Origin of the sequence: Streptococcus sp. AM28-20 (assembly GCF_003603595.1) — a bacterium.
Taxonomy (GTDB): Bacteria; Bacillota; Bacilli; order Lactobacillales; family Streptococcaceae; genus Streptococcus; species Streptococcus ilei.
In genome coordinates this window covers 1-223,344 of sequence record NZ_QTNK01000003.1, presented here as the reverse complement: position 1 = coordinate 223,344, position 223,344 = coordinate 1, and the positions used below count along the sequence as shown (strand labels likewise).

Below are 223,344 nucleotides of genomic sequence, written 5' to 3'. Positions count from 1 at the left end.
TCAGTTTTCAAAGGTCTTTGTCGCTCTCGCGCGACAACTATATTAGTATATCACGTCCACTTCACCTTGTCAATATCTTTTTTCTATTTTTTTAAAAAAAGTTTTTCTTTTTTTAAAAAAATAGAAAACGAGAAGTGGATTCTTCTCGTTTTCTTATGATTATACAAGTTCTTTATATTTTTTCTGTTCTGCTTTATTTGCCCAAACGTAATGTCCTGGCTTGATTTCAACCATTTCTGGTTTGTCGGTTGAATAATCATGCTGATCAGGATCATAAACTTTCAGAACTTTTTTGCGTTCTAGAATTGGATCTGGAATCGGAACTGCCGATAGTAGAGATTGTGTATAAGGATGAATTGGGTTGTTAAACAATTCTTCCGTTTCAGCTACTTCTACAATAACACCTTTGTAAATAACCGCAATACGATCAGAGATAAAACGAACTACTGAAAGATCGTGTGCTATAAAGAGATAAGTCAAGCCCAACTCTTTTTGGAATTTCTTAAGGAGATTTAAAACTTGCGCACGTACGGATACGTCTAGGGCAGAAATTGGTTCATCTGCAATAACAAATTCTGGCTCCATTACCAAGGCACGAGCGATACCAATCCGCTGGCGTTGTCCACCAGAGAATTCATGGGGATAACGAGTCAAATGTTCTGCTAGAAGACCCACTTCATGCATAATCTCTTTTACTTTACGTACTCGGTCTTCTTCATTTTCGAATAGATGATAATTGTACAAACCTTCTGAAATAATGTAGTCGACTGTTGCACGCTCATTCAAGCTAGCTGCTGGGTCTTGGAAGATCATTTGAATCTTTCGGATTAATTCATTTTCATCCTTGCGATTTTGCTTCCCATTGATCTTTTTACCATCATATAAGATGTCACCTGCACTAGTGTCATTCAAACCAATGATTGCTCGACCAATTGTTGTCTTCCCACTACCTGACTCACCAACGAGGGAAAATGTTTCCCCTTTATTGATGAAGAAATTTGCATTCTTTACGGCTACAAATTTTTTACTTCCTTCACCGAAGGAAATTTCTAGATCTTTAACTTCTATTAATTTTTCTGTCATTTCCTTCTCCTAGTCCTTGATTGTAGTGAATCCCATTTTTGCACTTATTTTTTCATGAAGATTATCAATAATTTCTGGTTTATTGACTTTTGGTGCATCTTCATGCAAGAGCCACGTTTTAGCCCAATGTGTATCTGAAACTTTGAAAACTGGTGGATGTTCCTCAAAATCAATTTGCATGGCATAGTCTGAGCGCAAAGCAAAGGCATCCCCTTTTACCGGTGAGTACAATGATGGAGGAGTCCCTGGGATAGAAAATAAATCACCCTTAGAAGTAGACAACTGTGGCAAACTTGAAAGAAGACTCCATGTATAAGGATGTCTTGGGTCATAGAAAATTTCTTCTACTTTACCAAATTCTACAATTTCACCAGCATACATTACGGCAACCTTATCTGCAATACTTGCCACCACACCCAAATCATGGGTGATAAATATTGTTGTAAAGTTATATTCTTTTTGCAATGATTTCAACAAGTCAATGATTTGGGCTTGAATAGTTACGTCGAGGGCCGTTGTAGGCTCGTCACAGATCAAGATATCAGGACGGCAAGCAAGCGCAATAGCAATAACGATCCGTTGGCGCATCCCACCTGAATATTGGAAAGGATATTCATCAAAGCGACGTTCTGCTTCCGGGATTCCCACCTTTTCCATATAGTCAATAGCCATTTCTCTGGCTTCTTTTGCACTCTTGCCTTGGTGTTTAATAATAACCTCTGTAATTTGTGATCCGATTGTATTAATCGGGTCCAAACTGGTCATTGGGTCTTGGAAGATCGTTGCAATTTTTGCACCACGAATTTCTTCCCAATCTTTGTTTGACTTGAGTTCTGTTAATTCTTGCCCGCGATAATTAATGGTCCCATTGGCAATTCGTCCGTTTTCTTCTAACATTCCTGTAAAAGTTTTTGTCAAAACAGATTTACCAGAACCTGATTCACCAACAAGCGCCATGACCTCTCCTTCAACAAGATCCAAAGAGACATTGCGAATAGCTGTTAAGACACGATCCCGAACATCAAATTCTACTACGATATCGCGAGCAGATAAGATTACATTTTTATCATTTGTCATATCTACTCCTCCTATCTATGTGTACGTGGATCGCTGGCGTCTGCAAGATTTTGTCCAACGATATAGAATGACAAGGATACCAAGACTAAGACTGTCAATGGAATCCAGAAAAGATACGCATTGGTTGTTACGTTTTGTGAGTAGTCTGAAATAAGACGACCTAAACTTGGAACTGTAATCGGCAATCCCAATCCAAAGAAGGAAAGGAAGGCCTCAGTCGAAATAAAGGCTGGCAACAATTGTGTAGTTGTCGTCACAATAACAGAAACCAACTGTGGCAAAATATTTTTCGTCACAATTTTAAGGGTTGGTGTACCCAAGGTGCGACTGGCCAAGTTGTACTCTAAATCGCGGTAACGCATAATTTGGACACGGATAGAGTAAGCAATCCCAATCCATCCTGTCACTGTCATCGCCAAAATCAAGTTCCAGAAACCAGCACCAATTGAGTAAGTCAAGACAATAACAATCAACATGAATGGAACATTTGAAATAACGTTATAAACTTCCATCATGAAGCGGTCGATTGATTTTGACACACCCCAAATCCCGCCGATCACTACTCCAATCACAACGTTGATCAAGGTAGCAATAAAGGAGATGATAATCGAATTGCGGGCACCAAACCAAACTCCATCAAACAAGGATTTACCATTGTTATCCGTACCAAAGAAGGCCTTGGTGCTTGGCGGATTCAAACGGGCAGTAAAGTCATTTACTTTACTTACATCATTGTAATCAAAGTTTGAAAACATTGGGTATACAAAACTCATTAAGAGAATAGCAACCAAAACGGCTAACATCAAAATGGTTGATTTCTTTTTGAAGAATTGACGGAATACGGATTTCCAATAGGAGTAAGACGGCGCATCAATTGTCTCAGAGGCAAAATCATCACGTTCCACAAATTGGAATTTCTTCTTATCGATTGTAGACATTATTTGCCTCCTTTCTTAGTTGTTAGTTTGATACGAGGGTCTACCATAACCATAAGGATATCTCCAGCCATTGCTCCAAATACAGCAAGAACAGTAAAGATGAAGACAAGACCAACTACCATGGTATTATTGGATGCCTTGATAGAATCAATCAACATTTTACCCATACCAGGGAAGGCAAAGACAGTTTCTGTCAAAGTTGCCCCTGAAATGACTAGAACCAATTGAACAGGAATCCCTGTAACGATCGGAACCATGGCGTTTTTGAAGATATGTTTGCGGGAAATTTCTTTCTCAGAAAGCCCTTTGGCACGTGCAAAACGGACAAAGTCTTGAGAATGCAAGTCGATCATGTAACGGCGAATCCAAACTGCCAATCCTGGTGCACTCAAGAGACCCAAAATCACAGAAGGTAGTACATAAGAGCGCCAATCCTGAGCCCCTAACACTGGGAAGGAATCTGGTAAGCCGATAGAAGAGCCAGCCAAGCGAACGATGTAAACCAAGGCAATCGTCGGCAATGACATCATAAATGTTAAAGTTGCCGTAGATGCACTATCAAACCAAGTATTCTTCAACAAGGCCATATAAGATCCTAAAGGAATAGCAATCAAGTAGGCAATCGCAATCCCGATTAAACCGATAATGGCTGAGCTCACAATCATGGATGGATTTTCATAGTTGCTCAATGTTGCTGTATAAGCATCTCCTTTACCAAAGCGGGCGATATCTTGAGCATCTGCCTTGCTTGGTGATTTGTATGTACGAGAGTAGATATTGATAGAAGATTCTTTTATTCCTGTTGGGAAGTTTACTTCACTCTTCTTAGTTGTACCTTGTCCTTGTGTAATAACCTGAAGAACAGGTGTATTTGAATAAGTTGGGTAAGATTCACCCAAGTTTAAGGATACAAAGTTTTGATGAATGAACGGGAATTGACCATTGAAATACAAAAGATATTTATGTTTAGTCCCCGAACCAACTACTGACCAACCAATAGCTGGGTCATTTTCAATTCGAATATAGCGTTCAAGTTTTGGATTAGAAGCATCTTTGATGACATTTGGATGGTCAATCTGAATCAGATTACCATAGAATCCAATAACACGTTCAAAGACAGGGACTTCACGAGTAGCGTAAAAACCTTTGTTTTCAGGGAAACGTTTCAATACCCAGCCATTTCCAAGGTTAGAAATGTACTTTTTGTAGATCTTCTCGTTTTCTTTAGTAGGCTCTACTGTTACTGATGAGTCTTCCTTGCTTGCTTTTTCTTTCAAAGCTTTTGAATCAAGATATTCTATATACCCCATGCGATCATAGACTGTATTTTCATAATTGATTTTAGAGTCTTTTGTTTTCGCAATCTTGTTATAGTTAGGGTCGTTTTTGAAAATTAAATTTCTTGGGGTTAGCGTATAAATAATTGTATAGGTCAATGTCGTAACCAAAAAGATCGACACTAACGAACGCAAAATACGCATAAATATATATTTTTTCATATTCCGTTCCTTTAATGTTCAAAAGAACTTTCTCCCCTATTAGAGAAAGTTCTGATGAAGGCGATTATTTGACGTGTTTTTCTAGTTCTTCCTGAGCTTTTTTGTTTGAATCAGCTTTTTCTTTCAACCATTTTTCACGTGCTTGATCATATTGTTTTTTAGTAACCGGTTCGTCCTGAACTTCAACATATTTGAAATAAGTTGAACCTTTATTACCTGTTTGTGATGAAGGTCCAGAGAATGGTACCACTTTTGAAACTACTGTAGCTGCTCCTGAGCTTGTCATAGTTGGAATTACCAATGCGCTATCTGTTAACCAAGCTTGCGCTGCTGCGTATTTTTCATAACGTGCAACCACATCTTGGGTTTCTTTTCCTGCATCATCAAGCAACTTCGCATATTCATCTAAGCCAACAGCCTTAGCAGAGGCATTATCTACACCACCAGAAAATCCAAGGTAAGTTTTGGTCTGGTCAGGAGAAGATGGTTGCAAAGTATCAAGATAAGTTGATGGGTCATCATAGTCTGGATTCCAGCCTACAAGCCCTTGAAGATCCCAGTCAGCATCCGCTGCAGATGGTACGTTAATAGTGATATTCAAGATAGCATCTTGGTCCATCATTTGAAGGTCCACCACAACATTTTCTGTTCCAAGTGTATCTTCAACTGATTGTTTGAAGGATTGCATCCGTGCTACAAAGTTTGTTGAACTTTGAACAACTGGAACATCCAAGTGGATTGGGAATTGAACGCCTTCTTTTTGGAGTTCTGCTTTTGCTTTTTCGAACTGAGCTTTTGCTTTATCTTTGTTGTAAAGACCATCTTGGCTATCTGCAAGATTTACACCACTCCATTGATCTCCATATGTCTGCAACTTATCAGCTACAACATCACCGAAGTCTTTACCGTTTACTTGAACAAAGGCAGGTGCAGTGTACATATTTCGAATAGCAGCCTTAGCATATTCTTTACCATTGACTTGCGCTGAATAATTTTCGCGGTTCAAGGCAAAGGTGATAGCTTGACGGAAATTCTTGTTCAAGATAGCTTTCTTCGTAGAAGATTTCTGCTCATCTGATGTTTTAGAAGTATGGTTGTAAGCTTGACGGTCAATATTGAAACCGAAGACTGCTACACCAGCTCCAGGTTGTGTGTTGTAGATGTTGTCTTTGTATTTCTTTTCTACAGAAGCAAAGTTTGAGCTTGCTGGGAAGAGTCGAGCAACTGTGTACGATCCATCGCTAAAACCACGCGCCAAGGAATCTTGATCTGATCCGTCATAATAAGACAATTTAATCTTGTCGATATGAACGTTGTCTTTGTCCCAATAGTCTTCGTTCTTCTCAAAAGTAATTTCTGATTTAGAAGTGATTGATTTCAAAAGGAATGGGCCATTGAATAAGATTGATTTGACATCACCTGGCTGACCAAAATTGTCACCCTTGCTTTCCAAGAATTCACCATTGATTGGCATGAGCACCCCATTGGTTGTTTTAGAATTCCAGAAAGTTTCTGGTTGATTCAAGGTATATTCAAGTGTGTAGTCATCTACCGCTTTTACCCCAACTTGAGAAAAATCAGTGATTTTTCCATCTACATAGTCTTTCAATCCTTTAACTGAACCTTGAACTAACGGAAGAGTTTCTGATTTCTTGTCTGCCGCATGCTTCAAGCCAGTGACGAAGTCATGAGCTGTTACTTCACCATGCTCTTCACCATCAGCATCATACCATTTAACACCCTTACGGATTTTGTAAGTATAGGTCAAGCCGTCTTTTGAAACAGACCAATCCTCAGCAATAGATGGTACAAGGTTGCCGTATTTGTCGTTTGCCAACAAACCATCTACACCGTTAGTTGTAATGTCGTGAACGGAAGCTTTTGAAGATACAGTGTAATCCAAAGTTGTTGGATCATCGTTATAAACATAGCCATATGTTGTATCTTTTTTTGATGCAGACTTGCTATCTTTTGAGCCAGAACATGCTGCAAGGAATGTTGCTGCGAGCAATGTTACTCCGGCAAATGCAAAAACTTTACTTTTTTTCATTTTGAGTCTCCATTTTATTGAATTTAGATAGAATTATAGCATAAGTGAGGAAAAAAGTAAACTAAATTTTCTGAATATTTGGCAAGTGAAAGGAGCCACTGAGTGGGGGACTGTCTAAAAAATCAATCCTTTTAGTGGCTCCTTCCCTACATAAACTTATGCACTCTTACTATCCTAGTTATTTTTTTCTATTTCGATTCGATGTGGTTCTTTAATTCTTCTTGAGCTTTTTTATTGGATTCAGCCTTTTCTTTTAACCATTTTTCTTTGCTTGCATCGTAATCCTTTGTCTTGATGACTTCTTCTGAAAGTTCAAGATATTTATAGTTGGTTCCAGTTCCTTTTGTTCCAACCCATGAAGCCGCACGACTATATGGAACAGTCCGTTGCAACATTGGAGTTCCACCATTTGAAACAGTCGGCAAGATCAATGAACTATCTGTTAGCCATGCTTGAGCAGCTGCGTATTTCTCATAGCGTAAAGCTTGATCATTCACTTCAGAATTGGCATCTTTTAAGAGTTCTGCATACTTCCCAAAGTCAACTGCTGGAATAGCAGGACTGTTTGAGCCTGCATCCACACCTAGATAGTAGAAAACAGAACCGTTAACAGGACTTAAACTCTCTAAATAAGTAGATGGATCTTGGTAGTCTGGAACCCATCCTCCGCCTGCAAGGTCATAATCTTTCTCAGCAGCAGTATCTGTGAAATAGGTAATATTGTTAAAGTCATCATCAGATAATTTCTGAATATCTACGACAACATTGTCTGCACCGAGAACAGCTTCTACGGATTGTTTAAAGGAGCTAGCTTGTTGTACCTGACTGTTATCCGTTTGACTGACAACGTAATCCAAATGAATTGGGAATTCTACCCCTTCTTTTTGCAGTTGTTCTTTAGCTTTTGCAAACTCAGCCTTGGCTTTTTCTTGATTGTAGAGAGTGGTTTGGGCATCATCTAGATTTACATCTTTCCACTCATCTCCATAGGTCACCAATTGTTTCTCAACAACCTTACCGAACTCTTCGCCATTCACTTGAACAAAAGTCGGTGGAACCAAGGTATTCCGAAGGATTTTGGTCGCTGCATCTGCTCCTGATGTTTGAGCTGCATAGGCTTCACGGTCAAAGGCAAAATTCACAGCTTGACGGAAGTCTTTGTTTAAAATCGCTTGTTTTGTGGACGATTTCTGAGCATCTGTTGTTTTGGCTGTATGGTTATACTTCTGACGATCAATGTTGAATCCGAGGTAGTATGATGTTCCGTATTGAACACCATAAACAATATTATCACCAAATTTCTTTTTCACACTCTTATAAGTGGAGCTATTTGGCATTACTGTCGCAAATGAATATTGTCCATTCTCAAATTTCTTGATGACAGATTCTGGATCTGATCCGTCATTATAGGTCAACTTCACATGATCAATATGAACATTCTTTTCATCATAATATTCCTTGTTTTTCACAAGTTCAATCTGTGATTTTGAAGTTAAATTCTTCAAATAATAAGGACCATTATAGAGAATACTACTTGGCTTCAAAGAACCGAAGTCTTTCCCTTGAGATTCTAAGAAAGCTTTGTTAACCGGGAAGAGGACGCCTGATGTCGTCTTAGAATTCCAAAAACTTTCTGGACGTTCCAAGGTATATTGAACGGTATAATCATCTAGGGCTTTCACGCCAACTGTATTGAAATCTTTTGTTTCACCTTTGACAAATGCATCTAAGCCTTTAATCGAATTTTGGATTAAGAAAAGACCCTCAGATTTTGCTTCCACAGCGTGTTTGATACCTGTCACAAAGTCCTGGGCTGTTACAGAACCATACTCTTCTCCCTCACTGGTATACCATTTTGCATCTTTTCGAAGTTTATAGGTATACACCAAGCCATCTTCCGAAACAGTCCAGTCTTCTGCCAAACTTGGGATTAAATTTCCATATTTATCATTTTCTAACAAACCATCAACAAGGTTACTTGTAATATCAGACGTCGTTGTACGAGTCGATGCAATGTAGTCCAAAGTATTTGGATCTGTTGAATAAATATAAGAATAAGTAGATTGATTGCTGCTTCCACCGCCACAGGCTGTCAATAGAAGAGCACTGGCTAGAGAAACAGCGGCCAATACGAACCGTTTATTTACTTTCATCACTATCTCCTTATGTTAGGTTTTCTACCATTATACACTATTTCTCTCATTTTACCAACTATCTTTAAAATTTGCCTATGACCTTTGAGTCCTAAGAGGTCAAAATAGGATTAGAGCAGTTGCCTTCTTTTATGATACAATAGTATAGACAATAAACAATCGAGGATTCAAACGTGAAAAAAATAATCACTTTACTTCTTTGTCTACTTTTTACACTTCTCAGTACTTCTCCTGTAAGAGCGGAGGACCTAGAGCTTGGTGCTCAGCATGCTATTGCGATTGATGGGACAACAGGTAAAATACTCTACGAAAAAAATAGCGAAGAGAAAAAAGAGGTTGGTGGAATCAGCAACCTTTTGACCACTTATCTCGTCTATGAAGCCATTCAACAAGGAAAATTATCTTTAAATGACGACGTGGAGATTTCGGACAAAGCCTACCAACTAACAGCTATCGAAGGAATCAGTAACGTCCCCATGGAAGCTCGCAAGTACAAGGTTAAAGACCTGCTCACTGCTCTCCTTGTATCAAACGCCAATAGCGCTGCCATCGCCTTAGCTGAAAAAGTAGCTGGAAGCGAGGAAAAATTTATCATCCTCATGCAAGCAAAACTAAAGAAATGGGGGATTAAAGACGCCACCATTGTAAATGCCAGCGGACTGGATCAAGCCCTTATTGACGATAATAAGGAATCTAAAAAGAAGAATACTGAAAACAAGCTGAGTGCTTATGATGTTGCAGTCATCGCAAAACATCTCTTAGAAGACTACCCTGAAGTTACCAAAATCACCTCCCTTTCCCATGCAGAATTTGCTGGAATTCAATTGGAAAGCAGCAATTATATGCTAGAGAACATGCCCAGCTATCGAGCAGGAGTGGATGGTCTAAAAACTGGAAATTCCGAAAAAGGAGGCATTTCATTTGTAGCTTCTACTAACCAAAACGGTATTCGAATGATTACCGTTGTCATTGGTGTTGAGGCAATCGATGGAGATCCCTACGCACGATTTGTTGCAACAGCCAACCTGATGAATTATGTGAGCCAGAACTTCATTGCAAGCTTGATTGTCAGCAAAGGCGAAGCCTACAACAACAGCAAATCAACGGTTCTTGATGGCAAGAAAACCAGCGCTATTGCTGTTGCCAAGGATGACTTCATCGTGATCGAACGGCAAGGAAGTCAAGCAGAACCTAAAATCACCTTCGAAAGCAGCCAACCTTCTTTTAGCGCTCCCTTAAAGAAAGGTACTTCCTTAGGGACCCTTACCTACACCGACCCAGAACCCATCGGGCGAGGGTATATCGAAGGTAAAGCTCCTAGTATGGAAATGGTGAGCGGAGAAAATATCCAAAAAAGTTTCTTCTTAAAGGTATGGTGGAATCAATTTGTTCGTTACGTTAACGAAAAGCTATAAATACTAATAAACAAAAGAGAGTGGGACAGAAATCGGTAATTCGTTCGAATTCGATTTCGTCGTCCCACCTCCGCACAGTTGAGTAGGGCTGTAAAAGCTGATGAAATCAGCCTAGTAGAGCCCACTCAACCACTGCGTCTTGCTCGACAATCCAAAGACAATTGAGAGGCTAGGACTTTTGTCCCAGCCTCTTTGTTTAGTTGAATCAATCAATAGAACTTCTATCGAACTTCGAAATAAGGAAAAGCAGTGTCACTGTCTATTGGATGAGTCGGGATTCCTTCTTCAATCACCCCACGCCAACCTGCTACCAATTCTTCAAAAGATAAGCTAGCTTCAGGAGTAGCTGTTGTTAATTTACGACCAAACCAAGCCATGGTCGCTGTTTCTAATTGAAGCATGGCGTAGCTAATCACAGGAACATTCGCAGCTTCGTAATTTTCATTTACTGCATGGGCTACAGCTGAAGCTTGCGGCAAGAGTTGAAGACGGATTTTTTCCACAAGCGGTGGATCTAATTCTTGCCAAGAAATTAATTTCCCATCAACTTGATAATACAAGTCAAATGTTTCTTGACCTGGCTTAAAATTCACTAGCATAAAGGCACGATCAGCTTTATCAGGGCCACCAACAGCCTTCACAGCATTAATCAAGAGATTTTGTTCCATTTGTCTCCAATAATCATCCGCTTCTTCGGCTAGATCGTTTGTAAATGGGGGAACAATTTCCTCTGCAAGAATTTCGCCCTTATTCGCTTTTTCAACATTACCAAATAATTTTTTTAAGAATCCCATTTACTTCTCCTTTTATCCTCTTAGCCGACAGATCCTTCCATTTCATAGCTAATCAAGCGGTTAAGCTCAACTGCATATTCCATCGGAAGTTCTTTGGTGAAGGGCTCTACAAATCCCATGACAATCATTTCAGTCGCCTCAGATTCTGACAAACCTCGACTCATGAGGTAATACAATTGTTCTTCTGAAATTTTTGAGACCTTAGCTTCGTGTTCCAATGCAACTTGTGAATTATGGATTTCATTAAATGGAATGGTGTCAGATGCAGACAAGTCATCCATAATAATGGTATCACACTCGATGTGACTAACCGATTTCGCTGAATCTTTATTGAAGGTCACTTGTCCACGGTAGTCAACCTTTCCTCCACCTTTAGCAATAGATTTCGAAACAATTGAAGAGCTCGTGTGAGGAGCATTGTGGATCATTTTAGCACCTGTATCTTGGTGTTGCCCAGCATTGGCAAAAGCGATCGACAACATGGTCCCACGCGCACCTTCTCCATCTAGGTAAACTGATGGGTATTTCATGGTCGTTTTGGCACCGAGGTTCCCATCGATCCATTCGACCGTCGCATCTTTCATCGCTTTGGCCCGTTTCGTTACCAAGTTATAAACGTTATCAGACCAGTTTTGGATAGTTGTATAACGCATATAAGCGCCATCCAAGGCAAAGATTTCGACAATAGCAGCATGCAAGCTGTTACTTGAATAAGTTGGCGCTGTACATCCTTCTACATAGTGGACACTTGCTCCTTCATCGACAATAATTAAGGTCCGCTCAAACTGACCTGTATTTTCATTGTTAATTCGGAAGTAAGTCTGCAAAGGAACATCTACCTTTACACCCTTCGGTACATAGATAAAGGTTCCGCCTGACCATACTGCGGAGTTGAGGGCTGCTAACTTGTTATCTGTCGGAGGTACCAACTTAGCAAAGTATTGCTTGAACAAGTCTGGATATTCCTTCAAGGCAGAATCTGTATCGGTAAAGATGATTCCTAACTTCTCAAATTCTTCCTTCATATTGTGGTAAACCACTTCAGATTCATACTGAGCTGCTGCTCCAGCCAAGTAAGCACGCTCTGCTTCTGGAATCCCAATCCGTTCAAAGGTCTCCTTGATTTTTTCGGGCACTTCATCCCAGCTACGTGCAGGTTTATCAGATGGTTTTTGATAGTAAATCAAATCATCAAAATCAATATCTGACAAGTCTGCCCCCCATGTTTGCATAGGCATTTTTTTAAATGCTTCATAGGACTTCAAACGGAACTCCAGCATCCATTCCGGCTCATTTTTCGCAGCAGATAACTCACGAATAACTGATTCATTCAACCCTTTTCCTGTCGACAAGATCGGGTCTACATCATCGTGAAAGCCAAATTTATATTCACCAAGATCAATTGGTTTTGGTTCTACTCTTTCTTCTGTCATATCTTTCCTTTCAGTTTCTTTTTTGCGCTCTTTCCATATGATTCATCTTCTAGTCTTGATCATAAGCATCCGAGTTTTGAGTCAATTAAGTAAGAAGAAAATCGGTTAAAGGGCACACTAGAATTTGCACACTCTTATGCATCATTACGATTGAGAATCAATTGCTTTTTTGAGAGCATTCCATGCTAGGGTCGAACACTTGATCCGTTGCGGGAATTTAGCAACCCCAGCTAAAAAAGCAGCATCTCCCAACTGGTCTTGACAGGCATCTTCTTTGCCTTGGACCATTTCTGAAAAAATAGTCGCTAACTCTAGCACTTCTTCCTTGGTTTTTCCTAGGACAACATCCGTCATCATACTAGCAGAAGCCGTCGAAATCGTACAACCTGAGTTGACAAAGGCAATATCCTTGACTACTCCATTATCATCAAACTGAACAGACAAACTAATCACATCCCCACAGGTAGGATTGTTCAGGTTGATTTGTTCAACTCCTTCAATCTTTCCATGATGATGGGGATTTTTTGAATGGTCAGCCACTACCGCCATATAGAGGCTATCTAATTTAGAAAGTGCCATTGAAAAACTCCTTTGTTTTTATCAGCGCTTCTACAAGCTTATCGCAGTCTTCTTTTGTATTGTAAAGATAAAAGCTAGCTCGAGCAGTCGCCGGAACCTCCAAATAATGGATCAAAGGTTGAGCACAATGGTGGCCTGCCCGAACGGCAACCCCTTCATAATCCAAGGCAGTCGCAAGATCATGAGGATGCAAATCCCCTAAATTGAAGGAAATCACCCCTGAACGTTTCGCTAAATCTTGGGAGCCATAAATTTTCAAGCCTTCAATCGCCTGAAGTTTGGGAAAGACATAGGCAATCAAGTCTTGCTCGTGACGCTCAATCTCATCCATGCCAATAGCCTCCAAATAATCAATCGCCGCAGCCAAACCAATGGCGCCAGCCATATTGGGAGTCCCTGCTTCGAATTTCCAAGGAAGTTCCTTCCAGGTTGCTGATTGTTCATAGACAAAGTCAATCATTTCTCCACCAAATTCAACAGGTGACATTTGGTTGAGATATTGCTCTTTTCCATACAAGACTCCAATCCCTGTAGGTCCAGCCATTTTATGGCCCGAAAAGACAAAGAAGTCTGCATCTAGTTTTTGAACATCTATTTTCATATGAGGGACTGATTGAGCCCCATCCACTACCACAATGGCTCCTTTTTCATGGGCCAATTGAGCGATTTCTTGGACAGGATTTATCACCCCGAGTACATTAGAGGCATGAGCAATGGAAACAAACTTGGTTCGATCTGTCAATTTTTTTCGGAAATCCTCTAGATCCAGACCACCGTCTTTCAAATAGACATACACCAGTTTTGCTCCTGCCTTCCGACAAGCTTCCTGCCAAGGAAGAATATTGGAATGGTGTTCCATAATGGAAATGAGAACCTCATCCCCCTCTTCTAGGATTTCTTCTGCAAACCGACCAATCCAATTCAAACCTGTCGTGGTCCCTCTTGTAAACAAGACCTCTTTGGTTGAGGAAGCGTTTATAAAGCGACGGACAGTTTCTCTTGCTGCTTCGTAGGAAGCAGTCGCCCGTTCGGCCAAGGTATGGACCCCGCGGTGAACATTAGCATTATCCTCTTGGTAATATCGATTCACAGCTTCTAAGACAGCTTTTGGTTTTTGTGTCGTCGCTGCATTATCCAAATAGACAAGTGGCTCATCATTCACAATTTGATCTAAAATCGGGAAATCTTTCCGAATCTTTTCGACATCTATCATCTTTATCTCTTCAATAATTTATCTTCAATGGTTTGGATCATTTCTTCACGAACTTCTTTGACTGGAATTTCCACAATCACTGATCCAAGGAAGCCACGAACCACTAGGCGTTCTGCAGTTGCTTGATCCAAGCCACGACTCATCAAATAATACATATCTTCAGGGTCCACTTGACCAATAGAAGCCGCGTGACCTGCTGTCACATCGTTCTCATCAATCAAAAGAATTGGATTGGCATCGGAACGAGCTTGATCAGAAAGCATTAACACACGGCTTTCTTGTTGGGCATCCGCTCCCTTAGCTCCCTTGATAATGTGGCCAATCCCGTTAAAGGTCAAGGTTGCCTTTTCAAGAATGACACCATGTTGGAGAATATTCCCGACTGAATTGCAACCATAGTTGGTTACACGGGTATCAATCCCTTGAATTTGACGCCCACTAGATAAGGCTACAACCTTAAGGTCTGCATGGCTTCCATTTCCTATCAAGTCACTATCAAAGTCAGCAACGACATTTCCTTCGTTCATGACACCGATAGCCCAGTCAATGCTAGCATCCTTGCCTAGTTTGCCACGGCGACTAATGTAGGCAGTAACATTCTCACCGAGGCGATCAATCGCTGCAAACTTCACTTGCGCTCCAGAACGAGCAATCACTTCAACCGTGATATTAGCAGCTGCTTTAGCGCTTCCCTCTCCGCGAGATTCTAAGCGTTCTAGATAGCTAATCTTACTGTTTTTACCAGCGATAATCAGGATGTGCTTGTTAAATGGCACATCGCTATCACTATCTTGGTAGAATACACCCTCGATTGGTTCCGCAATTTCTACATTATCTGGAATATAGAGAACAGCACCACTGTTAAAGTAGGCTGTGTGGTAAGCCGCTAACTTGTCATCATCGTATTTAACAGATGACATGAAAAATTCTTTTATGACCTCCGGAATTTCTTCCAAGGCTGTGTGGAAATCTGTAAAGATGACCCCCTGGTTCGCCAAGTCAACTGGAATCTGTTCAAATACTGTATGGGTCCCATACTGAACCAATTTTAATTGATTGTCAATCGCAGTGAAGTCTGGCACAGCAGTGAGTGGTTCACTTTCTGTGATCGTTCCATCCCCAAGATTCCAACGATGAAATTTCACACGTTCAATCACAGGTAGTTCTAAGTCATCCATTTTATCAAAAGCCTTCTGGCGCAACTCTTGCAACCATTGAGGCTCTGCATGCATTTCTGAAAAAAGTTTGATATTTTCTTTGGTCATTTACTCCTCCTCAAAGATCCTGTTCAGTTGTTGACACAAGATTAGAGTTCTTCTTTGTAGTCATAACCTAACTCTTCTGCTAATTTCGCGTATCCTTCACGTTCCAAACGCACAGCAAGTTCAGGACCACCTGAAAGGACCACACGACCTTCCATCATCACGTGAACCACATCAGGAGTAATATAGTTTAGGAGACGTTGGTAGTGGGTAATGATCATAGCACCGAAACCTTCGCCACGCATTTCATTGACCCCTTTTGAAACCACTTTAAGGGCATCAATATCCAAACCAGAGTCAATCTCATCAAGAAGAGCAAACTTCGGTTCCAACATCAACAATTGCAGAATTTCATTGCGTTTTTTCTCACCACCTGAGAAGCCTTCATTCAAATAACGCTCTGCCATTTCTTCCTTCATGTTGAGAAGTTCCATTTTTTCATCCAATTTTGTGATAAAATCACGAACAGAAATTTTTTCGTCCTCTTCTTTTCCAGCATTCATAGCTGCACGAAGGAATTCAGCATTGGTAATTCCTGGAATTTCTGATGGATATTGCATAGCAAGGAAAAGTCCCATACGAGCACGCTCATCCACTTCCAACTCAAGGATATTTACGCCATCAAATAGAATTTCACCTTTGGTAACTTCATAGTTTGGATTCCCCATAATGGCTGCAGATAGGGTTGATTTCCCTGTTCCGTTAGGACCCATAATGGCTGCGATTTCTCCTGTTCTAAGGGTCAAGTTCACACCTTTTAAAATTTCCTTGCCTTCAATTTCTACATGAAGATCTTTAATCTCTAATACTGACATTTGTATTCCTTTCTGCTATAGAGTTTTGTCTTATCTAGTATAACAAAAAAAAGCCTAAAAGGCTTTTCTTGTGTTTAGAATCGTTCTTATTTAGTCTTATTTTTTCTATTTTGTCGAACTTCCTCTCGATAGGCAGAATTCCCTATATAGCGTAAACAATTGAGGAGCGGACTATGGTGAGGACCTAGGACTCCAATTAATTCCGCTAAGAGCTCAACCCCTAATACCAAACCAATGACAAGAAGAACTCCGCCGATACGAGTAGAGATATTCAACAGCAGAGAGATCATAGCAAAAATCATCGAAATCCCATAGATAACCAAAACGGTTCCGCGATGCGTTAAGCCCAAAGAAAGTAAACGATGGTGCAAGTGATTCCGATCTGGTGCATAAAACTTCTGACCAGAGAGAGTCCGACGGACAATTGCTAAAAAGGTATCCGTAATTGGAACTCCCAAGATAATCATCGGCGTAACAACCGCAACAGCTGTCGCATTCTTAAGACCTTGCAAGGACAAAACAGAGATCATAAAACCAATGAAGAGGGCTCCTGTATCCCCTAAATAAAGAATCGCTGGATGATAATTAAAGGGGAAGAAACCAGCAATGGCCATGACTAAGACAAAAATCGTCATGGTCAAAAAGAGATTGGGCACTGGGAGAAAGAAATGAGAAACAATCCCCATCGTCACCAAGGAAATAATCGAAACTCCACTGACCAGGCCATCCAAACCATCAATTAGGTTGACTGCATTGGTAATAGAAATGATCCAAATGACTGTTAAAATATACGATAACCAAGGATCAAAATGAAGAAATGGTCCCCCGAAAGGTATCTTGAAATCATTTAAGCGAAAATCTGTAAAAAACCAGATCACACTAGCTCCTAGGAAAATCCCCAGCATCTTTAACCGCGGTGATAATTCTTTTATGTCATCGACTAAACCAGTCAGTCCAATAATCCATCCTCCAACGACAACTGGTACGGTATAGGTCAGATAAGATGTCTTAGTTACATGCCCCTTTGTAATCATCGGCAACAAAATGACGGTTGCAATGGTAAAAGCAAGAATAATAGCTAAACCACCAGCGCTGGGCATGGGTTTCTTATTGATCCGACGCGCATTTGGATAGTCTACGGCATCTATTTTAAACGCCAATAACCTCACAAAGGGAGTTAGAATCAAACTGATCAAAAAAGTTGCAATCAGGACCAGGATAAATTGTAACGGAAAAGTAATCATACCAAATTAACCTTTTGAAGTTCGTGAATAGCATCTGAGACGAGCAAGAGATGGCCATGTTCCTGAAGGACAGCTCTAGTAGTATCTGTATCTTCCGCATATTCACGCATGGTTGCCAAAAGCCAACCTGGATAATCCTGCGGACACCCTTCCAAATCGATCAGGATGGTTAAATAGTACATCCCGTCCATTTTATAAAGTTCAGAAGTCTCAACAGCATAATGAACTGTTTTTGTAAACCGAATCACTTCTTCTAACTGAGAAAACTGGAGGATATAATAAATATACCGTGTATCTACTGGATGATTCGATGTATCTTCTTCTGAAAGCTGATTTTCGTCAGCCAATTCCTCAGCTTCTAAATGACGGATCGCATCGCCGTCTCCCTTACTCTTTTCAGAGATGGTTTTTTCCAAGGTTTTGATAAATTCGTCCGGAGACATTTGCGACAATTCTTCCATATCAGGCAAATCGGAAAAATCTTCAAAATTTAAATGCTGATCAATTTTTGATTTGGTCACAAAAACATCGAGTTTATCTGGCTTAGGTGTCACTCGAAAACTCAACATGCCACTGTCTAAGAAACTTTCTGGCATTTCTAATTCATCTAAGATGGTATAGAAAAATTCTTCTGTTTTTTCTTGAGGCACCAAAAAATCGGCCATTTCCATGCCCCGTTCTTCTAAATCCTCTAATTGAATCGTGATTTTAATGGTTGAATCACTGATTTGCTTCATCTTCATGACTGCACCTCATACTATTAGTCTTTCTATTATACTAAAAAGGGACATATTTTTCAAAACATGACCCCCTCCTTAGATAGGAAACAAGACTTAAACAAAAGAGCACTTCCTCCCCCGCAAACATAGCAGTTTGAAGAAAAGGCAGAAGCACTCCAATTTCATTATTAGATAAAGATTTTAATCACTGCGTAGACGAGCAAAATCGCTCCCAGAACAATCCGATATTTCCCAAAGACTGTGAAGTCATGAGTTTTGACATAGTCTGTCAAGAAGCGAATCGCTACCATACTAACACCGAAGGCTACCGCCATAGCAACTAAAAGGATTGTTCCTTGGCTGAAGCTTAACGCATTTCCTCCCAAGACAAACTTAGCGACCTTTAATAGACTAGCCCCAAACATGGCAGGAATCCCCAGATAAAAGGTAAATTCTGTCACAACTGAGCGACTAACTCCATTGACCAAACCACCTACAATTGTTGCACCTGACCGACTGGTTCCTGGAAAAAGCGACAAGACTTGGAACAAACCAATATAGAGAGCTGTCTTATAAGGCAACTTGTGTAATTCCGTCACTTCCGGCTCTACTTGTTCGCGCTTTTCAAGGTAAATAAAGGCCCAACCATAGGTGATCAGCATGATGGCTACAGAAAAAGAGTTATGAAAATGAGCTTCAAACCAATCATCCAATTTAAAGACAAAGAGCAATGGTAGGGTCGCCACAGCAACCTTGGCCCACAACTGCCAAGTCCGTCTCACCTCTTTTTTCGATTTTCCAGGCTTAAATGGATACAGCTTGTCAAAGTAAATCACAACGACAGCCATAATGGCACCAAGCTGAATAACGACATTAAACATCTCCATAAAGGCAGGGGTTTGATCCTTAAACTGGATAAAGTCTTGAATCAAAATCAAATGACCTGTACTTGAGATTGGAAGCCACTCTGTGACTCCTTCAACGATTCCAAAAAGAATCGCTTTTATCAGTTCAATGATAAACATCTTTTTCTCCTAAACTTACATTTGCTATATTATAACACATTTCTAGCTATAGAACCAGATGCATCGCAAGGATGCATAGACTAAAAGAGAGTGGGACAGAAATCGGTCATTCGTTAGAATTCGATTTCGTCGTCCCACCTCCGCACAGTTGAGTAGGGCTGTAAAAGCTGATGAAATCAGCCTAGTAGAGCCCACTCAACCACTGCGTCTTGCTCGACAATCCAAAGACAATTGAGAGGCTAGGACTTTTGTCCCAGCCTCCTATGAAATTGTACACACAAGATTGGCTAGCCGACACATTTGTGACTCTAAAAAGCACCGAAGCCTCCGCCTCCGCCTCCGCCAGAGAAACCACCCCCTGAACTTCCGCCTGACGATACTGTGAAATGACTAGCGGTCGTAGCAGTCGTTCCATAATTAGACAAGAGACGGCTGGAATGGATTAGATTACTACGAAACGGAGTGTAGACATAGGCATCCATACTTGGGTTCTCTAAGTGGATTTGACGAAGTTTCATCACTTTGCTTACTTGATCTGCAAAACCAAACAAAGTAGCATAGACTAATAAGCGATTCCATAAAACCAGCGATTGAATTTCTGCTTCTTCCAAATGAGCGATATCCCGCAACATATTACGGAAACTATCCCAATAATAGCGTTGCTCAGCCCCGAGCTCCGTTGGGACCCCATCCCGTTGATAGAGGCTGAACTTCCCTTGGAAGGATGTCTGAAGGATCCACATCACTAACACATATATCACGCAAAAGATAGAGAGCCAGTTTAAGACAACATAAGCTACTATACCAGCTACCAAGGCAATGCTCCACGCAGCCCATCCAAAGAAGAGACTTTTACGTCCTGCACTTTCCTCCCCAGCCTCTAAGGGACGATAATAAGAAGGAAGGGTAAATGTTCGGATCTTCTGCTGAACAGCTTGAGCGACACGAGAAATCGCTGCATCAATCCGATTTTGTGCTTGTTTTCCTCGCTCGCGAATCTCATCTTGGTCTTTCTTAGAAGCGTATTTATAGAGGGAATCTGAAATTTCATAATCTGAAAACAAGTCATCTGTTCTACAATATTTTTGAGAACCGAATGCAAGTCTAAGAAACTCTCGCTCAAATTCATCCAATGTATCTTCATTTTGAATCGTTAAAACTGTATGTGTGTCGTATTGCTCACAGATGATATTTTTTCGATCAATCAAATCAAGTAAGGTAGCTTGCACCAACTGATCAAATTTAAAGGCTCCCCGAGCGTGTTTTTTGGTTGGAGAGATTTCATCTAGCTCTGTAGAATAAACTATTGAAGCCATTAGTAGAGGCGCAACGTTATTTGGAATCTCATACAAGCGACTATTTTTCGGAAAAACCTTGGTAGAAGTAACAGATTGCATGAAGCGATGACGATAATAAATAGCAAGAAGAAGGAAAAGCAGAACAAGGATTGGAAGTAGGACCTTCATAAATAGGCGAATCCAGGTCCGTTTTTGAACAATTCCAGCTTCCGTCCGATAATAGTTGTCCTCCTCCATCAAGCCTGTATCTCTATCTGATTCCCCAAAGGAAGCTACATCCGATTTCAACCAGTAAGCATAAATTTCAACACCTTCTTTGCGCTTTAAATTTTTTAAGCTCGCAATATAGTTGGCACCTTCCTTCTGTATCGATGCATCTGGACCCATATAAGATGTATGAATATTTAATTCTGATTTTGAAACCTCTGAAGCAAATTTCGGGATAATCTGTAACTCTACTTTTTTGACCCCCTGATCCCCATCACTGATCGGCTTCCAGTTCAATAACAAGATATCCCGATGAACATAGAGCAGGTTTTTTAACTGCCAGGTAACCTTCACCTTAACAGTATCCCCTGCGCTTCCGCCATTGTAAATCTTAACCTGATAACCATCACCTAAATTTTGAACTTCTGGTTCTTGTGACAAGGTTCTGCCTTCTACTTCCACCAGGGGAGGAGTTACTATTTCAAAACCTTGAGGCATTTTACCCGCTGATCCCAAGGTGACATATTGACCATTATAGGAAGTTGTAAAATGATAGACCAATTCTTCCTCATAAGTAGCATCGTCCCAAGTTTCCAAGATTAAAGTCCCCCGATAAGACTGAATCTCATAGGAAGGACCATCCGCCTTGACAAGACCCGTTACAAATAGACAGGTCATCACTGCAAATAGAACATACAGAATTTTTTTCATTTTCCTATACTCCTTTGGTATATTATAGCATTTTTTCATGAAAAGGCTATCAGGTTTGAAAAGTAGGCCAATTTCCTGTACAATAAGATGATACTATTTATATAGGAAGAGGAGACTACATGAAAAAAACAATTTATGCTCTCTTTACCGGACTACTTTTATGCCTGGGAATGAGCCATATTGTAAAAGCAGACGAATATCTCCGGATCGGGATGGAAGCCGCCTACGCTCCTTTCAACTGGACCCAAGAGGATGATGCAAATGGAGCCGTGAAGATTGATGGCACCAACCAATATGCCAACGGATACGATGTCCAAATCGCAAAAAAGGTTGCTGAGGGACTAGGTAAAAAACCTCTGATCGTTAAAACATCTTGGAACGGACTAATCCCCGCCCTCACTTCTGGTAAAATTGATATGATCATCGCTGGAATGAGTCCGACTGCCGAGCGCAAGAAAGAGGTCGCTTTCTCTAATAGCTACTATACCAGTGAGCCGGTCATGCTGGTGCGTAAAGACGGAAACTATGCGAATGCCACTAGTCTAGATGACTTCAAGGATGCAAAGGTCACCTCTCAACAAGGGGTCTACCTCTATTCTCTCATCTCCCAACTCAAGGGCGCCAAACAAGAAACCGCTATGGGGGATTTCGCCCAGATGCGTCAAGCTTTAGAATCTGGCGTTATCGATGCCTATGTTTCTGAGCGGCCTGAAGCCTTGACAGCTGAATCTGCTAATTCAAAATTTAAGATGATCCAATTCAAAAAAGGTTTTGAAGTCGGGGAGGAAGATGCGACCATTGCTATCGGGATGAAAAAAGGCGACAGTCGAATCGACCAAGTCAATGCTACACTAGCTAAAATTTCGGCTGAAGACCAAGTCAAACTCATGGATGATATGATTGAGAAGCAACCCGCTTCCAACGATGCTAGTGATGATGAGCAGACTTTCTTCAGCCAAATGATGAAAATTTTGAAAGATAATGGACCACAGTTCTTACGAGGAACTGGAATGACCCTCTTAATCTCTATGACAGGGACCATTGCTGGTTTGATTATCGGTTTGTTAATCGGTGTTTTCCGAACTGCTCCTACGTCTAAAAACAAGGCTCTAGCTACCTTGCAAAAATTCTTCGGTTGGTTCCTCAATGTCTACATTGAAATCTTCCGTGGTACTCCGATGATCGTTCAATCCATGGTTATTTTCTACGGTTCAGCCCAAGCCTTTAACATTTCCTTGGATCGTACCTGGGCTGCTATCTTTATTGTTTCGATCAACACAGGAGCTTATATGAGTGAGATTGTTCGTGGAGGAATCTTAGCAGTGGATACTGGCCAGTTTGAAGCGGCTACCGCTCTGGGGATGACCCATGGACAAACCATGCGCAAGGTCGTTCTCCCACAGGTCGTTCGGAATATCTTGCCAGCGACAGGGAATGAATTTGTCATCAACATCAAGGATACATCTGTCTTGAATGTTATCTCTGTGGTTGAACTCTACTTTACAGGAAATACGGTCGCAACTCAAAACTACCAATACTTCCCAACCTTTACCATTATTGCGGTAATTTACTTTATCCTGACTTTCACCATCACCCGTATCCTTCGATACATCGAACGTCGCTTAGACTCTGATACCTACACAACTGGTGCCAATCAAATGCAAGTCAAAGAGGTGAAATAATGGCAGAAAAAATACTTGAAATCAAACACTTAAAAAAATCCTACGGTCAAAACGAAGTTTTGAAGGACATCTCTCTTTCTGTTGAGAAGGGCGAAGTTATCTCCATCATTGGGAGCTCTGGTAGCGGGAAATCTACCTTCCTTCGCTCCATTAATCTCTTAGAAACTCCGACTGATGGAGAAATCCTCTACCGGGGACAGAACGTTCTTGATCCTGATTACGATCTCACCCACTATCGGGAAAAATTGGGCATGGTTTTCCAAAGCTTCAATCTATTTGAAAACTTAAATGTCTTGGAAAATACCATTGTGGCACAAACAACCGTTCTCAAGCGTGATCGTGAAACAGCAGAGAAAATTGCTAAAGCGAACTTAGAGAAAGTTGGCATGGGAGAACCTTATTGGGCTGCTCGTCCAAAACAACTCTCAGGCGGCCAAAAGCAGCGGGTGGCTATCGCTCGAGCCCTTTCTATGGATCCTGATGCCATTTTGTTTGATGAACCAACCTCAGCTCTGGACCCTGAAATGGTCGGAGAAGTTCTTAAAATTATGCAAGACTTAGCCAAAGAAGGCCTAACCATGATCGTGGTCACCCACGAAATGGAATTTGCCCGAGACGTCTCAAGTCGTGTTATCTTTATGGACAAAGGGGTCATCGCTGAACAAGGTGATCCAAAAGAAATCTTTACCAATCCAAAAGAAGAACGGACCAAAGAATTCTTACAACGTTTCTTAAATTAAAACAAACTCCCTCACTGGAATGATTCCGATGAGGGAGTTTTCGAATACCATTAAATGAAAGTGAAATTACACACATAAACTTGTTAAAATCCTTTAATAGCCAGGGATCCAGCTAGTGATACTTTCCTACGATATCCTGATTTATACTATATAAAAAAGAAGGGAAGCTTGTTCCCTTCTTTTTTATATAGTATTTTAATTTTCAAATTTTTGATGATTCTTATCATAAAAATCGATTAAGCCAAGCGCAGTTTCAAACGAGATGTTTTTCACTTTTGCACGACCTTGCGCAAGTGCAATGATAGACATTTCACGGGCGTTCGTTTCTTTACTGATACGATACCCAGTGATCTTTTTATCACGTACCCAACCAACAACTGATTCCACTTTTTCGAAGTTCGATTTAGCCATGATCATTCTCCTATATTATTATTTCCAATACTAATATAAAATTTTTTGCATATTTTGTCAACCATAATAGCTGAAAGTACGAACAATTTTAAAAAAGTCAGATATTTTATTATTTTGCTTTTAAAGCTGAAAGTATTTGAGTACGAATATTCTCTACGCCATCCGGATTTGCTGGTAAGAAGAGGGTATTGGTTCCTTGCTTTTCTGCAAAGTTATTCAAAGTATCCAAATATTGGTTGGTCAAAAGAATGGACATAATCTGTTCTTCTGTCAAATTCACATTGGTATCTTTCAATTCCTTGATAGAATCAGCCAAACCATCTACGATAGCCTTCCGTTGTTCTGCAATTCCGACCCCGTGAAGACGATCCTTTTCAGCTTCTGCCTCGGCTGCTGTAACAATCTTGATCTTATCAGCTTCTGCCAGTTCTTGGGCTGCCACACGTTTCCGTTGAGCCGCATTAATCTCGTTCATGGATTGTTTCACTTCGGCATCTGGTTCAACTTTAGTAATCAAGGTTTTTACGATAATGTACCCATAGGTCGACATTTCTTCAGCTACTTGCTTTTGAACTTCAAGGGCGATTTCATCTTTTTTCTCGAACAATTCATCCAAGGTCAACTTGGGAACAGATGAGCGCAAGGCATCTTCAATGTAAGACTTGATCTGAGCTTCTGGGCGCATCAATTTGTAGTAAGCATCCGTTACATTGTTTTCATTTACGCGGTATTGTGTCGCTACATTCATGGTAACAAATACGTTATCTTGTGTCTTTGTTTCGACCACAATCTCGCTTTGCAAGAGACGCAATTGCACACGCGCCGCAATTTTATCGATTCCAAATGGTGCACGGACATGAATCCCACTGTTGCTGATCTTTTGATAGCGTCCAAAACGCTCAATAATCGCAACAGATTGTTGTTTCACCACATAGAGCGAGCTAATGAATACAGTAGCTCCAACTACTAGAATAGCCAATAGAAAAATCCAAATCATTTCCTGATTCTCCTTTATATTTTATTTACTTTTTAGAAGTGATTCTTTGTTAAAGAATCCATCATACCAACATGTTGTAGAGGGTTTCATTTCCATTTAAGTTAATGAAAGAAGGGTCGAATTGTTCAATCCGATTGATCAGTCCTGCATAGTCATGCTTATCTGCCAAAGCGACACCAATCAAGACTGGGCCCGTCCCCTTGCTTGCCCGTTTGATGTACTCAAACCGCGTGATATCGTCATTTGGACCTAAGATATCATTTACAAACTCTCTCAAGGCTCCTGGACGTTGCGGGAAATTAACAATGAAATAGTGTTTGATACCATCATAGATCAAAGCCCGCTCTTCCATCTCTGGCATCCGGTTAATGTCATTGTTCCCACCAGAAATCACACAACAAATGGTCTTCCCTTTGATATACTCTCTCAATACTTCTAAAGCCGCAACACTGGCAGCTCCAGCTGGTTCTGCAACCAAGCCTTGTTTAGAATAAAGATCAATCAAGGTTTCGGAAATCAAGCCCTCGTTTACTCCAATTAGGGTCTCAACATTTTTTTTCGTTGCTTCATAAGTCAGCTGACCAACCTTTTGAACAGCAATCCCATCCGCAAACTTATCAATCTGTTTGAGTTTTACTGGACCTCCGGCTTCAAAGGCTGCCTTCATCGACCGAGCGCCATCTGCTTCGATCCCAATCACCTCGATTTCCGGCGCTTGTTCCTTGATATAGGTGGATACTCCGGCGATGAGACCTCCCCCACCAACTGGTACTAACACAGCATCAAAGTCAATCGACTCTTTTTTAGCTTCCTCTAGGATTTCGTAGGCTACAGTCCCTTGACCCGCTTGGACGTTGGCATCATCAAATGGATCAATGAAGGTACAGTTCTTAACCTCGGTGTATTCCTGCGCTGCCTTAGAAGAAGCATCAAAGGTATCTCCTACTAATTTAATGGTCACATACTCTCCACCGAAGAAACGAACCTGGCTAATCTTCTGCTGAGGTGTCGTAATGGGCATAAAGATGGTTGCTGGGATTTTCATCTCCCGGCAGGTGTAAGCAACTCCTTGAGCGTGGTTGCCCGCGGAGGCACAGACAACTCCTCGCTCTCTTTCTTTAGCAGTCAGCTGAGAAATTGCATAGTAGGCACCACGAATTTTAAAGGAACGTACCCGCTGGGCATTTTCCTTTTTTAAATAGATTTTCGCTCCATACTTTTCAGATAAGTAATGATCATAATCTAAGGGAGTCTCAACAACCACACCTTTTAAAACCTTGTGGGCTTTAATAATATCTTTCGATGTTATCATGTCTTCCTCTTCTTCTCCTTATTTCATCTAATTATATCAAAAGACTGCAAAAATTTCATCGTGTTTTCCAAATTTTCAGAAAAATCACCCAAAATGCTCGCAATGGCACGTCTCTTCATACAGATTCTGCTAAGTGGTTGAAAATACCTTCCAAACCATATCTACCATTGATGAAAAAGAAGTTGGGATTTCTCCCAACTTCAATCTCGATGGCTTAGTTGTAAATCTTAAATGCATCGTCATCGTTTTTTCCGACGAATGGCATTGCTTTACGCAATTCTGCACCAACTTTTTCGATTTCAAGGTTAGCAGCTTGTTCACGGTAAGCTGTCATTTTCGGACGACCTGCTTTGTAGTCGTTTACAAAGTCATTGGCAAATTTACCGCTTTGGATATCAGCAAGGACAGCCTTCATATTTTCTTTTACTTGCTCAGTGATGACACGTGGGCCTGATACATAGTCACCGTATTCAGCAGTATTTGAAATTGATTGACGCATTTTCTTGAATCCACCTTCGTAGATCAAGTCAACGATCAATTTCATTTCGTGAAGAACTTCGAAGTAAGCCAATTCTGGAGCGTATCCAGCTTCCGTCAAGACTTCGAAACCTGCTTCGATAAGAGCAGTCAAACCACCACAAAGAACGGCTTGTTCACCAAACAAATCTTCTTCAGTTTCTTCTTTATAAGTTGTTTCCAAAAGACCAACGCGTGCTGAACCAACACCTTTACACCAGTCCATGGCGATATCTTTAGCATTTCCTGTAGCATCTTGGTAGACAGCGTAAAGCGCTGGCACACCAAATCCTTCTTCATAGGTACGACGTACCAAGTGTCCTGGCCCTTTAGGCGCACACATGAAGACGTCAACATCTGCAGGAACTTTGATGAATTCGAAGTGAATGTTGAAACCATGAGCAAAACCAACAGCGTTACCAGCTTCCAAGTTTGGCGCAATTTCTGTTTCGTACAATTCTTGTTGGATTTCGTCTGGTGCCAAGATCATGATGACATCCGCCAATTTAGTTGCTTCTGCTACTGTGTAAGTATCAAAACCATCTTCTTTTGCTTTCTCAAAAGATTTACCAGGACGAACCCCGATGATCACATCGTGACCTGAATCACGTAAGTTTTGAGCATGGGCATGCCCTTGTGATCCATAACCGATCACAGCAATTTTCTTACCGTCAAGTGCTGCTACTTTAACATCTTTTTCATATTCCATTTTTACTGCCATTGTTTTTTCTCTCTTTTCTATATTTATTGCCTGTTAGGCTATTTTAACAAATTTAGGTTATTTTTTACTCAATGAAAATCAAAAAGCAAATTAGAAAGCTAGCTGTAGGTTGCTCGAATCACTGCTTCGAGGTTGTAAATAAGACTGACGAAGTCAGTAACATATACCTACGGCAAGGCGAAGCTGACGTGATTTGAAGAGATTTTCGAAGAGTATTAGTCGCGGGTAAATCCAGTTGCACCAGTCCGTGCGACATTCTTAATCCCATAAGGACGAATGACACGCAGAAGAGCTTCGTTCTTCTCTGCATTCCCTGTCATCTGCACGGTGATGGAGCTCGGAGCTACGTCTACCACAGTCGCGCGGAAAGGCTGGATAATAGCCAGCAATTCTGCCCGTTTCTCTGCAGGCGCTGAGACCTTGATCAGAATCACTTCACGTTCTAGGTGAGGTTTATCTGTGATATCTCGAACGCGAATCACATCGACCTGGCGATTGAGTTGCTTGATGATTTGTTCCACTTCATCATGAGATGCGACATCAATGATAATAGTAATCCGTGATACATTAGGATTTTCTGTTGCCCCTACTGAGATACTCTCAATATTGACTTGGCGTCTCGACAAGACACCGGTAAAACGATTGAGGACCCCAGACCGGTTTTGAAGTTTGGCTGTTAACATTCTACGCATTAAACTTCACCCCCAACATCTCATGATTGCTCTTACCAGCTGGTACCATCGGTAATACATGCTCTTTACGAGAAATGTCAATCTCGATAAACATCGGTACATCTTCGGTAATGACTTCTAAATCTTTCTCAAGGGTTTCAGGATTATCAAATTTGTAGTTTTTAATCCCGTAGGCTTGGGCCATTAATTGGAAGTCAGGCAAGGTTTCAAAGACAGACTCTGATGTCCGTCCATCATAGAAGGCTTCTTGCCACTGACGAACCATCCCCAGTGAATGGTTGTTGAGCATGATGACCTTGATTGGAATCTTGTAAACATTCAAGATAGCCAATTCCTGGTTGGTCATCTGGAAACCACCATCTCCGACAAAGAGTACGACTTCTTTATCCGGATTGGCAATCTTAGCACCAATAGCGGCTGGCACACCGAATCCCATGGTTCCTAGTCCACCAGAAGTCACCAACTGCCGTTCATTTTGATATGGGTAGTACTGAGCTGCCCACATTTGGTGTTGTCCAACGTCTGTCACGACGATGGCATCCCCCTTAGTCAACTCACCAACACGTTCAATAACCGCTTGGGGTTGGACGACACGTTCTTTCTTATCATAAGAACGAACCCGATTTTTATCTTTGGTAACCTTCTCAACCCATTTCTCCGTATTGTTATGAACCACTGGCTCTGCTAATAACTGTTGGAGGGCTTTTTTGGCATCGCCAACGACTGGAATATCAACTGCAATGATTTTACCAATCTCTGCCGGGTCAATGTCAATGTGAGCGACTTTGGCATTCTTCGCAAAGGTTTTTGGATTTCCTGTCAGACGATCATCAAAACGACAACCGATGCTAATCATAAAATCCGCTTCGGTCATGGCAATGTTGGCCGCAAAGGAACCGTGCATACCTCCCATCCCAAGGAAGAGAGGATGACTGGTCGCAATCGTTCCCTGTCCTAGAAGACTAGTTACCACAGGAATCTGATAGCGCTCAGCCAAGGCTACCAATTCGTCCGCCGCTTCTGCATAGCTGACGCCACCCCCAACTAAAAGAACTGGCTGTTTAGCCTTGCCAAGTTGCTTCAAGATTTTCTTAATCTGTAATTCATTTGGTTCAATAGTCGGCTGGTAACTTGGAATATTGATGGCCGGATTGTAAATATAATCTATTTCTAAGGCAGAGACATCTTTTGGAAGGTCAATGACGACAGGTCCTGGACGCCCAGTTGTCGCAATATGAACGGCTTCCGTGATAACCCGTGGAATATCCGCTGTCTCACGTACTTGGTAATTGTACTTGGTAATCGGCATGGTAATCCCAACAATATCTGCCTCTTGAAAGGCATCTTTCCCGATCCCAGAACGATTGACCTGTCCAGTAAACACAAGAAGTGGAACACTATCACTCATGGCATCTGCAATCCCTGTAATGGCATTGGTTGCCCCAGGTCCACTTGTGACGACGGCCACACCTAGCTTCCCAGTTGATTTGGCATAGCCTTCAGCTTCGTGCAAGCATCCTTGTTCATGTCGACCAAGAATATGTTTGATCCCTTTAAAACTATAAATAGCATCATAGAGGGGCAAAACAGCTCCACCCGGGTAACCAAAAATGGTATCGATCCCAAGGTCTCGAAGCGTTTCTAGCACAAGCTCTGAACCTGTCTTTGCAGTTTCTAAGGTAATTTTCTCCATGTCTCTCCTTTCTGTTTCTTTGATTATCAAATGAGCATGCTACTATCATACCTTTTTTCAAATAACTTTTCAAGTAAAAATCACAAATTTTCTGAATTTTCTATCCAAATCCGAATAATGAGAGCTCTCCTAAAAAATTGACAAATCTAATCAAAAAAGAGGCTGGGACAAAAAGTTCTCAGTCACAAAAAAGCTAGAGATTCCCAATTGCGGAACCGTTGCTTTTTTTGGAGATAAGAGACTTTTGTCCCAGCCTCTTTTCCAGTATCGTTACTAGCATTTTCATCACATACTACCGATAGCTGAAACGATGATGGAAAAGCTGTTGCTTAACATGTGAACAAGTAGGGGATAGTAGATATTTTCTTTTTCTTTCACATAGATGATAGAAAAGGCTAAGCCTCCACCCAAGTAATAAATTGCATTGATCCACTCGGATAAATCCAAGCTGTGCATATGAGTTAAGGCAAAAGCAAATCCGACTATAAAGATACTCAGCCAAGTTGGCAGACTTTTTCTCAAATATTTCAATAGAGTGTGACGGAAAAACAATTCTTCTACCAAAGGTCCAATGACACAAGCAAAAACAGCTATCAGTAGCGGTTGCTCTTGAAAGGTGCTTTGAATATTCGACTGATTTAGACCTTGTCCGACTAGCCCAAAAAACTGCCTCAACATCTCTGATACAAATTCAAAGATAACAGTCATCAGAATGAAAAAGAGCCCGCCTTTTAAAACGCCAAAGAAGAATTTTCTTTTCGTCTTTCTAATCTCCTTCCATTGTTGAATCAATCCATCCTTGAACAAGAAAGAGCCATATAGAGCTAATACTACATAGAGTAGATATTGTAGATAATTCTCAATGGCAGATGGCATCAAAGAAGCCAGCAATTTATCGCCATCAAACTCAAATAAAACTGTATAGAGAATACCAAAACCAAGGATTCCCTTATTTTTATTAGACATCTTTTAATTTCCTTTCCATTCATAATCATTCTCATGGTCACCAACCAAACCTGCAGCCTGTAGAAAGGATAAAACTGCGACTGGTCCGGTGAACTTGAAACCCCGCTTTTTAAGATCCTTGGATAATTTCTCAGATAAAGGCGTCCTAGCTGGTGCTTGACAGTAATCTGGAACATCATTGACAATGGTTTTCCCATCTACAAAAGACCAGATATAGGCATCAAATGATACAAATTCTGCCTGGACTTGTAAAAAGGCCTGGGCGTTGCCCCGTTTCGCAAAGATCTTCGCTCGATTTCGAATGATGCCTGGATTGTCTAATAAAGCTTCCAGTTCCACATCCGTCATGTCTGCAACACCTTGAAGGTGGTAGCCATGAAAAGACTCTCGGAAATCCTGGCGTTTATTGAGCACCGTCTCCCAAGAAAGGCCAGCTTGATAGGTCTCTAAGCAAAGCAACTCAAAGAGCGCTTGGTCATCGTGGAGGGGTTGTACCCACTCCTCATCATGGTAGGATACATATAGCGGGTTGTTCATTTTGACCCAGCTACTCTCAATTGTCTTTGGATTGTCGAGCAAGACGCAGTGGTTGAGTGGGCTCTACTACGCTGATTTCATCAGCTTTTACAGCCCTACTCAACTGTACGGAGGTGGGACGACGAAATCGAATTCTAACGAAATTACCGATTACTGTCCCACTCTCTTTTCTTTCTTATAACCAACCCTTTTCTTGGGCGATCTTTGCTGCCTCAGTCCGATTCTCTGCATCCAACTTGGTCAGAATGGCTGACATATAATTGCGGATAGTCCCGTTAGAGAGAAATAAACGATCAGCAATTTCTTGGTTAGAAGCTCCTTTGGCAACTTCTTTTAGGACCGCTTGCTCCTGAGAGCTCAGAGGATTAGGATGGGTGAGGATTCCCTCCATTAATTCAGGAGAATATTCTTTTTGCCCTGCCAAGACTGTATGAAGGGTGGCCATCAAATCCGTTATGCGGCGTTCCTTTAGAACATAGGCATCAACTCCAGCCTTGAGGGCCCGCTCAAAGTAACCCGGTCGCTTAAAGGTGGTAACGATGACAACCTTGAGCTGGGGGTGTTGACTTTTAGCCCATTCCAAGACTTCTAACCCTGTTTTGATCGGCATCTCGATATCTAAGATAGCAATATCAACTGGATGGCTTTCGAGTAAGCGAATAGCTTCTTGTCCATCTCCAGCCTGCAAGACTTCTTCCACGTCCTCTTGCAAAAGCAAGAGCTGGCAGAGAGCATCGCGCAACATACTTTGGTCTTCAGCAACTAATAAGCGCATCTTATTTCCTTTCTTGATAGGGGATCCGTATTTCTATGCGGGTTGGCTTGTGACGATGACTGATCTCTAGCTCTCCTCCCAATAAGGCAATCCGTTCGCGAATCGAGTGCAGGTCCTTGGCGGAGACTTTTGCGAAGCCGATGCCATTATCTTCTGTGACCATTTCTACCCCTGTTTCGGTGGAGCGATAAGAGAGAAGGGCCTGCGTCGCTTTAGCATGTTTGATCATATTAGTGGCTAATTCCAAAGACACCATAGCCAGAGCTGACTCTAGGATCGGCGAGATACTAGCTGTATCGAGCTCGTTTTGGATCTCCACTTTTACTTGCGCCACTTCTAGCATTTGCTTGACAGTTTCTAACTCTCTTGCCAGCGTTCGTTGCTTCAAGTTCTCCACAATCTCCCGAACTTGGTGCATGGACTCTTGGCTAATGGCTTGAATCTCTTGTACCTGCTCCCGAGCCTTCTCAACCTGTCCGAATGCTAAGAATTGATCGGCTAGATCTGCCTTGACACTAAGCATGGCAAAGGTGTGTCCTAGACTGTCATGTAGATCGCGGCCAATCCGCTGACGTTCATTTTCCGCCAGCAAGAGATTTATCTGGGCGTTTTGCTTGGCATGATCAACTTTCAGCTCATCCATCATTCGAATCCGGACCATGCCGTAGGTCATCACCGCGATGAACAAACAAATAATCAGTATAAAAAGCCAATCGTCTTTTCTCAAATAGGGATTAAATAACAAGGCTCCAAAGAGGATTAATTGTGATAAAACAGCCGTCCAAAGAAAAGGGGAACGAAAATGATAGATTCGAAAATGATAGACTAAAATATTGCTAATATAGTAGTAAAACCATATATAGTTACTTCCAATATAAAAGGTACTCCCTGCAATATAAAACAAAAGATAGAGCCAAAAAAACCAGGTCAGTTTCTTATCTTCCGTAATGAGGATCCCTAGATAGCTCACCATAAAGAAGAGGGCAAAAAAGAAATGCCACCAGGGAATTTGCCCAAAGAAAATAGTAGCAAAAGGGAAGGTCATAAAGACCAAGCTTACGTAAAACATATAATGAATACGTTTCAGTTTTTCAATCATGAACGAACCTCAGAATGACGACGATAAACGATGACAAGAGCAAACAAGACCAGGGTAAACAAGCTTAAATAGAGACTAGCAACAACATTGACCTGCCCCTTGTTTAAAAAGGTTTTGATCAGCTCCATCAATTGATAGGTTGGCAGGCATTTACCAATAGCTTGCATCCATTCTGGAAAGACACTAATCGGCATCCATAGACCACCCATGACAGCCAGTCCCATATAGAGGAGATTGCCCGCAACCGACATCAATTGACTGGAAGGAAGCAAGGTCAAGACCAGACCGATAGCTACAAAAGCTAGACTTCCTAGGATGAGAAGGAAGGCTGCTAAGACCCAATCCTGTAAGGGCATGTTCACATGGCGCACCACATGACCCACTGTAAAGACGACCCCAATAGAGAGAAGAAAGTCTACAAAGAGACCCGCAACCTTTATTAGATAATATTCTACCATAGATACGGGGGTATGGCGCAAGACTTTTTGCCAATTATTAAGCCGATCGGTTTCAAGAACTGTTGGAAAAGAAAATAGGGCCGTAGACATCATGGAAAAAGCCGTCATGGAGAGGAGATAATCCCTCATAAAATGAGCAGGTGCCCCTGGTGTGTCCTGGTACATCCCTGAAAAAAAGATATAAAAGGCCGTGGGCATCCCAATTGATAACAAGTAATAAATGGCTTGGCGTCTGGTCAAATGCCACTCAACCACGCCGAGAGCTTTCATGCGTTTCATCTTCTCAACCTACTTCCTTTGTATTTTCAAAAATAGAATCTAATAAACTTCGATTGGTGACTTCGATCTCTTGGATCGAACATCCTTCTTCTTGCAATCGCGTCCACAAGCGATTGGCATCGCCTGTCACAACTTGGAGGGCATCGGATTTGACCGTCACTTGACCAATTCCGTCCATTCCTGCCACTAGAGCTTGGTAGCGCAAAGGCAGGGTGAAATGTTTTTCTACTTCTTCGCTTCTCATAGCAAGAGGAGTCGTATCCCGAAGCAAACGCCCCTGATGCAAGACCAGAATCCGGTCGGCCGTATGCTCAACTTCCTCGATGTAATGGGAAGAATAGACAATGGTCACACCTTGATCTTTTAAATGCTCAACAATCTCCCAAAAGCGTTGACGAGTGGACGTATCCATAGCGGCCGTTGGCTCATCCAAAAACAGAAGACTGGGACGACCAATCAAGGTCAGTACAAAGGATAGGAGACGTTTTTGCCCACCAGACAGCTTACTGGCCAATTGCTTCTTTTGTTCTGGAGTAAAACACAATAGATCATCGATTTCATTGACCGTTAAGGGTTGAGGATAAATAGAGCGAAAGAAGCTGATCAGTTCCTGTACGGTTAGCTTTTGCACGATGGCATTCTCTTGAGGGAGGTAAGAGACACTAGCCTTTAATTGAGGATGACCAGGAGCTTTTCCCTCCACTTCAATGATTCCAGCTGTTGCCTTTATATCTCCTAGGAGGCAATTCATCAAGGTTGTTTTCCCAGCTCCGTTTGGCCCAATCAAGGCCAAACAGTCTCCTCGTTCAACCTTGAAAGAAAGATCTTCTAGAATCATTTTCCCTTTAATACTTTTCTTCAAGCTCTCAACTCTAATGACACTCATGATGCTCTCCTTTCAACCAGATTTGGCCAGCTGGAATGATGACAGAGACGACCAAGGTCACTCCCCAAACCGTTTGGAAAAACCAGCTAGGGAAATGGGCAGAGAACCAACCCGTCATCTGCTCAGTTACCCAGAGGACCATACACAAAGCAAACATCCAGCCAATTTCTAGTTTCTTGTTCATTACTCCATCTCCTTTTCAACAACCTTGACCATTTTCAACACTTCTTGAACAGCCCAGCTCATGATACCAATTCCCGCAAACAATTCCCATGGGAAATGGTAATAAAGACTATCATCTCCTGAAAATATTAAATAAACAACCATTCCAATAATTGTCATCGTAAAAACTTTCATTAACCACTGTTTCATTTTTATACCTCTCACTTTCTGACTTTATTATAGCCAAAGAAAAGAAAGGCTACTAGATGATTTTGTCACTGGCTCACATGACAAATGTCATAGAAAATAAAAAAGGCCGGACATGAGTCCGAACCTATGGTGCTGGCGTTTCTTCTTTGAAACCGTGGAGTTTTAATCCTGTGAAAACAGTAGAGGCCTTGATGTCTTTTAGGTCACCAATACCGAGATCTTTAAAGTAAGATAAGTCTTTGACCTTGTCCCAATCAATGGTTTCCATATCAACAGAAACTGTTGAGGCTAATTTTTTCTCTGGAGTGACCTTATATTCGATATTGAAACCAGCCATGTCTTTCAGTGCTGTGTATTCTGAATCTGACTGCAAGCCTTCATTAATAATTTTTGTCATCTCTTCAGGACTTAGATTAGCTGAATTACTAGCAATTTTTTCAGGTAGGGCAGATAAAACATCTAACTTCAATTTCTGAACCTTATCACCTTTTGTCGTGATGGTGTAGCGATGATGATTGCCATTGATTTCTGCAGTGAGAACCTTGGTTTCTTCCTTTGCCTCACTTGTAACAGTTTCACTTTTTTCTATCGAAGTAGTGGTTGAGCTTTTTGATGTTTCTGTGGACTGAGACTTAGTGGCACAACCTGTCATCACAAAAAGCAAAGCTCCTAAAAAGCAGATTACCTTTTTCATTTGCTTTTTCTCCTATTTCTATTTTTCTAAAGTATAACATATCAAATAAAAATTGTCTAAAAACAGCTATCTAATCGCTTTCATAAAGCTTTTTTCATCAAAAAAAGGGCCAAAAAATCATTTTTTTGGCTCTTTTTCCTTCTATTTTTGAAATTTTTTGATTATTCGACGCTAAACAAATATGGGTAAACCGGTTGATCTCCTTGATGAATTTCGACTTCAACATCTTCATATTTAGCCATCAAGTTTTGAGCCAACTCATTGGCTAGATCTTCTTGACCATCTTCACCGATATAGATCGTAACAATTTCACTATCTTCGTCCAACATCTTATCAAAGGTAGCAGTCAAGGTTTCCATCATATCTGGATTGGAAACAACGATTTTACCATCGACCATTCCAAGATTGTCGTTTTCATGGATTTCAAGACCATCAATAGTGGTATCACGAACAGCTGTCGTCACACTACCTGAAACAACATCTTCCAATGAAGCGCTCATGCGCTCGTAGTTTTCTTCGATAGACTTGCTTTCATCGAAGGCAAGAAGACTGGTCAATCCTTGAGGGATGGTCTTGGTCTCTACAACGGCTGCAGATTGTTCAATGACTTCTGCTGCTGATTGAGCAGCCATCAAGATGTTCTTATTGTTTGGCAAGATAATGATGTTGCGCGCATTCAACTCTTCAACAGCTTTGACAAAATCTTCTGTTGAAGGGTTCATTGTTTGGCCACCAGAGATGATGTAATCCACTCCTTGCGCTTTGAAGATATCCGCTAATCCATCACCCGCAACGACTGCGATGATGGCATATTCTTTTGCTTCAGCTGGTTTAGCTTGACGCTCTTCTTTTTCAACTTGTGCTTCATGCTGGTTGCGCATGTTGTCCACTTTTACTTTGACCAAGCTACCATATTTCAATCCTTCTTGCATGACAAGACCTGGATCTTCAGTATGGACATGGACTTTGACAATTTCATCATCGTTGACGACTAATAGAGAATCCCCAAGGTTGTTCAAATAGTTACGGAATTCGTCGTAGTCAAAGTCTTTCACATAGGTTGGACCTTGTTTCAACGCTACCATGATCTCTGTACAGTAACCAAATTGGATATCTTCGGTTGCCACATGACCTGCTACTGATTTGTGGTGCTCTGCGTTGATCATTTCTGACATGGTTGCTGGAGTCGCCACAAATTCTTCAGAAGCGATGAATTCTCCTGTCAAAGCTGATAGGAACCCTTCATAGATGAAGACTAAACCTTGACCACCAGAGTCCACCACACCGACTTCCTTCAAGACAGGAAGCATATCTGGTGTTTTGGCAAGAGCTGTCTTAGCTCCTTCAAGAGCCGCACGCATGACTTCAACCGCATCATTAGTAGATTCTGCTTTTTTCTTAGCACCGATGGCAGCACCACGAGAAACGGTCAAGATAGTTCCTTCTACAGGCTTCATAACTGCTTTATAAGCAACTTCAACCCCTGCTTGGAAGGCTGCTGCAAGAGCTGCTCCATCCAATTCATCCTTGTCTTTGACACTTTGAGAAAATCCGCGGAACAACTGAGAAGTGATGACTCCGGAGTTTCCACGCGCTCCCATCAAAAGCCCCTTAGCAAAGATATTTGCTGCTTCTCCAACAGTTGAAGCAGAGCGATCAGCTACTTCTTTTGCACCATTTTCAATGGTCATTCCCATATTGGTTCCAGTATCACCGTCCGGTACAGGAAAAACGTTCAATGAATTGACATACTCGGCTTGTTTATTTAAGCGAGTAGCCCCTGCTTGGACCATTTCTTGAAATAAACTAGTTGTAATTTTAGACACGATTATTCTCCCACAATTTTAATGTTTTGGATATAGACGTTGACTGTATCCGTTGTGATTCCAAGTTGATTTTCTAAACTGAATTTGACACGCTCTTGAATATTTTTTGAGACTTCGCTAATCTTTGTACCATAGCTCAAAACAGTGTAAACATCAACCGCAATACTTCCTGCTTCCGCTGTTTTCACAACGACACCCTTAGAGTAGTTTTCCTTACCTAAGAGAGCTTGGAAATTATCTTTAATCGCGTTTTTGCTAGCCATTCCAACCACTCCAAAAATTTCAGTGGCTGCACCGCCTACAACAGTTGCGATGACATCATCGGTCAATTCAATTTGACCATCTTTTGTATTGATTTTTACTGTCATAATTTCTACCTCAAAAGTATTTTATATTCTATTTTACCATAAAAGAGGGCGCGTGTAAAAGGGATACATCTTTCTCCTATCGGTTGATACAAATGTCCAAAAAGAGAAAAATGAAGAAAAAAGAAAAGGACCTCCAAGAGATCCTTATTTCTGATTAAACGCGTTCTACTTTACCAGATTTCAATGCACGAGCTGAAGCCCAAACTTTTTTAGGTTTACCATCGATAAGGACAGTTACTTTTTGAAGGTTTGGTTTTACGGCACGTTTGGTTTGGTTCATCGCGTGTGAACGGTTGTTTCCTGATACAGTCTTACGACCAGTGAAATAACATACTTTAGCCATTCTGTTTTGCCTCCTATTAGATCTAATATTACGGATGTGCTAGCACCACATACCGTACTATATTACCAAAAAAAATTTCTCTTGGCAAGACCTTTGAATAAGTTTTTCTTAGATCGGCTTATGAAAAGGAATTCTCACCTACATAGATGATTTCTAGGTTCCCCAGTGAGACCTCTCCGACGATGTAAAAGTCCTTGCTGGTTAAATTGCTAGGATTTTCCTGGTGTTGGATAGCTGACAGAGAACTTTCTACATTGACATGAACCCGCCAGTCGCTTGGAACATAGAGACTCAAACTTCCAAGGGAAACATCCACCGCAAACTGAGCTGACGGCCCTTCGATCCGGCAATTGTCAAAATAGATAGAAGCTTCTCCTAAGCTTACATCCGCACTTCCGCCAGTAAAATTCTGGTCATTCAAATACTTGGTCACTGTAGAGAAGGAGACATCGATGTCATTGCCAGCAGTTTGGGAAGATGATCCTGCTGAATAGGAGTTCCAAGTCGCTTTTGCTTTTTTAGAGGGCTTAAAGAGAATATTCAGACCAATCACCGCTAAAATAGAAGAAAAGATGACCACCGAGTTGGTTACCGGAAGAAAATGATATTGGCCATTAAGAGAGAACAGGGCCAAGATCCCATATAGGAAGCCCCAGCCAAAGTGCCGCTTCAAAAAACTTGAGAGGGAAAGGACCGCTAGCAAAACAACCCATGCCAGCGTCCAAATACTGATTTCCCATTTTACAAAATAGCCTTGTAAGAGAACTAGAGCTGCTAGGAGGATTAAGAAAATCCCAATTAATTTATTTTTCATCTTGTTACCTCATTTCCTTTAACCGTTCTTTTAAGAGTTGATAATAGTGTCGGGACACGTGTACTTGTTTATGGGTTTGATAAAAATTCACTGTACTGGTTCCCGAAAAAGATTTTTCGATGGAATAAATCTGCTTAGTATTGACAATGGTCGACTTGGAGATACGACAGAAAGCAATCGGCAAGATCTCTTCCAACTCATAGAGTTTTTGACGAACCTCATAGGCCTCTTCTCTGGTATGACCATAGATCTTTTCACCATCTGTCTCAAAGAAGAGAATTTTTGACACATCTACAAAGTATTCGCTGCGATCCTTGTAAAAGGTCAGTGGTGTCATTTTTTGCTCCAAGATCAACTGTTGCAAGCGGGCGACATCCTCCGTCAATCGAGGAGCCCGAATGATCATTTCTGGCTCATCCATCTGAGGATCTAATTCGATGCGAACTTTCATATGACTCCTTTCTTAACCTTTGTTAGTAACATTATAACAGCTGTTCAAAATCTTACAAGTCCTTTTCAGTAAGTGGTTATTTTCAGCCCCTAAGTGGTTCTTTCAGACAGCTAAAAAGGACTTGGTCTGAAGAAATCTCTTCATGCCAAGCCCCTTAGAGCGAATAAAAGCGGAAGCATTATTTTTCTTTTGGTGCATCTGGAAAAAGAAAACCTAAACCAAGACAAGCCAAAACCCCAGCAGTAATCACGACCCCATTTGAAATCGGAAGAAGATCATAGATGGCATTGGCAAGATAAAGCCAATCACTGCACAAATCAAACTGGACTTGTAGTCTTTCTTGAGTGCATTTTCAAGCGTAAAGAAAGCAAACAAGACAACTGGAAGCAAGGGCCAAAGATTGGCATCTATTTTCGGGTAACCAATGATACTAAAGGTGATGACGGCGAGAGCTGCAAGGATAAATCCAAAACCAATTAATTTTTTCATGATACTACCTCTTTTTGTAATGTTATCAGAAGACTGGCTTCTTTTGATAATCCTACTATAGCAAACAGAGGCAAGAGTGACAAGGAAATTTGGATAAGTGGTCAAATTATCGGACTATCTGGTCACATGAACATTGATGAGCCAGATGAAGTATCCATATTTAGGTTATGGTTCCTCTCTTTCATTAAACAATTAAAGTACCTGTCGATCGAGAAGATTAACGATGAATTTGAAAGCATCCGAAAACTTTTATAATAATTTGGTACAAATTTTGGTACAAAAAGTGATTCAACATCAAAAAAAAAAGCCCGTCACAATAGGCTTTTTCTTGCGTATTTTGATGCTGGTTGCAAATAAATCCTCATTTTTATATAGAAGAAAATAGTAATAGATACTTGAAATAGAGGGATTCTTATTAAAAATATTCTTTGAATAAAAGTGATTTGAAATACAATTTGGTACAAATAATCGTCAATTTTAAATCATATCATCTTCTGAAAGGAGGGATTTAAATGTGTCAGAAAAATGTACTATTAACAATTTTATTAAAATTAAATTTGTTCCCAGTAATACATAATAATATGTATCGTTATCAATCTACTGCTTTAATACTCCGGAAAATTTAACTTCATCTGGAGCCATTATATAACGGTTAACAGCAACTTCTTCACCACTTAAAGTATAATAGAATCTAGGACTATTGATTCCGTAGGATTTAGCAATGTTATATAGAGATTTATTTAAAGCATTGATGATTGCTCTAAGCTCATTGTTAGAATATGAAGCGTTATCTTCAGAGAGAGTGATTCTAATGCCAGGAGTCTCATAAGTTTTTTCCATTTCGAGTGAATTATAACCGACTTCTGTATTTACTTGATTTATTGCATTTTGAATAGCATTATAATAGGCTTCTAAATCCACTTTTTTAGTTTCTTCTTGATAATTTTTCTCTTTTTCTTGAGATTTTTCAAGAGCTTCTCGTTCTTCCCTATCCTTAATGTTTTGTTTAGTGTCTTCTATCTGATTATTAAGTTTTAATTCTACTGCATCTACTCGATCTGATAAATCGCTAATTGTGTCATCATATGCGTATTCATAATCATATTCATATTTATCTTTCAGTTTTTCTATTTCTTTCTTAACAGTTGATAGTTCGCTATCGTCAGAAACAAGTTTCAAAATATCTTCTAGTGTTAAGTTTAGTTTATCATCAGTTGTGTTATTTTCCAGTGATTCAACTAGCTTAGTGACACGTTGTATATCTTCAGTATATCTATCATTTTGTTTATTTGTATCTTTATTATAATCTACATTAGGAAACATAGAACCTAACAAGTAGAATATACAAATAAAACCAAAAAAATACCAAAAAATTTTTTTATTGACAGATTCCATAATAGTTATTATTTATTCCTTCCCTTAAACAATGTAATCTCTTTTATATCTAATGTTTTTAGTTTCTTAATTATATCACTAATTTTAACTAATGAATATTTCTTTTTATTAAAATTTTTTTGTCCAAATTTATAAAGTGCACTGTATTTTCTAAAATTTTCAATATAGTATTTGGGAATTGAGATTTTTATGGATACCATAAAAATTCTATGAATGTATAAAAGACATTATTATTTTTGTTTAGTTTAGCGTGATCTATTTAATTTAGTAAATTCATAAATAGTTTTGGGAAAGGGAACAGATTATCGAAATCAGTATGATATAATTAGAGGAAAGAGTGTTGGGAAAAAAGTATCAGGGAGTTAAAAATGCAATTAGGGAAAATAATTAAAATAAGTGAAGAAAATGTCTATATAGGTTTTAAAACTGGAAGTTCTGAAGAAGGACAAGTTATTATTGTGCCTATTCATGAATTGACTTTTAAACCTAAATTAAATGACTCTGTAGAGGTTTATAATCATAATGAAAGTGTAATAGTTAGACGTTCAGGAGTGGCGGTTCCGAACTGGATTTTATTTATGTTAGTGAGCATTATACCTGCCTTGGTTGTATTTGCTACTCTTTTCCTACTCAATCATCAAAAGCAAGATATAAAGGCAGCAAATACTGATATTTCAGAGCAAGTTTCTTCGACTAGTAGTACTTCAAAAACTAGCAGTATTTCAAAGGCTAGCTCTTCTTCAACAACTAGTTCATCATCAAAGTCTTCTGAGATTAATATTATTGATACTACAGCTGAAGAACTTAGAGATATGGAGAATAATGGAACATTAAAAACTGGGCAACTCTATCGATTTACAGCGGAACTGTTTCGTCAGGAAGATTGGGGAGATTATTATGGTCATTTCAGTTCTTTAAATAGTTACTACAATATAAAAGTTAAAGCTAGCAATGCTGCAATTGCTGGTATAGAAATTCAAATTAATAAAAATCTAACTTATGGATGGAAAGAAGGACAAATTGTTACCTTTATTGTAAAAATTATAGAAGACTCGGAGAAGTTTCAATATTGGGTTGTTACAGATGCTGTTCTGTCTACACAAAATGTGACGGAAAAGAAAGAAGTATATTCTGAATCGCAAGTAATTGATACTCAAGCTATCATAAATAGAGACTATTCCAGTATAGCCGGTACATGGAAAAATGGCCAAGGAATGGAGTTTGTATTCGATAAAAATGGTCTAGTACATAGTGGTACGATTTCAAAAGTGGAAGTAAAAAATGGTGGAATTATTGGCTTTAATATCAGTGCAGGTAATACAGGATATAGTATGAGTATCTATCCGTCTGGTGTTGCTATGACATGGGTTGATTCTGATTTAAGCAAGGACAGACTCATTGCAGGCCATGTGCCACCAACAAATCCAGATGAAGTTTTTTACAAAATAGACTAAGAAATCAATAACTTTCTAAATCTTGGTTGCTTTTCTTGAACTTACTTATTTTTTCAAATTCTACCTTTTTCTCTAACTAATATGTCACTGATGAATAAGTAGTAATTGTAAACATTTGAAAATTTAGATTATAGTATTCTGAGATTCTATTTTTACAGAAGTTAAATAATTAGATATAGTAAAAGCCTATGAAATCAGCATGATATGTACCCAGAATCCTGGACACATGTTATGAACTAAGTGGAACACATGGATGCTATCCTGTACATTACAGGTGGCATCCATTTTGTTTTTCCTTGTATTCTTTCATTGTTGTAATAACTTATGTATTCATCTAGTGCTTTTGAAAAGCTCTCAAATGATTCATATTCTTTCTCGTAGCTGTAGTACATTTCATTCTTTAGACGTCCAAAGAATGTTTCCATAATGCAATTATCTATACAATTGCCACGTCTAGACATTGATTGGATAATTCCCCTGTTTTTTAGTTCCTGACGATAGTAGTTGTGTTGATATTGCCATCCTTGATCTGAATGAAATATTAATCCTGTAAGTGATTTGAACTTTTTAAACGCCATCTCTAGCATTCTCTTGATTTGATTTAGGTTTGGACTCATCGACAAGTCATATGAAATAACTTCATTTGTGTACATATCAATTATCGGAGAAAGGTAACACTTTCCCCATGAAAAGTTAAACTGAGATACATCAGTTGTCCACTTCTGAAGTGGTGCTGTTGCTGTAAAGTCTCTATCTATTATGTTTGGTGCTACTTTACCTACTTCACCCTTGAATGAGTGATACTTTTCTTTAGGTCTTTTGCCTTGCAATCCAAGTGAATGCATGATACGTTGTACTCTTTTATGATTGACAGAATTTCCACGTCTTAAGAGCTCTCTATACACTCTTCTCACACCATATCTACCTTTATGCTGGCTAAATATTTTCTTGATTTCTTCAGTGAGCTTAATATTTCTAAAGTCTACAGTATCAACTTTACTGATTTCGTAGTAGTAAGTTGATTTAGGCATATTTAAACCTTTTAGTAGGTGCTTTAATTGGTATCCTTCTTCTCTGAGCGCTTTGATGATTGCTGCTTTTTCGCCTTGAGTTGCGCAGCCCATCTTTCTTGCCTCAAGGCGATCCTTTTTTTTACTACTTCAATCTCCGCTTTCATTGCCGCAATTTCTTCTCTTAGTCTGATTAACTCTTCACGTTCTGATTCAGTTAAAGGTTTGGGCTTAATCGTTTTCTTTTTCATAACAGGGTTCTTACTCTTGCGACCTTTCTTTTTATTCACAAGACCATTGTAACCTAATTCTTTGTATTTGCGAACCCAGGTATATAGCATTCCATTATTTATACCTGCAGAAACAGCAACTGACTTGTTGGATTGTCCTGCTAATACTTTAGCAACTAATTCATATTTCGCTTCAGGGGTCCACACTTTGTTATTACCTAAGTGCTTTAATGCATCTGGTCCATTTTCTTCTTCGATACGAGCCCAGTATCGAACCATTAGATGAAAGTTTGATGTTTTTATTCCTTCTGGTGTTTCAGGCCATATTCCTTTTCTATATAGCTCAATACACTCTAACTTATACTCATGACTGTAACGCATGAAAATACCCTCCTTACTGGGTGTCCAGTAAAGAGGGTACATATCAGCATTTCAAAGGCTTTTTTTAATTTTAGCAAAATAATTGAATTTTAACTGATTAAGATACTTCAGTTAAAAATAAATAAATAATTAATCATTATTGAAATGTATGTTTGGAATTTGAATAGCTCCGTAAGCACCCTCTGAAAAGAAACCAGTATAAAGTCTAAGTTTCTCTATCATTGGATGAATTAATGCTTGTTGAAATTCAACATCTGTAGAGAGATCTTCTGGTAAATCAGTGATTAAAACTGAATATACGGCTTTAATCTCAGCACAAATATTATACCTACTGTCTGGGTAGGTAATTTCCATATTCATTATAATAATCTGATTATTTTGCCCCTCTTCTCTATCAGGAAGATTCACGCTAATAGTAGCTTTCCCATCCTCCTTCGTTACCTCATCTTGATGTACGGAAAATTCAAATTTATTAAATGTAATTTTTCTTATTTCTATATTTGTTGATTTCATTTTAGCCTCCAACTGATAATGAAATAACATTACCTTTTGCATTCCTTCTATTAGGAATGTTCTGTTCTTTATATGGCAACCTAGTTTCGGACTCATTTTTCACAATGTAATGAATATGTTGTACTGGTGAAGAGACCTTTTCTTCAATGGTTCTGCTAAATTGCTTAGTCATGATTTCAAATTTGCTAGCTAATTGTTCAAAAGAATTTTGACTCTGCTTATATATTCCATCATTAATCAATTGCACTATAGTTTGATTTAAACTAATACCTTCGATTTCAGAACGTTCTTTTAAATTCCTGTGTAATGTTTTGGCTATTCTTAGGGTTATCTTCCCACTATATTCCTCTAAAGAATTTCCAAGAGGTTCTTTAATTTCTCTGCCCCACTCAAGATTAGCCTCAATCCAATCAGCTTTAGCTAATTCAATTTCTTCATAAACTTCTTCCAAAGTTTCGCCATAAACAATTAATCCAGGTAATTCTTTAATAGAAGCAGTAAATAACCACTCACCATCTTCATATATTTTGTTAATCAAAATAGGATAATTTAGTCCAAGATAATATTCTTTATCCCTCATTACTTAAACCCTCCTCTAATTCTATCACTTTCTCAATCATCTTTATAATCTGCTTAACATAAACTAGTTTAATAGGCTTATGTCGCGGTATTGGAAAACTCTCCTGTAACAAAGGATGAGTCGTTATTGAATGATTGCTTCCTTCTCTCCACATAAAACCATACTTTTTGCACAGAGTTTCTAAACGTTCAGGGGTAACAGATTTGGGGTCATTTTTTATTTTTTGCAACTCTTTTTCTTTGCCCATGACATACCTCACCTAAAGTGACACTATATATGGTGTCATAATAATTATATCCCAAAAATTCGTTATATTCAAGAATTTCTCTTAATTTTAATAAAATAACTTGTAGCGTTACAATAGATGTGAGACTTCTAGAAGTCAAAAAGAAGATTCCCTGATATGATAAGAGTACCACCACTCACCAAAAAAGGAATCTTCTCATGACTAGTATATCACAAAATCTTCGCTATCTATCACATACTCTAGAAACACGCTACCACGCTGTTAAAACCTACCGAAATGGTGCCTCTGTCGCCTTCATCTGTCGACGCTACAAGGTCTTAAATGCCTCTCTCATGCGCTGGAACAAGCGATTCGACGGCATAAAAGAATCTCTGAAAGACCGCTCTCATCGCCCTCTAACACCGCATCCAAAAGCTCATACCAAGCAAGAGCTAACCTGGATTAAAAACTGCATCAAAAGAAATCCAAAGGCAACCCTCATCGAAATCTTCTACAAGCTCAAAACCAATAAGGGATATGATAGGCATCCTTGCTCACTCTTTCGAATCTTGAGAAAACTGGACTTCTTCAAATCCCCTAAAACAAAGCAGAAGCCTTATGTACCGAAACCATATGACACTCCGACTAAACTCGGTATCAAGTGGAAGATGGATGTCAAATACGTACCGACTCACTGCTACACAGGTAAGCTACCTGACAAGTTCTACCAGTATACTGTCATTGATGAGGCCAGCCGAGAACGTTTTATCTTCCCTTTCAAAGAGCAATCGTCCCACTCAACGGTTCATTTTCTCAAAATGGCTATCAAACACTTTGGCTATAAACCAAAAATCATTCAAACAGATAACGGCTTCGAGTTCACTCATTTCAAAGAGACTAAACAAGTTCACCCACTCGATCTACTTTGTCAAGAGCTTGGCATTGAACACAAGCTGATTCGTCCTCGAACACCAAGGCATAACGGCAAGGTTGAACGCAGTCATCGAAATGACAATCGACGTTTCTACCAACACCTTACTTTCTACTCTTATGACGATCTCATCAAGCAGATGAAAACCTATCTTTATCGCTCCAATCAACTCCCTATGCAAACTTTAGGATGGAAATCTCCTATCGATATTAGAAAGAGTCTGAGAAATTGTTTTGTCCCAGACTCTAGCCTTCCAGCCTTTGATTATTGCACTCAATTTTCTTGAGTACAATATCTTTTACAGTTAAGATGGCAAGTGTTGTTTTGTTATCCATTTTCATGGCCTTTCCTTCTTCTGGGCAATTCTAGGTTGCCAAAAATAGAAGTCGCAACATAGTGGTATTGAAGCGTTTTCTTTTAGTTTGTCAACTATTTTTAGGTTCCTTAATACACTGAGGCACTCTCTATAAAAGTCATCTGCAATAGCTAAGACTACGATTGTACATTACAAGATAAAATAAATGATGAACTTGATAACATTCAAAAACTTTTATAATTTTTGGTACAAACAGAAATTCAATATCAAAAAATCCCGTTGCAACGGGCTTTTTTTGATGTCATTTGATGCCGAATGCAGGGATCGAACCTGTGACCTACGCGTTACGAGTGCGTTGCTCTACCAACTGAGCTAATTCGGCTTTTACAAGGTATATTATAGCACTTTAAAAGAGTGTGTCAATGGGGACTAGAAGACATAGGCTTCATCTCCTCTTGCTCAATAAAAAAGGCTTATCCTCACGGATAAGCCTTCTCACATGTTTATTTCTTTATTCAATCACTTGGCTTCCTGCTACTTTCTTGTACCAGTGAGCTGATTTCTTTGGATAACGTTCTTGGGTTTCAAAGTCCACATAAAAGAGACCATAGCGTTTTTCGTAACCATTTGACCAAGAGAAGACGTCCATGAGTGACCAAATGAAGTAGCCTTTGACGTTTGCCCCATCCGCAATCGCATCGGACAGAACTTCCAAGTGTTGTTTCACATAATCAATCCGTCCATCGTCATAAACTGTATTGTCCACAAACTCATCTTTGTAGCCCAGTCCGTTTTCAGTGATGTAGATTTTCTTATAATTTGGATAATCCGCCTTCACACGCATGATCTGATCATATAGCCCTTGAGGATAAATGATCCAGTCCCAGTCAGTGCGAGGTACATAGTCAGGAGCTACACGACGACCAACACCTTTAATTTGGTACTTAGAGCTTCCTTTTTCCCCTTTACCGTTGTGGATGATTTCAGTTTCACCATCAAATGCTTCCATCCAATCACTCATGTAGTAGTTAATTCCAAGGAAGTCGTTCAAATCTTTAGCTGCTTCAAGCGCTACAAAGTCTTCGTCACGAAGATCCAAGCTACCACCATTTACTGATAAGATGTGGTTTACCCCTTCCATGGTTGCATCTGAGTAGTGTCCAAGGTAAGTAGCATCCAAGATAAATTTGTTGTGGATGATATCTTCCAACTCAGCCGCACGAACATCTGCTGGATTTTTCGGATCCAAAGGATACTTAGTTGGAAGAGCATGTACGACACCAATTTCACCCGCATAACCTTTGTCTTTGTACAATTTCACAGCACGGGCGTGCGAAATCATCATATTATGGTGTGATTGGAAAACTTTGGCAAGATCATACTGGATTCCTGGCGGGAATTTACCTACCAGGTACTGACCATCACCGATGGGACCAATTTCATTGAAGGTTGTCCAATAGTTAACTTCTGGGAATTCTTCAAAACAGAAGGCAGCATAATCTACAAAGTGTTGGATGTTTTCACGATTCAAGAAATCTCCATTTGAATGAAGAGCTTCTGGTGTATCAAAGTGATGGAGGGTTACAAAAGGCTCCACATGGCGTTTGTGGCATTCCGCAAATAGATTGTGGTAGAATTCAACCCCTTTAGGATTGACTTCCCCGTAGCCAGTTGGGAAGATCCGCGACCAAGCGATGGAAATCCGGATGCCATTGACACCGTATTCTTCAGCCAATTGAAGATCTACTGGATATTTGTGGTAGAAATCACTTGCTGGTTCTGCTGTATACCAATAGTTATCAGCTAAGTATTTGTCCCAAGCAACTGGACCTTTTCCATCAGTATGAGTAGCACCTTCTGCTTGATAGGCAGCCGTTGCCCCACCAAAAATAAAATCTTTAGGAAGTGTTTTTGTCATTATTTCACCTATTTCTTGATTGAATCAAATGAAAAGTGAGAGGAGAGGAGCTAGTGAGCCATCCATCTCCATCTCACTTCTTAGTTCTTATTCTTCAAATTGAGCTTGAACAAAGGCGAGAGCACCTTGTCCATCACGTGTTAGTTTAATGTACTGAGCACCTTCTGTCTTAGCCAGTTTGATGCCCAACTTGTCTGTTTCTGCCTTCATATCTTCGAAGTTTGAAGCAACCTGAGGAGCTAAGATGACTAGATCAAACTCTGGCAACATTTCACGGTGGGCACCGTAACCACCTGCTGCCGCTTTGACAGGAACCTTATATTCAGCTGCAGCCTTATTCAAGGCATTGGCAAGGAGGCCACTGGTTCCTCCACCTGCACAGAGAACCAAGACGTTTGTTTCTTCTGTAATCGTATTTTCAGCTGGTGCATCTTCAACACCTGCTTTTTCAAGAATAGCGTCTGCTTTGGCAGTATTGAAGTTTGCAGCTACTTTTTCTTTTAATTCATCGTTTGCTTTACCAGAGCGTTCTTCTTCAAGAATCTGCTCATCATAAACCTTGAGGAATGGATAGTAAATAGCAACGTCTACAACAATCAGGAGGGCCGCCAAGATAAAGGACAAGACTTGGAAGTTCGTACCCAAGATTTGGCCAAGTGGTGCTGGAGTAGTCCATGGAAGGTTGGTCGTGAATGAGTTCATCCCAAGCGTTTCAATAAAGAACTTAAAGATCCAAACGTTAGCGATTGGCGCAAAGATAAATGGAATAAAGAAGATTGGGTTCAATACAAGTGGTGCACCGAACAAGATTGGCTCGTTTACACCGAAGAAAGTAGGAACGACTGATGCACGTCCAATAGCACGATTTCGTTTCGATTTACATAGCCACATAAACATAAATGGAACTACTAGGGTCGCACCTGTTCCACCCATGGTAACGATAAACATTTGCGTACCAGAAGTGAGAATCTTATCCGCATGCATCCCTTCTTTTAGCAAATTCAAGTTAACTTCGGCATTTGCGTAAGTAATCGCTGCAATAGCAGGTTCAACAATAGATGGTCCGTGAATCCCAACAAACCAGAAGAAAGCAAAGGCCCCAAAGATAATGGTAATTCCTACATAGCCATCTGCTGCAGAGAAGAGAGGAGCGAAGAGTTTACCAATCGATTCGGCCACACTTGCCCCGTCAATATGACGAACAATCAAATCAAGAGCATAAAGAGAAACAACTGAGAGTGTGAATGGAATCACATCTTTAAAAACTTGAGAGATATTCGGTGGAACTTCGTCCGGCATGCGGATGGTAACATTGTTTTTCACACAGACCTTGTAAATATTAACAGTAACAAAGGCCGCAAGGAAAGCAGAAAGCAAACCTTTTGTTCCAAGGAAACCTGTAGAAATACCACCTTCAATTGGGTCAGCAGCCAGCATCAACAAACCAACGATTGCTGCCAAAAGTGTTGACATATAGTTGATTTGATTGGTTTTTTCCATATTACGATTGACAGAGTCTGTTAAGGACTTGGCTGTTGTTCCTGCTACCAATAGAGCAAGGATCCCCATGGAATAGCTGTAAGGTTTCATCAAGAAGCCCACTACATCATCAGACCATTGGAAGCCCCATGAGTTTGGTACGAAGGCAATCAAGATAAAGATACTTGAAAAGAGAATGACTGGCATTCCCGCAATAAAGCCATCACGGATGGCGCGGAGATAAATATTCCGCGATAATTTTTCAAAGAAAGGTTTCTTTTTTTCAATAAATTCAATTAATTTATGCATTATTTTACTCCTCTTTTGTATAGTTCAATGAGATGATGAATCACATCTTTTAATAGGATCGTTGTCATTAAGTGGTCCTGCCCATGCATCATGGTAATGCTGTAAGGGAGGTCTTCTCCGGCTGCTTCTTGCGCTAGCATAGTTGTTTGAGACTTGTGAGCCTCTGCGATGCAGCTTCCTGCTTCTTCTACCAAGCTTTCCGCTTGAGCGAAGTCACCCTTCTCAGCTGCCTTGAGGGCCTCCAAAAGTTTAGAACGAGCATCCCCTGCATAGGCAACGATCTCAAAACCTAATAGTGTCATTTCTTCTTTGGTCATGACCAATTCCTCCAATTTGAATTTCTTAATTTTTAAAAGTTGTTACAATAATCGTTGAATGTGTAAGACAAGATAGACCCGTTCGCTCTTGTACAAGTCAACTCCAGTCTCCCTAGAAATCACATCATAAATCTTGGAACCAATCTCAAAGGCTTTGGGATAGGAGCTTTTGATGTGCTCCTCCATATCTAGAAGTGATTGATTATCGTCTCGATTGCGATCCAGGTAATCCAAGAAGTAGTTGAGATGAATCATGAAGCGATCATAAAAGTTATTGTTGGTCTCGGTTCGTTTGATTGAGTAACTATCCAAAACCTCTTCCACACCTTTTAAGATTTCTTTGCGCTGGTCCATGGAATCCACGATTTCCACTCCATTTTCACCTTCTGCGTTGATGAAATGATAGGCGATGCGAGTGACCTCATCTTCAGGGAAGCTAGTTGTGAGCTTCTCCCGATAGATATCTACTGCCTCTTTGGCAATCTCAAAAGCCACTGGATAGTTCTCCGAGATATCCAAAAGATTACTTTCCTTATACCTGCCTTGGGTCATTGCTTGATAAGAGCAAAACATGTGGTCGGTCAAGGTCACATAGATATATTCTTGAACGGGATAGTGATACTTTTTGGTCAAGTAATCAATCATCTCGTAGGTCACTGTGATGAAATCTAACGGAACATCTTTTAGCAGGGTCATAAAGTTCTCTCGGGATTCCTCTGTTTTCATCCGAAAGAGCTTTTCTACCTTTTCTTTAGGGACTAGGTCGCCCTTCTTTTTCCCAAAAACAATTCCTTTTCCAATGACAATCAGTTCTTCCCCTTTGTCATTTCTCACCAGAGCAACATTGTGATTGAGTGGATTTAAAATCCGATACATGGTACTCTCCTTGCTAGTTTATTTAAGGTTTAGGGTATAAAAAATGACCACAAATGAGATCAGAGAGGGTTCTCCCCGATTCATCTGTGATCATGCGTAATCTAACTTACTAACACTCACCTTGTATTCACTTATGGACTAAGTATAGCACACGCTTTTGTTTTTGTAAACCCTTTCTTAACAACTTTTTAACTTTTTTGTTTTTTCCTAACAAATAGCTGTTTATAGCTGTCTTCTCTGGGCTCTTCAAGGAAATTTGAACGCCCATCGTTAAAGGAGTGGTCTACACTTTTAAATACGCTCTTTCCAAGAAGTTGCGACTTGGTCCAAGACTTGGTTGAGTTCTTCAATGTTGCGACGACCTTCGGTACGCAACCATTCACGAGCCGCCTCTTCCCCATTCTTGATGTAGGCTTCTACAGATCCAGCCCAAGTTGCACGTCCGCAAAGAACCCCGTTGAAGTTTGCGCCTGCTTCATGCGCAAAGACTAGGGTTTCTTGGAAGAGTTTAGCAGAAACACCTGCACTCAAGTAGATGTATGGAAGGTTGGTTGCTTCTTCTTGTTCTTTAAAGAAGGCCGCAGCTTCCTCACGACTATGCACAATTTCTCCATCGCCAAATCCTTCTACATATTTGACATTGACTGGCACTTCTACTTTCAAGACATCGATGTTGAAGCGTGGGTCTGAGAAGACTTTCATCGCTTCGATGACTTTGCGAGGTTTTACTTTAGCATATTCTACAGAACCTGCATCAGCGATTGTTTCATCGTAAGCCAAGATTTCAAGGAAGAATGGAATTTCTTCTGCCGCACATTCTGAACCGATGCGTTCGATGTAGGCTTGTTTTTCTTGATTGAGTTCGTCTGCACTATCCACATCATAGTAGAGCAAGAATTTCACTGCATCTGCACCTTGTTCTTTGATGCGTTTAGCTGACCAAAGGTTGAGGCAGTCTGGCAGACGCTTGGTGCTAGAAGTGTCGTAGCCTGTTTTTTCATAAGCCAACAAGAGCCCTGCTTCTGCATCCAAAACCTTGGTCGCTGGAAGTCCATACTCAGGGTCCAAGAGCATAGAAGATGCGAATGGTGTTAATTCTTCAGCCACTAGGACCTTCAACTCTTCCATTTGAGCCACTGTTGGTTCTGTGTCTTGGTATTGGGCCATGAGACGTTTCAAAGCACCGCGTTGGTCAAAAGCCAAGGCAGAGATCACACCCTCTTTGGTGCTCAATTTTTCTAAATAGTTACGTTTTTGTTCTGTTAATACCATCTTATACCTCTTTTACATTTATCTGTTGATACAAATCATCATAGTGATGAATATTGATATGGCCTGTCGTTGCTTCTTGAGCATTCAACATGCCAAGGACATTGGCTTTGGTTAAAAGCGCTTGGTCATCTTCCTGATGATAGAGAGCTGAGGCAATCCCAGCAACCGTTGAATCACCAGACCCCACTGGGTTGACGACTTCAATTTTTGGAATGTCCACTTTATAGAAGACATCTCCGTGTTTGGCAAAGGCACCGTCAGCTCCTAGGGAGACGATGATCCAGTCAATGCCTTCAAATAAGTCAGTTTGAAGAACTTCTTTTAATTGATCAAAATCCTTGGTCACCTCATAGCCCAGTAATTGGGACAATTCTTCATTATTTGGCTTGATAACCGTTGGTTTAATAGGGGCTGCTAGAGCTTTTTCTAAGGAAACACCTGAACAATCAAGAACAACTGGTTTTCCTGCCTTCTTAGCACGCTCGACTAATTTCACATAATAATCAACTGGTAATCCAGCTGGTAAACTTCCTGAGATAGCAACGACTTCTACATCTGGAAGCAAGGCTTCATAGTGATCAAGAAAGGCTTGCCCTTCTTCTTCAGAAACAGACGGACCTTTTTCCAGGATTTCAGTTTGTTGTCCTTCGTGAAGGATCGCAATACAATTCCGGGTCTCCCCTTGAATTTTAAAGAATTCTTTGCCGATTTCCTGATCCAGATGGTCCAAGATAAATTGGCCTGTTGAACCACCAATCAGACCAGTTGCTGAGACAGGATCTCCAATCTCTGCTAGGACCCGTGTGACATTGAGTCCCTTACCACCTGCGGTTTTGCTTACCTTGTCAACTCGATTGACCGTATCCAAGTGTAAGGTTTCTAATGGATAGGAAATGTCGATTGAAGGGTTCATGGTTACCGTTAGTATCATAGACTCACCTCTTAGTCGTGGTATTCCCCACGGTCCCATTTTTCAAGGAATTCTGTGAAGAAGTCCTCATCTTCTTGATGGTCGTTGTGGGTTTCCAAATGTTGAATCTTGGCAATCAATTTCTTGTTTTCTTCACTTGGTTTGTATTCCGCGTGGATGAAAGCTTCAATGATATCGCACATGAGCAACTCACCAGTTACTTTCCCACCAAAACCAATGACGTTGGCATTGAGTTCTTCTTTGGCATAAAGAGCAGTTGTCATATCGCGGACCAAGGCTGAACGGATTCCAGGGACCTTGTTAACCGCATTGTTAATGCCAACGCCAGTCCCACAGATACATACTCCAAGATCTGCTTGGCCACTAGCTACTGCCTCTCCGACTTTTTTCCCAAAAATTGGGTAGTGGGTGCGCGCGTGGTCATAGGTTCCGAAGTCAAGAACCTCATAGCCTTTTGATTTCAAAAATTCAGAAACAGCCATTTTTTCATTTGTGACAATATGATCACATCCAATTGCAATTTTCATTCTTTTACTCCTCCCTTTAGCACATCTTGTTGAGCATATCCACACGGATTTGGTGGCGACCACCGTCATACTTACCATTTACAAATCCTTTGGCAATATTTTTCGCCAATTGGTCACCCACGATTTGAGCACCCATGGTGATCATGCGAGAATTGTTGTGCCCACGAGTCATGTAAGCAGAACGCTCATCTGAAACTTCTGCTGCAACCATTCCTTTAATTTTAGTTGCGACCATGAATGGACCTGCTCCGTATGCGTCAATGACAATCCCAAGATTGTCTTCTGCTTGTTTCACTTCTTTTGCAACAGCCAAGGTCACATCGACAAAGTCTTGCCCTTCTTCTGTCACGTCCACCACTTGGAAACCTTCTGCTTCCAAAAATTCTTTGACTACTTCTTTTAAGCGGATACCAGCCGCATCCGCACCAACTACAATTGCCATATGCTTCTCCTTTTTGCATTTCCGTCAACAAAGAAAGTTCTCCTCTTTCTTCATTCGACTTCGTTTTGTTATTCACAAACACAGTATAGCGCCAATTTTGTTTATTGTCAACTATTTTTTGTTTATATTTTTCATTTTTCTTTATTTTTTATTATTTTTTAGCCCTAAATTGTTTGTAATAAACAAAAAAGAGAGAATCGCTCTCTCTTTTCAGTTTATTATTTATACAATCACACGTGTATATTCCTCTAATTCTTCATGTGCTTTCTCAGATGCATCGTCCGTTATCACTGCCGTCACTTTTTTTAAGGAACAGATAGAGGTAAAGTCTTCCTTGCCAATCTTGGAGGAATCAATCAGTAGGTAGGCTTCGGAAGAACGTTCTAAGGCCAACTTTTGCGTATAGGCTTCTTCAAAAGAAGAGGTCAGAACGCGCCCATCCACAATGCCATTCCCACTAAAAAACATCTTGTGGAAGTACATTCTTTCCATGAGAGTGTTCGTTATCTCGCCGACAAAAGCTTGGCTGGTTTCTCGTAGCTCCCCTCCCAAGAGGATTACCTTAAAGGTATCACTTTTCTTCTTTAACAACTCTTGGAAAATCGGCAGACAGTTGGTCACCACGCGCAATTCCTTATTATTAATAGCTTCGGAAAGAACTTCAACAGAGGTCCCAGGTCCAAGGAAGATACTCTCACCTTCTTTTATCAGTTCGCAAGCTTTCTTCGCTACCTCACGCTTAGCCAGTATATTCTTGAGCAACTTCTCTTCATGAGGAAGTTCTCGTGAAGGGAGGAATTGGTTACTTTTAGCTCCGTTTCGAACCCGAATAATCAGCCCCTGTTTTTCCAGTTCAATCAAATCACGACGGACCGTCATATCCGACACCTGCATACTTTCCATTATATCTTGAACGTAAACGGTTCCAGCCTTATTGACTAGATTGATAATCTCATTCAGTCTTTCCTGTTTCTTCATTTCCTACCTACTTGCTTCGTTTTTGTTTATTATAACCTTAAACTGTCAGAATCGCAATCATTATTTGTTTGAAACAAACATTTTTCCAAAAAAGAGAAATCAAAAAGGCTTATCCTCACGGATAAGCCTCTGGTTAATATCGTTTCAAGCGAAATTAAGCTTTGTTTTCTGAACCGAATACGTCGATACGTTCTTCAACTGAAGCTGTGATTGCTTCGAATCCTGGTTTCAAGAATTTACGTGGGTCGAAGAGTTTCTTCTTGTCGTATTCTGCTTCGTTTGCATCGTATTCACGTACGAATTGACGAGTTGCGTTAGCGAATGCGATTTGGCACTCAGTGTTTACGTTAACTTTCGCAACACCAAGTTTGATAGCTTCTTGGATTTGGTCATCAGGGATACCTGAACCACCGTGCAATACGATTGGGAATCCTGGAAGAGCTTCTGTCAATTTCTTCAAGTGGTCAAGGTCAAGACCTTCCCAGTTTGCTGGGTATGGACCGTGGATGTTACCAATACCTGCTGCCAAGAAGTCAATTCCTGTAGCAACCATTGCTTTAGCATCTTCGATTGGTGCCAATTCACCTTTACCAACGATACCATCTTCTTCACCACCGATTGTACCAACTTCAGCCTCAACTGAGATACCTTTAGCGTGAGCTTTTTCTACAACTTCTTTTGCCAATTTAAGGTTTTCTTCAACTGGAAGGTGTGATCCGTCGAACATGATTGAAGTGTAACCAACTTCGATACACTCAAGAGCATCTTCGTAGTGACCATGGTCCAAGTGGATTGCAACTGGTACAGTGATACCCATTGCTTCAACAAGGTTAGCGATCATGTTGCGAGCTACTTTGTAACCACCCATGTATTTAGCAGCACCCATAGAAGTTTGGATCAAAACTGGAGCTTTTTTAGCTTCTGCTGCACGCAAGATAGCTTGAGTCCACTCAAGGTTGTTTGTGTTAAATCCACCAACTGCGTAACCATTGTCACGAGCTGCTTGGACAAATTTTTCTGCTGAAACGATTGCCATTAGTAGTAGGCCTCCTCTAATTTTTTGTGGTTAAACCACTTACATTGTTTATTTTATCACTTTTTCATTGAAAATGCTAGCTTTTCCTGAACCTTTAAAGCGTTTTCTTCTCTTTTCAAGCTGTCTTTCTGCTAAATGAACAAGAAAAAAAGATAGCCGAAGCTATCTCGATAATCCGATGCGGAGAGAGGGACTTGAACCCTCACGACCTAAAGCGGTCACAGGATCCTTAGTCCTGCGCGTCTGCCAATTCCGCCATCCCCGCGATTGAGTACCTTACTAGTATATCAATCTTCTACTTTCTTGTCAAGATTTTTTTCAAACTTTTTTCAAAGTCTACACTTTTCTCTCCTGTTTAGATGCTGACAAATCCTCCTTGATGAAGGACTCCTTTAAGGGACTGGAATTGTCTCACTGGGCGTAACCAGAAACTTTTCAAATTCTAAATCAGGCATGCATGAGAGCAAATCTTCTCTGATCTGATCGAGTGCTTCCAAGCGCATCTCTACAGAGGTCGCTCGATTCCCCTGTATGATAAAGAGGACATTACGGGTAGTCTCCTCCATCTTGTAGCGTTCACCATCTCTCACATCTAGCCAGGCCATAATACCTTGTTGATCTCGGTAGACCGGATCGCTTTCACTAACATGCTTTTCGGTTGATAAGATGGGCAAAAAGCTATCCTCTCTTTGGCTAATCGTAAATTCGATTGGCCCCTGGATCTTATCTAAATCATGCCCTCCGATGGCTAAAAAGGAACTGAGGCATTCGACATTATAGATATCAATCACACTATTAATCGTAGGAAGGAAGCCACGACTTTGAATATTCTTAATCAAAGCAAGAATAGTCGGTGGGTTCTTCTTAACACTACGCCCCACATCCTTCAATAAGTCAAGGTAGCCTTGTACAACCGGCTCCTCTTTCACCGAGCTGAGGTCGCAATTTAAAGCCCAATCTTCCATTTCCTTCTTTTTAGCTAAAAATTCTTCAGATAAGGGAGCTTGTGGATTCACCTGTTTTGCTACTCCAATCACTACCGTCTCAATCCCTAAATCCACCAAACTTTGATTCAGTATCCAGTCCATATTTCCTTCCTCCTTCTGTGCTAGGTTAGGCTTACACCCTCATTATACTCCTCCTTGAACCATCCTTCAAGTAAAGAAAAGAGAGTGGGATAGTTGAGTAGGGCTGTAAAAGCCGATGAAATCAGTGTAGTAGAGCCCACTCAACCACTGCGTCCTGCTCGACAATCCAAAGAAAATAAAGAGGCTAGGACTTTTGTCCCAGCCTCTTTTTTGGATTATTCTTCTTCTTCGTAAGACTCTTCTTCGTCTTCTTCGTCAGTTAACTCAACTTCCACATCCAACTCATCTGGTGAGATTTCATTAATTTCAGCGTCATATGCTTCCACTTCATCCTTCTCATCTTCTGGGTTTTCATCATCGTAAGTAAGCGCTGGATCTGCTTCATAGACATCTTCGTCTTCTGGATCATCCGCATTGTAATCAATCGCGTCTTCGTCTCCATCCATAAAGGCATTGACGCGTTTTTTCTTACGTTTCTTAGGCTCTTCGTCTTCATCTGTTTCTTCAAGAGCGATGATTTCTTCATCTACCTCATCGATCGCATACCATGAGCGAAGTCCCCATTTGTTGTCTCCTAGTGGGATAAAGCTTCCGTCCACATTTAATTCTGTATAGAACAATGGAAGAGCTTCACGAATTTCACTGTTTGATTTTTCGAGGTAGTTTTGAATTTCATTGACCAGGTCATTGAAATACATTTCATGATCACGGCCACGTGATTCTAAGATCGCACGGGCTACTTCAATCATTGAAAGTTCACTTTTTTCTTGTCCAGCAAATACTTCTAATTCCAAGGTAGATCTCCTTCATTTTTATCTCAAGGCAACACTCTTTTTCATTAAAAAAGAGGATACCCCTAGAATACATCATTTATCGTTACACTCTATTGTACGATAATTTTCCCCTTTCGTCAAAGGAAAATTCCGTGCCAATAAGAAGAGAAAAGCTGGGACACATGGCCTCAGCTTTTCTTCTTATGACTTGTTTCCATCAAGATGGAAAATCGTCTTTTTTATTTTACTTTTGCAGTGCTTGTGATCACTTCAACAGCTTTCTTCACAGCAATGTCGTGTTTCAACATTTCTGGTGAAAGCAAGCTACGAACTTGTTCAACTGGCATGTTGTAGTCTGCTGCCAATTGTTCGATTTCTGCAGTTACTTCTTCGTCAGTTGCTTCGAAGCCTTCTGCTTTAGCAACCGCTTCTACGACAAGGTTTGTCTTAGTACGTGCTGCTGCATCTGCTTCATATTGTTTGTGAAGATCTTCTTGAGTTGTACCAGTGATTTGGAAGTACATGTCTGGAGAGATTCCTTGACGTTGCATGTTTCCTAGGAATTCATTGACAGCACGGTGTACTTCTTCGTGGATCATTTCTTCTGGAAGGTCAACGATTTCTGCATTTTCTACTGCAAGGTCAATCGCTGCTGACTCAACTGCATCTTTGTAAGCTTCTTCTTTTGCTTCAGCCAACTCTTTGCGGTATTTTTCTTTCAATTCAGCAAGAGTTTCAACTTCTTCATCGATGTCTTTTGCCAATTCATCGTCAAGAGCTGGTACTTCTTTTGCTTTTACTTCGTGGATCGTTGTCACGAATTTTGCTTCTTTACCTGCAAGGTCAGTTGCTTGGTAGTTTTCTGGGAAAGTTACGATGACATCAACTGTCTCACCAGCTGAGTGTCCAACCAATTGGTCTTCGAAACCTGGGATGAATTGACCTGAACCAAGTCCAAGTGAGAAGTTATCTCCTTTTCCTCCGTCAAACTCAACACCGTCAACAGAACCTACAAAGTCGATCACAACTGTATCACCTTCAGCTGCTGGTCCTTCTTTGATTACCAATTCAGCCAAGTTGTTGCGTTCGCGTTCGATACGTGCATCTACATCTTCATCTGTTACTTCTTTAGAAACTTCTACAGATACTTCAAGGTCTTTGTAAGCACCCAATTTTACTTCTGGTTTTGTAACAACATTAGCTGTCAATGTCCAATCTTGACCTTTTTCCATTGATACAACGTCAAAAGTTGGTTGAGCAACCACTTCAAGACCTGCTTCTTTTACTGCTGCTTCATAAGCTGCTGGAAGAAGATCGTTCAAAGCATCTTGATAAAGTGATTCTTCACCAAAACGTTGGTTGAAGATCGGACGTGGAAGGTGACCTTTACGGAATCCTGGTACGTTCAAGTTTTTCTTAACAGACTCAAACACGCGGTCTAAAGCTGGTTTAATTTGGTCTTGACTGATAGTGAAAGTCAATACTCCGCGGTTTGTTTCTTTGTTTTCAAATGATACAGACATTCTGTCTCTCCTTAAAATAATATAGTCATTCCTAATAATTTTACCATAAAACTTCGAAAATGCAAGTTTTTGGGCATCTTGGTTTTGTAGAAACTGCTTCTTTTTAGAGGAATTTTATAGTGGTTTATGAAGACAAAAAGATTTAAAATTTCATTCCTATCCTAAAAATTGTCCCGGAACAAAAAAACTAGTCCTTACCTGAACTAGTTTCCTTCCTATTAGGACTTCCGAAGCGGATCTTCCTGGTAAGTAGCACGCGCCCCACCAATCAACTTTGGTCGACTCGCTAGAGCCGTCACATGAGCGCCACCTAGTTCTTTCAAGACAGGGCGAACGGGTACTTGCACATGCTTGACATGCATCCCAATCGAAGTATCCCCGATGTCCAAACCAGCCTGGGCTGTGATGTATTCCACTTCGACAGGGTCTTTCATATAACCGAAGGCAGCCAACTGACCGGCACCCCCCGCATGGAGGCTCGGTAGTACATTGACGATTTCTAAGTCTTTCTTTTCTGCTAGTTCACGTTCGACCACCAGAGCGCGGTTAAGATGCTCACATCCTTGGACAGCTAAGTAAATTCCTTTGGGAGTTAGGGTATCCAGGATGGTTTTCACAATGGCTTGCCCAATCTCCAGGCTTGAGTTCTTCCCGATACTTGCGCCAGCGACTTCACTGGTGGACAGGCCTAATACGAGGATTTGTCCCTGATGCAGATTGGCCTTGGATAATAGATCCAGCAAGATTTCCTGGGTTTCTCTTTTTAATTGCTCTAACTCCATCTTCTAATTTCCCTTCTTTGGTAAGAAATGATACAGAGCATATCCCAGAGCCATCCCAACGAAGTTTTGAACCAGATTATGAGGAACCTCTTCAATGGCCGCTACCCAGGTATTTCCTAAAAAGAGTGCTGAAGCTAGGGCATAACCACTTACCATGATAACCGTTCCTAGAAACAGACCGATGTAACGGGCTTTTCCTTTAAAGCCAGCAAAGTAGCCTTGAGCTCCGTGGAACAAGAGACTAAAGAACATCCATTGAGGATAGCCAGAGAGGAGGTCTAAGAGAAAGGCACCAAGACCACCGACCACTGCTCCTTCTTTGCGCCCCAAATAAAAGGCGGTAAAGTAGACGCCTAGATCCAGCAAGGTCACCATCCCGGTAGGAGTTGGCAACTTGGTATAATAGCCTAGTACAACTGTCAAGGCGGTTAAAATGGCTAAATGCGCGATTACTTGGGTCCGTTTATTGGTCATATTGAACTACTCCATATTGATCTGATTTTTGAATGGCTTGGTAGACAAAGTCTTTAGAGGCTTTGACAGCTTCTAAGGTTGCCTTCCCTTGGACTAACTGGCTTGCTATGCTAGAGGCAAAGGTACAACCAGCTCCTGTATTATTCTTTTCTAAAACATCTTCTTCGAAGACCGTAAAGTCTTGGCCGTCATAAAAGACATCGATGGCTTTTTCCTTGTTAAGGCGGTTGCCCCCTTTGACCACGACAGTCGCTGCTCCCAATTCATGGAGCTTGCGCGCCGCCTCCTTCATATCGTCGAGCGATTGAATCTTGCTTTGAGTCAAGATCTCAGCTTCTGGTAAGTTTGGCGTGATGATGGTCACATAAGGGAAGAACTTGATCAATTCGTCTCGAAGGGCTGACACTTCCACGTCATGAGTTTCCTTGCAGACCAAGACAGGGTCTAGTACCACAGGAATCTCCGCATGGGCTTTGACATAGTCCAAGGCTAAGTCTGCCACTTGGACATTTGGCAAGAGGCCGAGTTTAATAGCAGAAAAAGGAACATCCTTGAGAGAGTTGAGCTGTTGAGCAAAGGTCGTCGGATCCACCGGAATGACTTCAAAACCGTGCTCGGTCATAGCGGTCAAACAAGTCACTGCTACAAAGCCATGCTGTTTGTTGGTTGTATAGGTGGCCAGGTCAGCGTGAAGACCTCCCCCACTAAAAATATCATTTCCTGAAATAGCTAGAATCAATTCATTACTCATAACGGATCTCCTTTAAATATAAGCCATTTGGCGCTGCTGTAGGACCTGCTAGATTGCGGTCCTTCTTTTCTAAAATCAGATCGATCTGCTCGATCGGCATCCGATCATTTCCGATCTTCAACAAAGTTCCCACCATATTACGGATTTGCTTGTAGAGAAAGCCATTGCCCGAAAAGGTAAAGAGAAGACGATGATTTGCCACGTCCTCGACCAAGCGAGCCTCTGTAATCGTGCGAACCTTGTCTTCCACACTGGTTCCCGAAGCTGTGAAGCCAGTGAAATCGTGGGTCCCCTCCAATTTTTGGATGGCTTCTTGCATCTTGGCCACATCCAAGGGGTAAGGATAGGAAGTTGCATAGTGGCGCATCATGGGATTCTTGGGGCGGCCATAATCCACGATGAATTCGTAGGTCTTGCTGTGCTTCTTGTAACGTGAGTGAAAGTCATCTGCTACTTGCTCCACCCGGATGAAATCAATATCCTCTGGGGTCTGGGTATCCAGAGCAAAGCGGAGCTTCTCCTCATCCCGTGGCTGAGGGAGATCAAAATGGATGACCTGCCCAAGGGCATGGACGCCTGCATCCGTCCGGCCCGCGCCATGGATGGTCACTGCCTGTCCATGGTTCAGACGCATCAAGGTCTTCTCGATTTCTTCTTGCACACTACGTGCATGCGGTTGTCGTTGGAAACCCGCAAATAGAGTTCCATCGTAAGAAATAGTTGCTTTGTATCGTGTCATGTTTTTATTTTATCAAGTTCATCCAAGCGGAACAAGGCAGAAAAGAGAGAACTGTCCGGGTACAGTTTCCGAGGCAAAAAAAGAACCAAGTCTTTCCTTTTCCATGTCTGGAAAATAGAAAAACTTAGTTCAATCGGGGGGCTGATTAGTCTTCTTTCCGTCCTTTGAGACTCATGCCTGTCGCTCCTAAGATCGCTCCAAGCAAGGCCAAACCTAGCACAGATTCTTGTCCAGTCTGAGGAAGCTGATGACTAGACGGTGTTTGGTCTTGCACCGGTGCTGGCTGAGCTTCTTCTACTGTTTTTTGTTCTGAAGCGACTGGAGCTGGCTGAGCGTTCACAAGTGGCTTCACTTCAGAGACTATTGGTCTTACTTGAAGATGACCTCCTTGATCAACTTGAGGTAAGTCTGGTTGAGGACTTGGACCATTCTGTAAACCTGGAGTCGGAGTGATCACTTCTGCCTCCTTGGTGCCCACTTCCACAATCTCAGCAACAGCTTCTTTCGAAACTTCAGTTCCTACTACTTGGCGGCTCTCATCAAGGGTAGAAACCGCAACAAATTCACGCTGCTGGCCTTTGACACCTACTTGAACCACTTTTCGTTCACCCTTGGCTAGATCTGGATTGGTCCGTTCGACAACTTCAAAATCCAGTTCTTTTTCGACAACTTCCAAACTTGGTATGTCTGCTACCAAGGCTCTGACATCATTTTCTGCTTGACTTCCCACTTGGGTGATTGGTTTCAACTGGCTGAGAGCTTGCGTTAGGCTTGTCACTTGCTCATCTACCTTTTCTTGATGGGCACGACTAACAGTCCAGTTCAATGTATCCAAGACTTTTGCAAGAGCTGAACGAGATTCCTCTGTATAGATGGAAAGATCTGTTGGAACGCTTGCAAGGGCCGCACGAAGGGCTGTATAGTTAGCTTTGAAATAGTCTTTGTTATGGTTGGCAAATGCTTCCATGACCTGGAAGACTTCTTCTTCCTTGTATTCATTGGCCGGTTCATCTGCCCAGATTCCCAACATACTTCCGGACACTGGTAATTTCACATCAGGGTATTTGGTTGAAGCTAATTGTTCAAATGGAACAGTTTCTGAATGTTGAAGAGCTTTATCGAGTGGATAGCTTTGATCTCCTCTGTGGCCCAAAACATAGTACCAGTCCCCGTTGGTATTGAGGAATTTGTAGCCCTTGTCCGCTAGGTACTGTGGTGATGCGAGGTTATAGCCCCACCATCCTTTAGACCAGTAAGAAATCAAGACGTCTTTGTCAAAGGCAACATCATCTTCGTCTCCATAGTAGAAGCCATCGTTAAAGGCCATTGGCTGCAAGCCTTTTTCGCGGGCCATGGCAGCAAGACTGTTGGCGTAGTCCGCAAATTTACCATAGAGCTCATACCATTTGAGGTAGTACCAACCTTGAGCATTAGTGGCATCATTGGCGTATTCGTCTGTTCCGTAGTTAAAGATCTTAGACTTGCCTTTAAAATAGTCCATGTACTTGCCAATTAGGGCCTTAGTAAAGTTGACTGCTTCTTCGTTGGTCAGGTCCATAGTTGTCTTGGAAACCGTATCAAAGGTCGCTTGCGGATGTTCGATACCTAGTTTTTGCATCGCTACCAAAATGGCATCCATGTGGCCTGGACTATTGACTGCTGGGATCAAACCAATGCCTTTTGAGGTAGCATAAGCTAGCAACTCATCCATTTCTGCTTGGGTCAAGGCTTGACCATTTGGATCGTCATAATAGGCCTTGGTTCCTTCAAGGATAGCAGCTTTCACATCGTCGCTAGTGTAGGTTTTGCCATTTGCCTCCAGGGTCATATCATCGAGGACAAAGCGCATACCATCATTTCCGACAAGGAGGTGCAAGTCAGAGTACCCTAGCTCACTGGCCTTATCCACGATTCGTTTCAACTGATCCAGTGAGAAGTATTTGCGCCCTGCGTCAATGGAAATCACTTTGCTCTTAGCTAGTTTTTCAGCGGCTTCCTTGTCCGCCAACTCTTTGGCATAGCTTTCTGTATGAACCAAGGCCTCTTGAGCGGCTTTGAGAGAAGCAATCAGTTCTTTCGCTTCTGCTCGAGTCGTGTCTGCTCCTACCCCTTCCAAAGCTTTTTTAGCTTCTGTAAAGGCTACTAGAGACTCTGGTGTATAGTGATCCAAATCAGTTGGAGCTTCTGCAAGAGCTTTTTCAACGACTTCAGGATCTGCTACAAAGTAGTCCGCGTTCTTGTCCGCAAAAGCGTGCATGAGCTTAAAGAGAAGGTCTTTTTTGTAGGTTGCGGATGGCGTATCTGCCCAGGCAGCTACCATTCCACCGATGAAGGGAACCTTAGCCCCATCATTTTTCTGAACGGAATCGATCGCTGATTTAGAAATTCCTTCGAGACCTTGATCAAGATTGTACCAACCTGATCCAGCTTTGTCACGACCGAGGACATAGTACCAAGCATCATTGGTATTAAGAATTTGATGGCGTAGTTCAGACAAAAGCTTGGATGAAGCAACATCATAGCCATTCCAACCACCTGTCCAGTAGGATACAATGATATCCTTATCAAAAGTTCCATAGGAAGTATCGCCATTGTAGTAGATACCATCGTTGAAGGCCATTGGCTTCATCTTGTGTTTTTTCACAATAGCCGCTAGATCATTGGCATATTGGATAAATTTTTCGTATCCTTTGTCTGGATAGCCTTCATCTGGCCAATGCTTGCTGGCTTGAAGGACTTGCCAACCATGGGCATCTGTTGCATCATTGGCATATTCGTCCAAGCCAATGTTAAAGATGTCTGTCTTGCCACTGAAATAAGCTGCATACTTGTCCACCAAAGCTTTGGTGAAATCTAGGGCTTTTTGGTTGTCTAAATCAACGGTCCGTTCTGATTTTTTCGTACCAAAGTAATTGAAGTGAGGGTTTTCGATCCCCAATTGCTCCATAGCTGTCAGAATGGCATCCATGTGCCCTGGGCTGTTAATTGTTGGAATCACGCCTATATTCTTGGATTTGGCATAAGCCAAAATGTCATCCATTTGAGCCTGAGTCAAGGCTGTTCCATTTGGATCGTCATAATAAGCCTTAGTTCCTTTTTCGACTGCTTCCTTCACTGCCTGGCTAGAGTAGGACGTATCTCCTACCTGCAAGGACATATCGTCAAGAACAAAGCGCAAACCATCATTTCCAACTAATAGGTGTAAATCGGTATAGCCTGTCTTACTAGCTTCATCAATGATTTCCTTGATTTGATCAGGTGAGAAGTATTTGCGACCGGCATCGATCGAGATGACCTTTTTCTTGGCCAATTTTTCTTCTTGCTCTGGATCTTTAGCTGGTGTTTCAGTCGTTGCTGTTACCGGTTGAGCTGCCACATCAGCTTCTGTGACAGAGATTGCTTCTTCACGAATCAAGCGATCAAGATCGGATGCGCGTAATTCTCGATCAGGTAGGGTCGGTTGACTTTGATCGACGATCGGAGCAGGAACAATTGGTTTTTCTACTGCTGGCTGAGTAGCTTCCTCAGTAGTAGAGGGAGGCAAGGCTCCTTCACTTGCTTGCGTCGGAAGAGTCGTTGCAGGACTTTCTGTAACGCTCGGCGTATCTGCTGCTACAACTTGACCACTGGCAAAAAAGCCAACCAGTACCGAAGCAACTCCTACAGCATACTTGCGAATAGCATAACGTGGTTGATGTGATTTCATCAGGACCTCCTAAATTTTGTTGTGTGTAAACGCTTACTCTCAGTCTATCTAGAAAGCCTGCCCTCGTCAAGGCTTCTTTGAAATGTTCTTTAATTAAGAGAAGAAGCTATAAAATTTTATCCCTATATTTTATTAAAACTAGCGGACACAAGAAAAAGAGCTTGACTGTTAAAACCAAACTCTTTATTTTTATTCTCAAAAAACAAACGCTCTGAGTTACCGACTTCTGTCTCTTAGCGCAGTGGTTGATTGCTCAAAACACAGTTTTAAGGTGCGGATAGAGATTGCGGAGCAAGCCCCTTTTGAATCAACTGGGCGGGGGGACTAAAAAGGTTCGGGGGACCTTTTTTGCCCGAGCCTTGAAATCGAGAAGCGAGGAAGAAATCGAGACTGCGTCTACCGATTTCTGTCTCTCGGCGCAGTGGTTGATTGGAACTACTCCTACCTACGGTACTCGTACTTCCTAATCAACTGTGCGGGGGCAAAACTACGAAATCGAGACTGCGTCTACCGATTTCTGTCTCTCGGCGCAGTGGTTGATTGGAACTACTCCTACCTACGGTACTCGTACTTCCTAATCAACTGTGCGGGGGCAGGACTACGAAATCGAGACTGCGTCTACCGATTTCTGTCCTGCTCCCTATATTGCCCAATCTCCATTACGGAAGACTGGGACGCGAGTGCCGTCTTCTCGGATGCCGTCGATATCCATTTGGCTTGAGCCAATCATGAAGTCGACGTGGACGTCTGAGCGGTTAAGTCCTGCTGCTTCGAGTTCTTCTTCTGTAAACTCTGCGCCACCTTCTACACTAGTTACATAGGCTGCTCCGATGGCCAAGTGGTTAGAGGCATTTTCATCAAAGAGGGTATTAAAGAAGGTAATGCCTGATTGGGAAATTGGGCTTGGGTCTGGTACGAGGGCACATTCACCCAAGGCACGCGCTCCCTTGTTTTTGAAGACCAAATCTTTCATGACTTGATCACCTTTTTCAGCTGTAATATCTACAATTTCCCCATTTTCAAAGGTCACTTTGATCCCTTCGATGATATTCCCATTGTAGCTAAGCGGTTTTGTAGAAGTGACATAACCTTCTGCGCGACGGAAGTCAGGAGCTGTGAAGACCTCTTCTGTCGGCATATTTGGCAAGAAGCCTTCGCCTTGGGCATTGATCGCTCCGGCTGATTCCCAAACGTGGTTTTTCGGTAAACCAAGGGTCAAATCTGTTCCAGGTGCTGTGTAATGAAGGGCTGAGAATTGCTCTTTGTTAAGTGTATCTGCCTTGCTCTTGAGAATAGCAGCATGCTCTTCCCAAGCCTTAACCGGATCTTCTTCGTAAACTCGACAAGTCTTGAAGATTTGATCCCACAGGAGATCCACTGCTTCTTCGTCGCTAGCCGCATTTGGGAAGACTTTTTTCGCCCATTCTACCCCTGCTGCTGCTGCAACTGTCCAGCTGACCTTGTTAGCCTGAGTGGCGATACGCATGGGTTTCATGGCCATGCCCAAAGCCTTAGCAGAAGAAGAAAGTTTCTCTGAATCAACGCCATTTAAGGCACCTGGATCAGACGAGCGCACACCCAAGCGACTCGCCTTGTGGTCCAAGAGGTAGTTCATCTCTGCAATCTTGTAGTCAGGTACATTGTCCAAGCGATCCATCGGGGCATGGAGGAATTTTTCCCGGTTAGTGAAGTCATCCGCCCATTGGATAATGACTTCGTGAGCACCCAAGGCATAGGCTTCTTTCACGATCAAGTGGGCTAATTCTCTTTGCTCCACATCGATGTTCAAAGCCAAGGTATGGCCAGGTTGCACATTAACTCCGTTCGCAACTAACAATTTAGCATATTTTTCTAAGTTTTCTTTAAAATTTGGTAAAACCATTTTTCAATCCTTTTCTATATTAATCCTTTAAGAGTGACAAGAGGTTTGCTACTACGATAGTGGAGCAGACCAAGGCAGTGACTTTTAAAATTGTATCGGTATCTAACTCTAATTGATAGTTAAATGTTTTTTGAGCAGGTTTGTCTTCTGCAAAAATTTTCACCCTCATCGTTCCATTCCTTTCTTAGTCATCCTCCTCACCTAGATAGAGGAGTCGTGCCTCTGGGCTGTTGGTAAGAATATCGATATAGGTTTCATAATCATTGGGCAGGGGCTTTCCTAAAGAGATATCTAGCTCTGGATTCACATTTTTCCCATGGAGAAAGCAGAGATAGAGACGTTCATTGAGCGTCGGAAAGGCTTCAATCGACATGAGCTCAGCCTGACCTACCCGCTCCCAATCTTGCTCTTGGATATCTGGTAGGATATAGGCTTGGAAGAGTCCCATTAGAGGATTATCCTCTGGTTGTCCACTATCCTTATCCGCTAGAACCAAAGAACAACGTCTACCAAAACCTGCAAGTTGGCGCTCCCGTCCCTTCACCGAAACCGTAATCGGATGCCCTTCCATATGGCTGTAAATCCATTCTTTGGGTAGCCGATAATCTAACAGAGGCTCAAGATCTTTGATAATCGTTACAGGACTAGAGCGTAGAAACTGACGAGTGACTGCTTTACAAAAGAGAATATCCTCCTCTTTCAAGGTCACTCCCTTCCAGCTATTATCCTCCTTAAAATGGTTAAAAAACACCAGATAGGGCTCTCGTACCATTTGCGCTAAGACATAGACGCCATTCCGTAGGCGAATGGAAATGACTTTCCCTGACTTCCAGGGTGTTGCTCTTTTTTTCTTTTCTATCATTAGCCAACCTCAAAGCGAGCGAGGATCCTTGAATCCATTAAAACAAATCACTATGACTTCCTGTCCTCAGCAAGTTTAAAATCAATTCCGACTTGTCTACCTTATAGACCAAAAGCCAATCTGGTTGGATATGACACTCACGAACCCCTTGAAAATGTTTGGACGTCGTCAATTGATGGTCGCGATATCTAGCAGGAAGTTCTTTTTCTTGAACAAGAAAATTCAATACTTCTTCTAATAATTCTGCCTTCAACCCACGCTTCATAGCCAACTTAAAATCTTTTTTAAACTGTTTATGGTAACGAATTTTAAGCACGCAAGTCCTCCATCAAGTCTGAGACAGATTCAAAAGACTGACTCATATTACGATTTTGGTCTACATCCATTACTACTTGGAGCAATTTTTGATTCTCATCAAGCCTAACATCAAAAGGCAAACCCTGATATTGAATTGCCTGACGAAGGAAAATATTGATAGCTGTTGTCATATCCATTCCTAAATGATTAAAAACCTGTTGGGCCTGCTCCTTAACCTCACTATCCAGACGGATGCTCATACTCGTCTTTGGCATATTCTCACCTTCTTTCTATTTATTATTTTAACAAAAAAGACGGCTAATGTAAACCCATTGGATATACAATGGATAGCTGTTAGCTAAAATATAGTAAAGAAATAAAATTAATGTCCCAAATATGGGAGATCTCAGCCTGAGTTTTAGTTTTAGAATATAATGTTGCTATCATAGATTAAGAGGTGAAAAATATGAACCAGATTATGAAACAATATAAATTACTATATTTCTTGATTATTTTATTAAGTTTGACAAGTGCTCTTTTAATGACATTCTTCTCTCTTCAATTAGGAAGAATACTTGATAGTATAACTAATTCAAATAGTGGATTACTCTTTCATATCACTATTTGTGTAAGTTTAATTTTACTGTGGTTCTTTATCTCTTGTTCTTATTCCTATCTTAAAAATCAATATGTAAAAAAAGTTATTATAGATCTAAAAAAGGGTCTCTTATTACATTATTTATCGCGTGAATTTAACCAAATTGACAACCGTAACCATTCAGATTTCTTAAATAATATCACCAAAAATAGTGACCTTATTCAAGAAAATTTATTGATTCCTAGAATCTCTCTAATTGCAAATTTAGGGACCCTTATCATGAGTGTGGTTGCCATTATCTATATAGAATGGCGATTAGCATTAGTCTTTCTTTTATTGTCGAGTATAACGATTTTTCTATCTCAAATTCCTGGAAAGTTAATGACTAAAGCAACTAATAATTATTCCCTACAAAATAGTCACTATTTGTCAAAAATGACAAACTTTATTAATGGTTTTGAACAAATTAAGTTATTAAATATTCAAAGCTGGACCCAAGAAAAAATTCAGGGAATCAGTTTAGAATTTGAAGAGTCCAGAAAGACATATCAATTCTTAAAAGACTTAGCTTCAACTACTGGAATTTTACTAAGTTTTGGCTCTCAACTATCCTGTATGGTCGCTGGTATCTTTTTTGTAAGAAATAACTTACTGACTATTGGACTACTAGTAGCAAGTATTCAATTATTAAACGGTGTTTTTGCTCCATTACAATCTATTCTTTACAATAAAAATTTAATCAGCAGTAGCAAGTCCATTATTGATAATATCCAAGAAAATCTATATGAGACAAATCATGGAACTTTCCATAAAACAAGTACAATTGATTGTGATAACATTTCGACTATTTCTATTAGCCAATTATATTATGAAATTGAAAATAGAATATTATTTGATCATTTTTCCTATGAATTTAAAAAAGGCAAGCGCTATGCGATTATCGGTGCTTCAGGAACTGGGAAAACAACTTTAGTAAAATTAATACTAAATTATTATCCAAAAAATCTTTATGATGGAGAAATAAAAATCAACGGAAAACAGAATATTGATATTCCCTCAGAGGAGTTATATAAAGATATTGCGTTTGTGCAAAAAAATGACTTTCTAATTGAAGGCAATATTCTAGAGAATATCAAATTGGCTAGAAACCTTCATTTAACTGAAAAATTAAGAAAATCCTTAGGTTTTAATGAAGACTTCCTTCGTAAAAACCTAGCTCAATCAAACAAAATCATTTCAGAAGGAGAAAAGCAACGAATTGATTTAGCTAGGTTTTTAGTCAAAACATATTCAGTTTATATATTTGACGAACCTACAAGTAACCTTGATCCAATAAAAGCAAAAGAAATAATGGACTACATTCTATCCATTAAAGATGCAATTGTTATTGTCATTACTCATGATCAAAATCCAGAAATATTGGAAGAGTTTGATCACGTTATTACCTTATAGATAAATGGCCTAGTCTACTAAATGAATGATGTGTTTCTCAAAGTATTGTTTGTAATTTTTGTAGATTGTTTTATTGAAGAGTTCGAAAATTTTTAAAGCTTCTTTGATTTTTAAAAGTGATTTTTGATTATGATAGAATTTCAGTTCCAAATATCCATCTAAATATAGCAAAATAGTTTGTTCAAAAAAATCTGTGGAATCCGCTAATATATTCTTCGTAGCCTGTTTTAAAAATAAAGATTCCTCATATAAGTCGTTCTCAATCATTATAATCAAAGAATTGAGAAGTAGTTGAATGAGAGATTGTCTATTTCTAGGTATAGGACTATACAACTTCCCTTTTTTGAGCGCCTCTTTGGCATATCTAAATAATAAATCTGGAGATAGAACACGACAGCAATTTCCAAGGATGAGCGTTTCGTAATAACCCCAGTTTTCAACGGAAAATAAATAGTTTGTAAGATAAGAGGCGTCTTGACGACTCAATTGATGATTCTTATCCATTCCCGAAACAATACTTTCGATGAAAATAGCATTTAATTTATGGTAATGAGAATTTGTCTCATGAAAAAGTTCTATTTCTTTCTCTACCATATCTAGTAATGCTTGAGCATCTTCATTATATGCGGCCTGTTTAACAGAAGCTATTAAGGTATTAAAATCCGAAGGTTGATAATGATTACAGATAAGCAGAAATTCTTCTAGTGTTACTCCTATTCTTTCAAGAAGATACAATAACTTAAAGACAGAAATCTCTGTTTCTCCTAATTCAAATCTAGATATTTGAGATTTTGAAATTTCAGCACCTGCTAATGAAGAAATAGAAATCCCCTTTTCTTCTCTTATTTTCCTATAAGTTTCACCTAAAATCATACTTATCTCCATTCCATATCGAAAAGTTATTAAGGTATAGCAAACACTACTTCCATTAAGCTTACTCTTGTTTGAGAGTATCATTATTAGTAATTTATAGCAATCATTTTTGATAATTTCAATATATAACTTCCTAAAGTTTTAGTCTTTGGATAAAAACTTACTTATACTCTATCATATCTAAAAACCAGTAGAAATGAAAATCATAAAAAATCATCTCTACTGGTTTTACTGTTAAGTCTTAATTAGATGAAACTTAGTCGGCTTATTTGAACAAGTTGACTTTAAATTAGAACAAATCATCAAAGAGGCTCAACTGGTTATCCTCTGGCATATTGCCAAGGATTCCCATCTCGTCCATCTTTTCCACCAGGGTTGAGGAGACGCCGCCACGTTTGCGCAACTCTGTTTTAGATAGGAATTCTCCTTCTTTGCGAGCTCGTACAATCTGCTTGGCGACGTTTTCTCCCAATCCATCCATGGCGACAAATGGTGGGATAAGGGTATCTCCATCGATGATGAATTCCGTCGCATCACTGCGATAGAGGTCTAGTTTACCAAACTTGAAGCCACGCTCCCACATCTCATTGACAATTTCAAGGGTCGTGTAGAGGTCAATCTCCACATTGGAAGCTTCGTTGTTCTTGCGTTTTTCAGCAATCTCCTTCATCCGCGCTTTCACGGCTTCTAGGCCTGCACCCATAGTCTTGATATCAAAGGCCTTGGCACGGATTGAGAAGTAAGCACAGTAATAGTAGAGCGGATGATGAACCTTAAAGTAAGCCACCCGCAAGGCCATCATAACGTAGGCTGCCGCATGGGCTTTAGGAAACATATACTTGATTTTTCCACAAGACTCGATGTACCATTCTGGGACATTGTTAGCCTTCATGGCCTCGATATAGCCATTGCGCTCTTCTTCAGGAATCTTGAGCCACATGCCTTTCCGCACCCGCTCCATGATGGTAAAGGCCATTTTTGGATCTAGGCCAGCGTGCATGAGGTAAACCATGATATCGTCCCGACAGCCGATAACGGTCGATAGGTCGGCAATTCCCGCCTTGATCAAGTCTTGGGCATTTCCCAACCACACGTCGGTACCGTGAGACAGCCCTGACAGCTGAAGCAACTCGGCAAAGGTGGTTGGATGGGTCTCATCCACCATTCCCCGAACAAAGTTGGTCCCAAACTCTGGGATTCCCAGCATACCGGTTGAGGTACCGATTTGCTCCGGTGTGACTCCTAAGATATCGGTTCCTGAGAAGAGAGCCATGACACCAGGATCATCCATAGGAATATCGTTTGGATCAATGCCTGACAAGTCCTGAAGTTTGCGAATCATGGTCGGATCATCGTGTCCCAGGACATCGAGCTTGAGAACGTTCTCATCGATATCGTGGAAGTTAAAGTGAGTGGTTTGCCATTCGGCTGTCACATCATCTGCTGGATACTGAACAGGGGTGAAGTCATAGACATCCATGTAGTTAGGAATAACAACGATTCCCCCTGGGTGCTGACCGGTCGTCCGTTTGACTCCAGCAGCACCTTGGGCCAGACGTTCTACCTCTGCATCTCGGTAGTACTTGCCATAGTCCCGCTCATAGCCTTTAACAAACCCATAGGCCGTCTTGGCCGCAACCGTACCTACTGTTCCTGCCCGGAAGGCATATTCTTCCCCAAAGATATGGCGAACATCCAAGTGGGCACTCGGCTGGTCTTCCCCTGAGAAGTTCAAATCAATATCGGGTACCTTGTCCCCATCAAAACCAAGGAAGGTCTCAAACGGAATGTCTTGGCCGTTTTTGCTAAGCTGGTGTCCACAGTTTGGACAGTCCTTATTGGGCATATCAAAGCCTGAACCATAAGAACCATCCGTGATAAACTCACTGTACTGGCACTGGCCACAGACATAGTGAGGCGAGAGCGGATTAACCTCGGTAATCCCGATCATGGTCGCGACAAAGCTGGAGCCAACGGATCCACGCGATCCAACCAGGTAGCCCCGCTCATTGGAACGATGCACCAGCATTTGCGAGGCCAGATAAATCACGGCAAAGCCATTCCCCAAGATAGAGGTTAATTCCTTTTCAATCCGCAGATCCACAATATCAGGTAGTGGATTTCCATAGATTTCAAAGGCCTTCTGATAGGTTAACTCGGCAACTGTTTCTTCGGCCTTGTCGATAAATGGGGTATAGAGGTCACCCTTGACCACTTCGACAGGTTCGAAGATTTCTGCCAGGGCATTGGTGTTTTCAATGACCAGTTTTCGTGCCAAGTCTTCCCCTAGAAAGGCAAATTCATCCAACATTTCATTGGTTGTACGGAAATGGGCTTTTGGTAGGGGTGCTGGTTGGGCGTTTTCTCCATGGCCGATGGTCCGGTTAATCATGGCCCCTTGCCCGAGACTGCGGACAATGATTTCCCGATAGATCTCTTCCTCAGGCTCTAGATAGTGGACATTCCCTGTCGCGAGGACTGGCTTGCCAAGACGATCTCCCACCTCAATCAAACTCTTGATGATAGTCTGGAGCTCATCCATGTCTTTGACCTGCTCTTTAGCAATGAGGGGCACATAGATGGCTGGAGGCATGACCTCGATAAAGTCATAATACTTGGCCACTTCCACTGCCGCATCAACTCCTTGAGAGACGACCGCGTCAAAGACTTCTCCTTCAGAACAAGCCGATCCCAGGATCAAGCCTTCCCGGTGAGCATCTAAAACCGTTCGCGGAATCCGAGGAACTCCCTCAAAATATTGGGTATTGGAAAGGGAGACCAATTTGAACATGTTTTTCAAGCCCGTCTGGTTCTTGACATAGATGGTTGCGTGTTTGACCCGAGCCTTTTTGTAGGAATCCGGACTAATCAAATCCAAATTCAGCTTGGCAAGATTGGTCACGCCATGCTTTTCTGCTACATCCTTGATAAAGATAAAGAGTAAGCGACCCGTCGCTTCCGCATCATAGTTGGCCATGTGGTGGTGTTCCAAGGCAACCCCAAACCGCTTGGTCAAGGGGCCCAAACCATGACGCTTGTACTCTGGATAAAGGTTCCGAGCAAACTCTAACGTATCAATTACTGGCTGAGTGATTTTGGGAAGGCCATGACGCTTATAGTTGGCATTCATGAAGCCCACGTCAAAAGTGGCATTGTGGGCAACCAAAACCGCATCCTTGCAGAATTCCTGGAACTCCTCCAAGACCTGTTTCAAAGGTTTAGCATTGCGAACATGGTCATCGGTAATGCCTGTCAGATCCGTTGTAAAGGCGGAAATGGGGTGCCCTGGATTGATAAACTCATCAAATTCAGCAATGATATTACCCTTGTGCATTTTAGAAGCGGCAACCTGAATCAAATCATTGTAAATTGCTGAGAGTCCTGTCGTTTCCACGTCAAAAACCACATAGGTCGCTTCATGAAGGTCTAGATCGACTTCATTGTAGGTAATCGGTACACGGTCTTCAACGATATTGGCTTCCATCCCATAGATGAGTTGGATACCAGCTTTTTTAGCTGCCTTGTAACCATGAGGGAAGGACTGCACATTGCCATGATCGGTAATAGCAACTGCCTTGTGGCCCCATTTGGCTGCTTTTGCGACCAACTCCTCTACCTCAGGTAGGGCATCCATGGTCGACATATTGGTATGGGCATGGAACTCGACCCGACGCTCGCCTTCTGGCATCAGATCCTTACGCTCATAGTGGACCACTTCTTGAACATCTTGAACATTCATAGTCAAATCTCGTGTAAAGCTATTGACCTCGATATTCCCACGAACCCGTAACCAAGAGTTTTTCTTGATCATATCAAACTTCTGAGCTTCTTCTTCATTTTTAGCCCATTTCTGGAGCGAAAAACTGGAGGTATAGTCGGTCATCTTGAAATTGATCAAGACTCGACCTGTCCGAGTTACCTTTTGCTCGACATCAAAGACTACCCCTTCAAAAACGATGCGGTTCTCTTCTGTCGTGATATCAATCATAGGAGTGATCTCTGCCTTATCCAGCTTAGGCTTGGCCGCAGCCTTTTTGGCTTTGAAATCAAAGGCTGGTTTTTCCTCTGCTGGTGGAGGAGCCATTTGAGACAAGGACTCCATAGCCCGCAAAGTTTCTTCGTTGGCTGCTTGGAAGATTTGATCCTTCTCAGCTTCGAAGGCCTGTTGGAGTTCTTCTGTCAACTGGTCATCAGCTTCTACCCGACACTGAAAATGAGGAAAACCAAACTTGGTCAATTGACTAGCAAGATTTGGCAGATGGTTTTTCCGGTGATGCTCCGTATCCACAGATGAAGGGCCACTAATGATCAGCTCTTCTCCCTGTGCACGAACCTGCAAGTGTTGATACATGCTCTTAAAGCCCTGGCTCGCACAGGGACCATCTTCAAAAGCTTCCTGGTAATAGGCTTGCAAGAGCTCCTCACTAAAAGTTGGATTCTTTACCTGAATCTCAAACACCGCTCGATTGCCTGTCTTTGAAAACTCCTCAGCCAAGCGGTTTTTGAGCTCCCGAAAAATCGTGATGGGAAGAATTTCGGCAAAAACAAAACGAAATTCCCAAACACGACTGAGCTTATGGACGATGACCTCTTGGATTTCAGCCCCTTCAAAAGCGCCTGATTCACGCATTTCCAAAGGCATCCCTAACTGATTCATTAAAATTTCAAAGCTAGTTGACATGATTTCTCCCTGACGAATTACTAGCCTTTATTTTATCATATTTCGCCTAACTTTTCGACTGTCAGAAGGTCCTTTCGTCTAGCTGGCTCAGCTTACAAAAAAGAAGGCTAGGGTGTTGAGCATCCTAGCCTTCTACTATTGCTTATTTATTTAAAATTGAAAGGGTTTCAAGCAGGTTGTCTGCATGCACTTCAATCGTGTCTCCTGAAGCTTTGATTTTCACTTCTACGATACCGTCAGCTGCTTTCTTCCCAACAGTGATGCGGATTGGCAAACCAATCAAGTCACTATCGCTAAATTTAACACCTGCACGTTCGTTACGGTCATCCACCAAGACTTCGTAGCCAGCCTTGACCAATTGGTCTTCGATCTTGCTAGTCAATTCAAGAGAGGCTTCGTCTTTGACATTTACTGGAATCAAATGCACATCAAACGGCGCCAATTCTTTAGGGAAGTTGATTCCCCAAGCGTAACGGTATTCACCTTTTGGTGTCTTATTAACGAAGAGGCGAGCGTGTTGTTCCATGACTGCTGAAAGGAGACGACTCACACCGATACCATAGCAGCCCATGATGATTGGCACAGCACGGCCATTTTCATCCAAGACATCTGCACCCATACTTGCTGAGTAGCGAGTACCAAGTTTGAAGATGTGACCAATCTCGATCCCACGCGCAAAGTTGAGAACACCTTGTCCATCTGGAGAGATTTCACCCTCACGCACTTCACGGATATCCACATATTCGGCAGTAAAGTCACGACCTGGGTTGACACCCGTCAAGTGGTAACCATCTTGGTTAGCACCCACAACAGCATTGCGGCTATCTTGCACTTTGCGATCTGCAATAATTTTGACAGTTTCTGGAAGATTGACTGGACCAAGAGAACCAAAGTCAGCTCCCAACAATTCTTTCACTTCTGCCTCAGTTGCAGGTTCCAAGAAGTCTGCTCCAAGGTGGTTTTTCAACTTGACTTCATTGAGTTGGTCGTTGCCAACCAATAGAGCTACAACTGGCTCTTGATCTGCGATATAAACCAAGGTCTTGATTGTTTGGTCTTCAGAGATATTCAAGAAGGCCGCTACTTCATCAATTGATTTGACACCTGGTGTTTCCACACGAGCCACTTCTTCTTCCGTCACAACACGGTTGCTTGGTTTGTAGGCGTTTGTCGCCATTTCCAAGTTAGCTGCATAGCTTGACTCACTTGAGTAGGCAATCGTATCTTCACCAGAAACCATCCATTTGAGCAATTCTGCCTTGATTTCTTCTTGCACTTCTGCAGGAATCTCATCAAATGATGCGACTGACTTGTCTAAGACCACCCAACGGTCAAGGTCTGTACGTGAAGGAGTGATGGCCATAAATTCTTGGCTATCCTTACCACCCATAGCACCACCATCACCGATGATGGCTTTGAAGTCCAAGCCACTGCGAGTGAAAATGCGTTCGTAGGCTGCTTTGTACTCATCATAAGTTACATCCAAGCTATCGTAGTTAGCGTGGAAGCTATAGCCATCTTTCATGATGAACTCACGGGTACGAAGAAGGCCATTACGTGGACGTTTTTCATCACGATACTTAGGCTGGATTTGGTACAAGTTCAGTGGCAATTGCTTGTAAGACTTGACCGAATCACGGACAATTGCTGTGAAAGTTTCTTCGTGAGTTGGACCCAAGATAAAGTCTGACTTCTCACGATTTTTTAGTTTATAAAGGTCTTCACCGTAGGTTTCATAACGGCCAGATTCGCGCCAAAGGTCCGCACTGAGAAGGGCTGGAGCCAACATCTCAACCGCACCAATCTTATCAAATTCTTGGCGCATGATCTTCTTAGCTTTTTCGATCACACGGTTAGCAAGTGGCAGGTAAGAATAGACACCTGCAGATACTTGACGAACATAACCCGCACGGAGCATCAAAGCGTGGCTGATGACCTGCGCATCACTTGGCATTTCGCGAAGTGTTGGAATAAGCATTTTACTTTGTTTCATTCAGATTCATTCCTTTTCTATTTCAAAAATAATTTCATGATATCATTCCAAGTCACAGCAATCATCAAGATAACCATGACCGCTACTCCAGCAAGGGTCAAGTAGGTTTCTACCTCCTGTTTAAGAGGTTTTCTACGAACAAGCTCGATCAGATTGATCAAGATTTTCCCACCATCCAAAGCCGGAATAGGAATCAAGTTAAAGATTCCGATATTAATAGACAGCACGGCCATCAAAGATAAGATCGCTGGAAGTCCTAGCTCCGCAGCTTGCGAACTAGCTTTGTAGATTGCTACCGGACCACCCAACTTGTTCAAACTAAAGTGGAAGATGATATCCTTCAAGGCCGTCAAAATACGAGTTGCTGTGTACCAGGTATCTGTCACACCTGAGAGAAGCTTATCTAGGAAGCCTGTCTTGACAGCATTGGTCACACCGATATAATACCGTCCCCCATCTTCTTCTGGTTGAACCGTCACTTTTTGAGTCTTCCCGTCTCGTTCATAGGTGATCGTTACTTCTGGATTTTTCCCTTGGTTACGGGTCGCCTTCTGGACAGAATCTGTCAACTCATCCCAGTTGGAGACCTTGTATTCATTGATTTGAACAATCTGGTCATTGTCTTTCAAACCAGCCTTAGCCACCACTCCTTGAGGAACGACCTGAACATGGTTGCTATAGTAGTCCACTGCACCTCCCTGCATAAAGGCAAGGAGAGAGTACACGACAATACTTAAGATAAAGTTGTTCATTGGACCAGCAAAGTTGGTCATCAGGCGTCCCCAGATACTAGCGTTTTGATACTGCACATCCAGAGGAGCAATCCGTACTTCTGTCCCATCTTCCTCAACGATGGTTGCATCATGGTGGACAGGATAAGTTTTGGTCTCTTCGATAACGATTCCTGTAATTTGAAGTTTATCCTCAAAATCAAAATCTGTGACATTCATGGGAAGAGCTGTCTGGTCGATATTTTTTCCAGAAAGGTTAATCCGAACAACTGTTCCCTCAGGGTTCAACGTCAGACTGACAGGAGTTCCTGTCTTAATCTCCGTCGTGTCTTCGCCCCAACCTGCCATTCGGACATAGCCCCCCAATGGAAGGATTCGAATAGTATAGGCTGTTCCGTCCTTGCCTACATGGGCAAAAATCTTCGGCCCCATCCCAATCGCAAACTCGCGGACTAGGATGCCTGATTTTTTTGCAAAATAGAAATGACCGAACTCATGCACTAGGACAATGACGCCAAAAATGATAATAAAGGCAATAAATTGCATACACGCTCCTTCGTTTTATCTGATGATTGTATGATTTCTGTTTAAAACAGACCGAAGAATAGCATCAGTGGGAAGACAAAAATCAAGCTATCAAATCGATCTAAGACACCACCGTGGCCAGGAATAAAACGGCCAGAGTCTTTCACTCCAAAATGGCGCTTGATGGCACTTTCAACTAAGTCACCAAACTGAGCTGCTATACTGAAAAGAATAGTAAAGAGAATCATGGTCACCCAACCGTAAGATCCTGCAACAGTACGATCTAGTATCATAAAGATTAGTGTCACGACGACAGCACAAGCGATCCCACCTAGACTTCCTTCAACAGTCTTATTGGGCGATACTCTTGGCAAGAGTTTTTTCTTACCGAACTGGCTCCCAATGAAATAGGCCCCTGAATCCGTTGCCCAAACAATAAAGAGAGCCAAAAGAATTTTATCCACACCTGCTAAGCGAGCTTGAATCAAGGCATGGAAGCCAAAACCAACATAAAAGCTGGAAGCAATCGGATAGACAACCTCGTCATAGGTATAGCCTTGCGCCAAGACAGTTGTCCCCATCAATAATAAGACCAAAAGGCCGTAGGCGATGAAATTGCCACCTGCTGGCAAGAAAGGGAGGTAACTCTCTAACGGCAGAGCCAACACAAGAGCTGCTAGCATAGCCAAGGCTCCTTCGATGGTTTCGGTCTGCAAGCCTTTCATCTTCAGCAATTCATGAACACCCAACATAGCGATGAGTCCCACTACAATCTGAAAAACAACTCCTCCAATAAGGACGACTGGAATAAAGAAAGCTAAGGCGATTCCTCCAAAAATCACTCGCTTCTGTAAATCTTTTCTCATATATTTCTCTCCTATACACCACCAAAGCGTCGATGACGATGGCTGTATTCTTCTATTGCATCATGCAAGGCCTTTTCTCCAAAATCCGGCCACATCACATCGGTAAAGTAAAGCTCACTATAGGCCGCTTGCCAAGGCAAAAAGTTACTCAAGCGAAGCTCCCCACTTGTCCGAATAATCAGGTCAGGATCTCGTAAGTCCTTGGGTAGACTACTGGTATACAAATAATTGGCAATCATCTCTTCTGAAATATCGCCTGGATTCAAGCGCGCATCTAGGACTTCCTGGGCAATTTGTTTGACTGCTTGGGTCAGTTCTGCCCGTCCTCCATAGTTCAAGGCGAAATTCAATATCAAGCCTGTATTGGAGCGTGTTAAGGCCTCTGCCTTTTCCAGAGCCTCCAAGGTTTCCTTCGGAAGACGGGAAACCTCGCCAATCATCTGGATCTTCACATTATTTTTGTGAAGCTCTGGAACAAAGCGGTCATAGAATTCAACTGGAAGATTCATGATAAAGCTCACTTCCTGTTGAGGACGTGTCCAGTTTTCAGTTGAGAAAGCATAGACCGTTAGGGCCTGCACACCCATCTCCTTGGCTGCAATGGTTACTTCTTGCAAAGCCTCCATACCAGCTTTATGCCCAAAGACACGAGGTTGCATCCGTTTTTTGGCCCAACGACCATTCCCATCCATGATAATTCCAATATGCTTGGGCACTTCTAGGGGAACACTTAATTTTTCTTTCTTTTTAAAACGAAACATGTTTTTCTACCTATTTCACTGTTTTTATCGCTTCATTATATCATAAATCCGCTTAAAATGGCAGTCTTGTCCCTTTTCTAGGGGGATCTAGCTAAAAATGAAAAAAGCGACCTTTTGATCGCTCCTTCTTATTATTCACCGTCGATGATAGAATCTGATTCGCCAGCGCCTTCAACTGCACTAGCTGTCACTCCTTCTGAAACTGGCAAAACTGTTTTAATAGCTGTCAATTCAAATGTGAGATATACGCCATCCACATCCAAGACAACGGTTTTCCGTTCAGTATCTACTTCATCAACTGTTCCATACAAACCACCGATGGTAATCACTTCATACCCTTTTTGAAGCTTGTTCAAGCTTTCCATCCGTTTTTGGTATTGTTTCTTTTGGCTACGGCTCATGAAGAACATCATTCCGACCATTAGCGCAAGCATAAATAGCAAGGTTGTACCACTTTGCATCCCATTTCTCCTTTTTAAATCATATATGCTCTACTATAGCAAATTTTATAGGTATTTTCAATACGAACCCTTGATTTTCAAAAAAATAAGTCCTTAGATGGAGGTGTCCAACCACTATTTGATTCGGACAGCTTTTCTAGTGCTTTCTTTTTTAGAAAAAGAAAAAACCATAAAAAATAGGTTTTTGCTAATCGATTGTGATTCCATATTTTTCATGATTTTTATCATACCATTCAATCAACAACATGGCTGTTTGATAGGTAATATTTTTAATTTTACTGGTTCCTTTTGTCAAGGTAGCTAGACTCATCTTGCTAATATCTGTCTCAGTCGCTACTCTATAACTTGTCACCTTTCCATCCACCATCAATTGAACGACAGCTTCAACTTTCTTATAATCTTTTGTCGAATAAATATCAATTGGATTTTTCATAAAATCATCCTATCCCCTTAAATTTAGTCTTTTATATATTATATAATTTATTTGTTCATTTATAAGAAAATCTTGCTTACAGACGCTTTCTAAGGCATTTTCATGCTGTATTTTGCACTAATTTATGAAAAAACATACCTATTTTTTATCATTTTTCACTTTCTGGGAAAAAAAACGATAAAACTATACCTCATATATTTTCTTTTGTTGACATTAAAAAGGCTAAGAATTTCTTCCTAGCCTTCTTTTTCAAACTGATTTTCTCTTGTTTATGGAGCTAGATGTTTCGGTTATTCTTCTGAGGTTCCATTCTCTTTAATAACCAATTCTCCATCTTCCATATCAGCCAACAAGTGTTTTGCGTCAAGGTTATCCAAGTGGAAGTCAGTCACCTTATCACGGATTTGTTGTTCAACCACACGACGGAGTGGACGAACACCCATGACTTCATCGTATCCTTCTTCAGTCATATATTCTTTAGCTGCATCGGTAACTGTCAAATCAATGTCTTTCTTAGCAAGCGTTTTATTCACTTCTGCTAACATCAAGTCAACAATCTTAGAAAGGTCTTCCTTGCTCAAGTGTGAGAATTCGATGACAGCATTGAAGCGGTTTAGGAATTCTGGACGGAAGAATGGTTTCAAACGATCCATGAGTTCTGGTTTGTCAGCATCTTCTGTCAAGTTAGCCTCATAACCAAAGCCAGCGTTTGAAGTAGCGATAATGACCGTATTCTTGAAGTTAACGGTGTTTCCTTGACCATCTGTCAAACGACCATCATCCAAGACTTGAAGGAGCAGGGTGATCACTTGAGGATCCGCCTTTTCAATCTCATCAAGAAGGACGATAGAGTAAGGATTGCGACGTACACGTTCTGTCAAGGTATTGTTGTTATCATCGTAACCAACATAACCGGCAGTGGTACCAATCAACTTAGAGACGGCTGTACGATCGCTGTATTCTGACATGTCCAAACGGATGATGGCATCTTTGGTACCAAACATATCAAGGGCCAATTGTTTAGCCAACTCAGTCTTACCGACACCAGTAGGTCCGACGAAGAGGAAGCTACCGATTGGACGGTTGCCTTCATCAAATCCTGCACGGTTCCGACGAATCGCTTTGGCAACGGCTTCAACGGCCTTGTCTTGACCGATAACTTTCGTTTGCAAACGGTGTCCCATATCTTTCAAGCGTTCGATATCGGTTGCTCCCATTTGAGAAACTGGAATACCCGTCATCCGTTCTACTGATTCAGCCACATCGTTGATTGTTGCTGTTACTTTATGGTCTTCCGTATGGTTAGCAATTTTCTTTTCCAGTTCTTCGATGCGAACTTTTGCTTTCAAAGCTGCTTCGTAATCTTCTTTAGCTGCAGCTTCTTCTTGTTTTGCTTTTTCTTCATCAATTTCATGTTCCACTGCGTGCACATCTGTTACTGGATGTTGAGCTGCCAAGTGAGCAGCTGTCACATCAACCAAGTCGATGGCCTTATCAGGCAAGCTCCGTTGTGGAATGTATTGAACAGAATAATCAACTGCTGCTTTCAAGACTTCATCTGGCAAGACAACATTGTGGTGTTTTTCATAAAGATCACGGATTCCTTGGAGAATCTTGAAGGTATCTTCAGCAGAAGGAGCATTGACCTTGACTTCGTTGAAACGACGAGCAAGGGCAGCATTTTTCAAGATGGTGTTACGGTATTCATCTTGAGTAGTTGCCCCAATCACGGTTAATTCACCACGAGAAAGAGCTGGTTTCAAGATATCCGCAAGACCTTTAGATCCTTGTCCATCTCCTGTGCTACCTGCACCAAGAATTTGGTGAATTTCATCGAAGAAGAGGATGACATTGCCCATTGCTTTGACTTCTTGGATCATATTTTGGATATTTTCTTCGAAGCTACCACGGTATTGCGTACCAGCTTCTAGACCAGAAATATCAATCGAGATGATTTCTTTGTTCTTGATAGCTGCTGGAACATCACCGTTCACGATAGCTTGAGCCAATCCTTCTACAACAGCCGTCTTACCAACACCTGCATCCCCGACAAGGACAGGATTGTTCTTGGTACGGCGAGAAAGAATTTCAGAAGTTTCTTGAATTTCTTTATTACGTCCAATAACTGGATCCAATTTTCCTTCACGAGCTTCTTCAGTCAAGTTACGACCAAGTTTTGCAAGGATCCCATCTTGTTTCATGCCTTTACCTTGATGGTGTTGCACTTGCTCGCTTCCTTCAGTTGGAAGTTGTCCAGTTTGACGGTAAATAGCGAATTCTTCCGGTGTCACTTCACGACCGTTGATCATATAGCGACGGCTTTCAGAACGAAAACCTCCCATGTTTCCCATTAGTTGATTGAAAAGATCATCCATATTGTTAAAGTTGTTATTCATAGTTGTTACCTCTAGTTTACATAATTTTAATTTATTCTTGAAAATGAGTAGCCAATTTGGCTACTTTACGTTTTTTACATAATTTTATTTTACTTTTAAATGAATAGCCTCGAGGGCTAGGATCTTGTATTTCTTCTTTTATCAATTAGTTTTCTATATTTTGGAAATAGCATTTCACCATCTCCTTTCCACTATTGATCCTGTAAACTTTTGAGATTTTCTCAACCTCTTTTTGTTTACATAAATTATTATAAAGCAGACTGGGTTTTTTGTCAACACTTTTTTACATAATTTTTTACATTTTTTAAAAAAATTTTTCCGAAGCAAAAAAACACACCCTTACCAGGGTGTGCCTCTTATCAAATCATGTATTCGACGCTGTAGGTGGCGTCGGATAGAATCCGTGAAAGGAATTGTTTGGTTCGTTCTTCTTTTGGACTGTTGAAGAATTCATGCGGTTCATTTTCTTCGATGATGTGCCCGCCATCCATAAAGATGACGTGGTTGGCCACATCACGCGCGAAGCCCATCTCATGGGTTACGACAACCATGGTTACGCCTTCTTGAGCCAATTGCTTCATGACATCTAAGACGTCCCCGACCAATTCTGGGTCTAGCGCTGAAGTTGGCTCATCCAGCAAGATCACGTCGGGTTTCACTGCGATGGCACGCGCAATCCCGATCCGTTGCTGCTGACCACCTGACAATTGAGAAGGATAGTAATCCTTATAAGCGAGGAGGCCGACTTTTTCAAGGGCGGATTCTGCCCGTTGGATGGCTTCTTCTTTTGGAATCTTCCGAGCCACAATCAGGCCCTCTAAGATATTTTCAATCGCTGTTTTATTAGCAAAGAGATTGTAATGCTGGAAGACAAAGGCTGTCTTTTGGCGGATTTCTAGAATTTCTTTTTTGCTGAGCTTTGAGAGATCATACTCTTTTCCACCCAAAGTCAAACGGCCTGTGTCTGCCTTTTCCAAGTGATTGAGGCAGCGAAGGAAGGTTGTTTTTCCTGATCCAGATGGACCCAAAATAACGACGACATCCCCTTGGTTGACCTTGAGATTAACATCTACCAAGACTTGGTGGTCCTTAAATTTTTTCGATACGTGTTCTACTTCTAACATCTTCTCATTTCTCCTTCTTCTATGCGAGTGTCAGGCGTTTTTCTAAGAGGTTGAATCCCCACTGAATCACCCCACAAATGACAATATAAAGAATAAAAATCACTAAATAGGATTCAAAATATTGATAGCCATAAGAGGCTTCGACCTTGGCAATGGCGGTGATATCCTTGATGGTCATGACAAAGACAAGGGAGGTTCCTTTGACCAAGTTGATGACCAGGTTACACAGATTAGGCAGGGCCGCACGCAAGGCTTGTGGAAAAACAATGCGGATATAGGCTTGGCGGTTGGTCAAGCCAATGGCTTGCGCTGCTTCTAGCTGGCCCTTATCCACCGTCAGAATGGCTGACCGTAAAATTTCAGCCAGACTTCCTGTCGTCATCAAGCTAAAGATGATAAAGGCATAGTAAATGGGATTGATCTCAAAGACATTAAAGTGACTGCCTATGCTCTTAAAAAAGCTATTTAAGAGACTGGGAAAGAGACTATAAAAGAAGAGAATCAAGAGAATTGGAGGTGTCGCGCGGATAAAGGCTAAGTAAACCACTGAGAAACTGCGAACCCCTTTGACCTTATAGATCTGGCCGAGTGCCAAAAAGAGGGCTGGAAAAAAACTCAAGAGAATCGATACGACCATGATCAGAAGGGTCACTGGAACACCACCCAAGGTGGCTAGAAACGTTTTACTAATAAAATTGAAATCCATAAGCTACCTTTCTGTTACACTGAGTCGTTTTTCAAGCAATTGAGCGGAGAAGGAAATCACAAGGGCAATAGCCCAGTAGATCACTGCTACGGCTGTATAGGTCTCGAGGGAATAATTTCCAAGATTGCGACTGATCAAGTTGTTTCCTGCTCCCATGATATCGATAAAGCCAATGGTATAAGCCAATGCCGCATCGCGCATGAGGTTCAAGATGGCAGTCGTCATATTTGGAAGAGCCACGCGAAAGGCTTGTGGAAGGACAATCCGCCAAATAGTCTGAGCTGGTGTCAAACCAATACTCAAGCCCGCTTCCATCTGACCTTTTGGAATGGCCAAATAGGCTGCCTTAAAGACCTCGGAGATCATTGCCGCAAAGAGAAGAAACATGGCAATCAGGACAAAGACAAACTTGGACCAGTGGTCAATGTCAATGCCCAACCACCAGTTCAAAAATTGGGGCAGTCCATAAAAGACCAAAAAGAGCAAGACAATCGGAGGGGTACAACGCAAGGTAAAGACATAGCCTTTGGCCAGACCTGCTCCTACCTTATCTTCTGATACTTGTGCCCAGGTCAAAACCAAGCCAAATGCCGAACCTAGAAGCGTCGTTAACACCATCAAAGCTAGGGTCGCTGGTAGGGCTTGGACCAAGGTTGGGAGAAAAGTCCAGACCTTGGAAATGTCGTATGAGACCATGTTTCTTTTCCTTTCTCTATCCGGATAGAAATAAGGAATCTGGGGCTAAACGCACCCAGTTTCATCTTATTTTTCTTTATCTACATAACTGAAGACATCTTCACCGAAATATTTTTCTGATAGTTTAGCAAGTGTGCCATCTTTTTCCAATTCTTTGATGGCCTTGCTGTAGGCTTCCGCAAATTTTTCGTTTTTCTTATCCTTGTGGATCAATGGGTAAGTTGGAATTCCTTTGTAGGCAAACCAGCTGAGTTTATCTGCATATTGGTGGTAAGAACCATCTTTATCTGTGACCGCTTTTTCAAAGGACAGTTTGATGTCAAAGAAGGCATCGTAACGACCTTCCAGAACCCATGCATAGGCATCTGCCACTTTGAAAGATTCCGCAGCTGTTAACTCAATTTGTTGGTCCTTATGCTTGTCATTGTATTCTTTGATAACATTCCATTGGGCATTTTGTGGGGAGATTGGAACCAATTTTCCTTTTTCTTTGGCGAAGTCATCGATGTTCTTGTATTTATCCGCATCTTCTTTACGTACGGTAAATCCGATGATACTGGCTCCGATTGGTTCTTCTGGAATGATGAATTTCTTAGCGCGCTCTTCTGTATACCAAGCTCCTTTGGTACCGATATCGTACTTGCCAGATTCTAGACCAATCAAGAGATCATCGTCACTGGTTCCAGTATACTCAAACTTGTAGTCTGGTAGTTTTTCGTCAATGGCTTTAAGAACGGCCACTTCATAGCCATCTGATTCTCCTTTTTCATCAACGAAATCATACGGTACGTAGTTTTGCGTGTGGGCTACTTTCAAGGTTGTTACTTTATTAGATCCTGTTGATCCTTTGCTGTCGTTTGCGTGGTTCAAGCTCCGACCAATAATCGTTGCACCTGCAAGGGCAAGGACGGCCACCCCACCGATAATCCATGTTTTTTTACTCATACTCTCTTTTCTCTCTTTCTCTTTTCCTTATTCTGCTGCAGCTTCACGAACCCATTCGATTCGTTCTTCATCAATGTCACTTGGGATGGTACAATCGGCACCGATGACCAAACCTGTGGTTCCTGTGTCTGCGATGATGCGTTTGGTTTCTGCTTGGATGGCAGCCTTGTCTCCTGTGTAGAGAAGACCAGTTTTACCATTTTCAAAGCCACCTAGAACCGTGCGTCCACCGAAGATTTCGCGTCCTTCTGCTAGGCTGATACCTTCTGGTCCGACTGCCCAGTTGATGACTGGAGCTGGGTAGTCTGTAAAGAGGTGGATATCATTGCGCGCTCCTTCGTAGCCACAGATATGAAGAATATTTACGCCACCGGCTTCCTTAGCTGTCTCTAAGACATGGAGTTCACTCGGCGCGATGATATTCTTATATACTTCTTGGCTCACGCGCGCATCTTGGATGCTTTGAACACTGAGGTAGATCCCGTCTGCCCCTGCTTCTTTGATGATTCGTTGGCTCAAACTGGCAATATCTTGGCCAATGGTATCCAATACTTTTTTAAGAGGTGCTGCATCTTGATCGATGAAGTTTGCGATCAAGTCATCTCCTCCTGAAACTTCTCCGACCAACCATTTGAAGTAGGTCACCGGAGCAAAGATATTGTAGATAGCCACAATGTCTTCTTCGAAACCGGCACGGATTTTTTTAACGAGCTCTACCTGCTCTGTGATCCATGGATGATCTGCTCCGAGTGGTTCAATCCCTGCTAAGTCAGAGATATTTTCAAGGCCTTTGTGAATGGCTGGATTTGGATAAGCAAAGTAACCATCACTCATGAGTTTGACAAAGTCTGGTTTGACCTTGTGAAGGAAGTTTTTATGGCCATTGAGGTTTTTTTCAATAATTTCAGGATTAGAAAATCCTTTCAACCATTCTTCTTCTGTTGTAAAATGATGCCAAAATCCAACTGGCACACGATCAACCGCTTCCCCTTTAAAAGCTTTTAAGACTAGTTCTCTTTTTGTAGACATGTTCTGACCTCGTTCTATCTTTTTCTTGTTTGTTATCTTATCACTTCAAAAATTATTTGACTAATATATATTTTTTATCAAGCTCTTCATCTTTTTTTATCACTGTCCGTCTAGAAGTAGAAGTCCAGCTAGATCAGACGGGCGCATAAGGGAGAGGCTATGAGCTGGAATTTTCTCCAATTTTTCGATGTCTGGATCTTTCCGTGTAATCCCATGACTGCTTGCTAGAGCGATTTTACTTAGCCCGAGAAGCAAAAACAAAACGGTTACCACGATACACCATACATTGATCTTTTTCATCTCCCTCTCCTTTCTTCTTACAAGACGGCTGCCTGACGCACCCAGTCTAAGCGTTCCAATTGGAAATCGTCTGGTACGGTACAGTCCGCCCCAAGGATCAAACCGCGACTACCTGCTTCTGCAACCAAGCGACGCGTTTCTCGCTCGATCACTTCTTTTTCGCCTCTGTAGAGCAAGCCTTTCTTGCCATTGACAAAACCACCCAAGACGGCACGATTGCCGAAGAGTTTTCTTCCCTCTGCTAGACTCACCCCTTCATGATGGGTCGCCCAGTTAATGACTTGAGCTGGATAATCCTTAAAGAGTTCCACTTCATTGCTGGCGCCTTCAAAGCCACAAATATGAAGGATATTGATCCCACCTGCTTCATTGGCCGCCTCTAAGACAGCAATGTTGCTCGGTTCGATGATCTTACGGTATTCTTCTTGGGTTACGCGCTCATCTTGGACTTGCTGGGTGGAGAAGTAAATCCCTTCAACACCTGCTTCTTGGATCAAGCGACGACTAAGAATGGCGATGTCTCCTGCAATCACGTCAAGGACATGAGCCAAGCTTTCTGGGTCTTCCTTGATAAAATCTGCAATCACTTGATCCCCGCGGGATTGATCCGTCCGGAACCAGCGTTTCAAATAAGAAATGGGCGAGAAGATATTGTAGAAAGAAGCAATTTCCTCATGGAAATGGGAACGAATTTCCTTGACCACTTCAATTTGTTTTTCAATCCATGGATGATGCTCTCCAATCGGTTGAATGTCCTTCAATTCTTGGATCGATGTGATCTCTCTAGAATAAAGAGCACTGGGATAGCGGAAAAAGCCATCGCTCATAATCTTGACAAAATCAGGAGATATTTCTTCGACATACTGTTGGTGTCCTTTGATACTTTTTTCAAGTACGGCTGGATTGTCTAGCCCCAACTCTTTTTCTTCTTGAGTCACATAATGGAGCCAGAATCCTACAGGGATTCGCTCAACCGCTTCGCCCCGAATGGCACGAAGAACCAACTCTTTTTTACTCATGCTGTTTCAACCTCCTCAATATCTTCTCCACAAGGAAGACGACTGCTTCCCTGCCGGAAATTAGTAACCATGATATCACCTGGAAAAGGAGCTGACTAATATATTTTCCCTATCAAGGCCTTAAAATTTCTTTATTGAGTCGAGTAGCAAAAACGCGCAAGTCCCTTGAAAATAAAGCCTTGCGCGCGTTCTTAACTATTTTTTTATTTTTGAAAAAGGGTCTGCTTTGAAAATTACTTGACCCAGTTATAAGAATCAACTATACCCCTTCTTTTAATTCTCCTAAAATGTGGTATACTTAAGAAAAAGGAGGAGCCTATGTCTTCCATTCGTTTAATTGTTAGTGATATTGACGGAACCATTCTGGACCAGCAGCATCAGGTTGATCCCAACCTTATCAAACTCATTCCCCAGCTCCAAGAAAAAAAGATTCCTTTTATCTTGGCATCGGCTCGCTCTCCTATCGGGATTGCCCCTATCGCAAGAAGTTTGGGCGTCCATCAGGAACCTATCGCTTGCTACAATGGGGCTCTCATCGTCAAGGAAGAAGAGATTCTATTTGAACACAGCCTGGACAAAGATGAGATCCGCACCTTCCTCCATCGTGTGGACGAACTAGATCCCAGCATTTCAATTAATTGTTATAGCGGGGCAGTCTGGTTCAACTCCAGAGAGGACCAGTGGACCCAAGTTGAGGCTGCTATTACGGGTGAAACTCCCCAGATACAATCACTTTCTCAGACCCTCTCTGATGATACTCTCCATCTACATAAATTGCTCTTGATTGGAGAGACTCAGAATATTCAAGAACTCTATCAGAAGCTGGATCCGCAAGAATTTCCGCAGACTGCTTTTTACCTTTCAAAGGAAAACTACCTAGAAGTCACTGCCAAATCCGTCTCAAAAAAGGATGCTGTCCTTGAACTCGCGGCTTACTATCAAATTCCCTTAGAACAGGTCATGACCATCGGAGATCACTTCAATGACCTCCCCATGATTCGTCTGGCTGGACTTGGAGTTGCCATGGGAAATGCTCCTGAAGCCGTCCAGAAGGAAGCTCAAGTTGTCACCACCAGCAACCAAGAACACGGCGTAGCACAAGCTATCCAAGAGTATGTCTTACCGCCATCAAACAAATGAGAGTGGGACAGAAATCGGTCATTCGTTAGAATTCGATTTCATCGTCCCACCTCCGCACAGTTGAGTAAGGCTGTAAAAGCTGATGAAATCAGCGTAGTAGAGCCCACTCAACCACTGCGTCTTGCTCGACAATCCAAAGACAATTGAGAGGCTAGGACTTTTATCCCAGCCTCTTTATAACTCTTCCTTCTCTTTTCTAACTCACTGTTTGTAACCCAGCCTCTAATAAAAAAAGAAGCTAGGACTGGATCCTAGCTTCTTTTTTTATTCTACTGTTACGGATTTAGCAAGGTTCCGTGGTTTGTCTACATCAAGTCCACGGTGGAGGGTTGCAAAGTAAGCGACTAATTGTGTTGGTACGACCATTGAGATTGGTGAGAGGTAAGGGTGTACGGTCGTAAGAACGATATCGTCTGTATCTTTGGCAACATTTTCTTCTGCGATGGTGAGGACCTTAGCACCACGAGCTGCCACTTCTTGGATATTTCCACGAGTGTGGTTAGCAAGAACTGGGTCTGACAAGAGGGCCAAAACAGGTGTTCCATCCTCAATCAAGGCAATGGTTCCGTGCTTGAGCTCTCCTGCCGCAAAGCCTTCACATTGGATGTAAGAAATCTCTTTGAGTTTGAGACTAGCTTCCATGGCTACATAGTAATCTTGACCACGTCCGATGTAAAAGGCGTTGCGTGTTGTTTCAAGAAGCTCACGAACCTTACTCTCAATCAATTCTTTTTCTGAAAGAGTTGACTCGATAGACTGAGCGACGATAGACAACTCATGAACCAGATCAAAGGCTTGCGCTTTTTCGTTGCCATTTGCTTCACCAACTGCTTTTGCAAGGAAGGCAAGGGCTGCGATTTGTGCTGTATAGGCCTTGGTTGATGCTACGGCAATTTCAGGACCTGCATGAAGAAGCATAGTATAGTTAGCTTCACGAGAAAGAGTGGATCCCGGAACATTTGTAACAGTCAAGCTTGGGATCCCCATTTCATTGGCCTTGACTAAAACCTGACGGCTATCAGCTGTTTCACCAGACTGACTGATGAAGATGAAAAGTGGTTTCTTGCTAAGAAGTGGCATACCGTAGCCCCACTCAGATGAAATTCCCAATTCAACTGGCGTATCTGTCAATTCTTCCAACATCTTCTTAGAAGCAAATCCTGCGTGATAAGATGTCCCAGCTGCAAGGATGTAGATACGGTCTGCCTCTTGAACAGCCTTGATGATAGCTGGATCTACGACTACTTGACCAGCCTCATCAGTATAAGCTTGGATCAACTTACGCATCACCGTTGGTTGCTCATCGATTTCCTTGAGCATGTAGTAAGGGTAGGTACCCTTACCGATATCTGACAAGTCAAGTTCAGCAGTATAGCTAGCACGCTCACGGCTGTTGCCATCATAGTCTTGCACTTCAACACTATCAGCCTTAACGATAACCAACTCTTGGTCATGGATTTCCATGTATTGGTTGGTTTCACGAATCATAGCCATGGCATCAGAGCAGACCATATTGTAACCATCTCCAAGACCAATCAAGAGTGGTGATTTGTTTTTTGCCACATAGATGACATCTGGATTTTCAGAGTCAATCAAGGCAAAGGCATAAGAACCGCGGATGATATGAAGAGCTTTTTTGAAGGCTTCAAGTACTGACAAGCCGTCTTCTTCGGCAAATTTCCCAATCAAGTGAACAGCAATTTCTGTATCTGTTTGTCCCTTGAAGTGGTGACCTGCAAGGTATTCTTCTTTGATTTCAAGATAGTTTTCTATCACCCCATTGTGGACCAAGACAAAACGTCCTGTCTCAGAGCGATGTGGGTGAGCATTGTCTTCTGTCGGTTTTCCGTGAGTGGCCCAACGAGTATGTCCGATACCAGTTGTCCCCTCAACACCGGCAGTTTTAGCAGACAATTCTGCAATACGACCAACTGCTTTCACCAAATGGCTTTCAGCACCACCTAGGACATAAATCCCCGCCGAATCATAACCACGGTATTCGAGCTTTTCAAGCCCTTGAATCAAAATATCCGTTGCATTTGTATTTCCAACAACACCAACAATTCCACACATAGTTTTTACGACACAGACAAGCTGTGCTTTCTCCTTCTATAAAAATGAAAGAAAATAGGTATCCATACTTGAGTTCCCTTATTTTCTTAGCCAATTTATAAAATTGGTCTAGTCTGATTTGATAGAAAAATCATCAGCGGAGTCATTATACAATGCTTTTTCCTGTTTGTCAACCTAAAAAATACTAGAAATTGGTCTAGTTAAGAAAGGGTTAAGAAAAACCTACCAACATGTTGGTTGATAGGGTAGGATGATTGGCTTCATTTAAGATAGTAATTGATTTCAACTAATCTAGATGCCTATCCAATAATTTCATGAGCTTCACTTCATTTTTTTACCTTTTTAATTATAAAATGAACTCCCAGCAAAACAACTATAATAGTAGAAATATAGGCAAACATGAACTGATTCGATAGATGTTCACCACTCGCATTCTGCAAGATAATCCCATAAGATTCTTTGTAGTTCGTAATGACCGAAGATGGGGCGTCATTAAATACTTGAGCAATTGAATCTTTCATCAAAACTTGTTTTAAGAGTGCATTCACCTGTGTTAGAGGGAACCAGGTCATGACCTGTTGCAAGGTTTCTCCTACGGATCCAATTGAAAGATAAACACCTGAAATGAATCCGATAAAAGTTCCAACTATTGTACTCAAAGTTGTAAATGCTGAACTGGTTCGAATAAAAGCTAGGATTGGCAGAATAATAGTTGCAGACAACATCGTTCCCATTGTGACAACTCCTAAAATAGATAAGTAGTCCATCATAGAATAGTCAAGAAGAGCACTAAAACCATTAAACATACCAATTGCAAAGATACAAGAGAACATGGTCATAATAATCCCAAATAAAATCGCAAAGATCGCATACGATAGTTCAATTTTAAAGTTAGAAACTGGACTGACTTTAAAGTCCTCACTCAATTTCTTTTCTCTATCCGAAACCATCACTCCAAATGCACCAAGAGTACTGGTCATTGAAATAATGGTCGTTAAACCTGAGATTAACCAATAATTGACCATCTGGACGGTGTCCGTAGAGGCGGTATCACTATTCAAAGCCTCCTTGATGGCATCAATCTGAATTTGTCCTAAAAAGACTTGATAAACCAAGATCAAGATGATGACCGATAAGAAGGACATAAAGAAAGCTAAGCGATCTCTTGTATAGACTTTCCGATTTCTAGAGATTAATTCAAGCATTCCCTTCTCCTCCTTTAGATCTTAGTAAGTTCAAATAAGCTGCTTCTAAATTTGAATATTCTACATTAAACGTTTCAATAATTGATTTTCCTTGATTTTCTGCAATAATTTCCATCATCTCTTCAACGGAAACATCCTTACATACGACTTCTGCCTCCGAAAGGATCTGACACTTATTAGCAAACGTAGAAACTGATAATGATTTCAGTGATCTTCCTGGTTTTAACGTAAGATTCAGGTTAGTGGTTGAATGCTGTTTAATAAAATTGGCAATATCTCCTGAATAGTACAAGTTCCCTTCAATTAAGACATTTAAGACATCACAAGCAGCCATCTCTTCTAAATAGTGTGTAATTAGAACGACTGTCATATTATCTTTCTTATTCAACTGATGAATCGCTTCCCATAAATCATGACGAGATTGTGGATCTAAACCAGTTGTTGGCTCATCTAACAAGAGCAAAGACGGTTGTGGCAATAAAGCTCGGGCAATATCTACTTTTCGTTTTTGTCCTCCTGATAAACTGCCATAGCTTTTCTTTTTAAGAGTAGCTACATCCAAATAGGATTGCAGATCTTTAATACGCTTTTGTACTTGTGATTTTGATAATCCATACAAGGCTCCTCGAGAAATCAGGTTTTCCTCTACCGTTAAATGATCATCTAGACGATTGCTTTGAAATACAATACCGATATGTCGATAAAAATCTTTCGTTGACAAGGATTTTCCATCTACCTCCCAAAAAATCTCTCCTGAACTTGGCTTGAAATTTTTAATCAACAAATTAAAGAGTGTTGTTTTCCCTGCACCATTCGGTCCAAGAAGTCCATAAAATTTTCCTTCCTCAAGAACTAAATCAATTCCTTTCAAAGCCTCAAAGGAACCATAGCTTTTCTTTACATTGTGTAATCTAATTTCCATTTTCTGACACCAACATCCTTCCTGAAGCAACTTCTTCCTTCCTTTCTTCTACTCTCAGTATATCCAATTTCTATCATTTAACGTGAGGACATTCATGTCCAAGTCTACCCATCATTTTCACCAACAAAAGAGGCTGGGACAAAAGTCCCAGCCTCTCAACTGTCTTTGGATTGTCGAGCAAGACGCAGTGGTTGAGTGAGCTCTACTACGCTGATTTCATCAGCTTTTACAGCCCTACTCAACTGTGCGGAGGTGGGACAACGAAATCGAATTCTCACCAATTACCGATTTCTGTCCCACTCTCTCAATGTTCAGTTTATATTTTTTGAGAGCAACAGACTAAAAGATGAACAATTCTCTATTCCTCAGTGTATGTTAGACCTTTTTTTGCAAGGTCCTCTTTCCATTCTTCTTGCATGTTTTTCTTCACTAAATTCTCAGATAATAAGTCTGCCATCAAGCATACTTTTTGATAATCATTTTTTGCTTTTTCTAGATCATCTTCTATAAATAAAGCAACTTTCCAATTTAAAGCATAAACAAAAATATTATCCTGAAAATCATGTCTCTTTGTCATAATATCATTTAAGGCTTTAACAATGTCTGGCAACCTGTCGTATATCCCATAATGGGCTAACACGCCTGCGGCTGAGATTAGAGTGTTTTGTAGCATTTCCAACTCTGATAAGGGGAAATAATCTATCGCAAGTATAATCTTCTCCACTAAGTGTATAAATTCTTCTTGATCAAAGACCCCCAAAGCCAAAGAAAGCAAGCGCAATTTAATTATTTCCACATCGTTGGGACTTAACTCTTTTTTCTTCATGGCTTGCCCCAGATACTCATCTAATAAACCTTGATCAAAAGAAGGATTTTTGGATCCAATCATATCAACCGTAGCTTGGGCGACCTGGACAGACAGTTTTTCTTCCTCTGGCAAGTTATCAAAATAGTTTTCATAAATGTCCTCAATAATTTCTTCATGCCGATGAAGACGATCTTGATCTCCATAATGGTATAAAGTCCGTAATTGATACTTAAGGTTCAGATATTCTGCTGGCAATTCTAAACTCGTTTGATTCGTTAGTTTGTCTAGGGAAACACCTAGTTGCTCAGCAATATACTTTGCTGTTGCAATCGTTGGTAAAGACTGACCCTTTTCAATTCGCTGGAGTTGGCGTGTCGTTAATACATCCTCAATGCCACAGAGTGCTTGTCTACTTAATCCCTTACTTTCACGTAGAGTTTGTACTTTTTTTCCTAATTCTATTTTAAAATCCATCATACAAGCTCCTTTTCTTCTGGTTTTATTATAACACATATTAAAGTTGAACGTTTTTTAACATTTTCCAGCACTAAATGAAAAATCGGAAATGAAGAATGCCATCAGAAACAGCTGCATCTGATGAAGTTCCACACTTCCGAAAATAAAACTGCCAACTACTGAAACGAACGAGTCCTATCATACTTGGACAATAGAATCCTCAACCATCCTCAAAAACTTACTCTTCAAATCCATTCTGCTGGCTCAACTCACGGAACCAATGGCCTGATTTCTTCAGGCGTCTTTCTTGAGTGGCTAGGTCTAATTCGACAAGGCCGTAGCGATTTTTATAGCCGTTGAGCCAAGACCAGCAGTCGATAAAGGTCCACATGAGGTAGCCCTTACAGTTGGCTCCTTCTTGAATAGCCCCGTGCAACTCACGCAGGTGATCTTTGACGAAGTCAATCCGGTAGTCATCTTGGATTTCCCCATTTTGACGAAATTTTTCTTCCCCTTCAACTCCCATTCCATTCTCTGTTAGGAGCCACTCGATGTTACCATAATTTTCTTTGATGTTTTGTGCAATGTCATATAAGCCCTGCTCATAGATTTCCCAGCCTCTGTGTGGGTTGATCTTTCTTCCTGGCATAACATAGGGTTCGTAGAACTGCTCGACCAGCATCGGAGAGTCTGGGTTTGGCGCATAACGAGGCGCAGAGACCCGCATTGGCTGGTAATAGTTGACCCCTAAGAAGTCAACTGTATGTTCTTTTATCAGCTCTAAGTCACTTGGATCCACCTCTGGCAAGAGATCGCGCTCTCGCAGAATCTCTACCAACTCTGGTGGGTAAGTCCCAAGCACAGACGGATCGAGAAAAGACTTGGCTTGGAAGAGTTCAGCGATTCGTGCCGCCTTGAGATCTGCTGGATGTTGGCTCCGAGGGTAGGCTGGTGTCAAGTTCAACACTACTCCGATTCGATAGCTTGGATCCACCTCATGGCAGGCCTTGACAGCAAGGCTACTTGCCAACTGGGTATGGTAGGCGACTTTGACTGCTGCAGTGGCATCCACCTTATGTGGGTAATGGGCATCATAAAAATAGCCAAACTCTACAGGAACAATAGGCTCATTAAAGGTAATCCACTGATCGACCAAGTCCCCATAGGTTTCAAAGCAGAAGCGAGCGTAGTCGCGATAGGCGTAGACCGTTTCCTTGTTCTCCCAACCATCTCCTTGTTCTTGCAAGGCAAAAGGAAGATCAAAGTGATAAAGATTGACCATCAAATGAATGCCTTTGGACTTGATGCGTTCAAATACTTGGCGGTAAAAAGCCACTCCTACTGGATTGACTTCTCCACGACCCTCGGGGAAAATCCGAGACCATTGGATAGAAGTCCGAAAGGCGGTATGTCCAGTCTCGACTAGAAGCTCAATGTCTTCTTCCCAATTTTCATAAAAGGTCGAAGTTAAACCGGGCCCTTCTTGGAAACGAAAGCGATGAGGCTCTACTTGATACCAGTAGTCCCAGAGGTTGTCCCCCTTGCCATCTCCGGCAAAACGCCCTTCTGTCTGTGGACCAGATGTCGATGTCCCCCATAAAAAATTTTTTGGAAACTTAATCATGTGTTTATCCTCTCTCATTGTCTTCCTCTCTATTATACTCCCTTTCAGCGCGGTTCCTAGAGACTATTTTCAGTCATTTTTACGCAGATTATAGAAAAAACACGCTAGCTATCAGAAGACCCGATTTCTAGCGTGTTTTGTTTCCATTATAATTGATTGACGACATAATCAAAGAGAGCCTTGTCTCCCTCGCTTATCTGATAGCGCAGTTCTGGATGCCACTGAACCCCTAGAAAGGCTGTCCCGTAGGATGATTGAACCGCTTCGATAATCTGGTCATCCGGACTAACAGCAATCACTTCTAGATGAGGGGCTAAATCCTTGATCCCTTGATGGTGGTAGGAATTGATCTGACCAACTTCTCCGAACAAGTCTCGCAAAACGGTCCCCTCGACGGTTTCGATTGAATGACTGGCTTCGCTAGCAGGATTTTCCTGCCAGTGGTGGTCGATATCTTGGTAAAGCGTCCCGCCCATGGCGACATTGTAAAGCTGCATGCCTCGACAAACTGTAAAGATGGGCTTCTTAGCAGCTACCGCTTCCTTGATCAAAGCCAACTCGAAAAGGTCGCGCTCGATCAAGTAATCATCGCTGACAATCTCCTTCTCTGCTCCATAAAACTGAGGAGAGACATGCTGACCACCTGTGATAATCAACTTGTCAATCAAGGAAATATAGTGGCCAGCCGTTGTAGGATCTCCAATTGGAAGGATCAGAGGGATGCCCCCTGCTTCTTGAACTCCCTGGACAAAGCCTGTCGGTGTATAGCTGAGGTACATTCCTTCTTCTTCACGAAAAGGACGTTGATTACCCGTTATCCCAATCACTGGTTTCTTCATCGCTCATTCTCCAATCTCTTCGTAGCTAATATAGTTCCTTATTTTACCACACTCTGAAGGTGACTTTCAACTTTTTTCATGTATTTTCAAATAATGAGAGTTTTTCCAGAATTTTTACGAATAATATATGTGAAGAATCAATTTTCTTCAAAGAAAGGAGAAGATATATGAACACAATTTCTATTCATTCTGATGACATACTATCAGATCATGAACTAGCCACTATTCAAGGGGGATTTATCCCAGCTGTAGTTGCAGGGGTAGCTACATGGAAAATTGCCACAGCTGCTGTCGGTAGTATCGGACTAGTTTTTGCTGCTGGAGCAGGTCTAGGATATCTAGCCAACCGTCCATAGGTATGAATGATGAAAAAAAGACACCTATTCCACATCATCACGATATCTACTTTACTTTTGTCTAGGATCTTTTTAGCAGTTCTACAAATCCTACACGACCTTCATTATCTCACACTCCCTTTTGAAACTTACGGAGTAAGTGACTTACTTTCTTGGATTCTTGTTATTTGGATCCTAAGCATGGCATATAGAGAAATTAGAAAGGAGAAAAACAATGAATAACTTACAACTTTTAACAACTGAAGAATTGGAAAACACCCGGGGCGGTATTGGCCTAGCTGAAATCGTAGCTATTTCAGGAGTTGCAAACTTTTTCGTTTCCGTCTTTAATGCAGGTTATAAATTTGGGGCTGACTTGGCCCGACGTCATTAATATAGAAAAGAGAGTGGGACAGAAATCGGTCATTCGTTAGAATTCGATTTCGTCGTCCCACCTCCGCACAGTTGAGTAGGGCTGTAAAAGATGATGAAATCAGCGTAGTAGAGCCCACTCAACCACTGCGTCTTGCTCTACAATCCAAAGACAATTGAGAGGCTAGGACTTTTGTCCCAGCCTCTTTTTAACCTTATTTCACAACAATATTCACAAGCTTATTCGGTACCGCAATCACTTTCACGACTTCCTTGCCATCAATCTCTGCTTTGACTTTTTCGTCAGCGAGAGCCACTTCTTGCAATTCTTCGCGAGAAAGGTCTTTAGCGACCATGAGTTTAGCACGGACTTTACCTTTGATTTGGACGACGATTTCAATTTCGTCTTCAACCAATTTGCTTTCGTCCCATGTTGGCCAAGCTACATAAGAGATAGACTCACCTGTTGCTGCCACTATTTGCCAGAGTTCTTCTGCCAAGTGAGGCGCAACTGGGGCAAGCAATTGGATAAATCCTTTGGCATAATCCACATAGAGTTTGTCTTCCTTATTAGCAGCATTGACAAAGACCATGAGTTGGGCAATGTCTGTATTAAACTTCATCGACTCGATTTGCTCTGTGACAGATTTAACAGTTTCGTTATAAACCTTGTCAAGAGCACCATTGTTTTCCGCAACGATTTCTTTGCTTGTAATCAAACGGTAAACACGGTCGAGGAATTTACGGCTTCCTTCCAAGCCTTCTTCTGACCAAGCGATCGAAGCGTCAAGTGGTCCCATGAACATTTCATAGACACGAAGGGTATCGGCACCGTATTGTTCCACCACATCGTCTGGGTTAACCACGTTCTTGAGGGATTTCGACATCTTGGCTGGTGCTTGCTCCAACTCTTCTCCTGTTTCCACATGGAAGAAGGAACCGTCGCGTTTTTCAACCTTGTCAGTCGCTACAAGAGCCCCACGGTGGTCACGGTAGCTAGTCCCCAAGATCATACCTTGGTTAAAGAGTTTTTGGAATGGCTCTTTCGTTGGAACGACACCGATATCATAGAGGAATTTATGCCAGAAACGAGCGTAAAGCAAGTGAAGAACGGCGTGTTCTGCACCACCCACGTAGATATCTACTGGCAACCATTGTTTAAGGAGATCTTCGTCAGCCAATTTTTCTGTGTTATGTGGGTCGATATAGCGGAGGTAGTACCAGCTTGAACCTGCCCATTGTGGCATGGTGTTGGTCTCACGACGACCTTTGACGCCATCTTCACGAGTCACTTCCAGCCAGTCTGTCAAGTTAGCCAATGGGCTTTCACCAGTACCTGAAGGGCGGATGTCCTTGGTGACTGGCAAGACAAGTGGCAATTCATTTTCAGGAACAGCCGTTGAAGTCCCATCTTCCCAATGAATGATTGGGATTGGTTCACCCCAGTAACGTTGACGGCTAAAGAGCCAGTCACGAAGACGGTAAGTGATTTTTTCTTGACCACAGCCTTTTTCTTCCAACCAAGCCACAATCTTAGCAATCGCTTCTTCTTTGTTAAGCCCGTTCAAGAAGTCTGAGTTGACGTGAAGACCATCTTCTGTGTAAGCTGCTTCTTCAACGTTTCCACCTTCCAACACTTCTACGATTGGAAGACCAAACTGTTTAGCAAATTCCCAGTCACGCTCATCGTGGGCAGGTACGGCCATAACAGCACCTGTTCCGTAGCTAGCAAGAACATAGTCGGCAATCCAGATTGGGATTTCTTTGCCATTGACAGGGTTGATGGCATAAGCACCAGTCCAAACCCCTGTTTTTTCCTTGGCAAGGTCTGTACGAGCCAAGTCTGACTTGAGGCTTGCTTGGTGTTTGTAGTCAGCTACAGCCTCTGCTTGTTCCGGAATTGTGATGGCATCTACCAAGTCATGCTCAGGAGCCAAAACAGTGAAGGTCGCACCAAAAAGGGTATCTGGACGTGTTGTAAAGACGGTGAATTCCTTGTCTGTTCCTTTCACCTTGAAAGTGACATTGGCACCAGTTGATTTCCCAATCCAGTTGCGTTGCATGTCCTTGATAGATTCTGGCCAATCCAGGTCATCCAAGTCATTGAGCAAGCGCTCCGCATAGGCAGTGATCTTGAGCATCCATTGGCGCATTGGTTTGCGGACAACTGGATAGCCACCACGCTCAGATGTTCCATCTGGAAGGACTTCTTCGTTAGCGATGGCTGTTCCTAGTTCCTCAACCCAGTTTACTGGCACTTCAGCTTCATAAGCCAAACCTTTTTCGTAAAGTTTAGTGAAGATCCATTGCGTCCACTTGTAGTAGTTCGGATCTGTCGTATTGACTTCACGGTCCCAGTCGTAAGAGAAGCCAAGCGCATTGATTTGGCGTTTGAAGTTGGCAATATTTTCTGCTGTGAATTCTGCTGGGTCATTCCCTGTATCCATGGCATATTGCTCAGCAGGCAAACCAAAAGCATCCCATCCCATTGGGTGAAGGACATTGTAGCCTTGGGCACGTTTGAAACGGCTAAGGATATCTGTTGCCGTATAACCTTCTGGGTGTCCTACGTGAAGACCCGCTCCAGATGGGTAAGGGAACATGTCAAGCGCATAAAACTTAGGTTTTGAAGCGTCTGTTCCTGTCTTAAAGGTGTGATGGTCAGCCCAGTGTTTCTGCCACTTAGGCTCGATTTCTTTATGATTGTAAAAACTCATGCTGTCTCTCCAATTTTCGTGATGCTCCTATTATACCATTTTTAGGGGATTTTTAAAGGTTCTATCCACCAAAAAGAGGCTGGGACAAAGTCCTAGCCTCTCAATTGTCTGCGGAGGTGGGACGACGAAATCAAATTCTAACGAATTACCGATTTCTGTCCCACTCTCTTCCCTGTTCAATATACAATCGCTCTTAAACTCCTAGTCTTCTACGTGACTTTCTAGTTCTTTTTGAGCTTTCTTATTGGATTCTTCTTTTTCTTTCTTCCATTGTTCACGCGCTTCATCGTACTCCTTGGTTGTCAAAACTTTGTCTTGCAATTCCAAGTACTTGTAGTTGAAGGTTTGACCCTTGTGTCCTGTCCAAGCAAAGGCAGCTGTGTATGGAACTGTCTTACGAACACCTGGAGAGGCACCATCTGAATGAATCGGGATTAAGAGGGCACTATCAGTCAACCAAGCCTGAGCCTTAGCATATTTTTCATAGCGGTCATTGACATCTTTTGTTTCATTATGTGCATCTTCAATCAATTGATCGTATTCATCAAAACCAGCTTCTTTAGCAGCTGCGTTATTAGTACCAGCATCAAATCCGAAGTAAGAATTTGCATTTTCACCATTCTTAGAGTTTGTGATATCTAGGTAAGAAGATGGATCGGTATAGTCTGGACCCCAACCCAAGTTGTTGTTCAAATCCCAGTCTTGTTGAGAAGCATTTTCAGCAAAGTAGGTCACTCGATTAAGATCGTCCTCAGATACCATATTCAAGTCGATGACGACATTTTCTGCTCCTAGGGTAGATTCGATCGACTGTTTAAAGGATTGAGCTTGCTTGACTCCTTCTGTATAGGTGGATGAAACAGGGAGGTCCAAATGAATCGGGAACTCTACCCCTTGGCCTTGAAGAGCTTCTTTGGCCTTGGCAAACTCTTCCTTGGCCTTGGTTGGATTGTAAAGGGTATCTTTTCCATCTTCGACAGAAACACCTTTCCATTCATCACCATATTCTTCTAAGTTTTTCTCTACAGACTCACCGAAATCTTTGCCATCAATTTGAACAAAGTTTGGAGGAGTGAAGGTGTTGCGGATGACCTTGTCTGCAGATGCTTCCCCATTGGCTTGCGCTACATAGGCCTTGCGGTTGAAGGCAAACATAATGGCTTGACGGAAGTCTTTATTCAAGATTGCTTTCTTGGTTGAGCTCTTTTGAGCATCTGTAGTTTTAGTCGTAATCTCATAAGCTTGACGGTCAATGTTGAAAGACAAGTTATAAGTAGAGGATCCTTGGTCACTGAAGACAATGTCATCTTTGTGTTTCTTCTCTACACTCTTATAGTTAGAGCCATTTGGGAAGACACGGGCAAAGGTATAGTCTCCGTTATCAAATCCACGGATCAAAGATTCTGAATCTTGTCCATCATAATAGGTCAGCTTAACCTTAGAAATTTTTACATTATCAGCATCCCAATAGGTTGGGTTCTTTTCAAGCGTCACAACAGATTTAGAGGTGATAGCTTTAATCAAATAAGGACCACAATAAAGAATACTAGAAGGGTTCGTACCTTGACCGTAGTCATCTCCCTTAGAATCTAAGAATTCTTTATTGACTGGCATCAAAATGCCCATGGTGGTTTTTGAATTCCAGAAACTTTCTGGTTGGTTCAAGGTGTATTGAACCGTATAGTCATCGACAGCTTTGATACCAACTGTTGAGAAGTCTTTGGTTTTCCCTGAGACATAATCATCCAACCCTTTGATAGATTGTTGGACGAGATAGAGGGCCGAAGATTTCTTGTCCGCTGCGTGCTGAAGCCCCGTCACAAAGTCTTGGGCCTTAACTTCTCCGAATTCTTCCCCTTCAGCGGTCACCCATTTAACCCCTTTACGAAGTTTATAGGTATAGGTCAGACCATCTTTTGAAACAGTCCAATCCTTAGCAAGAGATGGGATTAAGTTGCCGTATTTGTCAACTTCTAACAAACCATCCACAGCATTACCTGTAAATTCTGAAGTTGACCGTTTATTAGAGAGTGAATAATCCAAAGTATCCGGATCTTGCGTATATACATAACTAAAGACCTGGTTGTCCGAACTTGAAGATTTCCCTCCTTGTGAGCAGGCTACCAGTGCGCTTACAGACAAAAGCAGAGCGCCGGTGGCTAAGAGTAGCTTCCCTTTTTTCATATGGATCACCTCTGTATAAAATGTTATTCTTCATATTAAATTATAGCACTTTACGGAAAAATGTAAACGCTTAACTGTATAATATTTCAAAAGTTAGAAAAAATAGTTGTTTTGACTGCATGAAAAAAAGGCTGGGACAAAAGTCCTAGTCTCTCAATTGTCTTTGGATTGTCGAGCAAGACGCAGTGGTTGAGTGGGCTCTAATACGCTGATTTCATCAGCTTTAACAGCCCTACTCAACTGTGCGGAGGCGGGACGACGAAATCGAATTCTAACGAATGACCGATTTCTGTCCCACTCTCTTTGATGATGGATAAAGACCCTTGCCAGTACCTTACCCTGCTTAAATCCCACTGACCAGGAGGGATAAGAGGGTAAGGAAGCTATTCCAAGAGGCATGCTGAAGGATGGACCAGTAAATCGATTTGGTATAACGTAAGACCGCACAAAATAGCAGGCCCGGTACCAAGTAGACGATAAAGCTTGGCAAATCCCAGCCATGCTGCCAGACATGCGAGAGGCTGAACAAGGAGGCCGAAACAAGCATATCCAGCTTATACTTCTGATAAGGTGCCAAAGCCGTCATGACCAAATCACGAAAAACTAGCTCTTCCACAATGGGAGCCAGCAAGCAGGCATAGACATAGCGTATCAACACCAAGGCCCAGCCTGACAAATCACTAGATATTTCTGCAAGGGCTATGGAATTCTTAGTGGGCGGAAATACCGCTGCAGAAAACATATCCCATAAAAAGTGAGCAAGAAAAACAAGCACAAACACCGCCAAATAGGAAGCTTTAAAGGTGAATTTCCCGTACAAGTCCCAGCGACGACTCTTTACCAAGAGTGTAACGGCTACCCCCCCAATCAATCCTATCAACAAGAGGAGCAAGCCATAATAAGAATCATCCGATAGGTGGCCCACTAAATCCGTTGGGAGTCCCACGTTAAAAAGCGCAAAATTGATGCAGAGAATTCCAATTGTCGCTAGTTGAAACAATCTGTCTGTCTTACTCATTGCATTTACCCTTTCATTTAATCCTTTCTACCGAGTTCCAATCTGCCTTAAGATCTAACTCTCAGAACACTTCATCCTAGAACTCTATCATGTCTTAAATACGAGCGAGCGGTGGTCGCTTCACAAATCCAGGACGTCCAATCTCAATCTTATCTGACTGACCTTGAACCACATTTGGGCGAGAACCTCCTCCTCCTACAATCTGTGCCAATTCTTTTTGACTACATTCTGTCATTTCATTTCCTCCAATTTGTATTTGTAACGCTACCTCCTGAGTCTATCAAAGATTGGAGCCTTTGCCTTTTCTTTTTTCTATATGGTTGCATTTTTCAGCTATGTGGGTGGAGAATCTCTTAATTCAGAAGTATACATCTCCAAATTAAACGAAAACGAACAACCATCAAAAAAACCATCGCCAACAGGCGATGGTTTCTGTATTTCTTTGATTAGCCTAAGGACTTGACATAAGCATCTACTGCTACAATCGCTTGAGCAATATCAGATGCTTGTACCTTGAATGGCATTTGGTGAATGGTTTCTCCTTCAATGGTTGCTTGTTGGCCAACCTTGAGAAGATCTTCGTAGCTTGCATTTTCAAGATGCATTTCTTTCAGAGTCGTTGGCATGCCAATTTGTTGATAGAAATGAATGTATTTGTTCAATTCTTCTTTTGGACGGTTTTCCAAGAACAATTGAACCAAGGTTCCATAGGCTACTTTTTCACCGTGAGTCAAATGGTGGATATCCCCAGTAAGGGCCGTAAAGCCATTATGGATGGCATGAGCTGCTGCCAAGCCACCACTTTCAAACCCAATCCCACTGAGAAGGGTATTGGCTTCGATGATGTTTTCTAATGCAGGCGTCACCACTTTAGCTTCACAAGCAGCCACGGCTTGGAGACCATCAGCAAATAAGATTTCTTCACAACGTTGCGCAATCGCCACACCAGCTAGAGTTTGGTGTTTGCCTAGCATGGTTTTTCCGTTGGCTTGCATTACCGCACGCGCTTCGACCCAAGTAGCTAGTCCATCTGCGATACCAGAAGCAAGCAAACGTTTTGGTGCTTGAGAGATGACTTTACTATCTACCAAGACCAATTCTGGGTTTTTAGAATAGAAGATATAGCGAGCAAAGGCACCTTTATCCGTATAAATAACAGACAAGGCTGAAACCGGAGCATCTGTAGATGCAATAGTCGGAGCAATGACAACTGGTGATTTTAAAAGATCAGCAATGGCTTTTGCACTGTCGATGGTCTTTCCTCCACCAAGTCCGATGACTAAGTCACAGCCATTTTCTTCTGCCAGACTGACCACACGATTGATTTCATTATCAGAAGCTTCACCGTTGAAGAACACTGGCAAGACTGTAAAGCCATACCGAAGGAGATACTTTTCAAAACGTTCCCCTACGATATCATAGACTACTGAATCACAGAGTAAAACGGGATGACTCCCCAGTTCTAAAATAGGTTTTGCATTTTCAAATAAAGCATTTTCACCTTGAATGTAACGGGATGGGCTGGCAAAATTTCTCATACACTCCTCCTTTATCAAATTGTATTCTTATGATGAACAGCTGACCAATCTGCCTCGAAGTCATCTACTGCTTTTGGAATAGAAGGCATTCCAAAAGCTGCTTCAAAGACATCTGCCCCTGCCGTAATTGCTTGTGTTCCTTCTTTAAATGCTCGATTAACTTGAGCCACATTTTTAAAGGAAGCTGCTAGAATTTTGCTTGATGAATGATTACGCTCTATGGCACTCGCTAACTGAGAAATAACCTGAGCTGAATCAATGTTTAAGTTTTCCATACGATTGTAATAAGGTGCTAAATAGTCGGCTCCTGCTTCAATAGCTAACAGTCCTTGAAAAACAGTATAGATTGCTGTTGCAGTAATTTTGTAACCCTCTGCTTTTAACACTTTAATTGCAGCAAGTCCTTCAGGTGTTACTGGAACTTTAATATAGGTATTTTCATCGCATTGTTCTCGAATTTCGGCCGCATCTTTTAAAATTCCTTCATAATCTTTTGCGACAACTTGAACATGGATGGAAGGAGATCCTCCGATGATTTCCCGCACCTTATGGATACGATCAAAAAAATCAATGTTCCCTTCTTTTTTAGCAATTGTTGGGTTCGAAGTTACCCCAGCAAGGGGTAACACTCGTGCCCATTTTTTTATCTCATCTAAATTTAAAGTATCAAGCATAAATTCCATATACATACCTCTTTACTATAGAGTATGCTCTGTCCGTCCAATAATATCATCTTGTGTTGCTCTTGATAGTACATTGAAGAAGGCTGAGTAGCCAGCAACACGTACAATTAAGTCACGGTGTTTTTCCGGATGTTTTTGAGCATCTAACAACGTTTCTCTAGAAACCACATTGTATTGAATATGGTATCCATGTAGACGATTAAAGAACGTACGGAGTAAAGCAATAAGTTTTAATTTATCTTCTTCTTTGGATAAAGTTTGTGGGTTTACTTTTTGGTTCAGTAAAACACCACCAACAATTTCATCTGTTGGCAATTTAGAGACAGATTTTAGAACAGATGTTGGGCCATGTTGGTCCATATTGTGGGATGGAGAGCATCCTTCTGCAAGTGGAGTCCCGGCATTACGACCGTCCGGAGTGGCTAATGTTCCACGACCTTGTCCTACATTGGCTGAAATAGAAGATGTACCTGAGTAACGAATTCCTCCGATTGGCCCACGTCCATATCGAGTATTTGGATATTTAGCAATTTCATCCACATAAATATCGTATGCTTCTCGAACTAAGCTGTCCGCATAGTCATCATCGTTTCCATACTTCGGTGCATCATGGATAAGCATCTCTTGGATTTCTTTTCCACGTTCGCCCTCGTAATCGGTTTCCAGAGCATGCCATAGCTCTTGTGGCGTTAAGCGTCCTTCTTCGAATACCAGTTTCTTGATTGCTGCAAGTGAATCGGATAAGTTTGCAATACCCACTTGTAAACCAGAAATATAATCGTAGACAGCTCCACCTTCTTTTAGGTGTTTTCCACGTCCAATACAGTCATCTGTCAAAGCTGAACAGAGGATATCTGGCACTTCTCTTTCAAGAGATAGGTCGATAGAGTTTTCTACGATCACACTCATGCGGGTTAAGTGGCGCAAAGTCTTGTCCCAAGCAGTTTGCAATTCATCGAAGCTCTTCATGTCTTTAAAATGACCAAAGCTTGGTGCAAAGCGCTTGCCAGAAGCAGGATCGATTCCGTCATTCATCGTAATGAGCAAAACTTTAGGGAAGTTCATATAACTCATACCTGTACAGCGATATCCCCATTTACCTGGAACAGCTGTTTCTACACAACCAATTGCACTGTAATCATAAGCATCTTCTTCAAGAACACCTTTTGAAATAAAGGATGGAATAATAATCTCATCATTATTGAAAGCAGGCATACCAAATCCGAGCTTCATAACTTCAATACATTCGTTCATGAAGCGGGCATCCAGACCAGCATGATAACGAACAGTTAAGTTTGGTTGAGGAAGGTGAGTTTGAGCAACTGACTTCAACACCAAATAAGACAATGGATTGACGGCATCTTTCTTATCACGTGTTTGACCACCAATCGTAACGTTTTGATAAAGCGGACTACCTGCAGATGAGAAGGTATGTGCTTGACTACGTACTTTGTTAATTGTAATAGTCTTAATCCAAAGGTTAGTCAAGCGTTCAACAATACTCTCTTCAGTTTCCCGTCCACTTTCCAAATCAGCTTTAACGTATGGATACATATATTGGTCAAAACGGCCATATGAAAGTGAGTGTCCATTTGATTCAATCTGAAGAATACATTGGATAAACCAAACAGACTGAACAGCCTCTGCAAATGTACTTGCAGGCTCGTATGGAACTTTTGAGCAAATCTCTGCAATTTCAAGCAATTCCTTCTTACGTTCAGGAGTTGCTGTTTCAGCAAGTTGTTTAGCAAGTTCCACAAATCGTTGAGCATAGGTCTTAACAGCATCAACTACGATAAAGATAGAATCGTAAAAATGGTACTTATCAATGCTAGCTGGATCCGTTAGATCTAGGGCTGCTTTAGCTTGGCGAGCTCTTTCTTCAAAACCTTTCAAGCCATATTGCAATAATTTTTGATAATTGACTGCTAAGTGGGCATCTCCTGAATTCATCTTCCCTTCCATACCGAAGAATCCTGTTTCCATATAGACAGATACTTCTTCAGGTAGAAGAGCGCCAGCTCTTGCACGTAAGTTATTATTTTCCCAGAACGGTGCGATACTACGGAGCTGTTCTTTCGTTTCTTCCGTAATATAGAAGACATCACCATCCCGCTTTTCAAAAAGATCCAATTCCTTCAGAACGAACTCTAAAGTATATTCTGGGAAAATCGGAGCATCTTTATTAGAGGATGCTTGGTTTCCAGCAATCATGGATTCATCCTCAATGTAGATTGTCATATTTTCAAGAATCTCTTTCAACATATAGGCACGTTTAAGAACATTTGGTTGTTCCTTATAACGATCATATGCCTTAGTTGCAAGAACAGCACGTTCAGCATCGATGTAAGGCTTCTTATTTAAGACATCTTCACGATACTTATTCATGCGTTCAGTGAGGCTTCCAAAATATTCTGTTTTAATGCTTGTACTTGCTACTTCTACTTGTTTCATTTTTTCAAAACCTTTCTTTTGAAATTATTTTGTTTTCTTTCGTAACTATAGTAGCATTAAATTTTACGAATTTCAATGAATTATGAATTATACATATAAATTCTATTCTAGTCGCACATCTGTGCATACATGATAAACGCACTATTTTTCAGCTTGTAATTCATTGTTATAGGCAAGATTATCTTGGAATTTGAAGAATGGGAAATATACGACAGTCGAGGTCGCAAGAACTAGCACTTGAACGAAAGCACCTTGCCAACCTCCAACCATAAATCCAGAAATAATGGCTGGTGTACTCCAAGGAAGAGTCACACCTGAGAATGGATGCATAAATCCAATAGCAATTGATGCATAAACAATTATTGCAGCCAAAATTGGAACCAAAATAAATGGAAGGAACATAACTGGGTTCATTACGATCGGAAATCCAAATACGACGGGTTCATTGACATTAAAGATTGCAGGAAATGCTGCAACTTTCCCCAAAGCTTTATACTGTTTTGACTTAGCAGCAAATAGCATGGCAACAACCAACCCAAAGGTTATACCTGATCCAGACAAAATAAGGAAGCTATCTAAGAATTGTTGAGTTACAATGTGGGCACCATTTTCAACGGATAGCTTCCCAGCTGCCAACATTGATTTATTGGCATCTAGGTTAGAAAGTAGCAAGGCTGTTACTACACCGTTGACAACTGATTGGCCATGAACACCAAACCACCACAAGAATGAAATAAAGAAAGCAATCCCAATCGCTCCGTAAAGTGATCCTGTTAGACCTTGAAGAGGAACCTGAATGACATCATAAATCATTTCAATGAAGGTACCGCCGTTTGTCACTACTTTTGATACGATATAGACAATCATTGATAGTAAGAAAATCACGAAAGCAGGAATCATCGCTTCAAATTGTTTGGCAATGGCTTGAGGTACTTGTTCTGGCATTTTTATAACAATGTGTCTTTGGATAAACACAGTATAAATTGCACCAACTACCAGACCAATAATAATGGCCCCGATAATCCCTTGACCACCAAACCATACTTTTGAAATGGCATCGCCAATCGGTTCTCCCTTAGCTGGTACATAAGAAGATTTTAACAAGATAAAGAATGAAGACAGGGACAAAACTCCCGCTGGCAAGGGTTCTACTCCACTGTTTTTAGCATAAGAATACCCAATGGAGAAGCAAGAAATTAAGCCCATGATGGCGAATGTTCCTGAATAAACTTGCATAAATGGCTCTGTCCATGTATCGCCAAATACACTAGCAATAGCCTGATTAAGGCCTTCAAATGGTAATTGTCCAATAATCAGAAACAAACTACCAACTACCGTTAATGGAAGGATCGCTAACATCCCATCTTTAAGAGCAATAATTCCTTTCATGTTTACAAAACGCATGATTGGAGCGATAATTTTCTGAGAATTAAAATTAGACATGGGAAGCCTCCTTATTTTTCTCCTAGCAATTCTAGAGCTAGATTTAGTACCTTCTTACCATCTAACATCCCATAATCCGCCATAGGAATGACAGCAATAGGGATATGGTTTGCCTCACAAATCGCTTTTGATTTATCCAAAGTATAAGCTACTTGAGGCCCTAACAAAGCGACATCTATTTCTGGGGCAAAATCTGCTAATTTCGCTTGAGAATATGCCTCAATTTCAGCATCAATACCTAATTCCTGAGCCGCTACCTTCATATTATTTACCAACATTCCTGTTGAAAATCCTGCCGCACAAAACAATCCAATTTTCATCATCTTTTCCTCCTTATTGTTTCGCTGAAAGTTCTTTTCGTAAGTCAATCATTTCTTTAATCAAGTTAATCTCTGTGATTGAAGTCATTAAGTGATCTTGTGAGTGCACAAACAAAGCTGTAATCTCTGTCTTTGTCCCACTTGCTTCCTGGGCTAAAAATTGGGTTTGCAAGTTATGCGCTTCTAGCAATGCTGCATCTGCTTTTGCAATTTCGCCTTCAGAAGATGTAAAATCACCTTCCTTAGCATATGATAAAGCTTGGTAAACATGCTGTTTAGCATCACCCGCATTTAAAATTAAGCCCATAATAATTTGGTCTGCAACAATTATTTCCATGTGCACTACACTCCTTTGTCAATCTAATGAAAGCGCTTTTTCTATTGTCAATATACCATTTATATTTTTGCCGGTCAATAAAAAACTACACCATTTGATTATTGTTTTTAGTTTTTGCACATTTGTGCTATTTAACTCAAAAAAATAAGGACTGCATCCTCGCTGTCCTATTTTTTAGTAAATTGCTGATCACCATCTAATTCTAAAACTTTTAAGATCGTCGCTTCATCTGTGACTAAATGATTGATATAGTTGGCTTTCAAAACCGATAAAATTGCTTTTGCTTTTTGATCACCGTAGGCTAACGAGATGGTATTCGGAACCTTTCTCAATTCCTCCAATGTGATAGATATTGTTCTTTCCTGTAATTCAGGATAAACGGGGATACCTTCTTGATCAAAGAAACGACAGCAGACTTCTCCTACAGCATGTTCCGACTCCAATTTCTTAAAATCATTTGTTGTTAGCATATCAAACCACTGAGGATTCTTGCTATCTGCATGGCCACCAATCCCTACAGCAGCAACATCCAAACAACGCCAACTAGCTTTCAAGTCCTCGAAATACTTAGAAGATAAGATGCCTTCCGTTACCTCAGAATTTTCTTGAATGACACTCGCGTTTATAAAATGACATTCTCCATGAAATTTACTCGCCATACTGTAGATTAGAGTATTGACATGGTAGCGAGCATGGATATGACTGGGACCTCCAGCTAGGGGATAAAATTGAACACCATCCAAACGCTTAGTTCCAACTTGTTCCACCATTAATCTGAGAGACTTGCCCCATGAAAAACCAACTGTCATTCCATCTTCAATCAAATTTCGAAGCATGACAGCACTAGCTTGCGCTAGCCGCTTTTCAAGGCTTTCTCGTGGCTCATCAACTAGATTTGGTATAATCTCGATAGCTTTCAAGCCATATTTTTGTTTGATATAATTTTCTAAATGGAAGAGGCGAGTATCAAAATTTTCAATTTCAATTTTTACAACTCCCTCTTTTTTAGCCTCCGCTAACATTCTGCTGACAGTTGTACGGTAGATTCCAGTTTCTGCTGCGATTTGCGATTGACTTTTGTCTTCAACATAGTATAGATAGGCTAATTTAGCAAGTAACTTTTTCCGTTCATCTTTCAATTGACTTCTCCTTCTTATACTAAGTTTAAAATCGTTTGCGAATCCTCAAGTTTTTCTTTCGCTTCTTGAGATATATTCTTATCCGTTATGACTCTAGAAACTTGTGAAAGTGCAAATCGTCTGACAGTCCCACATTTCTCAAATTTACTTGAATCTGTCAAGACAATCACTTCTTTAGAAACATCGGACATAGCTTGAACAACTTCACTTCTCATCATATCTTTCCCAGTAAAGCCAAGTTCATCATCATATCCGTCAACCCCTACAAAAGCAAAGGGAACTCTAAACGAGCGAATTAATTCTTTCAAAAGCGGACCTACAGTCACTCTCGACTCTTTTTGAAACTCTCCACCCAGTAATATGATTTTACAGGAATCATATTCCTGAATATAATCTGCAATAAAATAAGAATTTGTCACAATCTTGACATTCTTTTTTGTTTGGCAAATTTCTTCCGCTAGTAGGGCACACGTAGAGCCTGATTCAATCAGAACCGTGTCGTTATCCTTAATTAATTTAGCGGCCTCCCGGGCTATTCTTTTCTTGGTATCATATTGAAAGGACAATCGCACATTGATATCATCTCCACTGTTTAAAACTGCATAGCCATGCTCCCTATGCAATAATCCTTTTGATTCTAGCTTGTCCAAATCCTTTCGAATGGTTACTTTAGAGACTTGTAATTTCTCCGACAAGCTATTGACATCTATCTTTTCAAACTCCGATACTAATTTCAATATTTCATCTAAACGTTGCATTGTTTTTACCTCTTCTCTATTTTAGCAAATTTCTGAGTGAATTCAAAACAAAATAAACTTTCGTTCGTAATTGAATTAGTTTCTTAAATAATGTATAATAGATTTACTAGATTGATAGGAGAGCAAAATATGGAACAAAATCGTGGCATTATCTTTAACATCCAACACTTTAGTATCCATGATGGCCCTGGCATCCGAACTACTGTATTTCTAAAAGGATGTCCCCTACGTTGTCCATGGTGCTCCAATCCTGAATCCCAGCGTGCAAATCCTGAAAAAATGTTAGATGCTGTTACTAAAAAGGAAACTATCGCGGGAGAAGAAAAAACAGTCACAGAAATCATAGACGATGTCTTAAAAGACGTTGATTTCTATGAAGAATCTGGTGGTGGCCTTACCCTGTCTGGTGGAGAAATCTTTGCTCAATTTGAATTTGCCAAATCTATCTTAAAAGCTGCGAAAGAAGTTGGACTTCATACTGCAATCGAAACGACAGCTTTTGTTGAACATGAAAAATTTGTCGATCTCATTCAGTATGTCGATTTTATTTATACAGACCTTAAACATTACAATACACTTAAACATAAGAGGGTTGTCGGAGTCAACAATCATCTGATTATTAAAAATATTCATTATGCCTTTGCTCAAAACAAAACAATCGTTTTACGTATTCCAGTCATTCCTAATTTCAATGACTCTTTAAACGATGCTGAAGAATTTGCTTCTCTTTTTAATTCTCTCAACATCGATGAAGTACAGCTTCTCCCATTTCACCAGTTTGGAGAAAACAAATACAAGCTTTTAGGACGTCGCTATGAAATGGAAGGAATAAAGGCTCTGCATCCAGAAGATTTATATGACTACCAGCAAGTTTTTTTAGATCATGACATTCACTGTTATTTCTAATACACTCAAAAATCCCCAAAGCTAGTTTCAGTCAGCTGAAACTTGGCTTCGGGGATTTTTTATTCTTTCACGAGCGTCGAGAAAATCAATAAATTGCTTAACTGAAGTCGAGACTACTTCCTTTGATCAACAAAATCAGTAGCGCGAAATTGAACTCGCCCTAAAAGCGTCGAGAAAAAGAGAGATTGACTTGTGGGCATGGCCCACATCGTCAATCTCCTATTTTCTTCTCGCTTTTTTTACGGGCTTAGTATCTTAGTTTACCAAATGATAACGCGGTCTTCTGGTTTTCTCCACATGCCGTCGCCTTCTTTGACATCAAAGGTTTCAAAGAATTCATCAAAGTTTGGCAATTGGACATTGGTACGGAGTTTTCCTGGTGCATGCACGTCAACACTTGCGAGGAGTTGCATGTACTCTGGTCGAGCTTTCATGCGCCAGATGCGAGCAAAGTTGGTGAAGAATTCTTCTGCGGAGAAGTCTGCCTCTTTCTTAGCGGCTTCAAGGGCTGCGGCAATTCCTCCGAGGTCTGCTACATTTTCAGAAACGGTCAATTTCCCGTTAATCTTAGCACCGTAAGAGTCTTGACCTTCGAACTGATCGATAACCTTTTGCGTGCGAGCAGTAAAGGCTTCGTAATCTTCTGGCTTCCACCAATCTTTCAAACTACCGTGCTCGTCAAAGGATGCTCCATTGGTGTCAAAGGCGTGGGAGATTTCATGGGCAATGACCGCACCGATTCCGCCGTAGTTAGCTGATGACGATTGGTGAAGGTCATAGAAAGGCGCCTGTAAGATCGCTGCTGGGAAAACGATTTGGTTTTGTTGCGGATCATAGTAAGCATTGACCATATTAGCTGGCATGTGCCACTCACTCCGATCGACTGGTTGGTTCCACTTGCTCCAGACATGGGCAATCGAAATTTGCGCCAATTTTTGAGCATTTTCCACCAAGGTCTTGCTCTCGTCGATGATCTTCTTAGCGTAAGTTTCTGGTAATTTTTCAGGGTAGCCGATATGCGGTGTGATGACATTGAGTTTAACAATGGCTTTTTCGCGGGTTTCAGGAGCAAGCCAGTCTGCTTTTTCCAGACGATCCTTGTAGACCTCAATCATAGTCGCTACTTTATGCTCTACGTCTGCTTTCGCTTCTGGTGAGAATTTTTCGCCCGCATACCAAAGGCCAAGCGCTTGGCTATAAGGCCCTTCTGCTAAAGCCAAAGCTGCCTTTTCTTTCGGACGTGCTTCTGGTGTCCCTGTGATGGTCCGTCCATATTCACCAGATAAGACACGGATTTCTTCGGTCAAGAAGGAAGTCCAAGAAAGAGCTGCGCCGAGTTTCAATTTAGCATGAAGGGTTTCCCAGTTGGCTGCTGAGTAGAATTTTGGCGCAAATTCCTTCCAAAAACGCTCTTCCGGCACGATGATTTTATCTGGTGTTTGTCCAATCACTTCTGTAAAGAAGGTATCAAGTGGCAATTCTGGAACCAAGGCCTTGAAATCTGCCCATTCATAAGGATGGTAGAGTTTGTTGTACTCGGATTTTTCTTCATTTGACAAGACATATTTGGCCAATTCTGCATCGGCCGCAATGACCTTATCCAGTATATCCTTGATTTCTTCCTCTGAGAAATCGAATTTTGCCAAGAGCTTTTCAACCATTTGACGCCAAACAGCCAATAACTCTGGACCTTTTTCATTGCCTTCTTCATAGTAGGTCGTATCAGGCAAGATCAAACCGAGTGCTTCTCCCCATAAGACATTCATTTGGGCATTCATAAAGTCTGGTGATACGCTAAATGGCAAGAGATTTGGTTTGCCAGCTAGTTCATAGGTCCCCAACTTGCTGGTATAGTCTTCAAAAGAAGACAGAGCCTTAATTTCATTGATCAAGGGCATGACTGGTGCCACACCAGCTGTTTCTCGCTCATCAAAATCTGCCACCATTTTATGGTATTTGACAAAGTTTTGCAGAATGCTGTCTTCAGGCAGTTCTTCTCCCCGTTGCCATTTTCCAGTGATATCCAACATCAAGTTTTCGATGTCTTGGATCAAGTCCATAAAACCACCGGTTGACGGTTTGTCATCAGGAATCACTGCTGTCTCAGCCCATTTCCCATTGACGTAATCATAAAAATCATCTTGTAAACGTACCATGATCTTCTCGCTTTCATTCTTTTCTAATAACCTTATCAAAAATAGGTCTATTTTTCAATGATTACAAGAGATTTAACCTAAATTATTTTAAAAATTAACTTGACTTAATTTTTTTATTTATGTATATTAATGGTAAAGGAGTAAAATCATGATTCAAATTGAACATCTCAGTGTTGCTTACCAGCAAACACTGGCCTTGGAGGATCTTTCCCTCACCATCCAGGGTCCAACCATCCTAGGAATTCTTGGACCCAACGGTGCGGGGAAATCAACCCTGATCAAGGCCATGCTAGGACTTCTCCCTCATTCGGGAAAGGTCCTGCTCGATCAACAAGATCTCGGCCAAGTTCTTCAACGAGTGGCCTACGTCGAACAAAAGACAGCTATTGATTTCCACTTCCCCATCACGGTGCGGGAGTGTGTCTCACTAGGCCTCTACCCCCATCTTTCTATCTTCAAGAGAAAAAGCAAAGAGGATCTCCAAAAGGTGGAAGATGCCTTGAAACTTGTCAATCTTCTTGATCTAGCAGATCGCCAGATTGGTCAACTATCCGGTGGTCAATTCCAACGGGTGCTGATCGCCCGTTGCTTGGTCCAAGAAGCAGATGTCATTTTTTTGGATGAGCCCTTTGCTGGGATTGACTCTGTCAGCGAAGACATCATCATGCAGACCCTCCAGACCTTGAAACAAGAAGGCAAGACCATTCTGATCGTCCATCATGACCTCAGCAAGGTTCCAGCTTACTTTGACCAAGTCCTCCTCCTTCATCGCAAACTGATTGCTTTTGGGAAAACAGAGGAAACCTTTACCAAAGAGAATCTGCATGCAGCCTACGGGCATGAACTCTTTATAGGAGGTGGAGTCGGATGATTACAGAATTTATCGATGGATTACAGCAATTCCACTTCTTACAGAATGCCCTGATCACAGCCATTGCTATCGGGATTATCGCTGGAGCTGTCGGATGTTTCATCATTTTACGAGGCATGTCTCTCATGGGAGATGCCATTTCACACGCGGTCCTTCCGGGGGTAGCTCTGTCCTTTATCCTGGGCATCAATTTCTTTATTGGTGCCATTGCCTTCGGGCTTTTAGCTTCCATCCTCATCACCTATATCAAGAGCAACTCCATCATCAAGAGCGACACTGCGATTGGGATTACCTTTTCTTCTTTCCTCGCCTTAGGAGTCATTCTAATCGGGGTTGCTAAAAGTTCCACCGACCTCTTCCACATCCTCTTTGGGAATATCTTGGCCGTGCAAGACCAGGATATGTGGATGACCATCGGTGTTGGGGTGGCAGTCTTACTGGTGATTGTCCTGCTCTTTCGTCCCCTACTGCTCACTTCTTTTGATCCCGTTCTGGCTCAATCCATGGGCGTCCGGGTCAAGATCTATCACTACCTCCTCATGGTGCTCTTGACCTTGGTTTCTGTCACTGCTATGCAAAGTGTCGGAACCATTCTCATTGTCGCCATGCTCATCACACCTGCTGCGACAGCCTATCTCTATGCCAATAGCCTCTGGTCCATGATGCTCCTTTCATCCGGATTAGGTGCTCTTGCCTCCATCCTGGGACTCTTTATTGGCTATAGCTTCAACATCGCTGTTGGGTCTTGTATTGTCCTCACTTCTGCCATCTTCTTTCTCATCAGCTTCTTTATCGCTCCTAAGCAGAGAAAGAATAAGCACGCTCTTTCACCTCATTAAAGGAGAAACACATGAAAAAAATCGCTTCTGTCCTCGCCCTCTTTGTGGCGCTCTTGTTCGGCCTGTTGGCCTGCAGCAAAGGCTCTTCTTCCAAGTCCTCATCTGATAAATTGAAAGTGGTCACCACCAACTCCATCCTCGCAGATATCACCAAAAATATCGCTGGGGACAAAATCGAGCTCCACAGTATTGTCCCTGTCGGTCAAGATCCCCACGAATACGAACCGCTCCCAGAAGATGTCAAAAAAACCTCACAAGCAGACCTCATCTTCTACAACGGCATCAACCTCGAAACCGGTGGCAATGCTTGGTTTACCAAGTTAGTCAAAAATGCCAATAAAGTAGAAAACAAGGACTATTTCGCTGCCAGTGAAGGCGTCGACGTCATCTACCTAGAAGGTCAAAACCAAGCTGGAAAAGAAGACCCTCACGCTTGGCTCAATCTCGAAAACGGGATTATCTACGCTAAAAACATTGCCAAACAATTAATCGCCAAAGATCCAAAAAATAAGGACTTCTACGAAAAAAATCTAGCAGCCTACACTGAAAAACTCAGCAAGCTAGACCAAGAAGCCAAGCAAGCATTCAATAACATCCCAGCAGACAAGAAGATGATCGTAACCAGCGAAGGTTGCTTCAAGTACTTCTCCAAAGCCTATGGCGTCCCATCTGCCTATATCTGGGAAATCAATACCGAAGAAGAAGGGACACCTGAACAAATCAAAACGCTGGTAGAGAAATTGCGTCAAACCAAAGTACCGTCCCTCTTTGTCGAATCCAGTGTCGATGAGCGTCCTATGAAAACTGTGTCTAAAGATACCAATATCCCAATCTTTTCAAAAATCTTTACTGACTCAATTGCCAAAGAAGGCGAAGAAGGCGACAGCTACTACAGCATGATGAAATGGAATTTGGAGAAAATCGCAGAAGGTTTGAACAAATAAGATTCCAAACTGATTAGATTCTCAAACAAATTAGTGGCTCTTCCCCCTTCATTGATGTACAATGAAAAGAAAAAAGGAGTCTTTGCTATGACAACATTTTTAGGAAACCCTGTTACCTTTACTGGATCTCAACTTCAAGTTGGTGATACTGCTCATGACTTTTCACTGACTACACCAAACTTGGAGAAAAAATCTTTGGCTGATTTTGCTGGGAAGAAAAAAGTCCTCAGCGTGATTCCATCTATTGACACAGGTATCTGTTCCACTCAAACACGTCACTTCAACCAGGCCCTCTCTGACATGGAGGACACTGTGGTCTTGACGGTTTCCGTCGACCTTCCTTTCGCTCAAGGCAAATGGTGTGCTGCTGAAGGGATCGAAAATGCCATCATGCTTTCAGACTACTTCGACCATTCCTTCGGGAAGGCTTATGGCCTCTTGATCAATGAATGGCATTTGCTCGCACGCGCTGTCTTGGTCCTAGATGCGGACAACAAGGTCACATACGTTGAATACCTCGATAACATCAATAGTGAGCCCAATTACGAGGCTGCAATCGAAGCCGTCAAAGCACTTGGATAAACGAAAAAGAGGTCTACGACCTCTTTTTTTTAATATAAACAAACTACTTTTACATAAAAGAACCTAAATGATGCTGAAAAAAATTAAAATGAGGTAGACACTATTAGGCTTATTCAACATACATTGAAACTTTCCGCCGTGAGAAAAGTGCCTGGAACATAATTGTTTCAGGCACTCGGAATTATTGAGACCTTAGGCTCAATAATTAGTCTTGGAACTTCGAAGAAGTTCGCTGACGTCCGTATTCACCTAAGGAAAGTTTCTAAGAGTCCTTTGTCTTCAATCCGAAAGAGGACTACTATAAAATCCGATGGAGTCCATTCTGGAGGAGGACTCGCCAGCGTAAGCGTGGGATGCCTCTGAGGAAACTCCGCACGCGCCGTGCTACCTGTTGCTTGTAGCTCTTGCCTCCTTGTGCAAAGGTTCCCTTCCGGCTCCAATAACCCTGCTCTCCGCGGTCATTCTTCGGAGCTAGATAGCGAACACCTTGCTGATAGAGAACCTTCTTGCGAAAAGCTGGATCCCATGGTTTAACGGGATCGATATCCAAGTCCTTATGGGTCCGGCCCTTGGCTAAGCCATAGTTGAAACTGGCTCCATTGACAATGCCATTTTCAGAAATCTGATACGGATCCACTTCGTTGAGAAACTGGCCACCCTGATCCAGGATATACTCAGTATGAAATTTGAGCAAGACCTTGAAGTTCAACTGGGCCTGGGCACGAGATGGGAAGGCAAGTTGCCCGTCTTGATCCACATAGACCTTATTGTGGAGACGGGCCGCCGCATAGGCATCAATACGAACTTTTTTTGTAACCTGCAGATAGGCTTGCAGAGCTTCTTCATCACTTGCCTCTCTACTCCCAAAGTGCTTTCGAATCCACTGGGCCTGGTAGGCAGAGAGCAGATAGCGAAACTGGTGGATCTGGCGTTTTAAGAGCTGATCTCCCTCTTTACTGGCTAATGGATCCTGAGCAAAAGCTACTTGAACCACTCTTGAAAAAAAGGACCAAAAAGATGAATGAGGGGGGCAATCTGGCCAGAACCGCTTCAGTAAGAAGGCAGTCTCCTCACAGGTCCCCGATAAATCCCGTGGCATAAGACAGAGATGCATGGCCCCTTTTAAGAGGGCCTGGGCACGACCTTCCGTCAAACCCTGCAATTCTCTCTGCCACATCTCTTGGAAAAGAGGACTGGCAAAAACAAAGACAGAGCGGTAGCAAGCTCGCCTTCTTGCTTCATACTCACAAGACTGCAATCGGCTTTCTAAGTAGCTGAGACCTCTGGTCGTCCAGCCCAGTTTTTCCAATTCCTGTCCTCGCATCTGCCCCCTCCTTTCCATATTGTTTTCGGTTTATGCTTCTATACTATCATCTTTCTCCCTCACAGACAATTCCTATCCACTGGCCAAGCCATTTTGCGCTTTTTTTGATATACTAGAAGAAGCGAAGAAAAGAGGACCCTATGACACCTAATAAAGAAGATTACCTCAAGTGCATCTATGAAATCGGCACGCAACATGAAAAAATTAGTAACAAAGAGATTGCGGCCCGGATGCAGGTTTCGCCTCCAGCCGTGACTGAGATGGTCAAACGCATGATCTCGGAGAATCTCCTCATCAAGGACAAGACCCACGGCTATCTGCTTACCGAGCTCGGCCTCCAAACGGTTTCTGATCTCTTTCGCAAGCACCGCTTGATCGAAGTGTTCTTGCTCAAAAAACTTGGCTATACGACTGAAGAAGTCCATGAAGAAGCTGAAGTGCTCGAACATACTGTCTCCGACCGCTTTATCGATAAACTAGACCAAATGTTAGACACTCCCAAGACCTGCCCCCACGGAGGAACCATTCCACCGAAAGGAAAACTTCTCATCGAGGCTTACCAGGACCGTTTGAGTGATGTCAGCGAACCGGGAACCTTTCGTTTGCGAAGAGTCCAAGATAGCTTTGAATTGCTGAATTTTTTAGACCAGATCCAGCTATCCATTGGAGATGACATTCTCTTCAAAGGCTACGACGATTACACTGGCCTCTATCAGCTCCAGATCAAAGACCAAGACATCCAGATCAATCATCTGATTGCCCAACAACTTTACATAGAAAAGAGAGTGGGATAGAAATCGGTCATTCGTTAGAATTCGATTTCGTCGTTCCACCTCCGCACAGTTGAGTAGGGCTGTAAAAGCTGATGGAATCAGCGTAGTAGAGCCCACTCAACCACTGCGTCTTGCTCGACAATCCAAAGACAATTGAGAGGCTAGGACTTTTGTCTCAGCCTCTTTTTTCTTGCTACGGATTTTTCGTATCGAGGATGATGGTCACTGGGCCATCATTGATGAGTTCAATTGCCATATCTGCAGCGAAGACGCCTCGTTTGACAGGGAATTCCTTTTCCAACAAATCATTGAAGTCATCGTAGAGCTGGCTGGCCATCTCTGGACTAGCTGCCCCAATAAAGGCTGGACGATTGCCTTTTTTTGTCTGAGCAAAAAGGGTAAACTGCGAAACAGAGAGGATTTCCCCTTGAATATCCTTGACAGATAAGTTCATCTTCCCTTCTTCATCCGAGAAAATCCGCATTTGGGTGACCTTCCGCACCGCATATTCCAGGTCCTTCTGGTCATCCTCCGGACCCACTCCCACTAAGAGAAGAAGCCCTTCTTGAATCTGACTATAGACTTGACCATCAATGGAAACCGAGGCCCTTTTGACCCGTTGAATCACTAATTTCATCTTATTATCCTATTTATACAATCTATTGGGCATTCACTGCTAAGCTTCAAAGAACATCGACCTCAGTCAAGGTCGTGAGACGAAGACAGTACTCAAGTACGGCAAGGCAAGCTAACCAAGCTATAAAAGAGTTCTAACCATGTTCTACTTGCTTCAAAGAAAATCAACTTCAGACAAGGCAGTGAGACGCAGGCATAACTGTAGTTAGGCCAGTCGAAACTAACGCAGTATGAAGTCGATTTTCGCAGAAGACTAGCCGTTGGTACGCTTAACAGAGTACACCTCCGGCACACTCTTAATCTTATCCACCACCGTTGTCAACATGGACAGGTTTGGAATCCCGAAGGAAATGTGGATATTGGCAAACTTCATATCTTTAGTCGGTTGAGCATTAACAGTTGAGATCATCTTAGCCGTATTGGACAAGACTTGGAGGACATCGTTGAGAAGACCTGCACGGTTGAGGCCGTAGATATCGATATGGGCGATGTAGTCCTTGGTCGTGTTATTGTCTTCCCACTCGACGTCAATCAAGCGTTGCTCGTAGTTGTCTTGGGCCCGCAGGTTCATGCAGTCTTGACGGTGGATGGCAACCCCACGTCCTTTGGTAATGTAGCCGACAATAGTATCCCCTGGGACGGGATTGCAACACTTAGCAATCCGGATCAAGAGACCAGAAGCCCCTTGGATGACCACGCCACCTTCATGGCGGACCTTGAGGGTGTCTTTTTTGTTTTCAACCTTGACTTCGCCGCCTTTGACCAGCTCCTCAGCTTCTGCACGCGCCTTGGCCTTTTCCTCTTCTCGACGCTCTTCCTCCGTCAAACGATTAAAGACAGAGATGGCTCCGATTTCTCCAAAACCGATGGCCGCAAACAAGGCCTCTTCGGTCTTGTAGCTGGTCTTTTGCAAGACCTTGTCCATGTGCTTCTTATCCATGAACTTGTTGGCAATCATATCATGCTCATGAAATTGGGCCATGAGCAACTCTCGTCCACGGTTGATCGAGAGTTCCTTGTCTTGGTTCTTAAAGAATTGGCGGATCTTATTGCGGGCCTTGCTGGTCTTGACGATATTGAGCCAGTCACGACTTGGTCCAAATGAATTTGGATTGGTGATGATTTCAACCTGGTCACCCGTTTTCAGCTTGGTAGTCAAAGGAACCATACGGCCATTAACCTTGGCACCAGTCGCTTTTTCCCCGATCTTGGTATGAATCTCATAGGCAAAGTCAATCGGTCCAGAATCCTTTGGAAGAGAACGAACCGCTCCATCTGGAGTAAAGACATAAATCTCTTCAGCCAGATAGTTTTCTTTGACCGTATCGACAAATTCCTTGGCATCATCCGCCTGGTCTTGGAGTTCCATCATCTCCTTGATCCAGTTCATCCCAATAGCCGATTCTTTGCTGTTGACTTGGCCCTTGATTCCTTTCTTATAAGCCCAGTGTGCCGCAACCCCGTACTCAGCAACCTCGTGCATTTCCTTTGTACGGATCTGGAACTCGATGGGACCTTTTGGACCGTAAACAGTGGTATGGATGGACTGGTAACCATTGGCCTTCCGATTGGCGATATAGTCCTTGAAGCGACCTGGCATCGGCTTCCACAACTCGTGGATATAGCCCAGCATGGCATAGACATCGCTCGGTGATTCCAGGATACAGCGAATGGCAATCAAATCATAGATTTCATCAAAGCGCTTCTTCTTATCCTGCATCTTGCGGTAGATGGAGTAGATATGCTTAGGACGACCATAGATTTTCCCATAGAGGTGGCGTTCTGCCGCATAGGACTCGATCTTTTGGACAACTTCTTCTACCAAGGCTTCCCGCTCGCGACGCTTCTCCTTCATCATATGGGAAATTTTATAGAACTCGACTTCATTCAGATAACGGAAGGATAGATCTTCCAATTCCCACTTGACGCTAGAAATCCCGAGACGGTGGGCTAGCGGCGCATAGATTTCCATGGTTTCCTGGGAAATCCGTTCTTGCTTGTCCTTGCGTAAATGCTTCAAAGTCCGCATGTTGTGCAAGCGGTCTGCTAGCTTGACTAAAATGACACGGATATCTTGAGACATGGCCATGAGCATCTTGCGGTGGTTCTCTGCCAACTGCTCTTCATGGGACTTGTATTTGACCTTCCCGAGCTTGGTCACTCCATCAACAATCACTCGGACATCATGTCCAAATTCGCGTTCTAAATCATCTAGGGTCGCGTCTGTATCCTCGACAACGTCGTGCAAAAAACCACAGGCAACGGTCACAGCATCCAACTTCAATTTTGCCAAAATGCCGGCAACTTGAATAGGGTGGATGATATAGGGTTCACCTGATTTACGGAATTGCCCACTATGGCAGTCGACTGCATAAAGGAGAGCTTTTTCTACAAATGCAACATCCTCTCCCGACAAGTATTTTTTGGTAAGGGCAATAACCTGGCCCCCTGTTAAAGGTTCTTCTTTCGGCATCTAGTTTTCTCCACTTTCTTGCCTTCTATTCTATCACTTTTAGCTCTATATGAAAACTAGTCCGATTGACTTTCATGCTATTTGAGGAGCTTTCCAGCACTACCAGCCAGTAATCCCGAACGTAGGCTCCCTTTTTATACAAATACTCCATTTTTTATAAAAAATCCATTAATTTGTAATATATAAAAAATAAGAAAACGAATAAATTCTGGACAAAATAAGATATAATAGAAAGACATCAATTTATTTAGGAGGACAACCATGTCATCATTCCGTAAACAGGCTGCCCTATTCAGCCTTGCTGCTGCTTTCTTGGCAACAACTACTGCCCAGGCAGATGAAGCGACAAGCTCAAGCACAACTGATTCGTCAGCAACTGCTGTCACAGAGGCAGCAACTCCTGCGACTAGCACTGAAGCAACAGCTAGCAATACAAATCCGACAACTAGCGGAGAAGCCGCTGCTACAGCAAGCGAAGCGACTCCTGCTGCACCTCAAAATACCGCAAGTGACGCAAAAGCGAACACTCCAGTTGAGGGGCAAGAAGTCGATGTCCGTATCCTTGCGACAACGGACCTTCATACCAACTTGGTCAACTATGACTATTACCAAGACAAACCCTCACAAAATGTCGGTCTGGCAAAAACTGCTGTCTTGATCGAAGATGCAAAAAAAGAAAACAGCAATGTCCTCCTCGTTGATAACGGAGATACTATCCAAGGAACTCCTCTTGGGACCTACAAGGCCATCGTCAATCCTATCAAAGATGGTGAGCAACACCCGATGTATACAGCTCTTCAAAAATTGGGCTTTGATGCAGGAACGCTTGGAAACCACGAATTTAACTACGGACTAGACTACCTTAAAAAGGTCATCGCAACAGCTGGTATGCCGATCGTCAATGCCAACGTTGTGGATGCAAAGACTGGTAAATTTGTCTACGACCCATATAAGATCATTAAAAAGACCTATACTGACAAGAACGGTCGTTCCGTCGATGTTAATATTGGGGTAACAGGGATCGTCCCTCCACAGATCCTCAGCTGGGACAAGTCCAACCTCGAAGGCAAGGTCAAAGTCAATGACTCCGTCGAAGCCATCCAAGCCATCATCCCAGAAATGCGCAAATCCGGAGCAGACGTCGTCCTCGTCCTTTCTCACTCTGGTATCGGAGATGACAAGTATGAAAAAGGTGAAGAGAACGAAGGCTACCAAATTGCCAGCCTCCCAGGTGTTGACGCTGTCGTAACAGGACACTCACACGCAGAATTCCCTAGTGGAAATGGAACTGGCTTCTACGAAAAATATGCTGGTGTAGACGGTGTAAACGGTAAAATCAACGGCACACCGGTTACCATGGCTGGAAAATACGGCGACCACCTCGGGGTAATCGACCTCAATCTTCGTTATACCGATGGTAAATGGTCTGTTGTTGGAAGCAAGGCTGCCATCCGCAAGATCGACACCAAATCAAAAGTAGCCGATGAGCGCATCACCGAGATTGCGAAAGAAGCGCATGAAGGAACCGTCAAATACGTCCGCCAACAAGTCGGAACTACTTCTGCTCCAATCACTAGCTACTTTGCCCTTGTGAAGGATGATCCATCTGTCCAAATCGTGAACAATGCACAGATTTGGTATGCTAAGAAAGAGTTGGCAGGAACTCCAGAAGCCAACCTTCCAATCCTCTCTGCTGCGGCACCATTTAAGGCGGGGACACGTGGGGATGCTACTGCCTACACAGATATCCCAGCTGGCCCAATCGCTATCAAGAACGTTGCTGACCTTTATCTCTATGATAATGTCACTGCCATCCTCAAGGTGACCGGTTCCCAACTCAAGGAATGGTTGGAAATGTCTGCTGGTCAATTCAACACGATCGACCCGACTAGCAAAGAGCCTCAACAGCTTGTCAACCCTAACTACCGGACCTACAACTTTGACGTCATCGATGGGGTAACCTATGAGTTCGACGTGACCCAGCCAAATAAATACGACCGCGAAGGAAAAACGGTTAACCCAGATGCTAGCCGTGTCCGCAATTTGAAATACCAAGGTAAGGAAGTAACTGCGGATCAAGAATTTATCGTTGTTACCAACAACTACCGAGCTAACGGAAAATTCCCAGGCGTTCGCGATGCTAGCCTGAACCAACTCCTTGGATTGGAAAACCGCCAAGCTATCATTAACTATATCTTGGAAGAAAAGAATATCAACCCAAGTGCAGACGGTAACTGGCGCTTTACAAGCAGCATCAAGGATGCAGACGTTCGCTTCTTGACCGCTGATAAAGCCAAGGATCTGGTTGGTAAAGATGGAGATGTCGTCTACCTTGAACCGTCTAAACAAGAAGGATTTGGAGAATTCCGCTTTGTATATGTGGAACCAAAAGTAGAACCTGAAACAAAACCAGAAGAACCAACACGTTCTGAAACAAGAACCCCTTCATTTGTCTTTGTACCGAACCATCAGAAACCGGCACAAGATGAAACCATCACCTTATCTCATAGCCAACAAACCATTACCCTTCCTGCGCCAAGTCAAGAAGGAACTCGCCCTGTAGAAGCTCGCCAAGAAACTGCTAAGCCAGCATTCGCTTCTTCTATCAGCGAAAAAATCTTGCCTGAAACAGGAGAACGTGCTTCTATCTTAGCCCTTGTCGGATTGGTGATGACTAGTCTTGGCTTCCTTCTTCCATCTCGTAAGAAAGAAGAAAACTAATTCTTTCCTAGTCAAAAAAATAACGCGTGAAGATCACCTTCACGCGTTTTTCATTAATTCTGTGACAACACTCACTGCGCTGAGAGCGTAAAGTGGCGCTGTTTCTGCTCGTAGGATGCGAGGACCAAGTCCTGCAAGGACCGCTCCCTTGGCTGTAAAACTTTCAATTTCTGCAGGGGATAAACCACCTTCTGGACCAAAGATAAAGAGCAGTTTAGCTCCTTTTTCAAGACCAGCGACAGCTTGGATAAGCGCAGCTGATTCTCCTTCTTTAGCTGACTCTTCATAGGCCACCACGATGCGGTCAAATTGGTCGAGTTGGGCTAGAAAGTCTGCTTTTTTCTCAAAAAGAGTAATGCTTGGTACCACGTTCCGCTTGCTTTGCTCGGCTGCTCCAAGGGCGATTTTTTCTAGTTTTTCGACTTTCTTGCCCAATTTTTTGTCATCCCACTTGGCGACTGACCAGTCTGCGGGAAAGGCCCAGATTTGACGAGCACCCAGCTCTGTCACCTTTTGAGTGATAAACTCCAGCTTATCCCCCTTAGGAAAGCCTGAAGCGATGGTCACTTGAATAGGCAGTTCCACATTGTCAGCTAATTCCTCGATTAGCTCCAACTGACGCGCCTCCACATCTACCACGCGCGCCAAGCGCTTGATGCCATCATCAAAGACTAGAACCACCTCGTCATCTTCTTTCAAGCGCATGACCTGAAACATGTGCTTGCTGGTTTCCTTATCCTCGATGGTAACAGGAGAGATGGCGCCACCCTTGATAAAATACTGTTGCATGCTAGCCTCCAATCACACCAGAGATATCCTTGGTCTTCTTGAAGACACAGGCATTCCATTCTCCTTGGATCATATGGGTTTCAAGGAAAAATCCAGCTGCTTCTGCTGACTCACGGACCATGTCCCACTTGTCCTTGATAATCCCACTCATGATGAGATAACCTTCGTCCTTGACCAAGCGATAAGCATCGTCCGTCAGATGGATAAGGATATCCGCCAAGATATTGGCCACGATGACATCTGCCTCAATCTGCACACCCTTAAGCAAATCTCCTGGGGCTACATGAATGTTTTCCATGCCAGGATTGAGCTCAATATTTTCCTGAGCGACCCGAACTGCCACATCATCCAAGTCATAGGCGAAGATTTCCTTGGCACCAAGTAGCGAGCTGGCAATAGAGAGAACGCCTGAACCAGTCCCCACATCGAGCACCGTTTCGCCACCACGAAGAACCTGCTCCAAGGCAAAGAGGCTCATCTTGGTCGTCGGGTGGGTTCCTGTTCCGAAGGCCATACCAGGGTCCAACTTGATAATCTTTTCTCCCGCCGTCGCCTCATAGTCCGTCCATGACGGTACAATGGTCAAATCATGGGTAATGCGAGCTGGTTCATAGTATTTCTTCCAGTTGTCGGCCCAGTCTTCCTCAGCCAAGGCAGTCGTACCCATCTTGACGTCTCCCAGATCCATAAAGTCGGTTAAGTCTGCTAAGCGAGCCTGCAAGTCCGCTTCAACTGCTGCTACATTAACCGTATCCGGGTAGTAGGCCGTCACCACGATTTCTTCTTGTTGCTCGACCTCCGGGAAAATCTCACCAAAGCGGTCCACATTTCCCACATAATCCATGCTGTCTTCAATTGCTACCCCTTGGGCACCTAACTCAATCAAGAGATTGGAAACTAATTCCTCTCCCTCACGCTTGACTGTAACTTTTAACTCTTGCCATGTTTCCATTTTGTTTTTTAAAAAAATTACCTCTCTACTAGATCAAAAATAGTTTTACCAATAACGACAATAAGGTTGTCTCTTAATTTTTTCTCTGACTCTAAGTCTATACCACTATTCTGTATAAATTTGTCTTCTACCATTTTATATAAACGCTTCACTCTAGTGGGATTCCCTGGATCAAAATGAGGTACATAATTGTAAATTATGACAGGAACAGAACCGCTGATTGATCGTTCAGCGATCTGACTCCAGATATACCTATCAGTATCTCCCAAAGAAACCCCATAGAGAATAATGATGTCAGAGTTTTTTATAATATCACTATTCTTTACATCCATATTTTCTCTATAGTTCTTCAAAACTAAATTTTTTATTAAAGATTCTTTTTGTTCTTCATCAAAACTATTTGAAATTTGTGTATCATCGCTAACTCCTAAAACCGTGCAAATATCTACTGTCCCATGTACATGAATTGGAGATTTAATATAAAAATTATAACTATTGTTTCTTAATTTGTTTTCAAATGATTTTCTCGATCTATCAAACAATGTATCGAACACATTTGTATAATTAAGGGTTAATATATTCACGATGTCATGTTGATATAAATTTTCTTTATATTTTTTATCGATAGTAGATTGATTGATTACAGGGAGAGATTTTTTCATATCATTTAGAGTGCTTTCAAAATCTATTACAATACCTTCCTCGAGATTTTGTTCTTGTTGTAATCGTAGATATTTTCTTAAATCGTCAACTACTTCACTAAAATCGTCTATAAATTCCTCCTTCATTTCTATACTTGAGGAAATGAGGTCGTTATCTTTTGTTAATTTACCAATTGACAACTCAAAATCTGACCAATTTTCATAATCATTTACTTCATCAGAAAATAGAGACTCATAAATGAAATTTGAGTATTCTTCCTCGTTCTCTTTCCTACTTATGTAAACCTTATTTTGAAATTCATAGAAATCCCTATATCTTGTTTTCAAACCATATTGCAAATCCAAACCATTTCCAACTATATAAGTAATATTCATATCTTTAAATTTTACCCTCTCTAACAACTTCCTCCAAACAATCCCTCCTTCTCCCCTAACTGAGGTACAGCCTATTTTGAATTTAAAAACCCCTAAATGCTCATCAGTTTGTATGCTTGGCCTTCATATCCAAAAGCCATATTGTCAAACTGTTCTTGACTTAGCTGACCAACCACAAAGACAGACTGTCGACCTTCAAAAAGCATGCTGGGATTGACCTTTCTCCAAGTAAACAATCTTCGGTCGGATAAATACCTAGTTCCTCATATGCCTTACGTGCTACGCACTCAAAAGGACTTTCGTCCCCTTCAAGACAACCACCTGATAAATCCCACATATTGGCCCAAGGAATATTTTCCTTGTCATCACGTAAAATCGTAACTATAAAAAAGGACAATTTTACAACCTGTGCAATTAGAGAGTTCTATTTCCATGTTAGACTACTCCTGTTAATTCTTCTCTCCAACTATGCTAGCCAGTTTTCATAATGGCATTTTTCGTCACGTACCATCTTACTGTTATTCGTTTTCTGTTTGACAAACTAAAACGCCTAGTAATTTTGCGCTAAAATTTCATTCGGCTAACTTTCATTAGACTTGGGACAACTAAATTTTTCCAAGAAGAGACAATATCTCCTAAACTTCATAATTCTATAAATCAATAGTTCAGTTCAAATTCCTATCAGCTCCTGCTATATTTCATATCATAGAGCCAACTTTCTATTTCTTTTTTACACACTTCAAAAATCTTATCTTCAAGTTCTTTATTATCTTTTTCAAAACAAGCTTCCCATAACTCATCATCCTTTATTTCATGAATTGGAATATCTTGGTTCTTTAATTCTTTTTTAAACTCTGTTAGATAATATGGTTTGTGAGAATGTAAACCAATATAACCTAGATATGGATATAATATAATTTCATCAAAATCATTTACTGTTACAATAATTCCATTTCGTAGTGGCTGGTGATTTGGATTAGCATCCTCCGAATAATCATGTGGGTAGAATAAAATGACCCCAACCACATTCTCTCTATTTACAATTGATCGTGCATCATCAACTCCTTTAGAAGGGTCATAAAATTTTTCTGCAAAACGATAGATTATTCCATCATATATGCCTTTCTTTACTGGCTCAGATAGTTGCAACAAGATATTTTTGAACATTCCATCATTAATACCCAATTTTTTTAGATAATCTGAGAATTCTATGTTAAAGTCGTAAAACCTATCAGTTTGAAGATCTATATGATTGATTTTCAAAAAGGCAGTTTCATCGGAAACTATCGTTGGTTTTAAAGCCAGCTGTTCCAAAAATTCACGAATACAGGATTCCTTATTATTAAACTCAATTAATGCTTCAGTCTGTCTATACCGGCTTCGATTATCTTTGAGAATAAAAGAGTAGTCAAAAGATTGTGTTGTTAATTGATCTATTATTTTACGCAGAATAAACTTAACTTTTAAAGAATGCAAATCATTATTATTTAAAAAACTATCCTCAAACTGTTCATATTCTTCTTTAGATAATTCACCGACAAAACCCAATAAGTCAATTAATTCCCAATAAAACTTTAATATCATCGGTTTATAAAGACGATTAGCATTTCGATAGATATTAGAATTCATGAATTTATAAAGTTCAAACCCTTCTGAACAAACCTTTTTTTTGAGTTGTTCGCTATAGTTTAGCTCTCTGTTATTCATTTTATGTATAAAATAAGAATCTAAAATGTCTATAAAATTAGAGTTCAGAGACATTCCTTTATTATTAACCCTGTGAATATAATCCAAAATGCCTAAGTCAGGGACAACAATGATATTAGGTTCAGAAATATAATCTGATTTTTCCAATAAAGATATTGCAGTAGATATATCTGTAATTAGCAATGTCGAAACACCACAATCAAAGAATAACCTTTTATTTTTATCAATCAAATCAATAATTGTAGCTGTGTTACATTTATCTAATTCATCTATAGAAAAAGTAATGTTAAAGTATTCAGACATATTTTTTAAAAGTCGTAGTAGCTGACGCTCTTTTAACTCCTCAGTAACAATACTTTTTAACTCCCGAGACAATTCTTCGTTATCACTTGAAGAAATGTTCCCTCTTAATTGAAATCCCGATTTTATTATTCCTATATCAACACTTAAATCAATAGATGACTCGGATGATACTTCTGAAGTAGTTGATTCTAAATACCTCTTTGTATTTGTTATTTCTAGATCAAAATATTGCAGTTGTTGGTGAGAAATACGGAAGAATTCCTCTAATTTTTTCAGTTCATCCGATTTTATTTCAAAATGCTCAACTTTATGATACAGTTCGTCAATATTTCTTCGAAAACTTGAAATATCTACTCGATTTTTTTCAAAAGAAAACCAGCTATTTTTTTGAAATCCATGTTGTTTATTTAAAAGCTTAAATTGTTCCTCTACATCGCTGGTTTTATTTAATAACTTGTTACATAATTTATGAATATTTGAAGTATTTTCTTTTTCCTCAATTTTTTTCAACTTTTTATGAATTGTTGAAAATTTTTTTCTAATTTGATTTTGTTCTAACCAATTGTATTCTTTTATCTTTTTCTCAACATTAAATTCTAGAGTTGGATAAACCCCTCTATCATCATTAATAAAACCATCAAGATAGTCTTCAATATCCTCCATTCTTTTGGAAATAGCATTAGGAATTTGCATTAAAATTTCTCTATGAAAATCTTTATTACCACTGAAAAAAGACACATTCACTACAAGAATTCCTTTGTCATCTTTATCACCACTATACTTTCTATCAAATTCCAAAGAAATATTTTTAAGACTTGATTTTCCTGACCCTCTGTTACCACATAAAACAAAAATCCCTTTTCCTCCTCTATAAATAGCATGTAATTGTTCTACTATTTCTCGTTCAGTAGGCAATAATGAAAAATAGTCCCTGGAATCTCGGCTATAAGCACCAATGTATTTTTTTTCCGCTATCAAGTTTTACCTTCCTTTACATTTACTCAAAGCAAGCTCGCTTTCCTTTTAATATCTCGGATAAGGGTAAAAGGTGCTTTCTTCTAGGCCGACTTTCCCTTCTTCAAAGACTTCTTGGTTCCAGACGATTTCAAAGCTCTCTGCCTCCTCGTCTGCTAAGAAATCCATGAGGTCATCCAAGGCTAGCTCGGCTGTATCTTTGAGGAAGGTCGCAAAATAAGCTAGAAACTCTCGAGACAAGCCTTTTTTTGGCTCATACGGAAGGGCAGTCAAATAGGCCTCTTCTTCCACATGCGACTTGGCTGGATTGTAGAAAATGACGGCTTCTTCAAAGAAGATATCCTCGTCAGATTCTTCGCCCGACTCATCGACCAAGGCAACCCCTCCTGTGTTTTGTACTTCTAAGAGAAAAGCCACTTCTACCGCATGATTCTTCTTATCCCAATTGATCTCAAAGTCAAAGGGAAAGACCTTTTCCATTTCCTCTTCTAAAACATCCAAAAATCCATATTTAGACATCGTGTCCTCTTTCTAATTTCCCACTCTTAGAGCGGAATATGATACAATAGTTACTACAATCTTACCATAAAAACTGCCTCTTTTAAAGGAGACAAAGCTAGAAAGGAGACCCTCATGCCGGACAATCTCGCCCTGCGCATGCGTCCCAAAACCATCGATCAGGTCATCGGACAAGAACACCTGGTCGGCCCAGGAAAAATCATCCGCCGCATGGTGGAGGCCAATCGTCTCTCGTCCATGATTCTCTTTGGCCCACCAGGGATTGGCAAGACCAGTATTGCTTCTGCCATCGCGGGTACGACTAAGTATGCCTTTCGGACCTTCAATGCAACCGTCGACAGCAAAAAACGCCTGCAAGAGATCGCAGAGGAAGCCAAGTTTTCAGGTGGCTTAGTCCTGCTTTTGGATGAGATCCATCGCTTGGATAAGACCAAACAAGATTTTCTCCTGCCTTTGCTCGAAAGCGGTCTGGTCATCATGATCGGCGCAACGACTGAGAATCCTTTCTTCTCCGTGACGCCTGCCATTCGCAGTCGGGTACAGATTTTTGAGTTGGAACCCTTGACCAATGAGCAGGTCAAAGAGGCTATCCAGTTGGCGCTGAGCGACTCTGAGCGGGGCTTTGACTTTCCTGTTACCCTCGACGAGGAGGCCTTGGATTTCATCGCCACTTCGACCAATGGAGACCTGCGTTCTGCCTATAACTCTCTCGATCTGGCTGTGCTGTCGACCTCTGAAAATGCAGAAGGCATCCGTCATATTACGCTAGACATCATGGAAAACAGCCTCCAGCGCAGCTACATCACCATGGACAAGGATGGAGATGGCCACTACGATGTTCTCTCTGCTCTTCAAAAATCCATCCGCGGATCCGATGTTGATGCCAGTCTCCACTATGCCGCCCGCTTAATCGAAGCTGGTGATTTACCCAGCTTAGCTCGTCGCTTGACGGTCATTGCCTACGAAGATATCGGCCTAGCCAATCCAGATGCCCAGATCCATACGGTGACAGCCCTTCAGGCAGCCGAGCGGATCGGCTTCCCCGAAGCTCGCATCCTCATCGCCAACATCATTATCGACCTGGCCCTTTCACCCAAGTCTAATTCAGCCTACGTCGCCATGGACAAGGCCTTGGCAGACCTCCGGAAGTCAGGCAACCTTCCCATCCCTCGCCATTTACGAGATGGCCACTATGCCGGAAGCAAGACCTTGGGGAATGCCCAAGATTACAAATACCCTCACAATTATCCTGGCAATTGGGTCCAACAGGACTACCTGCCAGATAAGCTGAAGGGTACCTCCTATTTCACTACTAATGAAAATGGCAAATACGAGCGAGCCCTAGGGGCGACAAAAGAGAAGATTGATCAACTCAAGAAAAGATGATATCGGTTCCAAAAAATTGAGATTTTCCCTTGAAATTTTTTTGAAATATGGTATCATATACATATAGAAACGCTGTGGTGTACGACTTCACACTTAAGTGTTGACCGACTATTTTTTGTATTATTAGGGAAACAAAGGACTTCTAACAGCATGCAGGCCGTATCACGCGGAAGCAGCTTCAGTTAGAGCAAGTTGCCCACCTGCTTAATTGCGCGGGTTCAATACAAACCGTGAAGTTTCGGCACCAATACAGCTTTTTTGTTTGCCTCCTTAGCTCAGTTGGTAGAGCAGTAGACTCTTAATCTATGGGTCGCAGGTTCGAGCCCTGCAGGGGGCATCTAAATCAACAGGAAAAAGCCTTGATTTACAAGGCTTTTTTGCTTGTCTATAACTGATTTGCCCCATCATTTGCCCCACATTTTTTTATGAGCAATCTTTCCAGACATCTCTAATTTGATTAAATTCTTCAAAAATTTTCTCTTCTAAAGTGTGTCCATATACTTCTACTAACATTGAAATATCTTTATGCCCTAGAATTTTTGCAATAACTCCAAGGTCAAATCCTTTGTGCCAGAGGTAGCTTCCATAGGTATGACGTGCTCCTTTTGTCGTGATAATTGGATAAATGTCCAATTCATTTAAAATAACACTCAAAGCTTTATTGACACTTCCAATATCTGGTACCGAGTGAATATATCCATAATGCTGAAAAATCATTTTATACCTATTCTTGATTCCTAGCTCTTTATTAGCCTTCTCTTGTTCAATTTTTAGAACTTGTAATATCTTAATGCATTCTTCGTCTATCGGAACCATCCGAATAGACGTTTTGTTTTTTGGAGGGACAAATTTATGAGAAAGGGTATTAAACCTCCTATATGTTTTTAGCAGTCCTCTGTCAAAGTCAACTTCATTCCAAGTTAACGCTATTAACTCTCCAAACCTCATGCCTGTTTTTAATAGAAAATAGACGATATAAGGAACAATTGAACGTTGGTAATCAAATTTTCTCTTTACTGCTAAAAGTAAATCCAGATAGTCCTTTTCTGTATGTAAATATTTCTCTTCTGTCATCTGTTGTTCTTTGGATGAAAATAACTCGACATGTTGTGTAAAATCATCTATTAGAACTTTGTCGGCAATTGCCATTTGGATGCTCTGATGAATCCCAGTATTCAATCTACCAAGAAAATTTCTACCAACTGTTTGTCCATACTTATTCATAATTCTTTGGTATTCACTCGCACGAATTTGAGTGACTTTTTTATTTCCAAATAATCTTTCAATTGTGTTTTCACGGAGAAGATATTTTTTCTTTGTCTCTTCCGATCTACTACTCGGTAGAATTTTTAGTTCAAGCCATTCTTGATATAGATCGACAAGAGAAATATCTCTAGAAATTCTTTTCCCTAAACGAAGTTCTTGCAGAATTGGCTCAGCTTCTGACTCTGCAAGTTTTTTTGTTTTAAAACCGCTATTATGAGCAACAGTTTTTCCTTCGTTACGAATTTCATAGGTCCATAAGTTACTATCTCCTCGCTTTCGATAACGAACACTTGCCATATTACGCCACCTCAGTTCCTAGAATCTCATTTACAACACTTTTTGGAACAACCATCAAACGTTTACGATTATAAAATGTATAGCCTCGTGATACAAGTAATTCTCTTGCCTGATGGATGATATCATTCGCTGTATGAGGGCGATAGCCCATTTCAATTAATTCTTTGTTACTAATTAAATTATGATCCATAGTTATCCTCCTTATTTATTTTCTAAATTCAGAAACTCGCCTACAAGTAGTTGTAATTCTGCATTTAATTTAGGGAGATTCTGTATTAATACTTCTTTTAATTCTTCCGCAAATTGATTCGTTTCTTCTCTCAATAGTTTGCGGACTCTTGTTTTTTTCTTTTTGATGCTGTCTGATTTTAAATTTGGAAAAGCCAATGATAACAGTTCAGGATTGTTTAGAAAGATAATTGTAAATGCTCTTTGCTCCACTCGAATATGATCTAGCTTATAAAACCCGAAATTATCAAGTCTACTCATAATATCTTGGACCATCTCCTCCCCAATCGCTTTGGTTCTGAGTTGGAACTCTAGTCTCCACCAAAACGGATTTACATCCAAATCTAGCTTCTCTTCTCGCTTGTGAGCAATGATTTCTTTATTCTTATCATATAACCTAACTTGTACATTACTACCGCTAGAACCCCAATATTTCGTCTCTAATTCGCCCCCTCGACCATAGAAGACCTTATGTGTAACACCACCTTTAATATGTTGCAAATTAACGATTTCAGGCCTGTTGAAAATGTCAAATGCCAAATCAAAACGAGACAAACGTACCGTCAATGAATTCAATCGAGCAAAGTACATTAATTGCCTCCATACTTTCATTCCATCAAATTCTTTTAAAGTATTAGGATTGAAATCAATTCGAATCAATTGTTCACCTCCATAAATGGATAATTGAAAAAATATAATATTGATCGAATCATACTCATTAAAAACTTTAGCTAAAGTAAAGACATCATCTCGAACATTATCATATATTTCAAATGAATCAACTCTTGTACTTATTGCCTGTTTCAGATTCTTGAAAATCCGTCTTAGGGAACCAGTATCTGTATCCCAGATAACCGTTAGTCTATCAATACTGACATCTAACCTCTGTACTAATTCTCCTACATCACATCGTTCTTGAATGCTTCTTAAATCTTGTATAGAAACCAACAAAATTGTCCCCCCCTTCTTTTAGATTTTTTAGGCCTCAGAAACACCGTCAAATCAACGTTTGCTCGTTCCGTCGTTCTTTGGACGTTGTCCTAAGTGTCCCTTTTTGCTGGCTGTTAGAATAGCCAGCTTTTGCTTGGCTAGAAATTGTCTGGACGGCAGTCCGCAGGACTTCGCCTGACTTCCCGTCAGGCTCGTCCCTTGTCCTTGTCCACACAATTTCTAGCTCCAAGGCTTCGAATAGTCATAAGTCATAGTCTCGTCTTCAACTTCCTCCTCACTCACTATTCCTAAACATATGAGCTATTTTGTATCATTTATAACTTATTTATAAGTTATAAATATATTTTATAAAAAATATTTGGGGTAGTCAACTAAAAACTTGATTTGTAAGTTTACAGGTGATAAAATAAGTTAAAAATAAAAACAGGAGTTTATCATGACCTTTATTATTCAAAATTTTGGACCCAATTTGGCACGCCTACGCATAGAAAAAGGAGTAAGTCAAACTCAACTTGCGGAAGATTTAGGAATCGGTAAACAGTCCATCTCTGATTACGAAAAACAAAAAAGCTATCCTACCTTTGCAAATTTGGATAAGATAGCAGAATATTTTAATGCAACTCCAACCCAACTATTTGGAACTAGTAAAGAGATTGAGTTAGAAAAGAGTGTTCTTGAATCTAATGAATACTCTGATAAAGTAAGTGAGATTTTAAAAGCTGTCAAATACATCGAAGATTTTCTAGAAACTGATGGACAGTACTTAGAGGATTTACTTTACTTAACAAGAGGCAACCAACTATACACAGAAGATGGAGATGAGTTGTATATTGATCCAACTTCTCAGAAAAGAACACTTCATAACCAATATGAACCTGGTTTTATTGAAGCAAGGGATAAATCTCCACTAGAACTCTTAATTGAAAATAAGGAATTGTTTGATAAATAGAAAAAGCGAGGATAACCTCGCTTCAGATTGAAGTTAAAATCTTTAGAAGACACTTTTATAAGGACTTTGTCTTCAATCTGTGAAAAGGAGTGAAAACTCCTTTTCTTTTTGTAAGTCAGACTGAAACTTCCAAATTGTTTATTTATTTTATTGACATTTTCTATAAAAATAAGTATAATAGTTTTATTAGAAAACTATACTATATAGGGGGTATTGAAATGAAATTTTCTAATCGTTTACTGCTATTCCTTGCAGGAGTTGTTTTTGTCCTTTTAGGACTTTTCCTATTTACAAACCCAGTAGCTAATCTTGTTGCTTACAGCTGGTGGATTTCATTTGGTTTACTGGTTTCTTCTATAGCAGCTATTTTAGGCTATTTCTCTGCACCAAAAGAGCTTCGCTCACCTGTTTATCTTTTCCAAGGATTTGTTAGTCTTCTCTTAGCTCTTTACCTCGTTGCTTATGGCTTTGTGACCCTGCCGGTCGTCATTCCGACCATTGTAGGAATTTGGTTAATTGTAGAAGCCATTATTGCTTTCTTTAAAGGCAATCGTCTAAGATTGACTTTCCCTATTATTGGTAGCAATATCACGTGGGTAGCCTTGCTTGAATTTTTACTAGGTCTAGTGATTCTGTTCAATCCAGTGGCTACAGGTGTCTTTGTCGTTTATGTCATTGCCTTTTCAGTTTTAGTTACTGGCTTCACCTACATTATTGAGGCCTTTCGTAAATAGTCTAGTTGCTATTTCTATCGCATTCAAAAAAGCTGGGAAATCATATTCTCAGCTTTTTTGTCTCTTTAATTATCACTTTTTCGCATTCCATTAGAACTTTTAATTGAAAATAAGGAGCTATTAGATTAAATAAAAAAAGCGAGTTTTAGGCTCGCTTTTTCTATTGTATAATCTTATTCTTCAGTTCTTCCGGTTGCTTAGTTGCATTGAACTCAACTCGTTTTGTTGTTCCATCTTTCTCAGTATGATAATAACTTGAATGTTTCAACACCCATTCTTTATTACCAATCATCAAACACTCCGCCTGTAAGTTGGTACATGAGGTAAATGTGTCCAAGGTTTTTACAATTCGCGCCACATGAAATTATTTAAGCATAACCTTTTTCTCTCATTACCATTTTCTGTTATAATGAATTGTATTTCTAAAGTAGAAAGGTATTAATATGACAACTCTTATTAAACATAAACGTGTAGAATTTTCAGAACTTTTTTATGACCTAGTTTTTGTTTTTGCAATTTCAAAAGTAACTACTTTAATTGAGCATCTTCATAACGGTATTTTGACTTGGAATTCTTTCCTTGATTTTTTCATAGCTGTCTTGGTTCTCACCGATTCCTGGATGATTCAAACCCTTTATACCAATCGCTATGGAAAGAACTCTTTATTTAACATGGTAATCATGTTTATCAAAATGGGAATTTTACTCTTTATAGCCAATATGATGGGACCTGATTGGCAACAATATTTTCATTATCTCTGTTGGGCTATTGGTACATTAACCTTTACCTTATTTTTACAATATTTGGTTGAATTTTTTAGAAAATCAACCGATAATGCTAATCGGGAAAGTATCAAAGGTTTTCTATGGATAACAGGTCTAGGAAGTTTAGGAGTCTATCTAGCAGCTCTTCTTCCTATTTACGTTGGGGTCTCTATCTTATTTGCTAGTATTCTGCTAACATTTATTATGCCAATTATCTTGCTTAGTAAAGATAAGCATTACCAGGTAAATCTCCCCCATTTAATCGAGCGCATCTCCCTTCTTGTCATTATTACGTTTGGAGAGATGATTATGGGGCTAGCTAACTTCTTTACAATCGAGAATTTCTCGATTTATTCGGTTCTTTATTTCATAATTATGATTTCTCTGTTCTTGTTTTATTTTGGTCAATTCGACCATGCTATTGATCAAAAATCTAATCAAAAGGGACTATTTCTAATTTACAGTCACTATCCTATTTTCATTGGGCTTATGATGATGACTGTATCGATGAGTTTTCTTCTGAATCCTGAAGCTAATCGTCTCTTTGCAACCAGCTTCTCTTATATCGGATTTGGCCTCTTTCAAGCTGCTGTCCTAGTAAATGGGCCCCATAACAAACACTATCTTCGCTATTCGAAAAGTTACTACTGTGTCCAAGCGACACTCTATCTGGCTGCCTTGATTCTCTCTTTAATCTTTGCTTCTAATCCTATAATAGTAGTGAGTATAACAACCATTTTAGCTCTAGCTATAGCCACTCATTTTATTTATTTTTATATGACACAGAATAAAAAATATTCCAAATCTAACTGGGGGTTCTTTTAATGAGTTTATAACATAAAAAAGCTTTGGGAACCAAGGCTTTATTTCTTTCATTAATTTGTTTTTCCATTTTATCCTCCGATTTGAACTCGCACTGACATTTATTTATAACAACATTATATATCTAGTATGGCATAATCATTAGGTATTATAGGTTTTCAAACCAAAAGTGAGTCATTCGTTTTTGCCCCACTTTTGCCCCATTTTTAAATCCTGACATTGAAAATACCTAAAAGTATTTCCCTAAAATCAGCTATATTTCAACATTTTTGTTTATTTTCAATATGAAAAGTTCTTACAAATTCATGCAGGGGGCATCTAAATCAACAGGAAGAAGCCTTGATTTACAAGGCTTTTTTGCTTGTCATTTTGTTTTTTGTACCAAAATTTGTACCAAAAAGTTTATATTCACAAAATAAGCAAGTCTCATCCAAAGACTCGCTAGTTATCTAACACTCGTTTTCATCGAAAAAACCACCGCTAGGGTGGTTCTTTTTTATCAATCGTCCATCACTCCGCCTGTGAGCTGGTACATGAGGTAAATGTGTTCCAGGACTTTTACTTTATCCATATGATCCACATCCTTCACGCCTCCCAAGGCCAGGAGTGGAACAAAACCGAAACATTCATCGTAGGCCAATTCACCATGTTTGGCAAGAGCTTGTCTATATAAATCAAGTTCAAATTTTTTTGTAATATATTCGTTATCTAAAAATTGAACGAATAAATCCATCCCCTTACAAATAATATCCAAATCCTGAATATTATATTGGACAATTCCCACATAGGCGTTCTTTTCCCAAGTAACAATATCTCCAAATGCTGTTACGAACATAGGAAAAGCGACATCTCCTCTGAAATAACTATCTTGAAGAAGTTCAAGATAGTCATCTGGATTGATGACTTTTAGATAACCATCTAAAAAGGTTCCCAGACCATCTTCCTGCCAAATTTGAACCAACTCAGAAGGGACTTGATTCTTATACTTTTCAATGACTTCTTGGGGCATATCTGCCTCTTTTATAAAGTTTTCTAACATATTTTCCTCTTTCTTGATTTTAGATTGTGAATTTAACCACTCCAATTACTCTATAAAATGTAACTCGATTCATTTTTATCTTCTAATTATTTGTACTCTACAGTCGCTATAAATTCTGTGCTAATTGTTCGTAAAGTATTGCTATCAAACTGATAATTATATATCAAAATCAACGCATTATTGGGTTCAATATTGGGATTTATGCCTTTTTGCTTTAAATTGTTTACAATAATATTATTATAGGATGCCTCCTTTAGCATGTCAAACAAATTTGTAAAGCTGGTTTCAAAAACTTCTTTTTCAATTAAGTAATCATCAATGTCATCAATATCAATATTGTATTGATTATAAAACAATGACGGAACCACCTCCCCTTCTTCATCATATTTCAAATTTATAAACTCATCTAAATCTAACTTAGTAGCAAAGTTGCCAATCCAAATTGACACTGTGTTTTCTGTTTCCATAATTATCCTTTCTATTTTCCAAAACTCCGCCTCGAAGGTCGTTCTTTTTTATCAATCGTCAAACACTCCGCCTGTAAGCTGGTACATGAGGTAAATGTGTTCCAGGACTTTTACCTTATCCATATGATCCACATCTTTAAAGCCTCCTAATGCTAGGAGTGGGACAAAACCGAAACATTGGTTATAAGACAGAGCACCATGTTTTGACACAGCTTGTCTATATAAATCAAGTTCAAAGTTGTCAGTCACATATGAGTTATCTAAATACTGAAGGAAATATTTCAAGCTCTTTATAATAATGTCGCAGTCTTGAAGGTTATATTTTACAATACCAACAAATTCATTCTCTTCCCAAGTAATAATATCTCCAAATGCTGTTACGAACATAGGAAAAGCGATATCTCCTCTGAAATAACTATCTTGGAGAAGTTCAAGATAGTCATCTGGATTAATGACTTTGAGATAACCATCTAAAAAGGTTCCCAAGCCATCCTCCTGCCAAATCTGTAACAACTCAGCAGGGACTTGGTCCTTGTATTTTTCAATCACTTCTTGGGGCATATCTGCCACTTTTACAAAGTTTTCTAACATGTTATCCTCCGATTTGGTTTTTAGCATCGTTTCTCTATAATCCCAGTATACCACAAACCATATGTATCAGAGTCTACTTAACAAGAAGAATAACAGTTTCATAGGCATTTAAGTATCTAAAGGAAAGATAATAAGAATAATGTTTTTGAAACACTCTACCAAATATCAGCCTCCTATTATCCTCCCACTTGTGGTATGATGGTATAGTATGTTTAGGTACCAAGCTACTTGAGTACCTCCGTGCTAAAAGGAGAACGAATATGAAAATCGCATGGAATGAAATTAAATACCAACCCAAGAAGTTTATCCTGATTGAACTCCTCATTACCATCCTCATGTTTATGGTGGTATTTTTGTCCGGACTGACAAATGGACTGGGCCGTTCGGTATCGGCCCAAATCGATAACTATGGGGCCCTGCACTACATCCTTTCGACAGATTCAGAAGGGATTATCCCCTTTTCAACCATTACGGCTAAGGATTTAGATGAGATAAACAAGATAGAAGGATTGGATTATTCTGGCTTGTCGATCCAGCGGGCAACTATCTCAAAATCAGAGGATTCCAATACCCTAGATATCACCTACTTCGCAACCGACCACAATGAAGAAGAGATCCTCAATCCAACCATGGAAGATAGTGACATCAAGATCTCCGACTTAAAGAAAAATGAGGTCATTTTGGACAGTTCTTTCAAAGAGGATGAGGGGATCCAAGTCGGCGATCAAGTGATCGATAAAACTTCTAAGCAAAAACTCAAGGTCGTGGCTTTCGCAAAAAATGCCAAATACGGCTATAGCGAGATTGGTTTTATCAGCTCGGAGACCTACACAGGCATGCGGCAAAAAACAGATCCAAGCTATCAATGGCAAGCCCAAACCCTTGTGACCAAGAAGAGCATCACTTCTAACGATCTATCCAGTAACTTAATGGTGGCGGATAAGAAGCAAGTGATCGATAAAATCCCTGGCTACAAGGCTCAAAACCTGACGCTACGGATGATCACATGGGTGCTACTACTCGCTTCCTCTGCTATCCTTGGGGTCTTCTTCTATATCCTGACCCTGCAGAAGTTGAAACAGTTCGGCGTCTTGAAGGCCATTGGCATGTCCATGAGCCAGATCACCTATGTCCAACTGTCCCAGCTCACCATCATCTCCCTCATCGGAGTACTGCTGGGTCTTGGCTTGGCAACTATGATGGCGCCATTTTTACCCAATAGCGTCCCTTCCTTTATGACCCTGAAAGACAACCTCACCATCTCGGTTAGCTTTATCCTGACCTCTATTTTGTGTGGTGCCTTGTCCCTTGTCAAAATCAAAAAAGTAGATCCAATCGAAGTCATTGGTGGAAATGGAGAATAAGATGGCCATTATCGCATTAGAAAATATCAGAAAATCCTACGCCGATGGCAACCAGATGCACCATGTCCTCAACCAACTTAATTTAAGCGTCGAACCCAACGAATTTGTCGCCATCTTGGGCCCTTCAGGATCTGGTAAATCCACTCTCTTAGCTATCGCTGGTTTACTCTTATCAGCAGACGAGGGGCGGATTTCTATCGCTGGCCAAGACTTGACTGGCCTCAACCAAGGTCAGTGGACACAAAAACGGCTGGAATTGCTCGGCTTTATCTTTCAAGATCACCAGCTCCTCTCCTATATGAAAATCGGTGACCAGTTAGAACTGGTGGCCAAATTGAAGGGGGAAAAGAACAAGAAAAAACGCCAAGAAGAAGTCAAAGCCTTGTTGGCAGATCTGGGCATCGAAGCTTGTTACCACCAATACCCGAATCAGATGTCCGGTGGGCAAAAACAACGGGCAGCCATCGCTCGAGCCTTCATCGGAAATCCGCAGGTCATTTTAGCCGATGAACCAACCGCTAGCCTAGACCCAGATCGAGGGCAAGAAATCGCTCAGTTGATCCGGAAAGAAGTCAAATCCAAAAACAAGAGCGCCATCATGGTGACTCATGACCGCTCCATCCTGACCTATGTGGATACCATTTATGAATTAAAACACGGCCAATTGCTAAAGGTCGAAAAGGTTGATTAAATACAAAAAGAGGCTGGGACAAAAGTCCTAGCCTCTCAATTGTCTTTGCATTGTCGAGCAAGATGCAGTGGTTGAGTGGGCTCTACTACGCTGATTTCATCAGCTTTTATAGCCCTACTCAACTGTGCGGAGGTGGGACGACGAAATCGAATTCTAACGAATGACCGATTTCTGTCCCACTCTCTATTTTTTTATTCTTGAGGATCTTTGGGCAGTTCCATACGGAAGCGTAAGCCCATAGCCGTTTTATCAAATTGGTAGGCCAGTTCCTCATGGTCTAGCAAGTGTTGGACCACAAAGAGCCCCAAGCCACCTTCCTTCTTCTGGCGGCTAGCGGTCATTGGCATCTCAGCGATCTCTACCATTTCTTGACTGGTATTTTCAACCGCCAAGTGCGTCCCTTCTTCTTCGAGACGGAGCTGGATCTCTCCACCGGCATCCGAATGTTTGACGGCATTACTAATGACATTTGAGAGGACCAATTTCAGAATGGCTGGGTCCATATAAACTGCTTTGTCAGGGATTTGATTGTCAATCGTAAGCGCGCGGGATTGAGCCAAGACCTTGTACTGGTCGAGGATCTGCTCTAAGACTTGATCCAGCTGGATCCACTCCTTATCACCAGCCAATTCCTGGACAGAAGACAGGGACAGAATTTCCAGGACGATCTGGTTCATCTCATCGACGATATCGAGGGAGACCGCCAGGTAGCGGTCCCGGTCCTTGTAGCGGCCGATCTTATCCCGCATATTTTCTAGGATAATCTTCAAGCTGGCCAGAGGAGTCTTGAGCTCATGCGAAGCTCCCCGTAGGAATTCCACCTTCATCTGCTCCAGCTTCAGATTTTCCTGTTTCTGCTGCTCTAGATTGTCGATCACCTCTAGGAGATGGTGATAGAGATCGTTAATCTGTTGCTTGAGAACGCCAATCTCATCCTGCGAGTGAATGGGGAGATTGGCTGTCCGATCCAGCCGCTTCATCCGCTTGGTCATCTGCTTGATCTCAAGGATCGGAGCAGAAATCATGCGGGCATAGAGATAGGAGGCAATCAGTGACAGAACAAAGGAAGCAAGGAGACTATAGGGAAGAAAGCCCAGACTGATGTCCCGCGCTTCCTTTTGCGAATCGACGGTCGCTAAGAATTGCAAGGTCAAGTCTTTCCCTTCCTTGGTCTGAATCTTTCGCTCTTCAATGACCAGGGAATTGTTCTGGCTATCAGGGTTCACGAGCAGGTCATCCTTGACCTCTAGGGCATTTTGTTTTTGCTTGCCCTTGATCGAGACCTTGATATCATTGGTCTTGGAATAAAGGTCGATGACCGACTCAATGGTCCCTTCTTCCTGACCCTGGAAACTCTTAGCCAGGGCTTGCGATTTCTTCAAAATCGTCTGGCGCTGGGACTCGATATAGGTCGATGGAAAAATAAAGTAAACCGAAGCATGTAGAAGGATGACTAAGCTACTAAAAAGGGCAAAGGTGATCAGAAAGATTTTTGCAAAGATACTCCGTTTGGTCATGGTCTCTCCAATTTATAGCCGACATTACGTACCGTTACGATACAGTCCAGCTCTAGTTTTTTTCGTAGTTCCTTGATATAGACATCGATCACCCGGTCAAAAGGAATCTCCTCCGTCTCCTTCCAGACGGCATCGAGGATCTGAGAGCGGGTCCGGGCCTTGCCCTCATGCTGGAGCAAGTATTCCAAGATTTCCAACTCCTTGGCATTCATGGAAATAGCTTGCCCGGCGAGGCTGGCTGTGTAGCTCTCAAAATCCACCCGTGCCTCTCCATAGGTGAAGACCCGGGAAGGCTGGAGCTTTTTAAAAATAGCTTCGATACGGACCTTCAAGAGGGACAAGGAGAAGGGTTTTTCCAGATAGCCATCTGCCAACTCTCCAAAGGCTGTCAACTTATAGTCCTCGTCATGGAAGGCCGTTAGCATGAGGACAGGGACTGAGCTGGTCTTGCGGATGGTCTTGAGGACTTCTAAGCCATTGAGGATCGGGAGCTGGATGTCTAGCAAGACTAGATCTGGTGTCTCTCTGTGAAAGAGGTCCAGGGCCTCCTGCCCATCGCCTGCTTCAAAGACCTCATAGCCGCATTCCATGAGATAGTCGCTCATCCCTTCTCGAATCAGGACTTCATCTTCTACGATTAGTATCTTCATATACTTTCCTTTTATCTAAGAAACTTCTTCTACCTCCTATTATACCCTATTTCTATTTTAGGAAACAATCTCTTATTCGACATCCACCAAGAGTTCCTTTGGTTTCTTATGCAAGAGCCATTGAGAAGAAAGGATGGACACCAGAATCAAGAGAAGCCCACCGACCAACACAATCACGAGCAATTGGCTCGGTTGGATATCCATATGGATATCTGTCAGGGTCTTACTGAAGCTTTCTGCCTCAGCTCCTCCACCAAGGTTGGCGGCAGAGGATTCTTGGGCCATTTGTTTGGCAATGCCACTGGTTACGTTTTTGAGCACCGTATCTCCTACTGCTTTAGCAAGAAGACCTGCGACTCCATAGGAGAGGAGGAAGGCTGGGATGGAAATCATGACCAATTCTGCCACGAATTGCCCCGCAATCTGTACCTTAGAAAGCCCTAGAGCCAGTAAGATACCAACTTCTCTGCGACGGGCATTGAGCCACAAGACAAGGAGAAGGGTGAGAAGCAAGCTCGCAAAGATGAGGCTACCGATAAACAAGTAGTCCGCCACTTGGAACATGCTGCTGATCGATTTTTGCAAGGCTGGATAGTTCGAAGAGCTCTTAACCAAGTCATAGTAATTCCATGGGATATCCAAGGCTTTGATTTTTTCGATCAATTTATCGAGGTCCTGATCTCCTTTGGCAAAGAAAGTAGCATCCTCATAGGTAGCTGTTTGTACGGTATTGCCATAGAGTTTAGCAGCTGTATCCAAGTCAGAAATGAGTGTATCTTCATACAATTCTTGGGCGTAAGTGAGAGGAGCTTGGTTTTTCCCTGAGAACAAGCCTTTAATGGTCACTTCGACGGTTTCATTGGCCCCTTTTTCATTGTCAGCATCGTAGAGGTTGGACTTGAGACGCACCTTATCGCCCACCTTGAGGCCATTCTTTTTCGCCAAATCTTCGTGCATGAGGATTTGGTTTTTGTCCTTATCGGTCAGATGCTCCCCTTGAACCAGCTTGTAGGCCCCAGAGACAAATTTATCTTCTTTTGAAGAGTCATTGACCCCTGTCACCATCAAGGTGTTTTTGAAGTGCTTGGCCCGCTCTGGAGATTGATTTTGCAGAGTTTCTTCTGTCTCAATAATCTCGTGGTCTAGGATATCTGCGATGGCATTGATCCGCTTGATGGAGGAGGTGATGCCCTCTACCTGACTGATTTTTTCGATATCCTCTCCTCTGAGATTCCCAGCTCCCCGAGGGGTTCCCGGATTGGTCCTGCGGTTGATCTGCATGGAGAAGCTATTGGTGATGGAACCCAGACTTTCTGATGAAGCTTTTTGGGTTGCTCCCTTCATGGAGAGTCCGATCAAGCTCAAGGTCCCCATGAGGAGAATGATGGCAAAGAGCAAGAGAGACTTGGGCCATTTACGTGTGATATAAGCAAAAGCATTTCGCAACATAGCATTCCCTCCTTACTTGCTCTTCTCAACGAGGCTACGGCGACTCAATTCCAAGACCACATCGGAGGCCTCTGCCACTTCCTTGCTGTGGGTGACGACGATGACACATTTTTGGCGTTCCTTGGCCAACTTCTTCAAAATCGCAATGATATCACCTGCTGTCTGTTCGTCTAGATTTCCCGTCGGCTCATCAGCCAAGATGACAGGAGCTTCTGAAACGAGCGCACGCGCAATGGCCACCCGTTGCTGCTGCCCTCCGGATAGTTGGAGGACATTACGTTTGATTTGCGTTTCGTCCAGCCCCAATTCCAAAAGAATCTCTTTCCCAGCTTGTTTGTTGACCAGGCGGACATTTTCAAGTGGTGTCAAATAATCGATCAGATTGTAATTCTGAAAGACCAGGGAAACATGGTGCTTGCGGTGGTAGCTAGACCCTTTGGTCTGGATGTCCTCCCCATCAAAGAGAACCTGCCCCTTCTTGGGATTGTCCAGACCAGCTAGGAGGGAAAGGAGGGTTGATTTCCCAGTTCCTGACTGGCCAATAATACTGTAAAATGTCCCATTCTCGAACTGATAGTTCACATTTGAGAGGATATCTTCACTATAGCTTTGGTAACTATAGGCTACATTTTTGAGTTCTAACATATGTGTCATTTCTCCTTAACTCATTTTTGTTAATATTTCTTTTGGTGTCTTGCGCCAGATCAAGCTGGTAGTTGCACCGAGCGACAGAAGGATCAAGCCCAAGAGGCTAGCATAGGCGATTCCTAAGGAAAGACCTTGAGGGATCTGATGAAGTAGGTCAAGGGTCTGCTGTTGCCCCGTCTCTCCGACAAATTGTTCTAAGAAACGTTGGCTAACCATCCGCCCGATGAGAAAGGCCGGAATCACTGCTAGTAGGGATACCAGCACCACTTCCAAGAGGAACTGTCCAAAGATCCGTCCCTTGCTCTTCCCAATGGATAAGAGCACCCCGATTTCATGGATTCGCTCCCGTGTCCAGAGACTCAGTAAGAGCGATAGGGCACCTGCTCCCGTCACCAGGAGGACGATCATCATGATCCGTACCAGCCCTTCTAGTGTCTGAGAGGATTCCTTCATCTGGTCAAAGGCCTTACGATCTTCGACCAAGCGGAGAGACTGCCAATCCAGATCCAAGCTTTTAACTTGCTTCAAGAGGGCATCGATTTTCTCAGGATCTTTGACTCCAAAGGTGACCTGGGTCACTTCTTGCTGACTGAGACCAAGAAGCTTAGTCGCATCCTCATAAGGAAGGTAGACTTGGTTTTCACTCAGATCAGAGGTCATTCCTGTGAATTTTTCCTGTTTCTTACCTGAAAAGATCCCAACGATTTCAAAGGTTTGCTCCTTGGCAGGAGTCTCTCCCATCTGAAAGCTGGATAAGGTCAAGGAATCTCCGACCTTTAGCTTGTTCTTCTTAGCCAACTCTTCGTGGATTAAGATTTGCCCGCTCGCTTTATCGGATAAGTGCTTGCCTTGCACCAGTTGGAAACTGCCACTTCGAAAATCTAGGTGCTGGTCTGTCTTCTGGGTGAAGACAGCGCCTAGTGCTTGCTTGGCTTCCTGTCCCAGATCATCCCTTTCTACCGACTGCTGTCCCGTCACCGCTTCTTTACCAAGAATACGAACGGGACTTTCATATTGAGGAACCATGGATCCCACCCCGTCCAGTTGCCGCACCTTTTCAGCTTCCTTCAGAGCAAAGGGCTTATCCCCTTGTTTACTGGTCAGAGCAAAACTGGTCCCCGCCGACTGTTTGATGTGGTCCTCCAGTTTTCCTCCCACTTGCATCAGTGAAAAACAGAAATACAAGCAAGAGAGGATCAAGAGGAGAATCAGAAAGAGGACCAGATTCCTCGTTCTTTTTCGAGAAATATAGGCGATTGCCTGTTGTAAGAGCATGATCTTACCCTCCATTTCAAGGTCCACAGCGATACAGTGTGGACGCTTTCATCATTTGTTGCTTTTATTATAGAGGAGAAATGTGAAATGTTTATGAAATACAAAAAAACTCCCCCAGAAAAATCTGGAGGAGCTTTTAGCAAGGGAGTATGAAACATTTTTAATATGAAAAAGGTCGATAAAAATTAAGGATCAAAAAGTTTCAATTTATTCGATCAAGTTTTTGTCTTTAGACATGTATGTGGGAAGTATCCCCCCTTGCTCTGATGTAGAACTTTTTTCTACTTAATATAGTTTAACCTATCTTTGTTACAAAATAAAGGAATTTGTATTGCAATTTTGTTCCAAACATAAAACGGATGGATGACTAAAAAAAGGGGACTTCTATAGATGTTTGTTCAATTGAAAAGAACGCATTTATATCACTACATTTAAAGAAAATCGACAATTCAACCACCCTTTGTTTTTTTACTCCGATCGCAGTTTTTTAATCTAGTCGTTAAAGCTGAATTTGCAGAAAAATAAATTTCAACAATTGCACTTCACAAACAATTACAATATATATAAATATGTAGTCGATTTGGCGTCCAATGATTTGGTGCCTTAGCACCAATCATTTACAAAGGTTACGACAGAAAATAAAGAAGGCCGATAATGTCTTCTTTGTTTTCTTAGTAAGATGCTTAGGCAAGGCATCATGGTGCTTGCCGTAAACTACAAATCCACCTAATAAATTGACCACGCGGTTACGACGTGAAAAGGGAGCGAGACAGAACGAATATTTTTAACATTCGTTCGTTGTCTCGCCCCCACAAGGCTGATTAGGGCTCTCCCGAGCTTGGAAAAGCGAAGGGAGAGTCCAATCAGCTACTGCGTCAGACAGTTCATCCTATGATTGGTCGAAAATTGAAAAGATTCTACTAACTCCCTTTGAGCTAGTAAGACGTTTAACCAAGCCGCCTGATAGCGGTTGGCGTCAAATGATTAGAGGCGAAATCTCAATCAAACACACAGGTTACGACAGAAACTAAAGAAGGCCGATAATGCCTTCTTTAGTTTCTTAGTAAGATGCTTAGGCAAGGCACCATAGTGCTTGCCGTATCCTAATGAGGTGCTTCAGTCACATAGGTTACGACGCGAAAAAGGGAGGAACGATACTTTCCTCCCTTTGAGCTAGTGAGACGTTTAGGTAGGCCGCAACATAGCGGCTACCGTCCAATGATTTGGTGCCTTAGCACCAATCATTGGTAACGTGTTACATCATTCCACCCATCATGCTTGGATCCATAGCTGGTGCAGCTGGAGTTGGTTCTGGTTTATTGGCTACCACTGCTTCGGTTGTCAAGATCAGACTCGCTACAGAAGCGGCATTTTGAAGAGCTGAACGACTCACCTTCACTGGGTCGATAATTCCTGCTTCAATCATGTTGACCCATTCACCTGTTGCAGCATTAAAGCCTGTTCCGACTTCTGCATGTTTCAAGCGATCAATGACAATTGATCCTTCATAGCCTGCATTGTGAGCGATTTGGCGTACAGGTTCTTCCAAGGCACGAAGTACGATATTGCGTCCTGTCGCTTCATCCCCCTCCAATTCAAGGGTTGCCACTGCAGAAATAACGTTGGCAAGGGCCGTACCACCACCGGCAACAATTCCTTCTTCAACCGCTGCACGTGTCGCATTGAGGGCATCTTCGATACGGAGTTTCATTTCCTTCAATTCTGTTTCTGTTGCAGCTCCTACCTTGATCACCGCAACACCACCAGACAATTTGGCCAAGCGTTCTTGCAATTTTTCACGGTCAAATTCTGAAGTGGTTGTTTCAATTTGTGATTTAATCACGGCCACACGGTTGGCAATGGCTTCAGAATTACCTGCACCTTCTACGATGACTGTGCTGTCTTTATCTACTGTCACTTTACTTGCTTGCCCAAGCGCTTCGATGGTCGCATCTTTCAACTCTAAGCCAAGATCATCCGTAATGACTGTACCGCCTGTCAAGATAGCGATATCTTCCAGCATAGCTTTGCGACGGTCTCCGAATCCTGGTGCCTTGACAGCTACAACATTGAAAGTTCCACGAATCTTGTTCAAGACAAGAGTTGGGAGGGCTTCTCCATCCACATCATCCGCAATGATCAAGAGCGGACGATTGCTTTGCAGGATACTTTCAAGCAGGGGAAGGATTTCCTGGATGTTTGATACCTTCTTATCGGTGATCAAAATATAAGGATTTTCAAGGTCTGCCACCATTTTTTCATTATCAGTGACCATGTATTGAGAGAGGTAACCACGATCAAACTGCATCCCTTCAACGACTTCTAACTCTGTTTCCATTCCACGAGATTCTTCAATCGTGATCACTCCGTCGTTGCCCACTTTTTCCATGGCTTCTGAGATGTATTCCCCGACTTTTTCAGAACGAGAAGAGACAGCAGCAACCTGGGCGATAGCCTCTTTATTGGCAACCGGAATCGCATTATCTTTCAAGGCTTCAACGGCAGTCGCAACCGCTGCTTCAATCCCACGACGGATACCGATTGGATTCGCACCCGCTGTAACGTTCTTGATCCCTTCACGGACGATGGCTTGCGTCAAGACAGTCGCAGTCGTTGTTCCGTCTCCAGCGATGTCATTGGTTTTAGAAGCAACTTCTGATACCAATTTGGCACCCATATTTTCGAAATGGTCTTCCAATTCGATTTCTTTTGCGATGGTGACCCCATCATTGGTAATCAATGGTGAGCCAAATGATTTTTCAAGAACCACATTACGCCCTTTAGGTCCCAAGGTCACCTTAACAGTATCTGCTAGGATATCAACCCCACGGACCATGGCTGCACGAGCATCTGATGAAAATTTAATTTCTTTTGACATAGATCATTTTCCTTTCTGATTCTTTAAGCTTCAACAATGGCAAGAATACTTGCAGTCCCAACAATCGTGTACTTCTCATCGCCGTCTTTCACTTCAACGCCTGCATGATTTTCCACTAAGACAGTATCACCAACTTTGACGCTTGGAGCTACCAACTCACCACTGAGGGTCCGAACCCCCTCACCTACAGCGATGACTTCTGCTGTTTTGGTTTCAGCTTGACTTGCTTTTGCGATGACAAAGCCACCGACTGTTTGTTCTTTTTCTTCTACTTTCAAGACCACACGGTCTCCTAATGGTTTTAACATAGCCTTCCTCCATTCTTGTATTTTAGCACTCTTTGATATCGAGTGCTAACCTATGTTTCTATTGTATCACTTGGTCAAAAATAGTCAAGAAAAAATATTCAAGTTTTATTTAAAAAGAAGAATGGTCTAAAGAAACTTCTATCAACGTAAGGAAAACAAAGACTGATCAATTTGAAAAAACGACACAGCTTACCAACTGCACCGTTTTCTTCTTTTAAAATGGAAGTTCTTCCTCTTCGAGGATGAGATCTGCTAGATCCCCTCCTGCCCCATTGGCCCGCATCGCTCGTTGAGCACGACTTTCTAAGAGCTGGAAGCCTTGACAGAGCACTTCTGTCACATATTGGGTCGTCCCATTCTTCTCATAGCGTCTGGTTCGAAGCTCTCCATCCACAGAGAGCAGACTTCCCTTGTTGGCATAGGATACAAGGGTCTCTGCTAATTTCCCCCAGACCACTAGGGTGATAAAGTCCGCCTCACGGTCGCCATTTTGATCCTTGTAACGCCGATTAACAGCCAGCGTTGCGCGGGCAACGGACTTGTCTGTATTGGTCTTATGAAGCTCTGGGTCTGCCACTAGGCGCCCGATTAAAATTACTTTATTGTACATATTTCTTCCTCCTACTTATATAATTCGTAGTTTTTTAGCCATTTGAGGAAAAAATAAAAAAAGCTGGGACAAAAGTCCTAGCCTCTCAATTGTCTTTGGATTGTCGAGCAAGACGCAGTCGTTGAGTAGGGCTCTACTACACTGATTTCATCAGCTTTCACAGCCCTACTCAACTGTGCGGAGGTGGGACGACGAAATCGAATTCTAACGAATGACCGATTTCTGTCCTACTCTCTTATCCTTGCCAGTGACGGGCGGGGTCAAATGGAGTTCCCACCTCTTCTGTATCTTGCAATTCAATAATCCCACGTTTTTGTGGAGCATTTGGCAAGTGCAATTCGCGTGGGCTACACATCATCCCAAAGCTCTTTTCTCCACGAAGGGCCCCTGGGAAAATCAAGCTTCCATCTGGCATCATCGCACCTGGTAGAGCCACGATTGTCTTGAGACCTTCACGCGCATTTGGCGCACCTGCTACGATCTGAACCGTCTTGTCTGGTCCGACAGCCACCTGGCAGATGTTGAGGTGGTCACTATCTGGATGAGCAACCATTTCAACGATTTGCCCCACGACAAACTTAGGCTCCTTGTCATTGACCAAGACTTCTGCAAATCCTTCCGCTTGCAATTCTTGATTGAGACGTGCAACTTGCTCATCACTCAAGAAAATTTGCCCCTTGCCATCAAGTGCAAAGAAAGTCGAAGCCTCAAAAATATTCCAGGCCACTGTTTCTTGCTTGTCTTCACGGTAGACACGGGCTACTTTGCCTTTGCGCTCTACTGCTAATTTGGCATCCCCACTGTTTTTCAAGGTGAGCATTAAGACATCGCCGACTTGTTCTTTATTATAGGTTACAATCATTTTTTCTCTTTCTCCTACTTCAATCCTGCTAAAAATTCTGAAATCTGAGCCTTGGTTTTACGGTCGCGATTGACGAAACGACCCAGTTCCCGATCCTTGTCTACGACCACTAGACTCGGAATGCCATAGATATCCCAAAGCTTAGCCAGGTCTAGATACTGGTCTCGGTCAACCAAAATGAAGGTAAATTCAGGGTTTTCCGCTTCAATCTCTGGCAAAAAGGGCTGGATATACTGGCAATCGCCACACCAATCCGCTGAAAAGAAGAAAACCTTCTTTCCTTCTTGCTCGATGTAGCTGGCTAATTCCTCTAAAGACTGTGGTATGATCATAGTTTTTCCTCTTCATACTGAAGAAGGCCTTCTTCATAGACAAAGCGATAGTGGCGCTCATCCTCAAATACGAGCCCTCCTACCAGACGTTCTTCGCTTGATTCATAGAGTTCCACATAAAGGGTCGCAATCTTTCCCATATTCTCCATCTGCTCACGGACTTCTGCGACTAACTCTTCTTGCGTCCGCAGACGTTTTTGATCTTTGGCAATTTTATAGGCCCCAAGGGCAAGAGCACTTGCACTAGCTGCTGCAAGGCTGGATAAAATGATTTTTTTAGCTTTCATACCTCATATTGTAACACAAAATACAAGCTGGGACAACGAAAGGAGAATACTGCTACCAACAATTACGATCTGCTCTCATCCCCTTCAACTGCCACTACCATCTCGACTAAAAAAGTGATAAAATAACAATCAGAAAGAAGGTAACTTATGACTGATTTATTTTCTAAAATCAAAGAAGTAACAGAACTTCCTGCCATCTCTGGCCACGAAGCGCCTGTTCGCGATTATCTACGCAAACAGATCACCCCACATGTGGATGAAGTGGTCACAGACGGCTTGGGAAGCATTTTTGGAGTGCGCTACTCAGAAGTGGCTCACGCTCCTCGCATCATGGTCGCAGGCCATATGGATGAAGTTGGCTTTATGGTCAGTGAGATCAAGGCAGACGGCACCTTCCGCGTGGTTGAAATCGGTGGTTGGAACCCTATGGTGGTTAGCAGCCAACGTTTCACCCTTTTGACACGCGATGGCCATTCCTATCCTGTCATTTCTGGATCTGTTCCCCCACATTTGACGCGTGGCGCAAATGGTCCTGCTCTTCCAGCTATTGGGGATATTGTATTTGATGGTGGCTTTGCCAATAAAGAAGAAGCCGAGAGCTTTGGGATCCGTCCAGGCGACACCTTGGTCCCTGAAAGCACTGCAATCTTAACAGCCAATCAGAAAAACATCATTTCCAAAGCTTGGGACAACCGTTATGGGGTCTTGATGGTCAGCGAATTGGCACAAGCCCTCTCTGGACAAGCCCTAGCAAACAAACTCTATGTCGGAGCGACTGTCCAAGAAGAAGTCGGACTGCGTGGTGCAGGGACTTCTGTGACCAAGTTTGATCCAGAAATCTTCCTGGCTGTTGACTGTTCTCCAGCTGCAGATGTCTACGGAGGGCAAGGAGCTATCGGCGAGGGTACTCTCCTTCGTTTCTTTGACCCAGGTCATCTCATGTTGCCAAATATGAAGGACTTCCTCCTAACCACTGCTGAAGAAGCGGGTATCAAGTACCAATACTACTGTGGAAAAGGCGGAACGGATGCTGGAGTGGCCCACTTACGAAGTGGTGGAGTGCCATCTACAACCATCGGAGTCTGCGCGCGCTACATCCACTCTCACCAAACCCTCTACGCTATGGATGACTTCCTTCAAGCCCAAGCCTTCCTTCAAGCCTTGGTTCAAAAATTGGATCGTTCAACGGTTGATTTAATTAAGAATTATTAATATTTTTCTCAAAATAATTGTTTTAAAGCCCCATTTTGGGGTTTTTTTGATATAATACTGAATGAATATTGCAACGGGTGTTCTTTTGCACTCCCCTTTCCTTATCTGGAAGGCGGAGTACCGCTAAAGATCACCCTCGCTTCTTTATTGGAGGTTTAAATGAAGAAACAAGCTTTTAGTTCCGAAAAGTATTTGAATTTGCAACGCGATCACATCCTCGAACGTATCAATCAATTTGATGGTAAGCTCTACCTAGAGTTTGGGGGGAAAATGTTGGAAGATTTCCACGCTGCTCGTGTCCTTCCTGGTTATGAACCAGATAACAAAATTAAGCTTCTCCAAGAACTTCGTGACCAAGTGGAGATTGTTATCGCTATTAATGCCAATAACATTGAGCATTCAAAGGCGCGTGGTGACCTAGGAATCTCTTATGACCAAGAGGTCTTTCGATTGATCGATAAATTCAACGAATTGGGCATCTATGTTGGTTCTGTCGTCATCACTCAGTATGCTGGTCAACCAGCCGCAGATGTTTTTCGTAAACAGTTGGAAAAGAATGGCATCGCCTCTTACCTCCACTACCCAATCAAGGGCTACCCAACGGATATGGATCACATCATTTCTCCTGAGGGAATGGGGAAAAACGACTACATTCAGACTAGCCGCAACCTTGTTGTCGTGACAGCTCCTGGTCCTGGTTCTGGTAAATTGGCCACTTGCATGTCCAATATGTACCATGACCAACTGAATGGTATCAAATCTGGTTATGCTAAGTTCGAAACTTTCCCAGTTTGGAACTTGCCTTTGCACCACCCAGTGAATTTGGCCTATGAAGCAGCGACAGCAGACCTAGACGATGTCAATATGATTGACCCATTCCACCTCCAAACCTATGGCGAAACAACGGTCAACTACAACCGAGATATCGAAATCTTCCCTGTCTTGAAGCGGATGTTGGAACGCATCCTCGGAGAATCTCCTTACGCTTCCCCAACGGATATGGGAGTGAACATGGTCGGCTTTGCCATAGTGGACAATGACGCAGCTATTGAAGCCTCTAAGCAAGAAATTATCCGCCGTTACTACCAAACCATTCTGGATGTGAAAGCGGAGCGTGTTGGCAGTGGGGCTATTAAGAAAATTGAACTCTTGATGAACGACTTAGGTATTTCACCAAAAGATCGCCAAGTCACCATACTTGCCCGCCAAAAAGAAGAAGAAACTGGTGACCCTGCCTTGGCCCTTGAATTACCGAACGGAGAAATCGTGACAGGTAAGACCTCTGACTTATTTGGTCCAACGGCAGCTGTTCTCATCAACGCCATCAAGAAATTGGCCAATATTGATAAAGAAACCAAGTTGATTGAGCCAGAATATGTGAAACCAATCCAAGGCTTGAAGATCAACCACTTGGGCAGCCGCAACCCTCGCCTCCATTCAAATGAAATCCTCATCGCCCTAGCCATTACAGCCATGAACCATCCAGAGGCTAATCTTGCCATGCAAGAATTAGGTCGTTTGAAAGGGAGCGAAGCCCATTCAACAGTCATGTTGACAGACGAAGACAAGAACGTTCTTCGCAAACTGGGCATCCATGTGACTATGGATCCAGTTTACCAATACGATCGCTTGTACCGCAAATAATGAAAATCAAGGCTAGACCGTTGGTCCTAGCTCCATATACAAAAAATTCCCTGAGTGCCTGAACCAATTGGCACCCAGGGGATTTTTCATAGTTTAAGTGGATGGAAAATTACCTCTCCTTAAAAAGATAGAGACCCACAACCAGCATCAGGACAAGGAGAATGGGATACACTTCTTTTGGCAGTATGTTCGTTTCCAAACTCAACCAAAGGAAAAGAACAGCCAAGACAATCGCGATCAACCATTTTACAAGATAAGATTTCATCAGCCCCTCCACTCCTAGTCTAGTTAAGCTCAGTATAGTCCTGCTCAATCAACTTGTCAAGGTGAAAAAAGGTAGCTGACCCTTGGATCAGCTACCTCTGATTGAATACAAAGTAATCTTAGAAACTTTCCTTAGGTGAGTACGGACGTCAGCGAACTTCGAAGAAGTTCCATGACTTAGTTTTGGATCTAAGGTTCCAAAACTCCCGAGTGCTAGAAACACTATTGTTTCTAGCACTTTTTTCACCGCTGAAAGTTCCTGTACATGTTTGAATAAACCTAATAATATGGAGCATTTGCTTCTTTTCAACATCACTTAGGTTGTTTTATATCAAGAAACAGTTTCTGTATCTTTTGTTTCTTTCACAGCCTCCCACAGTTGTCGGATCTGTCTTCTTTGGACAGGATCCACAAAGTAAGGAGCAATTTCATTTAAGGATTCTAGGACAAATGCTCGTTCTGCCACATAAGGATGTGGGAGAATCAAATCTGTACTATAGAGGATCAGATCCTCCATATAAAGGAGATCTAAATCGATGACACGTGGTCCCCATTTCACCTCACGGACCCGGCCCATTTCTAGTTCGATTCCTAGCAAGGTCTCAATCAAGTCTTGGGGCGTAAACCAAGTTTCGACCTCTACGACTTGGTTGAGGAAGCTATCCTGCTCGACCCCTCCCCAAGGTGCTGTCTCAATCTGAGAAGAGGTTTGGAGAATCGTGAGCCCCTTTTCTTCTAGTCTAGATACAGCCGTCGCCAACTGTTGTCCCTTATCGCCCATATTGGTTCCCAGACCAATAAAGGCCCGTCTTTTTTCTCGTTCAATCGTGACCGAGCAGGTATCCAAAGGCAGAGGAACTGGAGCCCAGGGTTTTTTCAACTCAAGTCGAACCTTTTTGACAAATTCATAGGTCGCAAAAATCTTCTCCACTAGCTGAAAAGCCACTGTCTCAATCAAATCGATCTTCTCAGCTTGAAGCCAGTCTGTCAGTTGCTCAGCTAAGATTCCATAATGGATCGAAGCCGTCAAATCACCCGTCCGCGCCGATTTTGTCATCTCATAATCGACACAAACATCCAGGACAAAACGCTGCCCCAATTCCTTTTCAGCGGAAAAAACACCATGATAGGCATAAATTTCCAAATCTTTGATCCGTAATTGATCCACGATAGTCACCTCAGTTCATCTAGGGGTTAGTGTCCCATCAGTTTATAGGCTTCGTTTTTCAGGTCTTTATCTGTCTCTAATAAGCCACGCGCCGCTGTCGTCACAGTAGCCGTTCCTGGTTTCCGCACTCCACGCATGTTCATACACATATGCTCTGCCTCCACCCAAACAAGGGCTCCCTGTGCTCCCAGATACTCCATCAAGGCATCCGCGATTTCCACTGTCAAGCGCTCCTGGATTTGAGGTTTTTTGGCGTACACTTCCACCGTCCGAGCCAACTTAGATAGACCTGCTACGCGCCCATTGGGGATATAGGCAATGTGGACCTTGCCATAGAAGGGCAAGAAATGGTGTTCACACATAGAGTGGAAGAAGATATCCTTTTCCACCACCATATTGTTGTCCACAATCTCAAAAGATTTTGATAGGTGGACTTCCGCAGTTTGGTTAAGCCCTGCAAAAATCTCTTGGTACATCTTGGCAATGCGTTCTGGAGTTTCTTGCAAGCCCTCACGGCTTCCGTCTTCACCGACTGCGTCGATAATCATCTTCACGGCTTCTTGAATTTTCTTTGTATCCATGTCATCTCCTACTGATTTCTTCGATTAGAAAGGCTCTTACTTGAGCCAAAAAGTACAAGGATCCCGTCACTAAGAGGAGATCAGCTTGTTGCGATTCTTTTTCTATATAATTCGTTAAAAATAGCTTCCACTCTTGATAAGGCAGGCCTTTTTGATGAGCTATTTTCTGCATTTTTTTTGTGGAATAGGCCCGTGGGTCTTCAAAGGTCGTCAAGGTCAACGAACTCTTTTCTAGTCCACTCCATAGATCCAGCATCTCCTCGATCGCCTTGGTCTGGATACAGGTAAACAAGACTTGCTTGTCCAGTTGTCCATAACGTTCTTTCATGGTGGTTACAAGAGGGGCTACTGCATGCGGATTATGGGCGCCATCTAGAATGATGAGGGGCTGGTTAGAAATGATCTCTAGGCGACCCGGCCACTGGACACCCTCCCAAGCTTGGAGGATTTCTTCTTGGTTCAAGAGGGAGAGCCCCTTTTCTTGACAGAAGGTATCGCAGAGAGCCAAAGCCAGACCAGCATTGTCTACTTGATGAAGTCCCAATAACCCTGTCTTCAGTTGCAGTTCTTCCCGATACTGGCTCCGATAGTGAAAAACTTCCCCATCAGCCAAAGATTCTTGGTAGCCAACTAAATAGTTCTGTCCTAGCAACTCTACTGGTGCAGATAGGCGGCGGGCCTGCTGCACAATGACTTCTTGGGCTTCCAGTTCCATCCGGCCTAGCAAGACCGGAATCTTTTCCTTGATGATCCCTGCCTTCTCCCGTGCAATCGAGGCTAAATCCGGTCCTAAGAGTGCCACATGGTCCAGGCCAATCGTCGTGATGGCTGTCAAAATAGGCTGGCAAACATTGGTACTATCGAGACGACCGCCCATCCCCACTTCCATAATGACCACATCTGGCTTCTCTGCCGCAAAATAATCAAAGGCCATGACCGTCATCAACTCGAACTCGGTCAAGCCACGTAAGGTCTGATCAGAACTGTTTTTTGCAAGTAAGTCCTGATAGAGGGACAGATAAGTCTCCACATCTCGGTCCGAAATGGGAATCCCATCGATACTGATTTGTTCATTAAAGGAAACTAGATAGGGGGAGGAGAAAACGCCAACCCGCAACTCTTTAGCTTCTAGTAAAGACCGCAAATGAGCTAGGGTTGATCCTTTCCCATTAGTCCCAGCTAGATGGATTACAGGACAGGCGAGGTGAGGATTCCCCCTCAAGGCTAGCAGGGCTTCCATTCGCTCCAAGCCAAAATGGGGCTCGGAAGAACGATAAGCGGCTAACCAACTGAGATCTACTGTCATATCTCTTCTCTTTTCTTTAGCGATATTGTTTTAAATGAAGGTCCTGCGCTTGATCAGCTTGGTAGATCGCACTACCAATAGCTACTGCCATCTTATGAAGAGGTATATCATGCACGCGAACGATTTCTACCCCTTGGCTGGCAGCCATACTCGTTAAATGGCTTGAGGCCAAATCCCGATTGTAAAATCCTTCTTTCGTTTCAGGGTCGGTCTCAAATCCCTCTTCTTCTAGAATATTGACCACAAAGCGCTTACGAGAGACTCCTAAAAAGATCGGATAGCCCTTGGCATGAATGGTTTTTAGGTCCTGCAAGAGTTGGAGGTTTTCCCGCTTGGTCAAGCCAAAACCGATCCCAGGATCTATGAAGAGTTGATCCTGACTCAATCCTGCTTCCTCTGCCCTCTCAAGACTCTTGTCAAAGAAGGCCCACATACAGTCTTGGATAGGAAGACCTTCAAACTGCGCTAGCTCCTCCGATGAAAAGGCCGGCTCAAAACCAAAGGACGGAAAAATCACAGAACTTGGATGATGAGGACGAGCCATGACTGGATTAAACATAACAACGGCTCCAGCACGAGCTTCTGCAATCACCCTCGCCATTTGTGGATCCCCAAGCAGGCCTGTAATATCATTGACCAAGTCTGCGCCAGCTTCTAGAGCTGCTCGGGCCACCTCTGACTTCCAAGTATCAACCGATATTAAGATATCACTCTCTGCTCGAATCGCTTCAATCACTGGTACGACCCGCTGGATCTCTTCTTGGATCTCCACGAAGTGGCTCCCTGGACGTGTGGACTCTCCACCAATATCCAGCATCCTTGCCCCTTCTGCAATTAGCTTGCGAGCTTGTTCTAGAGCTCTTTCTACCGTTTGGTAACGCCCCCCATCTGAAAAGGAGTCGGGGGTGACATTGAGGATGCCACATAGAAGGGTCCGATCCTTGCCTAGTTGTCTCCATTCGCTCTTTGACATATCTTCCTTCATCTTTCTAAGAAAAGCCAACCAAGCATAGAAAAGAGGTTAGAACGATTCCAACCTCTGAGTTTGTCTCTATCTGCGCCTAGATGCTTCTTTGGTAGCTGACCAAAGCTTCTGAATAAAACCCATTGGTCCTATCATTCTACCATATTTTAAACGGGAAGAAAAGAAACCAGAACAGTTATCAGAAAGGCAAAAGCATTCATGGTAAAGTGCAATAAAATCGAATATTCTACTCGTTTGTAGCGGTAGGCGACCCAAGTCAAGATGAGGGACATGCCACCATAGATGACCCAGGAACCAAGATTACTTGGTGTGTGTAAATAGGCAAACACAACAGCCCCAACCAAATAGCCAATTTTTTCGTATCCCTTAAAGATTAAGCGGGGAATCACAGCCCGACAGATAATTTCTTCTCCTAAAGGGGCCACTACGACAATGAGCAAACCCATTGCTAGCTGTGGGGCCAAGGAAGCCACCCCTTGGATGGTCTCTTGGTTAGCTGTCGTCGCCTCTCCCAACTGTCGAAGAAGGTTAACCCCAAGAGCATTATTGGCCAGCAACAGGAGAAAATAAAGGAAATTTCGCCCAATATCTCTGCTTGTAATCCGTGAAAAATCTAGTGGATCGAGTGGACTCCATTTCATAAACCACCAAAGCAAATAGACGAGAAGCATGGTAACTCCAAGGACCAGGCTATTGATTGTCCAATTTGACCAAGCATTTTCAATCCCCAAGATCAAAGCGACCATTGGTAGTTGAGTTGCAAACAATAGCGGTATTCCGATTAGTAACCATAGACCATTCGAAACCCATTTTTTCTCCATCCAATTTTCCATTATTTTACCTCGATTATCAAACTATTTTTCTAGTATAGCATAGATGGCCAACTGGAGCAAGCCCAAGTAGAAATCACACAACAGAAAAAAGAGGCGTTTCGAATCAGCCTCTTCTTTCTTGTTTTTTTAGAATAAAAGTCTTATCCCTTGTTTTTAAAACGTTCTACATCACGTGCAATGACTAATTCTTCATCTGTTGGGATTACCAAGACTCTCACTTTGGCATCTGGTGTTGAAATATCCCCTTCTGCACCAAAGACATTCTTTTCTGGATCCACATCACAGCCGAACCAAGTCATCCCGTTAATGACTTGTCCACGGATCGTTTTAGAGTTTTCTCCGATACCAGCTGTAAAGATGATGGCGTCTGCTCCATTCAAGACAGCAAAGTATTGCCCGATGTATTTCTTAATACGATCAACAAAAATATCGTTTGCCAAAAGCGCCTTATCATTCCCATTGCGCATGGCTTCGTGAATATCACGCATATCACTAGAAAGTTCAGACACTCCTAGAAGACCAGATTCACGGTTCAAGATACGACTGATATCTTCTGGATTTTTGAAATCTTCTGTGTTCTCCATTAAGTACGGAATAATGGCAGGGTCAATATCCCCTGTACGTGTTCCCATCATGATTCCACCAAGTGGTGTGAAGCCCATAGAAGTATCTACTGAAATTCCTTTGTCTACCGCTGTAATAGAAGCCCCATTCCCAATGTGACAGGTGATTAATTTCAACTCTTCGATTGGTTTCCCAAGAAGCTTAGCCGCTTCGTGGGCTACATACTCATGGCTAGTCCCGTGAGCTCCATACTTACGAACCTTGTTTTCAGTGTAATATTTAGTTGGAAGAGGATAACGATAAGCTTTTTCAGGCATTGTCGTATGGAAAGAGGTATCAAATACAACAACGCTAGTAATATCTGGCAGCAATTCTTTGAAGGCACGGATTCCAGCAGCGTTTGCAGGGTTGTGCAATGGGGCCAACAAAGAAAGTTCCTCAACCTTTTGAATGACTTCTTCATCTACAAGAGCAGACTCTTTGAAGTACTCACCACCTGCAACGACGCGGTGTCCTACTCCAGTGATTTCATCGTAGGAAGCAATAATATTAAAACGAATCAAATCATCTAGAAGGATTTTAACTGCTTGTGTGTGGTTCTCAATATCTAAAACCTGTTTTTCTGCTCGACCATCAAATTTTACTGTGGAAATGGAATCTTTGAGTCCAATTCTCTCGATGAGCCCTTTTGCCAAAACTGTTTCTTCTGGCATTTGGTATAATTGCCATTTCAAACTTGAACTACCTGCATTAATTGCAATTGTTTTCGTCATTTTTTTACCTCTTTAAGCGTTTTCACCCCTATTATAGCAAAATTTTGTTTAAATTTCACTTTCTTTATTCCAGTTTTGAAAACTTTCACGGAATTTCATGACGTCTTCCTGATTTTGCAAATCGGTTAAGGGATAGACAAATGGTTGGACCACTGCTTCTTCTTGCTTGCGCAAAACAAAGATGGTTTTTGCTAGATTAGCTGATCGAAAGAGGTTCTCTGGCAAGGTCACCATGGCCAAGACCTGAGCATGATCCTTCATCCATTTTTTCAAGAGAGGGCTCTGCTCGCTTGTCAAAAGATCATTTGGAGCTAGAAAAATAGCGACGCCACCTGGTTTTAAGTATTTTAGCGATTGTTCAATCAATAAATGATGGGCATAGGTGTGGCCCTGAGGGGAAGCGACCTGGTAACGACTCGCAATGGCATCATCTGGATAATAACCGACAGGTAAATCGCTGATAATCACATCGCTCTCTTTCAAAACTTGTGGACGAATGGCATCACCTTGGGCAAAATTCACATCCGCCTTCATCACTTCTGCCATACTAGCCGCAAGGTCAATCAAGAGATCATCAATTTCCAAGCCCAAATAATCTAAGGAACGCTGACAGTTGTTCATCAAGGTTTGGGCCAAGTTCCCTGTTCCACTCCCCATTTCTAGCACATCTACTTGATCGGAACTCGCCAACTGATCCACTAGGAAGACCAGAAGAAATCCAATCCCATCTGGCGTAAATTGGTGATTGGCCTGTAGGGGCTCTGTTTGGGCAGCCTTCATCAAAAGATACTGGAAGGAACGACGCCACTCTTCCTTGTTTAAGTTCAAGTCCTTCAGGCGCTGGTTGTTTTCCTTCACTAGAGTCAACTCTGTTTGCCCATCCAGATAGATGGCATTCTGCTCAACTAGAGCATCATAAAAGTTGGTCTGCAAATCATTTTGGATAGTTTGGGTATTCTCTAATAGGTAGCCGTAGGCTTTCTCAATTTTTTCGAAATTCATACTTTCCTCCATCTCTTAATCATATCAAATTTTAAGAGTTTTCGCTATGCTTTTCGAAGACTTCCACACTCGATTCCTCCGTTGTAGTCGGGAGGTTTGTAGCCGAATCAGGAGCTCGCTTCTCCTTTTCCTTCTTATCGGTTTTTTTCTTCTCACTAGGAGGTAGAGCAAAGGTGAAATGGTAGATCGTGCCATCCTGTAAGTGACTGCTGACCTCAGCAAAGCCCGCTTTTTCTTCTAGGTCGACTCGCCCTGTTGAGAAGGTCATTGCCTTCTCTTTCCGATTCCAAGTATCAACAGCCAATTGAGCCTGCGTATAAGCCTGGATCCGGTGCTGACTAGCAAGGAGGATCCGTCTCTCTGCCACTTGTCTGTTCAGGTAAAACTGAAGCAAGAGACTAAAAACCGCCGACATAAAAAGGGCATAAAGAAGGATCCCGGCCTCAATCTGCTTCTTTTTTATCCTTTTCCACCACACGGTAGACCACCTCCCTTTCTAACCCTTCTTCAAAGCGCAGTTGAATAGACACCAGATCTCCTCTTTTTTCAATCCTGGCGGATTCAACTCCATCTATCATCGGTTGGTAGCCACGGCCAGTCGCATCTGTCTTTCGGATATCTCCCCCCTTAGCCAGTCCAATGGCTATGGGTTTTTGATCCTGAACAAGATAGAATTTGTTATCTCTGACCTCTTCAAATTGGCTACGAGACAATTCAATGTCCAGCTGGTCCTGAAAGAGCAACCATTCCTCTTGCTTGATGTGACTTTGGTACTGGAGTTCTTGACGCAAAAGGCTTGTCAATCCTTGAAACACCAATAAACCACCGCTGATGACGAGCAGGGCAACCAAGGCCTCCAGTAAAGTAAAGGCTGGCAGTTTAGTTCTTTTCAACAGCAATCACAACCTTTCCTTCATGATAGACCTTTAAGGACTTGGCAGACCTCTCCACCTGGACACTGACCTGATTGATGCTCAATTGATCCTGCCTGGTCTGGATCGCCATTTTTGCGACTCGCAAGACTTCTCCTTGTCTCAACTCTTCTAAGCGCTGCTGTCGCGAGTCCCCTAGCTCTCCCAGCACAAGGGTCGTGAGGACACCAAACACCGCTAGGGCGATTAGTCCTTCTAACAAGAGACTAGCGGGGAGTTGTCGATTTCTTAATTTTTCCATTCCCAATTGCCAACTGATAGGTCACCACCTCTTTCTCTGTCTGAAATTGAATCTTGGTCAAGCTTGAATTGCCTCCTGCTGGATCAAACATCAGTTGCTTCTCTTTAATCAGTTTCACCCCTTTTGGAAGCGGCAATTCTTGATGCGGACTATGAACCCCACCTTGGTCGATGGAAAGGAGGGTTCTTTCCTCTCTTGCAATGCTCATCTTTTGTGTCTCTTGATAGACCCGTTCAAATTCTGAGAAAAACAATGTTTCTTCCACCTGCCCAAAGCCCTGATGAACTGATCCAGCTAGCAGCCAGCATAAAAGGCTGACGATACCTAGAGTTAGTAAGCTCTCTAGAAGGGTAAAAGCCTTAATCTCCAACCGCACGGTGATCACCTGCATTCTTCACATAGTGAGCACGGTAGGCTTCTGCTTGTTTTTGAGTGATTTGTCCTTCTGCGACAAGCTTAGAAAGACTGGCTTTTTCATTCTGATGATTGAGTTCATAGAGCTCAGCCTGACTCTCCACAACTTTGACAACTGCTCGATTTCCTGTATCCGTTACCGAATCTTTCTGCTTGGTCAAGTTCGGAACAAAGAGCAAGAGAAGAACGCTGATAATGAGCAAAACAACTAGCATTTCAATGAGCGTAAAAGCTTTTACTTTGAGTGTACGCAATGATTTCATAAAGGAACCTCCAAATTTTCATAAATAGGCAGCAACATGGCTGCATAGAGCAAAACAATCATAAGGGCGACAAAGACAAAGACCAGTGGTTGGACGACATTCATAGCCTTGTTCAAACGATGGAAAAAGCCTGCCCAGGTCTTGTCTGCGTAGATCTCCAGCTCACTACCGAGCTTGGACTTGGCCTCTCCATATTCAATCATGAGGGCCAACTCTCGCTTAAAGAAAGGATAGGTCTGAATATGGTCAGAAAAAGAAGTCCCCCGAGCCAAGGCTACTTCCAAATCCTGTCCAATCTCACGAAACAGACGGGAACGTTGCCCCTGCATCATAGGAAAGATTTGATTCAGCTCCAACCCTTGGGCAATCATACTCCCCCATTCTCGAGCATAAAAAGCTGTCAGATAATCCTGTAAGAAGGGGCGAAGAAAAGGAAGGGTAGCCAAAAATGAAACAAGGGCCAGACGCTTGGCTCGACGACCTAGGAAGAGGAGAATCAAAACTCCAATCGCTAGTAACACACTTCCTACCAAGACATACTGGGGAAAGACACTGATCAATCGTGTCGCACCATTTTGACTCTCCAACTGAGGCAAGAGATAGTTTTTCAGACCCAGCATAATGGCCATCAAAAATCCCAACAATAGTACTGGATAGGTGGCCACCTCAACTAGTTTCTTTCGAACCTGGGTCAGATTTTCCAGGTAGCTACGGATTTTTTCTAAACTTAAGGTGACATTTCCATGCTGCTCTGCCAGTGCTAATTGAGTCGTTACTTGATCGGAAAAGCCTAGATCAGAAAGAATGGCTGACAGGGGCTTGCCGTTGGCAAGTCCAACTTGCATTCTTTCAACAAAATCTGCCTCTACCAAATGGCTCCGACGTAGGAAGTCGATGACCTCTGATAGATGAAAGCCACTACTGTAGAGATTGTGAAAGAGCTCAATGACATGCTCTTGCTTGGCAATCGATAATTTTTTCGGCCTGCGCCTGATCCAACTCAATATGTCCCGCTTCATAAAGTGCATCAATTTGCTGGTTCCACTTTTGACTGGAATGGTTTTGGTAATCTTGGATGACAAAGTCAGTGACACCTCCTCCCTTTATCAAACGCTGGTAACAGATCCCTTGAAGGACAATCCGTAACTCCTCCTCACTCACCCCCAACTCCAATAGGCGTTCGTACACCCCAGGGATGCTCTTGGCATGGATGGTGGAAAAGACTGTCACACCTGTCAGACTAGCCCGAATAACTGCACGAGCTGTCTCCGTGTCGCGTATTTCTCCGATGAGGAGAAGATCCGGACGATGGCGCAAAGAAAGTTTAATCAAGCTATCGTAGGTCATGCCAATCGCTTCATTGAGTTGCAATTGCAGCATTTCTTCTTGCTTAATTTCTACCGGATCTTCAATCGACATGACTTGTTGCCCCGAAAATTTTTTCTTGGCTAGGGCATGCATCAGTGTCGTCTTCCCCGATCCGACTGGACCCGCAAATAAGTAGAGCCCCCGCTTACTCACCTTGTCTTCTAGTTCTTGCAGTTGATCGAACCAGAAACGGAGCTCCCGGTCCTCATTGTGGAGCAGGCGAATGACCAAACTTTCATATCCCCTATAGTCCCCCACTGTGGACAAGCGTAAGGACAAGACCTTATCTCCTAGAGAATAGTCACAGGAGCCTAACTGACTCCTCCGCCTCTCCCCCACGTTCATCCCTGCCATAAATTTAAAATGGCTGATGACCGCTACCATTTGTTCTTGCGAATAAGTCTCAATAAACCGTCTCTCATCCCCAACCCTTAGAAAGAGCTGATAGTCTGACGCTCGAGGAACAAAATAAATATCCTGAGCTTCGGCACTCGAGGCCATTCGAATAATGGATTGTGCAATTTCTTGAACCATATTTCCTCCTTTCACTATATAATTCGCAAATAAATAGCCAACTAGCACTCGATTTGGAAAAAAAGTAAAAAAAAAGAAACTCAACTACATATTGAATTTCTCTTACTATAACTGATTTGTCTCGTTGTCTAGCTTACAAGAGCGATGAGCCGTGTGAGCATTCTCCTTTTCGTAGCCTGGACGACGCTTGCTTCTCGGAATCTGCTGGTCATTCTCCAATAGGGCAACCGAATGGTACTGCTGCACAAACTCTGCACATTCTTCACACCAGCGGCGATCCTCAGGATCCCAAAAAATTGTCATTAAATCACTTCTACTTTTAAATAATGGAGATTGCTCTCTTAAAAGTAACCATTGGCGTTTGTAATATTTTAGGGCTTCATAATAGTCATCAAATCTTTGACTAGCGACAATGTCCTTCTCCCAATCTTCTAAAAACCACCAGGGTTCGAAATCCCCATACATTTCAATCACTTGATACATGTTTCTCTCCGTCCTTTGTATCCAATATTATATATAAAATCCTTTGATAACAAAAGAATTCTGCTCATGAAAGGAAAAAGTGGTAAATTTCCCGAACGTTTTCACGATTTTCTTTCAAAATCTCCCCTTATAGAGGAGAGACAGGCCATTTTTTGATAAGAAAAAGAGGCTGGGACAAAAGTCCTAGCCTCTCAATTGTCTTTGAATTGTCGAGCAAGACGCAGTGGTTGAGTGGGCTCTACTACACTGATTTCATCAGCTTTTACAGCTCTACTCAACTGTGCGGAGGTGGGACGACGAAAACGAATTCTAACGAATGACCGATTTCTGTCCCACTCTCTTTTCAAGCGATGATCGATTAGAACAATTGAAGGGCAATCATGGTTGTCATGGTTGCATCGTAATAATTATCTGTTGATAGATCTTGCATAAAGATAAACTTGTTCTGTTGCACTAACTTAAGATAGCCATCTCCATTTTCAGCCGCATAAGATACCGGAGCAATGAAGCTAGCTGCCTGATACTGATGGAGGGCATTGCCTTTAAGATCATAGCCTGCATAAATTTTTCGTTGCTTCATGAAGAAGTCCAGCATCTTCTTGACCAATTTTTGACTGGTCTTATCTTGGCTTTGAGCCAAGTTGTATGGCAGGCGACAAGCGTTGTAAGAATAGGCGCCATCGTACTTGGATTCGATAGTATCCGGGTCCGCCACACGCGCCCCTTGTTCATCTACCCACATAAAGTCTGGCAGAAGCCCTGTCTTACTTTGCGAACTAATAGCATCAAGCTGTGCCAACATCTTCTCTTTGATACTCAACCATCGTTCATTACCAGTCAACTCATAGAAGGATTGGAAAAAGGATGGAAGGGTATCAGAGGTTCTCATCAAGTGATAGAATTCGGAATTCTGATCAGCCCAATTCCCAACTGTCAAGACACCCGTTTTCTCATTGTAGTTGTACTTGAGGATGTCTTCCAAGATAGCCTTGGCTTGCTTTTGATAGACATCACCTTTCTCAGGCCACTGTTTTGCGGCCTCCATCAAGGCATAGGCAATATATAGATCGCCGTCCGTCGCATTTTGATGCTCAGATGACAGCTTCCCTTTTTTGATGATTTGTTTCCAGGCCATCAATTGGGTGTCATCAAAGCGATTGTTTTGATAATAACGATACAGACGGTCAAAATCCTCTTGATTGGCTAAGTCTTTCTTAGCAGCCTCTACTGTGATCAGCATGCCATAACCTTGTGCTTCTGATAAGACAACCGTTTCTTGGTCGCTGTTTGTTGTACGAACATAGGACTGTTTTCCATCCGTCACGAGGTAGTGTTCCGTCCATTGCCGATAGAGGCGATTCCGCATCTCCACCTTACTTCTTGACCGAGCCAAAAAGAGAGTCAAACAAAAGACTGCCAGGATGACCACAAACCATAAATATTTCATTTTTTTTGTTCTCATAAGTCCTCCTAACCAGCAAACCGTTTCGTTTTCACCCACTTGGTTCCCTCGCGGTGAAGCAATTTATCCATGATGATCGATGAAATCGAATCAATCGAAACAATGATAAAGAGTTGGGAATAGCTAAAGTAGGCTGCTAGGGCCAACCAAATCTGTTTCACTGTCGCCTGACCAAATTGAGAAGCCATGGCAATATTGATTTGCAACAAATACAAACCAATCATTAGCACCCAGTTAAAGAGCATCAATTGGGCAATGTAGATATTTTCCGAGTCAAAAGCAAACGGAATCTGTACTCCAGGAGCAAAAAGATGGATAAACATGGCAGCGACATTGGCAAAGAAAATCAAGTCTGATAAGACAATCGCTGCATTAAACCAGAAGAAAATACATGAATAGTTGAAGACCTCTAATTTTACCCGCCAGTTTGCTTTTCCGAATAAGTGTTTAAAGTTAGAAAGTACAACCTCATAGTTTCCTTTTGCCCAACGTTTCCGTTGCATATAGTAAGTTTTTAAGGTCTCTGGCTCTTGTTGGAAGGCTTCCGAGTTGTAGGCTAAAGCGATCAACTTTCCGCTTTGCATGATTTTGAAGGAAATATCCGTATCTTCCGTCAAGGCACCATTCTTCCAACCACCAATACTTTTGACAAATTCTGTTTGAATAATAAAGTTGGTTCCTGGAATCCGTCCAATTTTGAAAAGATTCCACATACCGACGTGATGAACCCGCTGGGTCACGACGATTTCTTGGTTGATACAACGCGTCAAAAAGTTCTGGTTAGCATTTCTCGTCTTGTTGCGTCCAAATGAAGCCACATGGCGTTCTGGATCTTTAAGAACTTCCTTAACCAAGAAATAAAGAGCATTTTTCTCAGGCATAGCATCCGCATCATAGACGCAGATATAATCTCCTGTCGCCATCTTCAAGGCATCATTCAAGACCCCAGCTTTTCCACCTGTACCAGTACGATCAATAATGGTCACATCCCGTCCAGCGTATTCAGGAAGGGCTTTGACAGCCAGACACTCCTCATAGGTACGATCTGAGCAGTTATCGGCAAAGAGAAGCAATTCCACACGATCATGAGGGTAATTCATATCCAAAATAGCCTTAGCAGTTTGAGCAATGACCACATCTTCGTTATGAGCGGGTACCACAATGGTTACTTTTGGATAATAGAGAAGCGGGCTCGTATCCACACGGAAATCACTGTGTTTCAACCAGAATTGAACTGCTGAAATCAGGATCACCAAGCCCCAGGCTAGAGATAGCCAGATAGAAATCAAGGTGAAAATCATTAAAATTTGACTAATCATGGTCCACCGCCTTAAAGTTTTTGTTTACCCGATGGTAGATGACCAAATAGGCAATAAATAATGCACAAAAGCATACAGCAAAGAATAGACTAATCCCTAGGGCCAGCCCAAAAAATAGGTTTGTAAGAGTCATCGGTCCCTCCTAATATTCCACAATAATATCCGTTTCAAGTTGACGTTTCAAGTTACTAATGGCTTCCTGGTAGCTATGGAATTTCGTCCGATTGGTCGAATCCACCACCAAGTAGCCTTTTTGGAATTGAATGGCTTGATTACCATCTTCTCCCTTAAAGACCAGAGATTCTAATTGATTTTTTAAATACAACTGATAATATTCTTGCAAATTTCGTTGCTGACTATTGGTGAGCACTAGGAAATTGCCGTCTGAAACATAATAAAGTCTCTCATCTTGAATCAGATGGTGGCCAATCAGATAATGAATTTGGTTCAGCGTTCGATTGTGCTCACGAGGATGGATTTGATAGAAGAGTTCCTCATGAGACCAATGGATCAATAGGGCTTGTAATTTCTGCTCCTGTTGAAAGCCAGAACTTTCAAGTAAAGATCGGTAGGCGACTTCCGCTTCCTCTTCTTGGTTTTGAACCTTAGCAACCTCTTTAAACAGGTAGTAGCGAATTTTCGACAGAATTCCAACAAGAATCGGGAAAGAGAAAAGCAATAACAGTGCTTGGCTTGCAGGGATATACACGACCCCTGCTACCAGAAAGACAATTCCTAAACCGACTGAAATTAAAATAGTCCAGGTAAGTAGCAAATTGGATAAGACCAGTGAAGCAAACAAGGCTAAGACGAGAAAGAGAGCTTCCTCAATGATAATTTCACGTGCAAAGAATAGACAGTACAGCAGGACGGCCAATTCAAAACCGACCAAAATAAGCATCCAGTCTCCTAAATGATTCCTTCTTTTCATTCCTAATTCTCTCCCTCTATAAATTCAGACACCACTTCAACGAGTCCATAATAGTGCTGAATGGCTTGAACAATCCGCTCAGATGCCTTCCCATCTCCATATGGATTTCGAGCCGAAGCCATTTTTTGATACAGATCTGGGTCCGTCAACAGAGCAGTCATTTCTTCCTTCACTCTCTCAGGATCCGTTCCGACCAATTTTAAAGTTCCAGCTTTGACACCTTCTGGACGTTCGGTCGTATCCCGAAGGACTAAGACCGGCTTGCCTAAGGAAGGTGCCTCCTCCTGAACTCCTCCCGAATCAGACATAATAAAGTAACTTCTCGATGCTAGGTTATGAAAGTCAAAGACGTCCAAAGGAGCAATCAAATGAATACGGTCGTGATCTCCTAAGATCTCCTTGGCCGCCTCTTGAACAGCCGGACTGAGGTGGACTGGATAAACAACTTCCAACTCCGGATGTGCATCTACCATTTCTCTCAAGGCAGCAAAGACAGCTCGCATCGGTTGACCTTGGTTTTCCCGACGGTGCATGGTCACTAGGACCAGTTTCTTCTGTGGATCTAACTGATCAAGCACCTGGTGGTGATAATCCTCTTGCACGGTTAATCGCAGGGCATCAATCGCCGTATTCCCCGTAATGAAAATGGACGACTCTGGATGATGTTCCATGAGAAGATTGGCCTTGCTTTCACTGGTTGGAGCAAAATAGAGATCTGCTAGGTTATCCGTCATTTGACGGTTCATTTCCTCAGGGAAAGGCGAATACTTATCGAAGGTTCTGAGACCCGCCTCTACATGACCAATACGGACTTGATTATAAAAAGCAACAAGACTGGCTGCAAAAGTCGTCGTTGTGTCCCCATGGACCAAAATCATATCCGGTTGCACTTCTTTCACGACTGGGTCAAATTTTTCAAGGATTCTAGCCGTAATATCTAGAAGAGATTGGTTTTTTCCCATAATATCTAGATCGTAATCCGGTTGAATACGGAAGGTCTCTAGCACTTGATCTAACATTTGACGATGCTGAGCAGTCACCACTGTAATCGTTTCAATGGTCTCACTTTGCTTTTGAAGCTCTAAAACCAGGGGAGCCATTTTAATAGCTTCTGGGCGCGTTCCAAAAACAACCATCACTTTAATCTTTTTCATCATCTCACCTTTTTAACCTTGTGAATTTTTTAACAAAATCGACAACACTTTTCCCACCCATTCTACCTTCAATAGCTTCAAAAGTCAAACTATCTCAATGCTTTCGTAATACATTTAATCGAATTTTAATAATCTGTAATTTATATGTAACATTCGAATCTTTCGAACCCTTAAAACCCTTGAAATAGCTGGTTTTTATACTATTTTTTTTTAACATTCAAACCTTTATGAAGTTTCATTTTCATTACTAAAATATTCATTATTTTAAATATATATTTATTTTTGCGCATATTTTTAAACTGATATTATAGGAAAAAGCGGTGACCATATGGTTATTTTTAGGCATAAAAAGAAGCCCTACTGAAAATCAGTAAAGCTTCTTTTAGGATTAATTTTCTTCCACTACAATTGATTCAACAGTTTCAGTTGCTTCTTCTGTAACAGGAACTTCTTCGATAATTTCGACTTCATTGACTGCTTGTGGTTCCAAGTTACGGTAACGAGCCATACCTGTACCAGCAGGAATAATCTTACCAATGATAACATTTTCCTTGAGTCCAAGGAGATGGTCTTTCTTACCGCGAATCGCTGCGTCAGTGAGGACACGAGTTGTTTCCTGGAAGGAAGCCGCTGACAAGAAACTATTAGTTTCAAGAGAGGCCTTGGTGATTCCCATAAGGACTGGACGAGCCGTTGCAGGAACCCCACCAGAAATGACCACATCACGGTTAGCATCTGTAAAGTCTGTAATATCCATGAGGGTACCCATGAGAAGGTCTGTATCTCCTGGATCCATAACACGAACCTTACGGATCATTTGACGCACCATTACCTCGATGTGTTTGTCGCCGATTTCTACCCCTTGGCTACGGTATACTTTTTGTACTTCCGCAAGGAGGTAAGTTTCAACAGACAAGACATCACGAACGGCAAGGAGACGTTTTGGTTGGATAGAACCTTCTGTCAATGCTGCACCACGAGAGACTTGATCTCCCACTTCGACTTTCATGCGGGCTGTGTAAGGGACAACGTATTCTCCCTCACCAGTCGCACCACGAACAAAGACTTTCTTGGTACGTGTAGAAGCATCTTCTTCAATGGCTGTGACTTCCCCTTTAACCTCAGTAATGACCGCTTCCCCTTTCGGATTGCGGGCTTCAAAGATTTCTTGGACACGAGGAAGACCTTGCGTGATATCGGTATTTGAGGCAACCCCACCCGTGTGGAAGGTACGCATTGTAAGCTGTGTACCAGGTTCCCCGATAGATTGGGCTGCGATGGTTCCGACTGCTTCACCAACTTCAACTGCATCACCAGTCGCCAAGTTGATACCGTAACAGTGACGGCAGACACCATGGCGGGTGTTACATGTAAAGACAGAACGGATAGTGACTTCTTCAACACCAGCATTGACAATTTCACGTGCTAGGTCTTCTGAAATCAAGGTATCTGGACCAACAATGACTGCACCTGTTTCAGGATGTTTGACAGATTTCTTCGTATAACGACCTGTTAAACGCTCTTCCAATGGTTCAATCATTTCTTTGCCATCGGTAATCGCACGGATCACGAGTCCACGGTCAGTTCCACAGTCATCCTCACGGATAATGACGTCTTGGGCAACGTCAACCAAACGACGTGTCAAGTAACCTGAGTCGGCTGTCTTGAGGGCCGTATCGGTCATCCCTTTACGAGCACCGTGAGTAGAGAAGAACATTTCGAGTACTGACAAACCTTCGCGGAAGTTTGAAAGGATCGGCAATTCCATAATCCGTCCGTTTGGAGCAGCCATCAAACCACGCATACCGGCAAGCTGTGAGAAGTTTGAGATGTTACCACGAGCTCCAGAGTCCATCATCATAACGATTGGGTTCTTCGGATCTTGATTATCTACCAAGCGTTTTTCCAATTTCTCACGGGCTGCACGCCATTCAGCTGTAACGGCATTGTAGCGCTCATCATCTGTAATCATCCCTTTACGGAACTGTTTGGTGATTTGTTCTACACGTTTGTGAGATTCTTCAATGATTTCAGCCTTATCTTCAACAACTGGAATATCGGCAATACCCACTGTCAATCCTGCAAGAGTTGAGTGGTGGTAACCTAAGTCTTTCAAACGGTCCAAGAAAGCAGATGTTTCTGTTGTACGGAAGCGTTTGAAGATTTCTGCGATGATATTTCCAAGATTTTTCTTCTTGAATGGAACGTTCAATTCCAATTGCTCAATCGCCACTTTGACATCTTGACCAGGCTCCAAGAAGTACTTAGCTGGAACACCTTCTGTCAAGTTGGCATTATTTGGCTCTTGGAGGTATGGAAGTTCTGCAGGCATGATATCGTTAAAGAGAATCTTACCAACAGTTGTCAAGAGAATCTTGTGTTGTTGAGCTTCTGTCCATGGTTTGTTCAAGCTATCCGTCGCAATTCCGACACGTGTATGCAAGTGAACATAACCATTGCGAAGGGCCATGACCGCTTCATCACGGTCTTTGAAGACCATTCCTTCGCCTTCACGACCAGCTTCTTCCATAGTAAGGTAGTAGTTCCCCAAGACCATATCCTGAGATGGGGTAACAACTGGTTTTCCATCTTTCGGGTTCAAGATGTGCTCAGCAGCCAGCATCAAGATACGGGCTTCTGCTTGAGCTTCTTCCGAAAGCGGTACGTGGATGGCCATTTGGTCACCGTCAAAGTCGGCGTTGTAGGCTTCACAGACAAGTGGGTGCAAGCGAAGAGCTTTCCCGTCAATCAAGACTGGCTCGAAGGCTTGGATCCCCAAGCGGTGGAGGGTCGGTGCGCGGTTCAAGAGAACTGGATGTTCTTTGATGACTTCTTCTAGGATATCCCAGATACGCTCATCTCCACGTTCCACCAAGCGTTTAGCGGCTTTGACGTTTTGCACGATATCACGCGCAACGATTTCACGCATGACAAATGGTTTAAAGAGCTCGATGGCCATTTCACGTGGCACACCACATTGGTACATCTTAAGGGTTGGACCAACGGCGATAACGGAACGTCCTGAGAAGTCTACCCGTTTCCCGAGCAAGTTTTGACGGAAGCGTCCTTGTTTCCCTTTGAGCATGTGGCTCAATGATTTAAGCGGACGGCTACCTGGTCCTGTGATTGGACGACCACGACGACCGTTGTCGATCAAAGCATCAACCGCTTCTTGGAGCATCCGTTTTTCGTTTTGCACGATGATACCAGGAGCATTCAACTCAAGCAAACGAGCCAAACGGTTGTTCCGGTTGATCACACGACGGTAAAGGTCATTCAAGTCAGAGGCAGCAAAACGGCCACCATCCAATTGGACCATTGGACGAAGATCTGGTGGAATAACAGGAAGGATGTTGAGAACCATCCATTCTGGTTTGTTTCCAGATTTGTAGAAGGCATCTAAGACATCCAAACGGCGAACAGCCTTCACACGTTTTTGACCAGTTGCAGTCTTCAATTCTTCTTTCAAGACAGCAATTTCAGCTTCTAAGTCCACTTGTTTCAAGAGGTCTTGGATCGCTTCTGCCCCCATCTTGGCAACAAAGGAACCTGGTCCGTATTCACGCAAGCGTTCACGGTATTCGCGTTCTGTCATGATGGATTTGTGCTCAAGCGGTGTATCTTTTGGATCGATAACCACGTAAGCTGCGAAGTAGATGACTTCTTCAAGGGCACGAGGACTCATGTCCAAGGTCAATCCCATACGAGAAGGGATTCCTTTGAAGTACCAGATGTGTGATACAGGAGCTTTCAACTCGATATGCCCCATTCGTTCACGACGAACCTTGGCACGTGTTACTTCCACACCACAGCGGTCACAAACGATCCCTTTGTAACGGATTCGTTTGTATTTTCCACACGCACATTCCCAGTCTTTTGTAGGACCAAAGATGACTTCATCAAAGAGACCTTCACGTTCTGGTTTCAATGTACGGTAGTTGATTGTTTCAGGTTTCTTGACCTCTCCATAAGACCATGAACGGACCTTGCTTGGAGAAGCTAGGGTGATTTGCATACTTTTAAAACGATTTACATCAACCACTATTTCTTACCTTTCTTTATGTTCATTATCGATTGTATGTTCTTTTGCTTTTTGTGAAGGAGAGAAGGAATTTTCTTCACACCTTCAACTCTAAAGCTTCGAGATAGACAACCTTCTCAGGTTTTCTACTCTCTTGAACTACATATTTTATTAATCTTCTTTCCCTTCAGCTTCGAAAGCTGCGCGAGCTTCCTTAGCTGCTTTTTCACGTGCTTTTTCTAGATCATCTACGTGGATAACATCGTCGTCTTCCCCTTCGTCAAGGTCGCGAAGTTCAACTTCTTTGTCATCTTCATCTAGAACACGCATATCCAATCCAAGTGATTGCAATTCTTTCACGAGTACTCGGAAGGACTCTGGCACACCTGGTTTTGGAATTGGTTTTCCTTTGGTAATCGCTTCATAAGCTTTCAAACGTCCGTTGACATCATCTGACTTGTAGGTCAAGATTTCTTGAAGGACATTAGACGCACCATAAGCCTCAAGGGCCCAAACTTCCATTTCCCCGAAACGTTGTCCACCAAACTGAGCTTTACCTCCGAGTGGTTGTTGGGTAACCATTGAGTATGGTCCGACAGAACGAGCGTGGAGTTTATCATCAACCATGTGGTGAAGCTTGATCATGTACATGACACCGACAGAAACACGGTTGTCAAATGGCTCACCTGTACGGCCATCGTAAAGAATGGTCTTAGCATCGCTATCCATACCTGCTTCACGAACAGTATCCCAGAGGTCTTCTGAGCTTGCTCCGTCAAAGACTGGTGTTGCGATGTGGATACCCAAGTTACGAGCTGCCATACCGAGGTGAAGTTCCATAACCTGACCGATATTCATACGTGATGGCACCCCAAGTGGGTTCAACATGATATCAACCGGTGTGCCATCTGGAAGGTATGGCATGTCTTCAACAGGAACAATACGAGAAACAACCCCTTTGTTTCCGTGACGACCGGCCATCTTATCTCCGACGCGGATCTTACGTTTTTGTGCGATGTAAACACGAACCAACATGTTCACACCAGATTGCAATTCATCTCCGTTTGCACGCGTAAAGATCTTGACATCGCGAACGACTCCATCTCCACCGTGAGGAACACGAAGGGATGTATCACGCACTTCACGAGATTTATCTCCAAAGATGGCGTGGAGGAGACGTTCTTCGGCAGAAAGGTCTTTCTCACCCTTCGGTGTGACCTTACCAACTAAGATATCGCCTTCTTTCACTTCCGCACCAATACGGATAATTCCCATTTCATCAAGGTTTCTGAGAGCATCTTCCCCAACGTTTGGAATTTCACGAGTAATTTCTTCAGGGCCTAACTTGGTATCGCGCGTTTCTGATTCGAATTCTTCCAAGTGAACAGATGTGTAGACATCTTCTTTGACCAAGCGTTCGCTCATGATAACGGCATCCTCGAAGTTGTAGCCTTCCCAAGTCATGTAGGCAACGATTGGGTTTTGACCAAGGGCCATTTCCCCTTTTTCCATCGATGGACCGTCTGCGATAAAGTCACCTTTTTCAACGACATCGCCAACTTTCACAAGGGTACGTTGGTTGTAAGCAGTACCTGAGTTTGAACGACGGAATTTTTGGATGTGGTAAACATCAAGGGATCCATCTTCCCGACGAACTTCTACCTTGTCTGCATCCGCATAAGTAACCTTACCATCGTGTTGGGCAATGACTGCAGCTCCTGAGTCATGGGCTGCTTGGTATTCCATACCAGTACCCACATAAGGCGCTTTTGGATCGATCAATGGCACAGCCTGACGCTGCATGTTGGCACCCATAAGGGCACGGTTGGAGTCATCGTTTTCCAAGAACGGAATACATGCTGTCGCAACGGCAACTACTTGTTTTGGAGACACGTCCATGTAGTCGACTTGATCAGATGGGAACTCTTGGTTGTTACCACGGTGACGTCCCATAACGATTGGCTCGGCAAAACCACCTTTTTCGTTCAACTTAGAGTTGGACTGTGCTACGATATACTCATCTTCTTCATCAGCTGTCAACCAAACGATTTCGTTAGTCACCACACCTTTTTCACGGTCTACTTTACGGTATGGTGTTTGGATGAAACCATACTTGTTCAAGTGTCCGTATGAAGACAAGTTATTAATCAAACCGATGTTTGGTCCTTCAGGTGTTTCAATTGGACACATACGACCATAGTGAGTGTAGTGCACGTCACGGACTTCATATCCAGCGCGGTCACGTGTCAAACCACCAGGCCCTAAGGCTGACAAACGACGTTTGTGGGACAACTCAGAAAGTGGGTTGTGTTGGTCCATGAACTGGGACAATTGTGAAGAACCAAAGAATTCTTTAATCGCTGCAGTCACTGGACGAATGTTGATAATTTGTTGCGGTGTTAATACTTCGTTATCTTGAACAGACATGCGTTCACGGACATTACGTTCCATCCGTGAAAGTCCAAGACGCACTTGGTTAGCAAGCAATTCACCAACCGCACGAATCCGACGATTTCCAAGGTGGTCGATATCATCGACACGGCCAAGACCTTCAGCCAAGTTAAGGAAGTAGCTCATCTCAGCAAGGATATCGGCTGGAGTGATGGTACGAACCTTATCATCTGGATTTGCATTGCCGATGATAGTGACAACGCGGTCTGGATCAGTAGGCGCCACAACTTTGAATTTTTGAAGAACGACTGGTTCTGTCAAGACTGCTGAATCATTTGGAGTGTAGACAATCTTGTTCAAGTCACCGTCCAAATGTTCTGAGATGCTATCGATGACGTCGCGCGTCATCACTGTTCCAGCTTCTACAAGGATTTCGCCTGTTTCAGCATCTACCAATGGTTCTGCGATTGTTTGGTTCAACAAGCGGTTCTTGATATTGAGTTTCTTGTTGATCTTGTAACGACCAACTGGTGCCAAGTCATAACGACGTGGGTCAAAGAAACGGGCTACCAACAAGCTACGTGAGCTTTCCGCTGTTTTTGGCTCACCTGGACGAAGACGCTCATAAATTTCTTTGAGGGCTTCATCTGTTCGTGAATCCATTGGGTTCTTATGAATATCTTTCTCGACAGTGTTGCGAACCAATTCGCTATCCCCAAAGATATCAAAAATCTCATCATCACCAGAGAAACCAAGGGCACGAACCAAGGTCGTAAATGGAATCTTACGCGTACGGTCAATACGAGTGTAAGCAATATCTTTTGAGTCTGTTTCAAGTTCTAGCCAAGCTCCACGGTTCGGAATAACCGTTGATCCATAGCCAACCTTACCATTCTTGTCCACTTTATCATTGAAGTAGACACCTGGTGAACGAACGAGCTGGGATACGATGATCCGCTCTCCACCATTGATGATAAAGGTCCCCATCTCAGTCATGATTGGGAAATCACCAAAGAAAACTTCTTGAGTTTTAATTTCTCCTGTTTCCTTGTTAACCAAGCGGAAGGTTACAAAGATTGGAGCAGAATAACTCGCATCATGGATACGTGCTTCTTCCAAGGTATACTTTGGTTCTCTGATCTCATAGCCGACAAATTCCAACTCCATTGTGTCGGTGAAGTTCGAAATTGGCAATACATCTTCGAAAACTTCTTTCAAACCATGATCCAGAAAATCTTTAAATGAATCCGTTTGGATTTCAATCAAATTTGGTAAATCAAGAACTTCTTTGATTCTTGAAAAACTACGACGGGTCCGATGTTTCCCGTATTGAACGTCATGTCCTGCCAAAGTTTTAACTCCTTTTTCTATACTAGGATACCAGCTAGGGGAAGCCCCTCTCTGAAGATCCGGTTTCTAGATCGCTTTTGACTACATCAGAATAGTTCTCATCCAGTCGAAACGATGTTATGAAGGGGGTGTGATCTACATCACGTGAGAAGAAATCTCCTCCGTATCATTTATCCTTTTTGGAATTTTTAGAAAGATTAAGTTTGTGTGACAAACCCAGTTTTTTCTAAAAATAGGCACAAAAAGAGCAGCTAAATCGACTTTTATAAAGTTTGATTTAACTGCTGTAAGCTTCTATTTGGACAATATTTCAAATAAAGCGCACGACAAATTACTTGTTCTTATTATATCGTATTTTCACAAAAAACACAAGGTTTTCTCTAGACATGAAAACGATTTTATGGTATTGCCCCTCATTATTTTTATCGGTTTTGACCACTAGATGATGAACTGCTTGTCGTGTTCGAATTGCTTGTCCGGTTGGTATTTCGATTTCCATTGGAAGTCCCCCCTGAACCGCCTAAGATTCCAGCCCAGGCACTAGCATAATCACTATCTGATCCACCAATCGCGAACCGATAGGTCGTTTGTGGAGCGCCATTTTTAGCCCAATAGCTCGTAACCGTTGCACCTGACACATCGATATCACGACCATTGACATTGACACGACCAGGTCGTTGTCCAGTAGATTTCAAAACAGTAGATGAAATGACACTGCTATCTAGAGTGAAGCGGTCTTGCACTCCCCAAGCATTTGGATCCGCCTGATAGATGGCATTTGCTAAATAGGCCATGTAACTTGCGTTATTATTGTATCCTGTCAACGGAGCCATGGAAGCATTGTTATCGTGTCCAATCCAGCCACCTAAGGTGAGATTTGGAGTAGAAAGCATGAGCCACATATCTCCATTCTCATTGGTAGTTCCGGTTTTTCCAATCCAATCAGCGTTTGCAAGGGTTGGATTGACCTGGCTGATCCGGCTCTTAAAGGTTGTAGTCGCACCAGAACTGATGACCCCTCTTAACAGATCTTGCATGATGGTCGCAGCCGCTGCTGAATAAACCCGTGTTGGCTTGCTTTCGTGCTGGTAAACAACTTTTCCATCTCGATCCATGATTTTTTCAATCATGTAGCGCTTTTGGTAATTCCCATTATTGGCAAGGGTTTGATAACCATTTGTATGTTGAGCAACGCTTACTTCGATTCCGCCTCCCATTGGCAGACTTTCAATCCCATACTCAGCGATGTCGTAGCCCATTTTTTCCATATATCCTGGGACATCGACACCCTTTTCACGAAGAGTACGATAGGTCCAATAAGCTGGGATATTCCATGAGGTGTTGAGGGCCTCTCGGAGGTCCATCATCCCAGTCCCTCGATTATCCACGTGCATAATTGGCTCTCCACTAGAGAAGTTGGTTGGGTAATTGGAGAGGATACTATTGCTTCCCATCAAGCCTTGGTCAATGGCAATCCCATAGGCCAGCAAGGGTTTAATGGTAGACCCTGGAGAACGCTCCGTGTCAAAAGCATGGTTATTTTGATTCCCGTCAAAATTCCGTCCCCCAACAAAGCCAAGAATAGCCCCTGTTCGGTTGTCCATAAGGACATTCCCTACCTCTACCGTACCCGTTCCATCGTCCAAGATGCCTCCATAATTGGCAACCGCTTCTTGCATGGCATTGTAGATAGCTTTGTTGATAGTGGTTTGGACCGTATAACCACCCTCTCTCAATTCTTTCTTTGCCAACTCTTGATAAGATTTAACGGTCGAATTGTTTTTTAGGTCGTGGCTAGAGACGTTGTCTCTCTTGATTAAATACTCATACATGGCTTCTTCCGCTTCACTGACGGCTTGGAAATACAAGTAGTCGTGTGGCGTCTTCTCGATGCTATTTGACGGAAGGAAATCCTTACTTAAATCATATTGACTATATTGGTCGTACTCTTCCTTAGTGATAGCCCCTGTCCGATACATATTGTACAAGACATCCTTTGCCCGATCCAAGCCTAAAGCTTGATTTTCTGGAGTTTTGAGACTTCCATCAGAAGCATAAGGTGAGTAGACAATTGGGCTCTGTGGCAAACCAGCAATAAAGGCCGCCTGTGGAATGGTCAAGTCTTTGGCAGAAACTCCAAAAATCCCTTGAGCTGCCGCTTCTACTCCAGCAATATTTTGTCCACGGTTGTTTCGACCAAATGGAGATACATTGAGGTAGGTCGTTAAAATTTCGTCCTTATCCATTACCCGCTCAAGAGCAAGGGCATCGATAATCTCCGCAGCTTTCCGTGAGAAGGTCGGTGCATCTCCCACAACTTGTTGTTTGATCAACTGTTGGGTCAAAGTCGAACCCCCACTAGAGGAACCTACTCCAGCAACTGAACCCAAGGTAGCCCGGATTACTGCTTTTGGAACAACCCCGTTATGGCTGTTAAAATTCTCATCTTCTGTGGCAATGACGGCCTTTTTAACATTGTCCGAAATCGCATCCTTTTGAACAGGAATCCGAATGAGGTCACTATCAATATCAGAAATGACACTCCCATCTGAGTAGGAAATCTTTGAAACACTGGAAATGTTTCGTACTTGTTGAACCAGCTGTGTTGGATCCGGTGTTTCTGTCGCATTAAATAGACTGGCCGCATAGCCAATCGCAATCCCTGCTCCAAACAAGAGGCCACCTAAAGCAAACACCAATAACACATCCCAAAGGAGCTTCATGGTTCGGAGAACTGTCGCTACGAAATCTCCTAATGACCAGCCCTCCTTGTCTTCTTTCTCATTGACTTCAACAGTCATTTTGGCAAAGAAGCCTTTTATTTTCTTCCCGCACTTTGTAAAAAATTCTCTCATTTGACTCACTCTATTTCTCCTTGTCCTTCCTATTATACCAAATGGACTACTTTCTTTTCAATTCCTAAAGTTGAGAACACTGTTTCCAATTGGATTTTTTTCGTCCATTCATTGCTATTTCAAGTCATTATGGTAAAATAGAGAGAAACCATACAGATACTGGACTGTTTTCATCGATCTGGCCAGTAGCTTAGAAAAGGAGAGAACGATGCACATTTTTGATGAGCTAAAAGAACGTGGTTTGATTTTCCAAACGACTGACGAAGATGCTTTGCGTAAAGCCCTAGAAGAAGGACAAGTATCGTATTATACTGGCTACGATCCAACTGCTGATAGTTTGCACCTTGGGCACCTTGTTGCAATCTTGACCAGTCGTCGCTTACAATTGGCAGGCCACAAACCTTATGCGCTTGTCGGTGGTGCGACCGGACTCATTGGAGACCCTTCTTTCAAAGATGCCGAGCGCAGTTTACAAACTAAGGGGACTGTAGACGGTTGGGTCACTTCTATCCAAGGGCAATTGTCTCGTTTTTTAGATTTTGAAAATGGGGAAAACAAGGCTGTCATGGTCAACAACTACGACTGGTTTGGCAGCATCAGCTTCATTGACTTCCTTCGCGACATCGGAAAATACTTTACTGTCAACTACATGATGAGCAAGGAATCTGTGAAGAAACGAATTGAAACAGGGATTTCTTACACTGAATTTGCCTACCAAATCATGCAAGGCTACGACTTCTTTGTCCTCAACCAAGACCACAATGTCACTCTGCAAATCGGTGGTTCTGACCAATGGGGAAATATGACAGCTGGTACTGAGTTGCTTCGTCGGAAGGCTGACAAGACTGGTCACGTAATCACTGTGCCCCTCATCACAGACGCAACTGGTAAGAAGTTTGGCAAATCTGAAGGGAATGCTGTCTGGCTCAACCCTGAAAAGACTTCTCCATACGAAATGTACCAATTCTGGATGAACGTCATGGACGCTGACGCAGTTCGCTTCTTGAAAATCTTTACCTTCTTGTCACTGGATGAGATTGAAGAAATCCGCAAACAATTCGAAGCAGCTCCACACGAACGCTTGGCTCAAAAAGTCCTTGCTCGTGAAGTCGTGACTCTGGTTCACGGAGAAGAAGCCTACAAAGAAGCCCTTAACATCACTGAGCAACTCTTTGCAGGAAACATCAAAAGCCTTTCTGTCAAAGAACTCAAACAAGGACTTCGTGGTGTGCCAAACTACCAAGTACAAGCAGACGAAAACCACAACATCGTAGAATTGCTCGTATCATCTGGCGTAGTTAACTCAAAACGCCAAGCCCGTGAAGACGTACAAAACGGAGCTATCTACGTCAACGGTGACCGCATCCAAGACCTTGACTATGTCTTAAGTGATGCAGATAAGTTAGAGAACGAACTCACTGTTATCCGCCGTGGGAAGAAAAAATACTTTGTCTTGACTTATTAAAAAGAAGACCTCTGAAACTATGACTTTCAGAGGTTTTTTGGTACACTAGAAGTATCATGACGATCAAACCAAAATTACAACGATTTCAGACCGCAACAGCTTTTGCCTGTCCCATCTGTCAGGAAGCCCTTGACCTGGTCCAACAAAGCTTGACTTGTCCCAACCGTCACTCCTTTGACCTTGCTAAGTTTGGCTATGTGAACTTGGCTCCACAAGTGAAGCCCTCTAAGGACTATGACAAGGAGAGTTTCCAAAACCGGCAACTAGTTTTAGAGAACGGCTTCTACGACCATATCCTTACTACCCTATCAGAATGCTTGTCTCCACTGGACCATCCATCCAACATTTTAGATATTGGTTGCGGGGAAGGGTACTATTCTCGCAGCTTGCAAGAACGGTATCCAGACCATTCCTTTTACGCCTTCGATTTGTCTAAGGAATCGATCCAGCTGGCTGCTAAGAGCGACCATGAATGGAAGGTCAAGTGGTTTGTCGGGGACCTAGCTCGCCTCCCTCTTTTAGACCAGAGTATGGACCTTCTTCTAGACATCTTTTCGCCAGCGAACTATCAGGAATTTAAACGGATCCTGGCCCCAGACGGTCGCCTTATCAAGGTCATCCCAACAGCAAGCCATCTGCAAGAAATTCGTCAGAAGGTTAAGGAGCACCTCGATCAGGCCGATTATTCCAATGAGCAGATTATTCAACATTTCTCTGATCATTTTACGGTTGAACAAAGCCTCCATTGCCAGGAAACTTTCGAACTCACACCAGCATTGCGGGAGGCTCTTCTGAGCATGACGCCTCTCCTCTTTCATGTCGATGCATCTCAAATCGACTGGAGCGATTTGACTCACATCACTATTTCTGCCACTATTTTGGTTGGAAGAAACAACTAACAAACACCCTCCATTGATTGACAAATGGAGGGTCTTTTTTTATGTTTATAGATTAGTCACTTTCCTCTACGCCGATTTGTTGACGGTAGGCTTTGGGCGACTTGCCACACAACTTGCGGAAAACCTTGTAAAAGTAACCGACATTACTGTAGCCGACTTCATAGCAAATATCTTCAATACTTTCAGTTGTGGATAAAAGTAGCTGTTGGGCCGCTTTGATCCGTTGTTTATTCAAGAGCTCAGCAAAGGTGGAATTGGTTTCACGTTTAATCAATTGTCCTAAATAAACGGGATTGATATAGAGATCTTTGCTAATATCCTTGAGCGACAGTTCCTTCCGATAGTCACGTCCAATAACTTCCAAGACAGTCGCCACATTATTGTTCATTCGATATTGAGAGAAGAAACTCTCCAATTGGTTCCGAACGCAGGTAACAAGATCCTCGAAAGTCGTTGTCTCATGAACAGCTTTCACAACTTCTGTCAGGTCATCTCCGTGCAGGTGTTCAAATAAATGAAAGACATCCATAATAAACTGAATAAAGAGTTGCTTGGCTATCGCCACTTTTGGAGTATGTCTTTTCACGGTTTCCTCCAACCAGTTCAACTCCTCTAAAATCTGTTGGATATTCCCCTGGATGATGACTCGGTAAATGGGTTCGTAGTAATTAAAGACGCCATCTTCTTCTTCCAAAGGGAGATCCCCATAAAATAGTCTTCGTTCAACAAGCTCTTTAAACTGTTGAAAATGTTCCTTATAAGGTGCTTGGAAACGACGCTGTAGGAAAGCCCCCTCATCCTCATCTGAAAGATAGAGTTGAAGATTTTGTCCCAAGACCTGATAAGACGAACTGGCAAAGCCTTTCCTTTCCTTATCCACTCCAATCCAGAGTTGCTTTCTTCCTCGGATGGCCTGCTCAAACTCTTCTTCTGACCAATCTTCATGAAGGAGCCGATTGGCCGTCTCTTGATCTGGTTTTTTCAGAGTTTGAGATAATTTTTCTAGGATATTCCCCAACTCCACCTTATTGACAGGCTTTAACAGATAGTCTGCTACCCGGAGGTTTAAGGCTTTTTTTACATAAGCAAAATCTTGGTAACCCGACATAATGATATAAGCTGCATGGGGAAGAATAGACTGCATTTGATCAATCATTTCCAGACCAGTTTTTCCTGGCATATTGACATCCGTAATCACGATATCTACTGGATAATCCGCAACATAAGCCAAGGCCTGATCCGCATCCTCTGCTGTGTAAACAACCTCCATGTCCCATTTTTCAAAGGGAATCAGTTTTTTCAACCCCTCAGTAATCATATATTCATCGTCAACCAATAAGACTTTATACACGATTTTTTCCTCTTAAGTGTCCTCGATGGTAATCGTATAGAGGACACCTTTTCCTTTTTCTGATGTAATTTGAATGTGGTAACGATCCCCAAAGTAGAGAAGGAAACGCTCGTGGACATTGACAATCCCAATTGATTGTCGTTCCTTACTCTCTTCTACTTCTTCTCGAGGATCCCTATGACTCAATATTTGTTGGATCCGTTGCAACTGGCTCGGTTCCATTCCTCTCCCGTTTTCCTGAACACGAATCTCCACAGCTTCTCCAACACGACGGACTTTGATACTAATGACATTGTCCTTACGTTTGTGATCAACTCCATGAACAAAATAATTTTCCACTAGCGGCTGAAGAGTAAACTTCGGAATAATCATCTCTTCCAGACCGGGTTCAATTTTAAAGCCATAGGCAATCGATTTTGGATAACGTACCATACAGAGATAGCTGTATTTTCTACAAAATTCCAACTCATTTTCTATGGTCGTCTCTTTCTCCTCTGAAATATTGTTTCGAAGGAGACTGCTGAATTCGTAAATAATATCGGCTAATTCTTCTTGATCCTGCATGACTGCATACATGCGAATAAACTCCATGGTATTATACATGAAATGCGGATTAATCTGCGCTTGTAAGGCCTTCATATTGGCATCTTTTTGGCTCAGTTGTAGCTGATAGATATCCCGAATAGACTTGTCCATATTGTCCAACATGGTATTGGTCATTTCTGCAACTAGGAGGAGCTCCTGCTCTTTGGTATCCACATTGATCCGTCGCTCAGAATCCCCCTGGCTGATGGCTTCCATGGTATCTACCAAATCCAAAACTTGTCTTTGGTAATTACGGAAAATTCGTTGAAGCAAGAGATACAAGACTAAGACCAGGATTAAGGCGACCGAAATCATCCAGGTAAAACTAAATAAGGCTGTTCGAACCGTGTAAGAGGTCGGAATCCCAACCCAGATTTGATAGCCGTAAGCAGTATCCCGCACAATCCACTGACTATGATCTTCTGGATTGATGTCTCCCCTGTGGTAAAAAACCTTCCCCAAGGGATTATAAATCTGGACGGCAACTGGAATCGTGTCTTGAATATTGTCGACAACAGAATCTAAAAGCGCCGGATTGATTTTAATATAAGCCAGTCCAATATCTTCGCCAGTCGTAACATCCGTCAAGGAAACTGGAATCGCTTGTGAACTAGCCACGTATTGATCCGCTGGAACTTGTTGCCCTCCTTTTTTATTCTTACTGGAGACAAAGACCGTTGTGTAGTCATTTAACACCAAATCAATTTCATCCAGGGCGTCGTGTTCCAAGTAAAGAGTCTCAACATTGCGGTGCAGGGAGACTTGAATATAGTTGGAAAAATAATGATCCAGTCGCCAACTTTCGTATTCAGAAGGTGTCAAGGAAAAATATTTATAAACACCTTCAAGTTTGGCTGGATTTTCAACCAGACTCTTCCCCCATTGAGAAGATCTCTTATAAATATCCTCTACCTCAGCAGTCAAGCGAGAGGAAATCAACTGAGCGATTCGATCTGTCTCTGCCTTCTGATTATGCCAATAAATCAAAGAAACCGTCACACCTAAGGTCGTGATAATCCCGACCATGATATAGGCATAGAATTTCAAAAGTGTTGCTAACCATATTTTTTTCATAATTAAGAAACCACTTTAGACCGAATTGTTTCATAGACGGGTTGAAAAATATCATTGACAAAGAAATGCCACAAGCCCAGTAAAACAAAGAAAAATAAAGCTGGAACAAAATGGGTGACAACCCCAAGAAGAAAGGTCCCCAAGAGAAACTTCGTCACTGCACGAATATCAAGAAAAGCACCAATAAAGCTCAACTTCAAGCTATTGAGATAGGACAACTCAAAATGGACCTGAAGCTTGAGGTAGACTGCAAAAGTCAAGGGAGCTACCAACAAGAAAATCAAATTGACCAATAAGATAAAAATCTGAAATAGGGACAAGTGGGGCAATTGAATCATCAGATACATACCATAAACAAGAATGGCTTCAATCAAAAAAAATGTATAGAAAACCTGGTTGGCAGGACGGAAGTTTTCTTTATAGAGGGACCAAGCTTCAGACCAACCATATTGCTTGTAATCAGATCCATGTTCGGCATATAGACTCATAATCGTTGCGCTAGCTGGCCCAAATCCAAATAAGATTCCTCCACAAAAAGTTAGCGCCCAAAAAATTCCTGTTGCCAGCATGGCTAAGTAAACTCTTGTAAAAATAAATTCAATCATTCTTCCCATAATTTGTCTCCATATTCATTTGCTGTAGAGGGGAACTTCCATCAAGTTAGTATAGTTTCCCTAGTACAAATGATGATTATACCCTATATTATAGCACATTTCCCCTGATGCTTTCGATTCTAAATCATCAACAGAAAAGACTTTGAAGTACGAAGACCTCAAAGTCTTTTAATAGACTTAAGCAAGTATTGTTAGCTTATTTCTTAGCAGCAAGGTACTCATCGTATTGTTTTTGAATTTCATCCAATACTTTTTGGTAGGCACCTTCTGATTTCAATTTTTCAAGCATCTTAGGAATTTCAACTTCAGGATCTACTGTACCTGTATTGATAGCACTTGTGAATTGGTTCAAAGTGTTTGTAAGGGCAGTGATTTCTGATTTCACATTTTCAGTGTTGAAGATGAATCCAAGTGCTGGAGATTCTTTTGCAGTTTCCAAGTCTTTCTTAGATTGTGCAATTTGCTCATCGGTTACGTTTTCGTTGATGTAAAGAATCCAGTTGTTACCAGTGTTCCATCCAGACATGTGAGTATTTCCGTTGTAGCCATCCAAGACTCTTACACGGTTTTCTTTACCTTCAACTTTTTCCCAGTTCTTGCCTTCTGGTCCGTAAACAAGACCGTTCAAGAGTTCTGGGTTTGTATTCAAGAGGTTCAATACTTCCATTGCTTTTTCTTTGTTCTTAGAGTTGTTTGAGATAACAAAGTTTGCAACTTGAGTAGTGTTGTTTTTCTTGTAAAGTTGAGTGAATGGTTTAATTTCGATCTTACGGTTTGCTACACGAGTAAGCAAGCTGTTACCGTAGTCAGCAGGTCCTACTGTTTCTTCACGTACCAACCAAGTATCTTGAGAAAGGTCATATCCAGTGTCGCTTGTAGCTACGTCTTTTGGAATGTAACCAGCTTCATAGTATTTATGAAGAGTCTTCAAGTTTTCAACATAACGTGGAATAGTGTAACGGTCAACGATCTTAGTTGTGTCCCCTTGCAAATCGACAACGAATGGAAGACCATCTACTGCAATGTAATCGAAGTCATCAGAAGGTCCACCGTAGCTCTTGTTCATTGCGAATGGAACAACGTTTGGATCTTTTTCTTTGATGGCTTTCAAGACTGGTTCAAGTGAAGCGTAGTCTTTCACATCTGAAATATCGATACCATATTTTTCAAGAAGTGGTCCGTTGAAGGCAAAGTTTTGTGAAGATGCAACGTTAGCTGCAACTGGAACAGCATAAATCTTGCCGTTTACAGTATTCCCTTTGATATAAGCTGGGTCAAGTGCTTCATAAAGCTCTTTCCCTTCTTTCTTATACAAGTCTGTCAAGTCAGCATAAGCACCTTTTTGAGCGTTGATGACATAGTTGTTTGCAAAGGCAATATCGTAGTTTTCACCAGATGAAATGATAACGTTCATCTTCTTGTCATAGTCACCCCAACCAAGGTATTGGATGTCTAATTTAACACCAGCTTTTTCTTCGATGATCTTGTTAGCATTTTCTAACAAAGTATCCAAGTTATCAGGTTTGTCACCGATTTGGTACATTTTGATAACTGTTTTACCATCTTCACTCTTAGATGATTTTTGGTTATCACCTGTCAAGTTACCACAAGCAGCAAGAGTTGCTCCAAGTGCGAGAACGCTAGCAGAAGCTAAAGCATATTTTTTCCAATTTTTCATGAGAAAAACTCCTTTTTTATTTTTCTTTATTAACATTATGAAGGGTGGATGAACAAGAGTTGCTTACTCTTTAACACCACCGATGGTCAATCCTTTTACAAAGTAACGTTGGAAGAATGGATAGAGGATAGCGATTGGAACTGTTGCCACCACCACCATGGCCATCCGTCCAGTTTCCTTAGGAAGGGATTGGACCGCACCAGCGATTTGGCTAGATGCACCGACTGATTTAGAGATGTAATCCATGTTATTTTGGATTTGCATCAGCAAGTATTGAAGAGGATAGAGGTTTTCACTCTTGATATAGAGAAGGGCGTTGAACCAGTCATTCCAGAAGCCAAGGGCCGTGAAGAGACTGATCGTTGCAATCCCTGGGAGAGAAAGTGGCAAACAGATCTGGAAGAAGATCCGCGTTTCACTCGCTCCATCTATCCGAGCAGACTCGAGAATTGCTTCTGGGATGGTCCGTTTGAAGAAGGTCCGCATCAAAATAATATTGAAGGGACTTAATAACATCGGAATGATGAGGGCTCCAACCGTATCCCCTAAATGAAGCAACTGAGTGGTAACGATGTAACCTGGTACCATCCCTGCACTAAAGAGCATGCTCAAAAGTGCAAAGACAGTAAAGAAGTTTCTATACTTAAAGGTTCTACGAGAGATGGCGTAGGCATAGGTTGTTGTAATAAAGACATTACATGCTGTCCCTACAATCGTCACAAACAAGGTAATAAAGAGGGCTTGCAGAATCTTATCCTTAAATTGAACAAGGAAAAGATAGCCATCTGCACCAAACTTAGCAGGCCAAAATTGGAAGCCGTGAATAGCCAAACTTTGTTCATCTGTCAAGGAAATCATGACAACGAAGATGAAGGGCAAGATACAGGATAGCGCAACCAAGCCGACGATGCTACTAAAGAAGATGTCTGCTTTCTTACTGAAGGAGTGGATCCCAACATTATCAACTTTTTCTTTTTTAATTTTTGATTTTGCCATGGTATCCTCCTTTCTAGAAGAGCGCTGCATTCTTATCAATACGACGAGCTACAATGTTAGAGAGCAAGACGAGAATCAATCCGACAACTGATTGGTAAAGTCCAGCTGCTGCAGCCATCGCAATATCTCCTGATTTAGCCAGTCCATTAAAGACATAAACATCAATTACGTTGGTTACACTATAAAGAGCACCTGAGTTGTGCGGGATTTGGTAGAACAATCCGAAGTCAGCACGGAAGATATTTCCGATTGCAAGGATGGTCAAAACCGTAATTAAGGAAGACAACTGAGGAATGGTGATGTGGCGAATCCGTTGCCACTTGGATGCCCCGTCCACTGTTGCTGCTTCGTAAAAGGTTGGATCTATTCCCATGATGGTTGCGTAGTACATGACACTACTATAACCAAAGCCCTTCCAGATTCCTAAGAAAAGGAGAAGAGCCGGCCAAATGGCAACCTCTGTATAGAAGTTAATTCCTTTCATCCCAAGAGATGTCAAGACATGGTTAATCAAGCCTTTATCGACGTTTAAGAAGGCATCTGTAAAGAAGCTAATGATAACCCATGACAAGAAATAAGGGAACAGCATTGATGTTTGAAATACTTTGACCAATCGTTTAGACCGCATCTCACTAAAGATGATGGCAATCCCAACAGAAACAATCAAGCCCAAGAAAATAAAGGCTAAGTTGTATAGAACAGTATTTCTCGTAATGATATAAGCATCGTTGGAGCTAAAGAGGAATTTGAAGTTATCAAACCCAACCCACTTACTTTTCATTACGCTATCAATAAATCCCTCTCCAGTGATATGATAGTCTTTAAATGCAACAACGTTTCCCAAAACAGGTATGTAGAAGAATAAAATCAACCACACTGCACCTGGTAAAACCATCAAGAAGAAAATAAGATTTTCTCTCAAGGTCTTCAAAAACTTTTTCATCTGACTCCCTCCTTTGTTGTTTTCTCCCTTTGGTAACGTTTACATTATCAATTATAAAACTCTATGAAAACTTTTTCAAACTCCTAATTATAGAAAAAATTCTACAAATTTATGACATAGCCTTAAAAATGGAGAAAAAAGGAGAAGATAGATCTCCATTCATTGGACATTCTTCTTCTCCTTCAACATCATCTTCTTTAAAGACACCTTTTTAGATTAGGTTGTATAAATGGTCGAAGCTGTTGCAATCGTATGCCATTGGTTGGCTGTCGTGGCTGCAAAGTCCTTGTCTGCGTAGAAATCATTAAATGGCAAGATCTCTACTTCTAGTTCGTCGATACGTGAGATAGAACCAGTTAGATAGTCTTCAATACGACTTTCTGCTCGCTTAATCCGTTGCAAGAGTCCACCCATACGAATATCGACCGTATCCAAACCAAAGACCTTGTTTTCTTTCAGCCATTGGTGGCTAAAGAGGGCATGGAAGTTTTCAATCTCACTTCTAAGTTTTGGTAATTCTTCTCTGGCGATTTGTTGCAAGCTTTCTTTATCATCCGCTTGATAGGCTTGGCGAATGCGTCGTCCTACATCTACTTTACTACTTAAAATAGCATTTAACTGGGCCTGGGTTTCAAAAAGATAAGCGTAGACTCCAGCTTTTTCTTTAATAGCAGCAAGGGTTTCAGCAGCCTGGGCAAAGTGAGGCTTGTCTTGTTCAGGTGTCATGTGCTGATCAAGAATTGGGCAAAGAATATCCTGATAAAAGACATAGCGGTTAGGATTAATCCCACTCAGATTTCCTGGTAGATCTGGCAAGAGGTTGGCCAAATCCAGCTGCATAAAGTCCTCAGCTGATAGACCTGTATTGGTCTTTAAGTGAGCAGACAAGCGTTCTAAATCATTACGATAGCTAAGTTCTGCCCAGATTTGCAAGCTCGGTAAGATAGAGAACTGTGCTGTTTCACCACCATTATCTCCCCAACCAGTCACAATGACTTCTTTGATCTGATTGGCACGGCAGGCTTTATTAGCTTCGACTGCGATGAGACGACTGAAATAGTTGTGGGGCGTAAAACCAATCCACTTCCAAGCACCACCTGCAAAGGCGATATCCTGACTAATCTTGTGGTGGTTACGGAAGTTCCGGTTGTATTTTTCCTCACTATCTTGGTAATAATCCCAGTAAACCAAAGTCACACGGTCTTTGAGACGGTCTAGATAAACACGTGTTTCCTCTGGAATCTCCACATCGCGGTCATACTGACCATCTGCTGACATGAGCTTGAAGAACATATCGCTCCACATCTGGCAGTGGAAACCATACTTGTCTGCGATATCCAGCACGCGCTCCAAGTGTTGGCACATAAGGAGACTACGATCAACCACACCGTTTAGGATGAGGTAGCGTCCCAAACCAACTAGGTGAGCTTCGTCCATTCCGATATTGACCTTGCGAGTCTGTAGCTTAGATAGCGTCGCAAACATGCCATCAATCAGGTCATAAACCTTTTCTTCGCCAATGAGGAGAATGTCCTCAACATCACGAAGTTGCTGGACTTCTTTGACACTCCATTTGACAAAGGCTGACAAGTGGGCCAAGGTCTGGATACATGGTACAAAAGTCATATCAAACTGCTGGGCGTAGGCTTCAATTTCCTGTAACTCTTCAGCAGAATAAGCTCCACGGAAATAGCCAAAGTAAGGTTGTCCCTCGATTTGATAGGTATCTTCCATATAGAGTTCAAAAGTTGAGTAGCCCATGAGAGCTAAGACCTCAATCATCTGCTTGGCAGAGGTGACATTCATTACAGCATTACGGGAACAATCCGCCATGTATGCTAAATCTTCATAAGCCGCTTGTTCTTCAATCTCTACCTTATCACCTTCTACCAAAGCTGTTACTAGCACTGACAAGGCACGGTAGAGTTGGTGAGGTTTGTCATAAGTCAATTGATACTTTCCGCCCTCACCCTTGATAGAAATAGAAGATTGATCAGACTGGGTGACTGCCACTTCTACATTGGGTAGAGAAATGTGCTTTTTTAATGCTTCGATAGATTGGGCTTGTTTGGGACTAAGTCCTGTAAAAATTACCATTGGTTTTCCTCCTGTAACCAGTTGACAAGGGCACCGTAGAGATTGGCATCTGCGCGATAGGTGCAGGCTTGGATGACTGGCGCAATTGTATACTCTTCATATCTTTCGACAAAAGCATCTACTGCTTTTTGCACCCCTTTGATAAAATCTGGGTTCTGGCTGATGGAACCACCTAGGCTAATGACATCTGGGTCGATTAGATACTGGATATTGAGAAGCCCTTGGGCTAGGTTACGATTCATGCGCTCAATGGCTTCTTGACAAAGGGCATTGCCTGCTGCAGCCTCTTGGTAAACCTTACGGCCGTCCCAATCGGTTTGACCAGATTGTTCATTCACATAACGAACCATACTTCCAGTTGACGCCAGTTGCGACCAGTTATTGAGTTTCTCAGTTGGTGCAAGAGTCGTCATGTAACCAAACTCTCCACCCAAGCCATGGCGACCACGGTGTAGTTTCCCATTGATAATCATAGCCCCACCGATTCCTGTACCAATCACGACGCAGGCTGCATTTTCAGTCTCAGGATGAGCCAGCAGTTCACTAAGTCCAACACAGTTGGCATCATTTTCTAGATGGACAGGTAGCTGGTGATGAGCAAGGACCTGGTACCATGAAAAACCATGGATATATGGAATGGCACTAATCCCCTCAATCACTCCTGTTTTTTGATTGACCGCACCTGGCACACTCATCGCAATCCCACGATAGTCCTGTTCTGACAAGCGTTGGTCCAACCAAGCCAACAAATCTTCTAGAGTGTCTGGAGTTGGGGTGCTGGTCTTATCTAAAATCTTTCCATCAGGAGTCAGACTAGCAAACTTAATGCCAGTCCCTCCGATATCAATCGTTGCAATGGTCATTGCTTTCACCTACAAAAAGGAGCGAGTCCGCAGTTGGTTCTTACTTCTTCGCTCCTCCTTTCTGTTTCTGTTTACTGTTTGAAATTAAATTTCTTCTTTTTGAATGAATTCTGTACGAATTTCCTGTGGTGCCAATAGTCCTGAATGAACTGGGTATGGGCGTTCCAGCAAGTCAAGAATGGCTTGTTGTTTTTCAGACACGCGAACATTTTCTTGACTCATGTTGTAGTAACGAAGGACATAACCTTCTTCATTCTCAGCCACCTTAAAGGCTGTTGGGCAGACTTGTGGCAAGTTCAGTGCTGGATGGTTAAAGAGACTACCCGTTGCCGCAACACTACCCTCTTGTTTTGCAACTTGAAGGGCTGTAAATGGTACCTGGAAGGCTTTGGCGCGACGGAAAGCTGAGAAGCGTTCGCCTGCTTGGTGGCATTCTACCGCAAACTCAACTTCGATATCACGCAAACACTGAGCTTCCGGTGTTGGGAAGTAGCCCCAGTCACCGAGTTCACCTGAAGCACGAAGAAGGGTTACAGCCATAGTATCGTCTCTAAGAATTTCATACTCGTGCAATCCTTTATTGGATACTGTCACTCCTTTGACATCATCATACAAGCTGACAAAGGCTTGTTGGTGTTGTGGATTTTCAGGATTTTCCCAAGAAGCTGCTGGTTTATTTGGTCTTGTCACAACTTCATAGATGCTTTCAGAATCATTGCTTGGACGAGTGTTGTGAGTTTTGACCAAGAGACGGATGCGGTGATCCTTGGCAGTATTGGTAAAACGAGTCTTAAAGCGAATCTGTGGGTTATCCACAAAGACGGTCATCTCAGTTTCAAGAGGAATGGTTGTCAACTCTTCTGAACGACCAGCATCTCGTTTCATAAACTCGATAATGCCTCTTTGTTCCGCATCCAATTTTTCATCTGCACTGACTGGAATCGTCAAGTCATGCTTGAGCAAAATTTTTGCATAGCGAGCATTGTTTTCTAAGACTTCGTATCCTTTCAATTGAGCATAGATTGGCTCAGTACCTTTTGGTTGGAAGTAAATATATTCGTTACCAATATCCCCACGATCCTCAAAACGGATACAGTCTTCGTAAGCTTCATTTGTAGTCTTGTCATAGACGGTGATTCCTTCATCTACACTCACAGTTACAAACGGTGTATCAATCACTCCATTTTGATAAATACCATCTCGGTATTCTACTTGGCCTTCAACCAATTGGAAACTAGCCCAAGAAAGTGGAGCCAGATGAACTGGGATTGTCACGCGCACTTGACGAGCGATATAAGGTTGACGGAACTTATCCTTTGGCAAAGTATAGCCAAAACTTGCTCCCAAGTCTTCAATCTTCGCTTCAATGATATGGCCATCCAAATCTTCAACATGGTACTCTGGCAAGGACACAGCTGCCATCTTCTTGTAGCCTTCAGTTGGATGTAACTCTTTGAAATCACAAGTAGCAACATCAACCACAACACTGACAGTATCTACCTTGTCATGTAAAGCTGTGTTAACAACGGTGAAGAGGTGTTCGCTCTGTGCATTTTGGGTAGCTAGTTTGCCCTTCCATTCATTAAGAAGGTTGCTCTTGACAAAGTTACCGACTTGATTGACCTTGGCAAAACGAGTTTCCATTTCACGGTGGACCTCGTCAATACTGCATCCACAGATACTATCGTGTGGCGCATTTTGCAAAAGCACTTTCCAAGCATAGGTCAATTGATCCTTATGATTATGACCTCCTGTGAGAATGGTCAATGGTTCCACGACCTGCTCGAGCAAATTACTATTTTCTTGGAAGGCTTGTTTAAGGTAAACGCGTGAAGAAGAGGTATTGGCAAGGGTGTACCAGCCATCCGTTTCCTGGCTAGTCAACTCACCTGTGACCGTTGATAATTGTTCAGGAAGTGCACTTTCCACTGCTTGGACATATTCGTCAAATGAGCTATGAATAAAGGTCACGTCAGGGAAGAGTTCGTTTGCCACACGAATGGCTTCACTAATATTTCTCTGTACAGGCTGGTGATCACAGCCGTTCATCATCAACCATTGGTTGGTCGATGCATAGTCACGGACGTCTGCTAATTTTTGCTTCCAGAAAGTCAAAGCTTCATCTTTATCCACTGGAATTTCATTCCCGTTACTGTACCAGTTTGCAAAGAGAATGCCGAGTACACGGCTACCATCAGCCCCCTGCCAATACATCTCAGAAAATTGAGAGGTAAATTGCTCATCTTCGAGGACTTGGTTGTCAAATCCGATTGGCTTGACACCACGACCAAAGGCTGCTACGTGAATGCCTGATTTTTGAAGGATTTGAGGAGCCTGCCCCATATTTCCAAAGGTATCTGGGAAGTAGCCGATTTGAGTTGATGTGCCCCATTTGGCACATTCCGCTTGTCCAATCAAGGTATTGCGGACGTTCGCTTCACTGGAAATCAAGTAATCATCCTGCAAGATATAGAAAGGACCAATCTTGAGTTTTCCTTCGTCGATATAACGCTGCACCTTGTCACGATTTTCAGGGCGAATTTCTAAATAATCATCAAGGACGATGGTTTGTCCATCCAAGTGGAAGCTCTTAAATTCAGGATCATTTTCAAACAGATCAAAAAGATTGTCAAAAAGTTCCACCAATTGCATCCGGTGACTCTCAAAAGGTAGATACCACTCACGATCCCAGTGGCTGTGAGAAATAATATGTACAACAACATTTTCCATGAGTAAAACCTCATTCTAACTTAAATTTAAAAATAGATTTGTGATTCTTTACCAGAATCAGTTGAGCGAAAACGTGCTCCTTATACTCAATGAAAATCAAAGAGCAAACTAGGAAGCTAGCCGCAGGCTGTACTTGAGTACAGCAAGGTGAAGCTGACGTGGTTTGAAGAGATTTTCGAAGAGTATTAGCGAATATCCAGGTAATCCAAGACTAACTCACAGAACATCATATTGGCCCATGAGAACCATTCACGCGAGTATTTAGTTGGATCATCTACGTGGAAGCTTTCGTGCATAACACCTGTTCCGCCATCACATGCAACTAGTTGGTCTAGCAAGTATTTTTTCTCAGCTTTATCTGTAGCTGTTAAGCCTTGAATTGATAGGGCAATCGGCCAGATATAACGATAGAAGGTATGAGAGCTTCCGAGACCGCTAGCGTATTCTCCTTGGTAGAAGTATGGATTTTCAGGGCTCAGGATGGTGCAACGAGTGGCTTGGTACACTTCATCGTTCACATCACAGTAACCAAGATAGGGAGCAGCTAACAAGCTTGGTACGTTAGGGTCGTCCATGATGCTAGCATTTCCCAAACCGTCTACTTCAAAGGCGTAGATCTTTTCACCCTTGCTGTTGGTGGTGTAGGCGTAGTTTTCGATTCCTTCTTGAATCTCAGCTTGGAGACGTTTGGCATCAGCAATAATACTCTCGCTATCAGCTAGATTCAATTCTGCAAAAATTTCCTGGACATATCCCAAGACAACGACTGCAAACATATTTGACGGAATCAAGTAGCTATATTGACAACAATCATCACTTGGTCGAAAGGCTGACCAGGTCATTCCTGTCACGGCAAAGTCAGGACCAAAACCATCATTTACCAAAGTGTCTTCCTTACGATCGGTATCCCGAACAAAGCGATAAGGGGAGTTCTTATGATCTTGTTCCACCGTCCAAAGATGAAGGATCTCCTTGGTCGCTGTAACAAAAGTCTCATCAAACTGGCTGGTTTCTCCTGTTTCTTTCCAAAGGAGATAAGCCAACTGCAAGGGATAGCAAAGCGAATCCACTTCATACTTGCGTTCCCAAATCCAGCCATTGAGGTCTGTATGGTCTGTCTCATGATGCCCCTTCCAGTTCTCCTCAATATTAAAAGAGTTAGCATAGGGATCCTTAAGGATCAAGGTCATCTGACGTTTGACCAAACCTGCAATAGTCTGACGTAAACGAGGGTCTCTTTTTGCCACATGAAGGTAGGGTCTCAGCTGAGCAGTCGAGTCCCGAAGCCACATAGCTGGGATATCTCCTGTCAGGACAAAGGTCGAGCCATCTTCCAAAATTTCAACTGTATTATCTAAGGTATCTGTGTAGCAACGTTCAAAGACATCCACCCATTCAGGGTAATCCTTAGCACGTTCTGCTACTTGATCCAACCATTCTCTGACGATTTCTTTTGAATAGGTCATTTATTTTCCTCACACGTATCGATTCTTTCCTATTCAGTATAAAAGATTTCAAAGGGGAAATACATACGCAAATTATAGCCCTTTTTCTACAAACTTTTCTAGTTTTAAAAATTGCTTTCAGATTCTAGTAGCTTCTGCTAAAATAAAGAAAGAAAGAAAGAAAAGGGCTTAGAAGCTCTACTTTAATACAGGAGGTCCTTTATGAAGACCGATTTGACTTGCATTGATACCCGCTTAGGAACAGACAATCACCCAGCTTATTCCAACGGCAACACCCTCCCTTACACAGGAGTTCCTTTTGGGATGAATTATTTTCTCCCACAGACGACACATGAACAGGGTGCTTGGTTTTTCAACCCCAACCTTCCAATCTTTCAAGGCATTCGCTTGACCCATCAGCCGAGCCCTTGGATTGGGGATTTTTCTTGGTGTCTCCTCACCCCACTAACAGACATACCAACTCAAGAAGACCTCTATTTTAGACAGAGCAGTTACCGGATCCAAGAAGCTATCTTTCAGCCCCATTATTTAGCCCTCACCTCAGAGCGCTATCAAATCCACACAGAGGTGACGCCCAGCCTCTATGGAGCCTTCCTTCGCTTTAGGGGGCCATCTGAACTAGCACTTGCCTTGCACTGTCCCAATGGACTAACTGAGCTAGAATTCGGAGAAACAAATCTTCACTTCCACATCCTAGATCAAAATCATACAGACCAACATGACTTTCCGTTCTATCTTCATTTCGAATTTGACCAAGCTATCACTCGAACTCACTGGCTAGGGCAGGATTTGATCCTAGAGTTTGACAGCCCCATACTAGAAGCTCGATTAGGCACTTCCTTTATTAGCCCTGACTTGGCCAAATCTCACCTCCCTAAAGCTAGCTTTGAAGATATGAAAGAAAAAGCCGGTCGCAAGTGGCAAGAGCTAATGGACCGATTTGAAATTTTAGATACGGGCGGAGAGGATCGAACCTTTTTCGATCACTGTCTCTACCGTAGTCTGCTCTTTCCTCAGACTTGTTATGAAGTGACCCCTGAGGGGAAAGCAGTCCATCGCGACTTCGCTCACAACCGCATTCAAGAAGGAAAATACTTCACTGGTTTGGGCTTCTGGGACCTCTTTCGGACCACCTTTCCTCTTTATAGCCTGGTCTATCCTGAGCTCTATCAGGAATTTCTCGAAGGCTTCCTTAGCCATTACCGGGATACGGGCTTCCTCCCTAAATGGCTAGCGCCAGACGAAAGAGGCATGATGCCTGGGACACTCATTGACGGGGTCATTGCAGATGCTATTCAGAAAAGCCTAGCCCCCGACCTCCACACGGAACTTTTTGAAGCCATGCTGGATACAGCTAGGAAGGAAGATCCAAATGGTCATTACGGTCGACGAGGAGCTAAAGAGTACAAAGAATTAGGTTATCTATCCACCGACTATCACGAAAGCGTGAGTCATACCATCGACTTCTCCTATAGCGACTTTTGTATTGCCCAAACTGCTCAGATACTTGGCAAGGAAAATCTTGCCAAAGAATATGCCCAATCTAGCCTTTCCTACCGAACCCTCTTTGATCCAGAAACAGGTTATATCCGAGCCAAAGATAAGAAGGGTCATTTCAGACCAGACTTCTCTCCGATCAGTTGGGGACGCGACTATGCAGAGTGCTCTGCCATTCAGGCAACCTTAGGCGCCCTTCACGACATCGAGGGACTCAAGCAACTCTTTGGAGGAGAAGAAGGCTTTACCCACTACTTAACCCGACTGGCAACCCAAGCACCACATTATGAAGTGACGGGCTATGGCTACGAAATTCACGAAATGAGTGAGATGGCCCAAGCTCCTTTTGGGCAAATTGCCATTTCGAACCAACCGAGTTTCCACATCCCCTATCTCTTTCGCTATAGCCAACACCCAGAATACGCTAGCTTACTGATTCAAGCCATTCGCAAAGAAGCCTTCCAGCCAACCTTCAAAGCCTATCCAGGAGATGAAGATAATGGCAGTCTATCTTCTTGGTATATCTGGTCGGTTTTAGGACTCTATCCGACTTGTCCAGGCAAACCAGTCTACGATTTGGGGATTCCTCTCTTCAAACATCTACGCCTCTATCTCCCTCAAGAGAAAAAATGGATCCATATCCATTGTACAGCCCACACAGCCCAGGCACACTTCCTTCAAGATCTTTCCCTTGATGGGAAAAGAATCGACAGAGTGAGTCACCAAGACCTCTTGAAAGCAGAGAAGCTGGATTTCCACCTCTCTTGGCTCCCTAAGATCTAGAAAACGAAAAAGAATGAAGAGTTGGACACTCTTCATTCTTTTTCTATGGCACTAATATTCCCTAATCCCCAACCTTATAGAGGAAAGACCCTTGTTCTGTAAAACTGTACATCCCAGTTCCAGTCCAGAGACGGTCTTTACTTGCATCAGAGTCATCATGAAAGACGACTTCTCCATTTTCGTCCGTTTGATCATCAATCGTAAGCCCGGCAGGGATGAATTCCATTAAAAATCCACCTGTGATTCCTCCGTAAACTCCTCCCGAAACAGTCCCATAATCCGTCAAGGAGAGACCGTAAGATTCATATTCGTTAGAGACCAAACCATTTTGATCAAAGACCAATTTATTTCCCTTATCATCTTGCCAGACACCAGCTACGCTACTATAATCCCCTTGAGCGATTGCTTCAATATCCATCTTTGTTTTCTCTTTCTTATCACTCGAACTTTCAGATTTCTTTGTTTCACTAGTAACTGAGCTAGCCTTCGATTGACGAACCGTACTTTCTTTACTTTCAGACCCTGTCTCCTGCTTTTTCTCACCGCAGGCTCCAAGGAAAAACAGTAGAGCAGAAAGCAACAATAACAAACGATACTTTTTCATCATGAATCTCCCTAATTCAAACTATTCTATAAACCTAATTTTATCCTTTTTCTAGCAAATTGACAAGTTTCTTTTACTATCAAAAAATGAGGCTGGGACAAAAGTCCTAGCCTCTCAATTGTCTTTGGATTGTTGAGCAAGACGCAGTGGTTGAGTGGGCTCTACTACGCTGATTTCATCAGCTTTTACAGCCCTACTCAACTGTGCAGAGGTGGGACGACGAAATCGAATTCTAACGAATGACCGATTTCTGTCCCACTCTCTTCTCTATTTGATTAATGGGCTAACATTTCCTGTGCAATTTCAAATCCGGATAAGTCACTTGGATAGTAAGTAGGCCAATTTTCCAATTCATTGTAAAGAGCCTCTTGGCTTTCCCCACCGAAGAAAATATGGAAGTGAGCTGCCTTATTGGGAGCAATTTGATGATCACTAAATTGAACATACTTGAATTCACCCGCATTCGGATCAGTTGCTTCAAAGAGATAACGCACTCCACGATTCCCTTTTGTATAGGTCAGCGTATGCTTCCCTGCGTAGCGGTATTCGAACTTCTTCTCTTCTCCATTCTTATAGAAGGTCATGGTTTTGTCGGTAATGACAATCCGTTCGACATCCGTTTTATAGCCTGTGGTGTAGTAAGCTTTATACTCTTCAGCTGTTTTGGACTTGGTTAGTTTAGCTTTGTAATCAAAAACTTGATCCAAGGTGCCATCTTTTAGATAAGGATACACAGATTGCCAGTCTCCCGCATAGTCTGAGAGAGTTCGGTCCTTGATAGCACTGTCTTCAAAGTAGCCATTGGCTACTGTTTTGGTGTCTTCTTCCTCTTCTGGAGCGATTTCCTTCCCTGCCTGAGTCGTTGTTAACTCTAAAGACTTGAGGTTGGCTCCCATGATAGAGATGTAGTCTTCACCATCTTTCATCTGCTCATCTGTCAAGCTCTCTAGTGGATTCAAAACAGCTAGATCTACACCGGTTTCAGCAGACAAGGTTTTCGATAAGGATTTAGAAGCATTTTCTTCAAAGTAGATAACCTTGATATCGTTCTTCTTGATGTACTCTGTCAATTCACTCAAACGACTCGCAGACGGCTCACTATCCGGTGATAAACCTGAAATAGAGACTTGATTCAAGCCATAGTCCAAGGCCAAATAACGGAAAGCCGCGTGCTGCGTTACAAAGTTTTTCTGTTTCGCTGCAGATAGGCTCTTCGTATAGCTGTCATCCAATTTTTTCAACTTAGCAATATAAGCGTCCGCATTAGCTGTAAAGCTATCTTTTTTATCTGGGTACTGTTTCACCAGTTGATCACGAATCGTTTCCACCATTTTAATGGCTCTCTGTGGAGACAGCCAGACATGGGGATCGTAGTCATGATGGTGTTCTTCCCCTCCCTCATGGTCATGCTCTTCTTCACCACCTGGTAAAAGAAGCATATTTTCAGTCGCTTTGACAACCTTGGTTTTCTTGCCATCCATTGATTTCAACAACTGAGGCACCCAAGTTTCCATGTTCTCGTTCTCATAGACAAAGACATCTGACTCTTGAATTTTTGCGCGACCTTTGGCAGACAATTCAAAATCATGGGGTTCCGAACCAGACCCAATCAAGAGCTCCACATCTCCCTCGTCTCCGATGACTTGCTTAGTAAATTCATAGACAGGATAGAAAGTAGTCATGACTTTCAATTTCCCTGACTGATTTTGACCGCCACTACAAGCTACTAAAAGAAGACTACAGAAGGCTAACACGAGCCATACAAGTTTTTTCATAAGATCACCTATTTTCTAAATTTAACAAAAAGATTTGAGAGCAAAAAGAAGGATACAAATAAGAGAGTGATGGTCGCACTAACCGGTGTATCCGGATAATAAGAAAGAATGAGACCACTGACCATCCCCACAAAACCAATGACTACTGCCAACAGCATGACTGAACGGAAAGTTTTTCCTAGCTTTAAAGCAATACTAGCTGGCAAGACCATAATAGTAGATACCAACAAGGAGCCTGCAGCCGGGATCATCAAGGCGATAGCCACTCCTGTCACAATATTAAATAGGATAGACATGAGACGTACGGGTAAACCATCTACATAAGCTGTATCCTCGTCAAACGTAAGGATATACATAGGACGAATAAAGAGAACCGTCAAACATAAAACAATCGCCGCAATGACAAACAAAGCTAGCACTTGCTCATCAGTAATAGTCAAGGTGGAACCAAATAGGTACTGATCCAAACTCATGGAACTTTTACCACCACCCTTCATGATCACTAGGGCTAAGGCCAAGCCAGTCGACATGAGAATCGCTGTCCCGATTTCCATAAAATCTTTATAGACTGTTCGTAAATACTCTAGAAATACAGCCGCTATGATTACCACAATGACTGTCGAAATAGTTGGAGAGAAACCAAGGAAGAGGCCAAAAGCGACCCCCGATAGAGAAACGTGACTCAGTGTATCACTCATCAAGCTCTGACGACGCAAAATCAAAAATACACCTAAGATAGGGGAGAAGAGACTCATGGCAACCATCGCCAACAAAGCCCGTTGCATAAAGTCATATTGAAATAAACTAAGCATGCTCCTCACCTCCATCTTTCTCATGGACATTAAAGCAACGCCATGGAGAATTTTGTTTTCTCACCAGGTGAATATTGCGATCCGCGTAATGGCTCACCTCTTCGGGATCATGCGTAATCATTAAAACAGCCTTCCCATGGTGGTGGGCACTGTGGTGCATCAATTCGTAAAACTCATCCTTACTACCAGCATCCATCCCAGTAGTCGGTTCATCCAACACAAAAATATCTGGATCAGACGCAAACATTCGTGCAATGACAGCCCGTTGCTTCTGACCACCGGATAGAGCCCCTAACGGTTTATCACGATGCTCTAACATCCCAACAGAAGATAAACTAGCTAAAATGTGCTCCTCATCATGATGATTTAACCGACGAAACCAGCCCTTACGAGGATAACGTCCCGATTTCACAAACTCATAAACAGAACTTGGAAAGCCAGCATTGAAACTTGCAATTTGTTGCGGAAGATAAGCGATTCGTAATTTTTTACCAGCTAGATTTTCCTTAGCGATTTCAACAGTTCCTACTTTTGGTTTTAAAATTCCAAGACTTGCCTTGATCAAAGTAGATTTAGCAGCACCATTCTCACCCGTCAGGGTCACAAACTCACCACTATCTAAGTAGTAGTTAACTCCTTCAAGAACAGGCTCACGATCATAATAAAAAGAAAGATCTTTTACAGTAATATAACGCATTAACTAAGATCCTCCAATAAGCGCGATAAAAATTTAGAAATAACCTTTTGTTCTTCTTGAGAAAATTCACTCAAAACTTGATTATACACAGCCAAAGTATGATCATGATGATGAGAATGTTCTTCAGCAACCGGACGCCCTAAATCTGTTAACCGATACAAAACAATACGAGCATCTTTCTCGTCCTTCAAAGCTTCTAACATGCCAAAAGAAAGTAATTGCTTAACTGCTTTGGTCACAGCGGCTTGACTAACATTTAGCAATTTAGCAAGCTCTGAATTCGAGTAATTCTCCTTAGATAACAACATCAAAATATGCTCTTGCGTATTGGTTAAAGAAAAACCACTCGTACAGGAACCAATCAAAACTTCATGCTGATTCTCAGAAATAAGTAAAATAGAATTTAAAAAATGATCAATCTGATTAGCAACTTTCATATGTATTTCCTTTCTGTTAACCGGTAAATACTTTACCGGTTAATTATAACACAGTAAAGGAAAGTAGTCAAAGTATTTTCAGAAAACAATGAGAATAAATTTAAGGAATTTATTGGTAACTCACCAGTAAAAATTCAACGAATAAAAGAAAAAGACAAGGTCCGAAAACCTTGTCTTTAATACTATACCGGCGGCCGGGGTCGAACCGGCACGTCCTTGCGGACACTGGATTTTGAGTTCTATGAACCCATTTTTTAAATCTTATAACCTTGATTTAATAGGGTTTTAGAACTTTTGAATCTTGCAAAATAGACTCATTTTTTAAATTTTAGTAACTTTTTGGTAACTCATCTTTCTCTCTTAAATAACTACTTCCATAAATAGTGAGTCAATAATCTTATTTCTCAGTCGTTGATTTCCTTGCCCCATTTGGTCCTAGAATCGCATTAAACGTTCCCTTTTCAAACTGTAGGTGAATATGATCAACCACTAGATGATTTCCATACCGTTTACTGATGTTTTTAGCTGGTAATATCATGTTCTCTCTCCTTTTTGACAGTATCAGTCTAGCAAAAAAGCCGTTTAAAAAACGGCCTTTTGGGATAAGCGGTCAAAATGAGAACCTAAGTGGCAAGATGAAAGTGACAAAAAGAAGAAGAAAATTTAATGCAACCATTCTTTCCCCCATTGATTCAAGTCCTTTAAAATCGGCATCAGCGATTTCCCTTTTCCTGTCAGCTCATATTCTGTATGCTCTGTCATGACTTATAACGCACGTTTTTATATCCTTTTGGCTATCTGTGCGATTTTTTCGAGTTCTTCTTTCCGTTGACGATCACTCATATACTCCACTCGTGTAACTTGTGTCATTTTAACCGGTTTAATACCACAGGGTTTCAAGATTTGAGATTTTAGAACCTTTGCGTAGTCTTGAGAAAAAGGAAGAAAAATTTTTGGCGTATTATGCGTCGTAATGATCCACGCTTTTCCATCTAGTTTCCCCACCGGACCTCGAGGTCCATTCTGATAAGCAAAACCTGCAACAAAAACACGATCAATAAAACCTTTTAAAATAGCTGGCATTCCACTCCACCAAGTAGGGAAAATAAAAATCAACTGATCCGCCCAACTCAATAAATCTCTATATGGTTTCATGTCTTCATTATGCTGTAAATTTCTCCTTTTATGCGTTTCATCAAAACGTAAAACCGGATCAAAGTTTTCTTTATATAAGTCTATTATTTTAACTCTATGCTCTGGTGCTAAATGCTTTTGCACAGTTTGAAGGATTGACGCATTATAACTTGTTTCATTCGGATGTGAATAGATTATTAAAACATTCATCAGCTATCTCCTTTTATATAAATATCAAGCATCGTTCTGACGGTCTTTTGAACATCATTTTCTTTAAAGTTTTCTCCAACAGGACTCCTTACCAATAGAGCCAAACCAGCAATAAAACTCCAAAAATTGATCAATATTTCTGCGTCACTACTAGAAAGATTTTCCTCATCTTTAAGTCTTAACGCTACCGACTTAAAATGTTCAAATCCTGGTAAAGAGGAGTTGACTGAAATAGTTTCCTGGGATAACTCCATATAGTTATATGGAAATTTGATAAATAATGCTTCAAATAGATAGGTTTCCTCTTGGGCAAACCATACAAAGTTACAGCCCATCAGAGTTAGTTGAGTTCTTGCATCTATGGAAGTATCAATTCCAAGTATCATATTTTTCAAAAAGAACATTGATAAGTGTTCCATAACAACTTGAATATATCTATCTTTACTTCCAAAATGCTTATAGGGAGCTCCATGAGTCACCCCACATTTTTGAGCTATTGTACGCATAGACATCCGGTCAATCCCGTTAGTTCTGATTTCTTCAATGCCAACCGAAATTAACTTTTCTTTCAATTCTTCCGTATTCCGTTTCATTTGACCACCTTCCCTTATCAAAGTATACGTTGTCTACTTTTTATAAAGTATACACCGTCTACTTATATTTGTCAAATAAAAAAATACTCAAAACTTAGCTTTAGAGTCCCTAACCTTCTGTTATGTACTCTCCTAAGGAAAGTTTCTAAGAAGATTTTATCTTCAATTAAAAGGCTGAGACTACTGTCCCAGCCTTTTACTCATCCTTATTGACATTGAAACAAAAGCAATACTAAAACGACAAAGACAAGGATAAAACACCTTGTCTTTTTAAAATACTAGCAACTTAGACTAACATAGTTTCAAAGCAAAAACAAACTAATGGCAAAATCTAAATGTCAAATCATTCATTAATCAATTCTTCAATTTCCTTTATCCCTTCAAACTCTCCAACACTTTTGAAAAGTTCTATAGCTCGTTTGAAATGTCTGTTGGATAATTCCGTATCTTTCAAGGCTAAATAGATTTCACCTAACCCTCTATAGCTACAAGCTTGAGAAATCACATCATCTGTATCTAAAGATTGTTCCAATGACAGATTCATGAATGTAAGAGCTTCATCAAGGTTGTTTAATTTAAATCTCACATAGCCTTGTTCGTAGTTATTCACAGCTTTCTTTAAATTATCATTTGGAAAATGCTCTTCAACTATCTTCTCTTCATCTTCAATGAGTTTTAAAGCCTTATGAAAATCACCCTGATCTCTGTAGATCATAGCTAATTGATGTAATCCAATGTGTTCATGTTCTTTATCTTCATTTTGTTGAGCTAATAAAATGTATTTCTCAAAGATACGGGTACACGAGGAATAGTCTTTTTCTGCCAATAATAAATATCCCATCAGATTTAAAAGGCTAAAATCTGTACAGGTATCAATGGAAAAATCTTGTTCAACCAACTTTTTAGCTTCTGATGTTTTTCCCTCCAGAAACAAGTCCCAAGCTGTATCAATTTTAGAGACCATCTATTTCCCCTTTCAACTATAAACAACCTTCATTAAATAAAATTATTCAACAAGAATATACTAATCTCTACCTAATCATGGCCATCCGCTCGATCAGCAAATAAAGCTTTAACATACTGCTTTGTAGCATGGATTCGTTCTTCTATCATCGTTCTTGTCCTTATCATCTCATAGTCATCAATTTTTGCTTTTCCACTTTTATAATATAATTTTATCTGATTCTGTCTGATTAAAACTTTGAAAGTCGGTTAACTACACTCAATTTTCGCATAGTCATCCGAATTCCAAATTTCTTTTCAAGATAATTAGTGTTTAAACGTTTTTTTCGAGCATCACGTGGTAAATATAGGTAACAACACTCGTGACCACCATAGAACTCTTCATCTCCAAAATTCTCTCTACTAAGTTCTGTTAGAGTACTTTCGGGAATCTCTTCGTTAGTAAAAACTAGATGAATACGAGAACTATCATAAGTATTATCAAATGGGTTTTCTTGAATAGCAATCTCTAATTGATTAATTTCTTTGATAATTATTGATAAATCAGCTCCAATTTTATCCAAAATCGTATCATGAACTAACTTTCTGATTTCTTCGTCAGATAACTCTGATTCTAACAGTATATTCCCACTCTGAATATATGTTTGAACATTTAAAAAACCAACTTCTGTTAGGATTTCTACTAAATAAGACATTTTGGGAATTCTATTGGTACCAGTTGGTGTTACTCCACGAAGGAAAATAATCTTTTTCATATTAACTTTCCAATGCATCTTTTTCTAGAGAGTTCATCATTTCGCCATAATATTGAGGATCTCCCGTTGAAAAATAATTAAACCATGCCTCGACTGTAGTTTTTGAATACAGTCCCAACTCCTCGACAATAAACTTAGCCCATAATAAAGAACCGGCTGAACTCGCAGTAATAAGATTTCCGTCTTGAACTGCAATCTCATCTTTATAATAACCATGTCCTTGATAATGTTGGCTCATCTGGCTTAAAAAGAATGAAGCATTACTTGTATGATATCGATTATCTAAAATTCCTTTTTCGGCTAATCCCAAAGTAGCTCCACAGATAGCTCCAACTAAGATATTTTCTTGTAATAGTTTAGAGGCAAGTTCTAAAACGTCATCTTGCTCATTGTTCAACCAACTATCTCCTCCGATAAGCAATAGAGCATCTGTATTTGCAGTATCTATATCATATAGATTAAAATCTGGAACAATTGTCATTCCTCCAGCAGTTTTTATAGACTTTTTCCCTTTAGAAACCGTTAATAATTTTACTTTAGGTTCTCCTAACATAGCCTGTAAACTTAGTGCATGCATCAAATAGCCGTGTTCCCAATCGGCCATAGTATCTTGAACATACATATAAATATTTTTCATAATACTTACTCCTCTTTGATAAATGTTCAAACTATTAATTGTTTTTATTGTATCATATTTTATGTTTCGCTGTAATACCAATATTTTTTACTTCATCAGTAAAATAGCGATTTTTAGACATTGAACAACCTACGGAGGCTCACCGTAGGTTTGTATTTATGTTATCAACTTCTGCAACATTTCAACTATTTGTCCTCAATACCACTGTGTCTCGTTTAAAAGCAGAGTGAAGGACAATGACAAATAGTAGCAACATCTAGAATGAATTTAGAAACTAAAAACAAATCATCAATCTGCATTAAAATAATCATAAACCTCTTTAAAAAGGGTATGCAATATTTCTTGCTCCTCTTCATCTAAATTATTTTCAGAGACTAGCTCATCCAAATACTTAGGTAAAGTAGAATGGTTTTTAATCCCATTCATGACAATTGCAAATTTCAGATCATCTAATTCAGTTTTATTAAACTCTTTTAACTTCTTCAAATCAATTCTAGTGATTGGATGTGGAACAACATCTAGAGTACTGTAAATCGTTTTTCCTAATAAATAATCTGTCGTGGTATCAAATAACTTTGCTAATTTGACAACAGCTTCTAAATTAGGCTCTAGAGTTCCGTTTTCCCAACGAGAATAAGTACCTTGTTGTACATCAATCATCTCAGAAACTTGTACCTGTGTTAACTTCTTACTCTTTCTCAGTTCCTTAAGACGATCTCCAAAAGAAATATTATTAAACATTGTATCCTCTTTAATATTCGATTCTGTATATTTTAGCTTGACAAAATATTCTAAACGGTATAAAATAGAATTATTCCATAAGGAATATTTATTTTAAGATTAAATATTCCATTGAGAATATTATAGCATAAAAGGAGGTAAAAGCGTATGTAACTAGTAGTCGATTTAAAAAATTTTAATAAAGGAGGTAAGATTCGACAAAATAAAAAATCTTGAAACAAATGTGCCGTTCGTTCCAAGATCAAAACATATTATGTAACAATTATACCACAGAAAACTCTTCAGTTGCACAAGAAAATTTCGGAGGTTTCACAAAAAGATGACCAATAAAGAGTTAGTCAATCAAATTTCTGGCCTAAACTCTACCTCTACTCTTAAAAATTGGATTCAACTGATTAAAGAAATAAGTGGCAAGGAATTTAAGAAAATTAAAGTTCCTATCAGTAGAAATCCCAGAACTCATCAATTAAGTTATACAGTTGCCTATGACTTTACAGACGAAGACCTTAGACAATTTCAAAAGTTAGCTAAACTAAAACTTGAAATAGGTCTAAAAGAGGCGATACAAGCCGTATTTGGGAGTCTAGCAGACAATGAGCATGAATCCCTAAACCAAGTAATAGATGAGCTCTACGATGAACTGAGCGCCCTAAAACAGGAATTTAAGCGAGAAATGCGACTGATAAAAATTGAGAATAGCAACCTAAAAAAGAAAATCCAAGATATTGAAGAGTCGATGCAAACCGGCTTACTAGGGTTTGTTAACAAGAGGTCAAAAAAATAGGTTCGGCTAATAGCGAGTTTTCGGCTGAGCCATGAGGCAGAAAGCCGAAAATGAGCGTATATGCGGACGGACCATTTTTGACCGATAGGGTGTGTAGTAACACCACCCTCTGCAAGTTAGGTGTGCCATCGAAAGAATTCAGTATTACCAAGGGTTTTGGAGATTTCAAGGGTGGCAAAATTAGGCAAAAAGTTGAATCAAAATCTATGGCAAAAAATGAGCATTTACGTTCTGTATTTGACTGGATTCAAATTCAGTTTGATAAGACTGAATTTTCGCCAAAAGAAATAATCGAAGATATCCTATTTCTTGACTTTGACCTATTTATTGAGAATAAGGGGAGCCTTAAATACTATAACTATGATAGCCAGCTTCATTATGGGAATATACGTATCTACTATGGAGCGAAAGAGTCGTCCTACATGCTTGTCATGTCAGGACAGGCACTTGAATTCTATAGAGATATGGTATTAGATCCAAATAGTCTATCCGAAAGACAGTTTCTGGACAACCTCTACTACAATTACAATCGTTTTTCAATCAGACGAATTGATATTGCAATAGATGATTTTAATGAAACACCCTATTTCACTCCTAATCAACTTCTAAAGATCTGTCAGAAGAAACGCTTTATATATGGAAAAAGCACCTACTACAACACCTATGGAGATGAAACAATCGGTCAGACCTTATATTTAAGAAAACCAAATGATGATGAAAGACTTAGAATTTACGATAAGCGCTTAGAACGAGCTGAGAAGCTCGGTATCAGCAAGCGGTATATAGAAAATTGGATAAGAACTGAGTTAGAACTTAGGAAAGAAAAAGCTCACTACTTCATTCAAGAATGGTTGCATTCGGAAATAGATCTTCTCAACTTTACCAAGGGATATCTCAAAGAAAAAGTGAGGTTCTATAGTGATAGTCACTTCTCAAAACCTTTGAGATCTTGGGAAAAGTTTTTAGGTCACTCAAAACCTGTCTCTATCATTATTTCAAAACCAAAAACAGAACTAGAACAAAAATTAGAATGGTTTACCTATAAAGGTTCTGGAGCTATTCTAAAAGCGTATAAATTTCTATACGACAATAACTTACTGCATGAGTATGAGAAGTCTAACTATCTCGCACTCAACAATATGGAATATCCACCAGATTTAGCAAGTGGATTAATAGAAAGGGCAATTCTCTTTAAAAGAGAAGATTTGATCCCTATAATCAAAGAAAATATCAAAAGGAGAAATTAATTATGGCAAAAATGCTTTCACAAAATGACTGGAATTTTAATAACATTGGAACAAAATTTGAATTGGATGAAGTTATTCCAAAATTTGAAACAGAAGTCCGAGCAGATGCAAACGGAGAGATTATCAAAAACCGAGATGGTAGCGAAAGACGTTTTAATACCGATAAAACCATTGGTTGGAAATACAATGTAACAATCAAGGATGGACAATTCAAAAAGAAATCAACCCAAGTCTCAGTAGACAATCCAGATGCCTTGGTTGATAATGACTATATCCAAGCAATGGATGAAGTCCCAGTAACATTTGACAATTTACAAGCTACTATGATTAGCACGACAATGTATTACAAGGCAGATGCTATCCATTTAGTAGATGTAAAACAAAAATAAGAAAAAGACAAGGGGAGATACCCCTCCCCTTACTTAATCTATTTAGAAAAGGAGATCACATGATTAAAACTGTAACAAAAGATGACCTTATCGAACTAGGATTTGCTCCAGGAACTGCAAGAAAGATTATCCATACCGGCAAGGTACTATTAGTGAATCGTGGTTTTAACATCTACGATAACAAACGGATTGGTACAATTCCAGCTAGTGTCGCTGAAGAGCTATTAGGAATTGAACTCCAGAAAGAAGCGTAGCTTATGGCTTTACGTAAAAGTAGAGACGGAACTTGGATTGTCGATGTTTCCAATGGTATAAATCCAATATCTCTAAAACAACGTAGAATTGTAAGAAAAGGATTCAAAACTAAAAAAGAAGCATTGGAGGCCGAACAATACTTACGAAGTGTCGAACTTAAAGAAAAAAGTTTCAACTCAAAAATATAAATTGATATCCTTTATGATCTCTTAAAAGAAGAGGATAAAATAAACAACAGAAAACAAAGCTATATAGATACACAAGAAAACAACTATAACAGGCATATAAAAAAATATTTTGAAAAAGTTGATGATGTAGCTAAATTAACTTATGAAGATATCTATCAATTCAGAGAACATCTAAGAGATAAAAATGCTCAAAACTCGGAAAAGAAGCTAAGTCCAAATACTATTAATAAAATTATAATTTTACTAAAGAAAATTCTGGATGTTGGATTAAGAAAGGGATTTTACAAGGAACATCCTGTAGGAATGCTAAAAAAATTACCAATAGAAAAAGCAAAATTAAATTTCTGGACAATAAAAGAATTCAAGCACTTCTTAACACTATTTAACGACGATGAATACAATATCAAATTACTATTCACTGTTCTATTTTTTACTGGTCTAAGACTGGGAGAAGCTCTTGCTCTAACGTGGAAGGATATAGAGTTTTCAACAAATACAATCCATGTAAGTAAATCAGTATACGTTAAAAAAGGTGAAGAACACATTAGTAGTACAAAGACAAAAGCTGGAACCCGAAGAATCATCATGAACGCCAAACTAGTGGAGACACTAGAAGACTGGAAACAGATACAGCATGAGAGATTGAAAGAATTTACAACTAACCTAGATGATCTACAGATATTTCAAAATAGCCCTATTACAATAACTAAAGATTCAATCGAAAAACAATATAAAAAAATATTGCAAAGAAATAGCACTTTAAAAAAGATAAGAATTCATGACTTTAGGCATTCACATGCTTCACTGCTAATAAATCAAGGAGAAGATTATCTTGTCGTAAAAGAAAGATTAGGACATGCTTCTATAACTACAACAATAGATACATACTCTCATTTGTATCCAAGCAAGCAACAAAAATTAGCGGATAAATTAGATGATTTATTATAAAAAAATGTAAAACTTCTAAGAATATAGTGGACTATTATACTAAAATATGATATATTCAAATTGGTAAAAAGATTGCAGGAATAATTCATTGCAAATCCAAATAAGAAGGCAATAAAAAGTAGGTTTTAAAATAATAAAATAAAGGAGTTAACAATAAATAAATTAATTTGAATATATTTAATAATCACATAAAATTAATTTTTTATAACTGTATCTAACACAGAATAGAATTTGGTTAAACCATACGCTTACTATTGTTAAAAGTAAAATTTTTATGATAATACTTGATAAATAACTATCTTGTATTTATTAAAAGTAATTTTTATATATTATATACCTACATATAGTTTTCTTTCCTCGTCCATCGGGCGGGGTTTTTTGTAAAAAAAAACAGAGCCCTTACCTGCTCTGCGTGATAATTCTTAATTTTTTGCCCTAAATGCTAGCTGAAAAATAAATCAATAGCTTTGATGATATAATGGGCAATAATTTTGGCTAAAATTGGCCAAGAGAATTTAAAAATCATCTGGTAAAAAGACTGCATTCTCTTAAAATTCATAGCAACTCCTTTCCAGGAGACCTCACACTATGAAAAAAAATGGGTAAGCAAAAATATTTCCACAGTAGCCAATTAAGAAATATAATCAACTAAAATACTAATAGTATCCGACTTCCTCTAGACATCCCACCCTACCACCTATATAACTATTCTACACTAAAAAGTTAATCAAAACAATATATAAACTAATTAAAAGCATAAAATGTGACATAAGAGGTAAGGGAAGATAAACTTGAAACTTTGAAATAGGAAATTAATATACTAATAAAAATTTATTCCTACTCATTATCCCTTATATAAAAAGACCAATGTTTGGAAGATAGTATTAATCATCAAAAAATCTATTAATAAAATCATGATTAGTGAAAGAAACGTTAACAAGTATTGATTTCTCTTTTAATAATTTTTGATTACTTTTTTGCTTGTTCAACTTCAATCTTTGAATAATTTACTTGTTTATTTAGCATGGAAATAATACTAAAAAATATAATTCAATTTTATATTTTTAAATAAAACGAATCAAGATTAAAAACAAAATATCATGAATATTTCTTTCAAAAGTTAAAAAAAAAATATAAGTAATTTTAAGTAACTCTGAGAGAAAAAATTGCAAGAAGAAATAAAAAGACAAGGTTCGAAAACCTTGTCTCTTAAACTATACCGGCGGCCGGGGTCGAACCGGCACGTCCTTGCGGACACTGGATTTTGAGTCCAGCGCGTCTGCCAATTCCGCCACGCCGGCAAAGTATAACTGGGGTAGCTGGATTCGAACCAACGCATGAGGGAGTCAAAGTCCCTTGCCTTACCGCTTGGCTATACCCCAATAATATAAAATAGGCGAGTGATGGGGATCGAACCCACGCATGCCAGAGCCACAATCTGGTGTGTTAACCACTTCACCACACCCGCCATATTCTTATACACGGGCAGTAGGAATTGAACCCACACTGAAGGTTTTGGAGACCTTAGTTCTACCTTTAAACTATGCCCGTAAAGGATGGAAGGGGAGGGATTCGAACCCCCGAACCCGAAGGAGCGGATTTACAGTCCGCCGCGTTTAGCCTC

Annotated in this window: 202 protein-coding genes, 7 tRNA genes and 6 pseudogenes; 33 read left to right on the top strand and 182 right to left on the bottom strand. The window is 41.7% G+C overall.

Translation table 11 applies throughout. The features are described 5' to 3' along the window. Positions 1-159 precede the first annotated feature (159 nt). The 6 genes from DW738_RS09100 to DW738_RS09075 all read right to left on the bottom strand — a co-directional run bounded on the left by DW738_RS09100 (position 160) and on the right by DW738_RS09075 (position 8,800). Complete coding sequence (locus DW738_RS09100; RefSeq protein ID WP_023022226.1) at positions 160-1,083, bottom strand: ATP-binding cassette domain-containing protein; 924 nt, start codon at positions 1,081-1,083, stop codon at positions 160-162. A 9-nt stretch (positions 1,084-1,092) separates the two neighbouring features. Then, entirely contained in the window at positions 1,093-2,160 is a 1,068-nt protein-coding gene (locus DW738_RS09095) for an ABC transporter ATP-binding protein (RefSeq protein ID WP_023022224.1), read from the bottom strand. An 11-nt stretch (positions 2,161-2,171) separates the two neighbouring features. Next, the gene (oppC, locus tag DW738_RS09090; protein ID WP_023022222.1) at positions 2,172-3,098 is read right to left on the bottom strand and encodes an oligopeptide ABC transporter permease OppC; all 927 of its coding nucleotides are present in this window, start codon (positions 3,096-3,098) and stop codon (positions 2,172-2,174) included. Further along, entirely contained in the window at positions 3,098-4,597 is a 1,500-nt protein-coding gene (locus DW738_RS09085; RefSeq protein ID WP_123160862.1) for an ABC transporter permease, read from the bottom strand. The genes oppC and DW738_RS09085 overlap by 1 nt, the downstream gene beginning before the upstream one ends. Positions 4,598-4,661: 64 nt before the next feature. After that, positions 4,662-6,647, bottom strand: coding sequence for a peptide ABC transporter substrate-binding protein (locus DW738_RS09080; RefSeq protein ID WP_123160861.1), 1,986 nt, complete (start codon positions 6,645-6,647; stop codon positions 4,662-4,664). 188 nt (positions 6,648-6,835) lie between these two features. Then, positions 6,836-8,800, bottom strand: a complete 1,965-nt coding sequence (locus DW738_RS09075) for a peptide ABC transporter substrate-binding protein (RefSeq protein ID WP_123160860.1) — start codon at positions 8,798-8,800, stop codon at positions 6,836-6,838. A gap of 182 nt (positions 8,801-8,982) precedes the next feature. Here DW738_RS09075 and pbp3 point away from each other — a divergent pair, with 182 nt between their 5' ends. Beyond that, a complete protein-coding gene (pbp3, locus tag DW738_RS09070) occupies positions 8,983-10,215 on the top strand; it encodes a D-alanyl-D-alanine carboxypeptidase PBP3 (RefSeq protein WP_207802008.1) in 1,233 nt (410 codons plus the stop codon). 221 nt (positions 10,216-10,436) lie between these two features. Here pbp3 and DW738_RS09060 read toward each other — a convergent pair whose 3' ends face one another. The 10 genes from DW738_RS09060 to DW738_RS09010 all read right to left on the bottom strand — a co-directional run bounded on the left by DW738_RS09060 (position 10,437) and on the right by DW738_RS09010 (position 21,515). After that, the gene (locus DW738_RS09060; protein ID WP_123160858.1) at positions 10,437-11,009 is read right to left on the bottom strand and encodes a hypothetical protein; all 573 of its coding nucleotides are present in this window, start codon (positions 11,007-11,009) and stop codon (positions 10,437-10,439) included. A gap of 20 nt (positions 11,010-11,029) precedes the next feature. Beyond that, complete coding sequence (sufB, locus tag DW738_RS09055; protein ID WP_023022212.1) at positions 11,030-12,442, bottom strand: Fe-S cluster assembly protein SufB; 1,413 nt, start codon at positions 12,440-12,442, stop codon at positions 11,030-11,032. 144 nt (positions 12,443-12,586) lie between these two features. Further along, positions 12,587-13,021, bottom strand: coding sequence for a Fe-S cluster assembly sulfur transfer protein SufU (gene sufU / locus DW738_RS09050; RefSeq protein WP_123160857.1), 435 nt, complete (start codon positions 13,019-13,021; stop codon positions 12,587-12,589). Continuing rightward, positions 13,008-14,234 (bottom strand): cysteine desulfurase, encoded by a 1,227-nt coding sequence (locus tag DW738_RS09045; protein WP_123160856.1) that lies wholly within the window; start codon positions 14,232-14,234, stop codon positions 13,008-13,010. The genes sufU and DW738_RS09045 overlap by 14 nt, the downstream gene beginning before the upstream one ends. 2 nt (positions 14,235-14,236) lie before the next feature. Then, positions 14,237-15,499 (bottom strand): Fe-S cluster assembly protein SufD, encoded by a 1,263-nt coding sequence (gene sufD / locus DW738_RS09040; protein WP_123160855.1) that lies wholly within the window; start codon positions 15,497-15,499, stop codon positions 14,237-14,239. A gap of 41 nt (positions 15,500-15,540) precedes the next feature. Beyond that, positions 15,541-16,311 carry a Fe-S cluster assembly ATPase SufC gene (sufC, locus tag DW738_RS09035; RefSeq protein WP_023022208.1) on the bottom strand — a complete coding sequence of 257 codons (771 nt, stop codon included), beginning with the start codon at positions 16,309-16,311 and terminating at the stop codon, positions 15,541-15,543. An 86-nt stretch (positions 16,312-16,397) separates the two neighbouring features. Then, the gene (locus tag DW738_RS09030; protein WP_123160854.1) at positions 16,398-17,555 is read right to left on the bottom strand and encodes an MraY family glycosyltransferase; all 1,158 of its coding nucleotides are present in this window, start codon (positions 17,553-17,555) and stop codon (positions 16,398-16,400) included. Then, positions 17,552-18,298 (bottom strand): adaptor protein MecA, encoded by a 747-nt coding sequence (mecA, locus tag DW738_RS09025; protein WP_120701239.1) that lies wholly within the window; start codon positions 18,296-18,298, stop codon positions 17,552-17,554. Before mecA ends, DW738_RS09030 begins: the two co-directional genes overlap by 4 nt. A gap of 164 nt (positions 18,299-18,462) precedes the next feature. Beyond that, a complete protein-coding gene (locus tag DW738_RS09020; protein ID WP_123160853.1) occupies positions 18,463-19,299 on the bottom strand; it encodes an undecaprenyl-diphosphate phosphatase in 837 nt (278 codons plus the stop codon). A 308-nt stretch (positions 19,300-19,607) separates the two neighbouring features. After that, entirely contained in the window at positions 19,608-21,515 is a 1,908-nt protein-coding gene (locus DW738_RS09010) for a DUF2207 domain-containing protein (protein ID WP_123160852.1), read from the bottom strand. Between the two features lie 119 nt (positions 21,516-21,634). Between DW738_RS09010 and DW738_RS09005 the strand changes: the two genes are divergently transcribed. Both DW738_RS09005 and DW738_RS09000 read left to right on the top strand, forming a co-directional pair. Next, positions 21,635-23,197: an ABC transporter substrate-binding protein/permease gene (locus DW738_RS09005; RefSeq protein ID WP_123160851.1), complete on the top strand. Its 1,563-nt coding sequence runs from the start codon at positions 21,635-21,637 to the stop codon at positions 23,195-23,197. Further along, the gene (locus DW738_RS09000; protein ID WP_009732258.1) at positions 23,197-23,937 is read left to right on the top strand and encodes an amino acid ABC transporter ATP-binding protein; all 741 of its coding nucleotides are present in this window, start codon (positions 23,197-23,199) and stop codon (positions 23,935-23,937) included. Before DW738_RS09005 ends, DW738_RS09000 begins: the two co-directional genes overlap by 1 nt. Before the next feature lie 195 nt (positions 23,938-24,132). On the opposite strand, the gene DW738_RS08995 is transcribed toward DW738_RS09000, so the two are convergent. The 22 genes and pseudogenes from DW738_RS08995 to DW738_RS08890 all read right to left on the bottom strand — a co-directional run bounded on the left by DW738_RS08995 (position 24,133) and on the right by DW738_RS08890 (position 42,031). Continuing rightward, positions 24,133-24,348: a hypothetical protein gene (locus DW738_RS08995; protein WP_006594972.1), complete on the bottom strand. Its 216-nt coding sequence runs from the start codon at positions 24,346-24,348 to the stop codon at positions 24,133-24,135. 109 nt (positions 24,349-24,457) lie between these two features. Further along, positions 24,458-25,345, bottom strand: a complete 888-nt coding sequence (locus tag DW738_RS08990) for an SPFH domain-containing protein (protein ID WP_023022202.1) — start codon at positions 25,343-25,345, stop codon at positions 24,458-24,460. A 61-nt stretch (positions 25,346-25,406) separates the two neighbouring features. Then, a complete protein-coding gene (gene ilvA, locus DW738_RS08985) occupies positions 25,407-26,657 on the bottom strand; it encodes a threonine ammonia-lyase IlvA (RefSeq protein ID WP_023022201.1) in 1,251 nt (416 codons plus the stop codon). 214 nt (positions 26,658-26,871) lie between these two features. Beyond that, positions 26,872-27,894 (bottom strand): ketol-acid reductoisomerase, encoded by a 1,023-nt coding sequence (gene ilvC, locus DW738_RS08980; RefSeq protein ID WP_023022200.1) that lies wholly within the window; start codon positions 27,892-27,894, stop codon positions 26,872-26,874. Between the two features lie 215 nt (positions 27,895-28,109). Further along, positions 28,110-28,586 (bottom strand): acetolactate synthase small subunit, encoded by a 477-nt coding sequence (gene ilvN / locus DW738_RS08975; RefSeq protein ID WP_006594976.1) that lies wholly within the window; start codon positions 28,584-28,586, stop codon positions 28,110-28,112. Beyond that, positions 28,579-30,279 carry an acetolactate synthase large subunit gene (locus tag DW738_RS08970; RefSeq protein ID WP_023022199.1) on the bottom strand — a complete coding sequence of 567 codons (1,701 nt, stop codon included), beginning with the start codon at positions 30,277-30,279 and terminating at the stop codon, positions 28,579-28,581. Before DW738_RS08970 ends, ilvN begins: the two co-directional genes overlap by 8 nt. Positions 30,280-30,564: 285 nt before the next feature. Further along, positions 30,565-31,245: a type II CAAX endopeptidase family protein gene (locus DW738_RS08965; RefSeq protein WP_023022198.1), complete on the bottom strand. Its 681-nt coding sequence runs from the start codon at positions 31,243-31,245 to the stop codon at positions 30,565-30,567. Between the two features lie 3 nt (positions 31,246-31,248). Continuing rightward, positions 31,249-31,782 carry a DNA-3-methyladenine glycosylase I gene (locus DW738_RS08960; protein WP_123160850.1) on the bottom strand — a complete coding sequence of 178 codons (534 nt, stop codon included), beginning with the start codon at positions 31,780-31,782 and terminating at the stop codon, positions 31,249-31,251. Positions 31,783-31,957: 175 nt separating this feature from the next. Continuing rightward, the gene (locus DW738_RS08955; protein WP_023022196.1) at positions 31,958-32,557 is read right to left on the bottom strand and encodes a response regulator transcription factor; all 600 of its coding nucleotides are present in this window, start codon (positions 32,555-32,557) and stop codon (positions 31,958-31,960) included. A 1-nt stretch (position 32,558) separates the two neighbouring features. Continuing rightward, the gene (locus DW738_RS08950; protein WP_023022195.1) at positions 32,559-33,656 is read right to left on the bottom strand and encodes a sensor histidine kinase; all 1,098 of its coding nucleotides are present in this window, start codon (positions 33,654-33,656) and stop codon (positions 32,559-32,561) included. Continuing rightward, a complete protein-coding gene (locus tag DW738_RS08945) occupies positions 33,653-34,393 on the bottom strand; it encodes an ABC transporter permease (RefSeq protein WP_023022194.1) in 741 nt (246 codons plus the stop codon). Before DW738_RS08945 ends, DW738_RS08950 begins: the two co-directional genes overlap by 4 nt. Before the next feature lie 4 nt (positions 34,394-34,397). Continuing rightward, positions 34,398-35,279 carry an ABC transporter ATP-binding protein gene (locus DW738_RS08940; protein ID WP_123160849.1) on the bottom strand — a complete coding sequence of 294 codons (882 nt, stop codon included), beginning with the start codon at positions 35,277-35,279 and terminating at the stop codon, positions 34,398-34,400. Continuing rightward, positions 35,266-35,463, bottom strand: coding sequence for a hypothetical protein (locus tag DW738_RS08935; protein WP_023022192.1), 198 nt, complete (start codon positions 35,461-35,463; stop codon positions 35,266-35,268). Before DW738_RS08935 ends, DW738_RS08940 begins: the two co-directional genes overlap by 14 nt. Beyond that, positions 35,463-35,651 carry a hypothetical protein gene (locus DW738_RS08930; protein ID WP_023022191.1) on the bottom strand — a complete coding sequence of 63 codons (189 nt, stop codon included), beginning with the start codon at positions 35,649-35,651 and terminating at the stop codon, positions 35,463-35,465. Before DW738_RS08930 ends, DW738_RS08935 begins: the two co-directional genes overlap by 1 nt. Positions 35,652-35,775: 124 nt before the next feature. Then, positions 35,776-36,345: an SP0191 family lipoprotein gene (locus tag DW738_RS08925; protein WP_023022190.1), complete on the bottom strand. Its 570-nt coding sequence runs from the start codon at positions 36,343-36,345 to the stop codon at positions 35,776-35,778. Between the two features lie 161 nt (positions 36,346-36,506). Next, the gene (locus tag DW738_RS08920) at positions 36,507-38,171 is read right to left on the bottom strand and encodes a DAK2 domain-containing protein (RefSeq protein WP_023022189.1); all 1,665 of its coding nucleotides are present in this window, start codon (positions 38,169-38,171) and stop codon (positions 36,507-36,509) included. 2 nt (positions 38,172-38,173) lie between these two features. Then, a complete protein-coding gene (locus DW738_RS08915; protein ID WP_006594986.1) occupies positions 38,174-38,539 on the bottom strand; it encodes an Asp23/Gls24 family envelope stress response protein in 366 nt (121 codons plus the stop codon). A 154-nt stretch (positions 38,540-38,693) separates the two neighbouring features. After that, the gene (gene rpmB / locus DW738_RS08910; protein ID WP_001140948.1) at positions 38,694-38,882 is read right to left on the bottom strand and encodes a 50S ribosomal protein L28; all 189 of its coding nucleotides are present in this window, start codon (positions 38,880-38,882) and stop codon (positions 38,694-38,696) included. Positions 38,883-39,000: 118 nt separating this feature from the next. Further along, a complete protein-coding gene (locus DW738_RS08905) occupies positions 39,001-39,696 on the bottom strand; it encodes a hypothetical protein (RefSeq protein ID WP_123160848.1) in 696 nt (231 codons plus the stop codon). A 4-nt stretch (positions 39,697-39,700) separates the two neighbouring features. Next, entirely contained in the window at positions 39,701-40,147 is a 447-nt protein-coding gene (locus DW738_RS08900; RefSeq protein WP_123160847.1) for a LytTR family DNA-binding domain-containing protein, read from the bottom strand. 178 nt (positions 40,148-40,325) lie between these two features. Beyond that, positions 40,326-40,636 (bottom strand): annotated as a pseudogene (locus DW738_RS08895) (hypothetical protein). A 597-nt stretch (positions 40,637-41,233) separates the two neighbouring features. Next, positions 41,234-42,031, bottom strand: a complete 798-nt coding sequence (locus DW738_RS08890; RefSeq protein WP_123160846.1) for a hypothetical protein — start codon at positions 42,029-42,031, stop codon at positions 41,234-41,236. Positions 42,032-42,399: 368 nt separating this feature from the next. Here DW738_RS08890 and DW738_RS08880 point away from each other — a divergent pair, with 368 nt between their 5' ends. After that, the gene (locus tag DW738_RS08880; RefSeq protein ID WP_123160844.1) at positions 42,400-43,485 is read left to right on the top strand and encodes a DUF6287 domain-containing protein; all 1,086 of its coding nucleotides are present in this window, start codon (positions 42,400-42,402) and stop codon (positions 43,483-43,485) included. Between the two features lie 236 nt (positions 43,486-43,721). On the opposite strand, the gene DW738_RS08875 is transcribed toward DW738_RS08880, so the two are convergent. The 5 genes from DW738_RS08875 to DW738_RS08855 form a co-directional block, all read right to left on the bottom strand. After that, positions 43,722-44,609 (bottom strand): IS3 family transposase, encoded by an 888-nt coding sequence (locus DW738_RS08875; RefSeq protein ID WP_081697786.1) that lies wholly within the window; start codon positions 44,607-44,609, stop codon positions 43,722-43,724. Continuing rightward, a complete protein-coding gene (locus DW738_RS08870) occupies positions 44,540-45,106 on the bottom strand; it encodes a helix-turn-helix domain-containing protein (RefSeq protein ID WP_023023319.1) in 567 nt (188 codons plus the stop codon). The genes DW738_RS08875 and DW738_RS08870 overlap by 70 nt, the downstream gene beginning before the upstream one ends. 129 nt (positions 45,107-45,235) lie before the next feature. After that, positions 45,236-45,619: a hypothetical protein gene (locus DW738_RS08865; RefSeq protein ID WP_123160864.1), complete on the bottom strand. Its 384-nt coding sequence runs from the start codon at positions 45,617-45,619 to the stop codon at positions 45,236-45,238. A gap of 1 nt (position 45,620) precedes the next feature. Then, on the bottom strand, positions 45,621-46,199 hold the full coding sequence (locus DW738_RS08860; protein ID WP_123160842.1) for a toxin-antitoxin system HicB family antitoxin: 579 nt from the start codon (positions 46,197-46,199) through the stop codon (positions 45,621-45,623). Continuing rightward, complete coding sequence (locus tag DW738_RS08855) at positions 46,189-46,446, bottom strand: HicA family toxin-antitoxin system (protein WP_123160841.1); 258 nt, start codon at positions 46,444-46,446, stop codon at positions 46,189-46,191. Before DW738_RS08855 ends, DW738_RS08860 begins: the two co-directional genes overlap by 11 nt. 197 nt (positions 46,447-46,643) lie before the next feature. Between DW738_RS08855 and DW738_RS08850 the strand changes: the two genes are divergently transcribed. Beyond that, positions 46,644-47,642, top strand: coding sequence for a DDE-type integrase/transposase/recombinase (locus DW738_RS08850; RefSeq protein ID WP_123160840.1), 999 nt, complete (start codon positions 46,644-46,646; stop codon positions 47,640-47,642). Positions 47,643-47,981: 339 nt separating this feature from the next. Here DW738_RS08850 and DW738_RS08845 read toward each other — a convergent pair. From DW738_RS08845 to DW738_RS08730, 25 genes are all read right to left on the bottom strand, one after another. Further along, a tRNA-Thr gene (locus DW738_RS08845) sits at positions 47,982-48,054 on the bottom strand. Positions 48,055-48,183: 129 nt separating this feature from the next. Beyond that, positions 48,184-49,590, bottom strand: coding sequence for a 6-phospho-beta-galactosidase (gene lacG, locus DW738_RS08840; protein WP_023027670.1), 1,407 nt, complete (start codon positions 49,588-49,590; stop codon positions 48,184-48,186). 87 nt (positions 49,591-49,677) lie between these two features. Further along, positions 49,678-51,378 (bottom strand): lactose-specific PTS transporter subunit EIIC, encoded by a 1,701-nt coding sequence (locus tag DW738_RS08835; protein ID WP_023027669.1) that lies wholly within the window; start codon positions 51,376-51,378, stop codon positions 49,678-49,680. Further along, complete coding sequence (locus DW738_RS08830) at positions 51,378-51,695, bottom strand: PTS lactose/cellobiose transporter subunit IIA (protein ID WP_117745228.1); 318 nt, start codon at positions 51,693-51,695, stop codon at positions 51,378-51,380. Before DW738_RS08830 ends, DW738_RS08835 begins: the two co-directional genes overlap by 1 nt. A 42-nt stretch (positions 51,696-51,737) precedes the next feature. Next, positions 51,738-52,571, bottom strand: coding sequence for a transcription antiterminator (locus DW738_RS08825; protein ID WP_123160839.1), 834 nt, complete (start codon positions 52,569-52,571; stop codon positions 51,738-51,740). Between the two features lie 291 nt (positions 52,572-52,862). Continuing rightward, a complete protein-coding gene (gene lacD, locus DW738_RS08820) occupies positions 52,863-53,843 on the bottom strand; it encodes a tagatose-bisphosphate aldolase (protein WP_123160838.1) in 981 nt (326 codons plus the stop codon). Between the two features lies 1 nt (position 53,844). Continuing rightward, on the bottom strand, positions 53,845-54,774 hold the full coding sequence (locus DW738_RS08815; RefSeq protein ID WP_123160837.1) for a tagatose-6-phosphate kinase: 930 nt from the start codon (positions 54,772-54,774) through the stop codon (positions 53,845-53,847). A gap of 11 nt (positions 54,775-54,785) precedes the next feature. Further along, positions 54,786-55,301, bottom strand: a complete 516-nt coding sequence (gene lacB / locus DW738_RS08810; RefSeq protein ID WP_123160836.1) for a galactose-6-phosphate isomerase subunit LacB — start codon at positions 55,299-55,301, stop codon at positions 54,786-54,788. Positions 55,302-55,317: 16 nt separating this feature from the next. Further along, positions 55,318-55,743 carry a galactose-6-phosphate isomerase subunit LacA gene (gene lacA, locus DW738_RS08805; RefSeq protein WP_123160835.1) on the bottom strand — a complete coding sequence of 142 codons (426 nt, stop codon included), beginning with the start codon at positions 55,741-55,743 and terminating at the stop codon, positions 55,318-55,320. A gap of 222 nt (positions 55,744-55,965) precedes the next feature. Then, positions 55,966-56,721, bottom strand: a complete 756-nt coding sequence (locus tag DW738_RS08800; protein WP_023027661.1) for a DeoR/GlpR family DNA-binding transcription regulator — start codon at positions 56,719-56,721, stop codon at positions 55,966-55,968. Between the two features lie 154 nt (positions 56,722-56,875). Continuing rightward, positions 56,876-57,757, bottom strand: a complete 882-nt coding sequence (locus DW738_RS08795; RefSeq protein WP_023027660.1) for a class II fructose-bisphosphate aldolase — start codon at positions 57,755-57,757, stop codon at positions 56,876-56,878. 179 nt (positions 57,758-57,936) lie between these two features. Further along, positions 57,937-58,022, bottom strand: a tRNA-Leu gene (locus tag DW738_RS08790). 127 nt (positions 58,023-58,149) lie between these two features. Then, a complete protein-coding gene (locus DW738_RS08785) occupies positions 58,150-58,845 on the bottom strand; it encodes a phenylalanine--tRNA ligase beta subunit-related protein (RefSeq protein ID WP_023027659.1) in 696 nt (231 codons plus the stop codon). A 215-nt stretch (positions 58,846-59,060) separates the two neighbouring features. After that, on the bottom strand, positions 59,061-59,639 hold the full coding sequence (gene rpoE / locus DW738_RS08780; RefSeq protein WP_023022170.1) for a DNA-directed RNA polymerase subunit delta: 579 nt from the start codon (positions 59,637-59,639) through the stop codon (positions 59,061-59,063). A 218-nt stretch (positions 59,640-59,857) separates the two neighbouring features. Beyond that, positions 59,858-61,141 carry a trigger factor gene (tig, locus tag DW738_RS08775; protein WP_048717652.1) on the bottom strand — a complete coding sequence of 428 codons (1,284 nt, stop codon included), beginning with the start codon at positions 61,139-61,141 and terminating at the stop codon, positions 59,858-59,860. A gap of 218 nt (positions 61,142-61,359) precedes the next feature. Beyond that, positions 61,360-61,923 carry a TIGR01440 family protein gene (locus DW738_RS08770; RefSeq protein WP_006595013.1) on the bottom strand — a complete coding sequence of 188 codons (564 nt, stop codon included), beginning with the start codon at positions 61,921-61,923 and terminating at the stop codon, positions 61,360-61,362. 3 nt (positions 61,924-61,926) lie between these two features. Then, the gene (locus DW738_RS08765) at positions 61,927-62,397 is read right to left on the bottom strand and encodes an ECF transporter S component (RefSeq protein WP_123160834.1); all 471 of its coding nucleotides are present in this window, start codon (positions 62,395-62,397) and stop codon (positions 61,927-61,929) included. Beyond that, a complete protein-coding gene (locus DW738_RS08760) occupies positions 62,387-63,148 on the bottom strand; it encodes a bifunctional hydroxymethylpyrimidine kinase/phosphomethylpyrimidine kinase (RefSeq protein ID WP_023027655.1) in 762 nt (253 codons plus the stop codon). The genes DW738_RS08765 and DW738_RS08760 overlap by 11 nt, the downstream gene beginning before the upstream one ends. After that, positions 63,141-63,887: a tRNA pseudouridine(38-40) synthase TruA gene (gene truA, locus DW738_RS08755; protein ID WP_023027654.1), complete on the bottom strand. Its 747-nt coding sequence runs from the start codon at positions 63,885-63,887 to the stop codon at positions 63,141-63,143. Before truA ends, DW738_RS08760 begins: the two co-directional genes overlap by 8 nt. 145 nt (positions 63,888-64,032) lie before the next feature. After that, positions 64,033-67,593: a family 20 glycosylhydrolase gene (locus tag DW738_RS08750; protein WP_123160833.1), complete on the bottom strand. Its 3,561-nt coding sequence runs from the start codon at positions 67,591-67,593 to the stop codon at positions 64,033-64,035. Between the two features lie 640 nt (positions 67,594-68,233). Beyond that, positions 68,234-69,475 (bottom strand): aminopeptidase, encoded by a 1,242-nt coding sequence (locus DW738_RS08745; protein ID WP_123160832.1) that lies wholly within the window; start codon positions 69,473-69,475, stop codon positions 68,234-68,236. Positions 69,476-69,494: 19 nt separating this feature from the next. Further along, a complete protein-coding gene (locus DW738_RS10335) occupies positions 69,495-69,644 on the bottom strand; it encodes a hypothetical protein (protein ID WP_023027651.1) in 150 nt (49 codons plus the stop codon). Positions 69,645-69,659: 15 nt separating this feature from the next. Further along, entirely contained in the window at positions 69,660-70,337 is a 678-nt protein-coding gene (locus tag DW738_RS08740) for a hypothetical protein (RefSeq protein ID WP_023027650.1), read from the bottom strand. Between the two features lie 37 nt (positions 70,338-70,374). Continuing rightward, entirely contained in the window at positions 70,375-70,653 is a 279-nt protein-coding gene (locus DW738_RS08735) for a type II toxin-antitoxin system YafQ family toxin (protein ID WP_023027649.1), read from the bottom strand. Further along, complete coding sequence (locus tag DW738_RS08730) at positions 70,646-70,909, bottom strand: type II toxin-antitoxin system RelB/DinJ family antitoxin (protein WP_023027648.1); 264 nt, start codon at positions 70,907-70,909, stop codon at positions 70,646-70,648. Before DW738_RS08730 ends, DW738_RS08735 begins: the two co-directional genes overlap by 8 nt. Positions 70,910-71,100: 191 nt before the next feature. On the opposite strand from DW738_RS08730, the gene DW738_RS08725 reads away from it, so the two are divergent. Then, positions 71,101-72,684, top strand: coding sequence for an ABC transporter ATP-binding protein (locus DW738_RS08725; RefSeq protein ID WP_123159776.1), 1,584 nt, complete (start codon positions 71,101-71,103; stop codon positions 72,682-72,684). A 9-nt stretch (positions 72,685-72,693) separates the two neighbouring features. Here the strand turns inward: DW738_RS08725 and DW738_RS08720 are convergent, their stop codons facing one another. The 16 genes from DW738_RS08720 to DW738_RS08645 form a co-directional block, all read right to left on the bottom strand. Next, positions 72,694-73,557, bottom strand: coding sequence for an Rgg/GadR/MutR family transcriptional regulator (locus DW738_RS08720; protein ID WP_123159777.1), 864 nt, complete (start codon positions 73,555-73,557; stop codon positions 72,694-72,696). A 289-nt stretch (positions 73,558-73,846) separates the two neighbouring features. Beyond that, on the bottom strand, positions 73,847-78,238 hold the full coding sequence (locus DW738_RS08715) for a PolC-type DNA polymerase III (RefSeq protein WP_123160831.1): 4,392 nt from the start codon (positions 78,236-78,238) through the stop codon (positions 73,847-73,849). Positions 78,239-78,380: 142 nt separating this feature from the next. Continuing rightward, positions 78,381-80,231 (bottom strand): proline--tRNA ligase, encoded by a 1,851-nt coding sequence (locus DW738_RS08710; protein ID WP_023022156.1) that lies wholly within the window; start codon positions 80,229-80,231, stop codon positions 78,381-78,383. A 17-nt stretch (positions 80,232-80,248) separates the two neighbouring features. Next, positions 80,249-81,508, bottom strand: coding sequence for an RIP metalloprotease RseP (gene rseP, locus DW738_RS08705; protein ID WP_123160830.1), 1,260 nt, complete (start codon positions 81,506-81,508; stop codon positions 80,249-80,251). A 41-nt stretch (positions 81,509-81,549) separates the two neighbouring features. Continuing rightward, the gene (locus DW738_RS08700) at positions 81,550-82,353 is read right to left on the bottom strand and encodes a phosphatidate cytidylyltransferase (protein ID WP_023022154.1); all 804 of its coding nucleotides are present in this window, start codon (positions 82,351-82,353) and stop codon (positions 81,550-81,552) included. An 11-nt stretch (positions 82,354-82,364) separates the two neighbouring features. Beyond that, the gene (locus tag DW738_RS08695) at positions 82,365-83,114 is read right to left on the bottom strand and encodes an isoprenyl transferase (protein WP_023022153.1); all 750 of its coding nucleotides are present in this window, start codon (positions 83,112-83,114) and stop codon (positions 82,365-82,367) included. 131 nt (positions 83,115-83,245) lie between these two features. Next, the gene (yajC, locus tag DW738_RS08690; protein ID WP_023027643.1) at positions 83,246-83,575 is read right to left on the bottom strand and encodes a preprotein translocase subunit YajC; all 330 of its coding nucleotides are present in this window, start codon (positions 83,573-83,575) and stop codon (positions 83,246-83,248) included. A gap of 187 nt (positions 83,576-83,762) precedes the next feature. Further along, on the bottom strand, positions 83,763-84,008 hold the full coding sequence (locus tag DW738_RS08685) for a hypothetical protein (protein ID WP_023022151.1): 246 nt from the start codon (positions 84,006-84,008) through the stop codon (positions 83,763-83,765). Positions 84,009-84,298: 290 nt separating this feature from the next. Next, positions 84,299-86,404, bottom strand: coding sequence for an ATP-dependent Clp protease ATP-binding subunit (locus DW738_RS08680; RefSeq protein WP_123160829.1), 2,106 nt, complete (start codon positions 86,402-86,404; stop codon positions 84,299-84,301). Between the two features lie 359 nt (positions 86,405-86,763). Beyond that, positions 86,764-87,528: an amino acid ABC transporter ATP-binding protein gene (locus DW738_RS08675; protein ID WP_006595036.1), complete on the bottom strand. Its 765-nt coding sequence runs from the start codon at positions 87,526-87,528 to the stop codon at positions 86,764-86,766. 19 nt (positions 87,529-87,547) lie between these two features. Next, on the bottom strand, positions 87,548-88,234 hold the full coding sequence (locus tag DW738_RS08670) for an amino acid ABC transporter permease (RefSeq protein ID WP_006595037.1): 687 nt from the start codon (positions 88,232-88,234) through the stop codon (positions 87,548-87,550). A gap of 3 nt (positions 88,235-88,237) precedes the next feature. Further along, the gene (locus DW738_RS08665; protein WP_006595038.1) at positions 88,238-88,930 is read right to left on the bottom strand and encodes an amino acid ABC transporter permease; all 693 of its coding nucleotides are present in this window, start codon (positions 88,928-88,930) and stop codon (positions 88,238-88,240) included. Between the two features lie 66 nt (positions 88,931-88,996). Beyond that, entirely contained in the window at positions 88,997-89,875 is an 879-nt protein-coding gene (locus tag DW738_RS08660) for a transporter substrate-binding domain-containing protein (protein WP_123159783.1), read from the bottom strand. Positions 89,876-89,902: 27 nt separating this feature from the next. Then, entirely contained in the window at positions 89,903-90,904 is a 1,002-nt protein-coding gene (locus tag DW738_RS08655) for a uroporphyrinogen decarboxylase family protein (protein WP_123160828.1), read from the bottom strand. A 99-nt stretch (positions 90,905-91,003) separates the two neighbouring features. Continuing rightward, a complete protein-coding gene (locus DW738_RS08650) occupies positions 91,004-91,204 on the bottom strand; it encodes a hypothetical protein (RefSeq protein WP_117744923.1) in 201 nt (66 codons plus the stop codon). A gap of 17 nt (positions 91,205-91,221) precedes the next feature. Beyond that, positions 91,222-92,223 (bottom strand): uroporphyrinogen decarboxylase family protein, encoded by a 1,002-nt coding sequence (locus DW738_RS08645; protein WP_123160827.1) that lies wholly within the window; start codon positions 92,221-92,223, stop codon positions 91,222-91,224. 318 nt (positions 92,224-92,541) lie between these two features. Here DW738_RS08645 and DW738_RS08640 point away from each other — a divergent pair, with 318 nt between their 5' ends. Continuing rightward, the gene (locus DW738_RS08640; protein ID WP_123160826.1) at positions 92,542-93,363 is read left to right on the top strand and encodes a Cof-type HAD-IIB family hydrolase; all 822 of its coding nucleotides are present in this window, start codon (positions 92,542-92,544) and stop codon (positions 93,361-93,363) included. 264 nt (positions 93,364-93,627) lie between these two features. Here DW738_RS08640 and glmS read toward each other — a convergent pair whose 3' ends face one another. The 6 genes from glmS to DW738_RS08610 form a co-directional block, all read right to left on the bottom strand. Then, positions 93,628-95,436, bottom strand: coding sequence for a glutamine--fructose-6-phosphate transaminase (isomerizing) (gene glmS / locus DW738_RS08635; protein WP_123160825.1), 1,809 nt, complete (start codon positions 95,434-95,436; stop codon positions 93,628-93,630). A 326-nt stretch (positions 95,437-95,762) separates the two neighbouring features. Further along, on the bottom strand, positions 95,763-96,641 hold the full coding sequence (locus tag DW738_RS08630) for an ABC transporter permease (RefSeq protein ID WP_123160824.1): 879 nt from the start codon (positions 96,639-96,641) through the stop codon (positions 95,763-95,765). Further along, positions 96,634-97,563: an ABC transporter ATP-binding protein gene (locus tag DW738_RS08625; protein ID WP_123160823.1), complete on the bottom strand. Its 930-nt coding sequence runs from the start codon at positions 97,561-97,563 to the stop codon at positions 96,634-96,636. The genes DW738_RS08630 and DW738_RS08625 overlap by 8 nt, the downstream gene beginning before the upstream one ends. Before the next feature lie 358 nt (positions 97,564-97,921). Continuing rightward, the gene (locus DW738_RS08620) at positions 97,922-98,848 is read right to left on the bottom strand and encodes an XRE family transcriptional regulator (protein ID WP_123160822.1); all 927 of its coding nucleotides are present in this window, start codon (positions 98,846-98,848) and stop codon (positions 97,922-97,924) included. 217 nt (positions 98,849-99,065) lie between these two features. Further along, positions 99,066-100,451 (bottom strand): glycoside hydrolase family 1 protein, encoded by a 1,386-nt coding sequence (locus DW738_RS08615; protein WP_165852136.1) that lies wholly within the window; start codon positions 100,449-100,451, stop codon positions 99,066-99,068. Between the two features lie 146 nt (positions 100,452-100,597). After that, positions 100,598-101,290, bottom strand: a complete 693-nt coding sequence (locus DW738_RS08610) for a gamma-glutamyl-gamma-aminobutyrate hydrolase family protein (RefSeq protein ID WP_123160820.1) — start codon at positions 101,288-101,290, stop codon at positions 100,598-100,600. 167 nt (positions 101,291-101,457) lie between these two features. Between DW738_RS08610 and DW738_RS08605 the strand changes: the two genes are divergently transcribed. Next, a complete protein-coding gene (locus tag DW738_RS08605) occupies positions 101,458-101,646 on the top strand; it encodes a Blp family class II bacteriocin (RefSeq protein WP_117744932.1) in 189 nt (62 codons plus the stop codon). Positions 101,647-101,860: 214 nt separating this feature from the next. After that, positions 101,861-102,019 (top strand): class IIb bacteriocin, lactobin A/cerein 7B family, encoded by a 159-nt coding sequence (locus tag DW738_RS08595; RefSeq protein WP_023027625.1) that lies wholly within the window; start codon positions 101,861-101,863, stop codon positions 102,017-102,019. Positions 102,020-102,212: 193 nt separating this feature from the next. Here the strand turns inward: DW738_RS08595 and leuS are convergent, their stop codons facing one another. The 12 genes from leuS to DW738_RS08520 all read right to left on the bottom strand — a co-directional run bounded on the left by leuS (position 102,213) and on the right by DW738_RS08520 (position 116,588). Further along, positions 102,213-104,714 carry a leucine--tRNA ligase gene (gene leuS / locus DW738_RS08585; RefSeq protein ID WP_123160818.1) on the bottom strand — a complete coding sequence of 834 codons (2,502 nt, stop codon included), beginning with the start codon at positions 104,712-104,714 and terminating at the stop codon, positions 102,213-102,215. Between the two features lie 201 nt (positions 104,715-104,915). Further along, positions 104,916-106,898 (bottom strand): peptide ABC transporter substrate-binding protein, encoded by a 1,983-nt coding sequence (locus DW738_RS08575; protein WP_006595054.1) that lies wholly within the window; start codon positions 106,896-106,898, stop codon positions 104,916-104,918. A 343-nt stretch (positions 106,899-107,241) separates the two neighbouring features. Further along, on the bottom strand, positions 107,242-107,916 hold the full coding sequence (locus DW738_RS08565; protein ID WP_123160817.1) for a type II CAAX endopeptidase family protein: 675 nt from the start codon (positions 107,914-107,916) through the stop codon (positions 107,242-107,244). A gap of 94 nt (positions 107,917-108,010) precedes the next feature. Further along, on the bottom strand, positions 108,011-108,151 hold the full coding sequence (locus DW738_RS08560) for a bacteriocin (RefSeq protein ID WP_006595056.1): 141 nt from the start codon (positions 108,149-108,151) through the stop codon (positions 108,011-108,013). A 211-nt stretch (positions 108,152-108,362) separates the two neighbouring features. Further along, positions 108,363-109,454, bottom strand: a complete 1,092-nt coding sequence (locus tag DW738_RS08555; RefSeq protein ID WP_123160816.1) for a glycerol dehydrogenase — start codon at positions 109,452-109,454, stop codon at positions 108,363-108,365. A 14-nt stretch (positions 109,455-109,468) separates the two neighbouring features. Beyond that, positions 109,469-110,137 (bottom strand): fructose-6-phosphate aldolase, encoded by a 669-nt coding sequence (locus tag DW738_RS08550; RefSeq protein WP_006595058.1) that lies wholly within the window; start codon positions 110,135-110,137, stop codon positions 109,469-109,471. A gap of 15 nt (positions 110,138-110,152) precedes the next feature. Further along, a complete protein-coding gene (locus DW738_RS08545; RefSeq protein ID WP_006596971.1) occupies positions 110,153-112,591 on the bottom strand; it encodes a glycyl radical protein in 2,439 nt (812 codons plus the stop codon). Between the two features lie 141 nt (positions 112,592-112,732). Next, positions 112,733-114,034, bottom strand: a complete 1,302-nt coding sequence (locus tag DW738_RS08540; RefSeq protein WP_006595060.1) for a PTS sugar transporter subunit IIC — start codon at positions 114,032-114,034, stop codon at positions 112,733-112,735. Positions 114,035-114,045: 11 nt separating this feature from the next. Then, on the bottom strand, positions 114,046-114,357 hold the full coding sequence (locus tag DW738_RS08535; RefSeq protein ID WP_006595061.1) for a PTS sugar transporter subunit IIB: 312 nt from the start codon (positions 114,355-114,357) through the stop codon (positions 114,046-114,048). 10 nt (positions 114,358-114,367) lie between these two features. Continuing rightward, positions 114,368-114,691: a PTS lactose/cellobiose transporter subunit IIA gene (locus DW738_RS08530; RefSeq protein ID WP_006595062.1), complete on the bottom strand. Its 324-nt coding sequence runs from the start codon at positions 114,689-114,691 to the stop codon at positions 114,368-114,370. A gap of 167 nt (positions 114,692-114,858) precedes the next feature. Then, positions 114,859-115,830 carry a sugar-binding transcriptional regulator gene (locus DW738_RS08525; protein ID WP_023022130.1) on the bottom strand — a complete coding sequence of 324 codons (972 nt, stop codon included), beginning with the start codon at positions 115,828-115,830 and terminating at the stop codon, positions 114,859-114,861. A gap of 14 nt (positions 115,831-115,844) precedes the next feature. After that, complete coding sequence (locus DW738_RS08520; RefSeq protein WP_023022129.1) at positions 115,845-116,588, bottom strand: DeoR/GlpR family DNA-binding transcription regulator; 744 nt, start codon at positions 116,586-116,588, stop codon at positions 115,845-115,847. Between the two features lie 129 nt (positions 116,589-116,717). Between DW738_RS08520 and DW738_RS08515 the strand changes: the two genes are divergently transcribed. Then, the gene (locus DW738_RS08515; RefSeq protein WP_023022128.1) at positions 116,718-117,494 is read left to right on the top strand and encodes a glycyl-radical enzyme activating protein; all 777 of its coding nucleotides are present in this window, start codon (positions 116,718-116,720) and stop codon (positions 117,492-117,494) included. A 260-nt stretch (positions 117,495-117,754) separates the two neighbouring features. On the opposite strand, the gene DW738_RS08510 is transcribed toward DW738_RS08515, so the two are convergent. Continuing rightward, positions 117,755-119,650 carry a M13-type metalloendopeptidase gene (locus DW738_RS08510; protein ID WP_123160815.1) on the bottom strand — a complete coding sequence of 632 codons (1,896 nt, stop codon included), beginning with the start codon at positions 119,648-119,650 and terminating at the stop codon, positions 117,755-117,757. A gap of 148 nt (positions 119,651-119,798) precedes the next feature. Here DW738_RS08510 and DW738_RS08505 point away from each other — a divergent pair, with 148 nt between their 5' ends. The 4 genes from DW738_RS08505 to tpx all read left to right on the top strand — a co-directional run bounded on the left by DW738_RS08505 (position 119,799) and on the right by tpx (position 122,886). Further along, positions 119,799-120,521 (top strand): metal ABC transporter ATP-binding protein, encoded by a 723-nt coding sequence (locus DW738_RS08505; protein WP_023022125.1) that lies wholly within the window; start codon positions 119,799-119,801, stop codon positions 120,519-120,521. Next, a complete protein-coding gene (locus DW738_RS08500) occupies positions 120,518-121,360 on the top strand; it encodes a metal ABC transporter permease (protein ID WP_123160814.1) in 843 nt (280 codons plus the stop codon). The genes DW738_RS08505 and DW738_RS08500 overlap by 4 nt, the downstream gene beginning before the upstream one ends. A gap of 11 nt (positions 121,361-121,371) precedes the next feature. Next, positions 121,372-122,304, top strand: a complete 933-nt coding sequence (fimA, locus tag DW738_RS08495) for a metal ABC transporter substrate-binding lipoprotein/fibrin-binding adhesin FimA (RefSeq protein WP_123160813.1) — start codon at positions 121,372-121,374, stop codon at positions 122,302-122,304. A gap of 87 nt (positions 122,305-122,391) precedes the next feature. Beyond that, positions 122,392-122,886, top strand: coding sequence for a thiol peroxidase (gene tpx / locus DW738_RS08490; RefSeq protein ID WP_009732121.1), 495 nt, complete (start codon positions 122,392-122,394; stop codon positions 122,884-122,886). A gap of 298 nt (positions 122,887-123,184) precedes the next feature. On the opposite strand, the gene DW738_RS08485 is transcribed toward tpx, so the two are convergent. Beyond that, positions 123,185-124,210: a DUF3114 domain-containing protein gene (locus DW738_RS08485; protein WP_123160812.1), complete on the bottom strand. Its 1,026-nt coding sequence runs from the start codon at positions 124,208-124,210 to the stop codon at positions 123,185-123,187. Between the two features lie 140 nt (positions 124,211-124,350). Between DW738_RS08485 and DW738_RS08480 the strand changes: the two genes are divergently transcribed. Then, a complete protein-coding gene (locus DW738_RS08480) occupies positions 124,351-125,004 on the top strand; it encodes a metal-dependent transcriptional regulator (protein WP_123160811.1) in 654 nt (217 codons plus the stop codon). 172 nt (positions 125,005-125,176) lie between these two features. On the opposite strand, the gene dtd is transcribed toward DW738_RS08480, so the two are convergent. Both dtd and DW738_RS08465 read right to left on the bottom strand, forming a co-directional pair. Then, a complete protein-coding gene (gene dtd, locus DW738_RS08470) occupies positions 125,177-125,620 on the bottom strand; it encodes a D-aminoacyl-tRNA deacylase (RefSeq protein ID WP_023022120.1) in 444 nt (147 codons plus the stop codon). Between the two features lie 252 nt (positions 125,621-125,872). Further along, entirely contained in the window at positions 125,873-128,092 is a 2,220-nt protein-coding gene (locus DW738_RS08465) for a bifunctional (p)ppGpp synthetase/guanosine-3',5'-bis(diphosphate) 3'-pyrophosphohydrolase (RefSeq protein ID WP_006595074.1), read from the bottom strand. 261 nt (positions 128,093-128,353) lie between these two features. On the opposite strand from DW738_RS08465, the gene DW738_RS08460 reads away from it, so the two are divergent. Beyond that, positions 128,354-130,813, top strand: coding sequence for a bifunctional 2',3'-cyclic-nucleotide 2'-phosphodiesterase/3'-nucleotidase (locus DW738_RS08460; protein ID WP_123160810.1), 2,460 nt, complete (start codon positions 128,354-128,356; stop codon positions 130,811-130,813). A gap of 39 nt (positions 130,814-130,852) precedes the next feature. Here the strand turns inward: DW738_RS08460 and DW738_RS08455 are convergent, their stop codons facing one another. The 6 genes and pseudogenes from DW738_RS08455 to DW738_RS08430 all read right to left on the bottom strand — a co-directional run bounded on the left by DW738_RS08455 (position 130,853) and on the right by DW738_RS08430 (position 137,095). Beyond that, positions 130,853-131,602: a 16S rRNA (uracil(1498)-N(3))-methyltransferase gene (locus DW738_RS08455; protein ID WP_123160809.1), complete on the bottom strand. Its 750-nt coding sequence runs from the start codon at positions 131,600-131,602 to the stop codon at positions 130,853-130,855. Position 131,603: 1 nt separating this feature from the next. After that, complete coding sequence (gene prmA, locus DW738_RS08450; RefSeq protein WP_023022116.1) at positions 131,604-132,554, bottom strand: 50S ribosomal protein L11 methyltransferase; 951 nt, start codon at positions 132,552-132,554, stop codon at positions 131,604-131,606. Positions 132,555-132,571: 17 nt separating this feature from the next. Beyond that, positions 132,572-133,591, bottom strand: coding sequence for an AbiH family protein (locus DW738_RS08445; protein ID WP_042507493.1), 1,020 nt, complete (start codon positions 133,589-133,591; stop codon positions 132,572-132,574). Positions 133,592-133,662: 71 nt separating this feature from the next. Continuing rightward, positions 133,663-134,025: pseudogene (locus tag DW738_RS08440) on the bottom strand (NUDIX hydrolase). A 247-nt stretch (positions 134,026-134,272) separates the two neighbouring features. Continuing rightward, the gene (locus DW738_RS08435; protein ID WP_123160808.1) at positions 134,273-136,579 is read right to left on the bottom strand and encodes an exonuclease SbcC; all 2,307 of its coding nucleotides are present in this window, start codon (positions 136,577-136,579) and stop codon (positions 134,273-134,275) included. Positions 136,580-136,624: 45 nt separating this feature from the next. Continuing rightward, positions 136,625-137,095 (bottom strand): DUF3013 family protein, encoded by a 471-nt coding sequence (locus tag DW738_RS08430; protein WP_023022112.1) that lies wholly within the window; start codon positions 137,093-137,095, stop codon positions 136,625-136,627. 114 nt (positions 137,096-137,209) lie between these two features. On the opposite strand from DW738_RS08430, the gene DW738_RS08425 reads away from it, so the two are divergent. Together DW738_RS08425 and DW738_RS08420 are read left to right on the top strand one after the other, a co-directional pair. Next, positions 137,210-138,481, top strand: a complete 1,272-nt coding sequence (locus DW738_RS08425; RefSeq protein ID WP_123160807.1) for a replication-associated recombination protein A — start codon at positions 137,210-137,212, stop codon at positions 138,479-138,481. 264 nt (positions 138,482-138,745) lie between these two features. Further along, positions 138,746-138,818 (top strand) — tRNA-Lys (locus DW738_RS08420). Positions 138,819-138,904: 86 nt separating this feature from the next. On the opposite strand, the gene DW738_RS08415 is transcribed toward DW738_RS08420, so the two are convergent. The 4 genes from DW738_RS08415 to DW738_RS10480 are packed head-to-tail and all read right to left on the bottom strand — an operon-like array spanning position 138,905 to position 141,452. After that, positions 138,905-140,044, bottom strand: coding sequence for a site-specific integrase (locus DW738_RS08415; RefSeq protein ID WP_123160806.1), 1,140 nt, complete (start codon positions 140,042-140,044; stop codon positions 138,905-138,907). Position 140,045: 1 nt separating this feature from the next. Further along, positions 140,046-140,234, bottom strand: a complete 189-nt coding sequence (locus DW738_RS08410) for a DUF3173 domain-containing protein (RefSeq protein ID WP_002903611.1) — start codon at positions 140,232-140,234, stop codon at positions 140,046-140,048. 11 nt (positions 140,235-140,245) lie between these two features. Next, a complete protein-coding gene (locus DW738_RS08405; RefSeq protein WP_015605873.1) occupies positions 140,246-141,223 on the bottom strand; it encodes a replication initiator protein in 978 nt (325 codons plus the stop codon). A gap of 46 nt (positions 141,224-141,269) precedes the next feature. Next, the gene (locus DW738_RS10480) at positions 141,270-141,452 is read right to left on the bottom strand and encodes a hypothetical protein (protein ID WP_080551212.1); all 183 of its coding nucleotides are present in this window, start codon (positions 141,450-141,452) and stop codon (positions 141,270-141,272) included. Positions 141,453-141,659: 207 nt separating this feature from the next. Here DW738_RS10480 and DW738_RS08395 point away from each other — a divergent pair, with 207 nt between their 5' ends. The 3 genes from DW738_RS08395 (at position 141,660) to DW738_RS08385 (ending at position 144,495) form a co-directional block, all read left to right on the top strand. Next, positions 141,660-142,172, top strand: coding sequence for a helix-turn-helix transcriptional regulator (locus tag DW738_RS08395; RefSeq protein WP_003013606.1), 513 nt, complete (start codon positions 141,660-141,662; stop codon positions 142,170-142,172). Positions 142,173-142,390: 218 nt separating this feature from the next. After that, positions 142,391-142,906, top strand: coding sequence for a DUF308 domain-containing protein (locus tag DW738_RS08390; RefSeq protein ID WP_023022109.1), 516 nt, complete (start codon positions 142,391-142,393; stop codon positions 142,904-142,906). A 443-nt stretch (positions 142,907-143,349) separates the two neighbouring features. Beyond that, the gene (locus DW738_RS08385; protein ID WP_024053523.1) at positions 143,350-144,495 is read left to right on the top strand and encodes a low temperature requirement protein A; all 1,146 of its coding nucleotides are present in this window, start codon (positions 143,350-143,352) and stop codon (positions 144,493-144,495) included. Positions 144,496-144,991: 496 nt separating this feature from the next. Here DW738_RS08385 and DW738_RS08375 read toward each other — a convergent pair whose 3' ends face one another. The 3 genes from DW738_RS08375 to DW738_RS08365 all read right to left on the bottom strand — a co-directional run bounded on the left by DW738_RS08375 (position 144,992) and on the right by DW738_RS08365 (position 146,589). Further along, positions 144,992-145,531, bottom strand: a complete 540-nt coding sequence (locus tag DW738_RS08375; RefSeq protein ID WP_123160805.1) for a T6SS immunity protein Tdi1 domain-containing protein — start codon at positions 145,529-145,531, stop codon at positions 144,992-144,994. Between the two features lie 86 nt (positions 145,532-145,617). After that, a complete protein-coding gene (locus DW738_RS08370) occupies positions 145,618-145,998 on the bottom strand; it encodes an immunity 22 family protein (RefSeq protein WP_006152825.1) in 381 nt (126 codons plus the stop codon). A 51-nt stretch (positions 145,999-146,049) separates the two neighbouring features. Then, the gene (locus DW738_RS08365; RefSeq protein WP_123160863.1) at positions 146,050-146,589 is read right to left on the bottom strand and encodes a T6SS immunity protein Tdi1 domain-containing protein; all 540 of its coding nucleotides are present in this window, start codon (positions 146,587-146,589) and stop codon (positions 146,050-146,052) included. A 260-nt stretch (positions 146,590-146,849) separates the two neighbouring features. On the opposite strand from DW738_RS08365, the gene DW738_RS08360 reads away from it, so the two are divergent. Beyond that, a complete protein-coding gene (locus DW738_RS08360) occupies positions 146,850-147,953 on the top strand; it encodes an ABC transporter permease (protein ID WP_123160804.1) in 1,104 nt (367 codons plus the stop codon). A gap of 1 nt (position 147,954) precedes the next feature. Then, positions 147,955-148,644 (top strand): ABC transporter ATP-binding protein, encoded by a 690-nt coding sequence (locus DW738_RS08355; RefSeq protein WP_123160803.1) that lies wholly within the window; start codon positions 147,955-147,957, stop codon positions 148,642-148,644. Between the two features lie 191 nt (positions 148,645-148,835). Here DW738_RS08355 and DW738_RS08345 read toward each other — a convergent pair whose 3' ends face one another. The 11 genes from DW738_RS08345 to DW738_RS08295 all read right to left on the bottom strand — a co-directional run bounded on the left by DW738_RS08345 (position 148,836) and on the right by DW738_RS08295 (position 159,460). Further along, positions 148,836-150,161 carry a HAMP domain-containing sensor histidine kinase gene (locus DW738_RS08345; RefSeq protein WP_123160802.1) on the bottom strand — a complete coding sequence of 442 codons (1,326 nt, stop codon included), beginning with the start codon at positions 150,159-150,161 and terminating at the stop codon, positions 148,836-148,838. Continuing rightward, on the bottom strand, positions 150,158-150,811 hold the full coding sequence (locus DW738_RS08340) for a response regulator transcription factor (protein WP_048790036.1): 654 nt from the start codon (positions 150,809-150,811) through the stop codon (positions 150,158-150,160). The genes DW738_RS08345 and DW738_RS08340 overlap by 4 nt, the downstream gene beginning before the upstream one ends. A gap of 72 nt (positions 150,812-150,883) precedes the next feature. Then, on the bottom strand, positions 150,884-152,260 hold the full coding sequence (locus DW738_RS08335; RefSeq protein ID WP_117744961.1) for an ABC transporter permease: 1,377 nt from the start codon (positions 152,258-152,260) through the stop codon (positions 150,884-150,886). 12 nt (positions 152,261-152,272) lie between these two features. Next, positions 152,273-152,914 (bottom strand): ABC transporter ATP-binding protein, encoded by a 642-nt coding sequence (locus DW738_RS08330; protein ID WP_023027590.1) that lies wholly within the window; start codon positions 152,912-152,914, stop codon positions 152,273-152,275. A 6-nt stretch (positions 152,915-152,920) separates the two neighbouring features. Then, positions 152,921-154,183, bottom strand: coding sequence for an ABC transporter permease (locus tag DW738_RS08325; RefSeq protein ID WP_123160801.1), 1,263 nt, complete (start codon positions 154,181-154,183; stop codon positions 152,921-152,923). A gap of 1,255 nt (positions 154,184-155,438) precedes the next feature. Further along, positions 155,439-157,061 (bottom strand): chaperonin GroEL, encoded by a 1,623-nt coding sequence (groL, locus tag DW738_RS08320; protein WP_123160800.1) that lies wholly within the window; start codon positions 157,059-157,061, stop codon positions 155,439-155,441. A 23-nt stretch (positions 157,062-157,084) separates the two neighbouring features. Then, positions 157,085-157,369, bottom strand: coding sequence for a co-chaperone GroES (gene groES, locus DW738_RS08315; protein ID WP_006595108.1), 285 nt, complete (start codon positions 157,367-157,369; stop codon positions 157,085-157,087). Between the two features lie 214 nt (positions 157,370-157,583). Beyond that, positions 157,584-157,979, bottom strand: a complete 396-nt coding sequence (locus DW738_RS08310; protein WP_117744964.1) for a single-stranded DNA-binding protein — start codon at positions 157,977-157,979, stop codon at positions 157,584-157,586. A gap of 235 nt (positions 157,980-158,214) precedes the next feature. Further along, complete coding sequence (gene ytpR, locus DW738_RS08305) at positions 158,215-158,841, bottom strand: YtpR family tRNA-binding protein (RefSeq protein WP_123160799.1); 627 nt, start codon at positions 158,839-158,841, stop codon at positions 158,215-158,217. A 14-nt stretch (positions 158,842-158,855) separates the two neighbouring features. Then, on the bottom strand, positions 158,856-159,173 hold the full coding sequence (locus DW738_RS08300; protein WP_123160798.1) for a thioredoxin family protein: 318 nt from the start codon (positions 159,171-159,173) through the stop codon (positions 158,856-158,858). Further along, positions 159,170-159,460 carry a DUF4651 domain-containing protein gene (locus DW738_RS08295; RefSeq protein ID WP_023022087.1) on the bottom strand — a complete coding sequence of 97 codons (291 nt, stop codon included), beginning with the start codon at positions 159,458-159,460 and terminating at the stop codon, positions 159,170-159,172. The genes DW738_RS08300 and DW738_RS08295 overlap by 4 nt, the downstream gene beginning before the upstream one ends. Before the next feature lie 147 nt (positions 159,461-159,607). Here DW738_RS08295 and pepA point away from each other — a divergent pair, with 147 nt between their 5' ends. Next, entirely contained in the window at positions 159,608-160,672 is a 1,065-nt protein-coding gene (gene pepA / locus DW738_RS08290) for a glutamyl aminopeptidase (protein ID WP_123160797.1), read from the top strand. A 159-nt stretch (positions 160,673-160,831) separates the two neighbouring features. Continuing rightward, positions 160,832-162,316 carry a DUF1846 domain-containing protein gene (locus DW738_RS08285; protein WP_023022085.1) on the top strand — a complete coding sequence of 495 codons (1,485 nt, stop codon included), beginning with the start codon at positions 160,832-160,834 and terminating at the stop codon, positions 162,314-162,316. 109 nt (positions 162,317-162,425) lie between these two features. Here the strand turns inward: DW738_RS08285 and DW738_RS10330 are convergent, their stop codons facing one another. The 24 genes from DW738_RS10330 to pbp1b form a co-directional block, all read right to left on the bottom strand. Further along, the gene (locus tag DW738_RS10330; protein WP_165852135.1) at positions 162,426-162,581 is read right to left on the bottom strand and encodes a hypothetical protein; all 156 of its coding nucleotides are present in this window, start codon (positions 162,579-162,581) and stop codon (positions 162,426-162,428) included. Between the two features lie 330 nt (positions 162,582-162,911). Beyond that, positions 162,912-163,748, bottom strand: a complete 837-nt coding sequence (folK, locus tag DW738_RS08280; protein WP_123160796.1) for a 2-amino-4-hydroxy-6-hydroxymethyldihydropteridine diphosphokinase — start codon at positions 163,746-163,748, stop codon at positions 162,912-162,914. A 26-nt stretch (positions 163,749-163,774) separates the two neighbouring features. Further along, positions 163,775-164,329: a GTP cyclohydrolase I FolE gene (gene folE / locus DW738_RS08275; protein ID WP_006595126.1), complete on the bottom strand. Its 555-nt coding sequence runs from the start codon at positions 164,327-164,329 to the stop codon at positions 163,775-163,777. Position 164,330: 1 nt separating this feature from the next. Next, positions 164,331-165,635: a folylpolyglutamate synthase/dihydrofolate synthase family protein gene (locus DW738_RS08270; protein WP_123160795.1), complete on the bottom strand. Its 1,305-nt coding sequence runs from the start codon at positions 165,633-165,635 to the stop codon at positions 164,331-164,333. Between the two features lie 16 nt (positions 165,636-165,651). Continuing rightward, positions 165,652-166,608: a dihydropteroate synthase gene (gene folP / locus DW738_RS08265; RefSeq protein WP_165852134.1), complete on the bottom strand. Its 957-nt coding sequence runs from the start codon at positions 166,606-166,608 to the stop codon at positions 165,652-165,654. A gap of 158 nt (positions 166,609-166,766) precedes the next feature. Further along, positions 166,767-167,441 carry a type II CAAX endopeptidase family protein gene (locus DW738_RS08260; protein WP_243634264.1) on the bottom strand — a complete coding sequence of 225 codons (675 nt, stop codon included), beginning with the start codon at positions 167,439-167,441 and terminating at the stop codon, positions 166,767-166,769. 152 nt (positions 167,442-167,593) lie between these two features. Further along, positions 167,594-168,790 (bottom strand): acetate kinase, encoded by a 1,197-nt coding sequence (locus tag DW738_RS08255; protein WP_123160792.1) that lies wholly within the window; start codon positions 168,788-168,790, stop codon positions 167,594-167,596. 48 nt (positions 168,791-168,838) lie between these two features. Next, the gene (locus DW738_RS08250) at positions 168,839-169,792 is read right to left on the bottom strand and encodes a class I SAM-dependent methyltransferase (RefSeq protein ID WP_123160791.1); all 954 of its coding nucleotides are present in this window, start codon (positions 169,790-169,792) and stop codon (positions 168,839-168,841) included. A gap of 31 nt (positions 169,793-169,823) precedes the next feature. Further along, positions 169,824-170,270: a competence type IV pilus minor pilin ComGG gene (gene comGG, locus DW738_RS08245; protein ID WP_123160790.1), complete on the bottom strand. Its 447-nt coding sequence runs from the start codon at positions 170,268-170,270 to the stop codon at positions 169,824-169,826. Next, a complete protein-coding gene (gene comGF / locus DW738_RS08240) occupies positions 170,236-170,688 on the bottom strand; it encodes a competence type IV pilus minor pilin ComGF (protein WP_040803180.1) in 453 nt (150 codons plus the stop codon). Before comGF ends, comGG begins: the two co-directional genes overlap by 35 nt. Beyond that, positions 170,672-170,965, bottom strand: a complete 294-nt coding sequence (gene comGE, locus DW738_RS08235; RefSeq protein ID WP_123160789.1) for a competence type IV pilus minor pilin ComGE — start codon at positions 170,963-170,965, stop codon at positions 170,672-170,674. Before comGE ends, comGF begins: the two co-directional genes overlap by 17 nt. Next, complete coding sequence (gene comGD, locus DW738_RS08230) at positions 170,931-171,356, bottom strand: competence type IV pilus minor pilin ComGD (protein WP_123160788.1); 426 nt, start codon at positions 171,354-171,356, stop codon at positions 170,931-170,933. Before comGD ends, comGE begins: the two co-directional genes overlap by 35 nt. Further along, positions 171,325-171,642: a competence type IV pilus major pilin ComGC gene (gene comGC / locus DW738_RS08225; RefSeq protein WP_023027561.1), complete on the bottom strand. Its 318-nt coding sequence runs from the start codon at positions 171,640-171,642 to the stop codon at positions 171,325-171,327. Before comGC ends, comGD begins: the two co-directional genes overlap by 32 nt. Further along, positions 171,639-172,661: a competence type IV pilus assembly protein ComGB gene (comGB, locus tag DW738_RS08220; RefSeq protein ID WP_117744980.1), complete on the bottom strand. Its 1,023-nt coding sequence runs from the start codon at positions 172,659-172,661 to the stop codon at positions 171,639-171,641. Before comGB ends, comGC begins: the two co-directional genes overlap by 4 nt. Beyond that, complete coding sequence (comGA, locus tag DW738_RS08215; protein WP_117744981.1) at positions 172,585-173,544, bottom strand: competence type IV pilus ATPase ComGA; 960 nt, start codon at positions 173,542-173,544, stop codon at positions 172,585-172,587. Before comGA ends, comGB begins: the two co-directional genes overlap by 77 nt. A 105-nt stretch (positions 173,545-173,649) precedes the next feature. Then, entirely contained in the window at positions 173,650-174,027 is a 378-nt protein-coding gene (locus DW738_RS08210; protein WP_117744982.1) for a DUF1033 family protein, read from the bottom strand. A gap of 358 nt (positions 174,028-174,385) precedes the next feature. Further along, on the bottom strand, positions 174,386-175,489 hold the full coding sequence (locus DW738_RS08195) for a glycosyl hydrolase family 8 (protein ID WP_117744983.1): 1,104 nt from the start codon (positions 175,487-175,489) through the stop codon (positions 174,386-174,388). 8 nt (positions 175,490-175,497) lie between these two features. Beyond that, positions 175,498-176,808 (bottom strand): glycosyltransferase family 2 protein, encoded by a 1,311-nt coding sequence (locus DW738_RS08190; RefSeq protein ID WP_117744984.1) that lies wholly within the window; start codon positions 176,806-176,808, stop codon positions 175,498-175,500. Further along, the gene (locus tag DW738_RS08185) at positions 176,801-176,941 is read right to left on the bottom strand and encodes a hypothetical protein (RefSeq protein WP_006595142.1); all 141 of its coding nucleotides are present in this window, start codon (positions 176,939-176,941) and stop codon (positions 176,801-176,803) included. Before DW738_RS08185 ends, DW738_RS08190 begins: the two co-directional genes overlap by 8 nt. A 9-nt stretch (positions 176,942-176,950) precedes the next feature. Beyond that, positions 176,951-177,739, bottom strand: a complete 789-nt coding sequence (locus DW738_RS08180; protein ID WP_117744985.1) for a hypothetical protein — start codon at positions 177,737-177,739, stop codon at positions 176,951-176,953. A gap of 2 nt (positions 177,740-177,741) precedes the next feature. Beyond that, entirely contained in the window at positions 177,742-178,893 is a 1,152-nt protein-coding gene (gene wecB / locus DW738_RS08175) for a UDP-N-acetylglucosamine 2-epimerase (non-hydrolyzing) (RefSeq protein WP_117744986.1), read from the bottom strand. Between the two features lie 388 nt (positions 178,894-179,281). Beyond that, positions 179,282-182,935, bottom strand: a complete 3,654-nt coding sequence (gene rpoC, locus DW738_RS08170) for a DNA-directed RNA polymerase subunit beta' (protein ID WP_123160787.1) — start codon at positions 182,933-182,935, stop codon at positions 179,282-179,284. 150 nt (positions 182,936-183,085) lie between these two features. Next, the gene (gene rpoB, locus DW738_RS08165) at positions 183,086-186,655 is read right to left on the bottom strand and encodes a DNA-directed RNA polymerase subunit beta (protein ID WP_117744988.1); all 3,570 of its coding nucleotides are present in this window, start codon (positions 186,653-186,655) and stop codon (positions 183,086-183,088) included. A 422-nt stretch (positions 186,656-187,077) separates the two neighbouring features. Further along, positions 187,078-189,519: a penicillin-binding protein PBP1B gene (pbp1b, locus tag DW738_RS08160; RefSeq protein WP_123160786.1), complete on the bottom strand. Its 2,442-nt coding sequence runs from the start codon at positions 189,517-189,519 to the stop codon at positions 187,078-187,080. 199 nt (positions 189,520-189,718) lie between these two features. Between pbp1b and tyrS the strand changes: the two genes are divergently transcribed. Together tyrS and DW738_RS08150 are read left to right on the top strand one after the other, a co-directional pair. Continuing rightward, entirely contained in the window at positions 189,719-190,975 is a 1,257-nt protein-coding gene (tyrS, locus tag DW738_RS08155) for a tyrosine--tRNA ligase (RefSeq protein WP_123160785.1), read from the top strand. A gap of 56 nt (positions 190,976-191,031) precedes the next feature. Then, complete coding sequence (locus DW738_RS08150; RefSeq protein ID WP_123160784.1) at positions 191,032-191,874, top strand: methyltransferase domain-containing protein; 843 nt, start codon at positions 191,032-191,034, stop codon at positions 191,872-191,874. A 52-nt stretch (positions 191,875-191,926) separates the two neighbouring features. Here DW738_RS08150 and DW738_RS08145 read toward each other — a convergent pair whose 3' ends face one another. The 10 genes from DW738_RS08145 to DW738_RS08100 all read right to left on the bottom strand — a co-directional run bounded on the left by DW738_RS08145 (position 191,927) and on the right by DW738_RS08100 (position 206,271). Continuing rightward, on the bottom strand, positions 191,927-193,225 hold the full coding sequence (locus tag DW738_RS08145) for a response regulator transcription factor (protein ID WP_123160783.1): 1,299 nt from the start codon (positions 193,223-193,225) through the stop codon (positions 191,927-191,929). A gap of 12 nt (positions 193,226-193,237) precedes the next feature. Continuing rightward, on the bottom strand, positions 193,238-194,884 hold the full coding sequence (locus DW738_RS08140; RefSeq protein ID WP_023022067.1) for a sensor histidine kinase: 1,647 nt from the start codon (positions 194,882-194,884) through the stop codon (positions 193,238-193,240). A 2-nt stretch (positions 194,885-194,886) separates the two neighbouring features. Further along, the gene (locus tag DW738_RS08135; protein ID WP_123159898.1) at positions 194,887-195,498 is read right to left on the bottom strand and encodes a DUF624 domain-containing protein; all 612 of its coding nucleotides are present in this window, start codon (positions 195,496-195,498) and stop codon (positions 194,887-194,889) included. A gap of 196 nt (positions 195,499-195,694) precedes the next feature. Beyond that, entirely contained in the window at positions 195,695-197,176 is a 1,482-nt protein-coding gene (locus tag DW738_RS08130) for an ABC transporter substrate-binding protein (RefSeq protein ID WP_123160782.1), read from the bottom strand. Positions 197,177-197,239: 63 nt separating this feature from the next. After that, positions 197,240-198,172 carry a carbohydrate ABC transporter permease gene (locus tag DW738_RS08125; protein ID WP_023022064.1) on the bottom strand — a complete coding sequence of 311 codons (933 nt, stop codon included), beginning with the start codon at positions 198,170-198,172 and terminating at the stop codon, positions 197,240-197,242. Between the two features lie 13 nt (positions 198,173-198,185). Next, positions 198,186-199,115 carry a sugar ABC transporter permease gene (locus tag DW738_RS08120; protein WP_120701368.1) on the bottom strand — a complete coding sequence of 310 codons (930 nt, stop codon included), beginning with the start codon at positions 199,113-199,115 and terminating at the stop codon, positions 198,186-198,188. 216 nt (positions 199,116-199,331) lie between these two features. Beyond that, positions 199,332-201,212 carry a beta-N-acetylhexosaminidase gene (locus DW738_RS08115; RefSeq protein WP_123160781.1) on the bottom strand — a complete coding sequence of 627 codons (1,881 nt, stop codon included), beginning with the start codon at positions 201,210-201,212 and terminating at the stop codon, positions 199,332-199,334. After that, positions 201,206-202,075, bottom strand: a complete 870-nt coding sequence (locus DW738_RS08110; RefSeq protein ID WP_123160780.1) for an ROK family protein — start codon at positions 202,073-202,075, stop codon at positions 201,206-201,208. The genes DW738_RS08115 and DW738_RS08110 overlap by 7 nt, the downstream gene beginning before the upstream one ends. Positions 202,076-202,159: 84 nt before the next feature. Beyond that, positions 202,160-204,805 (bottom strand): alpha-mannosidase, encoded by a 2,646-nt coding sequence (locus DW738_RS08105; RefSeq protein WP_123160779.1) that lies wholly within the window; start codon positions 204,803-204,805, stop codon positions 202,160-202,162. Between the two features lie 185 nt (positions 204,806-204,990). Beyond that, positions 204,991-206,271: a glycoside hydrolase family 125 protein gene (locus tag DW738_RS08100; RefSeq protein ID WP_023022059.1), complete on the bottom strand. Its 1,281-nt coding sequence runs from the start codon at positions 206,269-206,271 to the stop codon at positions 204,991-204,993. A gap of 201 nt (positions 206,272-206,472) precedes the next feature. On the opposite strand from DW738_RS08100, the gene DW738_RS08095 reads away from it, so the two are divergent. Then, positions 206,473-208,551, top strand: coding sequence for a GH92 family glycosyl hydrolase (locus DW738_RS08095; protein ID WP_123160778.1), 2,079 nt, complete (start codon positions 206,473-206,475; stop codon positions 208,549-208,551). Between the two features lie 61 nt (positions 208,552-208,612). Here DW738_RS08095 and DW738_RS08090 read toward each other — a convergent pair whose 3' ends face one another. The 14 genes and pseudogenes from DW738_RS08090 to DW738_RS08025 form a co-directional block, all read right to left on the bottom strand. Beyond that, a complete protein-coding gene (locus tag DW738_RS08090; RefSeq protein WP_123160777.1) occupies positions 208,613-209,158 on the bottom strand; it encodes a DUF6287 domain-containing protein in 546 nt (181 codons plus the stop codon). A 272-nt stretch (positions 209,159-209,430) separates the two neighbouring features. Further along, positions 209,431-210,930, bottom strand: a complete 1,500-nt coding sequence (locus tag DW738_RS08085; RefSeq protein ID WP_023022056.1) for a zinc ABC transporter substrate-binding protein AdcA — start codon at positions 210,928-210,930, stop codon at positions 209,431-209,433. Between the two features lie 8 nt (positions 210,931-210,938). Beyond that, positions 210,939-211,742, bottom strand: a complete 804-nt coding sequence (locus DW738_RS08080) for a metal ABC transporter permease (RefSeq protein WP_023022055.1) — start codon at positions 211,740-211,742, stop codon at positions 210,939-210,941. Further along, positions 211,735-212,439 (bottom strand): metal ABC transporter ATP-binding protein, encoded by a 705-nt coding sequence (locus DW738_RS08075; protein WP_123160776.1) that lies wholly within the window; start codon positions 212,437-212,439, stop codon positions 211,735-211,737. The genes DW738_RS08080 and DW738_RS08075 overlap by 8 nt, the downstream gene beginning before the upstream one ends. Continuing rightward, the gene (locus DW738_RS08070; RefSeq protein ID WP_123160775.1) at positions 212,439-212,876 is read right to left on the bottom strand and encodes a zinc-dependent MarR family transcriptional regulator; all 438 of its coding nucleotides are present in this window, start codon (positions 212,874-212,876) and stop codon (positions 212,439-212,441) included. Before DW738_RS08070 ends, DW738_RS08075 begins: the two co-directional genes overlap by 1 nt. 406 nt (positions 212,877-213,282) lie before the next feature. After that, a pseudogene (locus DW738_RS08065) lies at positions 213,283-213,414 on the bottom strand (ABC transporter ATP-binding protein); the annotation flags it as partial. A 125-nt stretch (positions 213,415-213,539) separates the two neighbouring features. Then, a pseudogene (locus tag DW738_RS08060) lies at positions 213,540-213,629 on the bottom strand (winged helix-turn-helix transcriptional regulator); the annotation flags it as partial. 27 nt (positions 213,630-213,656) lie between these two features. Then, positions 213,657-214,220, bottom strand: coding sequence for an NAD(P)H-dependent oxidoreductase (locus DW738_RS08055; protein WP_120701374.1), 564 nt, complete (start codon positions 214,218-214,220; stop codon positions 213,657-213,659). After that, positions 214,220-214,813 (bottom strand): TetR/AcrR family transcriptional regulator, encoded by a 594-nt coding sequence (locus tag DW738_RS08050; RefSeq protein ID WP_120701375.1) that lies wholly within the window; start codon positions 214,811-214,813, stop codon positions 214,220-214,222. Before DW738_RS08050 ends, DW738_RS08055 begins: the two co-directional genes overlap by 1 nt. Positions 214,814-215,156: 343 nt before the next feature. Then, the gene (locus DW738_RS08045; RefSeq protein WP_123160774.1) at positions 215,157-215,777 is read right to left on the bottom strand and encodes a tetratricopeptide repeat protein; all 621 of its coding nucleotides are present in this window, start codon (positions 215,775-215,777) and stop codon (positions 215,157-215,159) included. Between the two features lie 74 nt (positions 215,778-215,851). Further along, positions 215,852-215,926, bottom strand: a pseudogene (locus tag DW738_RS10475) (phosphohydrolase); the annotation flags it as partial. Positions 215,927-216,006: 80 nt separating this feature from the next. Beyond that, entirely contained in the window at positions 216,007-216,531 is a 525-nt protein-coding gene (locus DW738_RS08035; RefSeq protein WP_123160773.1) for a DUF1697 domain-containing protein, read from the bottom strand. Position 216,532: 1 nt separating this feature from the next. Further along, positions 216,533-217,168, bottom strand: a complete 636-nt coding sequence (locus tag DW738_RS08030) for a DJ-1/PfpI family protein (RefSeq protein ID WP_123160772.1) — start codon at positions 217,166-217,168, stop codon at positions 216,533-216,535. Between the two features lie 288 nt (positions 217,169-217,456). Continuing rightward, complete coding sequence (locus DW738_RS08025) at positions 217,457-217,909, bottom strand: helix-turn-helix transcriptional regulator (RefSeq protein WP_123160771.1); 453 nt, start codon at positions 217,907-217,909, stop codon at positions 217,457-217,459. A 319-nt stretch (positions 217,910-218,228) separates the two neighbouring features. Here DW738_RS08025 and DW738_RS08020 point away from each other — a divergent pair, with 319 nt between their 5' ends. The 5 genes and pseudogenes from DW738_RS08020 to DW738_RS08000 all read left to right on the top strand — a co-directional run bounded on the left by DW738_RS08020 (position 218,229) and on the right by DW738_RS08000 (position 221,720). Beyond that, positions 218,229-218,693: a hypothetical protein gene (locus tag DW738_RS08020; RefSeq protein WP_123160770.1), complete on the top strand. Its 465-nt coding sequence runs from the start codon at positions 218,229-218,231 to the stop codon at positions 218,691-218,693. Positions 218,694-218,743: 50 nt separating this feature from the next. Next, on the top strand, positions 218,744-219,940 hold the full coding sequence (locus DW738_RS08015) for a replication initiation factor domain-containing protein (RefSeq protein WP_123160769.1): 1,197 nt from the start codon (positions 218,744-218,746) through the stop codon (positions 219,938-219,940). A gap of 2 nt (positions 219,941-219,942) precedes the next feature. Beyond that, positions 219,943-220,329, top strand: a complete 387-nt coding sequence (locus DW738_RS08010) for a hypothetical protein (protein ID WP_123160768.1) — start codon at positions 219,943-219,945, stop codon at positions 220,327-220,329. Positions 220,330-220,388: 59 nt separating this feature from the next. Continuing rightward, positions 220,389-220,583 (top strand): DUF3173 domain-containing protein, encoded by a 195-nt coding sequence (locus DW738_RS08005; RefSeq protein WP_021144813.1) that lies wholly within the window; start codon positions 220,389-220,391, stop codon positions 220,581-220,583. 3 nt (positions 220,584-220,586) lie between these two features. Next, a pseudogene (locus DW738_RS08000) lies at positions 220,587-221,720 on the top strand (site-specific integrase). A 1,217-nt stretch (positions 221,721-222,937) separates the two neighbouring features. Here DW738_RS08000 and DW738_RS07995 read toward each other — a convergent pair. The 4 genes from DW738_RS07995 to DW738_RS07980 all read right to left on the bottom strand — a co-directional run bounded on the left by DW738_RS07995 (position 222,938) and on the right by DW738_RS07980 (position 223,271). Beyond that, positions 222,938-223,021: transfer RNA gene (locus DW738_RS07995), tRNA-Leu, on the bottom strand. Positions 223,022-223,030: 9 nt separating this feature from the next. After that, a tRNA-Gln gene (locus DW738_RS07990) sits at positions 223,031-223,102 on the bottom strand. Between the two features lie 13 nt (positions 223,103-223,115). After that, a tRNA-His gene (locus DW738_RS07985) sits at positions 223,116-223,188 on the bottom strand. Between the two features lie 12 nt (positions 223,189-223,200). After that, positions 223,201-223,271 (bottom strand) — tRNA-Trp (locus tag DW738_RS07980). Between the last annotated feature and the right edge of the window lie 73 nt (positions 223,272-223,344).

Excerpts from the sequence above, each read along its gene's own strand:
- DW738_RS09100 (WP_023022226.1), bottom strand. The coding sequence starts at position 1,083 with ATGACAGAAAAATTAATAGAAGTTAAAGATCTAGAAATTTCCTTCGGT.
- DW738_RS09095 (WP_023022224.1), bottom strand. The coding sequence starts at position 2,160 with ATGACAAATGATAAAAATGTAATCTTATCTGCTCGCGATATCGTAGTA.
- oppC (WP_023022222.1), bottom strand. The coding sequence starts at position 3,098 with ATGTCTACAATCGATAAGAAGAAATTCCAATTTGTGGAACGTGATGAT.
- DW738_RS09085 (WP_123160862.1), bottom strand. The coding sequence starts at position 4,597 with ATGAAAAAATATATATTTATGCGTATTTTGCGTTCGTTAGTGTCGATC.
- DW738_RS09080 (WP_123160861.1), bottom strand. The coding sequence starts at position 6,647 with ATGAAAAAAAGTAAAGTTTTTGCATTTGCCGGAGTAACATTGCTCGCA.
- DW738_RS09075 (WP_123160860.1), bottom strand. The coding sequence starts at position 8,800 with ATGAAAGTAAATAAACGGTTCGTATTGGCCGCTGTTTCTCTAGCCAGT.
- DW738_RS09060 (WP_123160858.1), bottom strand. The coding sequence starts at position 11,009 with ATGGGATTCTTAAAAAAATTATTTGGTAATGTTGAAAAAGCGAATAAG.
- sufB (WP_023022212.1), bottom strand. The coding sequence starts at position 12,442 with ATGACAGAAGAAAGAGTAGAACCAAAACCAATTGATCTTGGTGAATAT.
- sufU (WP_123160857.1), bottom strand. The coding sequence starts at position 13,021 with ATGGCACTTTCTAAATTAGATAGCCTCTATATGGCGGTAGTGGCTGAC.
- DW738_RS09045 (WP_123160856.1), bottom strand. The coding sequence starts at position 14,234 with ATGATAGATGTCGAAAAGATTCGGAAAGATTTCCCGATTTTAGATCAA.
- sufD (WP_123160855.1), bottom strand. The coding sequence starts at position 15,499 with ATGACCAAAGAAAATATCAAACTTTTTTCAGAAATGCATGCAGAGCCT.
- sufC (WP_023022208.1), bottom strand. The coding sequence starts at position 16,311 with ATGTCAGTATTAGAGATTAAAGATCTTCATGTAGAAATTGAAGGCAAG.
- DW738_RS09030 (WP_123160854.1), bottom strand. The coding sequence starts at position 17,555 with ATGATTACTTTTCCGTTACAATTTATCCTGGTCCTGATTGCAACTTTT.
- mecA (WP_120701239.1), bottom strand. The coding sequence starts at position 18,298 with ATGAAGATGAAGCAAATCAGTGATTCAACCATTAAAATCACGATTCAA.
- DW738_RS09020 (WP_123160853.1), bottom strand. The coding sequence starts at position 19,299 with ATGTTTATCATTGAACTGATAAAAGCGATTCTTTTTGGAATCGTTGAA.
- DW738_RS09010 (WP_123160852.1), bottom strand. The coding sequence starts at position 21,515 with ATGAAAAAAATTCTGTATGTTCTATTTGCAGTGATGACCTGTCTATTT.
- DW738_RS09005 (WP_123160851.1), top strand. The coding sequence starts at position 21,635 with ATGAAAAAAACAATTTATGCTCTCTTTACCGGACTACTTTTATGCCTG.
- DW738_RS09000 (WP_009732258.1), top strand. The coding sequence starts at position 23,197 with ATGGCAGAAAAAATACTTGAAATCAAACACTTAAAAAAATCCTACGGT.
- DW738_RS08995 (WP_006594972.1), bottom strand. The coding sequence starts at position 24,348 with ATGGCTAAATCGAACTTCGAAAAAGTGGAATCAGTTGTTGGTTGGGTA.
- DW738_RS08990 (WP_023022202.1), bottom strand. The coding sequence starts at position 25,345 with ATGATTTGGATTTTTCTATTGGCTATTCTAGTAGTTGGAGCTACTGTA.
- ilvA (WP_023022201.1), bottom strand. The coding sequence starts at position 26,657 with ATGATAACATCGAAAGATATTATTAAAGCCCACAAGGTTTTAAAAGGT.
- ilvC (WP_023022200.1), bottom strand. The coding sequence starts at position 27,894 with ATGGCAGTAAAAATGGAATATGAAAAAGATGTTAAAGTAGCAGCACTT.
- ilvN (WP_006594976.1), bottom strand. The coding sequence starts at position 28,586 with ATGCGTAGAATGTTAACAGCCAAACTTCAAAACCGGTCTGGGGTCCTC.
- DW738_RS08970 (WP_023022199.1), bottom strand. The coding sequence starts at position 30,279 with ATGGAGAAAATTACCTTAGAAACTGCAAAGACAGGTTCAGAGCTTGTG.
- DW738_RS08965 (WP_023022198.1), bottom strand. The coding sequence starts at position 31,245 with ATGTCTAATAAAAATAAGGGAATCCTTGGTTTTGGTATTCTCTATACA.
- DW738_RS08960 (WP_123160850.1), bottom strand. The coding sequence starts at position 31,782 with ATGAACAACCCGCTATATGTATCCTACCATGATGAGGAGTGGGTACAA.
- DW738_RS08955 (WP_023022196.1), bottom strand. The coding sequence starts at position 32,557 with ATGCGCTTATTAGTTGCTGAAGACCAAAGTATGTTGCGCGATGCTCTC.
- DW738_RS08950 (WP_023022195.1), bottom strand. The coding sequence starts at position 33,656 with ATGATTGAAAAACTGAAACGTATTCATTATATGTTTTACGTAAGCTTG.
- DW738_RS08945 (WP_023022194.1), bottom strand. The coding sequence starts at position 34,393 with ATGAAACGCATGAAAGCTCTCGGCGTGGTTGAGTGGCATTTGACCAGA.
- DW738_RS08940 (WP_123160849.1), bottom strand. The coding sequence starts at position 35,279 with ATGAGTGTCATTAGAGTTGAGAGCTTGAAGAAAAGTATTAAAGGGAAA.
- DW738_RS08935 (WP_023022192.1), bottom strand. The coding sequence starts at position 35,463 with ATGAACAAGAAACTAGAAATTGGCTGGATGTTTGCTTTGTGTATGGTC.
- DW738_RS08930 (WP_023022191.1), bottom strand. The coding sequence starts at position 35,651 with ATGAAACAGTGGTTAATGAAAGTTTTTACGATGACAATTATTGGAATG.
- DW738_RS08925 (WP_023022190.1), bottom strand. The coding sequence starts at position 36,345 with ATGAAAAAGGTAATCTGCTTTTTAGGAGCTTTGCTTTTTGTGATGACA.
- DW738_RS08915 (WP_006594986.1), bottom strand. The coding sequence starts at position 38,539 with ATGACAGTAAAAATCAATACAAAAGATGGTCAAATTGAATTGACCGAT.
- rpmB (WP_001140948.1), bottom strand. The coding sequence starts at position 38,882 with ATGGCTAAAGTATGTTATTTCACTGGTCGTAAGACTGTATCAGGAAAC.
- DW738_RS08905 (WP_123160848.1), bottom strand. The coding sequence starts at position 39,696 with ATGAAAAATAAATTAATTGGGATTTTCTTAATCCTCCTAGCAGCTCTA.
- DW738_RS08900 (WP_123160847.1), bottom strand. The coding sequence starts at position 40,147 with ATGAAAGTTCGCATCGAATTAGATCCTCAGATGGATGAGCCAGAAATG.
- DW738_RS08890 (WP_123160846.1), bottom strand. The coding sequence starts at position 42,031 with ATGGAATCTGTCAATAAAAAAATTTTTTGGTATTTTTTTGGTTTTATT.
- DW738_RS08880 (WP_123160844.1), top strand. The coding sequence starts at position 42,400 with ATGCAATTAGGGAAAATAATTAAAATAAGTGAAGAAAATGTCTATATA.
- DW738_RS08875 (WP_081697786.1), bottom strand. The coding sequence starts at position 44,609 with ATGGGCTGCGCAACTCAAGGCGAAAAAGCAGCAATCATCAAAGCGCTC.
- DW738_RS08870 (WP_023023319.1), bottom strand. The coding sequence starts at position 45,106 with ATGCGTTACAGTCATGAGTATAAGTTAGAGTGTATTGAGCTATATAGA.
- DW738_RS08865 (WP_123160864.1), bottom strand. The coding sequence starts at position 45,619 with ATGAAATCAACAAATATAGAAATAAGAAAAATTACATTTAATAAATTT.
- DW738_RS08860 (WP_123160842.1), bottom strand. The coding sequence starts at position 46,199 with ATGAGGGATAAAGAATATTATCTTGGACTAAATTATCCTATTTTGATT.
- DW738_RS08855 (WP_123160841.1), bottom strand. The coding sequence starts at position 46,446 with ATGGGCAAAGAAAAAGAGTTGCAAAAAATAAAAAATGACCCCAAATCT.
- DW738_RS08850 (WP_123160840.1), top strand. The coding sequence starts at position 46,644 with ATGACTAGTATATCACAAAATCTTCGCTATCTATCACATACTCTAGAA.
- lacG (WP_023027670.1), bottom strand. The coding sequence starts at position 49,590 with ATGACAAAAACACTTCCTAAAGATTTTATTTTTGGTGGGGCAACGGCT.
- DW738_RS08835 (WP_023027669.1), bottom strand. The coding sequence starts at position 51,378 with ATGCATAAATTAATTGAATTTATTGAAAAAAAGAAACCTTTCTTTGAA.
- DW738_RS08830 (WP_117745228.1), bottom strand. The coding sequence starts at position 51,695 with ATGACCAAAGAAGAAATGACACTATTAGGTTTTGAGATCGTTGCCTAT.
- DW738_RS08825 (WP_123160839.1), bottom strand. The coding sequence starts at position 52,571 with ATGTATCGGATTTTAAATCCACTCAATCACAATGTTGCTCTGGTGAGA.
- lacD (WP_123160838.1), bottom strand. The coding sequence starts at position 53,843 with ATGGTATTAACAGAACAAAAACGTAACTATTTAGAAAAATTGAGCACC.
- DW738_RS08815 (WP_123160837.1), bottom strand. The coding sequence starts at position 54,774 with ATGATACTAACGGTAACCATGAACCCTTCAATCGACATTTCCTATCCA.
- lacB (WP_123160836.1), bottom strand. The coding sequence starts at position 55,301 with ATGAAAATTGCAATTGGATGTGATCATATTGTCACAAATGAAAAAATG.
- lacA (WP_123160835.1), bottom strand. The coding sequence starts at position 55,743 with ATGGCAATTGTAGTTGGTGCGGATGCGGCTGGTATCCGCTTAAAAGAA.
- DW738_RS08800 (WP_023027661.1), bottom strand. The coding sequence starts at position 56,721 with ATGAAGAAACAGGAAAGACTGAATGAGATTATCAATCTAGTCAATAAG.
- DW738_RS08795 (WP_023027660.1), bottom strand. The coding sequence starts at position 57,757 with ATGGCAATCGTTTCAGCAGAAAAATTTGTCCAAGCAGCTCGTGACAAT.
- DW738_RS08785 (WP_023027659.1), bottom strand. The coding sequence starts at position 58,845 with ATGGACTGGATACTGAATCAAAGTTTGGTGGATTTAGGGATTGAGACG.
- tig (WP_048717652.1), bottom strand. The coding sequence starts at position 61,141 with ATGTCTGTATCATTTGAAAACAAAGAAACAAACCGCGGAGTATTGACT.
- DW738_RS08770 (WP_006595013.1), bottom strand. The coding sequence starts at position 61,923 with ATGGAGTTAGAGCAATTAAAAAGAGAAACCCAGGAAATCTTGCTGGAT.
- DW738_RS08765 (WP_123160834.1), bottom strand. The coding sequence starts at position 62,397 with ATGACCAATAAACGGACCCAAGTAATCGCGCATTTAGCCATTTTAACC.
- DW738_RS08760 (WP_023027655.1), bottom strand. The coding sequence starts at position 63,148 with ATGAGTAATGAATTGATTCTAGCTATTTCAGGAAATGATATTTTTAGT.
- truA (WP_023027654.1), bottom strand. The coding sequence starts at position 63,887 with ATGACACGATACAAAGCAACTATTTCTTACGATGGAACTCTATTTGCG.
- DW738_RS08750 (WP_123160833.1), bottom strand. The coding sequence starts at position 67,593 with ATGAAATCACATCAACCACGTTATGCTATTCGCAAGTATGCTGTAGGA.
- DW738_RS08745 (WP_123160832.1), bottom strand. The coding sequence starts at position 69,475 with ATGGTTTTACCAAATTTTAAAGAAAACTTAGAAAAATATGCTAAATTG.
- DW738_RS10335 (WP_023027651.1), bottom strand. The coding sequence starts at position 69,644 with ATGAGGGTGAAAATTTTTGCAGAAGACAAACCTGCTCAAAAAACATTT.
- DW738_RS08740 (WP_023027650.1), bottom strand. The coding sequence starts at position 70,337 with ATGATAGAAAAGAAAAAAAGAGCAACACCCTGGAAGTCAGGGAAAGTC.
- DW738_RS08730 (WP_023027648.1), bottom strand. The coding sequence starts at position 70,909 with ATGCCAAAGACGAGTATGAGCATCCGTCTGGATAGTGAGGTTAAGGAG.
- DW738_RS08725 (WP_123159776.1), top strand. The coding sequence starts at position 71,101 with ATGAACCAGATTATGAAACAATATAAATTACTATATTTCTTGATTATT.
- DW738_RS08720 (WP_123159777.1), bottom strand. The coding sequence starts at position 73,557 with ATGATTTTAGGTGAAACTTATAGGAAAATAAGAGAAGAAAAGGGGATT.
- DW738_RS08715 (WP_123160831.1), bottom strand. The coding sequence starts at position 78,238 with ATGTCAACTAGCTTTGAAATTTTAATGAATCAGTTAGGGATGCCTTTG.
- DW738_RS08710 (WP_023022156.1), bottom strand. The coding sequence starts at position 80,231 with ATGAAACAAAGTAAAATGCTTATTCCAACACTTCGCGAAATGCCAAGT.
- rseP (WP_123160830.1), bottom strand. The coding sequence starts at position 81,508 with ATGCAATTTATTGCCTTTATTATCATTTTTGGCGTCATTGTCCTAGTG.
- DW738_RS08700 (WP_023022154.1), bottom strand. The coding sequence starts at position 82,353 with ATGAGAAAAGATTTACAGAAGCGAGTGATTTTTGGAGGAATCGCCTTA.
- DW738_RS08695 (WP_023022153.1), bottom strand. The coding sequence starts at position 83,114 with ATGTTTCGTTTTAAAAAGAAAGAAAAATTAAGTGTTCCCCTAGAAGTG.
- yajC (WP_023027643.1), bottom strand. The coding sequence starts at position 83,575 with ATGCAAAGTGGTACAACCTTGCTATTTATGCTTGCGCTAATGGTCGGA.
- DW738_RS08685 (WP_023022151.1), bottom strand. The coding sequence starts at position 84,008 with ATGAAAAATCCAATTGATATTTATTCGACAAAAGATTATAAGAAAGTT.
- DW738_RS08680 (WP_123160829.1), bottom strand. The coding sequence starts at position 86,404 with ATGAATAACAACTTTAACAATATGGATGATCTTTTCAATCAACTAATG.
- DW738_RS08675 (WP_006595036.1), bottom strand. The coding sequence starts at position 87,528 with ATGTTAGAAGTAGAACACGTATCGAAAAAATTTAAGGACCACCAAGTC.
- DW738_RS08670 (WP_006595037.1), bottom strand. The coding sequence starts at position 88,234 with ATGGATTTCAATTTTATTAGTAAAACGTTTCTAGCCACCTTGGGTGGT.
- DW738_RS08665 (WP_006595038.1), bottom strand. The coding sequence starts at position 88,930 with ATGGTCTCATACGACATTTCCAAGGTCTGGACTTTTCTCCCAACCTTG.
- DW738_RS08660 (WP_123159783.1), bottom strand. The coding sequence starts at position 89,875 with ATGAGTAAAAAAACATGGATTATCGGTGGGGTGGCCGTCCTTGCCCTT.
- DW738_RS08655 (WP_123160828.1), bottom strand. The coding sequence starts at position 90,904 with ATGTCTACAAAAAGAGAACTAGTCTTAAAAGCTTTTAAAGGGGAAGCG.
- DW738_RS08650 (WP_117744923.1), bottom strand. The coding sequence starts at position 91,204 with ATGAAAAAGATCAATGTATGGTGTATCGTGGTAACCGTTTTGTTTTTG.
- DW738_RS08645 (WP_123160827.1), bottom strand. The coding sequence starts at position 92,223 with ATGAGTAAAAAAGAGTTGGTTCTTCGTGCCATTCGGGGCGAAGCGGTT.
- DW738_RS08640 (WP_123160826.1), top strand. The coding sequence starts at position 92,542 with ATGTCTTCCATTCGTTTAATTGTTAGTGATATTGACGGAACCATTCTG.
- glmS (WP_123160825.1), bottom strand. The coding sequence starts at position 95,436 with ATGTGTGGAATTGTTGGTGTTGTTGGAAATACAAATGCAACGGATATT.
- DW738_RS08630 (WP_123160824.1), bottom strand. The coding sequence starts at position 96,641 with ATGCTTGAATTAATCTCTAGAAATCGGAAAGTCTATACAAGAGATCGC.
- DW738_RS08625 (WP_123160823.1), bottom strand. The coding sequence starts at position 97,563 with ATGGAAATTAGATTACACAATGTAAAGAAAAGCTATGGTTCCTTTGAG.
- DW738_RS08620 (WP_123160822.1), bottom strand. The coding sequence starts at position 98,848 with ATGATGGATTTTAAAATAGAATTAGGAAAAAAAGTACAAACTCTACGT.
- DW738_RS08615 (WP_165852136.1), bottom strand. The coding sequence starts at position 100,451 with ATGATTAAGTTTCCAAAAAATTTTTTATGGGGGACATCGACATCTGGT.
- DW738_RS08610 (WP_123160820.1), bottom strand. The coding sequence starts at position 101,290 with ATGAAGAAACCAGTGATTGGGATAACGGGTAATCAACGTCCTTTTCGT.
- DW738_RS08605 (WP_117744932.1), top strand. The coding sequence starts at position 101,458 with ATGAACACAATTTCTATTCATTCTGATGACATACTATCAGATCATGAA.
- DW738_RS08595 (WP_023027625.1), top strand. The coding sequence starts at position 101,861 with ATGAATAACTTACAACTTTTAACAACTGAAGAATTGGAAAACACCCGG.
- leuS (WP_123160818.1), bottom strand. The coding sequence starts at position 104,714 with ATGAGTTTTTACAATCATAAAGAAATCGAGCCTAAGTGGCAGAAACAC.
- DW738_RS08575 (WP_006595054.1), bottom strand. The coding sequence starts at position 106,898 with ATGAAAAAAGGGAAGCTACTCTTAGCCACCGGCGCTCTGCTTTTGTCT.
- DW738_RS08565 (WP_123160817.1), bottom strand. The coding sequence starts at position 107,916 with ATGAGTAAGACAGACAGATTGTTTCAACTAGCGACAATTGGAATTCTC.
- DW738_RS08560 (WP_006595056.1), bottom strand. The coding sequence starts at position 108,151 with ATGACAGAATGTAGTCAAAAAGAATTGGCACAGATTGTAGGAGGAGGA.
- DW738_RS08555 (WP_123160816.1), bottom strand. The coding sequence starts at position 109,454 with ATGAGAAATTTTGCCAGCCCATCCCGTTACATTCAAGGTGAAAATGCT.
- DW738_RS08550 (WP_006595058.1), bottom strand. The coding sequence starts at position 110,137 with ATGGAATTTATGCTTGATACTTTAAATTTAGATGAGATAAAAAAATGG.
- DW738_RS08545 (WP_006596971.1), bottom strand. The coding sequence starts at position 112,591 with ATGAAACAAGTAGAAGTAGCAAGTACAAGCATTAAAACAGAATATTTT.
- DW738_RS08540 (WP_006595060.1), bottom strand. The coding sequence starts at position 114,034 with ATGTCTAATTTTAATTCTCAGAAAATTATCGCTCCAATCATGCGTTTT.
- DW738_RS08535 (WP_006595061.1), bottom strand. The coding sequence starts at position 114,357 with ATGATGAAAATTGGATTGTTTTGTGCGGCAGGATTTTCAACAGGAATG.
- DW738_RS08530 (WP_006595062.1), bottom strand. The coding sequence starts at position 114,691 with ATGGAAATAATTGTTGCAGACCAAATTATTATGGGCTTAATTTTAAAT.
- DW738_RS08520 (WP_023022129.1), bottom strand. The coding sequence starts at position 116,588 with ATGCAACGTTTAGATGAAATATTGAAATTAGTATCGGAGTTTGAAAAG.
- DW738_RS08515 (WP_023022128.1), top strand. The coding sequence starts at position 116,718 with ATGGAACAAAATCGTGGCATTATCTTTAACATCCAACACTTTAGTATC.
- DW738_RS08510 (WP_123160815.1), bottom strand. The coding sequence starts at position 119,650 with ATGGTACGTTTACAAGATGATTTTTATGATTACGTCAATGGGAAATGG.
- DW738_RS08505 (WP_023022125.1), top strand. The coding sequence starts at position 119,799 with ATGATTCAAATTGAACATCTCAGTGTTGCTTACCAGCAAACACTGGCC.
- DW738_RS08500 (WP_123160814.1), top strand. The coding sequence starts at position 120,518 with ATGATTACAGAATTTATCGATGGATTACAGCAATTCCACTTCTTACAG.
- fimA (WP_123160813.1), top strand. The coding sequence starts at position 121,372 with ATGAAAAAAATCGCTTCTGTCCTCGCCCTCTTTGTGGCGCTCTTGTTC.
- tpx (WP_009732121.1), top strand. The coding sequence starts at position 122,392 with ATGACAACATTTTTAGGAAACCCTGTTACCTTTACTGGATCTCAACTT.
- DW738_RS08485 (WP_123160812.1), bottom strand. The coding sequence starts at position 124,210 with ATGCGAGGACAGGAATTGGAAAAACTGGGCTGGACGACCAGAGGTCTC.
- DW738_RS08480 (WP_123160811.1), top strand. The coding sequence starts at position 124,351 with ATGACACCTAATAAAGAAGATTACCTCAAGTGCATCTATGAAATCGGC.
- dtd (WP_023022120.1), bottom strand. The coding sequence starts at position 125,620 with ATGAAATTAGTGATTCAACGGGTCAAAAGGGCCTCGGTTTCCATTGAT.
- DW738_RS08465 (WP_006595074.1), bottom strand. The coding sequence starts at position 128,092 with ATGCCGAAAGAAGAACCTTTAACAGGGGGCCAGGTTATTGCCCTTACC.
- DW738_RS08460 (WP_123160810.1), top strand. The coding sequence starts at position 128,354 with ATGTCATCATTCCGTAAACAGGCTGCCCTATTCAGCCTTGCTGCTGCT.
- DW738_RS08455 (WP_123160809.1), bottom strand. The coding sequence starts at position 131,602 with ATGCAACAGTATTTTATCAAGGGTGGCGCCATCTCTCCTGTTACCATC.
- prmA (WP_023022116.1), bottom strand. The coding sequence starts at position 132,554 with ATGGAAACATGGCAAGAGTTAAAAGTTACAGTCAAGCGTGAGGGAGAG.
- DW738_RS08445 (WP_042507493.1), bottom strand. The coding sequence starts at position 133,591 with ATGAATATTACTTATATAGTTGGAAATGGTTTGGATTTGCAATATGGT.
- DW738_RS08430 (WP_023022112.1), bottom strand. The coding sequence starts at position 137,095 with ATGTCTAAATATGGATTTTTGGATGTTTTAGAAGAGGAAATGGAAAAG.
- DW738_RS08425 (WP_123160807.1), top strand. The coding sequence starts at position 137,210 with ATGCCGGACAATCTCGCCCTGCGCATGCGTCCCAAAACCATCGATCAG.
- DW738_RS08415 (WP_123160806.1), bottom strand. The coding sequence starts at position 140,044 with ATGGCAAGTGTTCGTTATCGAAAGCGAGGAGATAGTAACTTATGGACC.
- DW738_RS08410 (WP_002903611.1), bottom strand. The coding sequence starts at position 140,234 with ATGGATCATAATTTAATTAGTAACAAAGAATTAATTGAAATGGGCTAT.
- DW738_RS08395 (WP_003013606.1), top strand. The coding sequence starts at position 141,660 with ATGACCTTTATTATTCAAAATTTTGGACCCAATTTGGCACGCCTACGC.
- DW738_RS08390 (WP_023022109.1), top strand. The coding sequence starts at position 142,391 with ATGAAATTTTCTAATCGTTTACTGCTATTCCTTGCAGGAGTTGTTTTT.
- DW738_RS08385 (WP_024053523.1), top strand. The coding sequence starts at position 143,350 with ATGACAACTCTTATTAAACATAAACGTGTAGAATTTTCAGAACTTTTT.
- DW738_RS08375 (WP_123160805.1), bottom strand. The coding sequence starts at position 145,531 with ATGTTAGAAAACTTTATAAAAGAGGCAGATATGCCCCAAGAAGTCATT.
- DW738_RS08370 (WP_006152825.1), bottom strand. The coding sequence starts at position 145,998 with ATGGAAACAGAAAACACAGTGTCAATTTGGATTGGCAACTTTGCTACT.
- DW738_RS08365 (WP_123160863.1), bottom strand. The coding sequence starts at position 146,589 with ATGTTAGAAAACTTTGTAAAAGTGGCAGATATGCCCCAAGAAGTGATT.
- DW738_RS08360 (WP_123160804.1), top strand. The coding sequence starts at position 146,850 with ATGAAAATCGCATGGAATGAAATTAAATACCAACCCAAGAAGTTTATC.
- DW738_RS08355 (WP_123160803.1), top strand. The coding sequence starts at position 147,955 with ATGGCCATTATCGCATTAGAAAATATCAGAAAATCCTACGCCGATGGC.
- DW738_RS08345 (WP_123160802.1), bottom strand. The coding sequence starts at position 150,161 with ATGACCAAACGGAGTATCTTTGCAAAAATCTTTCTGATCACCTTTGCC.
- DW738_RS08340 (WP_048790036.1), bottom strand. The coding sequence starts at position 150,811 with ATGAAGATACTAATCGTAGAAGATGAAGTCCTGATTCGAGAAGGGATG.
- DW738_RS08335 (WP_117744961.1), bottom strand. The coding sequence starts at position 152,260 with ATGTTGCGAAATGCTTTTGCTTATATCACACGTAAATGGCCCAAGTCT.
- DW738_RS08330 (WP_023027590.1), bottom strand. The coding sequence starts at position 152,914 with ATGACACATATGTTAGAACTCAAAAATGTAGCCTATAGTTACCAAAGC.
- DW738_RS08325 (WP_123160801.1), bottom strand. The coding sequence starts at position 154,183 with ATGCTCTTACAACAGGCAATCGCCTATATTTCTCGAAAAAGAACGAGG.
- groL (WP_123160800.1), bottom strand. The coding sequence starts at position 157,061 with ATGTCAAAAGAAATTAAATTTTCATCAGATGCTCGTGCAGCCATGGTC.
- groES (WP_006595108.1), bottom strand. The coding sequence starts at position 157,369 with ATGTTAAAACCATTAGGAGACCGTGTGGTCTTGAAAGTAGAAGAAAAA.
- DW738_RS08310 (WP_117744964.1), bottom strand. The coding sequence starts at position 157,979 with ATGTACAATAAAGTAATTTTAATCGGGCGCCTAGTGGCAGACCCAGAG.
- ytpR (WP_123160799.1), bottom strand. The coding sequence starts at position 158,841 with ATGATTGTAACCTATAATAAAGAACAAGTCGGCGATGTCTTAATGCTC.
- DW738_RS08300 (WP_123160798.1), bottom strand. The coding sequence starts at position 159,173 with ATGATCATACCACAGTCTTTAGAGGAATTAGCCAGCTACATCGAGCAA.
- DW738_RS08295 (WP_023022087.1), bottom strand. The coding sequence starts at position 159,460 with ATGAAAGCTAAAAAAATCATTTTATCCAGCCTTGCAGCAGCTAGTGCA.
- pepA (WP_123160797.1), top strand. The coding sequence starts at position 159,608 with ATGACTGATTTATTTTCTAAAATCAAAGAAGTAACAGAACTTCCTGCC.
- DW738_RS08285 (WP_023022085.1), top strand. The coding sequence starts at position 160,832 with ATGAAGAAACAAGCTTTTAGTTCCGAAAAGTATTTGAATTTGCAACGC.
- DW738_RS10330 (WP_165852135.1), bottom strand. The coding sequence starts at position 162,581 with ATGAAATCTTATCTTGTAAAATGGTTGATCGCGATTGTCTTGGCTGTT.
- folE (WP_006595126.1), bottom strand. The coding sequence starts at position 164,329 with ATGGATACAAAGAAAATTCAAGAAGCCGTGAAGATGATTATCGACGCA.
- DW738_RS08270 (WP_123160795.1), bottom strand. The coding sequence starts at position 165,635 with ATGACAGTAGATCTCAGTTGGTTAGCCGCTTATCGTTCTTCCGAGCCC.
- folP (WP_165852134.1), bottom strand. The coding sequence starts at position 166,608 with ATGTCAAAGAGCGAATGGAGACAACTAGGCAAGGATCGGACCCTTCTA.
- DW738_RS08260 (WP_243634264.1), bottom strand. The coding sequence starts at position 167,441 with ATGGAGAAAAAATGGGTTTCGAATGGTCTATGGTTACTAATCGGAATA.
- DW738_RS08255 (WP_123160792.1), bottom strand. The coding sequence starts at position 168,790 with ATGACGAAAACAATTGCAATTAATGCAGGTAGTTCAAGTTTGAAATGG.
- DW738_RS08250 (WP_123160791.1), bottom strand. The coding sequence starts at position 169,792 with ATGAATTTCGAAAAAATTGAGAAAGCCTACGGCTACCTATTAGAGAAT.
- comGE (WP_123160789.1), bottom strand. The coding sequence starts at position 170,965 with ATGGAAAAATTAAGAAATCGACAACTCCCCGCTAGTCTCTTGTTAGAA.
- comGD (WP_123160788.1), bottom strand. The coding sequence starts at position 171,356 with ATGCAGGTGATCACCGTGCGGTTGGAGATTAAGGCTTTTACCCTTCTA.
- comGC (WP_023027561.1), bottom strand. The coding sequence starts at position 171,642 with ATGAAATCATTGCGTACACTCAAAGTAAAAGCTTTTACGCTCATTGAA.
- comGB (WP_117744980.1), bottom strand. The coding sequence starts at position 172,661 with ATGAAGCGGGACATATTGAGTTGGATCAGGCGCAGGCCGAAAAAATTA.
- comGA (WP_117744981.1), bottom strand. The coding sequence starts at position 173,544 with ATGGTTCAAGAAATTGCACAATCCATTATTCGAATGGCCTCGAGTGCC.
- DW738_RS08210 (WP_117744982.1), bottom strand. The coding sequence starts at position 174,027 with ATGTATCAAGTGATTGAAATGTATGGGGATTTCGAACCCTGGTGGTTT.
- DW738_RS08195 (WP_117744983.1), bottom strand. The coding sequence starts at position 175,489 with ATGAGAACAAAAAAAATGAAATATTTATGGTTTGTGGTCATCCTGGCA.
- DW738_RS08190 (WP_117744984.1), bottom strand. The coding sequence starts at position 176,808 with ATGATTAGTCAAATTTTAATGATTTTCACCTTGATTTCTATCTGGCTA.
- DW738_RS08185 (WP_006595142.1), bottom strand. The coding sequence starts at position 176,941 with ATGACTCTTACAAACCTATTTTTTGGGCTGGCCCTAGGGATTAGTCTA.
- DW738_RS08180 (WP_117744985.1), bottom strand. The coding sequence starts at position 177,739 with ATGAAAAGAAGGAATCATTTAGGAGACTGGATGCTTATTTTGGTCGGT.
- wecB (WP_117744986.1), bottom strand. The coding sequence starts at position 178,893 with ATGAAAAAGATTAAAGTGATGGTTGTTTTTGGAACGCGCCCAGAAGCT.
- tyrS (WP_123160785.1), top strand. The coding sequence starts at position 189,719 with ATGCACATTTTTGATGAGCTAAAAGAACGTGGTTTGATTTTCCAAACG.
- DW738_RS08150 (WP_123160784.1), top strand. The coding sequence starts at position 191,032 with ATGACGATCAAACCAAAATTACAACGATTTCAGACCGCAACAGCTTTT.
- DW738_RS08140 (WP_023022067.1), bottom strand. The coding sequence starts at position 194,884 with ATGAAAAAAATATGGTTAGCAACACTTTTGAAATTCTATGCCTATATC.
- DW738_RS08135 (WP_123159898.1), bottom strand. The coding sequence starts at position 195,498 with ATGGGAAGAATGATTGAATTTATTTTTACAAGAGTTTACTTAGCCATG.
- DW738_RS08130 (WP_123160782.1), bottom strand. The coding sequence starts at position 197,176 with ATGAAAAATTGGAAAAAATATGCTTTAGCTTCTGCTAGCGTTCTCGCA.
- DW738_RS08125 (WP_023022064.1), bottom strand. The coding sequence starts at position 198,172 with ATGGCAAAATCAAAAATTAAAAAAGAAAAAGTTGATAATGTTGGGATC.
- DW738_RS08120 (WP_120701368.1), bottom strand. The coding sequence starts at position 199,115 with ATGAAAAAGTTTTTGAAGACCTTGAGAGAAAATCTTATTTTCTTCTTG.
- DW738_RS08115 (WP_123160781.1), bottom strand. The coding sequence starts at position 201,212 with ATGGTAATTTTTACAGGACTTAGTCCCAAACAAGCCCAATCTATCGAA.
- DW738_RS08110 (WP_123160780.1), bottom strand. The coding sequence starts at position 202,075 with ATGACCATTGCAACGATTGATATCGGAGGGACTGGCATTAAGTTTGCT.
- DW738_RS08105 (WP_123160779.1), bottom strand. The coding sequence starts at position 204,805 with ATGGAAAATGTTGTTGTACATATTATTTCTCACAGCCACTGGGATCGT.
- DW738_RS08100 (WP_023022059.1), bottom strand. The coding sequence starts at position 206,271 with ATGACCTATTCAAAAGAAATCGTCAGAGAATGGTTGGATCAAGTAGCA.
- DW738_RS08095 (WP_123160778.1), top strand. The coding sequence starts at position 206,473 with ATGAAGACCGATTTGACTTGCATTGATACCCGCTTAGGAACAGACAAT.
- DW738_RS08090 (WP_123160777.1), bottom strand. The coding sequence starts at position 209,158 with ATGATGAAAAAGTATCGTTTGTTATTGTTGCTTTCTGCTCTACTGTTT.
- DW738_RS08085 (WP_023022056.1), bottom strand. The coding sequence starts at position 210,930 with ATGAAAAAACTTGTATGGCTCGTGTTAGCCTTCTGTAGTCTTCTTTTA.
- DW738_RS08080 (WP_023022055.1), bottom strand. The coding sequence starts at position 211,742 with ATGCTTAGTTTATTTCAATATGACTTTATGCAACGGGCTTTGTTGGCG.
- DW738_RS08075 (WP_123160776.1), bottom strand. The coding sequence starts at position 212,439 with ATGCGTTATATTACTGTAAAAGATCTTTCTTTTTATTATGATCGTGAG.
- DW738_RS08070 (WP_123160775.1), bottom strand. The coding sequence starts at position 212,876 with ATGAAAGTTGCTAATCAGATTGATCATTTTTTAAATTCTATTTTACTT.
- DW738_RS08055 (WP_120701374.1), bottom strand. The coding sequence starts at position 214,220 with ATGAATGTTTTAATAATCTATTCACATCCGAATGAAACAAGTTATAAT.
- DW738_RS08050 (WP_120701375.1), bottom strand. The coding sequence starts at position 214,813 with ATGAAACGGAATACGGAAGAATTGAAAGAAAAGTTAATTTCGGTTGGC.
- DW738_RS08045 (WP_123160774.1), bottom strand. The coding sequence starts at position 215,777 with ATGGTCTCTAAAATTGATACAGCTTGGGACTTGTTTCTGGAGGGAAAA.
- DW738_RS08035 (WP_123160773.1), bottom strand. The coding sequence starts at position 216,531 with ATGAAAAAGATTATTTTCCTTCGTGGAGTAACACCAACTGGTACCAAT.
- DW738_RS08030 (WP_123160772.1), bottom strand. The coding sequence starts at position 217,168 with ATGAAAAATATTTATATGTATGTTCAAGATACTATGGCCGATTGGGAA.
- DW738_RS08025 (WP_123160771.1), bottom strand. The coding sequence starts at position 217,909 with ATGTTTAATAATATTTCTTTTGGAGATCGTCTTAAGGAACTGAGAAAG.
- DW738_RS08020 (WP_123160770.1), top strand. The coding sequence starts at position 218,229 with ATGACCAATAAAGAGTTAGTCAATCAAATTTCTGGCCTAAACTCTACC.
- DW738_RS08015 (WP_123160769.1), top strand. The coding sequence starts at position 218,744 with ATGAGCGTATATGCGGACGGACCATTTTTGACCGATAGGGTGTGTAGT.
- DW738_RS08010 (WP_123160768.1), top strand. The coding sequence starts at position 219,943 with ATGGCAAAAATGCTTTCACAAAATGACTGGAATTTTAATAACATTGGA.
- DW738_RS08005 (WP_021144813.1), top strand. The coding sequence starts at position 220,389 with ATGATTAAAACTGTAACAAAAGATGACCTTATCGAACTAGGATTTGCT.